The organism is Arcobacter suis CECT 7833, from assembly GCF_003544815.1.
Classification (GTDB): domain Bacteria; phylum Campylobacterota; class Campylobacteria; order Campylobacterales; family Arcobacteraceae; genus Aliarcobacter; species Aliarcobacter suis.
Window position 1 is genome coordinate 1,266,918 of sequence record NZ_CP032100.1, and the last position, 230,686, is coordinate 1,497,603.

The window sequence follows — 230,686 nt, forward strand, 5'->3', positions numbered from 1 at the left end:
TATCAAAAATTTATCCATATTCAAAACTTTTAAAAGATAATTCAATTAAAGAAGGACATATTGCTTTACAAATAAAAGATGAAAAAAATATCAGTTTTGAAGCTTTAATAAAAGGTATGAATTTGCCAATTCAAAAAGATGAAAGAAATATTGATTCTTTAGAAATTAACGGAAAAATAGAAAATGGAAAAACAAATATTTCTTCAAAAGATGGAAATATTAAAATTGAAATTGATGATAAATTAAATATATATTTACAAAATTTAGATGTTATTTTAGATAATAAAAAAATAGAAAAAGGTAATTTAAAACAAGAAATAATTATAAACTTATTTAACACTAAATTAAAAATGGATGCAGATATTTATTATTTAGAAAATGCAAAAATTTCTATAAAAAATAGTGGCATTGATTTTGAAGCTGATGTTAAAGATCTTACTTTACCAATTAAAAAAAATAACGATAAAATTGAAAAATTAACTCTAATTGGAAGTATAAAAGATGACATAACTTCTATTAAAACAAAAAATCAAGATTTAGTTTTAGAATTAAAGAATGATTCAGTTTCTTTGTATGTAGATGGTTATAATTTACATTATACAAGTGCTGATAGTGAAAAAATTGAAAAAATTAAATATAAAAAAGTTGATATAAAAGGTAAAAATTCAATCATCCTTTATAATGAAACAAATAAACTTTTAGCAGATGATTTTGTAGTTAGAATTAGAGAAGATAGTAAGTTTATTAGTTTGGATTATAAAGAAACGAGCATTACATTTAAAGAATCAAAAGATAAAAAAATAGATATTTTTTCAAATAATGTTAGTGATGAATTTGTAAATGCAATTTTAGGTAAACATATTTTTAATGGCGGAAATTTGATGTTTTATGCAAGCGGTTATAAAAATAATCTAAATGGAAAGTTTATAATTGAAAATAGTAATGTTGAGGGTTTAACCATACTGAATAATCTTTTATTATTTATTCAAACTTCACCTGCGCTTATAAATCCTTTATTAGCTATTCCAGCTGTTGTTGGAATGGCTACAAACTCAGGGTTTAATCTTTTGGCATATAATATTATTGATGGTACGATAGATTTTAATTATGATAAAGATGCAGAGTTATTATATATTAAAAAATTAATTACAGTTGGAAATGGTATCGATTTTGATGGAAGTGGAATAGTTGATTTAAAAAATTTTACTATTGATTCAAATATTAAACTTATATTTTTTAAAGATTATTCAAAAATAGTTGGAATGATTCCTGTGGTAAATTATGTTTTATTGGGAAACAATAATAGAGTTGAAACAGAAGTTAATTTAAAAGGTAGTTTAGACAATCCTGAAATATCAACAAATCTTACTAAAGATACGATAAATATACCTATGAATATAGGTAAAAGAATATTCAATTCACCATCTATGATTTTTGATTTTATAAGAGGAATAGATACATTAGAGGATGAAGAAATCAAAAAAAACCAAATAAATAAGCCCTTAAGATAAAAGGCTTATTTTATTCATTTCTTAAAACATCAATTACATCAATATTAGTAGCTTTAGAAGCTGGATAATAAGAAGAGATAAGTACAATAATAACTGCACCAATAATAATAGAAACAAAATCACTCATTGCTAAATCAAGTGGTAATTTAGCACTTCCATAAACATCTGCAGGAAGAGTTACAATATCAAAGTTATCCAATAACCAATATCCAAAAAATCCTAAAACAATTCCTGTTATAATTCCTGAAAATCCTATAATTGTTCCAACTCTTAGGAATATTGATTTGATTTCTTTACTTGTTGCTCCCATTGATAAAAGTAGGGCAATCTCTTTTCTTCTACTCATTACAGTCATTAATAAAGATGAAATAATATTCAACGAAGCAACAAGTATAATAAGCATTAATACAATAAATAAAGCAGTTTTTTCCATTTTCATTGCAGCAAAGAAATTACCATTTTGTTGCCACCATCCCACAACAGAGGCTTTGTTTCCTAGATAAGTTCTTAATTTTTCTATATCAGTAAATGCATCATCTGAATGAACATGAATTCCATCAAATGTACCTTCTTCTTTTTTTAATAGAGTTTGTAAAGACTCTAAAGAAGTATACATATAAGCTTTATCATAGGCATTAAGTCCAGATGTAAAAGAGTTTGCAAAGGTAAATCTTTTCATTTTTGGCATCATAGAAAAACCAGTTGGGTTTAATTCTGTAAAATATAAAGTAGTTTTAGCCCCAGGATTTAAAAACAGTTTGTCAGATATTCCAGAACCTGTGATAATATCAAATTTATCAAGATTTAAATTTCCTAAAGCTTCTTTATAAACAGGATTAATTAAAGCTTCTTTTTCAGGAATTACTCCAAAAATCATACCTCCACTCATTGTATCTCCACTTTGAATAATTGCTTGAGATGAAATAAATGGAGAAAATTTTAAATGTGGGAACTCTTTTTGAAGTTTATTTAACAATTCTTGATCCAAAGAAATAGTACTAAGTTTTGGATGAATTGTTAAAGGATAATTCATAGTAAAAAGTTTTTTCTCAAACTCTTTTGCTGTACCATTCATAATAGCCATAGAAAGTATTAAAACCATAACACCAATAGAAACACCTATAAATGCTAAAATAGCACTTATAGAAATAAATGGATTTTTTTTATCAAATCTTAAATATTTTTTTACAATAAAATTTACTAATTCTTTATTCAAATTTAGATTCCTGCCGCTAAACCTTTTTTAGGTCCGCTTTTTCCACAACATTGTTTAAATTTCAAGCCACTTCCACAAGGACAAGTTTCATTTCTTGCAATTTTTTTATCACTATTTCTTACTGCTTCTTGTGCAATATTTGTAGTAATATGTTCAGTTGCTTCTTCCATTTGTTCTTTCATTCTTGCAATTGCTTCTTGCTCTTTTTGTTTATCTTCATGACTTTGAAGTTGAATTGTAAATAATATTTTGATAATTTCATTTTTAATATTTGCAATTAATTCAATAAACATATTATAAGATTCTTTTTTATATTCAACCAATGGATCTTTTTGATTATATCCTCTTAGACCGATTCCAGTTTTTAATGTATCCATTGAATATAAATGTTCTCTCCATGCATTATCTAAAATCTGTAAATAAAGAATTCTTTCAATTTCACTTTTTTGTTCAGTTGCAGCCATTGACATTTTTCTATTATAAACTTCTTCTAAAAATGAATTTAAATTTGTTTCTAAATCTTCGTAAGAATCACTTTTCATATCTTCAATATCTACAAGTAATCTTAGTTCTTCTTCAAATTTTATTTTTATAAATTCATAATCAAAATCTTCGCTAGGCATCCCTTTTATGATATTTGCATTTGATAATAGATTCTGTACATATTCAAGTCTATTTTCAGTAAGTTTTGATTCAATATCAAAATCAGGTTTTAATAAATCATTTCTAAATGAATAAATTACTTTTCTTTGCTCATTTGCAACATCATCATATTCAAGTAGGTGTTTTCTTGATTCAAAATGCATTGATTCTACTTTTTTCTGAGCATTTTCAACTGCACGAGTAACCATTCTAGATTCGATATGTTCACCTTCTTCAATACCTAGTCTTTCCATAATTCCTTTGATTTTATCACTTCCAAAAATTCTTAAAAGATTGTCTTCTAAAGATAAATAAAATTGAGATTCACCAACATCTCCTTGTCGTCCAGCACGTCCCCTTAATTGGTTATCAATTCTTCTAGATTCATGTCTTTCGGTTCCAATTATTGCTAATCCACCAAGATCTAAAATTTCTTGAGAAAGTTTAATATCAACCCCACGTCCTGCCATATTTGTAGCAATCGTAACAGCACCTTTTTGTCCAGCATCTGCTATGATTTTTCCTTCTTTTTCATGTTGCTTTGCATTTAAAACTGTATGAGGAATCTTTTTACTAACTAAAATTGCATGTAGTTTTTCTGATTTTTCAATAGATGCAGTTCCTACTAAAACAGGCTGACCTTTTTCGTGTAGTTGTTTGATTCTGTTACAAACAGCTTCAAATTTTTCTTTTTCACTTTTATAAATTAAATCATTTTTATCAATTCTTTGAACAGGAACATTTGTAGGAATTGATACAACATCTAGTCTATAAATTTCTGCAAATTCTGTAGCTTCTGTTTGAGCAGTTCCTGTCATACCAGCTAACTTTTTATACATTCTAAAATAATTTTGGAACGTAATATCTGCTAAAGTTTGTGATTCATCTTGAATTGCAACACCTTCTTTTGCTTCTAAAGCTTGGTGTAATCCTTCACTAAATCTTCTTCCTTCACTTAATCTTCCTGTAAATTCATCAACAATAATTACTGTATTATCTTTTACAACATAATCAACATCTTTTTCAAAAATAAAGTTTGCTTTTAAAGCTTGATCTAAACTATGAGAAAGCATTGCATTTTCAATAGAATAAAGATTATCTACACCAAATAAATTTTCGGCATTTTCATGACCTTGCTCTGTCAATAATACTGATTTATTTTTTTCATCAACAATAAAATCACCAGTAGTTGTTGGTTTATCACTAGCGTTTTTAGGTTCTATTAATTGACCTCTTTCTAATTTTAGAGCAATTTCATTAGCTCTTACATAGTTTGAATTTTTGTGATTTGTTGGTCCTGAAATAATTAAAGGAGTTCTTGCTTCATCAATTAAAATTGAGTCAACTTCATCTACAATTACAAAGTTGTGTCCTCTTTGAACTTTTTCACTAATATCATAATTCATATTATCTCTTAAATAATCAAATCCAAATTCATTGTTTGTTCCATAAGTAATATCACAAGTATATTGTTCTCGTCTTTCTTGATCATTTCTTAATCCACCAACAACTGCACCAACACTAAATCCTAAAAAATTATATAAGGGCTTTAATTCATTTGAATCTCTGCTAGCAAGATAATCATTAACTGTAACAACATGTACACCATTTCCACTTAAGGCATTTAAAGCAACTGCAAGTGATCCAACAAGTGTTTTCCCTTCACCTGTTTTCATTTCAGCAATTCTTCCTTCATGTAAAACCATTGCACCAATAAGTTGAACATCATAAGGTCTCATATTTAAAACTCTTTTACTAGCTTCTCTAGTAATTGCAAAAGACTGCATTAATATATCATTTAATGATTTTTCTTCTTTTTGTACAAGTTCTTTTAATTTATTAAATTCACCTTGTAACTCTTCATCACTTAAGTTTTCATACTTACTTTCAAGAGCAGTTATCTCTTGAGCTTTCTTTTTGTATAGTTTTACTTCTCTATCGTTTCTTGTACCAAAAATTTTTGAAAAAACATTTAACATAAAATTAGTTCCTTTTCGTTATAATCGCCAAGATTATATAAAAAAAAAGGTTAAAATATGTTTTATAAATTGATAATTGCTACAACACTGTTTTGTTTATCTTGTATAGCTTCAAATGATATTAGAGATTTAGACAGTTTTAAAGCAAGTTTTTCCCAATTAATCACATCTAGTTCGCAAAATATAATTGAATATAAGGGTGAAGTTTTTATTAAAAAAAGTGGAAAAATTTTATGGAAATACAAAACACCAGTTGTGAAAAATGTATATATTAACAATGATTTTGCAATTGTTGATGAACCAGAGTTAGAACAAGCAATTTTTACTCAATTAGAAAGTGAGATAAATATCATCAAACTTCTAAATAGTTCAAAAAAAATGAATGATAATAGTTATATTACAAATATTGAAGATGTTGATTATTTAATTAAAACTTCAAAAAGTGATGATAAAATCAGTTATATTAAATACAAAGATAAACTTGAAAATGATGTTGAAATTAAATTTTCTAATGTAGTTCAAAATGGTGAAATTTCAGATGAAATTTTTAAGTTCACTGTGCCAGAACACTATGATGTTATAAGAAAATAGATTTTAAGAAATTATAGCTATAATACGCACAGGTAAACCAGACAATAGCTTGAATAAAATCAAGAGGAAAGTCCGGGCTGCTGTGAAGTGTGGTTCCATTTAAACAATGGCTAGGGTAACCTAAGGGATAGTGCAACAGAGAATAGACAGCCGATTTTTCGGTGATGGTGAAACGGTGGGGTAAGAGCCTACCAGACTTTTGAGCAATCTTAAGTGCTTTGTAAACCCAACCTGCAGCAAGAAGACTAGGTATTTACTTCACAACTTTGGTCTTCGCAAGACTACTAAAGCAATTTAGTAGCTAGATAAATTATTGTCTTAAAAACAAAACGCGGCTTATTGGTTTACCTACTAATTACGCAAATACTTACAAATAACCCCAAAAAAGCATTTGTTAACTAAATTAATTATATAATTATTTATTAAAAAAATGTAAACACCTTTGTATAAAATATAATTAGAAGGAATAAAATGATTGAAATAAAAGACTTATTGAAATATTTTTGGTATTTTTCTATTATTTTAATTTTTTTAGGACTAATTAAAATATTTATATATAAATTGGGAAAGAAATTAAAAGAAAAAAATGAAGACAAAAAACAGCATATGATAAAAAAAGAATCTTTTGCAGATGAATTTGAAAAGGAACAACTCAAAAAAGAAAATGAAAATCTAAAGAATAAGATAAATCAATTATAAAAAGAATTAAAGAATTTTATTAATAAAAAAAAAGGTTTAGATTATGAAGTTTTTGTTGCAAAAAAATATATTTAAAAAGGTTATGAAGTAATCTTACATGGTGTATTAGAGGGTAGAATTGACTATGGAATAGATTTAATTGCAAAGAAAGAAAATGAAACAATATTAATTCAATGTAAAAACTGGCAAATTGAGCAAAGTATTAATCAAGAAAAAGTATTGTCTTATTATGGAAGATTTAAGAGATATGTAGATGAAAATGCATTGGATATAGAAAATACAAAATTAAGATTTATAGCTCCTGATAGTAAAATATTTAAAATTTCAGCAATAAAAATATTTCAGGATGAAAATTATCTAAATTACAGATATGAAATAATTAAAATGTAAAGCTCTTTTAGATGATATTTTAAGTTTACTTATTAAAAAAAACTATCCATGTAATACTTTTTCTTTTTTCAATTCTTTGTAAACAATCATAAATCTTCTTAAATATTCATCACTATGACTAGATTTTTCAAATCCTGAGTTATAATTCATAATCATCTTTTTAATATTGTTTCTAGTGTACTTTTTCCAATAAATCAACTCATTTAGTGCAAAAATTGAACTAAGATTTTTATTTGTATTTAATTCATTACATAATTTGCTTTTATCACCATTACTTCCAATTCTTTTCATGGCTATATTTGTATTAATTTGATGTATTCCACAAATAGAATTATTATTTGATTCATATTTTCCTAATCTAGTTTCAACTATTCCAATTGCAGCTAGTTCTAGCCCTAAACCATGTGGTTCACCTATTTTTATAAGTTTATCTGTTAATTTTGTTTCATTTTCTGTAAGTTCATTGTAGTTGAAGTCCCAACTAAATAAACTTATACAAATTGTACTTATTAATATTATTGTTTTCATTTTCCTACTTTTAATTTTTTATATTATTTCAATAAATTGTATTTTTTTTGTGTAATGATTTTTTTTATAGTTATAAGGGCTTATTGATATTACAATAAGCCCTTTGATTATTTTATAATATGACCTACAAATTTTGACATATTATTTAAGATTTTTCCACCTCTTCTGAATCCTAATCCACAAGCTTCATAGGCATAAAATACTCCAGCTTGATAAGAGTTTCCATTTGAATCTTTTGGAAATTCTACATATTCTTGATAAATTGCTTTATGTCCTTCATAAATGCCATCTGTTTGTTCATCAATTGAACCATCTGCATTTATGATTTTTGTATTAGCTCCTTCTCTTCCAAAACATCTTTTTTCCACATGTTTTTTTCCTACAAGAGGTTCAAATGAAGTTTCAAGTAATAAAGGGTGATTTGGGTATAAATCCCATAAAACTTTCATAAATCCTTTTGATTGGAATAATAAACTATAAGCTGGATTAAAAATGATAGCTTTTTTATCTTTTATGATTTGTGTTAAAACTAGGGCTAATTCATTTTCTTCAATAGCCATATTTTCCCAAGGAATCAGTTTAAACCAAAATTCAAAAAGTTCGTCATCTTTAAAAATACCATCATCACTAAATTGTACATTTTCTATAAATTCAAAATCAGTATTGAAACCAGCTTCATTTGCTATATGTTCTAAAAGTTTTGTTGTATTTATATCTTCTGTTGAACTTGAAATTGAAGAAAAAAGTATTTTCCAGCCTAAATTTTGATAATGTTCTTCAAATTTTTCAATATCAGAATCAAGGGTTATAATTCTTTTAAAATTATCTTTTAAAGCTTCATAAAGATTATTAAATTGACTAGCTTCGTTTAAACCATTAGCTTTTAACATCGCCCATTGGATAATTGCAGTTTCAAAAAGTGAAGTTGGCGTATCTGCATTGAATTCTATAAGTTTTATAGGTTTTCCATCAATTCCACCTGCTAAATCAAATCTTGAATATAAATGCCAGTGAACATCATTTTCCCAAGATTCTTTTATAACTTCAACTAAATTAAAAGGAATATTTAAATCATGAAATAAGTCATTATCTATTACATACTGCCCAGCTTGTGCAAACATATCATATAATTCATTTGCAGCGTCATAATAAGCATTTGCTTCATCTTCATTTATTACAACTATTTCATCACTCACATAAGAAGAATTGTCACTATCTGTATGCCAAACAAAGCCAATTGATTCTAAATATTCATCACTTAGAGGTTTTAGTTTTTCTAATTGCATATTAACTCCCAAAGCTTGATGAAGTTGATTTTGCTGGATTTGAGTTATTATTTCCCCCAAAGAATCCACTTTTTTTATTAGCTGAACTATTTGTTCCTGATGTTCCAGCTGTTTTTGAAAATGAACTTTGTGATCTATTATACGTTTGCGGTGATTTGTATTGAGTTTGTCTTTGATTTTGGAAATTCTGATTATTAAATAGTTTATTCCCGAGCCAAGAACCAATCATTGCACCTGCTATTGAAGATAATAAAACTCCACCAAGTCCCATTCCTCCACTACTTACTTCAGCATTTGGATTTGTAAGAGGTGAAGTTCCTGAATCTATTTTTACTTCTTCTTCTTTTACTAATTTATCAATTTCTTCTTGAGTTAATATTTTTTCACTACCATCAGGTTTTCTTAAAACAATAGTAGTTTTAGAAGCTGGAAATTCATCTGCAATTTTATATTTACCATCTGCTGATTCTTCTACAACGACAAATGCACCTTGTTTTTGACTAGCATTTGTAAAGGCATCATTTTGACCTTGGTTTTGTTGTTGATTTTTATCATTTGAACTATCACCACATCCAACAAGTCCTACAACAAGAAGAGAACCTAATCCACCAACCATTGCATAATTTGATATTTTTTTAATATGATTTCTTTTTTTCAAAATTAATAATCCTTCCTTTTAATATATTTAAATAAAATCTATTTTTTAAGTACATATATTATAGCAAATAGATTAACAATAATCAAAAAATCTATTTTTTTTCTTTTTTTTAGACTATTTATAAGAAAATATTTCTGGAATTATTAGTGATTAATGCCTTTATTTTAAAGTAAATAATTATAAAAAATAACAATAAAAATCTATTTATCACGTTGAATAAGTCTATTTTATATGCTTTTACTCTTAAAATATTCTTAAAAATAATAAACAAACTATTAGAATTACTTTGTTATAATCGTACATTAATTTTTTGGAGTGTGTATGTTATTGTCTGTAAAACAAAAAATATTTGTTTCTCTTTTATTTGTTGCATTTTTTGCGAGTATCTTTTTTGGATTTTTTATTTATATTAGCCAAAAACAAACTTTTTTTGATTCTATTGAATATCGATTAAATAGTGGTATAAATGGAGCTGATTTATATTTAGGTGAAGATTTTATTGATAAATATACTTCTGAAACTCCAATGGATTCAAATGAATATGAAATTCATTTAAATAATTTAAGTAAATTTGCTAAAAATATTGGATTGCAATATGTTTATTTGATGACTAAAAAAGAAGATAAAATATATACTGTAATTTCAAGTGCAACAGATGAAGAACTCAAAAACAAAGAATATGATGTATTTATGACAGAATATGATGCTAGTGAAGCAATTGTAAATGGTTTTAAAGCTAATCATCAATTTGTAGAAGAAACTGTTGATAAATATGGACATTTTTATACATTGGTGTCTTCTCGAGTTTCAAAAAATGGTGAAATATATCTTATTGGTGCAGATATTGATATTAGTTTTATTAACTCTGCTTTAAATAGTTTACTTGTAAAAACTATTTCAATTACAATATTAATTTTGATTATTGCCGTGTTATTTGCTTATTTTGTAAGTAATACTATTGGAAATAAAATTAGCAGTACTCAAAAAGGAATTTTAAACTTTTTTGATTTCTTATCACAAAAAACAAATACGGTTAATCATCTTGAAATAAAAGAGATGGATGAATTTGGAATAATGGCAAAAATTGTAAATGAAAACATTGATAAAATTCAATTAGATCTTATTGCTGATAGTAATACTGTATCTCAATTTGTAACTATTTCTAATCAAATAAAAGCAGGAAATCTCAATGGTAAAATAGATTCAAATCCAAATAATCCACAATTATTAGAATTAAGAAATGTATTTAATGACATGTTATTAATACTTAATTCAAATGTTAATTCGGTTTTAATAACACTTGATAGTTACGCTAAATATGATTTTACAAAAACAACAAATAGTAGTAATTTACAAGGAGAATTAGGCTTTTTAGTAGAAAATGTTAATAAATTAGGTAAAGAAATTACAAGTATGTTAATTGAAAATATGAAAAATGGACTTACCCTTGAAAATAGCTCAAATGTATTATTGAAAAATGTTAATATTCTTAATACTTCATCAAATGAAGCTGCTACAAGTTTAGAAGAAACGGCTGCTGCTTTAGAAGAAGTAACAAGTAATATTCGAGCAACAACTCAAAATATATCAGAAATGGCAAATTTAGCAAATGATGTAACTTTATCTGCAAAAAATGGAGAAAAATTAGCATATCAAACAACAGGAGCGATGGAAGATATAAATAATCAAGTTAATGCAATCAATGAAGCAATTTCAATAATTGATCAAATAGCATTTCAAACAAATATTCTTTCTTTAAATGCAGCCGTAGAAGCTGCAACTGCTGGTGAAGCAGGAAAAGGATTTGCAGTTGTTGCAGCAGAAGTGCGGAATCTAGCAAATCGTTCAGCTCAAGCTGCACAAGAGATTAAAAAATTAGTAGAAAATGCAAAAGAAAAGGCTAATCAAGGTAAAGATATAGCAACTGTAATGATTACAGGTTACGAAAAATTAAATGAAAATATTATTCAAACTATTAATCTAATTTCTGATGTTAGAAATGGAAGTAAAGAGCAATTAACAGGGATTGAACAAATCAATGATGCTGTTAATCTTTTGGATAGACAAACTCAACAAAATGCAACCATAGCTACACAAACAAAAGATATTGCAATTTTGACTGATAAAATAGCAAAAATAGTTGTTAAAGATGCCAATTCAAAAGAATTTATCGGTAAAAATGAAGTTAAAGCTATCGCTATTTAAAAAGAAAAAATCTTTTTATTTAGGACTTTTTTCATCTTTGATTTTTGGATGACATAAAAGAATTTTTTCTTTAGTTTCTCTTTTGCAATTATTGCAAAAATAGATTAAAGAAGATTCTAGTTTTTCATCTTCTGGTAAGATAATATAGCTTTTTTTAGTCCCACAAAGTTTTGTTATTTTATACATTTTTATACTTTTAATTCTAGTTTTTTAATATGAATTATATAAAAAAAGGAAAAATTACTCTCCTTTTAAACCTTTTCTCATTGTTTTCACCAAACTTTCATTGGCTTTTGTATCAGTAAAATACTCAAATGCTAAAACGCCTTGATATAAAAGCATATCTTCACCATCTTTTATTTCAAGTCCATTTTCTTTAGCTAATGCTAAAAAAGGTGTGATTTTGCCATAAACACAATCAAAGGCAAAAGAAGCATCTTTTAAAACTGTTTTTAAAATCTTTTTATCACAAGGTAAATATTCATCTTTTAATCCAGCACTTGTTGAGTTTACTATTAGGTCATATTTTGTAGGCTCAAAATTTCCCCATGAAAAGCATGGAATTTGATGTTCTTTGAAAAATTCCAGTTTTCCCTCACTTCTATTTAACACAGTTACATTTATATTTTTCGATTTTAAGGCTAGGGCGATTGCTTTTGCTGTTCCTCCTGCTCCTAAAAGTAAAACATTTTTAATAGTTCCAAAACTCTCAATTGCTTTTAAAAATCCTGGTGCATCTGTATTATAAGCTATTACTTTGCCATCTTCTAAAATGTAAGTATTTACGGCTTTTATCTCTTTTGCTAGACCTCTTACAACATCTGCATTTTCATAAGCAAATTCTTTGTGGGGAACTGTAATATTTGCACCTTTGTAGTTGTTTTTTAGAAAAACTTCTTTTATTTCATTTCCATTTTCTAAGTGATATTTTTCATAATTTCCATCGAAATTTATATGATTTAATCCTGCATTTTGCATTTGTGGTGATTTTGAGTGAGCAACTGGATTTCCAAATATCGCAAATTTTTCTTTCATTTTTTACCTTTTATTTTTGTGCTATTAGATTGAAAATAGGAAATTCTCTATCTTCTCTTTTTTCAGTATGAACGATTTTATAATCGGTTATTTTAAAGCCTACATCTTTTACTATAGTTATTAATTCATTTTTATCAAAACCAAAATGAAAAATACCGTCATTATTGTGTTTTTTATGAAAAGTTCCATCTTCTTTGTCTAAATCATTTATACATAAAAAACCATTTTCTCTTAATGATTCAAAAGATTTTTTTACAAACATTTTTATGTTTTCTATATGGTGTAAAGTCATACTAATAGCTATTAAATCAAACTCATTTTTAGGTAAATCTTCTTGATTTATATTGTGTTTAATTGCTTTTATATTTGAGTAGTTTAGTTCATTTGCTTTTTTATTGAACTCTTCAACCATTCCGTTTGAGTTGTCCATTCCTATAACTTCATTTGTTTCAGTACTTAAACTAAATGCCACAAGTCCAGTTCCACAACCATAATCAAGTATTTTTGCATCATTTTTTAGGTTTATTTCTTCTTTTATATTATTTACACAAGCTTTTGCAATATTTAAACTTGAAGGTTTTGTATCCCAAGTTTTTGCTGATTCATCAAATCTATTCAACTTTTATCCTTAAACAAAAAATCATTAATATTTTGCTAAATTATAGCAAAACCTAATAAAGATGAAATTATGAATCAAATTAAATACTATTTTACAACTTCTCACGATGGAAATTTAGCTTATCATGTGCCTGATATAAAAGAAAATGTGGATAAAAACAGAGAAGCAGTTGCTTTATTAATGGAGTATAAAAATGAAGATTTAGTTTATATGAACCAAGTTCATGGAAACAATGTTCAAATAGTAGACATTAATTCACCAAAACTTATTGAAAATTGTGATGGATTAATCACTAAAGAGAAAGAATTACCACTTATGGTTATGGTGGCTGATTGTATTCCTATTTTGTTTTTTGATGAGATACAAGGTGTAATTGCGGCTGTTCATGCTGGAAGAAACTCAACTTTTTTGAAAATCGCACAAATAACTGCAAATAAAATGATAAATGAGTTAGGTTGTAATGCAAATAATATAAAAGTAATTATGGGTCCAAGTATTCATACGTGTTGTTATGAAGTAAGTGATGAATTAGTAAATATTGTTAAAACATCATTTGGAGAGAAATTTTGTAAAGGAAACAACATAGATTTACATGGAATTAACGTAAAACTTTTAGAAGAAGTTGGAATCAGACATATAAGAATTTCAGAAATTTGTACAAAATGTTCAGATGAACCATTTTTCTCTTTTAGAAAAAATCCCCAAACAGGCAGATTTGCTGGGATAATAAAATTATCTATTAATTAATAAAATGTTATTATTGGGGCTTTAAAAATTTAAGTTTTAATAATAAATAGGATAAAAATGGAAGAGTATATACTTTTAATTGACACAGAAGATTCAAAAGGACTTGTTTATAACATCTCAAAAGTTCTTTTTGCAAACAACTTAAACATCGAGCAAAATGCTGAATATGTTGATCCAGATACAAAAAAGTTTTTTATGAGAAGTATAGTTTCTGGAAAAGTTTCTAAAAATATATTATTAAAAGAGTTAACAGAAGTTTTACCCGATGGCGCTTCAATCAAACTAAACAAAAAAGAGAAAAAAGATGTTGTTATTTTAGCAACTAAAGAGTTTCATGTTTTAGGTGATTTATTAATTAGATATATTGCAGGTGAATTAAATGCAAATATCAAAGCAGTTATTGCAAACCATGACCACTTAAAAGATTTAGTTGAGAAGTTCAATATTCCTTTTACATGTATTAGTGCAGATGGAATGAGCCGAGAAGAACATGAAGATAAAATGATTGCTAAAATCAATGAATATGAGCCTGAATTAATTGTTCTTGCAAAATATATGAGAATTTTAACTCCAAAATTTGTAGATGCTTTCCCTAAAAAAGTTTTAAATATTCATCACTCATTTTTACCAGCATTCATAGGAGCAAATCCATATAAACAAGCACACGAAAGAGGTGTTAAGATTATTGGAGCAACTGCCCATTATGTTACAAGTGATTTAGATGAAGGTCCGATTATATTCCAAGATGTGGTAAGAGTTGATCATAGTTATTCTTGGGAAGATATGCGAAATGCAGGAAGAAATGTAGAAAAAATCGTACTTTCAAATGCTTTTGAAATGTTATTACATGATAGAGTTTTTGTTCATGGAAATAAAACGGTAATTTTATAATGTTTAATATAGTTTTATTAGAACCAAGAATCCCTGGAAATGTTGGAACTATCGGAAGGTTGGCCTTTGCACTTAACTGTACACTTCATCTAATCAAACCTTATGGTTTTGGTGAAATTACAGAAAAAGAAGTGCGAAGAGCAGGGCTTGATTATTGGTTTGAATTAGATGTTCGAGAATATGAAAATATCGAAGATTTTTGGGCAAAAAATCCATTTAATGATAGACATTTTTTAGCAACTACAAAAACAAAACAAGTTTATTTTGAAGCAAGTTATGAAGTAGGGGATTATTTTTATTTTGGAAGAGAAGATGCTGGACTTCCACAATCTATCTTAGATAAAAGCCCAAAAACTTGTATTACTATTCCTATGACAAATGAAGCTAGAAGCTTAAATATCGCAAACTCTGTTTCGATTGTAGCTTATGAAGCTTTACGACAAAACTTTAAAGATTTTAAATAAGAGTTAATTTAACAAAAAATTAACTCTTATTTTATATACTCAACCCAAAAGGCTATCTTTGTACAAAATTTTAGTTTTAGAAGATGATGAACTTTTTGCTTCAACTGTTGAAGACTTTTTATGTGATGAAGGGTTTGAAGTTGATATTGCCTTTGATGGGGAAGAATGTTTAGATTTTAATTTTAAAAAAAACTATGATTTATATATTTTTGATATAAATGTTCCTAAAATAAATGGTTTAGAACTACTCGAGCAATTACGAACTTCAGGAGATAATACTCCTTCTATTTTTTTAACTTCATACAAAGATAAAGATACTTTACAAACTGCTTTTTTAAATGGTTGTGATGATTATTTAAAAAAACCAGCTGATTTGGATGAATTACTTTTACGAATTAAAGCACTTCTTAAAAGAAATAAAAAACAATTTGATATTATAAAACTCTCAAATACACTTTCTTTTAACCCTGCTAATAAAAGAGTTTATGAAAATGAAATTGATTTAAATCTTCCTGTAAAAGTTTTAGAACTTATGGATCTTTTTGTTGAAAACAGGGGAGAAATTGTGACTAAAGAGATGATTATTTCTAAACTTTGGTCAACAAATCAAGAATATAGTGAAGGTTCAATTCGAGTTTATATTAATCAAATAAAAAAATTATTTGATAAAGATATGATTTTGAATATCAAAGGTGTAGGATATAAAATTGAATTCTAAAAAAAGAGATTTTTTAATTTCAATTTCAATAATTTTTACTTTTTCTTTGATAATTATTTTATATTTAAATTACTTTTTTATCTCTTTATTTGGTTTAAATCAGGAAAATTTTGTATATATTATTATGCCTTTGGTGATCGTTGGATTAGGTATTTTTTTGAGTTTTTCAATGTCAGTTTTAAAGCCTTTATTTAAAAGTGATGAAAAATTGGAACAAAGTATAAAAGAGACAATCCACGAGTTGAATATTCCAGTTTCAACTATCAAAATGAATACTCAACTTTTACAAAAAACAATAACAGATGAAAAAAGTATAAAACGATTAGAAAGAATAAATCAAGCGAGTAATAATCTTTTAAAACTATATGAAAATATGGAATATAATCTTAAAAAAGAGATAGATAAAATAGACAAACAAGAGTTTTATTTGGATGAAATAATCTTTAAATCTTGTGATAAATTTGATGATATAAAAAAAGATACAAAAATTGTGGTAAATATTCCAAATGTTCTTGTTTTATCTGATATAAATGGCTTTGAAAAAACAATGGATAATCTAATATCAAATGCAATAAAATACAATGTAAAAGATAATCCCTTTGTAGAAATAAGTTATAAAAACTCTATTTTAAGCATTTTTAACACAGGCGAACAAATAGATACAAAAAATCTTTTTATAGTTTTTGATAAATATTTTCAAGAAGACTCAACAAAAGATGGTTTTGGTTTAGGACTAGCCATGGTAAAAGAGTTTTGTGATAAAAACAAAATTGCTATAAATATTGATACTTTAGAAAAAGGAAATAGATTTAATTTAAATCTTAAAAATATAATCAAATGAATACAATAAAACTAGAATATCACCAAGAAATAGCTGGAAAAATTCAAAAAAAAGAGTTGGAATTCTCAAAAGAATTATTACAAACTTCTTATAATCTAACTTCTCTTTTTGTTACGCAAGTAGATGGAAAATCAATGCAACCATTAATTAGTCATAAAGCTTTGGTTGTGGCTGATTTATCACAAAAAGAGTTTGAAGATGAAGCTATTTTTTTAGTTTATAAAGATGAAAAAATGTGGATTAAAAAAGCAAAAATAATAGATAAAGAAGAGTATTTTGTATCTATAAATCCAGATTTTTCTCATTTAGTTTATAAAAAAGAAGAAACAAGAATTATTGCAAAAGCACTGCTTACTTTTACAAATCTATAAAAAAGAAAAATTATGTCAAAAACACTTCACTCGCGAAATTTTCATAATGATAGATATGATTTTAAAGCACTTATAAAAACTAATCCTGATTTACAAGAGTTTGTAAAACCAAATAAATATGGAGATTTATCTATTGATTTTGCAAATCCCCAAGCTGTAATTTCACTAAATAAAGCTTTATTAGCTCACTTTTATGGAATAAAAAATTATGCTATTCCAAATGGATATTTATGTCCACCAATTCCTGGTCGTGCTGATTATATTCATCATATTGCTGATTTACTTGCAAGTTGTAATAATGGTGTTATTCCCAAAGGAAAAGCGGTAATTGGTTTGGATGTTGGAATTGGAGCAAATGGTATTTATGCAATTATTGGTGCAAGTGTTTATGATTGGAATTTTCTAGGAAGTGATATTGAAATAGAGTCTATAAAATCTGTTGAAAATATAGTAAATTCAAATGAAATTTTAAAAGAAAAAATAGAATGCAAACTGCAAACAAATCCTGAAAATATCTTTACTGGAATCATAAAGGCAGATGATTTTTATGATTTTACACTTTGTAATCCACCTTTTCATAAATCTTTAAAAGATGCAATGGATGGAAATAAAAGAAAAGTTCAGAACCTAACAAAACAAAAAACTACAAAAAGTGCTTTAAATTTTGGTGGAAAAAACAATGAACTTTGGTGCAAAGGTGGCGAAATAGCTTTTATAACAAATATGATAAAAGAGAGTTTAGAGTTTAAAAACAATGTTCTTTGGTTTACAACATTGGTTTCAAAAAAAGAGAATTTACCTTTGATTTATAAAAAATTAGAAGAGATAAATGTTAAAGAGATAAAAACTATAGATATGTCTTGCGGACAAAAAATAACAAGAGTTGTAGCTTGGAGTTTTTTTAGTGTTGAAGAACAAAAAAATGCTTTAAACCATAAAATAAAGATTAATTAATAGAAAATTAACAGATACATTCTATTATTCCATAAATTGATTTTAAGGAATAGAATGAAAAATAAAATTATCCTATGTATTACCCTTTGCACATCTCTTTTAGCTCAAGATTCAATAGTTGAGTTAAATCAAATAAGTGTAACTGAAACTAAACAAGAAGAACAAAATCTCACCCTTGCAAATAGTATTTCAAAAAAAGATAAAAATGAAATAGACTTAGACCAAGTTATTTATCAAAAAGATTTATTAAATTCTCTTTCAGGTGTTAGAATTGAACAAACAAGTTCAGGTATTGGACATACAACAGCAATTCGTATGCCAAATGGTACAAGTGGATATTATTTATTTATGCAAGATGGAATTGCAGTTCAATCTTCTGGATTTTTTAATCACAATGGTTTAGCTTATACAAGTTACGAAACAGCAGATAATGTTGAAGTTCTAAAAGGGGCAGGAAGTGCTTTATATGGTTCTGATGCTGTTGCTGCAACTATTAATGTAAATTCATTAGAAAAGCCTTCAAAAACTCTTGAAAGGGAAATAAAATCAAATGTTGGAAGTTTTGGTCACTATTCTGTAAAAACAGAAGTTAGTGATACAATAGATGAAAATTCTGCATATAGAGCAAATGCTAGTTACACTTCAGAAGAAGGATATCGAGAACATACTTCTTATGATAGAATAGAAACAAATCTTAGACATGATTATAAATATAATGATGAAAATATTCTAAAAACTATATTCAACTTTAGTAAAACAGATGCTGAACAAGCGGATGGTTTTAGTGATTATTCATATATTACAACTGCTTCAAAAGAGTCTAGTGATAAGGCTTCTTATTACACAGCTTTAAGAAATACTGATATTAGAAGACAATTTGATTTTGCAAGACTTAGTGTTGATTGGGCGAATTATTCAAATGATAATTTAGAAGTAGTTTTAACTCCATATATTCGATATAACGAAAATAGATATGTCGCAACTTGGGAAAAAAATCTTCCTTCAAATGATAATAAAATATATACACTTGGATTACTTCAAAGAAATACTTTAGATACGAGTTATGGAGAAGTTATTTTTGGTTTTGATACAGAATATACAGATTCATCTTTAGTTTATAATCAAGATTTTAATACAACAGCTAGTGGAAAAACTTATACTAAAGGTTCAATTTATGATTATGATGTAACATATTCAGCAATTGCTCCATATATAAATAACAAATGGGAAATAACTGATAAGTTAGATTTTGTTGTAGGTGCTAGATATGATTATAATAAATTTGATTATACTAATAATCTTTCAACAGGAAATGATTCATCTGGGGTATATTATAGACCAGGTGATAAAAAAGATAGTTTTACACACTTTAGTCCAAAAGCTTCATTAACTTATAAATTAGATGAATCAACAACTTTATATACAAGATATGCAAATGGATTTACAATTCCTTCTGCAACTAGATTATATTCTATGAAAGCAGGATTTAAAGAAGTTGAATTAAATCCTGAAACTACAAATACTTATGAAGTAGGAGTAAAAAAAGAGTACGAAAAAGCTTATATTGAATCTAATGTATATTTTATGAATATCAAAGACACAATCGCTAGTAAAAAAGATTCTTTTGGGGATAGTTATTACTTAAATGCTGGAAAATCAGAACACAAAGGAGTTGAATTAACTCTATTTTCAAACTTAACGGATGATATTTCTTCAAAAGTTGCATATAGTTATAGTAAACATAATTTTGTAAATGATGATACTTTTAATGACAATGAAATGGCAGAAGCTCCAAATCATACTGGGAATTTTAGATTATTTTACAATCCATATTTTATGAAAAAATTAACATTAATGGGTGAAATCCAATATGTTGGAGATTATTATATGAATGATGAAAATACAAAAAAATATACAGGTTATGAAATAGGAAATTTTAAAGCAACATATAACATTTCAAAAAATTTATCTTTCTTTGGGAAAATTACAAATATTGCAGATAAAGAATACGCAATAAGCGCTTCTAGCGGTTGGTCTGATAGTTATACTCCTGGAAGTCCAAGAGCATATTATTCAGGTCTTAATTATAAATTTTAGTAGAAAATAATGACAAATAGAAAACTACATAAAATTTCAGGTTTAACAGCAGGAGTTATTATTTTGATTCTTTCAATTACGGGTTTATTTTTAAACCATGATAATTGGAAGTTTTTACATAATATAACTTTACAAAATGTTCCTTTGGAGTTATATAAGTCAAATAATAAGAATTTTACTTCTTATTTGATAAATCAAAATGATGAAAATCATATAATTACAGGAGGAACAAGGGGAGTTTATGAAAGTTTTGATCAAGGAAAAACTTTTGTAGAAACTCTTGATGAAGTTGTTTATTCTATAAAAAATGATGATACTTTTTTGTATGTTGCAACGGGCAATGGACTTTACAAAAAAGAGTTTAAAAGTACGATTTGGAATAAATATTTATTAGATGGAAAAATTATTACATCTTTAAACATATACAAAGATAGATTATTAGCTGTCGAAGATAAAACAAAAGTAATTTTAGTTGATTTAAACAATGATTCAATTTTAGTAAATAGTGGAATAAATATTCCTAAAGAGTTATTAAATAGTGATATTACACTTTCAAGATTTGTAAGGGATTTACACTATGGAAGAGGTCTTTTTGATGGAGATATTTCACTTTTTATAAATGATTTTGCAACTATTGTTTTGATTATTTTAGGATTTAGTGGTTTTATTTTGTGGTGGTTAATTGCAAATATCAAAAAGAGTCATAAATATAAAAACAGTATTAAATATTTTGTGAAAATACATTCAAATATTTTTTCTATTTTAGCAATTATTCCTATAATTATTTTATTAATTACTGGAATATTTCTTGACCATGGAAAAGATTTAAATAAATTTATGAAAGAAACAATCATTTCAAAGGATTATTTACCTCCTGTTTATAGAACATTAAAAAGTGATATTTGGGGAGCTGATTTTGATGGCAAAAATTTTTATCTTGGAAATAGATATGGAGTTTTTAAAAGTGCTGATTTAACAAATTTTGAGTTAGTTTCAGAAGGTTTTGCCTATAAAATGATAAGAAAAAATGAAATCTTATATGTTAGTGGTATGGGTTCATCAAATAGAACTTTAATAAATAATACATGGAATATTTTAGAAAATTCTCCACATATGTTTACGGATATTTATTTTGAAAATACAAATATAAAATATCTTTCATCTCATAATAAAAATTTAATTTTGCCAATATTTGATAATATAACTTTATACACTTTTTTATATTCACTACATGACGGAAGTTTTTTTGCGCCTTGGTGGGTTTGGGTAAATGATTTTGCTTCGGTATTATTATTGATACTTTTAATAACAGGTTTGATAAGATGGTATTTAAGAAGCAATTTAAGAAAAAGGATTAAATAAATGAATATAGAGTTTTTAAAAAATCTTGTAGATTATGGAGTAATCGCTCTTTTAGTATTTATGAGTTTTATTGCATTTTGGTTTTTTATAGAAAGAATAATTTTTTATAAGAATTTAGATGTTACAAGTTTTAAAAATAAAAAATCTTTGGATATTGCTTTAACAAAACATTTAACAATTATTGGAACTATTGCTTCAAACTCTCCATATATTGGATTATTAGGAACGGTAATAGCTATTATGCTGACTTTTATGACTATGAGTAATGGTGATATTGATGCAGCTAAAATCATGAGTTCTTTGGCACTTGCTTTAAAAGCAACAGCTGTTGGACTTGTAGTTGCTATTGCATCTCAAATTTTTTATAATATTTTAGGCAGATACGCAGAAGTTTTAGAGAGTAAATATGAAACTGAAGAAGTATGATTCAATAAATGTAATACCATTTATTGATGTATTACTTGTACTTTTGGCAATTGTTTTAATGACATCAACTTTTATATCAAAAGGGATAATTCCAATAGCACTTCCACAAGCTTCAAATGCGGATACTTTAAAAGCAAATAAAGAGATAATAATCGTAATTAAAGAAGATGGAACTTTTTATTGTAATAATCTTATAGAGGGTTTAGATAATATAAAAGAACATATTTTACAATTTCCAAAAGATACACCAATTCATGTAAATAGTGATAAAAATGCAAAATTTGAGACTTTTGTATCTGTTTTAGATATGTTAAAACAATACGAATACTCAAATATCTCAATAGTGACCAAAAAATGAGAAGATATTTTAGTTCTTTTTTTATTGCAATTTCATTTTATGCTTTTTTTGCTGTTTGCCTTTTTTATTTAATGGCAAATGATAAAGTTTTTATAAAAAAAGCAGAAGAAACAAAACTAATATCTTTAAATCATATAGAGTTAAAACCAGAAATAAAAGAAGAAAAAAAAGAGCCAGAACCTCAAACAAAAGAGATTGTAAAAGAAGAAAAAATAGTAGAAACTCCAAAACCTATAACTCCCAAAAAAGTTGAAAAAAAAGAGATTGAAAAGAAAATCACAGAAAAAAAAGTAGTAGAAAAACAAGAGTCTGAACCTACTAAAAAAATCCAAGAACAAGTTTCCAATAAAATAGAAGAAAAAGCACCAGTAAGTGAAAATAAACTTCCACCAAAGCCTCTTCTTGATGAAAAAAAGGAGTATTTAGATAAGCATTTAGCACAAATTAGAAGCCTAATAAATAAAAATGTAAAATATCCTTTAAAAGCTAAAAAGTTATCTATTGAAGGAATTGTAACTGTTAGATTCAAAATCAATGAAGATGGAACTATAGAAAATATTACAATTATTGATGGACATAAGTTTTTACAAAGTGCAACAATAGAAGCTATCGAAGAAGCTTCTAAAGATTTTCCTAAAACAAATCAAAGTATCGAAATTCAAATACCAATAGAATATAAATTGATTTAATAAAAAAGTTATTTTTGCCTTATTTGTTTGTTATAATATTTTATAAAAATAAAACAAAAAGATTAAACTTTGAAAATTCTACATTTTAGCGATACTCATCTAGGTTTTAATGACCTAGATATAATAAACAGTGAAAACATAAATCAAAGAGAAGCAGACTTTTATGATGCTTTTTCCCAAATAGTTGAACAAATCAAAATAATCAAACCAGATTATATAATCCATACTGGCGATTTATTTCATAGAAGTAGTCCAAGTAATAGGGCAATCACTTTTGCTTTAGAGAAGTTTTTAGAAATTGACTCTTTGGATATTCCATGTATTTTAATAGCTGGAAATCACTCAACTCCTCGAACAAACCTCAGCTCACCAATTTTGCGTATTTTTGAGAATTTTAAAAATATCTTTGTTTCGTATAATCAAGAGTATAAAAAAATAGAGTTTGATGATGTAATCTTTCATACTTTACCTCATCTAAATGATGATACAAAAGCTTTGACTCAAATAGAACTTTGTGAAGCAAATATAAATGAATCTAAAAAAAATATTATGATGATGCATTGTAGCGTTGGAGCTTGGTATTTGATGCAAGAGTTTGGAGAATGGGTATATCCATCTAATAAAGAGTATATCTTTTCTAAAATGAATTATGTAGCACTTGGGCATTGGCATGGATTTAGCTCTGTTGGTAAATATGAAAATGTTTATTACAGTGGAAGTTTAGAGCGAACAAGTCTAAATGATAAACGAAATTCAAAGGGTTTTATTGTAGCAACTATAAATGAGAGTTTAACAATAGAGTATAAAGAGATAAACATAAGAGCTATACGACAAAAAGAGATAGATTGTGAGGATTACGAAACTTCTATTGAGAGTTTGGATATTAGTGATTGTATAAATGCCATTGTAGAAGTGAAACTAAAAAATCTTACGCCACTTGGTTCAATAGATATTTCAAATAAACAAATCAAAGATTTATTTCCAAACTCTATGAGTGTGAGTGTAAAAAGAGAGTTCAAAAAAAGTGATATTAACCAAAACTTACAAAACCTAGAAGCCATATCACTAGAAGAGGGGTTTTTAGAACACATAAAAGAAGAAAGTAAAGAGTTGGAGTATGAAAGACTAAAACCAAAAATTCAAGAACTATTTTCTAAGTATGAGGAGTTAAGTTATGATACTAACTAATCTAAAACTAGAAAACTTCAAAAAATACACAAATTTTGAAATAGCCTTTGAATCAGGACTTATAGGAATCATAGGAAAAAACGGCGCTGGAAAATCAACTATTTTTGAAGCTATTTTATTTGCCCTATATGGAGAACTAAAAAGCAAAGGTGATAAAGAAGTAGTAAGAAACTCAAATGCCTCTTCAAAAGATGCAGTTATTGTAGAACTTGATTTTGAGTTTGACACAACAGAGTATAAAATAATAAGAGAGTTTAGAGGAAAAACACTAACTGCTAATGCCAAACTATATAAAAACTTTGAGCTTATAACAACAGGAGCAAAAGAAGTAACTACAAGTATAGTAAACCTAACTAAGATGAGTAAAGATGCTTTTGTACATACACTATTTGCCAGTCAAAAGGAACTAACAAGTTTAAGTAATAGTAAACCAGAAGAGCGAAAGAAGATGATAAGAAAACTTCTAGGACTTGAAAAGATTGATTTTGTAGAAAAAGAGCTAATAGAAAAAAGCCGTGAACTAAAACGAGAAATAAGTGCTTTTGCAGAAGTATTATTAAGTGCTGAAGATATAAGTATTAAAAAAGAGCATATAGTAGAATACACAAATCAAAGTGAACTTTTACAAAAAGATATAAGCACAAGAACAACACTTTTAGATAATACAAAAACACAAGAACAAACTATAAAACAAGAGTTAGAACTATATACAAAAACAAAAGAGCAAAAACAAAACCTACACGCAAGATGTGAACTTCTAAAAAATAGTATTAAATCTCACCAAATAAATCAAGATAAGCTCTCAAATGAACTAAATAATCTAAAAGTTAAACAAGAAGAGCTTAGAGGATTACAAAGTGTAAAACAAGAGTATATAAGCTTACATGAGAGTATAAAAGAGCAAGAGAAACTAAAAGAGTTTCATATAAGAAAAGAGGGATTACTCCTAGAGCAAAATGAACTGAGAGATCAATACAAAAAAGTAAAAGATACAATAATCCTTTTAGAGTTTGAAACAAAAGAGCATAAAGAGCTAGTAGAAAAAGAAAAAGCCCTTGAAGTAAGAGTATAAAACAAACCCTTATACAAATACAAACAAAAGAAAAAGCATTACTTCAAGAAATAGCAGGGGAACAAAAGCTAATAAGTGATATTTCAAAAAAGATAGAAAATATAACAAATCTAGGAAGAGAGTCAAACTGTCCAACTTGTACAAGACCTCTTTTAGATGAGTATGATAATGTAATACTATCTTTAGAACATATAGTAAAAACAACACAAAAAGAGAAAATTGATAAAGCCACTATAAACATAGAAGAGATACAAAAAAACAAAGAGCAAATAGAAGAGTCTCAAAAAGCATATATAAAAGAACACTTCGAACTATCAAAAGCTATAAATCTAATAGAGAGTAAAAACAGAGACTTAACAATCCAAAAAGAGCATTTTGAAAAAGTGACACAAAAAGGTGTTAAAAATAAAGCAGAACTAGCAAAACTAGAAATCTACTCATACGATAACACTATACATGAACAACTACTTTTAAAACAAAAAGAGCTAAAAACAAAATACGAATATGTACTTAGTCTTGAGACTATGCTAAAAAGAGTAGATAGTATAAAAGAAGAACTACAAACTTCAATTCAAAACCAAGACAAATACAACCTAGAACTTCTACAAAAAGACCTAGAATTTCAAGCCATAAACTACGATGAGGTAAAACACCAAGAAAAAATAAAACAATACGATGAGGTACAAGCCAAAAAAGATAGCCTAACAGCAGTTATAAATGAACTAAAAGTAAAAATAGCCACAATCCAAGGTCAAATCAAAACAATCCAAGAGAGCCTAAATAACAACGAAATACAACTATCAAAAGTACAAACAAAAAAAGATGACCTAAACGACTACGAAAAAATCAAAATAAGCCTAGCAGAGTTCAAAACAAAACTAAACTCAAAAGTAGCTCCAAGAATCTCAGATATAGCCTCAAATATGTACGCCCAAATCTGATCTGTCAACCCTAAAACATACTCAGAAATTATAATCCCTAAGCAGCAATTTCTTTTTGTAACAATTTTTGTTTTTCTTCAAACTCTACTGGTGATAAATTGTTATTTGCACTATGACTTCTTTCTCTATTATAAAACACTTCTATATATTCAAATATTGATCTTTTTGCTTGTTCTTTTGTATGATAAATTTCATGATGGATTAATTCTGTTTTTAATGTATGGAAAAAACTTTCTGCAACTGCATTATCATGACAATTCCCTTTTCGACTCATACTTTGAATTATTCCATGTCTTTTGAGTAAATCTTTATGTTCATAAGAAGCATATTGACTTCCTCTATCTGTATGCCAAATTAGTCCTTTTTCTGGATTTCTTGAAATAAGAGCCATCTTTAAAGCATCATTTACAAGTGAAACTTTCATTGTTTCATCCATACTCCAACCAACTATTTTTCTTGAATATAAATCAATAACTGTTGCAAGATACAACCATCCTTCACTTGTTGGAATATAACGCGTATTAATAAAAAGATATATTTAATATCTTTTTATTAATACTTCTATCGCCTACATATTTTTCATCAACTTTTGAAGCATAGAAATCTCTATTTAAAATATTGGGAGCTATTGGTAAATTATGATTTGAATCTGTTGTCATAACTTTAAATCTTCGTTTCATTTTTACAAACAATCCTAATTGTTTTAGAATATTTCTAATTCGTCTTCTTGAAACTATTACACCATATCTTTCAAGAAGTTTATCTTTTATCCTTCTTGTACCATATGTTTGTCTTGATTGAAGAAATATTATTTCAATTAGTTCATTAAGTTTCTCATCAACTTTTTGAATTACACAACCATTTTTAACCCAATTGTAATAGCTACTTTTATCAACTTTAAAAACTTTACACATAAGTTTTATATTGAAACTCTTTCTATGCTCTTTTATCCAAGCATACTTTGATAGAGTTTCAAATGCTGCGTATGCTGTTGCCTTTTTTAGAATATCTCTTTCTTGTTTGAGTAATTTATTCTCTGCTCGTAGCTGTTTTAGTTCAGCCACTAATTCTTGTTGTGAGGATTTAGATTGATTTTTAGTTTCATCAATAGGAGTTGTTATATTATTCTCTTTTTTATAAACTTTAATCCAATTATAAATTGTTTTATCATTTATTCCAAGATCTTTTCTTGCTAACGCTACGTTCTATGCTGCAATTTGCATTGCTGACTTTTTACTATTCAAAATTAAGTGAACAGTCTCATCTCTAAACTCTTTAGTATATTTACTATTTCTCATTTTTTCTACTTCTTTCATACTTATTATTTTAACTTAGAAGTTTTTAAATTCTAAGTATGATTTAGTGTAGCCGGATCACTTCTTTGTGGAAACCTAAACATAAACGATGGTTTTATTGTAGTTTATAAAAACGACAGTTTTCAAGGTGCAAAGGCTTTGGCATTTTTAAATAGTGCTGTTGATAAAACTACTCTTTTAGGAAAACTTCATTTTTTCTTTCGCTATGACAATCTTTTTTCAAATCTTCTTTATAAATTTATTTTCATTTGGCGAAAAATTATACTTTTTATTTTAGGCAAAAATAGCAAGATTTGATATTATCTAATATCTAAAAATCAAGAAGTAATATGAATATATATGCTTACATAGTTCCAGTTGATGATGGTGCTGCACCAAATCCTTATGGTGGAGTTTGTTCTTTGGCTATTTGTAAACCAAACCTTAGGAAGATTGCAAAAATAGGTGATTGGATTGTTGGATTAAGCCCTGAATTTAAACTAATCTACACTATGAAAATCACAACTGTTAAAACTATGAAAGAATATGATATTTATACAAAAGAGAATTTAAGTACAAAAATCCCAGATAAAACTAGCAAAAATATAAAAAAACAAATGGGCGATAGTGTTTATGATTTTTCACAAGATAATGTGATACTTCGTCCAAGTGTTTATAGTCGTTGTACAAAAGAGATGGATTTAGCTGGGAAAAATGTTTTACTTTCAACTCATTTTTATTATTTTGGAAATAAACCAAAAGTTTTGCCAAAGGAGTTTGAAAATATTGTAACTCTTGAAGTTGATTTTTTAGAACTGAATCTTGATTTACAAACTATATTTTTTGATTGGTTAGAAAAACAAAAATTTGAAAAAAACAAAATATATTCAAATCCGCATATTATAGGAATTATAAGTCCAAATAACAAAGAAAAACAGATGAGTTGTTGTATAAGAAAAAAAATAGAAAAAACTTTTTACAAAGCTTAGAGCAATTTAAATTTTGTAATTATAAATTAACCATTATTTGATTACAATGCGAAAAAAATACTTTATTTAGGTGTCTATGAAATTATTCATTTTATTATTTATTATCTTTTATACCTCGCTTTTTTCAAGTAATTTAGATTATTTATTAGAAGAATATGACTCAACTAGTGAAAAATCATTACAAACTGTAGATGAAAAACTTGGACATGTTTATATCTATTCTCAAAAAGATATAAAATTAATGCAATATAATAAATTAAATGATATTTTAAAAGAACTTCCACTATTAAATCTAAATAAAAACCGATATGGTTTATCTTCTCTTTCTTTATCTGGAACAAAAACTACTGTTAGTGGATTTTTTAGAGTTTTTATTAATGACCATGAAGTAAGTTCACTTTATAACCAAAGTGCAGCTGTATCTTGGGGCGATTTGCCTTTAGATTTTATTGATTATGTTGAAATTTATTATGGAGAAAGTTCTTTTTCTTTTGGAAGTGAAACAGGAATTTATTTTATTAGACTTTATACTAAAAAAGGTGTAAAAGAAAATGGAAGTGAAATAAATCTAAAAGGTTCTTCAAAAGGTTCTTCAAGTGAAAGTTTTACAAATTCAAGAACTTTTGAAAATGGTTGGACATATCTATTTTATGGAAGCAATCAAAAAGAAAAAGAGACAAGAAAATATAAAGATGATAAATTATTAAATGATGGAACAAGAAGATATTTATATTTAGATATTAGCAATGAAAATACAGATATAAATATGGCTTACACAGATTTGAAAAAAGATACTTATATGGGAATGTCTTATGATGCAGTTCCTGATGATGGAGAGATAATAACAAAAGATTTTTTTGTTGATGTTACAAAATATTTTTTAGATGATAAATCATTAAAAACAAATGTTTCATTTGATGTTAATAATCTTGATAATGTTGAAACAAATCAAGAAGGAATGTCATTTTTGCCAGTTCGTGGAGTTAAACATTTTGATAAAGATTTAAAATTTACAAAAGTAAAAGCTAGTGTAACAAAATCTTTTGAACATAAAAATAATAACTTTTTAGCAGGATTTAGTACATCTGAAAAAAAATATACCCAAGGAAATAAAATATCTAATGATTTTGACAAAGAAACCATTACTTCTTTGATGTTTCAAGATGATTATAAATTAACAGATGATTTAGTATTAATTGCAAATACAAAATTTGATAAATACAAAAGAGCTGGATTTTTAGAAGATATTTCAGAAGAACTTTATCGAGTAGGGGCTATTTATACTCCTTTTGAGAGTTTTGGAATAAAAAGTTTTTATACAAAAACGTACTTACCACCATCTTTTTTTGATGTTGATTATGCTTTTTTAGATAAAAATTTAGATGTACAAAAATATAAAATTTATACTATTGAAGCAGTTTACACAACTGAAAAATCAAAAACAAGCGTTACTCACCATGATGTTGATATAGAAGATTTTATATATTTAGAACCAAATATTGGTTTTATGAATATTGCTCATACGATAAAAACATCAGGATACGTATATAGTTATGAATATCTTTTAAAAGAATCAAATAAAATCCAAATAAATTACTACACAACAACTTTAAGTGAAACTTTGAATAACTCAAGTAAAGGTGGTTATATCAAATATATGGGAGCGTATGATAAATTCGAGTATTTTACTTCGGTTTTATATAGAAATTCTTACAGTTATTATGATTTACATGTGGATAATTCTTTTGATTTATCATTGGGTGCTTCGTATAATATAAATAAAAATTTAAAAGTTAGCCTAAAAGGTGAGAATCTTCTTAATAATTCTACTGAATCTTTATATGCTGATTCAGGAAAAGCTTTTGCTTTTGCTGATTATGAAAGAAGTGCTACTCTTTCATTGAAATGGATGTTTTAATGAAATCTATAATATTTTTAATAACACTTATTTCATTTTTAAATGCAGAACAATATACTTTTTTAGTTAATAAATATGATAAAGAATTAGAACTTGAAGCAAAAATAATCTCAAATATTGCAACAGCATCAATAAAAAGTGAAATAAAACTTTATATTCCTGAAATTTCAAATACGGAAAAAGAGGTTTATTCAAAATTTTTTACATTAGTCGATAATTGTGAAAACGCAAATTTTGTTTTTATAAAAAAGAGTATAGATACAAATTCTTTATGTAAAAATAATACAGATAAAATCTTTTTTACTAATAATTATGAAAAATTATTAAATGACAAAAGATATTTAGGTGCATTTTTTTGGAATAAAAGTAGACCAAATATTACTTTTATAAAAGCTAGATTAGAAAAACAAAAAATAGAATTACCAGATGATTATGATAAATTCGTGGAAGATTTTTAATGAGAAAAATTTTATTTATTAAAAATCCTATTTATTTGATTTTTTTGGCTCTTTTTATATCTTTTGTTTTTTCATTATTACTTTATGGAACAATTAAATTAGAAAAAAACACAACTGAAAAAATGATTGAAATATCAACTTTTGATGTTATCTCAATATCAAATAATAATGCTTCTTACATAGAAAAATCTTTACAATCAAGCTTAAAAAGTTATCCAAAAGAGTTAGAAACAAATTCTACTTTACGAACTCAAATTGAAGAAAATTTGAGTTTATTATTAACTTCTAATATAAAATACGCTTATTTAATTTACAAAGACCAACGAGGAATTTTTAGATTTTTAGCAGATGGTGCAAAAGAGAATGAAAAGGCTTTTTTTAATCAAAAATTTGACATAGATAATTCAAGATGGTTAGAAATTTTTGAAACAAAAAAACCACTTATTATTGAACATGGTTTTTCACAACAATTATCTATTACATATTTAGTTCCAATTTTGAAAAACAATGAAGTTGAACTTATTTTGGCAGTGGATTTTTCAATTAAAAAAATTGAAGATATAAATAAAATACTCAATTGGATGCAATATTCAATTATTGCTATCATTTTTATCGTTGTAGTTTTTTTGATTCTTTTATTGATTCAAACTTTTAAATATATTGCTATTAAAAAAAGCGCTTTTACTGATAAATTAACAGGAGTTTATAATCGAAATTATTTACAAGAATCAGAAAATTTTATAAATTTAAATGATTATATATTAGCAACTTTAGATATTGATCATTTTAAAGTTGTAAATGATACTTATGGACATTATGTTGGAGATAAAATCCTAAGTCAGACTGCTCAAATAATTACTTCAACGGTTAGAATAAAAGAAGATATTGTTATTAGATATGGTGGAGAAGAGTTTGTAATTTTGGCAAAAATTAATCGAAATGACAATATAAGTGCTTTAAATGTAATAGAAAGAATTTTTAGAAATATCCAAAATACTGAGTTTTATATCAATAATCAAGAGTTTATAAATGTAACTGTATCTATTGGTGTAAATCTTGTACCTTATAAATCAAGAAGTTTTTCTGATGCTTTTAGATTAGCTGATCTTGCTTTATATAATGCAAAAAATAAAGGTAGAAATAATATTGAAATTTATGATGAACGAGAAAACAAATACAATGATTTATCTATTTCAATAAATGAAATAAAAGATGCAATAGAAAAAAAACAGGTTATTTGCTATTATCAAGAAATTATAGATACTGAAACTTTAGAAATTTCTCATTATGAAGCATTACTTAGAATTATAGATAAAAATGGAAACATAATTTTGCCAGAAAAAATTTTACCAATTATAAAAGGTACTTTTATTCTACGAAATATCACAAAAACTATTTTAAAAATTTGTTATAAAAAATTACAAGAACAAAAAGATATAAAAATCAATATAAATTTAAATCCAAAAGATATTATTGATAGTTCAATTCTTCTAATTTTAAAGAATTTTGCTTTAGAAGAAAATATTTCAAATAGATTAGGTTTAGAAATTGTTGAAAGCGAAGATTTAATAAATTCTAAAGATGCAAAAGATAATTTATTGATGTTAAAAAAGTTAGGTTATAAAATATTTATTGATGATTTTGGAAGTGGATATTCAAATTTTATTTATTTAACAGAAATAAAAACCGACTATATAAAAATTGATGGAAGCATTATAAGTAAAATTCTAGATGATAAAATATCTTTTCTTTTAGTAAAAAGTATTGTTGAATTTGCAAAAGAGGCTGATATAAAAGTTATAGCTGAATATGTAAGTAGCAAAGAGATTTTTGAAATTGTAAAAATACTTGGGATTGATTATGCTCAAGGATATTATTTTTCTATTCCTGAAGAAATTTAAAATTAATTAAATCATCAAACCGTAATTTAATCATTGTTTTAGTAAAATAAAGACTTATTTTTAGAAAAACGGAGAATTATTATGAGAATGACTGGCGCAAAAATGGTTGTAGAATCATTACATCAAGAAGGGGTTGAAGTAGTATTTGGATACCCTGGAGGCGCTATTATGAACGTCTATGATGAAATATATAAACAAAACTATTTTCAACACATTCTAAATAGACATGAACAAGCTTCAATAATTGCAGCAGAAGGATATGCAAGAGCTACTGGAAAAGTTGGAGTTTCAATTGTAACTAGCGGACCTGGATTTACAAACGCAGTAACTGGATTAGCAGATGCTTATATGGATTCTATTCCATTGGTTGTAATTTCAGGACAAGTTCCAACAACAATTATTGGTTCTGATGGTTTTCAAGAAATTGATGCTGTTGGGATTTCAAGACCTTGTACAAAACATAATTATTTAGTTAATAGAATTGAAGATTTACCAAGAATTATTAAAGAGGCGTTTCATATAGCAAGCACTGGAAGACCAGGACCTGTACATGTGGATATTCCAAAAGATATTACAGCTCAAGTTGCAGAATTTATTTATCCAAAAGAGATAAATTTACCAACATACAAACCAACTGTTAATTACAATAAAAAACAGTTAAAAAGAGCAATGGAAGCAATTGCAAATGCTAAAAAACCTTTACTTTATGTTGGTGGTGGAGCTGTTTTATCAAACTGTGCATTTGAAATTAGAGAATTAGCAAAAAAACTAAATATTCCAGCAGTTGAAACATTAATGGCAAGAGGTGTAATGGGCGATGAAAATCCATTATTTTTTGGAATGTTAGGAATGCATGGAGAGTTTTCAGCAAATATGGCTGCTCATGAAACAGATTTATTAATCTCTTTAGGTGCTAGATTTGATGATAGGGTAACAGGAAGACTTGATGAGTTTGCTTCAAAAGCAAAAATTATTCATGTTGATATTGATCCAACTTCTATTGCAAAACTTGTAGTTCCTGATTATCCAATAGTTGGGGATTTAAAAATCACAGTTAAAGCTATGATTGAATCTATTGAAGAAAATGAATTTAATGATTATTCAAATTGGGTTGAATTATTAAGAGATTATAGAGAAAAAGAGCCTTTAAGATATATTGATTCAAATGAAGTTATTAAACCTCAATGGCCAATTCAAAGAGTAGGGCATTTATTAGGTGCAAAAGCTATTATTTCTACAGATGTTGGACAACATCAAATGTGGACAGCTCAGTTTTATCCATTTTCATATCCAAGACAATGGATTACATCTGGTGGTTTAGGAACTATGGGATTTGGATTACCAGCTGCTATGGGAGTTGCTCGAGCTTTAAAAGGAACTGATAAAGTTTCTATTAACTTTACAGGTGATGGTTCGATTTTGATGAATATTCAAGAACTTATGACTTGTGTTGAATATGAATTGCCAGTTATTAATATAATTCTAAATAACAACTATTTAGGAATGGTTAGACAATGGCAAACAATGTTCTATGAAAACAGATTATCACAAACTGACTTATCAGCTCAACCAAACTTTAAAATGCTTGTTGAAGCTTTTGGAGGACTAGGTTACAGAGTTACAACAAAAGAAGAGTTTGATGCTGCTTTAAAAGACGCTGTTGAGAAAAAAAGACCAGCAATGATAGAAGTTGTTGTTGCTAGAAATGAAGAGGTATTACCAATGGTTCCAAATGGTCATGCATTAAATGAAATGACATTAATTGAAGGAGGAAAATAATGAACAATTTTAATCACTACTACGACTCAGAAATATCAAGACAGGTAATATCTGTAATTGTATTAAATGAGCATAATGTATTATCAAGAATTGTTGGATTATTTTCAGCGCGAGGTTACAATATTGACTCATTAACTGTCGCTCCAATTACAGATAGTCAATATTCAAGAATGACGATTGTAACAACTGGTGATAAAAGAGTGATAGATCAAATTGTTAAACAATTAAATAAATTAATTCCAGTATTAAGAGTAAATGAACATAAAAATGTTATTGAAAAAGATACAGTTTTAATGAAATTTTCAATTGATAATAATTTATCAGATATTGATGTTATTGCACGAGCATATCATGGTTCGATTCAAAATGTTACAGATGAAGCAATTATCGTTTCAGCAACTGATTCAAGTGCAAGAATTATGAATTTTATAAAAGTTATGCAAAAATTTAATCCACTTGAAGTTGTAAGAAGTGGAATTGTTGCAATGGAAAGATAAGAGTTTTTACTCTTATCTTATTCTTAATAATAAGGATAAAAAATGACTCTTAAAGAGATTACAGATTTTATTGGTATAAATTGCCAAGAAGAAAAAAAAGAGATTACAGGTTTAAATACTTTACTAGATTCAAATGAAAATCAACTTACTTTTTTAGAAAATAAAAAATATATCAACGATTTAAAAAAAACAAAAGCAGCAGCTGTTTTAGTGACACCTGAAAATGCTAGTGAAGTTCCTTCTGGAACTATTGCTTTAGTTTGTGATGAACCATATTTGAATTTAGCAAAAATAAGTAAACTTTTTGCTCCAAATGTTGTAGAAACAAATGGTTCTGAACCTTTAATTGGTGACAAAACAACTGTTATGCCAAATGTTTATATAGGAAAAGATTCAGTTATTGGAAGTGATTGCACAATTATGGCAGGAGCTTTTATAGGTGATAATGTAAAAATAGGAAATAACACTATTATTTATCCAAATGTTACGATTTATAGGGATTGTACAGTAGGAAATGATTGTATTATTCATGCAGGAACTGTTATTGGAAGTGATGGTTTTGGTTTTGCAAATACAAAAGATGGAAAATATATTAAAATTTATCAAAATGGAAATGTAATTATTGGAAATGATGTTGAAATTGGTTCAAATTCTTCAATAGACAGAGCAGTTTTTAATTCAACAATAATTGAAGATGGTGTAAGAATTGATAATCTTGTACATATAGGGCACAATTGTAAAATAAGTAGAGGATCAATTTTAGTTGCTCAAGTTGGTCTTTCAGGCTCAACTATTTTAAATCCTTATGTAATAATGGGTGGACAAAGTGGAACAGCTGGACATTTAGAAATTGCAGCATTTACAACAATTGCAGCTCGTGGTGGAGTTACAAAAAGTATAACTGAACCTAAAAAATCGTGGGCAGGTTTTCCTTTATTTGAGCATAGAGAATGGCTTAAATTACAAGGAAAAATATCAAATTTATTAAAAAAGTAAAGGCTTTATCATAGCAAAAAAAATCATATCATTAATCTTTTTATTTATCATTATTTATTTCCAATTTTCCACTTTTGAAAGTGGTCAAGATGTAGTTGGAAATGTTGGATATGTTTTTTCAGATTATTCACATAAATATTTTGGATATTTATCGTATGTAAGTTTATTTTTATTTATCTATATTTTATATATTATAAATTTTAAAAATATAAAACAAAGAGATTTAGTTTTAAATATATTAGTTGTATTTTTATTACTTTTTGTATCTTTGATTTTACAAGCATTACTTATTGAAAATCCTTATTTAAGGGGAGAAATAGGTAATATTTTAGTTGATAGTTTAAGTCCAATAATTGGACGAGCTGGACTTTACTTTTTTGTTTTAGTAGGATTTATAATTTCTACTTTAGTTTTATTCGAAAATTCTGAGTTTGATTTATCTGATTTAAAAAAATTTAAAAACAAAATAAAACTAAGAAATAGTTTGGATATTAAAAAAATAGAAAACAAAAAAAGAGAAAGAAGAAATGAAGAGATTAACCAAACTATCTATAAAAATATAGAGAAAAAATTAGATAAAAATATTTCAGAAATAAAAGCAATTGAATCTAATGCTAAAAAAATTGTTCCTCAAGTTTTAGAAAAAAAAGAAGAAGCAAAAGAAGAAGAATTTTTTGAAGATTCATTATTTGATGAAAAATATGTAGAAAAAACAAGTGGTGAATCACACAATTTGATAGTTGAAGAATTAGAAGAAAATAAAAAATTATTAGACCAAATTGAATTGGGTAAAACAGAAAAACCAAAAAATTTCAAATTACCTCCAAGTTCATTTTTTCAAGATTCTCCAAAAGATAATAAATCAAAAGTATCAGAAGCTTTTATTGATCAAAAAATTGCAGATTTACTTGATAAACTTGCAATGTTTAAAATTGAGGGTGATGTTGTAAGAACTTATACAGGTCCTGTTGTTACAACTTTTGAGTTTAAGCCAGCTCCAAATGTAAAAGTATCAAAGATTTTAGGTCTTCAAGATGATTTAGCAATGGCTTTAAAAGCTCAAACTATTAGGATTCAAGCTCCAATTCCTGGAAAAGATGTTGTGGGAATTGAAGTACCAAATGAAGATACACAAACTATTTATTTAAAAGAGATGTTAGATAGTGAAATTTTCCAAAACTCAAAATCTCCTTTAACAATGATTTTAGGAAAAGATATAGTTGGTAAACCATTTATTACAGATTTAAAAAAACTTCCTCACTTATTAATAGCAGGAACTACAGGAAGTGGAAAATCTGTGGGAATTAATTCAATGATTTTGTCATTGCTTTATAAAAACTCTCCAGATAATTTAAGACTTGTGATGATTGACCCAAAAATGCTTGAATTTTCAATGTACAATGATATTCCACATCTTTTAACTCCAGTTATTACAAAAGCAGCAGATGCTATAAATGCTTTAGCAAACATGGTTTCAGAAATGGAGCGACGATATACATTAATGTCAAAAACAAAAACTAAAAACATTGAAAACTACAATGAAAAAGCACAAAAAGAGGGCTATGATACAATGCCTTATATTGTTGTAGTTATTGATGAGTTAGCTGACTTAATGATGACAAGTGGAAAAGATGTTGAGTACTCAATTGCACGTCTAGCTCAAATGGCAAGAGCTTCTGGAATTCACTTAATAGTTGCCACTCAAAGACCATCTGTTGATGTTGTAACTGGACTTATAAAAGCTAATTTACCAAGTAGATTATCTTATAAAGTAGGGCAAAAAATAGATTCTAAGATTATTTTAGATTCTATGGGAGCTGAGTCACTTCTTGGTCGTGGAGATATGTTATTTACACCTCCTGGAATGTCTGGACTTGTAAGGATTCATGCTCCTTGGTCAACTGAAAGCGAAATTGAAAAAGTTGTGGATTTCTTAAAAGAGCAAAGAGAAGTTGTTTATGATATGAACTTTATCAAAGATAGAACTTCAGGAGTTGGCTCAGGAAGTGGTAGTTCAAATAACTCTGATAATATAGAACTTGATGAATTATATCAAGATGCTAAAGAGGTTGTTTTAACTGAGAAAAAGACTTCAATTTCATATATTCAAAGAAGACTTAGAATTGGTTACAACCGAGCTGCTACAATAGTAGAACAACTAGAACAAACGGGTGTTTTATCAGAAGTTAATGCAAAAGGAAATAGAGAAATCCTTTTCTAAAAGTAATGTTACTTTTTATTTACGTTAAAGTATTATAATTTGAAATGTAAATAAGGAGTAACTTTGATAAATATTTTAATGATAGAAGATGATACGGAATTAGCTTTAATATTAACTAATTACCTGCACCAATATAATATAAAAATAGACAATTATGAAACCCCTGAACTTGGTATTTCTGCTTTAAACCTAAAAAAGTATGATTTGATAATATTAGATTTATCTTTACCAAATATTGATGGTATTGAAGTTTGTAAAATGATTAGACAAAGACATGATACCCCAATTATTATTTCATCTGCTAGATCATATTTAGGAGATAAAATCGCCTGTTTTTCTTATGGAGCAGATGATTTTATGGCAAAACCTTATGATACTCAAGAATTAATCTTACGAATAAAATCTATTTTAAAAAGATGTAACCACCAAATAATTGAAAATAACGCCGAATTAAATAAAAAAGATATTTTTAGATTTGATGATTCTAAAATGGAAATATATAAATATGATGAATTATTAGATTTAACCAATGCAGAATATTATATTTTGCAGTATTTAATACAAAAGAATGGTTTTGTAGTTTCAAGACAAGAGTTACTTACAAATGTTGAATCAATAAAATATGAAAGTTCATACAAAAGTATAGATGTTTTGATAGGTCGAGTTAGAAGTAAAATTGAAGAAAATACTAAAAAACCCAAACATATTTTATCTATTAGAGGAGTTGGTTATAAATTGGTTAATCAATAAAAAAGATTCTATCTTTTTCCAAATAAATCTATTTTTTATATTTATTTTTTTAGTTATTAATGTATTAATTATCGCCCAATTTCTTATTGATAATAAAGCTTATAATGTAATTCAAGAAAAAAGATATTTTGATGGATTTAAAATTGTTTTTGATTCTAGAAGATTGGACAAAAATGATGATGAAATAAATAATTTACTTCAAGCATTAGATTTAAAAATTGGAACAATAAATTTAGCTGAATTAAAGAAATATATGGAAGAAAAAGATAGTGATGATAATGATGCTATTCATATTTATTTATTTAAAGGGCAAAAATATATCAATGTTAGACCTCCAAATCTTTTTAATAAGTTAAAAGAGTTAAATCATTCATTTGGTCGAGAAGACTTTATGCGTCCTCCACCTCCTCCTGATTTTATTCCAAATACTATGTTTCCTCCTCTTTCTCGTGATTTTTTTGAACATGACTTAAATAAAATTGAAAATATAGTATTACTTGATACAGCAGATGAAAAAGAGTCAAAATATTTTTGGGTTATAGTTTTATTTACAATTGATATTTTATTGATTTGGTTTTTACTTTTTTCAAGAAAAAAATTGAAACCTCTTTTTCTTTTAAAAGAAAATATGATAAAGCTTTCAAATGGTGATCTTTCAATTAAAACAAAAACAAATGGTAAAGATGAAATTTCGCAAGTTGCAAATGAATTTGAAAATGCGGTAAAACAATTAAGACAATTAAGAGATTCAAGAGATTTATTTTTACGAAATATTATGCATGAGTTAAAAACTCCTATTACTAAAGGAAAATTAGTTAGTGATATGTATGAAGATAGTGAAAGAAAACATATTTTAATTAGAGTTTTTCAAAGATTGGAGTATTTATTAAGTGAGTTTGCAAAAATTGAAGAGTTAACTTCCGGAAAAATCTCTTTAGAAAAAGATAATTATCATGCAATAGATTTAATAGAACAAGCTTTTGATATTTTATTATTAGATAGTAATAAAATAGATATAGATTATGATAAAGATTTGTTTTTAAATGTAGATTTTGAATTGTTTTCAATAGCTTTAAAAAATTTAATTGATAATGCTATTTCATACAATACAAATGGAAATCCACAAATTTTTATTGGTGAAGATTTTATTAAAATAGTAAATAAAGGAGAAAAACTAAAAAAAGATATAAATGAATATTACAAACCATTTAACCATGAATATGAAGATTCAAGCGTAGGCTTGGGACTTGGTTTATATGTCTCAAATAATATTATCAAAATTCATAATTTTAAATTAGAGTATGAATATATTGATAACTATCATAATTTTGTAATTAAGTTAAATTAACATTTACAATTTATTTACTTATCTATACCCTATATTTACCCCAGATAGTTAGAATTTTTTATTCTATACTATAAGGACTATTTTATGTCAACAACAAGTTCAGTTACAACAAGTACAGCCACTGATGCATACGGGAATACTTATACAACAGCCGTTAGTAATGACGAATTACAAAGCGAAGATTTTATAACTTTAATGCTTACAGAGTTGAAACTTCAAGACCCTACAAATACAGTGGATTCTTCTACTATGCTTGATACTCAATTACAACTATCAAGTCTAGAAGCTAGTACTGCCACAGTTGAAGCAATGGAATCATTGCAATTAAGTTTTGAGCAATCAGCACTATCAAGTTCTGCTGCTATTATTGGAAATATCGTTGAAAATGGTGATACAGATGATGATGGAAATACTAAACAATACAAAGTATCATCTGTTGCTATGAATGATGGAACAATATCTTTATCAGCTTATGAAATAACAGGTTATTATGATGTTTATTACTTTAATGAAGCAACAAGTGGTTCTGATGTTATTGATTCTACAAATGAAGATAGCTCAATTTCAGTAACAAATAGTGCTGGAACTACTTATAATTATTCAACTTATAATAAAACTTATGATGCATTAGCAGCAGAAATTAGTAAAACTTCAGGACTTACAGCTTCAATGGCACAAAATAGTGCTGGAAATTATCAAATGGTACTTTCTGTTAGTAATGGAAGCTCTTCAATAACTCAAAATAATTTAGCTTTAACTTATTCTCAAGATTCGGCAACTGCGTATTCAAGTGAAGCAAAAACAATTGCATATAATAATATTACAAAAATTTACTAACTGTTACAAACAGTTAGTAAATCATTAGAAGTGTTTGTTTTCCCGATACCACATATTTACACTAAAACCTTATGATTAAATCAGTGAGAATCACTATTTAATCATAAAGGATTTAAAATGATTAGTGCATTATGGACAGGAATAGCAGGATTAGCTGCACAACAGACTGCTTTAGATAATGAATCAAATAACATTGCAAATGTTAATACAGTTGGATATAAAGCTTCAAGGGTTTCATTTGCGGATTTAATGTATCAAGATAGTATTGGAAAAGGTGCAGCTATTACAAGTGCTGAAAAACAATACACACAAGGTAGTTTTAATCTTACAGGATCTTCTTATGATGTTGCATTAAAGGGAGATGGTTTTTTTGTTGTATCAAATACAAGTTCAAAAGGAACATCAGAGTTTTATTATACACGAGCTGGAAATTTCAGAATGGGTGATAGTGGAACTTTACAAGATGCCTCAGGAAATGAAGTTCAAGGTTGGGCATTAAGTGCAATCGACCCATCATCTGATGTAACTTCTACAAATTCTAATCTTAATTCATTTACAGATATTTTTACTCAAGTTGCTGGAAATCAAATAATTCAATTCTCAAATAAAATAGAAACTTATGCTTCTAAAATATCAGATTATTCAACAAGTGCAAGTAGTGATTCAACAGAATTATCAGGTTCAGGAATAAAAACCAAATCAACTAAAATCTCAGATATTGAAGCTTTAATAACAAATTATTCAAAAGCCTTAAGTGCTTATGCTTTAAATCCAGAAAGTATTTCAAGCTCATCAGTTCCTCAAAGTACAATCATTGATTATCCAAATACAGGAAGTACTACTTTAGATGCGGAAACAGACAAAATATATGTGTACATTAATGGAAGTCAAATTCTACAAGATTATGTAAATACAACAGCAACAACGGATTTTAAAGCTGAAATGGATGCTGCTGGAATTACAACTTCAGGAGTAACAACAGATGATGAGTACAATGCTCTTGCTAGTAGAGTTGCAACGTACAAAGCTTTATCAGACCAAATATCTAATACAACAGGTTTAAATGCTTATACGGTTAATTCATCAAATGAAGCTAGTACTTCAAATGTAGATGTTTTAAATGGAACTATAAAAATTGATTCAATAATACCTGGAGTTTCATTTACTATTGGGGATATAAATGAAGTATCAGGAACAACAGAAACTTCAGGAACAAATACAACTTTAACCCAAGCTATAAAAGGTACAGGTGAAGCAGCTGTTAAAAGTGCAATGGAAGCTTTAAGAAATGCGGTTGGTGGAAATCAACAAGATGTATATGAATCAAGTGATATTTTAAGTGATGATAACGCTAATGCTTTGACCTTTAATGTGGGAGATACTATTTCTTACACAATAGGTGGAGTTACAGTTACCTCAGATGCAACAGCTACAAGTTCTGATGCAGCCGTTGATGATTTAATTACAAAAATAAATTCAGACCCAGATTTACAACTTTTAGTTGAAGCAAAAAATATTAATGGAAAATTAGTAATTGAATCAAAAAAAGCTGGAGAAGAATTTTCTGGAATATTAAAATTTAATGATGGAGCAACTACATACACAAAAGAAAAAAATCTTGATTTAAGTGGGAATAGTGGAGCTGGTGCAGAATTTATGCAAATAATTTCAACTATTGACCAAACTTCATCAAAATCATCTTTACAACTAAAACTAGATTCTCTTGGTTTAACAGATTCATCTTTTGGAGAATTTTCTGTAGATAGTAATGGAATAATAACAATGAAACAAGATGGTGTTGATTATGCCGTTGGACAAGTTGCTATTGCTCAATTTAATAATAATATCGGATTAGAAGCTATTGGAGATAATTTACTTGCAAAAACAAAAGAGAGTGGAGATCCAATTTATAGCATAAATAATGATAATGGAACTTCAATAATAGGTGAATCTTTAGAATTAAGTAATGCTGATTTAAGTGAAAGTTTAGTTAATTTAATGGTATTTCAAAGGGCCTTTGAAGCAAATGCTAAATCAATTACAACAGCAGATGAAATTTTACAAACTTTAATAGGTTTAAAAAGATAATTAGGAGTTTATTATGGTTAGTTCAATAAGTACAATTAAATACAATTTAAGTTTATTAAACCAAAGAAATGAAAAAGTAACTTACCAAATGAGTAGTGGTGATGCTTTACAATATGGAAGTGATAATTCACAACAATACAATCAAATTCTTTCTGTTAATAATAGTGTTAAATCATATAGTTCAATCCTAGAAAGAATGAAATTATCAAATGCTTATAACACCACAAGTGATACAGCAGTTGCAAGTATGAAAGATTCTATGAAATCTATACAATCTTTAGTACAAAAAGCTCTAACAGCAACCACAAGTAGTGAAGGTAAAGCAACAATAGCTGATGAAATAGAATCTGCAAAAAATACTATTTATTCTCTAGCAAATAGTAATACAAGTGGACAATATCTATTTTCAGGAAGTAGTTTATCAACTCAAGCTTTTCAAAAAGATGCAACAACAGGAAAAATAACTTATACCGCAACAAATGATAACAAAAGTGTAAATGTAGAAACAGGTTCTTATACTACACAAGGTGTAAATGGAATAGAGCTTTTATATTATACAAATAATACAGCACAAGCAGGTGAAGATTTAACTTTTGAGGAAAATGAAATTATCCTAGATAAAAATGAAAATCAATATAAATTATTAGACAACGATAATGATGGCTCTTTCGATGGTTTGTATTTAAATGGAGATAGTTCAAACATTTCTTTACCTGTAACAGACAATGGAGATGGAAGTTTTACAGTAAATAATTCAGGAACAACAGCTTTACAATCAAAACACTCTATATTTGATGATTTAGACAAAATTATAAATGCTTTAAAACAACAAGATTCAAGTGGAAATGCTATAACGGAAGATGAAGCAAATACTCTTTTATCTGATGCTTTATCTACGGTTACTAATGCATATGACACAATGAATATAACCCATGCCAAATTAGGAACAAGAACAGCTTCTATTGAAAATTATGAAGATATAGTTCAAACAAAACTTTCAAATTTTGACATTCTTCAAGAAAATTATTCAGCAGCTGATGTTACCGCACTGGCTATTGAATCTCAATCTTTAGAAAGCACATATACTGCTTTATATTCAACAATAAACAAGGTAAATAACTTATCACTTGTTAAGTATTTAAATTCATAAAGGATTATACATGAAAACTAATTTAGAAATAAAAAATTTAGAATCACAGGTAATTGAGTGTTATAGTTATTTTATGAATAATTATCAAAATACAAATTTTGACGCTTTAGAATCAATGGTTTTACAATTACAAAAATCAATGAATTTATTAACTATGACAAATATTGTAAATGTTATAGATAGGGTAATTGAAGATGGAAGATTAAAAGATGGAAGACATTTTAGACAATACAATGTTAACTCTATTCAAACAACAAGAGATAATAAAATATATTTAGTTTGTTATGAAATTTTAGGAATAGATGCCATAGAAAATAAATTTATATTGGATGATAATTTATCTTATATAGATTTTGTTGATGTTAAAAAAATTTACTAGGGTAAATTATGATTAACTCATTATATACGGCAAAAAGTGGTCTTAGTGCCTCAAAATATTCAGTTGATGTTACATCAAATAATATTGCAAATGAAAATACAACAGGTTATGTAAAAAGAACGGTTAATACTTCTGAATTACCAGAACTAGAAAATGATATAGGAAATGGAGTATCTTTTGATGGGGTTACTAGAAATACAAATGTTTATTTATATGATAAATTAGTTTCTCAAAATAGTTTATCCTCTTATTATGAACAAGAAGATTCTATTTTAAGTAATCTTGAAATTATGTTTAGTGAAACTGAAACTAGTGGATTATCAACAACTTTAAGTACTTTTTTTAACTCTGTAGAATCTTTAAGAGCAGATTCAACTAATTTAATTTATCAAAATGATTTAGCAACTCAAGCTCAATCTTTAGTTGATGGTTTACAAACATTAAATGATGAATTAAATGATTCTCTTGATACTACAACACAAAAATTAGAAGATCAAGTTGATACTGTAAATAATATTTTAGAACAAATTGTTTATTTAAATAAACAAATAGTTGAAAGTAATACCGATTCAAATGATTTATTAGATAAAAGAGATGCTCTAGAAAAAGAGTTGTCAAATTATGTGGATATTGAAATAGATAGAACTAGTGATACTTATAATCTAAAAATTGCAGGAGTTAATGTAATTTTTAATAATACAAATCTTCACGAAGTAAGTATTAGTGAAAATAATATTGCTCAAAAAGATATTTATAATTCAAGTGATTTGGATGATAGTAATTTTAGTGATGGAGATGAAATATCAATAGTATTAAATGGTACAACAACACTAACTTTAAGTGCAAGTGTTAGTGGAACTGATGAAAATGAATTGAAAAATCAGATTATAAATGAGATAAATACAAACTCAAAATTCTCTGATTATACAGCTTATTTAGATTCTAGTAAAAATTTAGTAATAAAATCAAATATAGAAGGAGAAGAGGGTGAATTTTATATTTCTATTTCCGTAGCCACAAATGAAATATCAAAAAATGCCAATTCTGTTGAAGCTCAAAATAATGTTTCTCTGGCTGTTTATAATAATAAATTATCACTAAGTGGAGGTTCATTAAAAGCAATTACTCAAGAACTTACTAGTTCAACTTCAAGTATATATTCATATAAGAATAGCTTAGATGCATTTGCAAAAGCATTAGTTGATACAGTTAATTCAAGTAGTCAAACACCCTTATTTAAAGGTTCTAGTGTAGATACTTTGAGTTTTGAAAAAGATAATATTACTTCACTTACAAGTGAAGATTTAGAAAATCTGGCGAAAATACAATGGGACAAAGGTTTAACTATTGGGACAACTTCTAATACTTCATTTAGTGAGTTTTATCAAAATTTATTAGTAAAAGTATCTTCAAATGTTGAAAATAATAATTTTAAATTGGAATCTCAAAATGCAATAGTAAATTCACTAGAAAGCGCTTATAACAATTTAACAAAAGTAGATTCTGATGAAGAGATGATAAATCTTCTTCAATATCAAGCAGCATACGAAGCAAATGCAAAAGTAATTACAGCAGTAGATGAAATGTTGCAAACTTTATTAGCTATGTAAAGGAGAAAAAAATGGCAGAGGGAATATTAGGACTTGGAAGTTCAGGAAGTGTTGATTTAAGCTCAGAATTATTAACAAAACTTAAAACAGCAGAAAGTACTTCTATTTTAGATCCAATAACAGCAGAAAAAGAAGATACTCAAGCTGAAATAGATGCTTTAGACAAAATTGAAACTATGGTTTCAGAATTTTTAGATTTAGTAAAAGATTTAGATTTATTTACAAGTAAAACAAATATTTTTAATCAAATAAGTGCATCAACAACAGGATCTTCAGCTTCTTTTGATGCAACAGATTCTTCAAATCTAAATCCAGGAACAATAACAGTGAATGTTACTCAGTTAGCACAAAAAGATGTTTATCAATCAAATAACATATCAGATAAAACTGCCACTTTGGATAGTGGAACAATAAGTATAACAGTAGGAGAAGAGACCTATGACTTTTCAACTGATGGTAAAACTTATGAAACTTTAGTTTCAGAAATGAGTAATTATCCAGATTTAGATGTTTCCTTGGAACAAGTAGGTGATAGTAGTTATAGAATGATTGTAAAAAGTAGTGGAAGTGGAACATCAAATGCTATAACTATTTCACAAACAGGAGTTGATTTAGGATTAGAAGAATCAAATCATGTTTTAACTGCTCAAAATATGAAAGCAACAGTTGATGGAATAGATTATGATTTATCTTCAAATAAATTAACTATGCAAAGTGGTTTAATAATTAAAATGGTTGATGAAGGAACTTCTTCTATAACAATGGAAAGAGATGATGCTTCAATCGTAGAATCAATAACAAGTATTGCAGATAAATATAATGATTTAGTTGATTTAGTAAATTCTTATATTTTAGGTGATGAAGAGAATCCAGCTGTAATTTCAGATTCAAGTACACTTAAAAGTATGATGAATTCTATAAAAGATATTTTATTTGATAGTTATGGTTTAAACAATGAAGAAAATCTATTTAAGTATGGAATTTCTTTTGATAGTGATGGTTATATGCAAGTCAATGAAACAGAATTATCAACAGCATTAACTGATAATTATGATGATTTAAAAGAGTTATTTGTAGGATATGCAGAAAAAGAAGGAATTGGTACAAGACTTAAATCTTATTTAGATTCTCTTGATAATTTATTAGATGGATTATTAACAACTTATGATGACAAATTAAGTACAAGATTATCAACTTTGACAAGTGATTATGAAACAGCATCAGAAAAATTGGATGAAAAATATGAACAAATGGCTTCTCAATTTGCTTCATATACAGTATTAATTACACAAATGGAAAATGATTTTGCTTCTTTACAATCAATTATTGATAGTGAAAATTCTTAAAATCGTTACCCATTGTTTACTTTTAAATTATATGATTCAAAAAAAAAGGAGTTATTATGACAATTTCTTCGTATAGTTCTATGGGTATGATGTTACCTGTAAGTAATATTTCAAAAGACATCATTAGTAAAAGTGATACGAATTCTGATTCATCTTTGAGTATTGAAGAGTTAGGAATAGATGAAGATCAATTTTCTGCTTTAGATTCAAATAGTGATAGTTTAGTTACTCAAGATGAAATTGCAAGTGCAATAGATAGTAAATTAGCATCTTTTGATGGAGAAATGCCATCAAAAGAAGAGTTCTCAAGTTTACTTTCAGATTTAGGACTTGAAATGCCTGAACCTCCTACATCAAAACAAAGTAGTGCTTCTGGTGATGATTTTAGTTCTTTAATAATGTCACAATATGATTCAGATGGAGATTCACTACTTAGCTCAAGTGAAGTTTCAGTATTAAGTGATGAAGAATTTTCAGCTTTAGATACGGATACGGATGGTTCAATATCAGCTGAAGAATTAAGTGGTGCTTATGAACAAGTTGCAAGTGCTAGTGGAGCAACGCAATCTGCACCACCATCAGGTGGAGGAGGCGGTGGAGCTTCTTCAAGTGAAGAAGAATATGATGAGTTAGATACAAATGAAGATGGTATTGTTTCTCAAGAAGAAAAAAATGCAGCTCTTGGAATATCAACAAATAGTGAAACTTCATCAACTGCCACAGCATCTAATGATGAGACAAAAAATACTTTAAAATTATTACTTGATACTATTAAACTAAATAGCAAAAATAGTTCAGAAGAGTTAAATTTAAGTAGTTTCCAAAATATTATGAAAATGATGAATAATCAAAGTAATAATAATGAATTAAATACTTACGTATCAAATTTATCAACATCTACTACTGCTTCTAAATTTAGTTATGCGTAATTGCATAACTAAATTTTTATAAAATAAAATATATCAACGAAACCAATAATATTTTAATCCAAAATCAACTTATAATTCTATATATTCGATTATTACTATGTTTTACAAGTATAATTTTTTTTGATAAGTATATTATTTAACGATTTTTATGATAGAATAAATAAATTATATATAAGGAGTATGTTATGAATACAGGTATTGTAGGAAGACACATAGATTTAACAGATTCAATTAAAGATTACATTAATAGCTCAGTAGAAGTATTTAAAAAATATAACTTAGACATTATTTCTGTGAATGCAATTATAGCTCAAGATGAAAAACATGGTAAAAAAGCTTTTTCTTTTGAATTTACTTTAAACATTGCGCACTTAGATACAATTGTTGTAAAACAAAAAGATAAAGATTTATATGCCGCTATTGATATAGCTGTTGATAGAGTATCAAAAGTTTTAAGAAGACATCATGATAAAATTGCAGCTCATAAAGCTACAAAATTAACTGAGGTTGTTGCAACTGAGATTCAAGACCAAATTGCACTTGAATTAGAAAAATTTGAAGATGAAATCACTCCAGTAAGATTAACATCATATAAACCAATGGATATTGAAGAAGCGTTAGAAGAATTAAAAGCATCTGATGCACAATTCAAAGTATTCTATGACAAAGATGATGTTATGAGAGTTCTTTACAAAAGTTCAATCCAAGGTAAATTTGGATTATATTAAAAAAAGCTTTTGTTAGTGAAAAGGTATTAGCATAAATGGCTAATACCTTTTTTAGTTTATGATAAAAAATAGGATTAAAAAAATTTATGGATAAAACGTTAAAAAAAATTGCTCTAATTGGGCAACCAAATGTAGGAAAATCTTCATTATTTAATAGAATTGCAAATAAAAGAATTGCAATTGTATCTGATATGGCTGGAACTACAAGAGATATTAGAAAACATGAAATAGAAATATTAGATAGAAAAGCATTAATGCTTGATACTGGTGGTATCGATGAAACTAATGATGCTATATTTTCAAATGTAAAAAGAAAAGCTATTGAGACGGCAAAAGAGGCTGATATAATACTTTTTATGGTTGATGGTAAAAACATACCAGATGATAAGGATAAAGAATTATTTTATGAGCTTCAAAGATTAGGAAAAGAATTAGCTTTAGTTGTAAATAAAATTGATAATGATAAAGAATTAGAAAGACTTTGGGAGTTTTTTGAGTTTGGAATAGGGGAAGAAAATCTTTTTGGAGTTTCAGTTTCACATAATAGGGGAACTAAAAATCTATTTGACTGGATTTATCAACACCTTCCAGTTAATCTTGAAACTGTAGCTCTTGAAGAAGCAGAAGCTTTAAAAAAAGAAAAAGAAGCAAATTTTGATTTTGATGATGAAGAAGATTTTTCAAGTGAAGAAAACAATGATTTTGAATCAGTTTTACCTGAAGATATGCCAGATGAAGAGCTAATAGACAATAATATTAAAGTAGCAATCATTGGAAAAGTAAATGTAGGAAAATCTTCTATTTTAAATGCCATTGTTGGTGCTGAAAGATCAGTGGTTTCTCCAATTGCAGGAACTACAATTGACCCTGTTGATGAATCTTTTGAATATCAAGATAAAAATGTAACATTTGTTGATACAGCAGGTTTAAGAAGAAGAGGAAGTATTGAGGGAATTGAAAAATTTGCCTTAATGAGAACAAAAGAGATGTTAGAAAAAGCAAATATGGCTTTAGTTATATTAGACGCTTCAAAAGAACTTTCTGATTTAGATGAAAAAATTGCAGGACTTGTTGATGAATATGGACTTGCAACTATTATTGTTCTAAATAAATGGGATGAAAATATGGAAACATTCCAAAAAATGGAAGAAGAAATTAGAAGAAGATTTAGATTTTTATCTTATGCTCCAATTATTGCAGTTTCTGCAAAAACAGGAAGAAGCATTGAAAGATTAAAAGATAAAATTATAGAAATCTTCAATAACTATACTCAAAGAATTCCTACTTCAAAATTACATAGAGTAATTGAAGAAGCAGTAAGTAGACATTCACTTCCAAGTCCAAATGGTGCATATTTAAGAATTTATTATACAACTCAATTCGATATAAAACCACCAAGAATTGCATTAGTTATGAATAAACCAAATCTTTTACACTTTACATATAAAAGATATTTAATAAATTATTTAAGAGATAATTTCAATTTTGAAGGAACACCTATTCACGTAATTGCACGTGGAAAACATGACAAAATGGGTGATGAAGAATATTTAGAAAGAGATACTAAATAAGCTAAAATTTTAGGAGTATTCCTTGCATAGAGTAAAAAATGATATATTCGCTGGTGTAACAGCAGCCGTTGTTGCTCTTCCTTTAGCTTTAGCTTTTGGAGTTGCAAGTGGCGCTGGTGCAATTGCTGGTTTATATGGTGCTATTATATTAGGTTTTTTTGCTGCTTTTTTTGGAGGGACTCCTACTCAAATTTCAGGACCAACTGGTCCTATGACAGTTATTGTTGCAGCTACAGTTGCAACATTTCCAAATGATTTATCAACAGTTATGACGGTAATTTTTTTAGCTGGTCTAATGCAAATTTCTTTTGGAATTGTAGGAATTGGTAAATGGATTAAATATATTCCATATCCGGTAATTTCAGGTTTTATGTGTGGTATTGGAGTTATTATTATAATTCTTCAAATAAATCCTTTTTTAGGTGTTGAAGGATATGGTTCGATAGTTAAAACTCTTACTTCTTTAATTGATACTTTTCAAAAAGTAAATTATGAAGCATTAATAATTGCAACTGTAACCTTAGCTATTATGTTTTTAACACCTAAAAAAATCTCAAAAATAGTTCCATCAGCTTTAATAGCTTTAGTTACAGTAACTTATTTTTCTCTTTTTATGGGCTTTCAAATAGATACTATTGGTGAAATTCCAATGGGATTACCTGCTTTTGTTTTACCAATTTCATTTGATATATTAAAATTAAATACTATGTTGATGTTATCTATAACATTAGCTCTTTTAGCCTCTATTGATTCCTTATTAACTTCCTTAGTAGCTGATTCAATGACTAAAACAAAACATGACCCTAAAAAAGAGTTAATAGGTCAAGGTATTGGAAATACTATTTGTTCATTTTTTGGAGCAATTCCAGGAGCAGGGGCAACAATGAGAACTGTAATAAATATAAATAGTGGAGCAACTACAAAATTATCTGGTATGACTCATTCTTTTACTCTTTTAGTTATTGTTCTATTTTTGGCTCCACTTGCATCAAAAATTCCACTTGCTGTGTTATCTGGGATTTTGATAAAAGTAGGTTTTGATATTTTAGATTATAAATTTTTGAAAATTTTAAATAAAATAACAAAACAAGATTTACTTATCATGGTAACAGTATTTTTACTTACTGTTTTTGTAGATTTAATTATGGCAGTTGGTGTTGGAATTACAATTTCTTCGATAATTGCTGTTTATCAAGTTTCAAGAGCTACACAAATAAAAATAGCTCGTTCAAAAGTCTCTTTTGATATTGATATAGAAAATCATGATGTTGAGATTATTAAAATAAATGGTTCTTTATTTTTTGGAACAGCATCTCATTTAGATGAAAGATTAGAAAAAATTAAAGATACAAAAAAAGTAATCTTAGATTGTAAAAATGTATCATTTTTAGATATTTCTGCAATATTTATTCTTGAAGAAATTATTGAAAAATTTAGAACAAAAGATTTAGAAATAATTTTAGTTTTAAAATATAGACATAAAAGAAAAGTTTTGGCAGTTGACACAACAAATTTATTTAAAAGTATTAAAATTTTTCATACTTTAGATGATGCAATAAATTACACTCAAAAATATGAATTGGTAACAAATGGCTAAAATCTATCTTTTAAGTAATCAAAAATATCAAAATGTGGAAAATTTAGAAGTTTTTCACATTGAATATATTAAATCAAATATAGATTTATCTTTTTACGATGCTTTGATTTTTACTTCAAAAAATGCAGTTTATTCTTTAGACTCTTTTAATAAAGATTGGAAAGAAATTGATTCATATGTGATAGCTCCTAAAACTTCACAAGTTATTGAAAGTTTGGGTGGAAAAGTTGTTTTTACAGGTATTACTTCCCATGGAAACGAATTTGCAGAAGAATTGATAGAATTATTAAAAGATAAAAAAGTACTTTATATAAAAGCTTTAAAAACAGTATCAAATCTGGTTGGCATTCTAAAAGAAAATGAAATTTTAATAGATGAATTAATAGCGTATAAAACTTCTTGTAAGAAAACAAATATAATCTTAGAAGATAGTTCAGTTTTTATTTTTACTTCACCTTCAAGTGTTGAATGTTTCTTTAAACAGCATATTTGGAAAGATTCATATAAAGCAATTGTTATTGGAAAAACTACTGCAAAATTTTTACCAAAAGAAGTTGATTATATAATTAGTTCAGAAACTTCAATTGATGAATGTATAAATCTAGCTCGGCAAACTTTACTTTAAACTCAATTTTAAACATCTTTAGATAAAATAAGATAATCTAAGTAGTTCGGGATTTCCATTGTTGTGGGTCCGATAATTTATTTTTGTACATGGTTGTAGGTCTGTATGGTGTGTAGCAATTCAATGCGTTTTTGCTCCTAAAATACGCTTCTTATGTACGTTCGTGGCTTTTTAGGGCCATTTTGATGGTTAACGACTACTCGGGTTTTTTAAATTATTATACAAGGAATTATCGTGAATATATTGATACTTGGTAATGGCGGTAGAGAATTCTCTATTGGATTAGCAATATACAAAGAAAATGCTCATAATCTATTTTTTATGCCAGGAAATGGTGCAACTGACAGATTAGGAACAAATATAAATATTAAAGATTATAATCAATTAGCTCTTTGGGCAAAAGATAATTCTATTGATTTAACAATTGTAGGACCAGAAGCTCCATTAGTAGATGGTGTTGTTGATATATTTAAAGAAAATAATTTAACTATTTTTGGACCAAGTGCAGCAGCAGCTCAACTTGAGGGTTCAAAAGTTTATATGAAAAATATATTAAAAAAATATAACATACCAACAGCAGCGTTTATAGAGACTTCAAATGAAAAAGAAGCTCATGATTTTATCGATACTATGAATTTACCAATTGTTGTAAAAGCAGATGGTTTATGTGCCGGAAAAGGTGTAATTATTGCTCAATCTAAAGATGAAGCAAAAATAGCAGCTTCTGATATGCTTTCAGGTGCTTCATTTGGAGATGCTGGAACTTCTATTGTTGTGGAAGAGTATTTAGATGGATATGAATTATCTGTTTTTGCTATTTGTGATGGTGAAAACTATAAAATATTACCAGCAGCTCAAGACCATAAAAGAATAGGGGATGGGGATACTGGACCAAATACAGGAGGAATGGGTGCTTATGCTCCAACACCACTTGTAAATGATGATATTTATAGAAAATTAGAAGAAAGAGTAATTAAACCAACTTTAAAAGGTATGCAACAAGAAGGAGCACCATACGAAGGTGTTTTATTCATTGGTGTTATGGTAGTACGTGGTGAGCCAATAATTTTAGAATATAATGTAAGATTTGGTGATCCTGAATGTGAAATTTTAATGCCATTATTAGAAACTCCTGTTTCTGAACTGTTTTATAAAGGTGCAACAAAACAACTAGATAAATTAGATATTAAAATCAAAAATGAATTTAGTGTTGGTGTTGTAATGGCAAGTGAAAATTATCCTTATGGTTCAAGTATCCCTGCTGAAATAATTGTAGATAAAATTGTAGATGCTGATTTACTCGGAAATTCTCACATTTCTTATGCTGGTGTTGAAAAAATTGATGATAAATTAATGGCAACAGGTGGAAGAGTATTAGTTTGTGTTGGATTTGGGAAAAGTATAAAAGAAGCAAGAGATAGAGCATATGCTTTATGTGGACAAGTACATTTTGCTGGTAAAAAATGTAGAACAGATATTGCTTATCAAGCTTTAAAGTAATAATATATGCAAAATAATAATCTTCAACTAGCTTCAATGCGTTCTCGAGCATTGGCTTATGTAATTGATGATTTTTTGGTAACTATAATTATTATTATGATTTTTTGGCAAAGTATATCTGCTCTTAGCGATGATATGGATGCGATGATGTTTTTTATGAAAACAGAATTGGTAACACCTCTAATTATATTAAAAGTTCTTTATCATACTTTTTTTGTTTGGTATTATGGTGCAACAGTTGGTAAAATAGTTGCAAAAATAAGAATTATTGATGCTAATTCGTGGGGAAAAGTTTCTATGTTTTCATCTTTTTTAAGATCTTTTGGAAGAATTTTTTCTGAAATGTTTTTTTATATTGGTTTTTTAGTTGGTTTTTTTAATGATGGACGAAAAACCTTTCATGATTTTGTGGGTAAAACGTTGGTTGTAAATGCGTAAAAGAATAATATCTACATTACTTATTACTTCAAGTTTAATTTATGCTCAAGAGTTAAAAAATGAAAAGTTTCAGTTAGTTGCTAAAAATGTTGATGCTGTTGAAAATATAATTACAGCAAGTGGTGATGTTGTAATTTATTCACCAACTTATTATTTGAGTGCGAATAAAGTTATTTATAATAAAGAAAATGAAACTTTTGAACTTTTTGATAATGTTTTGGTAATCAAAGATAATAACATTCAAACACAAAGTGATTATGCTTTTATTGATTTGAAAAAAGATTCTTCAAATCAAAATCCAATGTTTTTACAAGAACAAAATAATAAAATTTGGATAAATTCAAAAACTTCAAATAAAGAAAAAGAAGAGATACAACTTGATAGTTCTATTATTTCATCATGTGATTGTTTAGATCCAGTTTGGAGTATCAGAGCATCAAGTGCAGATTATGATACAGAAGCCAAATGGATAAATGCTTATAATCCACGAATTTATGTAAAAGATGTTCCTGTATTTTATAGTCCTTATTTAGGTTTTCCAACTGATACGACAAGAAGAACTGGACTTTTACTTCCAACTCTTGGATATTCAGGGGATGAAGGATTATTTTATTCTCAACCTATTTATTTTGCACCTGCACATAATTATGATATTGAATTAATACCTCAAATTAGAACTCAAAGAGGCTACGGAGCATATACATATTATAGATATGCAGATTCTCCGGATTCTTTATTAGAGATGAAAACAGGTATATTTAAAGAAAATAAAGATTATTATTTAGAAAGTGGTCTAGAAAATCAAGAACATTATGGTTTTGATTTAGATTATCAAAGAAGAAGTATTTTTGCCCAAAATGGTTCTCAAGATGGATTATTTACTTCACTTACTTATTTTAATGATATAGAATATATTACTATAGAAAATAATGATGAATTAACTTCTACAGATAGAAAAGTTGAATCTAAAATTAATTATTTTTATGATACTTCTGATTATTATACGGGTGTTTATGGTAGATACTATATTGATGGTTCAAAAAGATCAAATAATGAAACTCTACAAGAATTACCTCAAGTGCAATTTCACTCTTATAACAAAGAACTTATTGATAATTTAATTTATTCTTTAGATACTAAAGCTGTAAATTATACAAGAGATGATGGCTTAACGGCAAATGTATATGAAGTAAGTTTACCTTTGAGTTATAGTAAATACTTATTAGATGATTATGTATATGCTTTTATTGAAAATAAAACAATTATCGATAAGTATGATTATGATAATTTTACTAATCCAGAATATGAAGATGGAACTTTAGTTCAAAATAGAACTTCTGTGGGAATAGGAAGTGATTTAATAAAACCTTATGAAGATTATTTACATACTCTTAATTTAAAAGCAGAATATATTGTTCCCAAAAATCTAGATGAGCAGGGTGATTTATATAAAATCACTACTGAAGAAAATTCTATAAAAGAGAATGAACTTAAAGCTTTTCCAATTAATCAAGAAGAAAAAAATATTAAATTATCAGCAAACCAATCTTTATATGATAATGGTAGTTTAAAACAATTGATTAATCATAAAATTTCACAATCAATTTTATATGATGCATTAAATGAACCCAAATTAGAAGACTTAGAAAATTATCTTAAATTTTATCATGAATATGGATCTATTAGTGGGAAAGCTGTTTATAATGTAGAAGACCAACAATTTGTTGAAAATAATGCAGATACAAATTTTGTTTATAAAGATTTATCTTTGACTCTTGGTTATTATAAATCAAAAGATACAGATAATATTTTTAATGATAGAGAAGATTTAGAATCTTACCGGGTTATAACTTCATATAAACTAGCAAGAGATTATAAAGTTTCTTTTTATGAAAATTATAACTTACAAGATAATATTAGAAGTAAACAAGGGATTAGTTTTAATATAGATGATAGTTGTTGGAATATAGACTTAAGATATGAAAATGAAGTTGTACCTTCTTCTCGTATAAATGATGAATCATATGTAGCGATAGATCAAAAAATTGTATTTATCAATATTATGTTAAAACCATTAGGTGGAATTAAACAGAAATATAAAATGGAAGATAAAAATCAATGAATCCAGACAGAATATATTTTAAAAACAGAGAAGTTGCAGCGTATAGATTGTTAGATGTTTTACCAATTGATAGTATGAGATTAGAAGATTGGACAGTAATATCAAGTTCATATGGTGGATTTGAGATTGCAAAAATAGTAGCTAAAGCACTTAACAGTAAATATGATATGATGTTTTCAGAAAAAATTTATGCTCCAAATAATGAGGATTGTGAAATAGCAGTTGTAACAGAGCATGAAGAAGTATTAATCCATGAAGAGTTAATAAAAGCATTTGATATTAGTTTAGATTATGTTTATTCAAAATCTAAAAAAGTCTATGAAGAATCTATTATTAACACTGTTAATAAGTTTAGACATGGGGAAAAGATTCAAGAGTTTGAAAACAAAAATGTATTAATTGTTGATGAAGGAATTAATACAGGTTTAACAATGATGGCTTGTATAAAAACAGCCATTAATTTAAAAGCTAAGTCTATTTCAGTAGCGACTCCAATTTTACCAACAGCTAGTATTCCCACTATAGAATCAATTGCAGATGATTTATATTTTATTAAAAAATTAGATCATTTTGTAGAAATTGATTTTTATTATGATAGTTTAGATGATGTTAGTTTTGAAGATATAGAGAAAATAAATAAAGGATAAAAAGTATGTCAACAGTTTGTGAATTTGAATTAAATGGAAAACAAGAGGTTTTTGAATTTGGAAAAGTAGCTAAACAAGCTAATGGTTCAGTATTAGCAAAAATAGGAAATGCAGTTGTTTTAGCTACAGTAGTAAGTGAATTTGATAATCCTGTAAGTGAAGATTTTACTCCATTAACTGTTCAATATATAGAAAAAACTTATGCAGCAGCAAAATTACCTGGTGGATTTATAAAAAGAGAAGGGAAACCTAGTGATTTTGAAACATTAACATCAAGAGTAATTGATAGAAGTTTAAGACCACTTTTCCCTAAAGGTTATGTTTATCCTACGACTATCACAGTTATGGTTTTAAGTGCTGATAAAAATGTTGATTTACAAGCTCTTGCGTTAAATGCTGCAAATGCTGCTTTATATACTTCAAATCTTCCTATTAAAAAATCTGTTTGTGGTGTAAGAGTTGGAAGAATTGAGAACAATTATGTTATTAATCCAACACCTGAGCAAATGTCTAATTCAACTTTAGATTTATATGTTGCTGGTTCAAAAGATGAATTATTAATGATAGAAATGAAAACTATCTCTTCAAGTGAAATGGTTGAAGTTGATATTGAAGCATTTACTAAAATTCATAATGCAAATGAAATGAATGAAGATACTTTAGTTGAAGCTATCGCTTTTGCTCAAGAGGCATTAAAAGAAGCAAATTTAACTTATGAAAAAGGTTTTGAAACTTCAGTAAAAGAAAAAGTAGAAGTTGAATTAGTTCAATTTACAATTGAAGAATCAGTTATAAACTATGTTCGAGATACTTTTTCAAATGAAATAAGAGAAGCTATCAAAAAACTTGCAAAAAGTGAAAGAGCAACTCAATTAAAAGATGTTGCAAAAATGATTTCTAAAAATGATTATTGTACTACAAATGAATTAACATTTTCAACAATTTATGAAGCAGTTTCAGTTGTAAAAAGAGAAATTGTAAGAAATATGATTGTAAATGACAAAATTAGAGCTGATGGAAGAGGTCTTAAAGATGTAAGACCTATTTCTATTGAAACAAATATTTTACCATCTGCTCACTCTTCTTGTTTATTTACACGAGGTGAAACACAAGCTTTAGTGGTTGGAACAATTGCAGGAGCAAAAGATGGTCAAATGTATGAAGTTTTAACTGATAAATCAACTTCAGTTGATAGATTTATGGTTCATTATAATTTTCCAGGTTTCTCTGTTGGAGAAGCAAAACCAATGTTTGGAGTTGGAAGACGAGAACTTGGGCATGGAAATTTAGCTAAAAAAGCACTTGAATCAACAATTGATGATGATTACAATGAAACAGTAAGAATTGTTTCTGAAATACTTGAATCAAATGGTTCTTCATCAATGGCAACTGTTTGTGGAGGTTCATTAGCACTAAAAGCAGCTGGTGTTCCTATTTCAAATTTAGTAGCAGGTGTTGCTATGGGAATGGTTGTAGAAGGAAATAATTATTCAGTTTTAACTGATATTATGGGACTTGAAGACCATGATGGAGATATGGATTTTAAAGTAGCTGGTACAACAAAAGGTATTACTGCTTTACAAATGGACATAAAACTTGGTGGTATTGAATTAAGCGTTTTAAAAGAAGCTTTACTTCAAGCGAAAGAGGGAAGAAAGCATATTTTAGTTTTAATGGAAGAAGCAGCAACTGAAATTGTGGCAAGTAGTGCATTGCCTTTAGTTGAACAATTTGCAATTGATCCTAGTAAAATAATGGTAATTATTGGAAAAGCAGGGGCAACAATAAAAGAAATTATTGAGAAATTTACAGTTTCAATAGATTTAGATAGAGATAGTGGAACTGTAAAAGTAAGTGGTGGAAATAAACAAAATGTTTTAGATGCTTGTGAACATATTAAAACTATTTCAAATAATGCACCTGCAAGAAAAGATTCTCCTAAAAATATTGATTTTGAGAAATTATATGCTATTGATGAAGTTGTACTTGGAAAAGTTGAAAGAGTTGTTGATTTCGGTGCATTTATTTTATTACCAAAAGGTGGAGAAGGTCTTTTACATATTTCAAAAATCTCTAAAGAGAGAGTAAAAAATGTATCGGATATTTTATCAGTTGGTCAAGAAATCGAAGTAAAAGTTCTAAAAGTTACAAAAGATAGAATTGAGTTATCTTCAAATTAATATCATAATTTTTTCTAATGTAAAGATAAACTAATCTTTACATTAGTTCTTCTGTTTAATCACTATTTTCCCTATATTATCTCTAAACTTACAAATTTTTTATTCACTCTAACCCTAAATTAATATTTCTTACGTTAGTATAGTAAAAATAATTTTTTTAAGAAAACTTAAGGGGTTTTAATATGGCTAAGCTTTTAATAGTGGATGATTCTACAATGCTAAGAGATATGCTGAACTATGCACTAAATGAAGGTGGATATACAGATGTAACTGAAGCTGTTGATGGTGTAGATGGTTTAGCAAAAGCTAAGGCTGCTGATTTTGATTTAATAATTACCGATGTAAATATGCCAAATATGGATGGATTAACACTAATAGGTGAATTAAGAAAAATATCACAATATTCTAAAAAACCAATTTTAGTACTTACTACTGAAAGAAGTGATGAAATGAAAGCAAAGGGTAAAGCTGCAGGTGCTACAGGATGGATTGTAAAGCCATTTGTACCAGATCAATTGCTAAAAGCAGTTAATATAGTTTTAAGTAGATAAATAAAGGAGTTTTCATGTCGTTTGATATTTCTAAATATAGAGAAATGTTTCTTGAAGAGGCGGAAGAGCTCTTTGAATCAGCAGATAATGTTTTATTAGTAGCAGAAAATAATGGTTCATTGACAGATGAAGAAATGGGTCAACTTTTTAGAGATGTTCATACTCTAAAAGGAAGTGGAGCATCTGTTGAATTAGCATTATTTGCTGAATTCACTCATGATGTTGAAAATTTAATGGATAAATTAAGAAATCATAAAATTGAGTTTATTCCTGAAATGGCTGAAACACTTATTGATGGACTTGATGTTATGAAAGAAATTTTAGACCTTGAAGTATCTAATAAGTTAGATAGAGAAACATTTACAAAAATGACTACTTCATTATTGGAAGAAATTAGAGCTTATTCTAATGGAACTGTTGTAAAAAAGGCTGAAGTTGAAGTTGTAAAACCAGTTGAAATTCCAAAAGTTGTAGAAACTAAAAAAGAGATTCCAGAAGTTTCAGATAGTGATCATTTTGGTTTTTTTGATGATGATTTAAATGAACAAAGAGATAGTAAAAATAAAGCTTATGGAATATTTGCTGATGATGAAATAGATGAAGTTCATAAAAATTATGGTTTTTATGATGAAGAATTAGAAGCTATTTCTGATAATACTAAAGATAGTGATTTCAAAATTGAAGATAAAGAAAATTTTGGATTTTTTGATGAAATGCCAGAAATTAGTCCAACTTCTGTAATGGAAACTAATGATATTAAAGAAGAAAAAGCTGTAATAAAAGCAGAAGTTGAATCTATTAGAGAAAATGTAGCACCTCAAAGAAAACAAAGACAAAAAGAAGAAGAAGATACTGGTGATTCTTCAAAAAAATCTGTTTCAAATAACAATAATAGTATTAGAGTTAATCTTGATAAAATTGATTTATTGATGAATAATGTTGGTGATTTGGTTATTACAAATGCAATGCTTACTCAGTTTTCATCAACTATTGAAGAAACAAAAACTAGAAATTCTGTTTTAGAAAGATTAGAATTACTTGAGAGACATATTAGAGATATGCAAGATTCGATTATGAGTATTAGAATGGTTCCTATGGATTCTATTTATTCTAAATTTCCAAAAGTTGTAAGAGATATATCTAAAAAACTTGGTAAAAAAGTTGAATTTAAACATTATGGAGATAATGTTGAAATAGATAAAGCAATGATTGAAGGATTAACAGATCCATTAATGCATATTATTAGAAATTCTTTAGATCATGGTATTGAAACGCCAGCTGAAAGAGAGCTTACAGGTAAACCTGAAGTTGGTTCTATTAGTATCTCTGCTGAACAAGCTAATGGACAAATGATAATTACTATTGAAGATGATGGAAAAGGTATTAATTCTGAGAAAGTAGCTCAAAAAGCACTTGAACAAGGTCAAATTGATGAAAATCAATTTAATACTATGAGTGAAAATGAAAAAGCATTATTAATTTTTGGCGCAGGAGTTTCAACAGCAGATCAAATTACTGATATTTCAGGTCGAGGTGTTGGAATGGATGTTGTTAAAACAAATATTCACAAACTTGGTGGTGCAATTAAACTTGATACTCATATTGGTGAGGGTACAACTATTACAATTATGTTACCACTTACACTTGCTATTTTAGATGGTTTAGATATTAAAGTTGGAAATCAAAAATATATTTTACCTCTAAGTTCAATAGTTGAATCATTACAACCAACTTCTGAAATGATTAAAAAGATTGGTGATGGTACACAAGATTTATTAATGTTAAGAGAAGAATTTATTCCAGTTGTTAAATTACATCAATTATTTGGTCTTGAAAAAAGTTTTGAAAAACTTGAAGAAGGTATGTTAATAGTTGTAAAATCTGGTAATACTAAAGTTGCAATATCAATTGATGAATTCTTAAATCAACATCAAGTTGTTGTAAAACCTCTAGATAAAAATTTCAGAAGTGTCCAAGGAATTGGAGCTGCAACGGTTAGAGGTGATGGAAGTATTGGTTTAATTTTGGATGTAGTTGGAATTATTAATGCTCAAATAAAAGTTGAGAGAGATATGAGCGTAGCTAAAAAAGCGTCTTAATATATGAAATATACGACTCAAGATGTACATAATAAGGTAAAAAAGCTTCTTTATTCTCTAACAGGAATTACTCTTTCTGAGAATAAAGATATTATGATTTCAAATAGAATTGATAAATTAAAAAGAAATTGTGGTTTTTCTGGTGATATCATGGAGCTTCTAAACTCTATTGAACAAGGAAATAGTGTAACTGAATTTATTAATTCTTTTACAACAAATAAAACACATTTTTTTAGAGAAGATTTTCATTTTATTGATTTAAAAGATAGGGTTTTACCTATGTTTGCGGCTAGTGGAGAAAAAATAAATATGTATTGTTCTGCTTCTTCAACAGGAGAAGAACCTTACTCTATGGCAATGACTGTACTAAAAGCAAGAGAAGATTTAAACAAAAGTATTAATGCTTCAATAATAGCTACAGATATTGATACAAATGTTTTACAATATGCAGCAAATGGAATTTATAGATATTCAAAATCTTCAAAAGAATTTCCAGAGTGGATAAAACCACAAAAATATTTTAAACGAAGAGTTCAGAAAAATCTTGCTGGTGAAGAAGTTTTAATAAAAGTTAATGATGATTTAAAAAAAATGATTGCTTTTCAAGTAATGAATTTAAATGATAATTTATATCCTTTTTCTAAAAATCAATTTGATGTAATTTTTTGTAGAAATGTTTTAATATATTTTTCGGTTGAAGATCAAAATGAAATTTTAAAAAAATTGTTTAAACATCTTAAAATTGGTGGGACTCTTTATCTTGGACATTCTGAAAATCCACAAGATTTAGTTAATTATGTTAAAAGAGTAGGTCAAAATATTTTTCTAAAAGAAAAGGAAATCCTATGATTGTAATAGGTCATAAAGATGGAAGTATTGAAAAAACTTCAGCTGTAAGATTTACACAGAAAACTAAAGGTTTCCCAACTCATACAGTAATTGGTGGTGAATTTGCAGTTGGTAATGATGCTGAACAAATAGCTTTTAAAACATTGTTAGGTTCATGTGTAGCTATTATGTTTTACGATAAAGTTACAAAAATAAAAGGTATGAATCATTTTTTATTACCAAAAACTAATAATACAAATGATGATATGAAATATGGACTATATTCAGTTGAAGCTATGCTAAATGAAATGTATAAATTAGGGTGTAGCAAAGGAAATATGATTGCAAAAATATCAGGTGGTGCTGATATTATGCAAATAAATTTATCTTCTCAATCTATTGGATTTAGAAATGTAGAATTTGCTAAAGATTTTTGTAAATCAGAAGGCTTTAAATTAATTAGTGAACATACTCGTGGAGAGCATGGGAGATTGATTTTATTAGCTAATGAATTTGAAACATTTATAAAAGTTACACAAAAATCTGAAACAGATAGTAAAATTTTATCTGAAGAGAAATTTTTACAACAAGAAATTACGAAAGCACCAGTTATCAAAGAATATGCTGGAGCAGTTGAATTATTTGGTATTCATAGTAAAGAAGCTGAACCAGAAATGGAAATAGAACTTTTCTAAAATAAAGTAGGGTGGTAAATTAAGTGTATACTGTTTTAGTTATAGATGATTCGCCATCAATGCGAAGAATTATAAAAGATATGATAAATTCTATTGATGAATTTGAAGTTGTTTGTGTAGCAACTGATGCATATGATGCAAGAGAAAAAATTAAAGAATATGAACCAGACTTAGTAACGATTGATATTAATATGCCAAAAATGGATGGAGTTACTTTTTTAAGAAATTTAATGAGGCTTCATCCAATGCCTGCTGTTGTAATTTCAGGTGAGGGTGTTAGAGGAAATGATATTTTTGATGATGGAGCTGTTGGATTTATTCCAAAACCAGATACTGGTGAAAGCATGCAATCTTTTCAAGAAAGAATAAAAGATACACTATTAAATTTAACATTTCTTTTAAAAAGATACACATTAAAAAAACCTGTTGCGACAAAAAAAGATTTAAAATTAAATTCTCCAATAGAATATAAAGTACATCCAGATGAAGTGATTCCATTAAGAGCTGCTAAATTTGCTGGAATGAAATTAATAGCAATTGGTTCTTCGACAGGCGGAGTTGAATCTTTACTCAGAGTTTTCAAAAGATTACCTGGAGATTTACCTCCAATTTTAATTACACAACATATCCCTTATGGGTTTTCAAACTCATTTGCTCATAGATTAAATGATAATTCTGAAGTAGAAGTTTGTGAAGCAAAAGATGGTATGATTTTAGAAAAAGGGCATGGTTATTTAGCTCCTGGAAATATGCATTTGACTATTGAAAAATATGGAAATGAATATAGAACAAAACTTTTAGATACAAAAAAAGTAAGTCAACATAAACCAAGTGTTGATGTTTTGTTTAGATCTGTTAATAATACAGTTGGAGGTGCTGCTATGGCAGTAATGATGACTGGTATGGGAGATGATGGAACAATTGCTATGAAAGAATTATTTGATAATGGTGCATATACCATAGCACAAAATGAAGCAAGTTGTGTTGTTTTTGGAATGCCTATGAAAGCGATTGCAGCAGGAGCTGTAAAAGATATTGTCCATTTAGATGAAATTGCTGATTATATTATTGATTTCTCAAAAGGAAAAATTAAATAAAAATGCATATTAAATTAGAAAATTATGCAGAAAAAAATATTTTTATTTCTGTGAGAAATTAAAAATATTTATGGAAAAGAGAAATACAAAAATTAAAATTCTAAGTTTAATTAGTTTTGCACATTTTGCGAATGATACAATGCAATCGCTGATGATTGCTGTTTATCCTATGCTAAAAAATGATTTTTCGCTTACTTTTACTCAAATTGGTTTAATTACTTTTGTTTATCAACTTTCAGCATCAATTTTACAACCTTTAGTTGGGCTTTTTACTGATAAATATCATAAACCATATTCTATTCTATTTTCTATGTTTTGTACTTTTCTAGGATTAACTTTTTTAGCTTTTGCAACAAATTATTATCTCATACTAGCATCAGCCACAATGATAGGAATAGGTTCTTCAATATTTCATCCAGAAGCTTCAAGAATTGCCAGAATGGCAGCTTTTGGTGAAAAATATGGATTAGCACAATCAATTTTCCAAATAGGAGGAAACTTTGGAAGTGCTATTGGTCCACTAATAGCAGTTTGGTTAGTTTTACCTAATGGACAACATAGTATTTTTTATATTTCAATTCTTGCATTAATATCTATTCCTATTTTATTTTATGTTGGTTCATGGTATAAAAATTATCATGCAAGTATTAAAAATAAAACTACAATCATAAAACAAAATTTTTCAAAACAAAAAATAAGTTTTATTTTAGGGATTTTACTTATTTTAATGTTTTCTAAATTTTTATATATGTCAAGTATAAGTAATTATTTGATGTTTTATTTAATTCATCAATATAACATAAGTGCAGAATTAGCTCAATATCATCTATTTTATTTTTTAATTTCAGTAGCATTAGGAACTATATTTGGAGGACCACTAGGAGATAAGTTTGGTAGAAAAGCTATTATTTTTGCTTCGATTTTTGGAATAGTGCCTTTTACATTGGCTTTACCTTATATAGATATTTATTTATCTACAATATTCTTATCAATTATAGGATTTATGTTAGCTTCGGCTTTTCCTGCTATTGTAGTATATGCTCAAGAACTTATTCCTGGAAAAGTAGGGACTATTTCAGGATTATTTTTTGGTATAGCTTTTGGGTTAGCTGGAATTGGTGCTGCAGTTTTAGGATACTTTATAGATATTTATGGAGTAGTTTCTATTTATAAAATATGTTCATTTTTACCATTACTTGGTTTATTTGCCATTTTATTGCCTTAATGTTAAAGAGAGAGATAAATTCAATTTAGTTTGAAAATTATAGTTTTCAATACTAATTAATATATATTTTGATAGAATAGCCTAAATCACTTAAATGGATAATATATGAGATATGAATTAGATTTTAATAATACTTTTGAAAAAACTCTTCTTTTTTGGATTGAAAGATTTATAAGAAATAAATTAACAACTCTTTCAAATAGACAAGTTAATGATAAACAAATGTTAGCAACGATAATTCAATCATTAGTAAAAGGAACAAAATCTATAGATGAATTAAGTATTATCGTAAAAGAAGCTAGAAATATAGGTTTAGCTGGCATTAATACATATTTTAATCCCCTATTTAAATTATACAATTTTACGCTTAATTTAGGACTTGCATCTATGAAAGAAATAGATGAAGAGTTATTAAGTGATTTTTTAGCCAGCGAAACAAGTGCTTTATCTGATGCTTCAAAGAAAAATCATAGAATTGCTTTATTAGCACTGTTTTCTTATATAGATAAACAAAATGAAAATGAAGATGGAACTTCGTATTTATTTAAAATAGAGTTAAAAAATTGGGGTGGATTAAGTGGTAAAAGTGGAACAAAACTACCCTCTTTTATGAATAAGTCTGAAATTGATAAGTTTTTAAATGCTATTGATACTTTTGAATTTACGGATAATATTGCTTATAGAAATAGACTTATTTTAAAAATCATTATTTATACAGGTGTTAGAGTAAGTGAAATATTAAACCTTAAAATGAAGGATATCTTTAAAGAAGATAATGTTTATTTACTTCAAATAAAAGGAAAAGGAAATAAACCAAGAGTTGTAATGATAAAAAGTTCTATTATTGAAAATGATTTAAAATATTGGTTAGATATGAGAATTTGTAATAGTGATTTATTAGTTTGTAACCAAAAAGGTGAAAGATTAACACAAGCTTATGTTAGTAGAATTGTAGAAAATATTTTAATAAGTGCAGGAATTAGAAAAGAAAAAAATGGTGCACATATGTTAAGACATAGCTTTGCAACTTTACTTTATGCAAAACACCATGATTTGATTTTAGTTCAAGAAGCTTTAGGACATGCTGATATAAATACTTCTAGGATTTATACACATTTTGATAAAGATAGATTATATAAAACGACTGAAATTTTTTAGAACTTTATTGAAATAAATTGTAAAAAATAAAGAAAAATTGTAGAATAAAACAAAAGGAGATATTATAAAATGGAAGCTTTAATAATTATAGCTCACGGGAGCAAAGTTAAAAGTTCAAATGATGAAATTGTTGATATTGTTTCGAAAATAAAAAACAGTGTGGATAATGAATTATTAGTTTTTCATGCTTTTTTAGAACTTACTGAACCATCGGTTTTTGTAGCAATAAATAAAGCCATTGCTAACAATTGTAAAAAAATAAAATTATTTCCATACTTTTTAGCAGCAGGAAAACATGTTCAAGAAGATATTCCTTGTGAAATTAAGAAATTTAAGAAATTATACCCTGAAATAGAATTTATTCTTTTACCTCATATTGGTAAATGTAATGGTATAGAAAATATGATAATATCAAACCTGTAAAAAATTTAACTACCAAAAAGATTGAGTAATCTCTTCGGTAGTGGAATTTAACTCCAAATATATATTTTTGCTATAGTCTATGTATAAGCTATAATCCCCTATAAAAATAGACTCCTCAATATCTCTTTTGTTAAAATATAGTTCATCATCACTTGTAAGACTTGATAAATAATATTCAACTAAAGAAGGAGCCATATTATCTATAGCACTATGTAATAATTCAAAGTTTTTAACTCCAAATATATTAAATAAAGAGTCTTTATTTACTTGGGTAATCATAAATACTATTTAGTGATTAAAGCCATTTAATAAAGAAGCCATTCTATTTAAATCAATTTTATTGCTATTACTCTCTTCTTTAGGTTCTTCTTTTTTCAAATTATCTAATAAACTACTTGGACTTGAAGGATTACTTGTGTTACTAAAAATATCATCCTTCTTTTCTTCTAGTTTTTCTTTTGAAGCTTCAGGTGTAACTGTATTAGTAGTAGGTGTAGAAGAAGTTACATTTGAATTTGTATTACTTGAAGATTTTTTATTTAAAATACTTTCAATTTTACCTAACATTGTACTTATATTTGATTTATCTTTTTGAGTATGATCTTTAAACTCATCAACATTTTTCTCTAAATCTTCTTTTGCTGATTCTAATTCAAGCACTTCATCTTCTAATTCATTTATTCTAGCTTTTAAACCAGTATTTTCTTCTTGAAGTTCTTCATATGCCTTAATTAGAGTACTTAAAGCTTCATTTAATTTTAAAATTGTTTCTGCGTTTGTCATGTTATTAAATCCTTGTTGGTATAATTATTAAGAGCGGTATTATTGCAAAATTTAGCTAATAATTCCATCAATTTTCAGTAAAGAATCTATATTTGGTTCTCTTTGTGCAAAATTGAAAAATAACTTGTCCATATCATATGAACCACCTTGGCTTAAAATAGTATCTCTATATTTTATTCCAAGTTCTTTATTAAAAATATTTCCTGAATCGATAAACATATAAAAAGCATCTGCACTTAAAACTTCTGCCCATTTATAAGAGTAATATCCAGCTGCATAACCACCACTAAATATATGAGAAAATCCATTTTGAAATTTATTATATTTTGGTGGAATCATTACTGCAAATTCATTTCTAATAGAATCTAATAAGTCTTGTATTTCATTTTCAGTTTTGTATAGCTTTTGATATAGTTTAAAGTCAAACAATGCAAATTCAACTTGTCTAAGAGTTGCCAATGAAGATTGGAAATTTTTTGCTTTTATGATTTTGTCAATTGCCTCATCATCTAAAACTTCTTTTGTAACATAATGTTTTGCAAATAGTTTTAAAACCTCTTTATCATAAGAAAAATACTCTAAAAATTGTGATGGGAACTCAACTGTATCCCAAGCAACTCCAGAAATTCCACTTACAAATGGTTCTTCAATTTTACTTAATAAATGATGTAATGCATGACCCATTTCATGGAATAAAGTTACAACATCAGAGTGTCTTAAAAGTGATGGTGTTTCATTAGTTGATTGTGGGAAGTTTCCTACAATATATGCTGTTGGAAGCTTTATTTCACCATCTGAAGTTCTGTAGTGTGAATGCCAGTTATTCATCCATGCACCACCTCTTTTATCTTTTCTTGCTTCTAAATCTATATAAATTCTAGCAATTGTTTTACCATCTTCACTTAAATCATAAACTTTTACTTTTTCATCCCATGCAGGAGTATTTGCTTTTGTAAATTTAACATTAAACATTTGGTGTAAAAAGTCAAAGAAACCATTTAAAACCGATTGTTGTTCAAAATATGGTCTAAAATATTCTTCATCAAAATCATATTGAGCCATTTTAAGTTTTTCAGAATAATATGACATATCAAAAGATTTAAAATCAGTTATGCCATCTTTTGCTGCTATTTCTTTTATCTCTTCTAATTCTTCTTTTGCCCTATTTTTAGCTTTACTTCCTAATTCTTCTAAAAATGAAATAACCTCTTCTTCTTTTGAAGCCATTTTTGTAGCAAGTGAATATTGTGCATAAGAGTCAAATCCTAAAATTTTTACTTTTTCATATTTTAACGATAATAACTCTTCAATAATTTTTCCATTTTCAGGAGCTTTTGTACAATAAGCTTTATAAATTTCTTCTCTTTTTTCTCTATTAGTTCCATATGTAATATATGCTAAATATGATGGCATTTGAAGAGTAAACTTATATTTTGTAACTCCCTCTTCTTCAAATTTTGCTAATTCTAAATCTGAAGTTGGAATCTCTTTTACATCTTCAAAATTATCAATAATCATTTCAAAAGCATTTGTAGCATTTAAAAGGTTTTGTGAAAACTTGTGAGATAGTTCACTAAGTCTTAAACTTATCTCTTCAAGTCTTTTCTTTTTGTTATTTTCTAAGTGACAACCTGATAGTTTAAAGTCTCTTATCTCATTTTCTAAAACTTTATTTTGTATATTATTTAAAGTACTTTGTTCTTTAAACTGTATATCTTTTAAAGATATATAAATACTTTCATTTTGAGAAATCTCAGTTTCATATTTAGAGATTACAGGGATACACTCTTCATATACTTTTGTAGTTATTTCTGAATTTTTAACAGAATCAATATGAAAGATTGGAGTTAAAAAATCATTAATACTCTCCCCTATTTCTTGAAATGGTAAAACAAAATTTTTGTAAGTTTTATTTTCTATTTCTAATAAATCAGCAATCTTTTTTCTATTTTCATCTAATATGTTTTCTAATAACTCTTTTGAGTTTTCTAAATTTTCTAAATTAAATTCTTTGAACATTTTTATTCCTTTTTCTATATTTTAAATTTTAGAGTAAATCCTCTATCAAAACTTTCATAATCTTTATAAAAACTGTAAGACTCAATATTAAACTCTTTGAAATAGTTTTCCAAAGGAATTTTTTGATCATATCCCATTTCACAAAGTAAATAAGGGATTTTTTTCTCACTTGTTTGTTTTATAATATCTTTTAAAAGTTCATCCCCAATATCTCCACCAAACAGAGCATTTGATGGTTCATATTTTACATTTGTTGGAAGTTTATAATTATTTGCAATATATGGAGGGTTTGAAATGGTCATAAAAATATCATTTTCATTTATATTTTCATATAAATTACTCAATCTAAATTCTATTTTATTTTCAACACCATGTTTTATAGCATTTTGTTTTGCTAGCTCTATTGCTTTTTCATTTATATCAACTGCAATAATTTTTATATTTTCAATCAACATTGCAAGCATTACAGATATTATTCCACTGCCAGTTCCTATTTCTAAAACTTTTATTGGTTGTTTAATATCTTTTAATATTTCAACTGCATTTTCAACTAAAATTTCTGTTTCAGGTCGAGGAATTAAAACTCCTTCTTTTACAATAAACATCTCCCCATAAAATGAAGCCTTATTTATAATGTATTCCAAAGGATAGTTAGTAGCTCTTTTTTTTACTAAAACTGCAAGTTCTTTTTCTTTTTCGAACTCAACATTGTAGTTTAGGTGTAGCCAGATTGTGTTTTTTTCTAAAAGATGTAACATCAATATTTCAACTTCTTTTGCTGGAATATGGGTTATAAGTTTTAGTTCATTTGTATATTTTCTTATTGTGTCTTTTATCGTCATTTAGTTTTTACCTTTTAAAAGTTTGGATTATATTATAAGTTTGATTAATAGATTAATCCAAAATATATAAGGCTAATTCATCAGAAAGTAAAAAGTTTTTGTTAAAAACTCTATTTTTTTCAATATAAACTTTGTCATATTGAATCAAATCATCAATTTTTTTCATTTCTTCTTCATTAAAAAGAGATATTTCAACCCCATTTAAAGACCTAAAACCAAGTAGAATTTTTTCTGTTTTTACATCATCTAAATCAATTTTTTCCACATCAAAAAATAAAGGATTTTGTATATACTCTTCAATACTTTTAGAAGGATAATGTCTTTCTTGATTTACATATCCAACAGCTCCCGCTCCAACTCCTAAATACTCTTTATGTTGCCAATAACCATAGTTGTGTTTTGACTCAGAAACTTTGTTTTTTGCAAAATTTGAAATCTCATATTGATGAAAACCATTTTTATTTATATAATCAAAAATTTCATAAGATAACTCTTCATCATCAATTTTTACACTAGATCTATCAAAGAATTTTGTTCCCTCTTCTATTGTTAAAGAATAAGCACTTAAATGTGTAATTGGTAAAGAAAAAGCTGTATCGAAATCCTTTTTTAAACTTTCCATTGTATCATTTTGAACACCATAAATAATATCGCAATTAATCCCTTTAAATCCTATTTCTTTGGCATTTTGTATAGCCTTTATAGCACTATTACTATTGTGTGCTCGACCTAAGAATTTTAGTTTATCATTATCAAAACTTTGTACTCCAAAACTTACACGATTTACTCCTAAATTTTTCATACTTTCTAGCCATTCATAAGAAGCAGAATTTGGATTTGCTTCTGTAGTAATTTCTGCAAATTCTTCCAAATATGGTTTTATCATTTCAAATATTTCTTCATATTCAAAAGCTTTAATTGTTGATGGAGTTCCACCACCTATGAACACTGTTTCTATTTTTTTATTATGTTTAATTACATAATTTTCAAGGTCGTTTTTTAGTTGTTTTTTTAATGCATTCATATATTCGTGTTTTAAGTGAAATCTATCTGTGTATGAATTAAAAGCGCAGTAAAAACATTTACTGTCGCAAAAGGGAATGTGTATATATAAAAGCAATTTTTAATCCTAGTTTTTGTAAAATATCTGGCTAATTATAAGGGAAAATATATTTATGACTGATAAAAATGAAAACACAATTAACAACGAGAAAAAAAAATTTAGACCTAATGTAGCCGCAATTGTACTATCAGCAAAATATCCTCATAAATGTGAAATATTTATAGCCTCAAGAACTGACGTGGAGAATGCTTGGCAATTTCCTCAAGGGGGCATTGATGAGGGTGAATCATCAAAAGAAGCACTATTTAGAGAATTAGAAGAAGAAATCGGAACAAGGGATGTAGAAATCATAGCAGAATATCCAAGTTGGGTATCTTATGAGTTTCCCGCTGCCATTGCAAAAAGGATGTATCCTTACGATGGACAAAGACAAAAATATTATTTAGTTAAACTTAAAAAAGGCGCTAGAATAAATATAAACACAGAGATTCCTGAATTTAGCGAATATAAATTTGTGCCTACTAAAAATATTTATGATTATATAACTTTTTTCAAACGAACTGTTTATAAGCAAGTTCTACAATATTTTAAAACTGAAGGTTATATTTAAAAAGGATAAAAATTAGATGTTAAAAGTACTTAAGTTTGGTGGAACAAGTGTTGGTACACTTGATAGAATTCAAAATGTTGCAAATATCATTAAAAAAATAAAAGACGAAGGTCATGATGTTATTGCTGTTGTATCTGCAATGAGTGGAGAAACTAACAAATTAATAGAATATGCTGAATATTATTCAAAAACTCCAAAAGCAGATGAAATTGATATGCTTTTAAGTTCAGGTGAAAGAGTTACTTCTGCACTTTTATCAATTGCATTAAATGAAATGGGATATAAAGCTACTTCTATGAGTGGAAGACAAGCTGGAATTATGACAGATAATGCCCATACAAAAGCAAGAATTGAATCAATTGATACAACTGAGATGAAAAAAGCAATTAAAGATGGAAATATTATCATTGTTGCTGGTTTTCAAGGTGTTGCACTAGATACATTAAGAGTTTCAACTCTTGGTCGTGGTGGTTCAGATTTAACTGCTGTTGCAATTGCTGGAGCTATTGAAGCCGATGTTTGTGAGATTTATACTGATGTTGATGGTATTTATACAACAGACCCTAGAATTGAACCAAAAGCAAAAAAACTAGACAAAATCTCTTATGACGAAATGTTAGAATTAGCATCTTTAGGAGCAAAAGTTCTACAAAATAGATCAGTAGAAATGGCGAAAAAATTAAATGTAAATTTAGTATCAAGAAGTAGCTTCACGCCAGAAGTTGAAGGTACATTAATAACAAAGGAAGAAAATATTATGGAAAAACCAATTGTAAGTGGAATCGCTTTAGATAAAAATCAAGTAAGAGTTGGAATGTATGGAGTTACTGATAAACCAGGAATTGCAGCTTCTATTTTTACTTCACTTGCAGATGAAAACATAAATGTTGATATGATTGTTCAAACAGTTGGTGTTGATGGTAAAACAGATTTAGATTTTACAATTCCTACTACTGATTTACAAATTTGTAAAAAAGTTATGGAAAAATTTAAAACTCAAGCTGAAAATATTGATTATAACGAAGCTATTTGTAAAGTTTCAATTGTTGGTGTTGGTATGAAATCTCATACAGGTGTTGCTTCAAAAGCTTTCACTGCCCTTGCAAGTGAAAATATTAATATTAGAATTATTTCAACAAGTGAAATTAAAATTTCTATGATTATTGATTTAAAATATGCAGAATTAGCTGTAAGAGCATTACATGATGCTTATGCTTTGGATAAATAGTAGTGCAAGAATTTTTAAATTGGACCGTTGATACAATCAGGGAAGATAGGTTAATATCTCCTTGGTTGGAAGAGAAAAAATATGAATGGACACCATTAGTATCTAAAAATATTCATAATTTATTGGAAAGAGGATTTTCAATAATTGTTGTTACAGACAAAGAAAGAGAATGGTTTTTAGAATATGTTTTAGGAAATATTAATTCTACAAAATTAAACAGACCTTTTTTGCCATATTATGATTTTAAATCTTTTTATAGATATATTGATACAGTTAAATCTGATGAAGATATTTCATATATAAAAGATATGTTAAGTATCTCTTTCCCAAATGGATATTGTTTTTGGTATATTGGAAGAAGTCAGGATGTAAGAGCAGTTATTCCAAAAGTATCTAAACACTCTTTTTTATGGTTGTTTGATGAAGAAAAACAAGATGCTTTTAATCTAAAATCAAATGATGAAGCTTTAGATATGAAACTTTTACAAATGTTTAGATTATATAATAAATCAGTAAGTGCTTCTTTATTTGCTGAAATAAATGTAGAAAACTAATTTTATGAATTTTATTGATTATTCGACTATTTTAATAGTTAATGATATTGAAATTACTTTATCTGAGTTATTACCAAACTACCCTATTCACTCAACAAGAATCATTAAAAATGAAGAAAAAGAAGAGTTTTTATTAATTCAAGCAACCCAAGCAATAAAAGAAGCTTATATTGCAAGTAGTGAAAAAAAATATATATTTTTATGTGGTTCAACTTTTAGAAAAGAAGCTCAAAATTCTTTATTAAAAATATTAGAAGAACCCCCTAAGAATGTTGTATTTATAATTATTACAAATTCAAAATCATCGCTATTACCAACAATTTATTCAAGATTACCGTATAAATATCTAAAAAAGTCTATTTTAAAAAATGAATCTATTTTAGATATAAATAAATTAGATTTAAAAGATATTTACAATTTTTTAAAAGATAATCAAAAAATTTCAAAAAATGAAGCAAAAGATATTGTTGAGTCTATTTTAATAAAAGTAAATAAACAAAAAATCAAATTATCTCATAAAGAACTTGATTTTTTCTCAAAATCTATAAAATTATTAGAATTAAATTCAAGACCTATAAATGTTCTAACTACCCTACTTTTATCAATGGCAAATCAAAAAAATAAACATTAAAAAGGTTTTATATGCAAACATATAAAATATCATTAAATGATACAAAAAAATTTTATGAAAATTTAGGTTGTGATATTACTGGTATTTCAATTCTTTCAAAAAAATCAAAACTTCATACTTTATATATAAAAAATATGCATGTTGGAGCCGCTAATATTTTAAAACAAGATGCTTTATCTATTGGTGCAGATTTAGCAGTTCCAAGTGGTGTTATAATTGCCCGTGATAAATATGTAGATGCTGTATTAATTGGAACTACAAAACATTTTGAAACTTTAGCAAGAAAAGAGTTAGCTCAACCTTTTGGTTTAAAAGAGTTAGCAAAATCTTTAAAAGATTATGTAAAAGAACATAATTTTAAAACAAAAATTATGGGTGTTTTAAATGCAAATGAAGACTCATTTTTTAAAAATAGTAGATTTAATAATTCACAAGCCTCTTTAAAAATAGAAAAAATGATAGAAGATGGTGCAAATATTATAGATATTGGCGCTGTTTCAAGTAGACCTGGAAGTATTGCTGTTCCTGAAGATGTAGAACTTCAAAGAATAAAAGATATTGTTGATACTATTTATAAAAACAAATATTATGAAAAAGTAGATTTTTCAATAGATTCTTATGCCCCAAAAGTTATAGATTATGTTTTAAATCATGGCTTTAAAATAGTAAATGATATTACAGGTCTAGAAAATGATGAAGTTTGTAAAATTGCTGCAAAGTATGATGCACAAGTCGTAATCATGCATATGCAAAATAATCCTACAAATATGCAACAAGAACCATATTATGAAAATGTGATTTTAGAAATAGATGAATATTTAAGAAATCAAATTGAAAAAGCCCAAAGTTTTGGAATAAAAGATATTGTTTTAGATGTTGGAATTGGATTTGGAAAAACACTTGAACATAATTTATTACTTCTAAAAAATTTAGAACATTTTTCCCATTTTGGATATGAATTATTAATTGGGGCAAGTAGAAAATCAATGATAAATAAAATAATTCCTACAGCTATTGAAGACAGACTTGCTGGAACTCTTGCAATTCATTTAGAATCAATTAGAAATGGAGCTTCAATTATTCGATGCCATGATGTAAAAGAGCATTTTCAAGCTATAAAAGTTTTTGAGGCAATAAACAGTATAAATTAAAAGGAGATACTAATTTTATAGTATCTCATGCAAAGTATTTGCTTTTTTCATCCATTCTTCTAACTCTTCATAATTTTCATCTTCAACCATTTTTCTAGCACTTTGTAGTTGGCTTTCAAATAAATCTATTGAAGCTAAAAGATTTTTTCTATTTTGTTTGAAAATATCTCCCCACATTCGTGGACTTGATTTTGCAATTCTACTCATATCTTTAAATCCACCAGCAGCAAGCGCAATTATTGATTTTGGATCTTCATGTCCCATAACTGTATTTGCAAGGGAAAAAGAAATAATATGGGGTAAATGTGAGATATAACAAGCATGAATATCATGTTGATTACTATCCATTACAACTATTCTCATTCCGATTTCTTGAAAAATTCTAAATGCTTTATTTACATGTAAATTTCCATTATCTTCTAAATCACAAAAAACAACAGTTTTTCCTTCATATAAATCATCAATAGCAGCTTTGGGTCCTGATTTTTCAGTTCCTGTCATTGGATGAGCAGCGATGAAATTTTTTCTGATTTTTGTTGGAATACTTTTTACAATATACTCTTTTGTAGAACCCATATCAATAATAGTTGTATTTTCATCTATATCCAAAAAATCAGGAAACATACCAATTATTGCATCAACAGGAATTGCTAAAATAATAACATCAGAAACTTTTTTTAATGTTTCTAAATCTACTAATTCATCAACTAAATTTAATTCCAAAATATCTTTTTTATTTTTTTCACTATTTGTAAAACCATAAACTTTTTTTGCAATACCATATCTTTTTACAGCTTTTGCCAAAGAACCACCCATTAGTCCTAAACCAATAATTCCAATATTCAAAATATAACCCTTCTAATTAATTGAAACAAGATTATATCTTAATATTTATATAAAGAATATTTAGCTATATTATTGACCTATAATGAAATTAAGGATAGTTGTGAAAAATAAAGTCGTACTATTTTCTTTAGCTTGTGCAGCGGCACTAAGCGCAGATACAATAAAATCTATAGAATATAAAGATGTAAATAAGTTATCTCCAGAAATTTTAAATGAAACTTTATCAATGAAAGTTGGTCAAGAACTCAATAAAGATAAGTTAAATGATGCTGTACTTAAATTTTATAAGTATGGTTATTTCGATGATATTACAGTTTTAAATGAAAATGGTAGTTTAAAATTTATATTCAAAGAAAAACCTTCAATAGCAAGTGTTGATATTAAAGGCTATAAATCTAGACCTGAAGATTTAGATATTGTTAGAAGTGCTATGAATTTAAAAAAAGGTGCTATGTATACTGAGAAAAGAGTAAAAGAAGCAAAAGAAAAACTTCTTAGTATGCTAGAAAGTGAAGGATTTATTAATTCAGTTGTTGAAACTGAAATTGAAAGAATCAATGAGCAATCATTAAAAGTTACTTTTAACGTAAATAAAGGTGATGAAATAATAATTAAAAAAGCTAATTATCATGGTGCAGACAAATTAGAACAAGATGATTTTGATCATGTAACTGCAAATAAAGAAATTGAATTTGCTTCTTGGTGGTTTGGACAAAATGATGGTGAAGTAAAAATTGACCAATTAAAGTATGATTCAAAAAGAATTAATGAATTATATTATGAAAAAGGTTATTTAGATGCTCAAGTAAAAGAACCTTTTTTAGACATAGATTTTGCTTCAAATCAAGCAAAATTAGACTTTTTTATAGCTGAAGGTGAAAAATATACTACTAGTGGTATAAAAATATACCTCGATTCAACTATTGTTGATCCTGAAACAATCTATCCTGAATTAAAATTAATTGTTGGAAATACTTTTAATATTAAAAAACTAAGAGCTGATCAAGAATATATTAGAACTCAAGTTGCAGATAAAGGTTATGCTTTTGTTGATGTTAAATTTGATTTAATAAAAGATGAAAAAAATCAAAAAGTTGATGTTGTTTATAATGTAATTCCAGGGAAAAAAGTATACATCAACGATGTAAAAATATCTGGAAATACAAAAACTCTTGATAGAGTTGTAAGAAGAGATGTTTATTTAGCTCCAGGTGATTTATATAACTTAACGGACTTTAAAAGCTCAACTAATAAATTAAAAAGATCAAGATTCTATGAAAATGTAGTTATTGAAGAAAAAAGAGTTAGTGATGAAAAACTTGACATTATAGTAAAAGTTACAGAAGCAGCAACTGGTTCTTTAATGTTGGGTGGAGGTTATGGCTCTTACGATAAAATGATGGTTAATGGATCTATTAACGAAGCAAATATGTTTGGTTCAGGTTTAGGTTTAGGTCTAAGTGCAGATTTATCAGCAAGAAGCAGTAGATTTGAGTTAAGTTTAAAAAATCCAGCAATTAATGATAGTGATTATAATGGTGAAGTTGAAGTTCATAGTACTGAAGCAGAAATTAATAGAGATAAATATGATTCAAATATTGATACAAAAGGTTTCTCAGTTGCTATTGGAAAACAAATAGTTAGAGATTTATATGCTGGGGCTAGATATAGATTAGATTTTGTTACTGAAGATTATGATTATGATGATATTTCGACAATAACTAATCCTTATAAATCACAAGATTATATTTCAAGTTCAATCACTCCTTATTTAAACTTTGATAATACAGATGATTTTTATTTCCCAAGAGAAGGTATAAAAGCTGGAACATCACTTGAATATGCTGGGGTTGGTGGAGATTCTAGATATTTAAAATCAACTACTTATGGAAAATATTTTTATTCACTTGAAGATTTAGCTGAGCTTGATTGGGTTTTAAGATTAAAAACACAAATGAAAATTTTAGTTGACAATGGACAAATTAATCAAGGTGATTCATTATACCTTGGAGGAGCAAAAACATTAAGAGGATATAAATCTTATGCTTTCCCTCAAAATGAAAGTGGAGAAAGAGTAGATCCTTATAAAAATTTATGGGCTAACTCTGTTGAAATGAGTTTTCCATTAATTCCAAGTGCTAAAATGAGATGGGGATTATTCTATGATTATGGGATGATAGGTCAAGATACATTTGATGATATTCAAAGATCAGGAACAGGAGCTTTACTTGAGTGGATTTCTCCAATGGGACCATTACAGTTAATATTCTCAAGAGCTCTTGATGATGAACCAGGTGATGATACTTCTTCATTTGAATTCTCTTTGGGTTCTAGTTTTTAGTGGTTAAAACAATGAATATTGATAAAAGTAAGAGATTAACAAATAAAGATGCACTTGATTTAATTAATAATGCATCTTTATTAGAATTAGGTGAATTAGCAACAAAAAGAAAAAATGAACTTCATCCTGATAGAACAACATCTTTTATAGTTGATAGAAATATCAACTATACTAATGTTTGTTGGGTTGATTGCAAATTTTGTGCTTTTTATAGACATGGACGAGATGAAGATTCTTATGTTTTAAAATTTGATGAAATTGATCAAAAAATTGATGAATTATTAGAAATTGGTGGAACACAAATCCTTTTTCAAGGGGGAGTTCATCCAAAACTAAAAATTGATTATTATGAAGAGTTAGTTGGACACATTCATAATAAATATCCACAAATTACAATTCATGGTTTTTCAGCAATTGAAATTAAATATATTGCTAAAGTATCAAAAATTTCTATTTTAGAAGTTTTAAAAAGACTTCAAGTAAAAGGTTTAAGTTCAATTCCAGGAGCTGGTGCGGAAATTTTAAGTGATAGAGTAAGAGACATTATTGCTCCAAATAAAATGGACAGCCTTGAATGGATTGAAGTTCATGAATTAGCCCATTCAATTGGTATGAAAACAACAGCTACAATGATGTTTGGAACAGTTGAAACTGATGAAGAAATTATTGAACATTGGGAACTTTTACGAAATCTACAAGATAAAACAGGTGGATTTAGAGCCTTTATTATGTGGTCTTTTCAAGGTGCAAATACACAATTAAAAGCAGAAATTCCAGATATCAAACCTCAATCTTCAAATAGATATTTAAGATTATTAGCAGTTGCAAGACTTTATTTAGATAATTTTAGAAATATGCAAAGTTCATGGGTAACACAAGGTTCTTATGTTGGACAATTGGCTTTAAAATTTGGAGCAAATGATTTAGGAAGTACGATGATGGAAGAAAATGTTGTAAAAGCAGCAGGAGCATCAAACAGAATGAATCAAGAAGAGATGATAAGACTTATAAAAGATATAGGTGAAAATCCTGCAAAAAGAAATACAGCTTACGAGATTTTAGAAAGGTTCTAAATCTAATGAAAATAAAATATTATTTTTTATTCATCCTCTTAATATTACAAGGAAATTTAATGAGTGCTACAATAAAGCATATTGATATAAAAGGTGTACAAATACCTGTAATTTTTGAAGAACAAAAAGCTTTACCGATTTTAAATTTACAATTGGTTTTTCAAAACTCAGGATATATTCAGGACAAAAATAAAAGTGGTTTAGTAAATCTTTCTTCAAAACTTTTAAACGAAGGAACAAAAGAGTTAGGAGCTACTAAATTTGCAGAAAAATTAGAAGAAAATGCAATTTCTTTAGCAACTTCAAATGGTTTTGAAACTTTTGTTATAGAGTTATCAAATTTAAAAGAACAATCAAAAAAAGGAATTGAACTTTTAACAGCACTTTTAAAATCACCAAATTATTCACAAGATACTTTAAACAAGTTAAAAACTATGCAAATAGGTTCGTTAAAAAGAAAAGAAAATGATTTTGATTATGTATCAAATAACCAATTAAAATCAATACTATTTAAAGGAACATCTCTTGAAAATCCAGCTTCTGGAACAATTGAATCTATTTCTAACATTGAATTAAAAGATATAGAAAACTTTATAACTCAAACTGTTTGTTTAGAAAATTTAATTATTGTTGCTGGTGGAGATTATGAATTAAAAGAATTTGAAAAATTAGTAAAACCTTTTTTAGAAACATTAAATGTTGGTAAAAAAGTTGAATTAGAAAAAGTAAATTTTACTTCTAAAAAAGAAGAAACAATATTAATAAAAGACACTCAACAAGCTTATATCTATTTTGGAAGTTCTTTTAATATTGATTCTAAAGATGAAGAAAATTATAAAGCAAAAGTAGCATCATTTATTTTAGGTGGTTCTGGTTTTGGTTCAAGATTAATGGAAGAAATAAGAGTAAAAAGAGGATTAGCTTATAGTGCTTATGGTTCTATTTCTATAAATAAATCTCATTCGTATTTTAATGGTTATTTACAAACAAAAAATGAAACTTCAGATGAAGCTAAAAAATTAGTTGGAGAAATAATTGAAGATTTTGTTAAAAATGGTGTAACTCAAGATGAATTAAGTGCTGCTAAAAACTTTTTAACAGGAAGTGAACCTTTAAGAAATGAAACATTATCTCAACGATTAAGCAGAGCATTTACGCTATATTATAGAGGTTTAGAACCAGATTATTCAAAAAAAGAATTAGAAAAAATTCAAACTTTAGAATTAACTGATTTAAATAACTATATAAAATCTCACAGTGAAATTAACAATTTAACATTTTCAATAGTAAGGAAATAATTTTGTTAAGATTTGCACCAAGTCCAACAGAAGATATGCATATTGGTAACCTAAGAGTTGCTATTTTTAACTATATTGTGTCAAAACAATTAAATGAAGATTTAATTATTAGAATTGAAGATACAGATGTTGAAAGAAATATTGAAGGAAAAGATAAAGAAGTTTTAGAAATTCTAAATCTTTTCTCAATAGAGTATAAAAGTGTTATGTATCAAAGTGATTCATTGAAATATCACCAAAAAATGGCACTTCAACTTATGACTCAAAAAAAAGCCTATGCTTGTTTTTGTTCTGATACAAAATTAGATGAATTAAAAGAAGAATCTATAAAAGATGGAAAAACATTTAGATATGATGGATTTTGTGAAACATTAAGCGATGAAACAGTTTTAAATACAAATGCTCCGTTTACAGTAAGAATTAAAAAACCAGAGCATAATATAAAATTTACTGATTTACTAAAAGGTAATTTTGATTATACACCTTTTGATGTTGATTCTTTTATTATTTTAAGACAAGATAAAACTCCAACATATAATTATGCTTGTGCGGTTGATGATATGATTATGGATATTTCAATTATTATTCGAAGTGAAGATCATGTTTCAAATACTCCAAAACAGATACATATTAGAGAATCTTTAGGTTATACAAAAGAGATAAAATATGTACATTTACCAGTTATTTTAGATGCTTTGACTGGTGAAAATGATGTAAGTTCTGTAAAATGGCTTATTGATGAAGGTTTTTTACCAAGTGCAATTGCAAATTATTTAGTCTTAATAGGAAATAAAACTCCAACTGAAATATTTAGCCTTGAAGAAGCAATTGAATGGTTTAAGATAGAAAATATCTCAAGTAGTGCTGTAAAATTTGATATTGATAAACTAAGATTTATAAATAAAAAACATTTAGAAACTATTGATGATATGAGATTATCAAAAATTTTAGGTTTTGCTGATGCTGATATTGGAAAACTTGCAAAAAATTTCCTTGAAGAAGTAAATACTATAAAAGAAATAAAAGAAAAAATTGCTTTAATCTTTGCACCAAAAACTTCACTTGCAGGTTTTGAAGAAGAGTGTTTAAAACTAAAAGAGTGTTTAAAAACAGCACCATTTTTTGATGATTTTGAAGAATTAAAAAAATATATTACAGAAAAAACATCTTTAAAAGAACAATTAACTAAACCTTTAAAATATGTTTTAACAGGTGCGAATGATGGAGTAAATATTTCAGATATTTATCCATTAATTAAAAATTATTTAGGAGAAATTATAAAATGATAGATGCATTATTAAGTTCTGTATTTACGGTTGTTTTAAGTATTATATTTTTATATAAGTGGGTTATTATTATTTCAGCTATTTTATCATGGGTTAAACCAGATCCATATAATCCAATAGTTCAAATGCTTTATAGATTAACAGAACCTGCCTATGCTCTAATTAGAAGATATATTCCAACAGTTTTTGGTGGAATGGATTTAGCACCAATTATTTTAATTTTTGCATTAATATTTTTAGAAACTTTTTTAAAAAATATATTATTTTAATATTATTCTTTGTCTATGAAAAAACTTTTATTTAGTGTTAGTGTAATTTTTTTATTTAATATATCTGTAAGTGCCTCGATAAACACTACAGATATGTTTAAAGAAGATTTTAAAGTTACTATAGAATGGCTTGAACAAAAACCAAAATCCCATGCAAAAGATTTCTTTATTCTTCAATATTTAGAACAAGATGATATATCCATAGAAGAAGCAAAAATAGCTTATAGTATGGCTAACGAATCAAATACTACTGTTAAAAAAGTTTATAATAAAAAATTTAAAACTTTACCTCCTGAAGAGTTAAAATGTTATAGAGCTTCAATTGAACAATTAAAAAAAGAAGATTCAAAATGTATTGCTTTAGGATTATCTTTGATTGAAGCTACTGAAATTTCAAAAAATGATTTAAACTTTTTTATTAATAAACTCGATGCCTACCCTACTTTAAAAAAAGATTTACAAATTATTGCATCTGATAATCCTTTTTATTCTTTGATTAATTCAGATATAGATAGATTTTTTAGATTATTTTTTGATTTAAATAAAGAATATAGAAGCAAATTTTTCAACAAATCTTTAAATCAAGAATTAGTAGATAAAATTGCAAAAAGTAAAAATTTTGAAAGATTTCTTCGATATGTAATTTATGATACGAGTTTAACTAATTTACAAAAATCACTTTTAAGTATAGAAAATAATCCCGAAATGACTTCTGAAAATCTATTTTCACTGGGAATTAATGCTGTAAATAACAATAATTTAAATATTGCATTAAAATTTTTTAATGAAGCAAATAAAAAATCTTATTTAAAAACACATAAAGATAAATCACTATATTGGCTTTATTTATTAACACAAAATCAGTTATATCTTGAAGAATTAGCTTTAAGTTGGGATAATAATATATATTCATTGTATGCTAAAGAATTACTCAATGTAGAAATCGACAATATTGAGTTTAGTATTCCACTAAAAAATACAAAGTCATCGTTTAATATATATGACCCTTTTGAATGGATGAAGGTTTTAGATGATACAAAAAAGAATTTTGATGAACAAAAATTACAAAAATATGAAAATTTATTTTCAGATGATAGTACATTAGCTCATCATGCATTTATTTTAGAAAGATTTACAAAATATAAAAAACAATATTTTATTACGCCCTATAGAAATATCGTAAAAAATTATGATGTAGATAAACAAGTATTGATTTATTCAATAGCAAGACAAGAAAGCCATTTTATCCCTTCATCTATTTCATTTTCATCTGCTCAAGGTGTGATGCAAATCATGCCATTTTTATCGTCAGATATTGCAAAAAAACTAAATGAAAACTACAATGTTTATGAACAATTTATTCCAAATATTAATATAAGATATGGAAGTTATCATTTAGATGATTTAATGAAACAATTTAATAATAATCCTCTATTTATGGCTTATGCTTATAATGGTGGGGCTGGATATACAAAAACTCAACTAAAAAAAGGTCTATTTGCTAAAAAAAATAGATTTGAACCTTTTTTAAGTATGGAATTAATCTCTTTTGCAGAAACAAGAGAATATGGAAAAAAAGTGTTAGCTAACTATTACATTTATAATAATTACTTAAATAGTGAAAATAGAATTGATTTATCGACTATTTTTCAAAATTTAATAGAGCCGAATTAGAACCTTGATCTTTTAATTTGATTGTTAAATTATAAACATCTTGGCTAGTAAATTTTACTAAATAATATTTTCCCCAATTGTTTTTTAACATCAAACTTTTAAAGTTTTCACTATCTTTTTCAACTTTTTCAACTGAAATTGGCTCTATTTCATTTAAGAAAAATGAATATTTGTTTTCAAAAATATCTTGTGATTCTTTATTCGTAAAATAAACTGAAACTAGAAATAATTCTTCATTTGTATCAGAAATTTTCTTATCAACTTTATTTAAATAAGTTGCCCAAAAAATAACATCTACTTCATTCTCTTTTGTTAAAATATCTGTTTTTTTAGTGTATTGAACACCTTTCGTTTCAATTTCATCTTTTTCAAAATATTTAAATGCATTATTTTTTGAACTACAAGAAACAAAAAAAAGTGAAATAAATATTAGGAATAATATTTTATACATAAACTCTCCAAAGCTTTAAATAGTAATTATTGTACATTAAAATAACTTTAACAATCATTTAGATAAAATCCAACCTATGAATAAAAAAAGATTAGTAGTAGCCTTCTCCGGTCCTTCAAATAGTGGTAAAACAACTGCTATTGTAAAAGTTGCAAGTATTCTTAATGATGGTGGATTTAAAGTTTGTATTATTAAACATGATCCAAAAGATAAAGCCGTTTTTGATAGAGAAGGAAAAGATTCTTTTAAATTCTCTCAAACTGGTGCTGATGTTGCAGTTGTAAGCCCAAATAAAACAACTTTATTTAAAAAAAATTCATCAACAATAGATGAAATGATTGAATTATTTCAGGATTTTGATTATTTGTTAGTTGAGGGTTTGAAAACTCTTGAAATACCTAGAATTTCTATTTTTAGAGATAGATTGGACGAGAGTTATTTTAGTGTTTCAAATGCAATTGCTTGTGATGAAACAATAGATAATAGTGAAATTCCTGATGGTATTGATATATTAGATTTAAACAATCCAGAAGAGATAATCTTATGGATTAATAAAAATGCAAAGAGAGTATAAAATGCAAGAAATTATAAAAGCAATTGAAGAATCAGCAATTAAAATAAGAGATTTAATTCAAACTGGTGATACTGGAAAAAGCGAACATGAAAATTCAACTGGTGATACACAACTAAAACTTGATATTGCAAGTGATGAAATTATTGAAAATATTTTTAAAAAAATTCCAACAATCAAAGCAATTGTAAGTGAAGAACAAGAAGCAATTGTAAATTTACATGAAAATGGTAATTATTTAATAGCTTATGATCCACTTGATGGTTCTTCTTTAGTTGATGTAAATCTTTCTGTTGGTTCTATTTTTGGTATTTATGAAAATGAATTTAATGCACAAAATATAGTTGCATCAGTTTATGTTGTATTTGGTCCAAGAGTTGAAATGGTTGTTACGACTGACGATGTTAAAATGTATAGACTTTTAAATAATGAATTTAAATTTATTCAAAATATTAAACTAAATGAAAAAGGTAAATTAAATGCACCAGGTTCAACACAAAACTGTTGGGCACCTTTTCACAAACAATTAATTGACGATATTTTTAACGATGGTTATAGATTAAGATATTCTGGTGGAATGGTTCCTGATTTACACCAAATTTTATTAAAAGGTGGAGGATTATTTTCATATCCTGGAACTAGTGACAAACCAAAAGGAAAATTAAGACAATTATTTGAGGTATTTCCTTTTGCTTTAACTTATGAAAAAGCTGGTGGTGGTGCAGTTGATGGATTTAAAAGAGTTTTAGAAGTACAAACTACTCATATTCATGATACAACTCCATGTTTTTTTGGTTCAAATAATGAAATACAAAGAGTTTTAGAAGTTTATAAAAAAAATGGCTAATCACGAAGATATAGTTATTGATGAATGGGATATAAAACTAGATGAAAAGATAGTTGAATTAAAAACTTGTCAAGAATCTAATAGTTTAAAAACTTGTTCAGATTGTAATAAGTTTTTTGAGTGTGAATTAAGAAAGAAGTATGTAATAGCCGTTTATGAATCTATGAATAAAGGTGCTGGCGGTGGATTTGAATTTTAATATAATTATAAAAAAGAAAAAAGAGGTAATAATGGAAGAATCTTGCAAAAATGTTTATATAACAACACCAATTTATTATGTAAATGATGTAGCTCATATTGGTCATGCATACACTACAATCATAGCTGATATGTTAGCTAGATACTCAAGATTAACTGGTTTAAATACATTTCTTCTAACAGGAACTGATGAACATGGACAAAAAATCTCTCAAAGTGCTGAACTTAGAGGAAAAACTGCAAAAGAATATGCAGATGAAATTTCAGGTAAATTTAGAGCTTTATGGGATGATTTTGATATTACTTATGATAAATTCATTAGAACTACGGACGAAGAGCATAAACTAGGTGTTCAAAAAGCTTTTCAAACTATGTTTGATAAAGGTGATATTTACAAAGGTGAATACGAAGGTTTTTATTGTGTATCATGTGAGACATTTTTTACAGAAAAACAGTTAGTTGATGAGCAATTTTGTCCAGATTGTGGAAGACCAACTTCTATTGTAAAAGAAGAGAGTTATTTCTTTAAATTATCAAAATATGAAGATAAATTAATCAAATGGTATGAAGAAAATGAAGATTGTATCTTACCAAGAGCTAAAAAAAATGAAATTTCTAACTTTGTAAAAGGTGGATTAAGAGATTTATCGATTTCAAGAACTTCTTTTGATTGGGGTGTTAAATTACCTGATTCGATGAATGAACCAAAACATGTTATGTATGTTTGGTTAGATGCTTTAATGAATTATATTACAGCACTTGGATATGGAACTGATGACAAAAATATGAATTTTTGGCCAGCAAATGTTCAATTAGTTGGAAAAGATATTTTAAGATTCCATGCTATTTATTGGCCAGCCTTTTTAATGTCTTTGGATTTACCTCTTCCAAAACACATCGCAGCTCACGGATGGTGGACAAGAGATGGCGAAAAAATGTCTAAATCAAAAGGTAATGTTGTAGATCCAAAACTTGTAGCTGATGCTTATGGATTAGATGCATTTAGATATTTTATGTTAAGAGAAGTTCCATTTGGACAAGATGGAGATTTTTCACAAAAAGCTTTAATTGATAGAATTAATTCAGATTTAGGAAATGATTTAGGAAATTTATTAAATAGAATTTCTGGTATGAGTGGAAAATATTTTGATTATAAAGTAAGTTCAGTTGATGTTGAAAAATTCCATGCAAAAGAATTGGCAGAAATTGATGCAATTTTAGGAAATGTTGAAGCTTATATTTTTAATATGCAAATCAATAGATATTTGGAAGATTTGTGGAAAGTATTAACAATTGCGAATAAAGCAATAAATGATTATGAACCATGGAATTTAATGAAAGATGGAAAATCTGATGAAGCTATGGCATTAGTTGCATTAATTACAAATATCATGGCTAAAGTTGCCCTACTTTTAGATTCTGTAATGCCTGAAAAAATCTCTTTAATTGCTCAATCTTTAGGAATAAAAATTGATACAGCAACATATAACTCTTTAATTAAAAATAAAAATTTAATTCCTGATACAGTTATCACAAAAGTTGATCAATTATTCCCCCGAATCGAAGAAGTTTTATTAGAGCAACCTGCTTCTTCTGATATTACTAAATCAGAGTGTGAAATGAAAAATGAAAAAACAAAAGAAGTATCAGTTGAAGATGATAATTTAATCACTATTGATCAATTTTTCCAAACAACTTTAAAAATTGGAACAATAGTTGAAGCAGAAGAAGTTCCAAAATCAGCAAAATTATTAAAACTACAAGTTGATTTAGGTGAAGGAAGAAATAGACAAATTTTAGCTGGAATCAAAGAATATTATTCTGCTGAAGAACTTGTAGGAACTCAAGCTTGTGTTGTTGCAAACTTAAAACCTGCAAAATTAATGGGAATGATAAGTGAAGGTATGTTGATGGCAGCTCGTGATGAAAATGGTTTATCATTATTAAGACCACAAGCTCCTAAAAAATCTGGAACAAAAATAAGCTAGTGCAAATCTCATCTATTTTAGATATTGTTGATGGAAGTTTATTAAACTCTCCATCAATCTCTTTTATTTATTCAATCAAAACTAATGCAAAAAAAGTCAAAGAAGGTGATTTATTTATAGTAAGAGATATAAATGATATTGAATTAGCTATAAAAAATGGTGCTTTTGCAATTATTCTTGAAATAAACTCACCTATTCTTGATAATGAAATTGCTTGGATAAAAGTAGAAAATATAGATGCTTGTATCATTAAATTAATAAGATATAAATTATCAATTTTAGATTTAAAAGCCTACTCTTGCGATAAAATAACTTATCAGTTATTAAAAATTTATTCTTCAAACTTCTCAAAAAGTATTAAATTAATACCAAATAAATTAGAAAATCTATTTAAAAATATAGATGAAATAGTACTAGATGATATAATTATTTCATCTAATCAAGAAATATTAAATAAAATCTATCCTTACAATAAAGATTTTAATAAAATTACTACTACTTTAGAAATAGAAAATTTAATAGAACATTCATTATTTGAAACCTCTTTTTCATACAATAACTCATATTTCTCAAAATTAAAAATTCCTAGTTTATATTTAGCCCAATTTTTAAGAGTTTATAATTTTTTAGGTGGGAATATAGATTTTGGGAAATTAAAACTATTTAATAACCTAAAACCACTTTTTATAGATAGAAATTTTAATTTAATTGAATTTGGTAAAAGTGATAGATTTATTATTTCTCAAGATACAAAGAATTTATATTCAAATGAAATATTGTATATGAAAATAAAATATAAATATGCAAAAACTATTTTTATTACATCTGAATATATCGATTATTTAAAAAAAGATGAACAAATTATTATAAATAATCTTGATGAATTAAAACCTATTTTAAGGAAATTAAAATTTAATGCCATATATTTAATGGGTTTTAATTACACTCAAGTTCAAACATATCTTCTAAAAAGTGAAAATCCTTTAACTCTTTTTTAAACTAATACACCATTCCAAAAGAGCTTATTACTTTACCTAATATTTCTAATTCATTTTTATTTAAAATTTGAGAAGGATAATCTTTATTATCAGAAATAATATCCAACTTTCCATCAACTCTTCTTTGTATTCTTTTTACAAATAAACCATGTGTTGTTGTAAATGCATAAATTCCATCTCTTGATACATCATTTTTTGTTTTATCAATAAATATAATATTATCGCTATTTAAAGTTGGTTCCATTGAATCCCCTACTACATTAATAGCATCAATATTTTTAAGATTCTCTTTTCCTCCTAACATAGATACAAAATAAGTTGGTAATTGTAATGATTCATAATTGTCATTTGCTTCATAAGCCCCACCCCCAGCACTTACTGCTACACTAGGATAATATTTAATCCAATATTTATCTGTTGTATCAACCAAAGAACCTGGATTTTGGTCATATAAAAGCCAGTTAATTGAAATCTTCTTTTTTGCACAAAAATTAAGAATATTTGAAAAAGGAATTTTCCCTCTATTTTTCATCGTTGCAAAATTAGCTTGACTTAATTCTAAAGAATTTGCCACATCTTTATCAAATACTTTACCGTTTTTCCCATCAGCACTTAAAATATCTTTTAATTTTTCAATAATTTCATCAACTATTAACATAAAGTTCTCCTTTTTATCTTGAAAAACAATTATATTACAAAATGAAATATTTTTCAAGTAATTTTATTAAATATTATAATATTTGAAATATTTTATTAAAAAAGGATTCAATATGACAATTAAATTAATGAAAACAAAAGCAGATATAATTAAAATGATAACTAAACTTGATAATTTTATTTATGAATTTGGAGAAAAAATATTATAAATATTAAATTTAGAAATTTAATAAAAATCAAATGAAAATATAAATATTACTAAAGCAACTTTTATATATTATTACGATGACAATTACAGATAGTAACCATGGAGAGTATTATGGAAATAAACTTAGTAGCAGAGTCAATAAAATTCATGTTTTTAGGAATGGGCGTAGTATTTGCATTCTTAACAATAATGATATTTGTCTTAAAAGCGCAAGGCGCAATATTAACAAGATTTTTCCCAGAAAAAGAAAAAATTGTAAATATAGTGGTACCAAGAAGTGAAAATACAAATAATATAGAAGCTGCGAAGATAGCTGCAGTAATAGCAGCAGTACAACATCATAAAAATCTAAAAGGTTAAAATATATGTCTAAGAAATATATAGATATTATGGATACAACTTTTAGAGACGGATTTCAATCTGTCTTTGGAGGAAGAGTCCTAATGAATGATTTTTTTCCAGCTGTGCATGCTGCAAAAGAAGCTGGAATAACACACTTTGAGTTCGGTGGAGGAGCAAGATTCCAATCTTTATTCTTCTATCTTCAAGAAAATGCATTTGAAATGATGGATAAATTTAGAGAAATCACAGGTCCAGATGCAAACTTACAAACTTTAGCTCGTGGTATCAACACTGTTATGCTTGATACTGGTTCAAGAGAATTAATCGACTTACATGCAAAAATGTTCGCAAAACATGGAACAACAACAATCAGAAATTTTGATGCCTTAAATGATGTTCAAAACCTTGAATACTCTGCTGAATGTATTAAAAAATATGGATTAAACCATGAAGTAGTTGTAACACTTATGGATTTACCTCCAGGTTGCTTTGGTGCTCATGATGTTCCTTTTTATGAAAAGACTCTAAGAAATATTCTAGATAGTGGATTGCCTTATGATTCAATTTGTTTTAAAGATGCATCAGGAACTTCAAGTCCGCAAAAAATCTATGAAACAATCCAAATGGCAAGAAGATTAGTTGGAGATAACACTCATATTAGACTTCATACTCATGAAACTGCAGGTGTTTCAGTTGCTTGTTATTTAGCTGCTTTAGAAGCTGGTGCTGATGGTATAGATTTAGCTGCATCTCCAGTATCTGGTGGAACTAGCCAACCTGATATTTTAACTATGCTTCATGCAGTAAAAGGTAAAAACTTTGATTTGGGTGGTTTAGAAATTGATAAAATTCTAAAATACCAAGAGACTTTAAATCATTGTTTAAAAGATTACTTTATTCCACCAGAAGCTACACAAGTTTCTCCATTAATTCCTTTTTCTCCAATGCCAGGTGGTGCATTAACTGCAAATACTCAAATGATGAGAGATAATGGAACTTTAGATAAATTTCCAGAAGTTATAAAAGCAATGAGAGAAGTTGTTGAAAAAGGTGGATACGGAACATCTGTAACTCCAGTTTCACAATTTTATTGGCAACAAGCATACGCAAATGTAATGTTTGGACCATGGAAACAAATAGCTCCTGGTTATGGGAAAATGGTTTTAGGTTACTTTGGTAGAACTCCAGTTGAACCAGATGCTGAAGTTGTTAGACTTGCAAGTGAAAAATTAAAACTTGAACCAACAAAAGAGAATCCTTTAGATATAGCAGATAGAGATGAAAAGAAAAAAATATCTGTGTGGAAACAAAGATTAGAACTTGAAGGTATAGAAACAAGTGATGAGAATATATTCATAGCAGCAGCATGTGATGAAAAAGGGATAGCATTTTTAAAAGGTGAATCACCATTAAATGTTAGAAAGAATGATGATAAAAATTGTAATTTAGGAGAGAATAAAATGGCTAATGCAAATGGAAATTATACGGTAATAGTAGATGGACAAAAATTTAATGTAACAATAGCAGAAGGTAATGCAAATATTCAAGTAACACCAGTTGCGAATACTGTAGCAACACCAGTTGTAGCACCAGTTGTAGCACCAGTTGCAACACCTGCATATTCAGGAACAGCAGTTCCAGCAGCAGTAAATGGAGCAGTATGGAAGATACTAGTAAAAGAAGGTGATACAGTTGAGAAAGATCAACAAATAATGATATTAGAAGCAATGAAAATGGAGATAGATATAACAGCTCCAGTTTCAGGTGTTATAACTAAAATTTTAGTTAACAATACTGATGCTGTTGAAGAAGGAGAAACATTAGCCTTTATTGGTTAATGTTGTGAAGTAATTAATGAAAAAAAATATATTAATAGCTTTTTTTCTAATATTTTCTATTTTTGCATCAAATAGTTTCGCTAATAATGTTGTAGTAGATGAAAAACAAGAGAAACAAACATACCATTCAAAAACAATGAGTGAATTAGTTGATTCTTTTTATGCAACAACAGGTATTAAAGCACTATTTCAACCACAAGAAGGTGTAAAAGATTCACGTGGAAAAGATATGACTCTATTTGCACAAGGTGCAGGAAGAATCATAATGATTTTTATTTGCTTTTTACTATTTTATTTAGCAATTAAAAAAGGCTTTGAACCACTACTATTAATTCCTATTGGATTTGGAGGATTATTAGCTAATATTCCAATTGCAAATATGGCAGGACAAGATGGAATGTTAGGAATTATCTATAGTATGGGTATTACTAATCAATTTTTTCCATTATTAATTTTCATGGGTGTTGGGGCAATGACAGACTTTGGTCCATTATTAGCTAATCCAAAAACTGCACTTTTAGGTGGAGCAGCTCAATTTGCAATATTTGGTTCACTTGTTGGTGCAGTTGTATTATCAACTTATGTACCAGGAATCAATTTTACGCTAGAACAAGCGGCAGCTATTTCTATTATTGGAGGAGCGGATGGACCAACATCAATATTTGTTGCTTCAAAACTAGCACCTGAATTACTTGGTGCAATTGCTGTTGCTGCATATTCATATATGGCATTAGTTCCGTTAATTCAACCTCCAATTATGAGAGCATTAACAACAGATACAGAAAGAAAAATTAAAATGACAACCCTAAGAAAGGTATCAAAACTAGAGAAAATTGTGTTTCCTTTAGTAGTTTTATCCTTAGCTATTTTAATTCTTCCAGATGCTGCACCATTAATTGGAGCATTATGTTTAGGAAATTTTGCAAGGGAATCAGGAGTTGTTGATAGACTTTCTGATACAATGCAAAATTCATTAATTAATATTGTAACGATATTTTTAGGATTAGGTGTAGGTTCAAAACTAGCATCAGAGCAATTTTTAGTACCAGAAACTTTAGGGATTATGGTAATTGGATTATTAGCATTTTCAGCAGGAACAGCTGGAGGGGTTATAATGGCTAAATTAATGAATTTAGTTAGTTCAAAAGATAATCAGATTAATCCTTTAATTGGAGCAGCTGGAGTATCAGCTGTGCCAATGGCAGCAAGGGTTGTAAGTAAAGAAGGTCAGCTTTATGACAAATCGAACATTTTATTAATGCATGCGATGGGTCCTAATGTGGCTGGTGTTATTGGTTCAGCAGTCGCGGCTGGTGTACTTTTATCGATATTTAAATAAAAATTAACAAGTAGGAAAGTTAAATTATGTCTGGAATTAAAGACTCATTAGGTTTAGAAAACGTTGGAATTATTAAAAGAAATTTAGATGTAGATACATTAATAAAAGATGCAGTAGAAAAAGAAGGTGCAAAAGTATCTTCAACTGGTGCTTTAATGATTGATACTGGTATTTTTACGGGAAGAAGTCCTAAAGATAAATTTTTTGTAAATCAAGATCCATCTAATAAATATATTGCTTGGGGAGATATTAATCATAAAGTATCAAAAGAAGTTTATGAAGATTTATTAAAAAATTCAAAAAAACAACTTAGTAATAAAGACATTTATGTAACAGATGTATACTGTGGTGCATCTTTAGATTCTAGAAAATCTATTAGGTTTATTACGGAAGTTGCTTGGCAAGCACATTTTATTCAAAATATGTTTATTGTTCCTCAAACTCAAGAAGAGTTAGATAATTTTAAACCAGATTTTACAATATATAACTCTTGTAAAACAGTAGATATGGCATATGCTAGCCATGGTTTACATTCAGAAGTTTATGTTATTTTTAATATTGAAGATAATGTCGCAATAATTGGTGGAACTTGGTATGCAGGTGAAATGAAAAAAGGTGTATTCTCTATGATGAATTACTGGCTTCCATTAGAAGATAAACTTCCTATGCATTGTTCAGCAAATATTGGAAAAGATGGCGATACAGCATTATTCTTTGGTCTTTCAGGAACAGGGAAAACCACACTTTCAACAGATCCAAAGAGAGCTTTAATTGGTGATGATGAACATGGTTGGGACAATAAAGGTATTTTTAACTTTGAAGGTGGTTGTTATGCAAAAGTTATAAATTTAGATAAAAGTAGTGAACCTGAGATTTTTGATGCAATCAAAAAAGGTGCAATTTTAGAAAATGTTATTGCTGATGCAAATGGAGTCGTTGATTATACTGATGGCTCAAAAACTGAAAATACAAGAGTTTCTTATCCTTTAGAACATATCCCTAATCATACTCCTGATATGAGGGGTAATCATCCAACTAATATTATTTTTCTATGTGCAGATGCATTTGGAGTATTACCTCCAGTTGCTAAACTTGATAAACAACAAGCAATGTATTACTTTTTAAGTGGTTATACTGCAAAAGTTGCAGGAACTGAAAGAGGTATAACTGAACCAGTTGCAACATTCTCTTCTTGTTTTGGAGAAGCATTCTTACCTCTAAATCCAACAGTTTATGCAGAATTATTAGGTAGAAAAATTGATCAACATAAAGTAAATGTTTATTTAGTAAATACAGGATGGACTGGTGGTGCATATGGTACTGGTTCAAGAATGAGTATCAAAAATACAAGAGCTTGTATTAATGCAATTTTAGATGGTTCAATAAATGAATCAGAATTTGAAGTTTTACCAGTATTTAATTTAAAAATTCCAAAAACTCTAAAAGGTGTTGATACAGAAGTATTAAATCCAAGAAATACATGGAAAGATAAAGAATCTTATGATGAAACAAAAAGAAAATTAGCATCAATGTATATTAAAAACTTTAAAAAATACTTAACTTTAGAAAGTGAATTTGATTTCACAGCTGCAGGACCATCTTTATAAGATATAATTGTTTCTATAAAGTGTATTATTTAAGGAGTGAAAATTTTCACTCCTTTTTTAATATAAAAATAGGAGAAAATTATGAAATTGTCTAAATTTTTAGAAGATATAAAAAATAATCAAGAAGAAGTTGTATACTACTGTTGTAATCATGTACTATCAAAGAAATTTGATATAAATAATGATTCTATTGATAATGAAGTATTAAAAGGTTTATTTATTAATTATGATAATTTTACAAAAGCTTTAAACGATTCTGCTGGTATAATTTATAAAAAATATGAAGCTGAATTAGATGATGTATATAAAACAATATGTAAAGTTTTTAATGAAGAGTCAGATAATGCTTATTTATTCAACTATAGAATGGCAAGAATTGTAAATCAAGAACCTAGACAATTTTTAGATATTGAAGATAAAGATACTCAAGAAACTGTAATACAAAAATTTGAAGATAAAATTAATGCTATTTTAGAATCAAAATATTATAAAGAAAATGAAGATAAACTATCTCAAAATTTAATTATTCCTCAAAAAACTTTAGAATTAATAAAATCTGCAGTTGGTATTTATTGATTTATTTAAATAAAGTGCTTTTTAGCACTCTATTTGAATTTCTTCAACTATTTTAAGTCCAAAACCTTGTAAACCTACAAAAGAGTGTTTTCCTCCACTTGTCATAAGTTTAATTTGTTTTATACTTAAACAATTTAAAATTTGAGCCCCTATTCCATAATCTTTTTGAGACTCTTTAGTTCTCATTTCATCACTTAAAAATATTAACACTCCACCTTTAGCTTGTAAAAAGTTTATAGTTTTTAACATTGAATGTAATTTTTCATCATTTAAAAAAAGATTGATATCAGGAGTTATTGTATGAAATTTTATAGCACTAACTTCTTTTATTTCACCAAAAACTATTGCTGTATGAATATTTCCTAAATGATCTTTAAACTCTTTTTGAATTACATCAGAAGAGAAGAATTTTTTATTTACACTTGAAATCTCTTCAACTAATTTTTCATGAGATAATCTATATTCTACTAAATCTGAAATATATACTTGTTTCATATCATGTTTATTAGCAAAAATATCTAAATCATCACGTCTAGCCATTGTTCCATCTTCTTTCATGATTTCGCAAATAACTGCTTCCCCATTAAGTCCTGCAAGTTTACATAAATCAACGCTTCCTTCTGTATGTCCTGTTCGAACTAATACTCCACCATCTTTTGCAATTAAAGGGAAGATATGTCCAGGTCTTACTAATTCAAGAGCATTAGAGATTGGATTTGAAAGAATTTTGATAGTATCATCTCTCTCTTTTGCACTAATTCCTGTACTTGCATCTGCCGCATCAACAGAAACTGTAAATGCTGTTTCATAAGATGAAGTATTAGAGCTAACCATAGGATTTAATTGTAACCTATTTGCTGTTTCTTTAGTAACAGAAACACAAATTAAACCTTTTGCATGAGTAGCCATAAAATTAACTTTTTCAGGACTACTTAAAGGTGCTGCATAAACTAAATCTCCTTCGTTCTCTCTATCTTCATCATCCAACATTATTACCATATTACCTTTTTGAATCTCTTTTATAGCTTCTTGTACTCTTTGTATTGCATTCATATTTCTTCTTTATTATTGATTATTTTTAATTAATTTATTATATCAAAAAATCCAAAAATTAATCTAAAAAGACTTGACAATAGATACTTATTTAACTATAATTCCACCACTTAACTTAAGTGATAAAGTAATGGTTTTTAGTACCATTATTTGAGGGTTCAAGCCCTTATAAATCGCGGAATAGAGCAGCTAGGTAGCTCGTCGGGCTCATAACCCGAAGGTCATAGGTTCAAATCCTATTTCCGCAACCAATTTTAATATTTGTTTTAAAATGTTGTCTTATGTCAAGGTAGCTCAGCTGGCTAGAGCGCTGGTCTCATAAGCCGGAGGTCGAGGGTTCGAGTCCCTCTCTTGACACCATTTTAAAGCAAATATATGCTTTATTTTTTAGGTGCTGGTGTAGCTCAGTTGGCTAGAGCAGCTGATTTGTAATCAGCAGGTCGGGGGTTCGACTCCCTTCACCAGCTCCACTAAAAAACTTCTTATTTAACAATCAATATTTTATAAATTCACTTGAAAAATTAATTTTTAATTGTTTGGATTCTCGAAAAATATATAATTTGTAGAATAATCAGAAAACTCAAAATAAACTTTTCTTTCATTTTCATCTTTTTTAAAATTTAGATTTTCATCAAGAAAACCATACCCATATCGATATGATCTTACTTCTTTGTCATCTGTCCCATTTGCAGTTGATAATTTATCAATAGCTATAAATCTTTTTATTAGCTTTTCTCCAGCATAAATTTCTAAAACACCATTTACACCAGTTCAATTTTGAACATATCTACTTATTTTATTTTGTTTTTCCTCACAACCATTAATAAATAAAATTATTGCAATAAAGCTTGGAATTAATATTATTTTTTTCATACTAAATTGTAATCTCTTTAATATCAGCAATTTTTCTAAATCCTTGATACACTAAACCTATTAAATTCTTTCTGTTTGTTTTTATTTTTTCATTTTCATGATTTACAAAAACATTATCAAAAAAACTATCTAATTGTGGTTTTAAAGCAAACAGTGCTTCTAATTCTTCATCATAAGTTATAAAAGATTTGAAATTTACTTCATTATATTTTGTATATAACTCTTTTTCTTCACTATTTTCTAATAAATCTTCATCAATTGTAAGTTTAACCGTAGTATCGACATCTTTAATGATATTTGCAACTCTTTTAAATGTTGCAACATAATCTTTAAAATTGTCACTTTGTACTATTGGATTTAACGCACAAATCTTTTGAGAAATTTTGTAAATATCAGTTTCTCCACTTGCAAGAACGGCTTTTAATACAGTAGGATTTACTTCAAAAATTTTAAATAATCTTTCATTAAAGAACTCAATTAATACTTTTTTGTCTAAATTTTTGTAGTGATGTGATAATTCATCAATAATTTTTGATAAATCTATTGATAATTTATGCTCCATTGCAATTTTTACAATTCCTGCTGCTGCTCTTCGTAAAGCAAATGGATCTTTTGAACCTGTTGGAATTTTCCCAGCACTAAATAATCCCATTAAATTATCTAATTTATTTGATAAAGCAATTATTGAAGAAAATACATTTGATGGAAGTTCTGAATCTTCACCATCTGGCAAATATTGTTCTTTTAAAGCTGTATAAACTAACTCATTTTCACCTGCAAGTTTTGCATAATAATATCCCATAAGTCCTTGTAATTCTGTAAACTCATAAACCATTTCAGACATTAAGTCAGCTTTTGAAAGCATTACAGCTTTTTCTAAAAGTTCTTTCTCTTTTACTTCAAAAATATCTGCTAAATAAGAAGCAATTTTTGCTTCCCTTTCACATTTTTCATACATTGAACCAAGACCTTCAACAAAAACAAGTTTTTTAAGTCTTTCATTTGATAAACCATTTTTAATGTCATTTTTATAAAAAAACATTGCATCAGCAAGTCTTGGTCTTAATACTTTTTCATTTCCAGCGATTATATATCCAAAATCATCTGTTTTTGAGTTTGAAACAACAATAAAATTATTTGTTAAATTTCCATCTTTATAAACTGCGAAATATCTTTGGTTTTCTTTCATAGAAGTTACAATTACTTCTTCTGGTAACTCTAAAAACTCAACATCAAATTTTCCAATTAAAGCTGTTGGGTATTCAGTGATTGCAACAACCTCTTCTAAAAGTTCTTTATCAATTTCGATTTTGATATTATGTCTTTGTTCAATATCTTTCATTTGTGAAAGTATTTTTTCTCTTCTTTCATCTGGATATAAAATAACTCCATTTTTATCAAGTTTACAGAAATAATCACCTGCAAAAGAGTAAGAGAATGGTTCATAAGAAACCATTCTATGAGCAAATGAAAAATTAGATGATTTAACTCCAAAAAGTTCAGCATCAACAATTTCTTCACCTAAAATTATAGATAAACTTCTAATTGGTCTAATAAAACTATCAGTTCTACTTGCCCATCTCATAGATTTTCCAAAATTTAATGAATGAACAAATTCATTTACCATATCATTTAATAAATTCTTTGATTCAGTTCCAACAACTTCTTGTTTGAAATATAAAACTTCACCTTTCCCTAAATCTATCTTATCTAAAGCACTAACATCAACTCCACACTTAGCTGCAAAACTAATAGCAGCTCCGGTAGCAACACCATCTTTATAAGCTATTTTAACAGGTGCTCCAAATTGTTCAACTGTTGAATCTTCTTGTTTTGCTTGAAATTCTCTATGCCATAATACTAATCTTCTTGGTGTATAAAAAAAATCAAAATCACAAAGTAATCTATTTTTTTCTAAAATTTCACTCCACTTTTTTTCAATATTTGGTAATTCATTTAAAAATGGAATCGCTGGTAATTCTTCTACACCAATCTCAATTAATAATGGTTTATTCATCTATTTTATCCTTGTTAGAGTTCTTTTTTTCATTTTCTTCAATCTTATCTGTATGTTTTTTTATTTGTTGTCTATTAAAGTTGATTATGAACATGGCAACCATAATAACAAACATAATAAGTATTATTGTGTCTAATATATCTTTCACATTTATCCTAAGTTTTATCTAATAAAAGGCTGTTATTTTAGCTAAAAGTCACTTATTCTTAAGTAAATCCATAAGTCTAGAACCATTATTCATAGAAGGTGGATTAAATAAATCTTCTTTATTTATATGACACTCTTTACATGAAGCTAAATTCTGATGTTCAATTCTATTTGACTTAATAAGAGTATTTTGAGAGTGACAAGCAAAACAATCTCCACCACACTCAACCATAGTTGTTGGAGTTTTAGTATGACACGATACACAACTAACTAAAACTTGATGATGTTTTTCTTTTATGGATTCTTTTAAAACTGGATGACAAGCCATACAATCTCCACTACAGGCATATGAATAGAGAGATAAAAGAATAAGGAATAAAAAAATTCTCATTTTTGATTAATTAACTCTTTAAAAATTGCTCCATCTATTTGAGCTTTTGCAGTTTGTTCAAACTCTTCGTTTGAATTAATGATTACAAGATTTTTAGAATCATACATATAATTATCAGCAATTTTTTGTATTTGTGTCGCTAAATCATTTTCTGAAATTATATATTTCGCATTTAAATTATTACTATAAATTGCATCTTTTATTGATGTTACAATAACAGCTGATGAAAGTTCATTTTCGTAAGAATATTTTAATAATTCAAGATTATAAAAAAATAGAAGTGTTGAATTTGCTTTTGTATTTACTATTTCTTCTATACTTGAAACAAAAAAAATATTTTCATAAGGTAAATTTTTATCCCCTAAAATAATCATAAAAAGCCTTTTATTTATTCTCTAAACACTCTTTTGAGCAATAAAATTTTCCATTACTCAAAATAGCTTCTTTTTGTGAAACATAAGTTTTACAAGTTGGACACTCTACCATTTCATCTTCGATTTTTTCATTTTTTTTAGTGATAATATCTTTTTCTCTAGTTTTTTTAAAAAAAAGAATATAAGCTAAAAATGCCATTATTACAACTGCAATTATTTTTAAAACCATTATTTGCCTTTTATATAAAGATAATTTCTATCTTTTCTATTTACTATTTTATAATCATTTATTTTTGCTATTTCTATTTCTGATTCAAGCATTGAACCTTTATAGAAAAGATATGAACTATTTTCTTTTTTAATATTTTTTGTAATATCTAAAAGTAAAGAAGTGTTTGTAACTGCTCTTGAAGTTATCAAATCAACTTGTAAATTTTTAACCTGCTCTACTCTACTACAAATAACTGTTAAATTATCTAGTTTTAAAGAAGCTTTTACAAAATTTAAAAAAGATACTCTTTTTATTCGAGGTTCTATTAAATATGATTTCATATCTCTTAAAGCCATTGCAAGTATAAGTCCTGGATAACCAGCACCCGTACCAATATCTGCAAAACTTTCATATTTTTCTATAAAATTTAAAGGAAATAAAGAGTCCAAAATATTTTCTTCAATATCACTTCGTGTGAGTCTTCCACTAAGATTATGAACCATTCCCCATTGTTGAAGTAGTTTTATAAAAACATCACAATCTTCGTAGAATTTATCTTCAAAAAAGAGGTTGTTTTCTTCTAATAATTGTTTAAAAATCATTAAAGAATATGCCCCATTTGTTCTTTTTTAGTTAATAAATAACCTTCGTTATATTTATTTGATTTAGTGATTGCAGGAATTCTTTCCGCAATCTCTATTCCTAATGATTCAACATACTCAATTTTTTTAGGATTATTAGTTATTAGTTTTAACTTTTTCACACCTAAATCTTTAAAAATATGTCCAACTATAGAGTAATTCCTATCATCTTCACCAAAACCTAATTCTAAATTTGCTTGAATTGTGTTTCTTCCTTGGTCTTGAAGTGCATAAGCATTTACTTTATTTACTAAACCTATGTTTCTACCTTCTTGTCTATGGTAAATTACTAAACCACCCTGCTCTGCAATAAATTTTAATGATAAATCTAATTGATTTTGACAATCACACTTTAAACTTCCAAGTGTATCGCCTGTTAGGCACTCTGAGTGAATTCTTACAAATGGAGAATCAATGTTTTCAAAATCTTGACTCATAATTGCCAAATGTTCTTGATTGCCATCTTTGTAAGCTTTTATTTTGAATTTTCCGTATTTTGTAGGTAAGTTAGCTATATTTGATTGTATTATATTCATTTGTATTTAAACCTTAAACTGTTAAAATCCTAGGATTATAACCAAAAGAGGTAAATAGAATGTTTAAACGATTTAGAAGATTAAGAATAAATGAAACTTTAAGAAATTTAGTTCAAGAAACTACATTAACACCAGATGATTTCATATATCCATTATTTGTAAGAGAAGGAAGTGGTATAAAAACAGAAGTTTCTTCAATGCCAGGTGTTTTTCAAATGAGTATTGATGAAATATTAAAAGAGTGTGAATATTTAATAAGTATTAATTTAAAAGCCATTATATTATTTGCCATTCCTGATGTAAAAGATTCAGTTGGAAGTGAGTGTTTATGTAATGAAAGTATAATTGCAAGAACAATCAAAGCTATAAAAGCAAAATTTCCACAAATGTTTATTGTAACTGATTTATGTTTTTGTGAATATACAGACCATGGACATTGTGGAATACTTGACCCAAAAACTGGAAGTGTTGATAATGATAAAACATTAGAGATTTCTGCTCAACAAGCACTTGTTCACGCTCGAGCTGGTGCTGATATGATTGCACCATCAGGTATGATGGATGGAATTATTACAACACTTAGAACTGCTTTAGATGAAAATGGATTTAGAAATCTGCCAATAATGGCTTATTCAACAAAATTTGCAAGTGGATATTATGGACCATTTAGAGATGTGGCTGAATCAACTCCATCATTTGGAGATAGAAGAACTTATCAAATGAATCCTGCAAATAGACTAGAAGCAATTGAAGAATCACTTGAAGATGAAAAAGAAGGTGCTGATATTTTAATGGTAAAACCTGCCCTTGCATTTTTAGATATAGTAAGAGACATAAGAAATGCTTCAAATCTTCCTTTATGCGTTTATAATGTAAGTGGAGAATACGCTATGCTAAAACACGCTGGAATTGCTGGATTGATTGATTATGAAAGAGTTATGATGGAAACAATGATTGCGTTTAAAAGAGCTGGTGCTAATATCATTATCTCTTACCATGCAAAAGAGGTTTGTGAACTTTTAAGAAAAGCTTAAAATACTATTGCTCAAATTGAGAAAATAAGAGTTATTTGGAAATAAGAAGCTAGAGATAAAGGAAGAGGCTTTAATGAAATTTGCTTGTAAAATAGCAAAATATAAAGCCTCTAGGATAGATAATTTTAAGTTTGGTAAAGCTCAAAAATTATTGTCGCTCTTGAGAGGATGTATTAATATTAAATATTATCTTTACTAACATTATATCCTGAAGCTCTTAATTCATCTACAAGCTTGTATTGCCAAGCTTTATGCTCATCCATCAGCGTATAAACTAAACCACTAATATCACCAGGAGTTTCAACACTTCCTTTTACTAAAGCCATAGTATTTTCTCTCCCTAGTTTAGCCATTAAATAGCCATGTTCTAGAACTACATTTTGTCTAGCTCTTGATTGAAGTGAATCTATAGTTTTTCCACCAACATCACATTCAGTGTATAAAATAACTCCAAATCCTACCTTACTTGTATAATTTTCTATTTTTTCTATAACCGTATCACTTCTACTTACTTGATCTCTTAAAACAATTGGTTCTAAATTTAATTTTCTTAATAACTCAGAAACTTGACTTATCGCTAATTCATCATGACCATGAACAATAAATACTTTATTTGAAGTAGTTATAGATATTTGTGAATTTTGAGTAGGTATAACACTTTCTGTAATATTATCTTTCCATTCTTCAACTTCTTCAATGAAAGCTTCAAAAAGTGCTTTACTATTTTCTATAGCTTTTTCATAAATTTTAATTAGATTACTTTGTTCAGTATGAAAAGGTACAATGGGTTCAAATTCTATGTCTTCAAAAGCGAAAGAATTTATTCTATGGATGAAAATTTCTTTTAAATACCTATTAGTTTTTAATTTAAACTTTGTAAGCATAGAGTCTTTATTATAATCTATATATTTAGGTAATTTGTCTAAATCTTCTAATAATATATGTAATTTTTCAAGAGCTTTCTCTTTTGTCATTTATATCCTTTAAAATAAAAGTAATAATTCTATTCCAAAAACAATAAAGACATCATATGTAACAAATTGTAATGATCTTGCAAAATATTATATATTTGGACATAATCTTTTGAAAAAATATAAAGGAGGTTTTTATGTTTACTGTTGAAGATATTGCTGAAGCTGTAAAAGATGGTACACCTATTGAACAACTTTATAAAAAGTTTGGTGTTTTTTTTATATATCCCTAAAGTAATAGCTGAATTCAACGGACTACAAAATACAATGTGAGTATGAATACTATTTAAAATTATACGAGAGCATAAACCTAGACAAGCAACACTTTTTTAATTTTCACCTAATACATAATTCTAATAATTCATCTTTAATTTTATTAATTATAAATTAACAAAATTCTGAAAAAATGTTTAAAATCAAAGCTAACTATAAATAAAAAAAATTAAGGAGAAAGTAACACTAAAGGCTATACAATTTATTTTTAACAAAAACATCTGCAACTTTTGGAACTAAATAAAAAATGAACAAAACTTATCAAGAAGCAATTGAAAATTCAAATATTGTCTCAAAAACAGATATAAATGGAATTATCACTTTTGTAAATGATGAGTTTTGCAAAATCTCTGGATACTCTTATGATGAACTGATTGGTCAAAATCATAATATCGTAAGACATCCAGAAGTTCCAACTTCAAATTTTGAAAATCTGTGGAATACAATACTTTTAAAAAAACCTTATAAAGCAACAGTTAAAAATCTTACAAAAGATGGAAAAACTGTATATTTAAACACTACAATAACCCCTATTTTAGATGAATTTAAAAATATAATAGAGTTTATCGCTATTAGATATGATGTAACTGCTGAAGTTGAACTCAAAAAAAATCTTGAAATTAAAGAAAAAGAACTTGAGCAGTTAAATCTAAATCTTGAACTAAAAATCCTTGAACAAACAAAACAATTAAAAGAGTTAAATAAAACATTAGAACAAAGAGTCGAAGAAGAGATTAAAAAAAATGAAGAGAAACAAAAACTTCTTTTTTGGCAATCAAGAATGGCAAGTCTTGGGCAAATGCTTGGAAATATTGCCCATCAATGGAGACAACCTTTAACTGAATTAAATCTAACTTTATTTAATATAAAAAAAGCCTCTATAAATCACAATGAAAAAAAAGTTGAAGAGTTATATAAAGAGAGTAAAGATTTGATTTTTAGTATGTCCACAACTATTGAAGATTTTACAAACTTTTTTAATCCTCTAAAAGAGAAAAAAAGCTTTGAAATAAAAGATGCAATAAATGAAGCTTTGATAATTTTAAGAAAACTAATAGAAATTGAAAATATAAATATCAAAATAGATATACCAAATAACTATAAAATTTTAGGTGTATCAAACGAACTATCACAAGTGATAATAAACTTAATTCAAAATGCTAAAGATGCCTTTATTCAAAATAATACAAAAGATAAAGAGATTTCAATAAGCCTAACGGAAGAACAAAATTTAGATAAAAAATACGCAATACTTGAAATAAAAGATAATGCAGGTGGAATATCAAATGAAAATCTTGAAAAAATCTTTGAACCCTACTTTACAACCAAACATAAATCACAAGGAACAGGACTTGGACTTTTTATGTCTAAAATGATTATTGAAAAAAGTCTTGATGGAACTTTGAATCATAAAAATATTGATGGTGGTTCAATTTTTTGTATTAGTATATTTTTAAATAATGATATGGATTTAACAAAATGAAAAAAGAGTTGTTGAAAAACCTAAAAATCTTAATTGTAGAAGATGAAAAAAGATTAGCTCAATTGCTAAAAGATAGTATTTCTAACTCTTTCTTTTCTGTTATTATTGCTTCAAATGGAGAAGATGGTCTAAAAAAATTTAAAAGCTTTAAACCTGATATTATAATAACAGATATTATGATGCCTTTTTGTGATGGATTGGAAATGACTTTACAAATAAAAGAGTTAGATGAATCTATTCCAATTATAGTTTTAAGCGCCCATTCTGATAAGGAAAAACTTTTAAAAGCTATTGATTTGGGAATAAATAAATATTTTATCAAACCTTTTGATCCAGAAGAATTACTTGAACATATAAATAAATTAGCATTAAAACTAAATAAACAAAAACAATCAAAACTAAAAGAAGATTTTATTTTTGATAACAATTCTTTATCTTTGTACAAAAATAATAGTCTTATTAGTTTAACAAAAAGAGAAAAAGAGCTATTTTATCTTTTAATCAAACATAAAAATCAATTGGTTACTACTCAAGATATAAAAGAAAATCTTTGGAACAGTGAAGTAAATGATGAAGCCTTAAGAACTTTTATAAAAAGAGTTAGAATAAAAACATCAAAAGATTTAATTGAAAATGTTTCAGGACAAGGATATTTAATTTCTGTATTGGATGTTTAAAATATTACTTTTTACTTTTTCTTTATTTATAGGTCTTGAAGATTGAATATTTCCTATATTTGATGAGGTTTCAAGGAAATTTTGTAAATAATATGTATTTTTATAACCCAAAGAAGAAATAGTTTCTATCATAGAATTTATATCATTTTCATCTAAAAGGGAAGTATTTATAGTAGTTCTTAACTCAAAATCAAAATCTATTTTTATTAAATATTTTATAGTATCTATAAATTTTTCATAAAAATCTGTTCCTGTTAAGTCTTTAAATTTATACTTTGGAGCTTTAAAATCAATAGCCATATAATCAATTAATTCCAAATCTATCATCTCTTTTATCTGTTTTTTATTTGTAGCATTTGTATCAAGTTTGATTTTGAAACCTAAGTTTTTTATCTCTTTACAAAAAGGAATAAGATTGTGAATGGTAGCTTCTCCACCTGAAAGAACTACTGCATCAAGAAGACCAACTCTTGTTTTTAAAAAATCTAAAACATCTTTAAAACTATATTTCCCTTTTTTTGTATAAACTATATTATCATTATAGCAATACAAACATCTAAAATTACAAGAAACAAACCAAATTATGCAAGATATTTGTCCTTCATAATCTGTTGTTGTAAATTTTGTTAAATCATATATTTTTTTTTCATTGGCAATTATTTGATTCATCAAACTTCACCCTTTGGATATGTTCACCTTTTTTTCCTATGTTAAAACTTTCAACTGGTCTATGGTAACCCATAACCCTAGTATAAACCATACATTTAGTTCTTTTTCCGCTATTTTTTTCAAGCAATTCTTGTTTCTTTGTCATTTTTTAGCTCCTTTTTTAAGATTTCTTCATCACATTTTGGACAATATTCATGTTCACCTTGTAAATATCCATGTATTTGACAAACTGAAAATAAAGGCGTAACCGTAATATAGGGAAGTTTATAGTTTGTAATTACATTTTTAACAAAATTCCTACAAGCTTCTATGGATGAAATCTTTTCTTTCATATACAAGTGAAGTACCGTTCCACCAGTATATTTACACTGTAATTCATCTTGTAAATCAAGTGCTTCAAAAGGGTCATCTGTATAATCAACTGGTAATTGAGAAGAGTTTGTATAATATATATTACTATTAAAACCACCTTGAATAATATCTTTGTACCTTTTTTTATCCTCTTTTGCAAATCTGTAAGTTGTACCTTCTGCTGGTGTTGCTTCAAGATTATAAAGATTTCCAGTTTCTTCTTGAAATTTAATCATCTTATCTCTCATAAAATCTAAAATTTCTATACAAAAATCATTTCCAATAGGTGAAGATAAATCTATATTTTCTCCGAAATAGTTTTTAAGCATTTCATTCATTCCATTTACACCAATTGTTGAAAAATGGTTATTAAAGTTGGGTAAATACCTTTTTGTATATGGATAAAGACCTTTATCATACATATCTTTTACAAAAACTCTTTTTTTCTCCAATGTTGATTTAGCCAATTGCATTAGTTCTTCAAGTCTTAAAAGTAAAGCATTTGGATTGTTTTTGTATAAGTATCCAAGTCTTGCCATATTTATAGTTACCACTCCAATACTTCCAGTCATTTCAGCACTTCCAAACAATCCACCACCTCGTTTTAAAAGCTCTCTTAAATCTAGTTGTAACCTACAACACATACTTCTTACATGTCCTGGTTTATAAGCTTTTTCATTTTCGATTTTATTTCCATTTTCATCTTTTATATATTGACTTCCTATAAAATTCTGAAAATAAGAACTCCCTATTTTTGCTGTATTTTCAAATAAAATATCACTGTTTTCTCCATACCAATCAAAATCTTCTGTAATATTTACAGTTGGAATTGGAAAAGTAAAAGGTTGTCCGGTTTTATCACCTTGGGTCATAACTTCATAATATGCTTTATTTATTTGATTCATCTGTTTTTGAAAATCTTTGTAAGTTAATTGTTCAAAAGATTCATAACCTTTTTGTTTTATCAAAGCCAATAATTCTTCATCTTTGAAATCTTTGAATAAATGTTGTTGATTTCTTGTTGGAATTTGATCTTTTAAATCAGCAGGAACCGTCCAATCAATAGTAATATTTGTAAAAGGACTTTGTCCCCAACGTGCAGGTACATTTAGATTATAAATAAAACTTCTTATGGCTTTTTTTATCTCTTTATATGATAATTTATCCTTAAAAACATAAGGTGCAAGATATGTATCAAAACTACTAAAAGCCTGAGCACCAGCCCATTCACTTTGAAGTATTCCTAAAAAATTTGCCATTTGTCCTAAAGCTTCTCTAAAATGATTTGGAGCAGAACTTTCAACTCTTCCTCTAACTTCATTAAATCCCTCATCCAATAAAACTCTCAAAGACCAACCTGCACAATAACCGCTTAAACAATCCAAATCATGGATATGATAATCAGCATTTCTGTGGGCATAACCCTCTTCTTTTGAATAAACTAAATCAAGCCAATAGTTCGCTATTATTTTTCCTGCACTATTATTTATAAGTCCAGCGTGAGAATATCCAGTGTTTGAATTTGCTTTTATTCTCCAATCACTTCCATTTATATATTCTTGAATAGTTTGAGTTGAATTAATATAAGTTGTATCTTTTTGAACTTGAAGCACAAGTTCTCTTTGGATTTTATGTAAATGTCTATATAAAATAAATGACTTCATAACATCAAAATATCTACTTTTGTAAAGCTCTTTTTCTATAATATCTTGAATATCTTCCACAGCAACCAATCTTTTTTGTTTTATTTCAAATAAAACATTAAAAAATACAGATATATCATATTTTGTATTTACACTTTTAAATGCTTTTTTTATTGCATCTTCTATTTTATAAGATTCAAATTCTTGTTTATTTCCATCTCTTTTTAAAATTGTTTCAATCATAGGCTAATCCTTTATAAAGATTTTGTAATTCTAGGAGAGTTTTTCTTAATTGTTTGTAAACATTTTTGTCACAAAAGTGTCATTTTCTCGAACTTTTTTGGTAATAAATCAATAAAAATCACATAATAAGAAATGAAATTAAATCGTAATCTTTTTAAATTTTAAGTAACTCTAAAGTTAAATTAAATAGAATGTTTGCTTTTATTAATTACAGAGGAAATAAAATGAGACACTTCTTAACATTAGCTGACTACTCTAAAGAAGAAATTTTAGAGATACTTGATTTAGCTAAACAAATTAAAGATGAAACTAAACAAAGAGAATTCAAAGATTATATGCCTAAAAGAACATTAGGAATGATTTTTGAAAAAAGTTCAACAAGAACTAGAGTATCTTTTGAAACAGGTATTTATCAGTTAGGTGGTATTGGTTTATTTCTTTCATCAAATGATATTCAACTAGGTCGAGGTGAGCCAATGAGCGACACTGCAAGAGTAATATCAAGAATGGTAGATATGGTGATGATTAGAACTTTTGAACAAGCTAAAATTGAAGAATTTGCAAAATATTCAAAAGTTCCTGTAATAAATGGTTTAACAACAGAGTACCATCCAGTACAACTTATGGCTGATTATATGACTATTCAAGAAGCAGGACTTGATAAAGATTTAGTTGCTGCTTATGTAGGTGATGGAAATAATATGGCTCATTCATGGCTTAATTTAGCTGCAAAACTTGGTTTTGAACTCCGAATTGCAACTCCAAAAGGTTATGAAGTTGATGCAGATATTCTTGCAAAATCTCTTGAAATGGCAAAATTAAGTGGTGCAAAAATCACTATTACAAATGATCCTAAAGAGGCAATCAAAGGTGCAACTGTTGTAACAACTGATACTTGGGTTTCTATGGGACAAGAAGCTGAAAAAGAGAGAAGAGTAAAAGATTTCACTGGTTATATGGTTGATTCAAATATGATGAAGTTAGCTCAAGAAAAAGCTATTTTCCTACACTGTTTACCTGCATATAGAGGTTATGAAGTTAGTGATGAAGTTATGGAAAGTTCTCAAAGCTTAATTTTTGAAGAAGCAGAAAATAGACTTCATGCCCAAAAAGGTGTTATGGTTTGGCTTGATAGAAAAAGAGACGAAGTATAAATGATAGATTTTAAAAAATTCGAGAAGTATTCTAGACCAGGACCTAGATATACTTCTTATCCAACTGCTCCTGAATTTAGCGAAACATTTACCCAAGAAGATTTAAAACAATACTACAAAAATCAAAGTGATGATAGAGCAATATCTCTTTATATTCATATGCCATTTTGTAGAAGTGCTTGTTATTTTTGTGGTTGTAATACAATTTTTACTTCAAAAGAAGATAAAAAAACAAGCTATATTGAGTATTTAAAAAAAGAGTTAAATATTTTAAAAAATCATTTGAATACTAATAGAGTTGTAACTCAAATGCACTTTGGTGGAGGAACTCCAACATATTTTTCTCCTGAGCAACTTGAAGAGGTGATTAATTCTGTAAAAGAAATTTTTCCAAATTTCGCATCTGATGCAGAAGTTTCATGTGAAGTGGATCCTAGATATTTCACAGTTGAACATATGAATGTTTTAAAAGCTGGTGGTTGTAACAGATTAAGTTTTGGAGTTCAAGATTTAGATGAAGAGGTTCAAAAAACAATTCATAGAATCCAACCATTTGAATTAACTCAAAATGTAATAAATATCGCAAGAAATGCTGGAATTCACTCTGTAAATACAGATTTAATTTATGGACTTCCTCATCAAACAAGAGAGAGTTTCAAAAAAACTTTAGAAAAAATGCTTACATTAAATACTGATAGATTTGCAGTATTTAATTATGCCCATGTTCCTTGGCTTATGAAAACTATGAGAAAGTTCGATGAATCAACTTTTCCAGCACCACAAGAAAAACTTGAAATGTTAAAAGATACTATTGATTTTTTCACATCAAATGGCTATAAAATGGTAGGAATGGATCACTTTGCAAAACCTGAAGATGAGTTATTTAAAGCTATTGAAAAAGGTGAATTACATAGAAATTTCCAAGGTTACACAACAAAAGGTGGAGCTGATTTAATAGGAATTGGTTTAACATCTATTGGAAATGGTGTTGATTATTATGCACAAAACTTTAAAGAATTGGAACCTTGGGAAAATGCTTTAGATAATGGAGATTTACCAGTATTTAAAGGTTATAGATTAAGTGATGATGACCAATTAAGACAATTTGTAATTATGGAATTAATGAGTAATTTCTCTTTAAATATAAGAAGAGTTGAAAATGAATTCAAAATAAACTTTAAAGAGTACTTTGCAGATGCCATACTTGCTCTTAAAGAGTTTGAAGAGGCTCAACTAATAGAAATTAGTGATGAAAAGATAAAAGTCTCACAAACAGGAACTATGCTAATTAGAAATATTTGTATGCCTTTTGATGCATATTTAAATAAAATCCCAGAAGATAAAAGAAGATTTTCTAAAACTATCTAAATAAAGTAGCAATAACTGCTACTTTATTCTTTGAGACCTTCCAAAAACTAAATATAATAAAGCTCCTAAAATAGGAAAAAAAATAGTTACAAAAATCCAAATAATTTTGTAATAACCTATAAATTTGTGTTTTAAAATATCAATTACAACATAAATATATAAAACAAAAGAAAAAACAACAAATACCATTAAAAATGATGATAATAAAATTCCAGTCATTTTAAATTTCCTTATTAAAAACTATTTATATATTCTTCCATTAAAGAAAAATCTACTTTTTCATTAATTTCTATTTCTAAATCCATCAAATATAAATTTTTTATTTTAAACTCTTTTAATTTTACAAAATCTTTTCCTGTTGTGATTATTGAATAATCTTTATTTTCTTCTTGAATTTTTAAAATATCTTCTTTTGTAAAACTATAATGATCGGGAAACGAAATCATTTTTATATCTTTTGGTAAATATTCCAATAATCTTTTTGGTTTTGAAATAGCTGTTATTAAAATAGTTTTAGCTGGAAGTTCAGATATTTTTCCATCTTTTTTTATATTAATAACTCTTTTAAAATCCGTTCCTTCTAAAAGTTCAATATCAGCTTGGGCATAAAAACCTTTTGGTTCTCTATATCCACCACTTGGCAGACAAAAAATATTTGTAGGTTCATCTTTTGGTCGAAGTAAAATATTAAATTTTGATATTTTATATTTTGAAAAACCATCATCTAAAAATATGATTTTACATTCCAACTCTTTTGCTTTTAAAATGGCTTTTATTCTATCTTCGCTTACAAGGATTGTGGCTTTTGGTAAAGAGTTTGCTAAAAGCATCGCTTCATCACCAGAAGTTTTTACATCAAGTTGAATTTTTCCATTTATTGAAACTATTTGTAAACCTTTTGAAGCTCTTCCATAACCTCGCAAGATAATGCAAACATTTTCATATTTTGAAGCCAATTTTATAGTAACTGGAGTTTTTCCACTTCCACCAACGATAATATTTCCAACTGAAATAATAGGAATTCCAAACTCTATTGGTTTTGCCATTGCTCTTTTTGTAAGGATTATTAACATATAAATAAAAGTTAGAGGAAGAAGTAAAAATGAGATTATCTTTTGAAAAGTATTAGGAAAGAAGAGGTAATCTTCAATCCATAAATGTAGTTTTTGTTTCAAGTTATTTTATATCCACTCAGATGCAACACTAATTACTTGATCACAAACATAATTTACTTCTTCATCTGTAAGACCTGCATACATAGGAAGTGAAAGTATTTGTTGATAATTATTTAAAGCATTTGAAAATGCCGTGATTTTAATAGAATATTTTGTTTTATAATAAGATAAAAGATGTAAAGGAATATAGTTAAGTCCTGTTGAAACACCTCTTTCTTTTAAAGCTCTTGCAAAAGCATCCCTATTTCTTGAAACTTTTATAATAAACTGAGTAAAAATATGTTCATCTTTGTGGGGTAAAACTGTTATATGTTTTACACCTGCCAATCTTTTTTCATAAAGTTTTGCTATCTCTTTTCTTCTTTTTATAAACTTTTCTGTTTTATTTAATTGTGCTAATGCATAAGCAGCATCAAGTTCTGATAAGTCATATTTATGTCCAATATCAACAACATCATAAACATAATCTAAATTTCCATAACTATCATAAGTAGTTGTAAGTGCGTGAGTTCTAAGAAGTTTTGCACGTGCAGCTATATCTTCATTATTAGTTACAATTATTCCTGAACGACTAATTGCATATTTAGAATTTGATGGATTTGTAGAAAAAATTGTCATATCAGCTCTTAGATTTCCAACTTTTTTACCTTTATAAGTTGCTCCTAAAGATGATCGGCAATCTTCAATTAAAATAATTCCGTATTTTTGAGCAATGTCATAAATTCTATCTAAATCAGGAGATTGACCAGCTACAAAAGTGATTATTGCTCCTCTTAATTTTTTTGAGTCATTCTCAGCTAAAGCTTCTTCAAATTTATTTACATCAATATTCATATCTTCCATATTTATATCAATAAAAATAGGTTCTGCATCAAAATGTCTTACAACTTCAGGTAAATTTACAAAAGAGTTAACAGACATCAATATCTTATCACCTCTTTTTAATTTTATAGCACTTAAAGCTAAATGAATAGCAGCTGTCGAAGTTGCTGCTGCAATTGCATATTTTGCACCAATAAATTTTTTCATACTATCTTCAAATTCTATTACTTTTGATAAATCATTTTTTGATTCCAAAACTGATCTAATTTGATTCAATTCTTCACTATCTATAGATGCTTTGTATATTGCAATATTTTTAGCCATTAATTAATTCCACCTTATTTTTGCTATTGTTGGTAATTTACCTTTAAAAGCATTTGCTTTTATTCTATATTCTAATCTTTCAATTAAATCTTTTTCAAAACCTAATTTTATTAACTCTTCTTTTGATTTATTTTCATCAACCATAACTTTTAAAACTTCATCCATGTGTTTATACGAGTAACCAAGTTCTTCTTCATCACTTTGACCTTCCCATAAATCAGCACTTGGAGCTTTATTTAAAATATTTTCAGGAACGCCTAACATTCTTGCAAATTCAAATTCATCACTTTTATAAATTTCACCTATTGGATTAATAGCACAAGCAATATCTCCAAAAATAGTTCCATATCCTAAAAGTATTTCACTTCTATTTGAAGTTCCAACAACTAATGATTTTTCTCGTGAAGATACATCGTATAATACAGACATTCGCATTCTTGCAGAAAAATTTCCAATTCTAAGTTTATCATCATCCATATTTTTTATAAAACCACTAACCATAGGCTCTATTGAGATAATTTCATATTTAATATGAAATTTTTCACAAACTTCAATGGCATGTTCAATTGAACTTTTTGAAGAAAACTGTGAAGGCATTAATACACAATTTAAGTTATCTCCAAAAGCTTCTTTGCATAAAATTGCTACAACTGCTGAATCTAAGCCACCAGAGAGTCCAACTGTAACTTTTTTTAGTCCAGCTTTTTCAACTTCTGTTTTTAAAAAATAAATTAAATCTTCCTTAATTTTTTTCCAATTTTTCACTCTTAATCCTTTATTAAGTAATTATATCTCATCTTTTTTTGTTTTTTGATAAATTTCATCTAAATAGTTATTGCTTATTTTAGAAATATTCTCTTTTTTATACTCTAATTGTTTTTGAATATCTAAAAGTTCTTCTTCATCAAAATACTCTAAATAATTTGGATTTATTTCTATAGTTTCTTCAGGATTTATTTTTATAAGTTTTTTTATATTTTCTATAATTTCATTTTTCATTTTTATTCTTTATTAAATTTATTTAGTATTTCTTCTAGATATAGTTCCATTTTTTCTACACCTATATCACTTTCTTTGTTTTTACAAGATTTACAACAAGTTCCAGCATCTGTTAAATCTCCTAATTTTTCCAAAGTTTTAGCACCTTTTTCTTTTATAGCATAAATTATTTCACCCAAAGTTACATGTTTACAACTACAAACTTCAAAAGAGTGTGGAAAATTTCTAGCCATTTTCTAATCCTTTTTTAACTTTATTTAAAATATCTTTACAATAAATTTTCTTTTTAATTTTTCCAAAATCCCCTTCTGGGAAAATACAGTGTCTACATTCAGTTCCTGCTGTTGTAAAATCCTGAATTTCCCTAAGAGTTGAAGCATTTTGATTTATTATAGTATTTGTTATATCGTGTATTGTAACTTTTTTACAATTACATACTTCATAATTTTCCCCAAAATCAAACAATTATAAACCTTTATCTTTTTTGATAAGTTCATAAGCTTCATTTATTTCTTGAAGTTTTTTTGTTGCTTCATCAATAATATTTTGAGCAGCTCCCTGCCCTGAAATAATATCAGGATGATGTTTTTTAACTAAACTTCTATAATTTTTCTTTAAAGTTACTGCATCATCGCTAGGATTTGATTCTAAAATCTCATAAGCTTTATCTAAACTAATAGCTTTATTTGAAGCTTGTTGGGCATAAAAAGTTTCAAAAGTATTAATTAGATTATTAAAATCTTCTATTTTGATTTTTAATGCATTTGAAATATCCTCAGTAATCATTTTTTCAGCAGAAGAAAAATCTTTATCAATAAATGCTAAATTTAATAAATACTCCATGATTTTAACACGTTTATGATATTCATTTTTTGTCAAATTGTATAATTTATTACAAATATCAATTAAATTATCAAAACTATGTTTTTCATTTTCATATAAAACTTTTAGTTTTTCTCTGATTTCTTCTGCATTTTCAAAATGACTAGAAATATCATTAAAAGTATGTTTTAAAACTTCAGCTTCTAATTCACAAACTTTCCCATCTGCTTTTGATACTTTTGCCATAAGTGCTACTAAAAGCCCTGCTTCGTGGTGTAATAAATCACCATCAAATCTATCTTTTCTTTTCAAATTTATATTTTTAAACTCTTCAGTTTTATAGTTTTTTCCAATAAAAAACAAAATTGCTATAACAACTAATAAAACAACTATTTCCATATTTACCCTTCATATCACTATATTTTAGATTTGGTTGGATTTTATCAAATTTTAGATAAAATCATTTCCTTTAATTATACAATGGAGTTATAAATGTTTGGAATGGGTTTTATGGAAATTTTACTAATTGCAATAGTTGCAATTATCGCGTTGGGACCTGAAAAACTTCCTGGTACAATGGTACAAATTGCAAAGTTTATCAACAAATTTAAAACAGGTCTTGAAGATGCAAAAGCAACTTTAGATAATGAACTTAATATTTCTGAATTAAAAGCAGAAGCAAGTAAATTTAAATCTCAGATTGAAGAAACAAAAGCCTCATTGACAGTTGATTCAAAAATAGATTTGGGTTTAAATGATCTTATGAAAGATAATTTAAATAATGATTCTTCTATTGAAACTAAAAAAGTTGAAGAACAACCAAAACAAGAAAAAGTCTCTTTTAAAAAAGAAGATAAATTCAAAGTTAAATTAGATGAAAAAAAAGAGGATAATATTTAATGTTTGAAGATTTAAAACCCCATATTGCAGACTTGCGAAAAAGATTAGTAATATCATCTATCACTCTTGTAGTTATGTTTTTTGTTTGTTTTTCTTTTTACGAACCTATTTTAAATTGGATGATGGTTCCAGTTGAAGCAGCACTTCCTCAAAATTCACAAATGGTTGCAGTTGAAATTCAAGAAACATTCTTTACAGCTTTAAAAGTTGCTTTTTTTGCTGGTTTTATTGCTTCTTTACCCGTAATATTTTGGCAATTATGGTTGTTTTTAGCACCAGGTCTTTATGATCATGAAAAAAAACTAGTTATACCTTTTGTATTTTTTGGAACTTTAATGTTTTTAGTTGGATCTTCATTTGCTTATTATGTAGTTGTACCTTTAGGTTTTGACTTTTTAATTGCATTTGGTTCAACTGTAGTTACTGTATTACCAAGTATTGGTAAATATGTTGATTTTTTTACAAAACTATTATTTGGTTTTGGAATTGCTTTTGAATTACCTGTTATCACTTTTTTCCTTGCAAAAATTGGTCTTGTTGATGATAGAATGCTAAAAGATTTCTTTAGATATGCAATTGTAATTATTTTTATCGTTGCTGCTATTTTAACTCCACCTGATGTTTTAAGTCAACTTTTAATGGCTGCTCCACTAATTTTACTTTATGGGATTTCTATTTATATAGCAAAAGTGTTTAATCCAGCACCAAAAGAAAATGAAGAAGAGGAAGAGTAAAATTGCTTGACCCACTAAAGACCTCAAGCTATGATTATGATTTACCAAAAGAACTCATAGCAACCCATCCTGTAAGCCCAGCAGATTCAGCTAGGCTTTTGGTTTATAATAGAACTACAAATTCAATAACACATACAACTTTTAAAAATCTTATGGATTTTTTACCATCTAATTTGTCTGTTTTTCTAAATGATACAAAAGTTATCAAAGCTAGAATTTTTGGAATAAAAGAAACGGGTGGAAAAATAGAATTATTACTAAATAAACCCTTATTTATGGATAGATACCTAGTAATGATAGGTGGAAAAGTAAGAATTGGTACTAAACTATTTTTTGATGAAAACTTAATTGCTGAAGTTTTAGAAGTAAATGAAGATGGAAGTCGTGTTGTACAATTTTTTCAAAATGATAAAAAACTTGATTTTTTAACACTTGTAGATATTTTAAATAAAATTGGGCATTTACCACTTCCTCCTTATATGAATAGAGCTGATGAAAAAGAAGATGAAAAAGATTATCAAACTTTGTTTGCAAAAAACTATGGAGCGGTTGCAGCACCTACGGCATCACTACATTTTACACCTGAACTTTTAGAAAAAATAAATGCTAGATATGATGTAAATTATCTAACTTTACATGTGGGAGCTGGAACTTTTAAACCAGTTGATGTTGATGATATTTTAAATCATCCAATGCACAGTGAATATTTTGAGATTGGCATTGAAGCTAAAAAGGCTTTAGACAATGCACCAAAAGTTCTTGCAGTTGGAACAACGGTTACAAGAACAGTTGAATATTATGCACGAACAAATAAAATCCAAGGTGAATGTGACTTGTTTTTAAATCCAGCAAATAAACCAATAAAAGTGGATTATTTACTAACAAATTTTCACTTACCAAAATCTACACTTATTATGCTTGTTGCATCATTTGTAGGACTTGAAAAAACACTTGAAATTTACCATGAAGCCATCAAAGAGAACTATAGATTTTACTCTTATGGCGATGGTATGTTAATTATATAAAAAAGGCAAAAGATGGCATATTATGTATTATTTGATACAGAAACTACAGGAAATCAAGATGATGACAAAGTTATCCAATTTGGAGCAATGATTGTTGATCAAAAAGGAAAAGTTGAGGCTTTTGATGAGTTATGCTCAACTGATGTTGCTATAAAACTTGAAGCTATGGAAGTTCACAATATTACACCTGATTTATTAGTTGGAAAACCAAAAGCAGTTGAAACCAGTTTTTATAAAAAACTTGAAGAGTTAAATTCAAATGAAAATTATTTAATAGCTCACAATATATCTTTTGATATGGGAATGATCAAAAAAGAAGGTTTCGTAAATCAATATCAACTAATTGATACTTTAAGATGCGCAAAACACTTATTTCCAGAACTTCCATACCACAGACTTCAATATATAAGATACGCCCTTGAACTTTACAAAATTGAAGAAATAGAAGCAGCAAAACACAACATCACTATAAAAGCTCATGATGCAATTGGTGATGTACTTGTAATGAAGCTATTTTTATCAAAACTTGTAGGAAAATCTAGAGAAATTTATCCTGATTATAATCCAATAGAAAAATTAGCAGAGCTAACAAAAACTCCTGTATTTATTCAAACTTTTAAATTTGGGAAATATAAAGGTAAAGATGTTGAAGTTGTGGCTAAAGAAGACCCTAGTTATTTAAACTGGATGAGAAGTAATATGGAACTTGATGAAGATTTAAAATATACTTTAGATAAGGTTTTAAAATCTTAATCTAATTATTTCTTTATTGAACTAATAATTAGGAAATTGTTATATCAGTTGCCATTAATCGGCTACTGATACTAATTAAAAATGCGCTTGTAACCCATGAAACAAATTCTCTTCTACTACTTATAAAAATTAAAACTTAACATTAAAATTAACTAAATATGTTCTTTCCATTCCAGCTGTTACTCTTCCACCATAATAATCTAGTCTTTCATAATAATCTCTATTGGTTAAATTTTTAACTACAAAAGATGTTTCATATGATTTATGAGCATATGCAATTTTCGCATCATATGTATGATAACTTGGCACTTCATATTTATTTGTACCATCTATCATTGTCTCTGATTGTGCATAAATTCCTGCCTCTGCACTGAATCCTTTTAAAATAGGCTCGCTAAATTTATAATTTGCCCAAATTCTTCCTGAATGTTCTGGAACTCCACCAAGTTTATTACCATCAAATATTGTACTTGATGCATCTTTTGTATATTCTGCATGTGTATTTGTATAATTACTTAATAGACTCAGGTTTGTTGTTGGTTGCCAAACTAAATCTAATTCTACTCCTTTACTTTCTTCTTCTCCATTTGGTATAGTTGTTAATCCAGTAGTAGCAGGATTTGCAACACTAATATTTTTTCTTTCTATTTTGAATGCAGCCAAAGAACCTGATAATTGACTATTTGCATCAAATTTCACACCTGCTTCATATTGTGCAGATTCCATAGGTTTTTGGGCACTCTCATAATTAGCCCACCCAGGAGCTTTCATTCCCTCACTATAGCTTGTAAATAATGTAATATTATCATCTATATCGTATGCTATTCCACCTTGTAATAATAATTTTGTTTTATCTGTTGTATTATCACCAATAAATAAATTCCTATCAATTTTAAAATCTCCAGCGATTTCAACAGCTGGTAAACCTTGATAATCTTGACCTTCCCATCTTGGAGTTTTTCCTTGTAATGTTACAGCTGTATCATCTTTTATTTTTAATTTAACTGTTGGACTAACATTATAATTATTTTTTTCAATTACATCATTTTGACTTTCAGTTTTTGTATACTCGCCTGTAACTCTTACTAATAGGCTGATTAACATCAAATGATGGCTTAACTAAATTATTACTTCCAGAGGTGTTAATTTAGTATTAAGTTCAAAAATCTTAGCTATAAAGAAATAAATTAAAAAAAATCATTAAAATATTCATAATCAAAAAAATGTTTTTATTAAAAATAGAAGCAAATGAAACAAATATATAAATTAGTAAAAAATAAAAAGGTGTTTTCACAATAAAAACATTCATTTCATAAGATAAAAAATCCTTTATAAAACTATCAAAATATATTGCAAAGCCAAAGATATGAGCAATTATTTCAAATACATAAAAAATTGCAAAAAGTATATTAATAATTATTGATAAAAATTGTTCATAAGTAGTTTGAGGGAAATAAAAATGCACTATTGGATTAAAAACTAAAAACATCCAAACATTAAAAAATATAATTTGAAAATATTTATTTAGATTTTTAAAATATTGTATAAATAAAAATATATAAAAAACAGCAATAATCGAAAACCAAAAACCTAAAGAGAAAAGAAATTTTGGGAAAAGTGCAATAACAATTAAAAAAGTATAAAAAAGATTTATATATGAGACGATTTTTATATTTGAGCGAAGAAAATAAATAGTTAAAACGAGCATTACAAAAGCTCGTAAAAGTGAGGGAATAATATCTGTTAAAATCAAATAATAAAAAAGAAAAACTAAAGAAATCAAAATCAAATCATATTTTTTGTTTCGATATGAAAAATATCGTTGATGAAAAAATGAATATGGAAAATATAAAACCCAATAAATAGTAAACGATAAAACAGCTAAATGAAAACCTGAGAGTGCTATTACATGACTAATTCCATAGTTTGTACAAATATCTCTTAGTTCTTTAGAAATAGTTGTTCCTAAAAAAAGAGTTTGGAATAACTCTTTTATCATTTCATCTTCGTGGTTTGAGTTGATTTTTTCTATAATTTTATCTATAAATTTTGGAGTTTTTTCTATTTTATCAAAATATATAATTGTGGTGTAAAAACCTTTTAAATAATCCCAAAAACTAATATTCAAAGATACGATTGCTATATTTAGCATATCTGATTTTTTAATTTCTTCGGATTTATCAATATTTGCAAAAAAATCAAAGTCTTGAGCTTTTAGTCTTAATATATTATTTGTTGGTTTTTCATATATATTTAAAATTTCAACCTTTGTTTCATAAATTTCTTCATCTATAAAATCCAGATATTTACTATATTCTATAGAAATATTTATCAAAAAGATTAAAATTAAAAGAATAATTGATACAATTCGTTTACTATAATTTTTTATTTTAATAATCATACTAATTATTATACAAAAAATTAATACAATATCAAGTCATTTCATAAAAAGGATAAAATATGCAAATATCGTCAACCACTTCAACATCATTATTTAATACTTCAAGTGAAAATCTTTTAACAAACAAAACAAATGAAACAGAAGGTTCTTCTTTTGATTCTTTACTAAAAAAAGAAGAAGATTCATCAGTAATAATACATAAAGAAACAACAGAAAATCTAGTAAAAGACTTAATGTCATTATTAAAAACTGGATTTACAGAACAAGAATTAAAAGATATTGAAGAGATTTTAAGAAAACTAGAAGCATTAAATAAAGACAAATCTTCAGGAAAATCTGATTCATTAACAGATATTGAAAATCGAATTAAACAACTTCGAGAACATTTAAAAGAAGCCCAAGAAAAAGCTACTGGAAGATCAGCTAGAAATTTAGATACCGATACTATTTTAGATAATACTTTTTCATTACACCAAGAACCTGAAAAAATTTTGAATTCTAAAGAAAATTTAAATAATATAAAAGATGGTTCTGTATTAAAAGAAAATCAACTGTTAGTTGCAAGCGCTGGTGAGCAATTAAGATTATTAGAACAATTAAAACAATCGAAAAAATAGAGTTTTAAACCCTATTTTTTCTTCCAAATACTCATTTGAGAAAGTGTATATTGATATTTTCTCGAAGTCTCTTTTATAACAAATGGAACATCTATTGTTTCTAAAAGTTCGAAATTACCTAAAAGATTATCTTTTAAAGTATCTAAAGTTTTTACTTCTTTATTATCTTTTATATATCCACCAAGCCAATTTTCTTTTGGTGTATAATCTTCCATCCAAGTATAAGGGCTCAAAAGAACTAATAATCCATTTTTATTTATTCTCAAAGGAATATCATCTAAAAATTTTTGAGGATAATATAATCTATCTATTAGATTTGAACAAAATACTAAATCAAAATCTGTATAAATGTCTTTTAAATTACAAGCATCACCTTGCATAAATGTAACTTTTTCTTTTATTTGCTCTAAGCCTAAACTTTTTAGGGAAACAGATTTTTCTTCAAAAATATCGCCCTCTTTTTTAACCTTATAAATTAAAGAATCATAAATTTTAAGTTTAACTCCAACATTTATAAAATTTGCACTAAAATCAATCCCAACAACTTCATCAAATATTTTCGCTAACTCAAAAGTAGACCTACCAACAGAACAACCCAAATCTAAAGCTTTTTTTGTTTTACCATCTTTCAAATATGTTTTAATAAGTTCAACTGAATTTAAACAGAAATTTTTAACTCCGAAATTTTCACTTCCATAATGAAATTCACAATATTGAGCGATTAATTCATCTGTTTCATAAACATTGTCATTTAGTTTTGTTCTATATTCATTTGAAGACTTAACATATCTAAAACCCGCATGTTGAAAAAAGTGTTTTCTAAAGGCATATCTTGATTCTTTTAAAGTTTCATTTCCTAAAGATATAAATGAGCCACCTTTCATTAAAGCATGTCTATCATCAAAAGTTGGAGTTGTAAAATCATCATAAATAGGATGTGTTTCAAAATCATCAAAAGGATAAATTGGTGTTAAACTCCATTGCCAAACGTTACCAATTACATCAAAAAAATCTTCAAATGCATATTTATCAACACCACTTTGATTAAACTGTTTTAAACCTATATTTGCTTCTTTTTGCCCTGCATTTGTGTGTTCATATAAAGCGTAATATTCATCTTCACTAGGAAGTCTTACTTCAAATCCTAATTTTAAAGATTTATATTTACAAAAAGCTTCTGCTTCATAAATATTTATATCAACTGGATAGTTTAAAGGAAGAGGAACTATTCTATTTATTTCTCTCAAAAAATAACTATCTTCTTTTTTTATCCAAAAAGTTGGATATTTAGCTTGGGTAAAGTCCAGCCACTCTTTTCCTTCAGATGAAAAAAATTCAGGTTTATTATAACCGCCCTCTTTTACAAACTCTAAAAACTCTCCATTTGAAACAAGATATTTTGATGCTTGAAAATCTTTTACTAAAGCTTTATGAAAAGAAAATTCATTATCCCAACCATAATAAATAGGATTTGTTCTATCTTTTTGTAAAATTACAGTTGAACCTTTTGCTTCTAATAATTCATTTTTAGGATAAGTATTTAAAGCTTCATTTTTATAAGAAAAAATTTCCTCAGATTTTAAGAACTTAATATCAAGTTCTCGAAGTAAAACAGATGAAGTTTCAATATGTATATTTTCATGTTCTATTCCCATTAAAATAATCCACATAGGAGAATTCCAATTTATAGGCATTGTAAACGTCAAAGTATCAATCAAATTTAAAATTATCTGTTTTACTTCGTCTCTATAGGCTTTTGTTTCTTCATAAGTTGGCCAAGTATAATGTTTATGATTTAAATCATCCCAAGACATTTCATCAACACCGATAGCAAAAATTGATTCAAACTTAGAATTAACCCTTTGTTTTATTATATTTGCAAGAATCAATTTATTTATAAAAAATGTTGCAGTATGTCCATAATAAAAAATTAATGGATGTCTTAATCTATTTGGTTGTTCATATAAATATTTTTTATCTTCTAATAAATCAAAAAGTTTTTCATCCAATTCATAAGTTTGTAAAAACTGTTTTTTTATCTCTAATCTTTTTTCTTCTATCGTACCTGTTGTTAAATTTACGCTATTTTTTATATAATTCATTAAATTCCTTATCTAAAAATTCTAATTTTTTTATTTTATTGTTTTTTTCAAACTCTTTGTATATGTTTAATAGTTGGTTCAGCTCACTTTGACCTAAATTTGTCAAATGATTTTCAAGTTTTATAACTATATCTTTTGTATCAATTTTTAATAAACTTTTTACTATGTAATTTTCAATTAAAACCATTCCTAATCTTTTTATAGATTTCGTTTTATCAAGTATCGATAAAGCTTCATTTGTAGTTTCTAAAACTTCATTACATAAAGATAAATCCATAATATTTGAGATTTTATATAAAACATTTAATGCAAAATTATGTAAAACAACTGGCATTTCATCCCTATCACCAACTGATTGTTTTAAAATCATTCCCAGTCGTCCAAGTTTTATGGATTTATCAATCGTTTTTTCATCTTTTGAAGTTTGCAAAATATATTTACATCTATAAGAAATAGCGATATTTACAAAAGTTGCTCCATATTCAAATGCACCCAAAGTTGGTATTGATAAACATTTTTTATAATATTTTATAGCTTCATCAAAATTTTCATTCCACTCTTGTAAATTTGCTTTTATATTATAAAAATGCCATAACCATAAAGGATTATTATCTTCACCATGTGAAAACAATAAGTTTTCTAATTTGTTTAAAGATTCAGTTCCTTCTTCTTTTAAATCCTCATTTCTTTGAGAAATTATAACCCAAGCAGCTTTTCTTTGGTAATATCTAACTTCAATATCAGAAGGTTTAGGATTTTTTCCTAAGTTTAACTCTTTTGGTAAACTATTATATGCTTGATCAAATTGTCCCATTCTTTCATATAATGAACAAATATTTAAAGCGTATTTATTTGGATTTATTTCATATAAATATTGATTTAAAAGTATTGCTTGTTCAAAATGCCCATTTCTTTCAAATAAAAATGCTAAATCATTTAAAGCTTCAATGGAAACCTTTCTATAATAAGAGTTGTTTGAACTTTCAAAGGTATTAACATCGTTAAAATCAAACATAAATCCAGCTATTTCAAACCAATAAAAATTGATTAATTCATATTGCTGTTTTTGTTTAATTGAACTAATAAATTTTTCTAAAATTTTTATAGTTCTTCTTTGATCAAGTACAATATCTTTTACATAATAATATAAAATCAAAAATGATATTGGGTTCTCAAAAGTTGCAACACACTCTTCAATATGATTTCGTAAGTAATAAGCTAATCTTCTTTCTTCATCACTTAAATCTTTAAAAGTAACATTTGCAGTAAAAAAGACTTGTAATGATTTTTCTTGAGCTAAAAATTTAAAATCATCAAAACTTCTATTTATAAAGTTTTGAAACCCAAAAATAAGTTGATTTTTAGAATCTTGTTCATCTTTAGTGAAGTTTTTACCACAATATTCAAAAAGTTCTAAAGATATAAAAGTTTTTTTATCCCTTTGTTTTAAAATAACAGTAGAACAAAGTTGCATCAAAGAATACAATTTTTGCTCTTTTGCTGATAATAAAATTTCAATATCACACTTTTTAAAACTATTTTCATCTCTAATTATTTCTATATCTAACATACCAAGTTTTTTTAATCTTTTAGTAATATTTTGCAATTTATCATTTCTAACATAAAAATTTATAGTTAAAAATCTATTTAAAATCGTATTTGTAAATATCTTCCAAAGCCAATGATTTGAATCTTCTAAATCAAAATTGTAAAGATGAATATTTATTTTTTTATCAAAATTAAAAAGTGTTAATTCTAATTTTTTTAATTTTCTAATATCTTTGTTAAACCAAGAAGATATTAGATTTTTAAACTCATTTCCTTCACCATCTAAAATTGATGGCATCATCAATAAACCAAAGAAAAAAATAAGAACAAAACTAAAAGCTATATAGTCATTTGTTTCCCAAGAAAAAGGCATTTCAAAAATAATCTTTTTCAAAAAATCTTCATATACAGAAACCGATAAAAACGCTATTAAAATTACAAAAACAGAAATTACAGAAATAAAAGTTGTTGAAAATCTTTTTTTAAAAAAATAAAAAAAAGATGAACTTCCAGCTAATAAATTTATATCATGCTCAAACTTATCTAAACTATCATTTTCGCAATATGTTACATGTAAATCATCATTTTTTTTAATAACACAACTCTCATCTAGGGTTTTTCTCTTTGAATTACAAAGTTTTGAAACATGGATAAAACAATTAGGTTGATTCATTTTAGTTTTTTATTCCTTCTCTTGCTACTTTATTTTGAATAGGATCTGTAAATGTATAAAAACCTTCTTTTAAAGGAAAGGGATAATTTTCAAAAGTTTTTTCAAAAGCTTTTTTAAAATTCTCATCATAGTTTTTTAAAGCTTCTTTTACTACTTCTATATATTTACTTGGTATAAAACTATTTTCTTGTCCACTAAAAGCTATTTTTTCTTTATTTGTTGTCATAAAAGCTATTAAATCACTATTTATAGTTTCATCCAAAACATCAACAGATTTTATAACTATACAACTATAATTCTTTTCTCTTAATTTTAAAACTTCTAACTCTTCATTTGAAATTTCGATTACAACACCATTTAAAATTGAATCTTTATTTTTTTGAATATTTAAAAAAACTCCATTTACAATCTCTTCTTCAAAAGCAATAGATTCAATGGCATTCCAAACTCTTTCGTAACCTTTTATTTTTACAGGTTTTAAATCATTTTGAGTTAAAACCCTTTTGAAAGATTTTTGAGCAGATGCTAAATTTATTAAAGAACCAAAACCAAAAAGATACATTTTAAACCAGTTTTTCTTTACAAATTACTATTCCATCAGGATCAACATATACATAATCACCTGAATTAATCTCAACATCATCAATAATAAGAGGAACTCCAACTTGTCCATCTTGAACAGGAATATATTTTCTAGGGCAAGTTCCTTTTGCGATTAATCCAATTTCAAAATCTTTAGTTGTAACCGTATCTCTTACATAACCATTTACAATAATTCCTTCATATTTATTATCACTTGCAAATTTCATTAAATTATCACCAACAACAGCAAAATATCTCATATTCACATCAACAATTATAACTTTTCCTGTTCCATCATTGTTTTTTAAGAACGCTGCTAAATCTTTATTGTTTTTATCAAGTTTTATAGTTATTACTTCACCTTTAAATTTTCTATTTCCACCATAAGATTGAAAATCAGGTCCTAAAACTTCTGTTTTATCACTAAAGTTATCGCATAAATCTGCTGTAAAAAATCCCATAATATATTTCCTTTTATTTAAATTCATTAGAATACATTATTATCTCATTTTAGTATTAAATTATTCTTATTATTCACACAAATTAGCTACAATACAATTTTTTAAAGGAATTATATGAAACTAATTTTTAATACATTTTTAGTGCTTTTTATTTTATTTATCAGCGGTTGCAGTTCAAAAAAATTAACAATAAAATCTCTTCAACCATCAAAAATAGAAAATGAGAAAATTCATACAATAAGAGTTGATAGATTTTATAGAGATGATGTAAATCAGACTGAAAGTATTACAAATAAAATAGCAAATAAAATAATTGATAACCAAAGAGTATTTGAATTAAAATACAATGATTTTGGAACAGATGCTGTATTAACAGGTGATGTTTTAAATTCATCATTAAATACTTATGTATATTATAGAAGTGAAATAGATTACACAAGATGTAGATTTTATAGGTATGATGAAAGAAGTAGAACAAGAGAGTGTATAGAATATCAAATTAGAAATATTCCTTGTGAAAAAAGAGAATACAATGTTACAACAAGTATAAAATTAATAAAACCAATAACAAATGCTTTAATATTTTCAAAAACATATGATAAATCAAGCTTTGATGATATGTGTCATGATAGACATCCTTATTATCCTATTTATCCAGATTCAAGGGATAAATATAGAGTAAATACACAAATTGCGAATGATATTGCAAATGATATTTTAGATGATATTTCACCACATTATGTTTATTATGATATTGAAATAATAGAAGAACTTGATAAAGAAACTCTTGCTTTCTCAAAAGAACAAGAAAAAAGATTTGAAAAAATAGTTGAATTGATTGAAACAAAAAACCTTGATTTTGCAAAAACTGAACTAGAAAAGTTAGACAAAGAATTCAATCAAAAAAGTTTTGAAGTTATTTATAATTTAGCATTAATACATGAAGCATATAATCATCTTCAAATAGCAAATGAACTTTATAATGAAGCAAAAATGTTGACTTTAAATGTAAAATATTTAGATTTAGCTAATTTTGGAATAAGTAGAACAAGTAGAAATTTAGAACAAAAAATAAAAGCTAAATCACAATTGCCATAGCTTGTGAAATCGCTATTTACCAACTTTTAACCATTATTTTTGTATATTAAATTTTTATTATAAATATTAAAATTTTTAATTTAGAAGGTTATAAAGGTGTCAATGAATAAATTTAATTATACAGCTATTTCTGATGACTGTGTAAAATGTGGAAAATGTAAACCTGTTTGTACAATCTTTAATATAAATCAAGATGAAGCGACAAGTCCGAGAGGATTTATTGATTTATTAGGAGCTTATGAAAGAAATGAATTAGAGCTTGACAAAACAGCAAAAGATATATTTGAATCATGTTTTTTATGTACAAACTGCGTAGAAGTTTGTCCAAATGACTTGCCAACAGATATGATAATTGAGCAAGTAAGAAGCGATATTGCAAAAAAATTTGGAATCGCTTGGTATAAAAGACTATTCTTCTTTTTATTAAGACATAGAAAAACTATGGACTTTTTATCAAAACTTGGTTGGGTATTTCAAACATGTGCTTTAAAAATAGATGAAAAAAAACAATCAGCACTGCCTAGATTTTCACTTCCAATAGTTAAAAAAGGAAGAGTTTTACCCTTTGCAGATGCCAGAAGTTTTTTAAATAAATATCCAGCAAATATTGTAGCAATTAATAAAAAAGTTGAAGAGACTAAAAAAAATAAAGTTGCAATTTTTATAGGTTGTATGAGTAATTATACGTACACAAATACAGGAGATTCTTTAGTTAAAATCCTAAAAAAACTTGAGCTTGATATTATGATTCCAAAAAAACAACTTTGTTGTGGGGCACCTGCATATTTTACAGGAGCTTTTGATACGGTTGATTATCTTGCGAAAAAGAATATTGAATATTTTGAAACTTGGATTGATGAAGTAGATGCTGTTATTATTCCAGAAGCAACATGTAGCGCAATGATAAAACAAGATTGGGAACATTATTTTCACAATCAGCCTGAATGGAAAGAAAGAGCTATAAAACTATCTAAAAAAATATTTATGGCTACAAAATGGCTTGAAAATAGTACAGATTTAAAAAACTTATTAGCAACTAGTGGCAAAAAATTTGATGAATTAGTAACTTACCATGATCCTTGCCATGCTAAAAAAATGCAAGGTGTTTGGCAAGAACCTAGAACTTTATTAAAACAAAACTATGTTTTAAAAGAAATGAGTGATTCAAATAGATGCTGTGGATTCGGTGGAGTTACTATGCAAACTGAAAAATATGATTTTGCAAAAGCAGCAGGTGCTCCAAAGGCTGCTATGATAAAAGAAACAAAAGCACAAATTGTAAGTGCTGAATGTAGTGCATGTAGAATGCAAATTACAAACTCTTTATATTTAGCAAATGTTGATGTTCAATTTAAAAACCCAATTGAACTAATAGCGCAAGCGTTGGAGGATTAATAAATGGAATTTTGGCAAAATATATACTCACATTTTAATCCTGTTGCTTTTAATTTAGGACCCGTTGCTGTTCATTGGTATGGACTTATGTATGCACTTGCTTTATTAACTGCAATTTTTGTAGCTAAATGGTTTATAAAACATGATAAGTTACCAATTTCAAATGAATTATTTGATTCATATATTTGGTGGGCAGAAATTGGTGTAATTTTAGGAGCAAGATTAGGTTATATTCTATTTTATGATACTCATACTATGTATTATTTAACTCATCCTTGGCAAATATTTAATCCTTACATAGATGGTGTTTATGCAGGAATTTCTGGAATGAGTTATCATGGGGCATTTTTTGGATTTATAATAGCATCATATCTATTTTGTAGAAAAAATAAAATATCTTTTTGGTTTATAACAGATATTGCAGTAATTGGAATTTCAGCAGCTTATGTATTTGGAAGAATTGGAAATTTTTTCAATCAAGAATTAGTTGGACGAGTAACAGATGTTCCTTGGGGAATTTATGTAGGACAAGTATTAAGACATCCATCACAAATTTATGAAGCTATATTAGAAGGCTTATTAGTTTTTGTTATATTAGTTTACATAAGAAAAAGAAAAAGTTTTGATGGACAATTGGCTTTAATGTATGGAATTTTATATTCAATTACAAGAATAATTGCAGAATTCTTTAGACAACCTGATACTCAATTAGGATTTATCTATAGTAATTGGCTTACAATGGGTATTTTACAATCTCTTATTGTTTTGGGAATTTGTGTAATTTTATATGGAAAAATAAGAAAAATAAATAGTTAAATTTTAACTATTTATCTTTATTTCTTTAGTGTAACCAGCATCAATAGCCAGCTCTGCAATTTTATTTCTTAATAAATCTAATCTCCAACCATGCCTACTTGCAAAGTTTTCTATTTCAGCATCTCTTTGTTCAGGAGTACAAAACACAAAAATTCTCTTTAAAAAAGGTTTTGGTACTTGAATAGCTATTAATTGAAAATAATTTTCTTTACAGCTTCTTGAGCAAAAAGCCTTACTCATAGCAATCTTTTTTTTGCAGAATGGGCAATGCGACATTATTTATTACCTTTGATTATTAGTTTGTAGAACTTTGCATTAGTAACATCTTGAAGAAATTTTGGTTCTATATCATGTAAAGCTATAATATCAACAACTTTACCATCTTTTAACCAACCGCGACCTGTATCTTCTATGATTTGGTTTTCAAACAATTGGATTAATTCTTCTTTAGAAACAATCTGTTCTTCCATATTATAACTTTTTTATTAAGATTTTGCAAATAGACACTTTTAATTTGACTTTAGAATATCTATCGTATAGCCCTTGTTTGAGTGGTTTTTGATAATTTCATAATAAGTTTTTTGTCTAATTTTATTTACTATATTTCTCATAGTATAAATAGACATATCTTTACCTTTCCAAACAACGTCTTTTATTGTATCATAATCTGTTATATCATTTCGCTTAGTAATTAATAACTTTAAAAAAGATTTTTCTAATCTTGTAAAGTCAATTAAAACTCCACCTGCTTTAAAAAATTGATCTCGATATTCATCAAAATAAATACCATTTTCAAATTCTATTTTATCGCCTCTTTTTGTTTGATTTAAACACATAATAACTGCTAGTTTTAAATCTTTAGCTCTTAAAGGTTTTGATAAAAAAGTATATGCACCTGAATTCACAGCTGTAACAATATTTTCATTATTATCAATTTCTGAAATAATAATTTTTGGTAAAGTTGGAGCTAAACTTGATAATTCAGAACATAATTCAGAAAAAGGAACATCTTGAATATCTGTATCTATGATAGCCATATCATAATTATTTGAACATGCTAATGCTAAGGCATCTTTTAAATTTGAAGCTACTTTTAATTCTTTAAAATAGTCATCAAACTCATTTCCAATTACTTCATTGATTTTTTCATCGCTACTTACAAAAAGTAGCTTTGCATTATATAGTTTTCTAATATTTTTTACTGTTTTTAACATAATAATTCTCTTTATAATATTGGTTTGAATTATAATAGTAACTAAAATTTAATAATTTGTCAAAATATTATTAATAAAACATTCAATATTTTATTAAATTTAAGTTTACTTCAATTCTTGCCAAGAATTTCCTATAGAAACAGATACTTTTAAAGGTATATTTAATTTATACACATTTTCCATTATTTCTTTTAAATCAATTGTTATTTCTTCTACGATATCTTCTTTAATTTCAAAAATAAGTTCGTCATGTATTTGCAATAACATTCTCACATTATTATTATTTTTATATTTTTTATATATTTCAACCATAGATAATTTTATTAAATCAGCAGCACTTCCTTGAAATAAAGTATTAACTGCTTCTCTTAGGTATGCAGCCTTTAACATTGCATTTACTGAATCAAAATCAAATAATCTTTTTCTATTTAATAACGTTTTAATGTAGCCATTAACATGCGCGAAATCTTCAATTGATTTAAGATAATCTTTTACACTTTTAAATGCTTCAAAATATGAATCAATATAAGTTTTAGCTTCTTTTGATGGAATTCCTAAAGTATCTCCAAGTTTTTTACTTCCCATTCCATACAATAATCCAAAATTTATAGATTTTGCAATATTTCTTTTCTCTTTTGCTTGATCTTGTCCAAAAATTTTAACAGCAGTTTGGTAGTGAATATCTAAATCATTTTTAAAGGCATCAACTAAAGCATCATCACCACTAAAATGAGCCAATAATCTTAACTCTATTTGAGAATAATCTATCCCAACAAGTTTATAACCCTCTTTTGGAATAAATGCTTCTCTTATTTTTGCTCCTGCTCCTGAGCGAACCGGAATATTTTGTAAGTTTGGATTTTTTGAACTTAATCTTCCAGTTGCTGTTCCTGTATGTAAAAAAGAAGTATGAATTCTATTATCAAGATTTTTTAAACCAAGTTCTAATAATGGTTCAATATAAGTAGATTGAAGTTTATAAGCTTCTCTATATTTTAAAAGCCATGAGATAACTTCATGTTCATCTATTAAACCACTCAAAACTGCTTCATCAGTACTATAACCTGTTTTTGTTTTTTTAGCAGTTGCAAGTCCTAAAGTTTCAAATAAAACAACACCTAATTGTTTTGGTGAATTTATATTAAATTCAACACCTGAAATTTCATAGATTTTAGAAGTTAGTTCTTGAATATATTTATTGTTTGTTTCTTTTAGTTCTTTTAATAAATTTACATCAACTTTTATTCCATTATTTTCCATATCGGCTATTACATAAATAAAATCAAATTCTAAATCAAAGGCAAGTTTTAATAAATTTTCATCCTCTTTTTCTTTAAAAATCTCTAATTGTTTATTAAATAGTTTTAAAGTCATCAACGCATCTTCAGCAGCATATTCACAAGCTTTATAAACATCTACATTTGAGAAGTTTTCGCCTTTTTTTACCACATCTTTAAAAGCTATCATTTTATGGTCAAAATATTTATCTATTTGATAATCAAGCCCTACTTTTTCATTTGTATCTAAAAGCCAAGATAAAATCATAGTATCAGCATAAAGTTTTAATTCTATATCAAAATTATTTCTAATAATTTCATAATCATATTTGAAATTTTGTAAAACTAATTTATGTCTATTTAATTGAACTATCGCTTGAGCTGCTGCATCTTTAGTGATTTGTTCAGGAACTCCTAAATATGAGTGAGAAATTGGAACATAATAAGCTTTGTTTTTTTCATACGCAAAAGAGAATCCTACAATTTGAGCTTTTTGAGTATCTATATCTGTTGTTTCTGTATCAAAAGCAACTATTGCATCTCTTGGAATTGAGTTTATAACCAATGATAATTTATTTTCATCATTTAATAAAACAAATTCCATTTCATCATTTTTTTCTTTTTCTATTGGAATTTCAGTTTTAAAACTCATTCCATTTTTATTTATTCTATCAAGTATTTTTGCCATATCATATTGATGCAAGATATCACTAATTTTTAAAATAGGATTTTCAACGGGTAATAAAAAATTGTTTAAATCATCAATCACATGACAATCTCTTGATAAAGTTACAAGTTGTTTTGAGATAAATGCCATTTCTTTGCTCTCTTCTAAAAGAGTTTTCCATCTTTTTTTCTCAATATTTTCAAGATTTGCATAAATATTTTCTAAAGTTCCAAATTGTTGAATTAAAGCTTCTGCTGTTTTAGCCCCTATTCCTTTTACACCTGGAATATTATCAGCACTATCACCTAAAAGTGATTGATAATCTGTAAATTGTGATGGATGAACTCCATATTTTTCTATACATTTTGCTTCATTTATAACAACTTTTTTTGTTGGGTCAAATAAATAAATTGTATCATCATCTATTAATTGATATAAATCTTTATCGTGAGAAACTATTCTAACTTCCAAACCTTTTAATTTTGCATCATGGGCAATTGATGCCACAATATCATCAGCTTCAAAACCAGTTCTAATTGCTGTTTTAAATCCCATTAATTCAATCCAAGAAATTGCAATTGGAAGTTGTTTTAATAAATCTTCTGGAACATCGGGTCTATGAGCTTTGTAATTATCATAAAGTTCATTTCTAAATGTATTTCCTTTTGCATCAAGTGCAAAAACTATATAATCTGTTTGAAAATCTTTTCCAATATTTGCTATGAAATTTATAAAACCTGTTAATAAACCTGTAGGAAAACCATCTTTTGATTTTAGTGGTGGAAGGGCAAAATAACTTCTAAATAAAAAGCCGAATGTGTCGATTACTGTAATTGTTTTTTTCATAAAAATTCTCTTTTGTTTACTTGTTTAAAGATTTTATATTATAATAATGTCACTAAAAATAAGGTTTTACATAAAAAAGGGACATAAATGATAATAATACCAGCAAGATTAAATTCAAGTAGATTTGCAAATAAAATAATGGTTGATATTTTAGGATTACCAATGGTAATTAGAACAGCCAAACAAGTAAGCAGTTTAGATAAAGTTGTAATCGCAACTGATAGCCAAGAAGTTATGGATTTGGCTTCACAATATGGTTTTGATGCAGTTATGACTTCAAGTTCTCACAATAGTGGAACAGATAGAATAAACGAAGCTGTAAATATCTTAAATTTAAGTGAAGATGAAATTATTGTAAATGTTCAAGGTGATGAACCTTTTATTGAAGTTGAAGTTGTAGAAGCTGTAATAAATAGAGTAAAACAAATAAAAGAAAACAATGAAGATATTATGATAACCTCTTGTTACAAAGAGATAAGTTCAAGTTTAGCTGATGATCCAAATCATGTAAAAGTAGTTCTTGATGAACACTCAAATGCTATTTATTTCTCAAGAGCAAAAGTTCCATATCACAGAGATCACCATGAAAATGCAATATATAGTGGACATTTAGGGATTTATGGATTTACTAAAAAATCGTTAAATGCTTTTTGTAAATTACCATCATCTAAACTTGAAAACATTGAAAAATTAGAACAATTAAGAGCTATAGATAATGGACATAAAATTGCAATGGTAAAAGTTGTTTCTAAATCTTTTGGTATTGATACTCAAGAGGATTTAAATAATGCTATAAGAATTTTTGGAAAATAATTTTTTTAGTAGCTTTATTATGACCATCTAGATAATAAAGTAATTTTAAAGTAATTTTATGGAAAACTAAAAGATTAAAAACATAAAATAAGGTAGTTAATGCGTTATGATGTACTAATAATAAGTGATGAACAGCAACAATTTAAAGATTTTAAAAAATACGCTTCTAAAATAATGAAAAATATAAATATTACACTCTCTTTTGAGTGTGATGATATACATGATGCAATTGAATATACAGATATATTGATTATAGACATAAATGTACATAATTATTTTAATCCTTTGGAAGATTATTTAGAAAAAAAAATTCACACAATATTTTTGATTGATGATAGTTTACATTTAGAAAAATACTCAATTATTGAAGAAAATAATATTTTATATAAACCTTTAGATTTAGATAAATTAATTTTAAAAATAAAACATTATACAAATTTAGTTCATACAAATATTGTTTTAAAAAAAGAAGAAGAATTCTCAAACTCTATAATAAATAACATAGACTATCCTATTTTTTCGATAGATAGTGAAAAAGTAATTTTTTCAAACGATCACTTTTTTAAACTTTTAAATTGTTCATCTTTGGAAGAAATAAATAGTAAATATAAAAATATTGCTGATATTTTTGAAAAAGAGAGTGGTTGTATTACTAACTTTGACAATAAAATATTTGAAAAATGTGAAAACAAAAATATAAAAGTTTGTATTAATAGCAATAATGTTAAAAAATATTTTTCATTACAAAAAATTGCTTTAACCCACAATAATACTTCTATTATTATACTACACGACATTAGTCATGAAATTGAACATAAACATGAGTTGTATAAACTCTTATATACTGATAATTTAACAGCATTTCCAAATAGAGCAAAATTAATTGAAGAGTTACAAACTAATAATTTAGTTTTAGAAGCTGTTTGTCTTTTAAATATTAATTCTTTCAAAGAAGTAAATGATTTTTTTGGTCATAAAGTTGGGGATGCAATATTGATTGATGTAGCAAAATTAATTCAAGAAAAAATCAAAAATGAAGGAGAACATTTTAAATTATATAAATTTCCTTCGGATAATTATTGTATTACAAATACAAAAGATTGCCAAGAGAGTTTTATAAATTTGATAAAAAATATTCTTGAATCAGTTTATAAAAAAGTATTTGTTTATGAATTGTATGAAATTGATATTAGAATAACAGCGGGAATCTCTTTTTCAAATAAAAATAACAAATTAATTACAGCAGATATTGCTTTACAATCAGCGAAAAAAGACCATAAAGATTATATAGTTTTTTATGATGAATTAGATAAGTTTAGAGAATATGAAAATAATATGCTTTGGACTAAAAAACTAAAATCTGCATTTATAAATGATAATATAGAAGTATATTTCCAACCACTTGTAAATAATAGAACTTTAAAAGTTGATAAATACGAGTGTTTAGTAAGATTAATTGAAGAAGATGGGAAAGTTGTTGCACCTTATTTTTTCTTAGATATTTCAAAAAAATCTAATCAATATACAAAACTTACAAAAATTGTTTTAGAAAAATCTTTCCAAAAATTTGAAAATCTTCCATTTGAATTTTCTGTAAATATTTCTTATGAAGATATTGAAAATCCAGATTTTCTAGATTTTATAAAAGAATTATTAAACAAATATAATGTTACAAATAGAGTTGTATTTGAAATTTTAGAAGATGAAAGTATAAAAAATTATAATCTTTTAATCTCGTTTGTTGATGAAGTTAAAGCTTTAGGATGTAAAGTTGCTATTGATGATTTTGGTAGTGGATATTCAAATTTTGAGCATCTTTTAAAAATGAATATTGACTATCTAAAAATTGATGCTTCACTTATTAAAAATATTGCAACAAATGAGAATTCTTATAAAATTACTAAAACAATAATTGAATTTGCAAAAAACCTGAATCTAAAAACAATTGCTGAATTTGTTGAAAATGAAGAGATATTTAATATTGTTAGAAAATTAGGTGCAGATTATTCACAAGGATATTTCTTTTCAGCACCAATATCAGCACCAAATGTGATAGAATATAATGAAAATGGAGAGAAAAACAATGAATAAAGAAATTTTAAAAACAATCTCTGTTTTATATGTTGAAGATGAAAATGATGTTAGAGAATTTACAGCTAAATTACTTACTTCTTTACTAAGAAAAGTTTATGTTGCACAAGATGGGCAAGAAGGTTTAAACATATATGAAGAAAATAAAGATGATATAGATTTAATAATTTCTGATATAAATATGCCTAAAATGGATGGTTTATCTATGTGTGAAGCCATCAAAAAAATAAGCCCTGAAATTCCTCTTGTTATTACAAGCGCTCACAATGATACAAATTTTTTAAGAAAATCTATTGAAATAGGAGTTACTACTTATGCTATGAAACCTATTGATTTATATCAGTTAATGGAAAGTATCATAAAAGCAATGGAACCTATTCTTTTAAAAAAACAATTAATAGAATTAAATCTATCGCTTGAAAGTAAAATAGAACAAGAAATAAATAAAATAAAATCTATTTTAGATGCTCAAGACAATATTATAATTGTTACAAATAAAGAAGAAATTACAAATGTAAATAAAAAATTCTTAGACTTTTTTGGAGTAGTTAATTTTGATGAATTTATAAAAAGTAAAAAAAATATTTTTGATTTTTTTCAAGAAGAATTTGGTTTTATAACAAAAGAACAAATTAACAAACAAGAATCTTGGATTAAATATATTAAAGAACTACATGAAATTGACAGAATAGTTAAAATAAAAAGTGCTTTAGAAGAAGAAAAAATTTTTGCAATAAATGTAGATTATTATGAAAATAAAGATGATTATTATGTATTTTCATTAACTGATATTACAAAATTGAAAGAGAAATCTAATCTTTTAGAATACCAAGCAAGTCACGATAAATTAACAGGTTTATTTAATAGAAATAGATTTGATGAAATCTATTCAAAAGAGATAAAACGATCAAAAAGATATAATAATGAATTATCAATTATAATTTTTGATATTGATAATTTTAAAATGGTGAATGATACTTATGGTCATCAAATTGGAGATGAAGTTTTAAAAGAGATTGCAAAAATCACTGTTAATGGAGTAAGAGAACAAGATATAAATGTAAGATGGGGAGGGGAAGAATTTTTGATACTTTTACCACATACAAATCTAACAGGAGCAGTTACTGTTGCTTCAAAAATAAAAACAAATATTAAAGAGCATATTTTTACAGATAAATCTTTAAAAATTACTGCTAGTTTTGGAGTTAGTCAACTTTTAGATGAAGATAATGAAGCTACGCTTATCTCAAGAAGTGATAAACTTTTATATGAGGCAAAAAAAACAGGAAAAGATAAAGTAATAGCATAAGTATTACTTTATCTTTAATTAGAAATTGAAATCTTCACCTAAATAGTGCTCTCGCACTTTTACATCATTTTTAATTTCTTCACTTGTTCCACTTGATAATAAAGCCCCTGCTTTCATAACATAAGCTCTATCACAAATCTGTAAAGTTTCTCTAACATTATGATCTGTTATTAAAACTCCAATATTTATTTTTGTTAATTGATGAATTATCTCTTGAATATCTTTTACAGCAATTGGATCAACTCCTGCAAATGGTTCATCAAGAAGTAGGAATTTTGGTTGAGAAACTAATGCTCTTGCTATTTCAGTTCTTCTTCTCTCCCCTCCTGAAAGTGAAACTCCCAATCTTTGACGAATTGGTTCTATATTAAAAAGTTCAAGTAACTCTTCTACTCTTTTATATTGTTCTTCTTTATCATCTGTAACAATTTGAGCAGCTAACATTAGATTATCTTCAACTGATAATTCTTTAAAAATTGATGATTCTTGAGGTAAATAACCTATTCCTTTTAAAGCTCTTTTGTGTAAAGGAAGTTCTGTAATATCTTTATCATCAAAAAAAACTTTACCACTTGTAGGTTTTACTAATCCACAAACTGTATAAAATGTTGTAGTTTTTCCAGCTCCATTTGGTCCTAATAATCCAACAATTTCACCTGATTTTACTTCTATAGAAATACCATGAAGAATTTGTGTTTTTTTGATAGTTTTTGTTATATCTTTTATATGTAGTTTATGCATTTATTTTATATAGCCTTTTATTATCTTTTTTTTCTATTTCAATTAAAATTACTTTATATCCATAATCATTTAAAATCTCTTCAAGTTTTTCATCGCCCCACTCTACAAAATGAACACCTTGTTTTTCAAACTCTTCAAGCATTCCAAGTGAGATAAATTCACCTAATGTTTTATTGTAAACATCATAATGAAAAATATTATCTGAATAAATTGCTTGTAATGAAAAAGTTGGAGATGTTACTAAATCAGTCAAACCCAAAGCTTTTACATAATTTTTTACAAGTGTAGTTTTACCACTTGCTAAATCACCTCTTAAGATTACAATACAATCTTCATTAATAATCTCTTTTAGATATTTTATTAAAATATCCAATTGGTTTAATTCTAATTCAAACTCTTTTTGCAAACTAAACCTTAACTTAATTGATTAGATACTTTTATTATTTGTTCTAATTTTGCTTGGGCTGCACCACTTATGATTGCTTCTTTTGCCATATCAATACCATCTTTAAAATCTCTAGCTTTTTCATCTATAATTAAGGCTGCTGCTGTGTTTAATAAAACAATATCAAGTTTAGCTCCAACTATTTTTTTAGATAAGATATCCCTTGTAAGTTTAGCATTAAACTCTGGACCTTCACCAATAATATCATCTTTTGAAGCCATTGCAATGCCATAATGTTCTGGATTTATTTCAATATCTGTAATTTTTCCATTTATTAAAAGTGTTGCATAAGTTATGTCAGAAACCGAAATTTCATCCATTCCATCATTTGAAGATAAAATCATCGCCCTTTTACTATCTAACATATCTAAAGCCGCTGCAATTCTATTTATATAACTTTTATCAAATACTCCAATTACTTGTTTTGTAACTCCAGCTGGATTACATAAAGGTCCTAAAATATTCATAATAGTTCTATGAGGAATTGTTTTTCTAACAGGAGTTATATATTTCATGCATGGATGATGATTATTTGCAAACATAAAAGCAAAACCTGTTTCTTCAAGCATTTTTGCAGTACTTTCTAAATCTAAATTTAGATTAATTCCTAAAACTTCAAGCATATCAGCACTTCCTGATTTACTTGTTACACTTCTATTTCCATGTTTGGCAACATAACATCCACAAGCACTAAGTAAAATAGAAACTGTACTTGAGATATTAAAACTATAACTTTTATCTCCACCAGTTCCCACAACATCAATAGCTTTTGCTCTTAAATCTTCATGAATTGGAAGTGCAATAAGATGATCTCTCATGGCACTAGCTGCACCTGCAATTTCAGCTGCTGTTTCGCCTCTCTCGTAAAGTTCAAGTAAATATTCTCTAACTTCTTCTTGTGATAATCTGTTTTCAAAAATATCATCAAATTTTAATTTAGCTGCATTAAACATTTAGTCGATCCTTTGTACATATTCTTCTATTTTTGATTTTGGAGTTGATTTAGTGTTTGGTATTTGTAATACTTTGAATTTGTCAGTTTTTTCTAAATACCTAATTTCGATTATATCTCCCACTTTAACCTCTTTTGCTTTTTTTACAGCTTGATCATTTATAAAAACAACCTTGTGTTCAAGCATATCCTCAGCTACTGCTCTTCGTTTAGTAATATTAACGGCATTTAAAAATTTATCTATTCTCATAGAATAAATTATAGCTAAAATTAATTAAAATCCTATTTTAAGTAGTTTTAGAAACAATAAAATATTCCTTAGCTTAAATTTGTTTATAGTAAAAATTCGTTAAAATAACACCCTTAAAAATAACGTAACCATAGGATAAATTTATGAGTAAAAAAGATGTTAAAAAAGTAGTTTTAGCTTATAGTGGTGGGCTTGATACTTCAATTATTTTAAAATGGCTTCAAGACGAATACAATGCTGAAGTTATCACTTTCACAGCTGATTTAGGTCAAGGTGAAGAAGTAGAACCTGCACGAACTAAAGCAATAGCTTGTGGGATTAAACCTGAAAATGTATTTATATTAGATATTAAAGAAGAGTTTGTAAAAGATTATGTTTTCCCTATGTTTAGAGCAAATGCTATTTATGAAGGTGAATATTTACTTGGAACTTCGATTGCTAGACCACTTATTGCAAAAAAATTAATTGATATTGCAAACCAAACAGGAGCTGATGCAGTTTCACACGGAGCAACAGGAAAAGGAAATGACCAAGTTAGATTTGAATTAGGTGCATTAGCATTAAGACCTGATATTAAAGTTATTGCTCCTTGGAGAGAGTGGGAATTAAATTCAAGAGAGAGTTTACTTGAATATGCAAGAAAAAATGGAATTGAAATTGCTCAAAAACATGTTGATGAAAATGGAAATCCAAAAGCAAGTCCTTATTCTATGGATGCAAATTTATTACATATCTCTTATGAGGGATTACACTTAGAAAATCCAGCAAATGAGCCAGAAGAATCTATGTGGTTATGGACAACAGCTCCTGAAAAAGCTCCAGATGTTGAAGAATATTTAACTTTAACATACAAAAATGGTGATCCAATTGCATTAAATGGTGTTGAAATGTCACCAGCAACATTACTTGCAAAACTAAACGAATATGGAAATAGAAACGGTATTGGAAGAGTTGATATTGTTGAAAATAGATATGTTGGTATGAAAGCAAGAGGTTGTTATGAAACTCCAGGTGGAACTATTTTATTAAAAGCTCACAGAGCAATTGAATCAATTACCCTTGATAGAGAAGCTGCTCACTTAAAAGATGAGTTAATGCCAAGATATGCTAAGTTAATTTACCAAGGATATTGGTTCTCTCCTGAAAGAGAAATGTTACAAGCTGCTATTGATGCAAGCCAAAAACATGTTGAAGGTAATGTAAAAATCAAACTTTACAAAGGTAATGTAACTGTTGTTGGAAGAGAATCTAAAAAATCTTTATACAACGATGCTTATTCAACTTTTGAAAAAGATGAAGTTTACAACCAAAAAGATGCAGAAGGATTTATTAGATTAAATGCTTTAAGATTTATCATCGCTGGTAAAAATCAAAATAGATAGTAATTTTTATGAAATTATTTTAAAAAAAGGTGGCTCTTTTTGGGGTCACCTTTTTTTATTGCTACTTTTTATTGTTATAATATTTTAATGAAATAAAGCTAAGGAGAAAAGCTGTGATTTTAAAATTTAAAGAGTTTTACCCAAATATTCACGCCAGTGCTTGGATTGCACCAAGTGCCGATTTAATAGGAAATATTGAAATTGGTGAGGATTCATCAGTTTGGTTTGGTTGTGTTATTAGATCTGATGTAAATGAAGTTAGAATTGGTAAAAATACAAATATTCAAGATTTATCATGTATTCATACAGATACAAATACAAAAACAATTATTGGAAATAATGTAACAATTGGACATAAAGTTATGCTTCATGGCTGTAAAATTGAAGATAATTGTCTAATTGGAATGAGTGCAACCATTCTTGATGATGCTGTTATTGGAGAAGGAAGTATTGTTGGAGCAAATTCACTTGTAACTTCTGGAAAAGTATTTCCACCAAGAAGTATGATTATGGGAAGTCCTGCTAAAGTTGTAAAAGAGTTAACACAAGAAGATGTTGATAAATTAATAGCTCATGCAGCTCATTATGTAGAATATAAAAATGATTATAGATAAAATAAAAAGAATAGGTTTTAAACCTATTCTTTTACAATTTAATTATCTTTTCTTTCAAATATGTTTATAAAAATCTTTAATATATTTTGATTCACCAAGAAAGACCAATAAATCGTCTTTTTTTACTTTATGAGAAGGATCAATCTCCATTCTCCAAATGCCCTCGGTTTTATACGATATAATTTTTAAATCTTTAAATTCTGCTTCAATTTCAGAGATTTTTTTATATATAAAATTTTCATTTGCAACTAGTTTTATCATTTTTATAGTATTACTAACATCTATTTCTTCAACTGTCATATTATCAATAAGTTTTTTTACCAACATTCTTCCTGCAATCTTTTCAGGATAAATAACTTTAAAAGCTCCTATTTTTGTGAGAATTTCTCCATGTGTAGAGTTTATAGCTTTTGCAATAATTCTTTTATTATTCAAATCTTTTAACGCCATAACAGTTAAAATACTAGCTTCTATATTTTCCCCAATACTTACAATTACTGTATCTAAATTATAAACACCTATCTCTTCTAAAGCTTGTTTATTTATACTATCCACAATATAAGCATCATCAATATATTCACTTATTTCTTGAACTCTTTTTTCATCATTATCAACTGCAATTACATTTACATCTAATCTTGATAAACTTTTAGCAATATAAAATCCAAATCTTCCTAAACCAATAACTGCAATCGTTTTCATATAACAATCCTTCCAACGGGGTATTTAAAATGTTTTGTTTTTGCTTTTCCAAATAATATTAATCCAAAAGCAAAAACACCTAATCTTCCAGCAATCATTAAAATAATCATGATACTTTTTCCAAAATCATCAAATTGTTGGGAGAAACTTAAAATATCACCATTTCCAGTTGAAACTCCAACTGTTCCAAATGCTGAAACTACTTCAAACAAAATTTTCAAAAAAGGTAAATTTTGTGTTTCAACTAATACTAAAGTAGTAAAAAGAACAAGAAAAGATGAAAAAATTATAATTGCCAATGCTTTATTTATAACTTTTTGTTCTATTGTTCTTTTAAAAATATTTGGTTCTTGATTACTTCCTTTTAAAATATAAATAACTGTAATTATCAAAATAGCAACAGTAGTAATTTTCATCCCTCCTGCTGTACCACCTTGTCCAGCACCTATCATCATAAATAATGTGGAAAAGAACAGTGAAGATTCTTTTAATGAAGCTAAATCAATGCTATTAAATCCACTTGTTCTAAAGTTTACTGATAAAAAGAAAGCATTTAATATTTTGTCATAAAAACTTAATTCTCCAAAAGTTTTTGGATTATTCCACTCTATTGATAAAAATAACAACATACCAGAAACTATTAAAATAATAGTTCCATAAATCATAATTCTTGTATGTATAGTAAATCTTTTTGAGAATTTCCTATTTTCATAAATTTCAATTAAAACAAAATATCCTAAACCTCCAAAAATTATTAAAAAACAGATTGTCAATAAAGAAAGAGAATCACTTTGATATGAGATTAAACTATCCGTAAAAAGTGAAAAACCAGCATTATTAAAAGCACTTATACTATGAAATATTCCGAACCAAAAAGCATCGATAAATTCATATTTATCAAGAAACTGAACAGTTAAAATAATTGCTCCAATAAATTCTATAAATAATACAAATAATAAAATTCTTTTTACAAAACTTATAACATGAAGATTTGGTAAATCTAAAGATTGTTTCATTGCCCTTTTTTCATCTATATTCAATTTTTGTTTAATAAATAAAAAAAAGATTATTACTAAAGTCATATACCCTATTCCACCCATTTGAATAAGAGCTAAAATAATAAATTCTCCAAAAAAAGTGAAGTTTTCTGAAGTACTTGTTACTATTAATCCAGTAACAGTGGTTGCACTAGCTGCTGTAAAAAGAGCGTCTATAAATTTTAATTCACCAATATGACAAATAGGTAATGATAAAATTATTGCTCCAATAAAAATAATTAAAATATAACCTAAAAATATTGATTTTACATATTTATGTTGCATAAAACTTCCTACTATTCTTGATTACAGCTAAATCTATAACCAATACCAGATTCAGTTTTTATATATTTTGGTCTTGTAGAATTTTCTTCAATCTTTTTTCTTAAAGTATTTACGTAAGTTCTTAAATATTGCATTTCATTTTGATAGCCTGTTCCCCAAACTTCTTGAAGTATTTGTTTATGTGTCAAAGTTTTATTTGTATGTAACATAAAATATTTTAGTAATTCGTATTCTATTGGAGTTAATTTTAGATTTTCACCTTTTAATAATATATTTCTTGAAGTAATATCAAGTTCTAATTCATTACAAACAAATTTACTATTAAGTTCCGTTTCATCACTAATTTTTCTTCTTAAATTTGCTCTAATTCTTGCTAATAATTCATTTACAGAAAAAGGTTTAGTAATATAATCATCAGCTCCTGCATCTAAAGCAGCAACTATCTCTTTTTCATCATGTCTTGCTGTTAAAACGATAATTGGAAGTTTTGAAATTTCTCTAATTTGTTTTATTAAATCCTTTCCATCTCCATCACTTAAACCTAAATCTACTATTAATAAATCAGGATTGTGGCTTAAAAACATCATTAATGCATTTTTTTTGCTTTCACTTGAAATATAATTAAATTCATACTCTTTAAAAGTAATTTCCAATAATTTTTTAACAGATAAATCATCTTCTATTATATGTATTAAATGTTGTTTCATAATAATTTTGCTCTCTTTACAATTGGTAATTCTATTTCTATCAAAATGCCATTATGTTCAGGAATTGCTTTAATATCGCCATTGTGAAGTTTAACAATACTTTTACAAATAGCTAAACCTATTCCACTTCCTGAAATGTCATTTGTATCTTCAAATCTATAAAACTTATCAAAAATATTTTTTATTTTCTTTTTATCAATATATTCTGTTTCATTAAAGATTTTAATTTTAATAAAATTGTTTAAATTTATTATTTCAAAATGAATTTTTGTTTGATTTTTTGAGTATTTAAATGCATTATCAAGTAAATTTATGATTAATTGGGTCAAAAGTGTATTATCACCCCAAAATAAACTAAGTTCATCAATTTTCATATCAAGTTTTTCATCATTTTGTATTTGAGAAAATTCATTTAAAGCAACACCTACAATATCTTCAAAATCACACCATTCTAATTTTAAATCAATATTTCCACTTGATAATCTTGCACTATCTAAAATATTAGTAATAAGTCTTTTCATTCTTAAAGATGCATAATTTATATCTTCATAAAGATTATATTTGCTTTTTTCATCAAGATTATCATTTGATAATATTAAATTTATACTTCCATGAATCGAAGAAAGTGGAGTTCTCAAATCGTGAGAAATAATATGTAATAAACTCTCTCTGAGTTCGTTTTGTTTTGTTTGTGTATTTAAATTTTTTGCTTGAATAGTAATAATCCAACCAACAATTCCAAATATAAAAAAACTCCAAACATAAAGTTCATTATGAACTGAAAAACTGTAAAGAGGAGGAATATATAAAAAATTTAAAAAAATTACACTTAATAAAGTCATAACCAAAGTAGCTTTAATATTTCCATGAATTGCCACAACAATAACTGGAATTATGTGTATCAACGTGATATTTATAATATCTAAAGAACCTCTAAAAATGTGACTAATAAATGTAATTATTAGTAATATTCCTAAAGCTTTTAATATATAGTTATATTGTTTGTATTTTATTAGAAAATTTTTCATATCAGGCTTTTGGTAATTTAATTAATAAAATTAGAGTTAATATGCCTAAAATAGTCAGCATAATAATGTTAGCAATGGACATCATACTCTCCTATGAGATATTTTGTCCATTATATTAGAAGTTTTGTAAAGACGGAATCAAAATTTTAGAAAAATAATCAAAATTTTATAAAGACCATTATTTGTTTTTACTATACTCTTCTTTTAATTTAGAATATAAATCATCAAAACTTACATCGTCCATTTTTTCTAATAAATCAACCATAACAACATTATCTTCATTTCCATTCCAAACTTTGATGTAATGTCCTTCTTTGTATCCATTATCTTGTCTAAATTGATTTAAACAGTTTTTACCAATATAAAGTTTTTGTAACCACATAAAAGATAATCCAGAAATTTTACAACATCTAAAGAATTGGTCAATAAATCTTTCAATTCCACTAAATGATGGCATATTTCCTGTATCAATTGCTAATGAAATATAAGATAATTTTTCAGCTTCTTTTACCATAAGATTTACATCTACATCTTGTAATGCTTCATAAATACAATGTGTATTTACAAGAGAAACAGCTTTTGGAACATTTGTTTCTTGTAAAATATATGACATTAAAAAGTGCCAAATATCCACAAGTTCCACATGAATATTATTCATATCTGGTTCAGAGTTTATATTTTTCCAATGTTTCCAAGGAGTCGATTCTATAAGTTCAGCAACTTCCATATGAATACATCTAAGCCAATTTATTTCTTTGCCAAATTTATTTACACCAAGTTCCCAGTTATTACCATTTGTTGAGTCATTTAGTTTTTTTTGTAATAAAAACATCTCTTCAAGTTTGTGGGGAAATGAAGAAACCTCTTCAAGTAATGAAGCAAGAGGTAAACACTCTTCAATTACATTATCTAAAGCAGAATTAGTTACTAATAACTCTTTTTCACCTTTTAATATGTGTAAAATCAATGAAACCAAATATGGAACTTCATTTTTTTCTTCCCAAGATAAAACATCATCTGATGTAACACCAGCATATTGCATAAAATCTTCAATAGTTCCAAAACCTAATGACTTAATATTTTCTTTAAAATCTTTATATAACAACTCTAACTCCTATTTTAATGGTAATTTTATTACGAATTTTGTTCCAAAATCTGTATTATATACATTTATTTTTCCACCACTATGTTCTTCGATAATAGTTTTACTCATATATAATCCTAATCCTGTTCCATTTTTATTATTTTTAGTTGAAAAATATGGGTCAAATATTTTACCAATAACTGTATCTTTTATTCCACCAGCATTATCTTCAAACTCAATAAATAAACTACTATTTTTTTCATAAGTACTAATATTTATAAGCCTATTTTGAATATTTTTTTCAATCATTGCATCAGAAGAATTTTTTGCCAAATTTATAAAAACTTGAACTATTTCATTTAAATATATTTCTAAACTAGAATCTGAACTATTTTGATAGTTTATTTTAATAGAATTTAGTTTAAATGAATATGCTAAAAAATCCATAGATTTTTCAATAACATTTTTTATATACACTTTTTCTTTTTTCTTATTTGGTTTAAAATAATCCCTAAAATCATCTATTGTTTTTGACATGTAATCAAGTTGAGAACTAACTTGAGAAACTACATCTTCTAGTAATTCATCTGAAATTTGTCCATCAACCATTTTTATTAAAGGTAACTTTTGAATCAAAATAGAAACAGCTTGTAAAGGTTGTCTCCATTGATGAGCAATCATACTTATCATTTCACCCATAGCTGCTGATTTTGATTGTTCTACTAATAAATTTTGTTGATTCTTTAACTCAATTTGAGAACTTATATTTTCACCTATTGCATCATAACTTATAATATTCCCAATATTGTCAAAATTTGGATGAATTGTAGTTCTCACCCAATAAACTTCACCATTTTTTTTACAGTTTTGAATTTCACCTTGCCACATATTTCCAGATTTTATAGTTTCCCATAGATTCTCAAAAACTTTTTTTGGCATATCTGGATGTCTTAAAATATTATGTGTTTTTCCAATTAACTCAAAAGACTCAAAACCTGATATTCTACAAAATGCACTTGATACACTTATCATAATACCGTTTATATCGGTTCTCGACATAATTACATATTTATCAACTATATCAATAGATTTATTTAAAGCACTCTCTATTTGAGCTATTGATTTTGAATAAATATCTAAAATACCAGAAAAAATCTCTTCAAAATAAAAAACTATTTTTTCTATTAATTCAACAGATTGAATATTTAATTTAAAAGCAAAATCAATCAAAGCATTTTTAAAAGAAGAACACAATAAAAAAAGTTCACTTGATTTAATATTTTGTTTTTTTAAATACTTAATAAAATCCATAATAACAACAGAATTTTCAACTTTTTCTTGATTTCTTACAACTTGAATGTAGTGTTCAATAACACCAAAAGCATATCTTTTAATAAATAAATCTTTATCAATTGAATAATCATTTATTATTTTCATAACAGCAGGTGAACTTATCCAAGTTCTAATAATTGATATTTTATCTTTTTCTATTTTTTCTATAAAATTATCTATTTGCATAGTTCCTACTGTTTTTTATTTTTTTCTTCAAAAAAATTACAAGCTTGTCCACTTGAATTTTTTACTACGATTGAGGGAAGATATTTTGACTTAAACCCATAAGATTTACAACCATGAGGCTGACTGGCCTCCCAGGTAACAAAATAATAAATACATTTTTGACAAGCTATTCTTTTTTCCATTTAAACTATCTTATATTTCAACTTTACTTTGTATCGCTTTTGAAAGAGATAAAATATCTACATTTTCTAAACTAACTCCCGTTGGGACACCTTGAGCAATTTTTGTAAACTTTATGTTGTGATTTTTTAATTTATCTTCAATAAATAAAATAAATGCATCATTTGCAATAGATGGAGTTATTGCAAATAAAATATTTTCAACTTCATTATCATTTATAAATTTATGTAAAGAATCTAATACCTCTTGGTCTAACTCTTCAATTACAAAATATTTTCCATCAAATTGCCTTGAATCCTCAATAACAAAAATATCTTTTGCACTTTGAACAATACACAATTTTGTGTTATCCCTTGACTCATCCAAACAAACTTCACAAATTTCATGTTCACTCATAGAACCGCAACGAACGCATTTAGTGATGTTTTTTAGGGCATTTTCAATACTATGGGCGATTTTAATCCCACAATAATTGTCATTCATAACAATATGATATGCAAGTCTAAGAGCTGATTTTTTACCAATAGTAGGCAAAGATTCAAAAGCTTCAACAAGTTCGTAAAATTTTTCTAGTCCTTTATTCATAGGCGGATTATATCTAAGATTTTTTATAAATTATATAAAACCATAATAGTTGTAAATTCAATAAAAATTTATCAACTTTTAGATAAAATCGCGACTTGCATTAATTTAAATATTTTTTAAGGAGATAGAAATTGACTGAAATAGATTATTATGAACTACTAGAAGTTAGTAAAGGTTCAGATAAAAGTACAATTAAAAAAGCTTATAGACAAATGGCTATGAAATATCATCCTGATAAAAATCCAGGTGATAACGAAGCTGAAGAAAGATTCAAAGCTATAAACGAAGCTTATCAAGTATTAAGTGATGAAGAAAAAAGAGCTATTTATGATAGACATGGAAAAGCAGGACTTGAAGGTCATGGACAAAGAGGTGGTTTCTCTGGTGGTTTTGATGACTTAAGTTCTGTTTTTGAAGAGATGTTTGGAAGTGCTTTTGGTGGAAGTTCACGAGGAAGAAAACAAAGAAAAACTTACAACTATAATCTTGATGTTACAGTTGAAGTTAAACTTGAATTTAATGAAGCTGTTTTTGGTTGCAAAAAAGAGATAAATTATAAATACAAAACAGCTTGTAAATCTTGTTCTGGAACGGGTGCAAAAGATGGGAAACTAGCAACTTGTAATACTTGTAACGGACACGGTCAAGTTCATGCAAGACAAGGATTTATGACTTTTGCTCAAACTTGTCCAAAATGTGGTGGAACTGGTCAAGCAGCGGCAGCTTCTTGTAAATCATGTGGTGGAACAGGATACGATGAAGTAAAAGAGAATTTCAAAGTTGATATTCCAGAAGGTGTAAATGATGGAATGAGAATCAGAGTTTCTCATAAAGGAAATATTGCACCTGATGGCTCAAGGGGAGATTTATATTTACAAGTTAAAGTAAAAGAAGATTCACATTTTGTAAGACATGATGATGATATTTATTATGAAGCTCCAATATTCTTTACACAAATTGCACTTGGTGGTAAAATTACTGTTCCCACTTTAAGAGGTGAGATTGAACTTGAAATTCCAAAAGGCGCAAAAGATAAACAACAATTTACTTTTAAAGGTGAAGGTGTAAAATCTGTTCAAGGTTATGGAAAAGGTAATTTAGTTGTTCAAATCAAAATTGAATATCCAAAAGAACTAAACAGCGAACAAATCGAATTATTAGAAAAACTTCAAGAAAGTTTTGGAATAGAAAGTAAACCTCACGAATCAAGTTTTGAATCAATGTTTGATAAAGTTAAAAAGTGGTTTGCATAAAAAATCAAAATTAAGAAAAAAGGAAATAAATGAATAAATCATATTTAGAATCAATGCCAGATATTAATGGATTTTTTGGAAAATTTGGAGGTTCATTTATTCCCCCTATTTTGGAAAAACCTTTTGCTGACATTACAAAAGCTTATGCTGAATTAAAAAACTCTCCTGAATTTATAAAAGAATTAAAATATGTTAGAAAACATTATCAAGGTCGACCTACTCCTATTTCTTATGCAAAAAATCTTACAGAATTTTGTGGTGGAGCAAAAATCTATCTAAAAAGAGAAGATTTAAATCATACTGGTGCGCATAAATTAAACCACTGTATGGCTGAAGTTATTCTTGCTAAATATCTTGGAAAGAAAAAAGTAATCGCAGAAACAGGAGCTGGACAACATGGAGTTGCACTAGCAACAGCTGCTGCATATTTTGGATTGGAATGTGAAATTCACATGGGTGAAGTTGATATTGCGAAAGAACATCCAAATGTTGTAAGAATGAAAATACTTGGAGCTAAAGTAGTTCCAGCAACTCATGGTTTAAAAACTTTAAAAGAAGCTGTTGATTCAGCTTTTGAAGCATATTTAGCTGACACTGAAAACTCAATTTATTGTATTGGTTCTGTGGTTGGTCCGCATCCATTTCCTATGATGGTGAGAGATTTTCAAAGTATAATTGGATTTGAATCAAGGGAACAATTTTTTGAACATGAACCAAATCTACCTGATAATGTAGTTGCTTGTGTTGGTGGAGGAAGTAATGCTATGGGAATTTTTGCTGGTTTCATTGATGAAAAGCAAGTAAATCTTTATGGTGTTGAACCAATGGGAAAAGGTGAAAAAATCGGTGAACATAGTGCCACTTTGACTTATGGACAAGAGGGAATTATGCATGGATTTAACTCTATTATGTTAAAAGATGAAGAAGGAAATCCAGCACCTGTTTATTCTATTGGAAGTGGAATTGATTATCCAGGAATTGGTCCAGAACATGCTTATTTAAAAGAGTCAGGAAGAAGCAAAGTTGGACTTTGTGATGATGATGAAGCGGTTGATGCTTTTTATAAGTTATCACAACTAGAAGGAATTATTCCAGCACTTGAATCAGCTCATGCTGTTGGATTTGCGATGAAACTTGCATCTACACTTCCAAAAGATAAAACTATTTTAGTAAGTCTTAGTGGTCGCGGAGATAAAGATATTGATTTTGTGATAGAAAACTATCCCATTCCAAATAGTAAATTTTAAAGGAAAAATATGAAACTTGAATATGCAGGATTAAAACCAGTTATAACTGAACATGGAATATCTTTTAAAGAAGGAAAAGACGATAAGTTTTCTTATTTTCCTTTTGTTTTTGAAGTTTTAAATGCTCTAGATAATAACTATGAAAGTATTAAAACTCACTCTCATCAAATTAAAATAGAAAATTTTAATTTTTCTCAAACAATAAATAAACTTTTGGCAATTAATCCAAATATTCAAGTTTCTATAGATAAAGAAATAGAAAATTATTTAATTCATTTAGAAAATGAAGAAAATGAGATAAAAAGTAGAACAAATTTATCAGATATTGAAAAAGAAATATATCTTACAAATTTAAAACTAATGAGAGATTATAAAATTCAAAGAGCAACAAATAAAATATTTTATTTTAATTGTATTGAAGCAATAGTTGAAATAATTAAAAAAAATAAAATAAAAAAAATTGATACAATCTTTAATGAAAAATTTTGGCATATTTTAAAAACTATTCAAAATAGACTTTTACACTACAAATTAACTTCAACTTTAAAAACAGATGAAAATAATGGTGTTTTAAAAATCAGTTTATCAATGAATATTTTTTAAAACTGTTTTATCATAGTTTTATTTATATCTTCAAGTTCTTGGTATTTATAAACTAACTCTTGATATTTTAGATTATAGTCATTATATAAAAATGAATAATCGTTTTTTTCATCTTTATATTTATCATAACCTCTTTTTGAGGTATTTGATAAAGCACTTATAAAATTAAAAGAATTAACTTTTGTTAAAATCTCATCTAGTCTATCTTGAGATATTACATCTGTTGAATTAGCATTTGGATTATTTACTTTTTGAGTTATAGATTCATGGAGTAAATCAGCTAAACTATTATTACTTGAAGATAAAAAAATGTTTTTATCTTCATAACTACTACTTAAATATGAAAATCCCACATTAAAAGGTTCTCCTAAAACTGTATTAAACAAAGCTTTTGATAGATAATCATCACTTGAAAAAAGCGTTGCAAGTCTAAGATTTTTTGCCATACTTTTATCATCTTCATTTACAAATAAAGTATCAATCTCTTCTAATGTTATTCCTTTTATATTTTCATAACTTAAAGAGTTTGTTTTTGTTGATGGAGTTGTGTTTGTAGTTGAATTATTAACCAAAGTAGTTAAAAATGAATTTGAGTTTGTTGTAGTATTTGAATTATTAGAAGCCGAAATTTGCGCTATTATTGAATCTATATTTGAAGTTATCATTAGTTACAATCCTCTTTTTTTGATAAAAACTTTAGTTCATTACAAGAAAATCCTGCTTCTTTTCTAGCAATAAAGTTTAAATCCATTTTTCTTTTTGTACTTCCAGGAAATACTTCTTCTATTATTTTTAAATATGTAGATTCTGGTTCTAAGTTTAATCTATCACATTCATACTTAAACCAAAAATCACCTTTTTTTACATGATCAACTTCTTCATCTAAAATAATTTTTAAAGCTTTTAAAAATTTATTATTAAATTCATCCCTATTTGAGTTTAATTTTTCCATAATTTTTGGATTCTGATCAAGTCCATTTGCTTCAAGATATCGTGGAACTGCTGCCATTCTTCGTAAAAAATCTGGTGTTTGCTCCATTGCTTCAAAAAGATTTTTATGAACAGGGAAATCTCCATAAACTCCTTCTAGTTCAGTTAATAACTCTTCAAGCATTAAAAAATGTCTTATTTCATCATTTGCCACTTCAAGCCAATCTTCATAATATTTTTTTGGCATATCTTTAAATCTAAGTGCAGCATCTAAAGCCAAATCAATAGCTGAATATTCTATATGCAAAATAGTATGAACAAGATATTTTTTTCCTTCAATAGATTTGAAATTTTTTATTACTGGAAGTGCGGTTGGTTTAATTATTTCTAAAAAAGTATAGTACGAAGGTTTATCAAAAGTATAAGGTATATAAGATTCTTTCATAATATATTTATCATTTAAAAAATTATTATAAAAAACTTTGAACTTTTCAATTTTATCTTTTGGAACACTTGTATGTAAAATATCCTCTAATACTGAAAAATAATCCATAAATAACCTCTTTTTTGATATAATTTAATGAATTTTAGCAAAGTAAGGTTAAAAATGGATATAAAAGTTCAACCAATGGGTGATTATCAAACAAATTGTTATATTGTTACAATAAATGATAAAGATTTAATTATAGACCCAGGTGTAAATGCATTTTCATGGATAAAAAGAAATGTAAAAAATCCTATTGCTATTTTAAATACCCATGGACATTTTGATCATGTTTGGTCAAATCAAGAGGTAAAAGATAACTATAAAATAAAATTATTTATTCCCAAAGATGATGAATTTATGTTAACACTTGATCCTTATGGTTTTGGAATGCCACCATCTTATGCAGATATTTTAGTAAATCCTGATGAAGAAATAGAAATTGAAGGAATAAAAATAAAGTTCCATCATTTTCCAGGGCATACTCCTGGATGTAGTGCTATTCAAATTAATAAACATTTATTTACAGGTGACTTTATTTTTAAAGGTACTATTGGTAGATTTGATTTTCCTAATTCAAATGCTACACTAATGAAACGAAGTTTAAATAAAATATTACAATGGAATGAAGATTTTCATATTTATCCTGGGCATGGCGATAAAACAACCTTAAAAAGTGAGATACAAACACTAAAACAATGGGAAAAACATATTTAAATAAAGGCTTTAGTTCATGAATTTTTCTTGTGAGACGATTATTAATGAGAATGAAAAATTAAAATTAACAGATTTAGAAAAAAGTTGTTTAAATATATTTGATTATTTAAAATTACATCATCATATCAATTTTTTACAAATTGATATAAAAAAAAATGACCATATTCAAAATCTTTTTTTATATACAAATAAAAACGAAGATTATTTGGTTAATACTTTAGAATTCCAACAAAATTGTGATACGACAATTATTTTTCATTTTTTATCAAAAGATGAAGAAGATTATGAATCAGTTAAAAATCATTTAGATTCAATCCAAATGTCATTATTAATATTTTCTCAATCTTTATTTAATAAATATATGGAAAGAACTTTAAATGAAATGTCTTTAGTTGATCATTTAACAGGTTCTTATAATAGATGTTATTTAGATAATTATGCTGCTAATTTATTAAGTCTTTCAAATAGAGAACAAAAAAAGATCGCTTTTGTAAAAGTGGGAATTGATCAATTTAAAGCAGTAATTGATGAATTTGATTATGAAGTTGGGGATAAAGTTTTAAAAGCACTTGCACAAACTTTAAAAGAAAGCGTGAGAGAATCAGATTTAGTTATTAAAATTTCCAATGATGAATTTTTGGTTATTTTATTAAATATAATTAATGAAAACAATGCTATACTAATATCTCAAAAACTTATTAATAATTTTAGTAAACAAGAAGTTATTATAAATGAAAAAACAAAACAAACACTAATGAAAACTATTTGTAGTGGAGTTTCGATATATCCAGACAATGCTACAACTATAGATGAAATTATAAAAAAATCTGATATTGCTTTATATGAAGCTAGAAATAGAGGAAGAAGTCAAGTTTTTATGTTTAGTGAAGAAGATACAAATAAAATAGATTTCTTTTAGGTGTTTATATGAAAAATAAGATTTTAGAGTTAATTAAATCATCAGCTACAAAGGAAGAAGATTATAAAGCTTTAGTAAGTATTTTTAATCTTCATGAACAATTACAATATGCTACAAATATTAAGCAAATGGCAGAAGATATATTCTCTTGGTTAAATAAAGAATTTAATATAGATAATCTTACTTTTTCATTATTTGATGTAAATAAAAACTATAAAGAAAAAATTTTAGTAAAAGGCGAAGAATTTTATTTAGATGATGAATTATCTTACTTTTTTATTATAAATACTCATACAAGTTTAAATGCTACTGTTTCATTCAGCACTACTTCAAAAGTACACTTTAAAGTTCTTGAGGCAAAATACAGCACTATAGAAGCAGCATTTTTTCAAGTTTCTCCAATAATTCAAAGTGGTATTCTAAAAAAGAATTTTATAGAATCTTCATCTTTAGATTCTGTTACAAATGTATACAATAGAAATTATCTAATCGAAAATTTAAATACACATTTAAGACTTTCAAATAATACTCAAAATGAAATCTATTTTTTAATGATAGGAATAGACCATTTCAAAGCCGTAATTGACGAATTTGATTATGATATTGCGGACAAAGTTTTGATTGAACTTGCAAAAATAATCCACTCAAATATAAATGAATTTGATATGGTTGGAAGATTAAATGGAGATGAGTTTTTAGTTTCAATTTTAAATAATGCAAGTGAATATCAAGCAGAAGAAGTTGCAAAAAAAATTATTTCTGATTTTGCTGAAGTTAGCATTTTAGTCAACGAAGAAAAAAAACATTCATTGAAAAAAACTATTTGTATTGGATTTGAAGTTTATAGATTATATGAAGATACTACAATAACAGACTGTATTAAAAATGCTGATATTGCACTTTATGAAGCAAAAAATAAAGGACGAAGTCAACTATTTAAATTTAGTGATTTAAGTGTGGAAGATACTATTGATTTATTTTAATCAATAGTATCTTTTTTTATAAAACTTTTCTAGCTTTTACATAAACTCTTTTGGGAGCGGGATAACCTTCCACTGTTTTAGTTTTATCATTTTCATCTAAAAAATCTTCCAAACTTTGATCGAAAGACCATTCCGTTTTTCTTTGTTCTTCTGATGTTGTTACAGTTGTTGCCAGAACTTCAATATCTTCAAACCCTGCTCTTTCAAGCCAATTTTTCAAAGCTGGAATTGTTGGTATAAAATAAATATTTGGAATTTTTGAATATCTTTTATTTGGAGTTAAACATAACTCTTCATCCCCATCAATCATAAAAGTATCTATTAAAATCTCACCTTTAGAATTTAATCCACGAGCAAGTGATTTTAAAGTTCCAACTGGATCTGGTCTGTGGTATAAAACACCTAACATAAAAATAAAATCAAATTTATGATTATAATATTCTAAATGTTCAACACCCAACATTTCATAAACAATATCTGATTTTACAAAATGATTTATAAATTCAAATTGATGTAAAGTAAGTGGTGAAGGATCAAATCCAATTAATTTTTTTGGTTTATCTTCCAGCATTCTAAACATATAATAACCATTATTGCACCCAATATCTGCAACTATCTTATCTTTTAAATTAAAATGTGGTCTTATTAAATTATATTTAATATTACTTTGCCACTCACTATCTATTTCTAAATCAAAGATTTTAAAAGGACCTTTTCTCCAAGGTATTAATGATTTTGCTGTTTGTAAAATAATCTCTTGTTCTTCTGAAGTCAGATTTTCTTTAATACCAACACTAAACCAATCTCCATAATCTATATCTAAATTATTTTTTTCTATTTTACAGGCTTTTTGGAGCTGTAAATACCAAGGTTCAACATTTTTCCAAGTTCTGCATTCGCTTTTTTTATTTTGTAATATTTCTAAATTCATGTTGCAATTATAGATATTTAAGTTAAAATTCCATCTTAAATTAAATGTAATTGACAAAAAAACGCCAATTCATTAACTAGGGATTAACTTCTTATGAATATAATTCCTAAAATAAAAAATTAAAGGATATTTTTTGAATCTTTCAAATGTCTTATTCTCTTTTAGGACTACATTAATCTTACTTGCAATTTTAGCAATTGGAGCTGGATATGCTACTTTCATAGAAAATGATTTTGGTACATCTACAGCTAGAGTTTTGGTTTATAATAATCTATGGTATGAAACAATACTTGTACTTACTACAATAAATTTAACAGGGATTATTTTCAAATATAAAATGTGGAAAAGTAAAGCTAGATTTATTTTTCATACTTCATTTGTTGTTATTTTAATAGGTGCAGGAGTAACACGATATGTTGGTTATGAAGGTATTATGCAAATACCAGAAGGTCAAACTGAAAATAGAATGTTATCTTTAGAACCATATTTACAAGTTACAATAAAAGATGGTGATAAAGTTTATTATCAAGAGTATCAAAAAGAGTTTACATCTTTATTTAAAGATATAAATAACTTTTCACATGAAATAATTTTTGGTGATAAAAAACTTAATATAAATTATAAAGATTTCTTATTTGCTAAAAAAGAGACTGCCAAAATGGGTTTATTAACAGTTGAAGCTACAATAAATGGAAAATCTCAAGATATAAAACTTCCAGGACTTAGAGGTCAAAAAGGACTTGCAAGAGAACTTACTTTTGATGATATTTCTGTTATGTTAGAGTATGGTTCAAAAGTTGTGGAACTTCCTTTTTCTATTAAACTAAATGATTTCCAACTTGATAGATATCCAGGAAGTATGTCTCCTTCATCTTATGCATCTGAAGTAACAGTAATAAAAGAAGATGGAAAAACTTATGATTATAGAATTTTTATGAATAGAACAATGCACGAAGGAAACTTCTTATTTTTCCAAAGTTCATATTTCCCTGATGAATCTGGAACTGTGTTATCTGTAAATAACGACCCAGGAAAATGGCCAACATATTTAGGATATTTTTTATTAACTTTAGGTTTATTACTAAATTTCTTCGATAAAAAATCAAGATTTTGGAAATTAACTAAATATGTTAGTTCAAGAAACTTAGCTTCAATCGCTATTGCCTGTACATTTTTATTTTCTACAAATTCACTTATGGCAAATGAAGAACCTGCAAATGCTTCTAATATAAATGAATCAACTCAAACTAATCAAATATTAGAGTATTTAAATGGATTCAAAAATGATTCAAAAGTTACATCAGAAAATTTTGCAAAACTAGTAACTCAAAGTACTGGTGGAAGAATGAAACCACTATCTTCACTTAATATGGAAATTATTCAAAAATTAAGTGGAAAAGCTACTTTATTTGGAATGAATTCAGACCAATTAGTTTTAGGAATGTTAACAAGACCTGATATTTGGAGTGATTTAAAAGTAATAAAAATTAAAACTCCAAAATTAAAAAAATTCTTAGGTATTGATGAAAATGAAAAATATATTGCATTTTCAGAAGTATTTAAAGATGGAAAATATTTACTTTCAGGTGAAGCAGAAGCAGCTTTACAAGTAAAACCTATGGATAGAGGAACTTATGAAAAAGATATTATCCAATTAGATGAAAGATTAAATATCATTTATTCTGTATTTAATGGAAGTTTATTTAACATCTTCCCTAGAGTTCAAGATGGTGTAGATTATCAAGATAATAACAAATGGTATAATCCACTTGATGCAATGCAAAACTTCAAAGATCAAAATCAATTAGCAGTTGAAACAATGACAAGAGGATTTATAAACTCTATTGTGGATAATGACTGGCAAGAAGCTAATAAGTTTTTATCAATGATGACTATTTATCAACAAAAAGCAGGTAGTAGCGTTATTCCATCTGAAAGTAAAATAAATAATGAAATTATATTTAATAAATTAGATATTTTCTTCAAAGTTACATTAGCTTATATGTTATTGGGAATTGTTATGCTAATTGTTGCATTTTTTGTGGTATTTAACCCAAAAATTCAACCTAAAAAAACAACAACAATATTTTTTGCTATCTTAGCTATATTATTTGCTGTTCATACATTTGGAATGGGATTTAGATGGATTATTTCGGGTCATGCTCCTTGGTCTGATACTTATGAATCTTTATTATATATTTCATGGTCTGCTGTATTTGCAGGTGTAATTTTCTTTAGAAAATCATTACTTGCTTTAAGTGCTGCTGTTATTGTTGCGAGTATTTTTATGTTTACTGCTCATTTAACAGGAATTGACCCTCAAATTACAAATTTAGTTCCAGTACTTAAATCTTATTGGTTAACAATCCATGTTTCGATTTTAACAGCATCTTATGGATTCTTTGGACTTGCAGCAATATTAGGATTTATGACTTTAATTATGTTTATTTTTAGAACAAATAGACCTCATATTGATGAAACAATCAAAACTGTAACTGCAATAAATGAAATTGCTTTAATTATTGGACTTGCAGCAATTACAATTGGAAATTTCCTTGGTGGAGTTTGGGCAAATGAATCATGGGGAAGATATTGGGGATGGGATCCAAAAGAAACTTGGGCTTATGTTTCAATCGTAGTTTACGTAATAGTTGTACACTTAAGATTTGTAAAACCATTATCTACACCATTTGCTTTTGCAACAGCTTCATTATTAGCTTTTGCTTCAATCTTAATGACATATTTTGGAGTAAACTTCTACCTATCAGGAATGCACTCTTATGCAACAGGTGATCCTGTTCCGATTCCTACATGGGTTTATTATGTACTAACGATTGTTATTGTAACAATTGCACTAGCATTTAGAAATAGAAATCTAAAAGAAACTTTATAAAACTTTGAGGAACTAAGATACTTAGTTCCTCTTCTTCATTTTTACTTAAAAACTTATATTTGCTATAATACAAAAAATCAAAGGAATTTTATGAGTAATAATATAATAGAAATTTTTAAAACAATAACAGCAATACCAAGATGTTCAGGAACTCACGAACCATTTATAAACTATATGCAAAATCTATCAAAAGAACTTGGATATTTATGTTTAAACGATGAATTTAATAATATTTTATGTAAAAAAAAGAACTCAACTGCAAAATTAGCTTTTCAATCACACTATGATATTGTTTGTTTAAGTGATAATTGTGTTCCTCAAATAATTCAAAATGGCGATATTTTAACAGCTCTTGATTCAACACTTGGAAGTGATAATGGAATGGGTTGTGCTTACATGATAGCTTTGATGACTGAAGGATATGATGGAGAATTTTTATTTACAAGTGATGAAGAGATAGGATTAATCGGAGCAAATAATTTAGTATTGCCATTAAATGCTTCTTATATGTTAAATCTTGATAGTGAAGAAGAAGGTGAAATTTGTATCGGTTGTGCTGGTGGAGTTGATATTTTTGGAACAAATTCAAATAAAAAAATAGTTCCAAATACAGATAATCTTGATTTATATGAAATAACAATAGGAAAACTTCAAGGTGGACACAGTGGTGTTGATATTGATAAAAACATTCCAAATGGGATAAAACTAATTGTAAAAACAATAAAAGAGTGCAATGGAAAACTTTTAGATATAAATGGAGGTGAGAGAATCAACTCAATTCCAGTAAATGTAAAAGCAATAATTGCAAGTTCAACCCACCCTATTTCTAGTCATGAAAATATGATAATAAATAAAATAGATACAAAATCTGAACACTTAAATATCTACGATGATAAAATTATAGATTTTATCTATGATTTCCAAAATGGTGTAAGAGCTATGAATGAAGAATTAAATGTAGTTCAAACTTCAATAAATCTAGCAATCATAAAAACAGGGATTGACGGAATAACAATAGAATTAAGCGGTAGGTCAATGGATAATGATGATTTGAAAAATCTAAAAAATGAAACAATAGAAATGCTAAAAAACTATAATTTCGAAGTTACAACAAATGGAAAATATCCAGCATGGAAACCAGACATAAATGAATTCACTTCAAAAGTTTTAGAAACCTATAAAGAATTTAATCCAAAAGCCTCACTAGAAGCCATCCACGCAGGACTTGAATGTGCAATATTTAAAGACAAATATCAACACATAAAAGTGGCTTCAATAGGACCAACTATAAATTTCCCTCACTCAAAAAAAGAACAAGTTTCTATAAAATCTGTGGAAAATGTATATAAAATAGTTAAGAAAATAGCTTTAGAAATGAAATAAAAGAGAGTTTTATCTCTCTTTTGCTCTTTGAATATCATAATTTATAAAAGTATTAATTTAGAGGAAATATTGTAAATTTATTTTTTATTCTCAGATAAATAATTATCCAATGTTGAAGAAGTACTTCTTTCCAATATTTTTTTATTATCTGATAAAGCCTTAATAAATTCTGATACTGAGGTATTACCAAATATTAAGGAATTAGTCAATTCTGATATTGAAGTATTCTCTAGCGTTAAAGTCTTATCCAATGCAAAAGAATTAGCAAATCCTAAAGCATTACCAAATATAGAAGTATTATTTAATCCTGAAATATTACCTAATAGTAAAGTATTTTCTAATGATAAAGATTCTAAGACATTTTTAAGTCCTATCTTATCAATATTAGTATCTTTTATCTTATCAATTCCATCAAATGCTTCTTTTAATTTTTCATTAACTTCTTTATATAATCTTTCTACTTCTTTTAAATCAGTATTATTAAAATTTTTATTATGAGCAATATTATTTCTATAAATATATAATTTTTCCCATCTAGTCTTCAAATAATCATTTTCGCATTTTATATTTTCATTAAAATATTTTTCCCAATTTGATTCTTGAACAAACTCTTGTAATATTGTTAAATCTATTACTTTTTTTTCATTAATTAATTTTTGTAATTCTGTTGGATTCCTTTTACTATACTTTGTAAATAAGAAAGCACCTAATTCATCAAAATCCAATCTTTTTAATTTATCTTCTTTATCTCTAACTTCTTTATTTTTTATAGCTATTTCTATTTCTTTGGGTGCTGTTTCTTCTATCCAATTAATTCCAACCTTTGTAATAAGGAAATATTTAATAAATTTTCTCATATGATTTTCTAATTTATTTATTAATACATATGCTTGTTTAGAATAGTAAAGAGGTAAATCATTTCTAAGAATTTCTAGATCAAAATTATGAATATTAAAAATTTTTCTTAATTCTTTTAAAAATTTAATATAATTTTCTAATTTTTCTTCGTTTTCACATATTACTTTAAAATGAAAATATCTTTCTACTTTTTCTTCAATTAGATTTATTTTTAAAGTATATCTATATTCAATTTCATTAAATAATAATTTATTTTCCTTAGCTTTAATATTTTCTTTTTCTAAAATTTTTAAGAAACTTTTATCATCATCACATAGATTATATAATACAGATTGTTTTTCTTTATTAATCAGTAATAAACATTCATATTTGAAATCCATTAATTACTCCTTTAAATTTTCAGTAGTACTAGAGAAACATGTTTTAGATTTATTCTATGTTGTTTTTCGCTCTTTGAATATCATAAGAATATTTGAAAACCATGTAATCAAACATCTTAGCTTCTTGATTTTTTTGAAAGAAAAAATACATCTCCACAAGTCTATAACCCATTCTAAAAAATGCGGTAAAGGGAACTAAATAACTAATAATTGTTGAATAAATTCTATTTGGATAATACTTTTCCAACTCATCTTTTAGCTCTTTTAAAACTAAACTCTCTTCATATAATCTACTTTTATCTTGTGTTGAAATCGCTCTAACTGCAATTAAAAGATTAACTACAAACATTAAAGCATTTAAATTCCAACCAGTGATACAAATATCTAAATAACTCATCTAAACTCTTTGTTTTTAATATTAAGGTTTCGATTATAACTTATTTATCTTTTATACTAAATCTATTAAGTATAATCACGATTAAAAACTTCTAATAATGAGAAAAAATGACTAAAAATGAATATGATTTAAATATAGAAAAATTAATATCTTGGGCAAAAGCATATTATGTTTATGATAATCCAATTGCAAGTGATGAAGAATATGATAAATTAGCAAGGGTTTGTTTAGCTTTTGAGCAACAATATCCAGAACTTTCTCATCCAAATTCACCAAATAAAAGAATTGGTGGATTTGTACTCGATGGTTTTGAAAAAGCTTCACATTTATCTCGTATGTGGTCGCAAGAAGATGTTTTTAATACTACTGAACTTGAAGATTGGATAAAAAGAGCTCACAAAGTAAATACAAATTTAGAGTTTTTTTGCCAACCAAAATTTGATGGAGCATCTTTAAATCTTATTTATGAAAATGGAGTTTTAAAACAAGCAATCACAAGAGGTGATGGAAGTATTGGAGAAGATGTTACAAATAATGTTAAAACTATCCACTCTATTCCACTACAAATAAAAGAGAAATCTTTACTCGAAATACGAGGTGAAATCGTAATCAAAAAAGCTGATTTTGAAAAAATAAATGAAGAAAGAATAAAAAACAACGAACAAGTTTTTGCAAATCCAAGAAATGCAGCAGCGGGAAGTCTGCGACAACTTGACCCAAATATCACAGCAAAAAGAAAACTATTTTTTAATGTTTGGGGAGTTGGACTTAACTCTTTAGAATTCAAAGAATATTCAAATATGATGGATTATATCTACTCTTTAGGTTTTGTAAAACCACCAATGCAAACTATAACTTCAAGTGTTGAGGGAATTGAAGATTTATACCATGAAATCATAAAAGTAAGAGATGAAATCGAAATGATGCTTGATGGAATGGTTGTAAAAATCAACGACATCGAAACTCAAGATGAGTTGGCTTACACAGTAAAATTTCCAAGATGGTCATGTGCTTATAAATTTCCAGCTTTAGAAAAAACTACAAAAATCAAAGATATTATTTTACAAGTAGGAAGAACAGGAGTTATAACTCCTGTTGCTGTTGTTGAACCAACTGATATTGAGGGAGTTGTAGTAGAACGTGCTAGTTTACACAACTTTGATGAAATAGCAAGAAAAGATATAAGAATCAATGATGAAGTAATTATCATACGAAGTGGTGATGTAATTCCAAAAATTACAAAGGTTTTTACTGAGCGTCGAGATGGAACACAATTTGAGATTCCTCGCCCTACTTCATGTCCTGATTGTTCTAGTGAACTTCTTGATGATGGAGCTTTGATTAAGTGTCAAAATCTTGATTGTCCTAGTCGCGTTGTAAATTCAATAATATATTTTGCAAGTAAAAATTGTATGAATATCGATGGACTTGGAAATAAAATTGTTGAAACATTAGTAAATGAAAAAAAGATATATGATATTTTAGATTTATATTCTTTAAAATATGAAGATTTAGAAAACTTAGAAGGTTTTAAAGAGAAAAAAATAAATAATCTTTTAAATGCCATAGAAAATACAAAAGGAACAGCACTTCATCGAATCATAAATGCTTTAGGAATAGAACACATTGGAGAAGTTGCTTCAAAACAAATTTGTTTAGAGTTTGGTTTAAATGTTATTGATATAACTTTTGAAGAACTTATAGCTTTAGATGGAATTGGTGAACAAATGGCAAACTCTTTTTGTGAATTTATGAGAGTAAATAAAGAAGTAGTTTTAAAACTTTTTGAAATAATAAATCCATTTGTAGAAGAAAAAAAAGAAATTGAAGAAAATAACTTCAAAGGAAAAACAATTGTTCTAACAGGAACAATGAGCGTAAGTCGTGGAGATATTAAAAAAATGTTAGAAGATATGGGTGCAAAAATAGCTTCATCAGTATCTAAAAAAACTGATTTTGTAATTTATGGGGAAGATGCTGGAAGTAAATATGACAAAGCAATAGAGTTAAATGTTCCTGTTTTAACAGAAAATGAAATGAATAATATGATTTAAAAAATAATATTTATTTTTTGAGTCAATTTAATAAAATTTAAGTATAATATAAGCAATTATAAAAAGGAGTAAAATATGGATATTAATAGTATAAATAGCAATATATCTACGTTAAATACCTCGTCTTCTTTAAATCTTGAAAAAATTAGTTCAAGTAAATCTGTAAATAAAGTAAATGAAGATAGTACAAACCTTTATATAAGTGACTACAACAAAAAAAGAGATGAATTATCTTTAAATGTTCAATCATTAAATGAAGGAATTGCTATTACTAAAATAGCTCAAAACTCTATTGAAAAACAACAAGAATATCTTACTAATATTCAAACAAAACTTGAAAATGCTGATTCTTATGAAAATAAAAACGATTTAAAACAAAGTATAAATGAGGATTTAAGAAGTTTTAATCAAGTTGCTTATGAAACAAAATTTAAAAGAGAAAATATTATCGCTACAGATTATTATGATGATAAAAAAACTATTGATATAAACACAAAAAGTGCCAATTTTTCAATTGAAAAACCAAATACACCAGCTTATGCAAACGATATTTTTGAATTATCAAATAATAGTGACTTAAATGATCCTTCAACACTAGAAGAAATAATAAATAAAGTTAGAACTTCATCAAACCAATTAAAAAACACTTATGATGAATTTACTGAATTTGGAAATAAACTTGAACATGGTGCAAGAGAAACAATAAAAGAACAAGTTGATTTGTATAATGAAACTAAAATGAATAAAGATAGAAACTTTGGACAAGAATCAACAGATTTTTCAAAAACAAATGTTAATGCAAATTTAGGCTATTTAGCAGCTTCTCAAGCAAATATTATACAAGAGCAAAGTGTAAGATTATTATCTTAATTTTTACACTTTGTTTCACAATAATTTATAGCAACACCTTCTCTTAAACCATCATCTAAAACTATTGATTCATTTTTTCCTAAAACTTCAAAAATCATTTTATAAATATAAATACCAACTTCAATAAAATCAACTCTACCACGACCTACTAACTTTATAATATCTTCTTTTGAAGAATTTTTAAATATATTTAAACAATTTACCATATCTTCTAAATTAACAATTGTTCCATTTACAATATTTCTATCATAAGAAAAAAAATCTTGCCCTAATTTTATGGCAGCTATTGTTGTTGGTGTTCCAGCTGTTGCTACAAAACTATAATCTTTAAAATTTACATTTAAAGAATCTAAAAAAAGTTTTATTTCTAGCTTTTTATTTTCTAAATCATTTTTCAAATCATTATGATTCAAAAATTTTTGAGTCATAGTAACTATTCCAAAATCAAAACTATAAGCTTCATATTTTTCATTTGTATTTACTATTATTTCAGTAGAACCTCCGCCTATATCTAATAATACAAATTTTTCTGAATTGATTTTTTCTCTTTTTAATGCATATTTCACAGCTAATAAAGTAAGCCTTGCTTCTTCATTTCCATCTATTATAGAAAATTCTGTTCCAACTTCATTTTTCAAATAAGCCAAAACTTCTTTATTATTTGAAGCTTTTCGCATAGCAGCTGTTGTTACACAAATTGCATTTTTGGGATTATAATCAATAACTTCAATAGAGTGTGAAATTGCAGTTATAACTCGATGAATTGCTTCTTTTGAGATAATTCCACTATCAACTAAACCATCAGCCATACCAACAACTTCATTATATTCTGAAATAATTTTATGATTTTTACAATCATATTTTAAAACACGAAACGAATTTGATCCTAAATCAATAGTTACGATTTCTTGATTCATTTATTTTCTTATAAATGCGGAATTTTAATTTTTGAATTTAATAAATAACCAATTAAAATCATCATTAATAAAACAAAAGTTTCTGATATAAATCCTGTTAAAAAGATCAAATAAACAACCCATAATAAAATAGCACCAAGAGGAGTTGGGATACCTGTAAAATATTTTTCCACTTTCCCTTCATCAGCATTTATATTAAATTGAATCAATCTTCTAAGACCTGAAATCACATAATAAACAAATGCAAAAATAATTAAAGGCATACTTAAAAATGGCTCTTTTGTATCAATAACTGCAAAAAATATAAACATGGCTGGAACAATTACAAATGATAAAAAATCTGCAAAAGAATCAAGTTGAATTCCAAATTGTGTAGATAAATTGTATTTTCTAGCAATTTTCCCATCAACTATATCAAATCCACCTGCAAGCCATGCAAAAAGAGCTGCTGCAAAAAACTCATGGTGAGTTAAAAAATAAATTGCAAAAATTCCCGATGCAATATTAAAAAAAGTTACGATATTAGCTAAATTGAAATGATTATGTTTATTAAACAAAAAACTCATTCTTTCCCTTTGTATATATGATATTGATTTCGACCATTTTCTTTTGATTTATACAAACATTCATCTGCTTGTTTATAAAGTTTGTTTGCTGAAATATATGTATGTGGTTCATATATAATAGCTCCCATTGAAATTGAAACGATATCGAGTATTTTACTATTTTTATGCTCAATTTCTAGTTCTAAAATCTTATAATTTATCTCTTTTAGGCAATTTTCTAAACTATCTTCCGTAATATCAAACAAAACTATACCAAACTCTTCACCACCCAATCTAAAAACAAACTCATATTTTTTATCAAAATATTCTTTTAAAGTAGATGCTACTTTTTTTAGAGTAACATCACCCATATCATGACCATAAGTATCATTATATTGTTTGAAATAATCAATATCTATCATAATAAATGCACATTTCCAATTATTTGCATTTGCAATAAAAGGCATATTATCAAAAATAGTATCAAAATATTTTCTATTATAAAGTTTCGTCATAGAATCAGTTATTGAATCAATTTTATATTTTTTATTCAGAACTGTAAGTTGTCTATCTTTTTTTATAATTTGAAATATGATGTAAACAATAACTATAAATGATAAAAAAAGAATTATGACAATACTGTAAAACAAATATCTTTTCATATTTTCATAATCTTCAACAAATTTTTTTCTCTCTTTAAAAGCAACTTGTGTTTCATACTGAATTAAAAAATCAACTCTTACTAATATATTTTTAAATTTTTGTATATTACTTTCACTAAAAGTAGCATATATTTCTTCATTTATAGTATCAACAACCATTCTTTCATCTTTATTTTTAAATGATTGATTATAGTAATTCCACTCTTGAAGTATATTTTTTTTCTCTTCTTCAATGAAACAAGGATGTTTATTTGTTTTGCAAGAAATTATTTTTTGATAATTATCTAAAATAATTTGGAGTTTTACAATTGGTATTAAATTTCCAAAATAAATATTATCAACCTGCTTTTTTAGGTTGTCTATTTGGGTATTGAATAGTAATGATGAGAAAATTAGAGTTGCTAAAACAGTACAAACTAAAATTATTAATTTAAGTGTAGTTGATTTCAAAAAATTATTTATCATATTGTTATACTATCAAAAATAATATTTAAATCAAGTAAAATACTTAATCTATTTTTCTATTGTTTTTCGTTACAATTTTAATATAAATAAAAAACTAGAAGAAATTATGGAAATAAATAATTACAATCAAAGTTCAAGTACTATTTACAAAGATTTGGCAAATGAAAAATCTCAATTAACTTCAATTGATAAAAATGGTAAATCAACATTTGAAAAAAATGATACTGTTGAGAGTTCAAATAATAAAAACACTCAAAGAGATGAAGAATCTAAAAAAATTGAAAATACGGTTTCTTCAACACCTAGTTTAAGTAATGCAAAAGAAGAACTATCTAAAAATGGAAATTTAAATAAGCTTTTTTTACAAAATTTAATGTAAGGAGTTAATTATGACTATTGATAATAATCTAAATGCAATGATTGCTTCAGAACTACAAGTAAGCCAAATGGCTTCAAATATAGCTCAAGTATCAAATAGCATTGGCGATCCACAACTACAGGAAGTTACAGCTGATTTAATAGATTCTATTGTAGGACAAATTCCAGAAGTAATTTCATATCAAGCGAATGCTCAAAGTATAGAAACACAAAATGCAGTTTCTGATATGCTTTTAAATATCAAAGCTTAAATACATAAAAACTATTTATTCGTTTTTATGTATTTTACTAACTCTTGAAGTTGATTTTCATTAAAAACTTCTATTTCATTTTCTTTTAAAAGTTTTACTGTTAAACCTTGAGAATCAATCAAATTATTTGAAAATGTTCCATCATATATTTTTAGATTTCCACAAGATGGGGAATTTGCTTTCATTAAAGCTACTTTTATATTCTCTTCTTTACATAAATCAAGGGCTTTTTTTGCTCCTAAAAGAAAATTTATAGTTACATCTTCAGCATTTTGATTTTCTACAATAAATGGTTTATCTCTTTTTACTATTTCAGCAGGAACTCTAGGAACTCCTAATCCTCCTGCAACTTCTGGACAAAAAGAATAAATTTCATTATCACATAAAATATCCATAAATAACTCTTTTAATGAAAATGAAAATTTTGGATTTAAAGCTATTGAAGAGTTCGTCCCATCATATTTGACATCTTCACCTAATAAACAAGAAGATACTAATATCTTCATATTATTTCATCTTCCAATGAACTATCTACTCTATTTAAATCTTCTTTATTAAAAAATGTTGATAATTGAATATTACTAAAAGCTGCTTTCATAGATACAAATATTTGTGGATTATCTGCTTCTAATTTTGCGAGTAATTCTTTTGTTGTTGCTCTTGCATGTGGCATTTTTACATCAAATCGTAAACCGGGACAAGCTTCATCACCAATTACATTAATTTCATTTGTATTTGCAAATGCTCGTAATTGTCTCTCTCTACAAAAAATAAGTGGACGAATGACTTCTAAACCATTTTCTGCTGTATATTTTGGAGGCATAGAACGCATAGTTCCATTATAAAAGAAGTTCATAAAGAATGACTCCATAGCATCATCTAAGTGATGTCCAAGTGCAATTTTATTGTATCCTTGTTCTTGTGCTGTTGAATATAAATATCCTCTTCTCATTCTTGAAAAAAATGAACAAAAAGATGAATTTTTTCTGATTTTTTCTCCAGCAAGCTCAAAAATTTGAGTATCAATAATTTCATGTTCAATTCCATGTTCTTTGCAATGATTACTCAAAAATTCAACTTGTTCACCCATTCCATAAGTTACAGTTACTGCTTTAAATTCAAAATTATATGGGGCTACTTTTTTTATTCTATTTAATGTATGTATTAATGTTAAAGAGTCTTTTCCACCTGAAAATCCTACTAATATTCTATCGCCTTCTTTTATTAATCCATATTCTGCATTAGTTTTTCCAACTATTGTAGAAATCTTTTTACTTAATTCAACCAATATATTATTCCTGTAAATTTTTTCGTGATTATAGCAAAAAAGTTCTCAAAAAGCTTTTTACAATAACTTTAAAGCTTTTTTCATGTATAGTTAAAAATATATAAATAATCTTTTTTTACCCTATTTTTAGATAAAACATATATAATTTCATAAATAATACATAAAGACTCAAAATGACCCTAGAAGAAGAAAAAGAACTAAGACAAAAAATCGCTGATACAATTTTACCACTTGCAATGAATATGACAGAAGATCAAATTAGAAGTACTATAATAGCAGTTGAAAAAGATACTAAAGATCTTCAAGAAGGTTTTGGAGCCATGCTTTTTGAACAAATAATGGTTCAAAAAAGCAACAGATTAAGAAGAAATATTTAATCAAACCTAATAAGTAAATACTCAATAAAAAATAAAACTGAAAGGTACTTATAATGAGAAATTTTATAAGTTATGATGAATCAATTGATATATTAAATAATTTAAATATATCAAAATTTCCAACTGAAAAGCTTTTTATTACAAATGCAATAGGAAAAGTAGTTGCAAATGATGTAATAGCAAATCATAATAATCCAGAATTTCCAACATCTGCAATGGATGGTTATGCTATTAAGTTTGAAGATATAAAAAATGAAAATATAAAAATTATTGCAAAAAATCCTGCTGGAAGTATTGTTGAAAAAGAAGTTACAACAAACACTTGTATAAAAACTTTTACAGGTTCCTTGATGCCAAAAGGAAGTGATACTTTAGTTCCCATTGAAAATGTTGAAGTAAATGAAAATAAAATAAAAATAATCAAAGAAGTACCTTTTGCCTTTGCTGTTAGAAATATAGGTGAAAACTATAAAAAAGATGAAGTTCTAATTAAAAAAGGAACAGTTATTGGATTTGCAGAAGTTGGAGTATTGGCTTCACTTAATATTTCACAAATTGAAGTAATTATTAATCCAACTGTTGCCATTGCAAGTACAGGAAGTGAAGTTTTAGATTTAGGTGAAACTCAAACAAATGATTCACAAATTAGAAGTTCAAATCATTTAACTTTAGAAGTATTATTTAAAAGTAATGGTGCAAATACGATTCAAATGGGTGTAGTAAAAGATGATATGGATTCAATTACAAACTTACTTGAAACTGCTTTATTAAAAGCTGACATTGTTGTAACAACAGGTGGCGTAAGTGTGGGAGATTATGATTTTGTTCAAGATGTAATAAAAGATAAATTAAAAGCAAAAGTTTTATTTCATGGTGTTAATATAAAACCAGGAATGCATCTTTTGATTGCTCTAAAAGATAATAAGATTATTGTTGCACTTCCTGGATTTGCTTATTCTTCTACTGTTTGTGCAATACTTTATGTTTTACCTTTAATTTATAGATTTAGAAATTCAAATGAAAAACTTCCTATTGTAAAAGCCAAAATAAATGGAAATTTTCAACAACCCTACTCTAAAACAGTTTTTACAGCTTGTAATGTAAATTATATAAATGGTGAATATCAAATAGATTTTGATGGAAAGAAAATGGGAACAAGTGCAATTCTTACAAATATGCTTGAAAGTCCCGCTTTATTAATACAAAAAGAGAATAGTGAAAATATAAAATCTGGTGATTTAGTAGATATTTTGCTTTTAAATAATATAAAATAGATGAATAAAAACTTATTTCATATTCTGATGGTTTTTGCCATGATATTTTGGGGAGCTTCTTGGATTAGCACCAAAGTTCTTACAAATTATGTAAATGAATATGAATTAGTATTTCTTCGAATGGGAATTTGTTTTATATCTATGTTTCCTCTAATCTATTTTTTTAAACTTTCATTTAAATTTGATTTAAAATCTTTTATCTTTATTTTAATTGCTTCAGTGATTTTAACCCTTTATAGTATCTTTATGTTTTTGGGTGTTCAACATGGAACTGGAAGTTTTGGTGGAGCTTTAGTAACTACTTTAATTCCAATAATAACATTTATACTAATTGCTTTATTGAATAAAAAAACTATTAGTTTAAAACACTCTTTTACCCTAGTTCTTGGTGCTTTTGGGGTTTTAAATATGCTTAATGTTTGGAATTTTAATCTAAATGAGATATTTTCAAAAGATAATACATACTTTTTATTAGCCGCTTTTTTATGGTCAATTTTGACAATAATCACATCAAAAGCTACAAAAATAAATGCTTTTGTTTTCACTTTTTATACTTATATCATTTCAAGTTTTACGCTTTTTGTTTTTTTTGTAGATGGAAACATTTTCCATAAAATCGTAGATTTTGATTTTATTTTTTGGTTTAATATGTTTGTTATTACTATTTTAAGTACAACTTTTGCCACTTCTATTTATTTTATTGGAGCTACAAAACTTGGTGCAAAAGAGGTTTCATCTTATATCTTTTTAGTTCCAGCATCTGCACTTACTATTGGGGCTATATTTTTAGGAGAAAAGATTACTTACAATACAATCATAGGAACTATTTTTACAATAATTGCTATTTATATTTTAAATAATCTAAATCTTTTTAAGTTCTTAAAAAAATAAGCTATTTTAGTCTTCAATTAATGCTGATTTAGTATTAATTTGTTTTTTAGGTTTTACACCTAAATCCAAAAACTCTTCAGCTCTTCTAATCAAATTTGCATTTCCAGTGCTTAATTTATTCATAGCACTATCATAAGATTTTTGAGTTCTATTTAGATTTACGCCAATATCTTCTATATCTGCCACAAAACCAGCGAATTTATCATATAAATCAGCTGCTTTTTTTGAAATCAACTGAGCATTTTCATTTTGGTGTTCATTTCTCCAAATATTTTCTATTGTTCTTAATGTCACATATAAAGTTGATGGTGAAACTAACATGATATTGTGTTCAAAAGCTGTTTTAAATAACATATCATCATTTGAAGTTGCAAGAATAAAAGCTCCCTCAATAGGAATAAATAACAGAACAAAATCAAGTGTACTAACTCCCTCTAAAGCTTCATATTTTTTAGAACTTAAACCTTTAATATGTGAAGTTACTGATTTAATTAAATCCTTACAAGCATTCTCTTTGTGTTGTTTATCATCTGTTTTACAATAAGCTAAATAGGCATTTAAAGATACTTTTGAGTCAATGATAATATCTTTTTTAGATGGTAAATGAACTATTACATCAGGTTTTAATCGTTTTCCCTCTTCATCATTAAATGAACCTTGAACTGTGTACTCTTTTCCTTCTCTTAGCCCCGTTTGCTCTAAGATAGAAGATAAAATCATTTCTCCCCAATCACCTTGAGTTTTATTTTGACCCTTTAGAGCTTTTGTTAAATTTATAGCATCTGTTGCTATTTGATTATTTAAATCTTTTAGGTTTTTAATTTCAGTTAATAAAGTTGTTCTTTGTATTGTTTCTTCATTGTAAATCTCATTTACTCTTTTTCCAAAAGAGTCTAATTGGTCTTTAAATGAAGTCAAAACTTGGGTTAAATTTACATTTGATTTTTTTTGATTTTCTTCAAAAAGTTTATTTGCAACATTTTCAAATTCTATTTTCATTTGTTGTCGCGATTCTTCTAAAAGAGCTATTTTTTCATTAAAATTTGACTCTTTTATTTGAAACTCTCTTAAAAGTTGTTGTTCTTTATTTTCTGAAAGCTTTGTTAGATTTGATAATTTTAGCTCATAAGTATTAACCGTATTATCCATAATTTGAGCAGAATGTCTTTCCATTAATTTTAGTTTATCTTCAAAACTTTCTTTTATTAATTTTTTCTCTTCTTCAAGTTTTCTATTTGTTGTATTAAGATTAGTTATTTGTCCTTCGTAAGAACTATGATTAAACTCAATTTTTTCATTTAAAGCTCTTAATTTTAATAAAGCTTCATCTTGCAAACTTTGTAATTGATTTTCATATTTCTGTCTAGAAAAATGTAGAACAATTAATAAACCCGATAAAATAGCTATTAATGCAATAATTAAAATTAAATAATTAACTTCTATAACGCCTTCACTCAACATCTGATTTCACCTTTGAAATAATCTCAAAATTCATACTATGAACATCATATCCTAACTCTTTAAATCGTTCAACCAAAGGTGGATGTGAATAATAAAAGAAAATGTACATTGGATGAGATAATGGAAATGATTTATTTTCATTTGCAAGTTTTAATAAAGCACTTACTAAATCCTCTTTTGTTGATAAATTTGAACCAAATTCATCGGCAGCATATTCATTATGTCTTGAAATCATAGAAATCAATGGCATTAAGAAAAATGACAAAATTGGAGAAAATATCATAAACACTGTAATAATTGCGTAAGGCTCATTATTTAATGATAATCCTAAAAATAGTTCATCAGGCAAATTTCCAAAAATAGCAAAAAATACAAACATTACAACACCCATAATTCCAATATTTTTTAAAATATCTCCATTTTTAAAGTGTCCTAATTCATGTCCTAAAACAGCTAATAATTCATTGTGAGTTAATTTTTCAACTAAAGTATCAAATAAAACTACTCTTTTTGTGGCACCTAAACCTCCAAAATAAGCATTTAATCTATTATCTCTTTTACTTGCATCAACACTGAAAACTCCACTACTTTTGAATCCGACTTCATTTAAAAGATTTTCAATTTTTGCTTCTAACTCTTTATCTTTTAGTTTTTCAAATTTATCAAACATTTTATCTCGAATCACTGGATAAAGCATATTTATCAAAATAATAACAGCAAAAATAAATACAAATCCCCAAATCCACCAAGCTTGGAAACTATTTATAATAAAAGAAATTGCAGCAATTACAAGTGAACCAAAAACTAAAAATAAAATCCCAGTTTTAATAGTATCTTTTATAAAAAGTGCTGGTGTCATATTTGAAAAACCATACTTTTTATTTAATTTAAAAGTTGAATAAAGCTCAAATGGCAAAGTTAAAACCCAATTTATAATAATAAATAAATCTACAAAAACAACAGCTTTTAACCAAAATGATTCTATTTGAATTAAAGAATCCAAAAATGACAATCCAAAACCAATCCATAAAAGAAAGAGTATAAAATCATAAAACGATGAACAAATAGCAAGTTTTTCTTTTTCTATTGCATAACTTGCAGCTTCAAGATATTTTGAAGAATCTAAAATGATAGGTTTTAAATTTTTTGCATTTTTTATGTAACCTATTTGCATAAAAGATGTGTAGACATTAAATACAAAATATAGACAAAATGCTATAACGAATATTTCTAGCAAAGTAATAACCTTTTTTTATTGATATTTTTTATTATTATGATACTACTTTAATGCTTGAAAATATGTAAAATTTCTTTTTGCTAAAATCAAAGAGATTTAATAAAAGTTGTCAAAGTTTCAATAGTTTTTTTATCTTCGCTTAAATAAACTAATTCATAATTCTCTTCAAATGACTCTTTTGTCCAGTTTGTACTCCCAAAAATAGCCATTTTTGAATCAATAAGTGCTAATTTTAGATGCATTTTATCTTTCATTAAAACTACTTTTATATTATTCTTTTTTAAATAATCAGAAATTTCAGAATCCTCTTTTACTTTTTTAGCATCAAGAAAAACTGTAATTTTTACTCCATTTTTTGAAGCATCAACTAAATCTTTTGCAAATTTCTTGTATGAAAAATTATACATAGCTATCAATATCTCAGATTTTGCATTTGTGATTGATTCACTTATTTTATCTTTTATATCTTCACCTTGTTTAGGAAGAATATAAACTTCATTTGAGGATAGATTTAAAACTAAAAAAAGTGAAATTAAAACGATTTTGAACATAATTTTTCCTATTTGAATATTTCAAAAAACTCTAAAGGAATTTTTGAAGGTTTGAAATCTTTTAGAAATGCCAATTTAAAGGTAGCTTTAAACAAAAGCTCGTCATTTCTAAATATTTCTTGATACATAATAATTGAAGCAGATTTTTTCTCAATCAAATTTGTTTTAACTTCTATAATATCACCAAAAACAGCCGATTTCACATAATCAGCCGTTACACTTTTTACCACAAAAAATTCATTATCTTTGTGGGGAGATAGACCTTTTTGAAAAAAAAGCTCACTTCTTGCTCTTTCACAAAATTTTAAATAATTTGCATAATAAACAACTCCCCCACAATCTGTATCTTCATAATAAATTCTCAATTTCACCCATTAACTCCATCTGTTTAACATTTAAGTTCATTTTACACTCTTAAGTGTAAAGACGATGTTAAAATATAAAAGTTAATTATGTTAAAATCTATCTTTAAACTATTATATATTTAAAGGTGTTTTTTGTGTCTATTTTTGCTTTACAATCTCTAGCAGGTGGTTTTCTGGATGAAGATTTACAAAATTTTAATAAAAAATTTGATGATTGGTGTATTCAATTTGAAAGTTATGAAGATGCTATGGATATAGTACAAACTCTTGAAAATCAAGAAAGTATAGATGTTGTTGAAATAACGCCATTAAGTTATCCAAAATATTTCTTTACAAATCTACAAGGTACTATTTACACAACTAGACAAATTGAAGATAAAATTATTTGTGTTGTAGAACCATTTATAGGTTCTAATTTTAGAATTGCTATATGTGATCTTAAAACAAGAAATGTAAGACTAACAAAAACTCACTATAAAAATATTCCAAGTGTTGAAGGTGCTTTTGCTAATTTTGGTGAGTAGTTATTCTTAACTAAAAAATTAGTAGAACTTTGCCCAAACTATGTCTCAAGTTTGAGCAATTTTTGTTAAAAAATAGGTTTTTTTTTAATAATTGTAATAAATTTTGAATTTATTTCCCGTTACAATTTATCTCTCTAATTTTATTTAATAAATCAAATACTATTTCAATATTTTCTTCAACTTCTTTTGTTGTAGCAAATATTTTGTCATTTTCGCTTTTATCACAATATAAATCAACTGTAACTTGTACTAATTCATGTACTTTTTTATGGGCATGTTTTAAATCACTCCACTCTTTTGTTTTTGCAAAATTTTTATCCTCATTTGAATCTAACCATTTTCCTAAGTTACACTCATGGGCATTTTTTACTGTAAATTTAAATCCTTCTTTACATAAAGCAAAGTTGGTATTTTTGAAGTTTATATGATCAGATTTTAATCTATTTATATCAATAATCAAATTAGTGTCACAAACTCTTTTGTGGGCATTTCTATCAAAACTTGTTTGATTTATTGTACTTTGTAAATGAGTTACTAGATTTGATGTTTTGGCAGCCATATCGTTAATTGTTGAAGCAAGTGCTGCATTTTCTTGTGTTGCTTGGTCTAAAGAATTAACTGTATCATTTATTTGAGACATTGCTAATTGTTGTTCTTTTGAAGCACTTGCCACATCTGCAATTAATTTTGTTGTTACAACAATATTTTCATTTAAATCATTATAACCCTCAATCATTTTTGAAGTAATATCTTTACCTTCTTTTGCTTTTGTAGTTGCATTTAAAACTATTGTTTTTATCTCATTTGCTGCATCTGCACTTCTATTTGCTAGATTTCGTACCTCCGCGGCAACTACTGCAAATCCTTTTCCTGCTTCACCAGCAGTTGCAGCTTCTACGGCTGCATTTAAAGAAAGAATATTTGTTTGGAATGCTATTTGATCAATTATTGAAATAGCGTCATTTATTGCATTTACTTGAGTATTTATTTCATCCATTGAAGTTGCTGTTTTATAGGCTAATTCTTTTCCAATATCACTTGATTTTGTAACATTTTGAGCATATAAAGCCATTTTTGAAGTATTTTCACCACTTCTTGTAAGTGTTGCTGAGATTTCTTCAATAGCTGCTGCTGTTTCTTCAAGTGAAGCTGCTTGGATATTTGATGAATTACTTAATTTTTTTGATGCATTTTCTAATTCATTTGCACTTGAAGATAATTCTGTATTTGATTTTTCAATTAAACACATAACTTCATTAATTGAAGATTGTGTAACTTTTGTTCCACTTAATAATGAAGCTATTATTCCTGTTAGATTGTCGATATGTGGTATTGCATAATCATATTTTGCATTTGATAAAGCAACTAAAGATTCACTTAAAATCGTAAGATTTTTTTGCATTCTTTCTATCATTCCATTGATTTCTTTAACTAAAGAATCAACTCCTACAGAGTTTGCAACACCTTTTATTTTATCATTTAGCAATCCAGCATTTACTTTTTCTATTATTTTTCTTGATTCTTCAATTACAATATGATCTTGAATCAAACCTTTTTCAATAGAATCTAAATAGTTGTTAAAACTATTTACAACATCTCCTATTTCATCATTTGATTTTACTTCGATTCTTGTACTTTGTGATAGATTATTTGAACTAACAGCATCTATAGAGTTTTTTAAATTTAGAATTGGAGCTAAAATATAACTTTTCATATTTACCAATGATATAGCCATAGTAATTAATAAAGCAATAACTAAAATAATTAAAGCAACCCAAATGATATAAGAAGCATGATCAATAGCATTTTGAACAGTTTGTTTTGGTTTTGCAGTTAATGCAATTCCTAATTTTTTACCACTAAAATCAACTATATCAATGTATGTATAAAAATATTTATCTGACATTAAATATTTATTTTCAAATAGTTCACTAAAATCTATTTTTTTACTCTCTTCTAAAAATTCTTTATTAATAAATTTTTGAGAAATCAAATAGTCATTTAATTTATTTTCTGCTTTTACTTCTGCAATTGCTAGTTTACTATCCATTAAAAGTAAAAAAGCATCCCCTTGTTCATCAAACGAAGTTGCAACAGAATTTATACCTTGCATAAACTCCATAGAACCTAAATGTTTTTGGTTTTGATCAAATATTGGAACAACTGAACGAATACTAAGTCCTGCGTCTCCTACTTCAAAAGTATTAACTGCTTTTTTTTCACTATTTACTTTTACAACACTTGCTCTAAAAGAACTTAAATCATCTCCAAATTTATCAGCTTTCCAAGATCTTAAAAAAGAGTGATTGTCTTTTGTATGAATATGAATTTGTATATTCTGAAAAGGTGTTGATTTTTTCATATTATCTGAAAGTGTTGCTAGTGCTTTTATAGCTAATTCTCTATCATTTGAAGCTAAAGCTTCTTTTATTGAAGAATCATTTGAAATAGAAATCGCATTTGAAATTCCTACTTCAAATTTAGCTTCAATTTTAATTTTTGATAATTCATTTAATTCAATTTTTACATCATTGTAAACTTCATTTCTCAAATCATTTTTATATTTATTTAATATAAAATAACCTATAACTAAAACTAATATTGTAACTATTACATTAATCAATGTAAACTTTTTTCCTATTGTTAGGGCTTTCATCTTCATCCTTATACAAAAATAACGAATATTCTATTATTTTATTCTAAAATAACAGATTAAAAGCCTTATAAAATAGAAAAAATAACTTTATCCCATTGGATATAATATTTCTTTTTGAATCTCTTCAATCTTTAAAAAAAGTTCATTATTTATATCAAATTTGAATGCTTTTAATGATTCATCTAACTGTTCAGAAGTTCTTGCTCCAATAATTGTTGATGCTACAAAATCAAAATGTTTTGAATATGCAACTGCTAAAGTTACAGGTGAAATTCCATACTCACGTGCAAGTTCTAAATATTTTGCAGTTGCAGCTTTTGTTTTATCATTTACAAATCTTGTTGCTTGGGCTTGAACTCTTGGACTTTCATGTTTCATATAAGCTGAAAATCTAGCATCATCAGGATAAAAAGCATTATTGTATTTTCCACTTAAAACTCCACCTGCGATTGGAGAATATGGAAGTAAAGAGATATTTTCTTTTTTACAAACTGTTGAAAGTTCATCTAAAAATCTTGGATTTAAAAGCGAAAAATTATTTTGAATAGATTCAAATCTAGCTAGATTTTTATTTTTTGAAGTTTCATTTGCTTTTGTTAAACCATAAGCTGTATCATTTGAAGTTCCAATGTATCTTACTTTTCCTTCACGAACTAACTCATCAAAAGCTTTTAAACTCTCTTCAATAGGCACAATAGTATCTGGCCAATGCATTTGATAAAGGTCGATATAATCAGTATCTAATCTTTTTAAACTTCCTTCAACAGCTCTTTTTATATGAAAAGAATCAATTGCAGTTAATCCATGACGTGTGGGTGGGACAAACCAACCTGATGCAGCTCCACTTACTTTTGTAGCCATAATAATAGAATCTCTAGGTTTTGTTTTTAACCATTCACCTACTATTATTTCAGTTGTTCCTTCGTAAGATTTTTTTGGTGGAACTGGATAAATCTCAGCTGTATCATAAAAGTTTATTCCACTATCATAAGCTTTATCCAAAATTTTAAAAGCCTCTTGTCTTGAAGTACTTGAACCAAAAGTCATAGTTCCCATACAAATTGAACTAACTCTTAATCCACTTCTTCCTATATATCTAAAATCCATAATATTTCCTTCATATTTTTATAAAGGAAGATTATAACTATTTAAAAAAAACATTTGGATTAAAAAATGTTTATTCCATGATACAAATCTCTTTTTTTTTCATATGTTTTATAGTTTCAATTGCCACTAATATAACAATTATAGTTGTAATAAAAGTTAAAAAATAAGCTAAAAATCCATAAAACCATTTGGAAGTTAACTCATACATTAAAATCGTTGATAAAGTAATAGCTGCCATTGGAAAAGTAAATGCCCACCAAGAAATAAAAAACTTGATATTTATAAAATTTTTATACATAACAAAAACTAAAATTGTAAAAAATAGTCCTAAATTAAACAAAATCTGAGCAAAAAAGTCCAAAGTTCCAGTTAGTTTTATATATGAAATAAACCCAATCGATGGAGGTGCTATAAGTATAAAAAGAGTTGGCATAAATTTTGGAGCAAATTGATTATGAAAAATAATTCTATTTAAAATAATAGAAAATAAAATTATCCAAAAAAATATTCCAATAGAGAAATAAAAGTACAAAATAGAATCATCAACAAAACCTTTTCCTGCTATTGGAACAATCAAATTTCCAACAATTGGAATAAACCAAGCTGGATTTGAATGTTGCATTTCAAGATTATTGTTTATCCAAAATTTAATAGTATAAAAAGTAAAAAAGATATGTAAAATTGCTCCAATAATAAAAAGTATTTGCGATATTTCATCAATATTATGTCGATAAATCATAGATAAAAGCAAAACTGAAATAGAAGAAGCTGCAAAGAAATTGATTCTTACGGGATGAGAAAACTCTTTTTTTACTTCATTTTTATGTTTCATAAGTTTTAGAGTATAAAAATATAAAATAAGCAAAAATACCACACTTGTAACTATCATCATTAAAATTGAAATAAAAGAAGGAAAATATAAAACTTCACTAACTCTTTTACAAACCATAGTTAAACCTGAAAGCCCCATAACTATGGCAAACATCATTATTGGAAAAAACTGTAATCTATCAGAAGGTATAGATTTAATGCTTTCTTGTTCTTGCATTATTAAATCCTATTAAGAATAATTTATTATAATTAGAAAAAATTTACAAAGGCAAGTTTTGGCAAAAAGTAAAAAAACTACAATTGATTTAAGTAAAGAAAACCTCTTTTTTGAAGAGAGAAATCAAACTGTAAAATTATTGTGTTTTAAAACTCAAACTATGAGCTTAGATATTGCAATTTATGAAAAAGATAAATTCATCAAAAATAGTACAATGGTATTTGCTCACTTACCTAAAAAGCTAAAAGCTAAGTTAAATCCTAGCTAAGAATAATAAACTTTTCTAAAAAGATTTCTTAGAATTATAATACATAATAATAAAATTATACTTATATATCATAAGTAGAAGTTATATAAATTACCTATTGAACAAAATCAATAAACAAAGTCATATATTTATCAACTTTCTCTTTTTTATTTTTATGTATAGTTTCTCCTTTGAAATTAAGATTTTCAAAGGTATAAATAGTTCCTTTTTCAGGTATTTTATCTGTTTGCATTCCTATTTTAGGTCTCATAAACACTGTTGTATTGACTACATTTTCTTTATGTAAAGGAACAATACTAAACGAGCCATCACCAACACATAATGGTTTTTTTACTTTTGCTGAAGCATTTGAAAATGATGTAACACCAGGTATTACTTCTGAATTTTCATAAACAACATGATTTTGTTCTTTTATTAAATCTAAAAGATAATAAACTGTACTATAAACAGCACTATCTCCCAAAGTTACAAAAGATAAAGTTTTATATTCTTGAAATGATTTATGAATTGTATCTACTTGATATTGCCAATCTTCTGTTTTAAAATGCATTGGAGTATACATAGGAATAATAGGTTTTACAAAATCAAATTCTTCCATTAATTTTTGAATTATTTTATAAGTCATTGAACGATTAAAACTATGGTCAGGACTTTTTGTAGGAACACAAATCGCATCTGAATTTTGTAAAGCTCTTAAAGCTTTTATAGTAATAAGTTCATAATCTCCAGGTCCTAAAGAAACCATATATAATTTCATTTTATTTTTATTCCTTAATATGTAATTTCTTTATGACTTATACCCATCATTTTGAACGATTCTTGAATATTTTTTTCTATGATTTTTTCAATCATTGGTAATTCAATTAAATTAAACTGTTCACTTTTAGTTAAACTTGAAACTATTGAAGACTCAAATAACGAAGCTAAATCATCTTTTATTTCAAACATATCTTTTATATAATGATTTCCACTAACTAAAAGTAAAGGCACAATTTGAACTTTTTTTAAACCTGTTTTTTCTATTTTTGCTTTTATTACATCATTTATTTCAAAATAAGGAAAAGCGCCTTCAAGGGAACATGTGAAGTTTTCTTCACTAATTAATTCCAAAAATGATGAAGTATAATTTATAGAATCAATTCCAACAGTATCAAGCTTTGGAGTTCCATGTATTACATAAAGATTTGCCGTATCATCTTTTGATATTTGTTCATTTAAATCTTTTAAAAAAGCTGTTGTATCTTTTGCTTTTGTTAAAAGAGCATTTGTAAAACTAATATTTGCTAAAGAAAAATTCTTAAATCCATCAATGATTTTTTTTAATACTTCATGTTCATCTGTTGGAAAAATATTAATAGATGAAACTACAACATGTTTATATCCCAACATATCAATATCAGCCAAAGTTTGAGGAAGATTTTTGTACTCTTCATTTTTTTTCTTTTTAAGAAGTTTTATTACCATTCTTGAAGAAAAAGAGACAAAAACATCACAATCTGGGAATTTTTCAACAATTATATTTTCTAAATCTAGATATTTTTGTTGTTCTATTACTGAGCCAAAACAAGCAAGGACTATCGCCCTTTTCTTGTTATAGTGTCTAAATCTTTTCATTATTTAGCTGTATTGAAAAGTCTGTTTTCTACATAAACACTATTTTGTAGAGAATTAAGTGCTTTTGCACCTGCAAGAACTGCTAAATCAATTAATGGCTCTAGTAGAATAACACTCATGTAAGCTGCTCCAAAAGAGAATACTGATGTTAAATTTTCAATTCCAAATCCTTCTCCATACAATGCCCAAAAAGCAACCCAAGTAACAATTCCACCTTGAAATATAACTGATAATTTTAAAGCATCCATATACTTAATATCTTTGTATGCGATATTTTGAGGTATTATTTTTTTAGCCATAAATGCCATTGCAAATAAAGGCATTAAAAGAGTTGTTACGTTCATCCCATATTGTGGTAAATCAAATTGAGCAAACAACAATCCTTGAGTTAATAGTCCAAAAGCTAAACCAAAAGCCGCTGCAGCTGCACCAAATATTAAAAATAATGTTGAACCTAAAATTAGATGAACTTCTGAAACTCCAACTGGTTGATGTGGGAAAATTTCAAAAAATACTAATACTAAAAGAGAAGTTAACATTGTTTTTACAATCAATGGTAATGCTCCACTTTTTTTTACATTTTCTAAAGCCAATTTTGCAGCAATACCAAATGAAACAGTAGCTGTTCCATAACTTAAAACTATTTTTGCGCCTTGCACAATTCCTGGTTCCATATGCATGGTTAATCCTTGTTTATTAAAATATGAGTGATGGTTTATATATAATTTATAATATATATTTTATATGTGAAAAAAAGTAATTATTTGTTAATTTGAGGGTGGATCAAGAGATTGAATTGCATTTTCATAAGCAATTCTATGGTATAACATATTAATTTCAATCTTAGTTAATTTATTTATTGTCGAAAACATCGCAATTGTTGACAATTTAAAATAACGTTTATTATACCCGCGTAGATTCTTCATACCAAAATTATAACATAAGTTATTTATAAAGAGGTAAGATGAAAGCAATTTGCGTATCTGCAATTTCTTCTAATCAAGGTAAAACATTATTAACCACGGCTTTATTACATTATTTTAAAAAAAGTGTAAGAGCATATAAAATTGGTCCTGATTATATAGATCCACAATTTCATGAAATCATTTCATCAAGAGCTTCAATAAACTTAGATACTTTCATAATGAATAAAAATCAAGTAAAGTGGATATTTAATAAATATAATGACCAAAATATTTCTATACTTGAAGGTGTAATGGGATTTTATGATGGAATGGATAAAGGTTCATCAGCTTATGATGTTACAAAACTTCTAAATATTCCAACTATTTTATTATTAGATGGAAGTGGTTCATATATTACTATTAGTGCCGTTTTAAAAGGTCTTAAAACTTACAAAGAAAATAACACTATAAAGGCTGTTGTTTTAAATAAATTATCATCTTCTATGCATTATGAGCTTATTAAAAATCAAATAGAAAAAGATTTTGATGATATTTTTGTATTAGGTTGGATAAAAAAAGATTTACAAACACTAAAAGAGACACATTTAGGATTAGATTTAATTGATGCAAACAAAGAGTTATTAGAATCTCTTTCAAATGAAGTATTAGAAAATATTGATTTAGAAAAACTTGAAAATATTGCAACTTTTGAAGCAAATACACAAGAAAATTACCCTTTTGATAATTTTAAAAAAATAGATAAAAAAATATCTATAATAAAAGATGAAAATTTTTCATTTGTTTATTATGACAACATTATGTTTTTACAAGAACTTTTTGAAAAAGTTGAGTTTATAGATTCAACAAAAGATGAAAAAATAAGTGAAAATAGTGATGTTGTTTATATTGCAGGTGGATATGTGGAAACAACAGCTTCATATAATAAAATAAAAAACTCTTCAAATTTTAGAAATTCTCTTATAAATCACTCAAAAACAAAACATATTTATGCTGAATGTGCAGGATTATTATATCTTGGAAATAAAGTTGATGAAAAACAGATGAGTTCTATTTTAGATATTGATTTTACTCTTACAAATAAAAGAGTTCGGCTTGGATATTACTACTCAACAAATGGAATAAAAGGTCATGCTTTTCATTATACAAAACCCCTTGATACAAAAAACGGTGTTGATATTTTGAGTAAATCAGAAAATTCAAAAGGAGAGTTTGGAGCTTGGAAAAAAAATAAAGTTTATGGAACTTATTTACATACGATGTTTAGAAACAATATTAATATATTAAAGGATTACTTTGGAATTTAAAACAGAAGAACCACCAATAAATATTGGTGCAGACATATCAATACGGTCATTTGAAATGATTGAAGAAGAGTTAAAAGACTACCCAAAAGCAGATGAATTTTCTTTTGAACAAAAAGAAGTTATTTCAAGATTAATTCATACAACAACTTGTTTTAATGAGGTTTTAGAAAATATCTATTTTTCACCAAATGCCATAGAAAAAATACAAAACTTACTTCAAAATAAAGCAAAAATAATTGTTGATGTAAATATGATAAAAGTTGGTCTTAGCGACTTTTATTTGAAAAAATATGAAACAGAAGTTGTATGTTATATAAATGAACCATTTACTTATGAAATGGCTGAAAAAAACAAAACAACTAGATCTTATGCTGCTGTTGTTGAAGCTATAAAAAAACACAAAAATGAACCAATGATTTTAGCTTGTGGAAATGCCCCTACTTTTATTTATGCAGCAATTAATACTTTACTTGAAGAAAAAGTTGATTTATCAAAAGTTGCCCTACTTTTATTTCCAGTTGGTTTTGTAAATGTAGTTGAATCAAAAGATTATGGAAGAAGATTTTGTGATTTTTTTGATGTTGCTGGAATTATTATGCAAGGAAGATTTGGAAGCTCAACAATGACTGTTGCCACACTTCATGCGATTTTTAAACTAATCAAAGATTATGATGGAAGCGAAAAATATAATGGAAAATAGATTATTTAATATGATGGGTTCAGAAGTTGTATCAGGATTTTCTTGCAAACCTGTAAAACTAGTTCCAGATAAACCAATAATGCACTTTAAAACTCATATATTTATTTGTGGGGATGAAAGATGTGGAGGAGCCCATAAAAATGAAAATATAGCTGCTGATTTAAGAGATATTTTAAAAAAAATCAATCTAGCAAATGGTGAAACTAGAATTAAAATATCAAGAACTGGATGTTTTGGAGCTTGTAGATTTAGAAGTGTTGCAAATATTTATGAAAATACAAAAACAAATGGCTTTGAAGCAAATAACAATATTTGGCTAAGAAATATACATAAATATACAAAAGAAAGATGGATTGAATTATTCACTGCCTTAGCTCAAAATAAAAGCATTGATGATTTAGATTTTAAACAAGTTCCAATGAGTGAACCTTCAACTTATAAATAATGAATCAAGAAAAAAAAGTATTAAGAAAAGGACTCACAACAGGAGTTCACGCATGTTGCGCATTTTCAAGTGTTCTTGAAGCATTTATTGTTACAAAAGAATTTGTTTTTGGAAAAATAAATAAAATTGACAATGATGACTTAGATGTTACAAAAGGCTGTGAAATTGTTGTGAGTATTAGTGCTAAAAAAGAAGATTTAGAATTTAATGAATTATCTTTAATGCCCCAAAGAACTCAAATTGGAACAAATTCTTTGGAAATTTATGCGGGAATTGGCGTAGGAGTTGTAACAAAAAAAGGTTTAAAAATAAAACCAGATTTTCCAGCAATAAATCCAGTTCCACTAGAAAATATGCAAAAAATATTTGAGAAAAAAGTAAAAAACCTTGAAAATATAAATATCTTTTGTACGGTTTCTGTAACAAATGGCGAAGAAATAGCCAAACAAACAGCAAATGCAAAAGTTGGTGTAATTGGCGGAATTTCAATATTAGGAACAACTGGAATTGTAAAACCAGTTTCAAGTACGGCATATATTGATTCAGTAAAAACTGAAATAGAATTTGCAAAACAAAACGAATTAGAACCTTTGATTTTTACTTTAGGAAACTCTGCTTTTAGAGTTTTTAAAGAAAAATATGATGAAGGACAAATTGTTGAAGTTGCAAATTTTGTTTATGATTCTATTGAAATAGCAAATAATTTGGAAGTAAAAAAGATTATTTTTGTATGTGGAATAGGAAAAATGACCAAAGTTTATCAAGGGTTTAAAAATACTCATAATAGATTTGGTGTTATTGATTTTGAAAGATTAAAAGAAGATATAAAAAATGAATTAGCTTATGAAGTAGATATTGAATCTACAAAAACTGTAAAAGGCATTTCAGAAGAACTAGAAAAAGTGGGACTCATAAATGCTTTATATTCAATGATTGAAAGAAAAGCAAATGAACAAATAAAAACTTGGTTTCCAACTTCAAATGTGGAAGCTTTAATATTAGAAGAAAAGGAGGTAACAGGATGGTAACAATAGCTGGAAATGGTATGGGAGATTATGATTTTTCAAACTTAGAATTAAACTTTTGTAATTATGACAAAATCATTTGCGACCCAAATTTTATTGAAAATGGCAGAACTATTTTAAAACTAAAATTCAAAGATGCTCAAGATTATATATTAAAAAACTATGACAAAGAAAACCTTTTATATGTGGTTACAGGTTCGCCACTATTTTATTCAGCAGGAACAATAATCGCTAATAAATTGCCAAAAAATGAAGTTAAATTAATAAACAATATTTCATCAAAAACTTATCTTTTAGAAAAATTATTTATTAGTGAAAATGATGTAAGTGTAGTTTCAATTCATGGAAGAATTTCTATTGATTTGGAAGAGTTTTTAAAGAAAAAATATACTTTTGTACTTTGTGATAAAAACTCAATTACAAGATTAAATGAAGCTTTGAGTTTTTTTGATAAAAACTCAATTACAACTTTCATTGGTTATAAACTTGGATACAAAGATGAAATAATCCAAGAAATAAATATTTTTGATTTTGATGAAAAAAGATTTGATTTAAACCAAGCTTTTGTTTTATTGATAAAAAGAAATTTTGAACATAAAAGTGCCATTTGTGAAGATATTGAATTTGAAACACAAAGGGGAATGATTACAAAAAAATACAAAAGACATTTAAGCTTACAAAACCTTGATTTAGAACCAAACCAACTTCTTTGGGATATTGGTGCTGGAAGTGGAAGTTGTGGGATTGAGGCTTTTAAAAGATACAAAGTAAGAACTTTTTATTTTGAGAAAAACGAAACAAGAGTTGAATTTATCAAACAAAATTTAACAAATCATTTTGTGTGTGATTGCAAACTTTTTATTGGTGATGCTGAGGATTATTTTGAGAACTTAGAAGAAAAACCACAAAGAATTTTCTTAGGTGGTGGTGGAGAAAAAGTTATAGAAAAACTTCCATATTTATATGAAAAGTTAGACGAAAAAGGAATTATGCTAATAAATGCCATTACTTTAACCAACTTAAGCCAAATGATAAATGTTTTAAATGAAGCAAATATAGAGTTTGAAACCCATTCTATTTCTCTTACAACATATAAAGACAAACTAAATTTAGTAGAGCCAGAACGGCAATTATTTCAATTAAAGGTATATAAAAAATGATTTATTTTATAGGTGCAGGTCCTGGAGATCCTGATTTAGTTACTGTTAAAGCTCAAAAAATATTACAAATCGCAGATGCTGTTTTATTTACAGGTTCACTTGTACCAAAAGAAGTTTTATCTTGGTGCAAAAATGATGCAATTATTGAAGATTCACAAGGAATGAAATATCCTGAAATTTTTGATTTTTTATTAAAATACAAAGATAAAATCGTAGCTCGTGTACATACAGGTGATCCTTCTATTTATTCAACAATTGCAAAACAAATAGAGTTTTTAAAAGAACAAAATATTGAATATAAAGTAATTCCAGGAATTACAGCAGCTTTTGGAGCAGCTTCAAGTTTAGGTATTGAATACACAATTCCAGGAGTTTCTCAAACTCTGATTTTATCAAGAATCGAAGGTAAAACTCCAAATCCTGAAAAACTTGAAAATATTCTTGCTTGTAAAAATTCTTCTTTGGCTTTTTATTTATCAATATTGTTATTGAAAAAATTAAAAAATACAGCCTACAAAATGGGTTATTCAAAAGAGACTCCTTGTTGGGTTGTTGAAAAAGCAACTTGGGAAGATGAAAAAATTTATAAAGGAACAATTGATGATATAGAAAAACAAGTATCTCATATAAGTGGTGTTGCTTTGATTTTATTTGGAGATTATTTAAACCAAAAAGAAACCGAAGAATCACATTTATATGTAAAACCCCTAATTAAAGAATTAAAAGAGAGTAGAAAAAACAATGAATAAATTAAAAATAGCAATTGTTACAATAAATCAACCAAGTTTAACAGCTGCTTGTAACTTGGTTCCTTATTTATATGATTATCAGGTTGATGTTTTTGGAAAAAAAGACTTAATACACAATTTAGAAAATTTAAATTTATATGACAAAATCGATGATATTATGGCACCTGCTTGGGAAGGTTATGATGCAATTATTTGTATTTTAGCAATTGGAGCGGTGGTGAGAAAAATAGCGCCATTTTTAAAAGACAAATCAAGCGATCCAGCAGTTATCGTTATAAATCTAAAGCTTGATAAAATCGTTCCACTTTTAAGTGGTCATTTAGGTGGAGCAAATGAATTAAGTGACATTATAGCTTCAAGAATACCTTCTTGCCAAAACTTTGTTTCAACAGCAACTGATCAAACAAATACTTTGGCTTTTGAAATGTTTGCAAAAAAAAATGATTTAGAAATTCACAATTTGAAACAATTAGCTCTTATTTCCAATTCACTTTTAAATAAAAAAGAGGTTGAAGTTCTAACTTATGAGTCGATTTTTCAAACTATTCCAAATAAAGAAAATCTAAAATTAGTAAAAGAACAATCTTCAAATTTATGTGTGAATATAACTCCCTTTGATAGCCCTCTTTTAACTTTTAAACCAAAAGTTTTTTTAGGTATTGGTTGTAATAGAAATACAACTTTTCAAGAGATAAAAAATGCAGTTTTTTTATTTTTACAAAAACATAAATTAAAAATTGAACAAATACAAAATATTGCTTCATATGAAGCAAAAGCAGATGAAGTAGGACTTTTAGAGTTTGCAAAAGAGTACAACTTTGATATTAAATTTTTTCATGAAGCTGAAATAAATGCACTTCAAGGGAATTTTTCTACTTCCCAAGCAACAAAGTTTTTTGGAGTAAAAGGGGTTAGTGAACCATCATCAATTTTGGTTTCAAAATATAAAGAGTTAATAATACCTAAAGAGGTATATGAAAATAAAATTACAATAGCAGGAGCAATATAAAAATGAAAAGATTATACATAGTATCAACAGGAGCTGGTGGGTTAGGATATATTTCACCAGAAGCAATAAACGCAATAAATGAATCAGAAGTAATAGTATCTTATAGTAAATATGCAAGAGAATTAGGAAGCCTTATAAAAGGTAAAGAGTTATTTACATCAGGAATGACTCATGAAATAGCAAGATGTGCTCAAGCAATCGAATACGCAAGACAAGGCAAAACAACAGCAATTTTATCAAATGGCGATGTAAATGTTTATGGAATGGCAACTTTAATCGTAGAATTAATGGAAGAAAAAAAGTTATGGGATGAAATAGAAGTTATTTCACTTCCAGGTGTTACTTCATTTTTAGCTGCTGCTTCAAAAGTAGGAGCTCCTGTGTCTCAAGATTTTGCAATTATTTCTCTTTCAGATAGATTAACAGATATAAATTTAATTGATAAAAGAGTTAAATCAGCCCTAGATTGCGACTTTGTAATAGGAATTTATAATCCAAAATCAGCAAAAAGAGTTCAACCATATCTAAATTTTATGGCAGCTTTAGAAGGATATGAAGATAGAATTGCAATTATTGCTTCAAATGTGGGAAGAGCAGAAAAAGAAGAGATTACAATAACAAGTGCTCAAGATATAATAAATCAAGGTTTAAATCACCCACAAGTTACAATGTCAACTCTTATAATCATTTGTAACTCAAATGCAAAACTTACTTCAAATGGAAAAGTTTTAACTCCAAGAGGTTATTTGAATAAATATGAATTAGATGGAGAATTAAAAGCCTAATTGGCTTTTAATTTTTCTCCCTTAAAAACCTGCGTAATACCTTCTTTATTGAAAATTCAATACAATACGAAACTAAAACAAAAACAAGGCAAATAATGGGAAGAGCAAATAATTCAAGTGTTGATACAACAAAAGGTGATAGATTAGCAAAAAAAATGAATGAAAAAAGAAACATTCTAAAAGCAGGCTTCGCACCAGATGCAGCTGATAAAAAAGAACAAATTATAAATGCTAGAAAAGCTGCAAATTTAGAAGCTGAAAAAGCTAAAAAAAAGAAAAATGCAAAATTAGCTAAAGCTGCAAAGAAAAAAAATAAAAAGAAATAATAAAGTTTAGACTATTTTAAAAAAAGTATAAATAACTTATACTTTTTTATTTCTTCTAATCAACAAATATACAAAAAATGGTGCTCCAATAAACGCAGTTACAACTCCAATTGGTAAAGTTGAATCTGTATTTAAATTTCTTGAGATTAAATCTGAAAACACTAAAAATATTCCTCCAAAAAAGAATACAGGAAAAAATAATTTATCAGCACTTTGTTTATAAATAAGTTTGATAATATGAGGAATCACAAGCCCAATAAAGCCAATTGGTCCTACAAAACTAATACTAATTCCTACACTTAAAGAAACTACAATTAAAAGAAGTAAACTAATCTTGTTTACATTTAAACCTTTTAAAAAAGCTGTGTCATTACAAATAAGTAAAAGCTTGATTTTTTCTTTATTAAAATAAACTACAAAATAAAAAATAGCACTCACTATCATGATAATAAAACCATTAGAAAACCCAACTGTATCTAAACTTCCAAGAGTAAATCTAATAATTGAATAATTCTCTTGCAAATTACTCATATAAAAAACCAACATCAAAGCTGAACCATAAAAATATGATAAAGAAATTCCAATAAGTAAAATCGAGTTTGTAGAAACTGCAACTGAATTTTTATTTATTCTTTTAGAGATAAAATATAAAATCAATATTGTTACGATTGAGCCGAAAATAGAAGAAATAGAGATATTTAACATAGGAAAAAATACTATTGCAATTGCTGTAAAAAGTGTAGTTCCACTTGCAATTCCCAAAGTATAAGGAGTTATTAGTTCATTTTTAAAAATAATTTGAAATATCAAACCACCCAATGATAAAATTCCACCAACAAAAAAAGCCAATAAAACTCGAGAAACTCTTAAATCCCAAAAAACCATATTTGCACTATTTGTTGAATCCAAAACATCACTTAAGTTTAGTGTAATTTCCCCAAAGAATGGTGAAATAAGAATAATAATAAAAGCAAAAACATATAAAGCTATTTTCATAAATTCACCACCAAATGATTTTGCAATTTCAAAATAGTATTATTGTAAAACTTTTGTAAATTTTCATTTGTAAAAAACTTTTCATGTTCATCGAAGAATTCGATTTTTCCATCTTTTATAAATAAAATTTTATATTTTAGAGCATTTGCTAAATCAAGATTGTGAGTAATAATGATTTTTTGTTTTAATAAATCAGAATTAAAAATCTCAAAAACCTCTTTTAATCTACTAATATCCAAGTTTGCTGTAAGTTCGTCAAAAATTGTTATTTCTGCATCATGCATAATACTTGAAGCCAAAAGTAAAAGTTGTTTTTCTCCTGAACTAAAAGCTTTACAATATCTATTTTCTAATTTTTCTAGTTTTAATAAAGAGATTATTTTATCTATTTTTTCATTATCTACTATATCAATACTTGAAAGTTCCAAAAACTCTCTTAATGTAACATATTCATCAAAAATTGAGAGTTTTGGAGGAATATAATTTATAAATTTTGCTCTTTTTAAGTCAGCTAACTTTGATATATTTTCACCAAATAATTTTACTTTATCATTTGCTATTAAATTTGATAAAACCTTTGCTAAAGTTGATTTTCCAGCACCATTTTCACCTAAAATTATCAAATTCTCATTCTTTCTTAAACTAAAAGTTATATTATGTAAAATCTCACTACTATAATTATTTATTTCTAACATTTTCTAAAATCTTTCTAAAATCATCTATAAAGTATTTTACTCTTTGACTTGGAATGCCTGCGTATTCTTTATCTATTGCATAAATATTATTCTGTTTTGAAGCATTTATTGGTAATTTTGCCCAAAGTTCTTTTATTTCTTCTAACTCTTTTGTTTTTCCCTCATAAAAAGGTGCTAATAAAACTATTATATCTGGATTCATATTTATTATTTTTTCTGTATTTACAACTGGTTGTGCAGAATTTGAAGAATTATAAGCATTTTTATTTCCACTAGCTTTTATAATATCTTCAAAATATAAAAAGTTTCCCGTTACATAAATCTGATTTGATAAACTATCTTTTGGACTTATTACTATTAATATTTTTTTATTTTCAACTATTGATTTTAATGAATCTAAACTATTATTTATTCCATCTACAAGTTCTTTTGATTTCTCTTCTTTTTTAAATAATATTCCTAATTCTAAAATAGTATTTTTAATATTTTCTATTGTTTTAGTTTTATAAGATAATACTTTTATATTTAAAGCTTGCAAATTTTTTGTTAAATTTTCATCATAATCTTGACCAATTACAATAGTTGGTTTTGCTTCTAATAATTTTTCCAAAGAGATAGAAGAATAGCCACCTATTTTTTTGATATTTTTTGACTCAGCTGGATAATCACAAAAACTTGTATTTGCTACAACACTTTGCCCATTTCCCAAAGCAAAAACTATCTCATTTATCGAAGGAGAAAGAGTTACAATTCTTTCTTCTCCAAATAAATTTATACAAAAAAGAAGTATAAATAAGAATTTTTTCATTAAAATTTAACTTTCATACCAGCATAATAAGTTCGTTCAAAATTAACAGGATAAATAACATCATCACTAATCCATAAACCATTATCTTCATCAAATAGATTTTGAATTTTTGCAAATAACTCAACATTTTGATAAGTATATGAAGTTCCCAAATCAGTAGAATTATATGCTTCTTGCTTTTGATTAAAATTATTTGCAAAATCATCTGCAGCATAAGCACTATTTCTATATGTATGAGATAATACTGTATTTAGATTGTTTATATCATAACCTAAATTAACAGTAATATTATGTTTTGAAACTCCAGGTAAATCTTTGCCATTATAAGTTCCATTTCCTTCGTTTTCTTCATCTATTTTTGCAATAATATATGAATAGTTTAGAGAAGTATATAAATTATCATTTATTAAATATTTGTCAAAAACTTCTAGACCATATTTATGTGATTTATCTATATTTGTATTAAAAGAAGTTGCCCAACTTCCAGTATTATAATAGTAAATTTCATTTTTTAAATCAGCTCTAAATAAAGATAATTTTAATTTATTATTTTTTCGAATATTATTATATCCAACTGTGTAATTATTTACTTTTGAAGGTTCAATAAAATCATTAAATAAACCATTACTAAAAAATTTATCTATGTCTGGTGCTTGAAAAGATTTATTATAATTTGCAAAAATAGATGAGATATTATCTAATTGATAATTTATCCCTAAATCATAAGCATTTAAGTATTCATCATTTTTTAAAGTATCTGCACCATTTGGTTCATATTTATATTCAACATTTTCTCTTCTAACTCCAGATGATACTTTTAAGTCATCACTAATATTATATTCTCCTGAAACAAAAACTGCTTTATTATTTTTATTTGTTATATCAGAAGTTCCTATTCTATCACCATCAAAACCATCAACTCCAAGTAATACTTTATAGTTATTTTCTTGATAATTTAACTTTGAAACAAAAGATTTATACTCATATTTTGATTTAAAAGTTGTAAATTCACTTCTTTTATCTTCATCACTATACGAAGATTCTAATGATAAGTTTGGGTTAAAATTATATTTAAATCCACCTGTTGTCACATAAGAACTTAAATATTGTTCAGTAAAACTATTTGCTTTATTTGGATTATTTTTATATTCATCTAATGTTAATGAACCAGCATATTTAGTATCCATATTTGAATAATTTCTTGCTAAATTTAGTTCTAAATCATCTGTTGGAAAATAAATAATATTGAAATTTTTATTTTTATTATAATTTTCATCTTTATCATCGTTTAAATCAACTCTTGTTCCATCTGTTGAAGTATAATCAATTAAAGCATTAGCTATTATTTTTTCATAATTAAATCCTAAACTTGCTGTTGCATTTTTAGTTCCATTATTTCCAACATAAGATTTAATATAATTATCATTTTTACCATTTGTTATTATATTTATAACTCCAGCATTTGCCCCATCTCCGAAAGCCACAGAACCTGAACCTTTGAGAATTTCTATTCTTTCAATACTCTCTATTGGAATAGAACTTAATAATTGAGGTGCTGAATCAATATTATTCATTCTTCTTCCATTAACAAGAACAACAACATTTTCACCACCATTAGCTATACCATAACCTCTTAAATCTAATAATTGAGAAAAACCATTACCAAAATATGGACTTACATTAACTGAAGTTTGTGATGATAAAAAATCATATACATCTTTTGATTTAGAACTTTTAATATCTTCTTTTGTATAGATTTCAGTTGCAAATGTTGCACTTTTTTCATCTGATTTAATAAGTGATGAAGTAACCGTAATAGTTTCTAAATTTTGAGCTGAATAAAGGTTTGATGTTGCTAGAAGAAAGCTTGCAACTAAGCTTGTAGATATTTTTTTTTGCATTATTAATTTTCCTAATTTTTATGTTTTATATATTATTGTTTGTAGAATATAGATTGATTGGTTTTAATTGTTTTAATAGTAATAATTTATTGATTTTTGGCATAGTATTTACTAAAATTGCGTGAATTGTACAGTTTATAGATTGCAGTTTTCTATTAACAGTTGCTGCTAGGATTCCAAAAAAACTAAAATATCTTCTTGTTTTATTAATCATAATTTCTCCTTTCTTAAAAATTTTATTTTTTATTTAAATATGACAACTTAAAATTGATTTTGTTGGATCTACCAAATATTCATAACCTAAATAAGCTATATAAATTCCAAAAGTTATAACCAAAATTGAAGCTAGTTTTATAAATAGATCTCTAAGATTTGTTTGTTTGAAAACTCCTACAAAAAATCCCAAAGAAAAAAGAGCAGGAAGTGTGCTCAGACCAAATATAAGCATTACAAAAGCTCCCCAAAATGCACTTCCAGTACTTGCAGCTGTAATTGCAAAAACATATACAAAACCACAAGGAAGCAAACCATTTAACATTCCAAGTAAATAAAAACTAAATAGTGATTGAGAACCTAAAAGTGCTTTAAAAGTATTTTGATAAAGTGGTGATTTTGAACAGCTATGTTCTAACATCGTTAAAAATTTAATTTTCCCAAGAAGTGAAAGTCCAACTAAAACCATCATAAAACCAGTGATTAGTAAAAAAATTCCACTTGTTAAATTATCAAATGTTACAACGCCACCAACAAGCCCAAATAAAGCCCCAAGTATCATATAAGTTGTAATTCTTCCAAAAGAATAAAGTAAATGTGCAAGAGCCTGAACTTGTTTTGTCCAATCATTTTTTATTTTTGTACTTGAATATGCGATTACAATTCCACCACACATTCCAACACAATGTCCAAATGAACCTAAAAATGCTATAGAAATAATTGTTATTATGCTAATTGTTTCCATTATTTCCTAACAACTCTTTTTTAATGTATGGATTTCTTAAATCTTCATTTCTTAAAACTTTCAAACCCATTTCTTCAAAGCTTATAAAACCATCTTGTTTTTGTTCATAAGCCCCAAATCCATATCCCATGGGTGTAATATCTGTTCTACTAAACCAAGCAGATTTTGCATCAATATATTTTTTTGTATCTTTTGTCATAACCCAAATTTTTGCACTATTTTTAAAAGGTTTATCTTTTAACCAGTTTGCAAGTCCACCGTGATCATGAAAAAACCAAGTTTTTCCATCATTTGAAATAACTTGAGATACATAAGTCATATCTTCAATTGTCATTCCACAATCACTATCTTGATATTTTCCAAGAACTATTTCAAGAGGTGTTTGAGTAGTATTTCCTTCTTTTAAAACAACCATTTGTTTTTTATTTGACATGGATAAAAATATTATAATTATTATTGCAATTATTACGATTAGGGTAAGAACAGGTAAGATTTTTTTCATTTAAACTCCAAAATAGAATTCGTATTATATTCACTTGTATATAAAATTTGGTTTATTGGTAGTAAAAAAAAGGCTTCACATGGGAACTTGTGAAGCCGTATTCAAATCTATTTAAGTGTATAGGATACCAAATAAATGTATTTAGTAGTAGGAGGATTTAATATAAATATCCTATAAGTAGAATTCTAGCAACTCAATTATTAAAATAAGATAAAATTTATCCTCTTTAATTACTTTTTTTTATTTTTTTAATCTTACTTTAGAATTTAAAGAATATAATACAAATATATAATAAAAATAAGGATTAATATTTATGCGTCTGATAATGTTTGATATGGACGGAACACTTATAGATAGTGGTTTCGCTATTACAAATACAATTAACTATGTAAGAACTAATTTGGGATTTGAAAAATTAGAAAAAAACTATATTCTAGAAAAAGTAAATGACCCAGCTATAAATGCAGCTGAGTTTTTTTATGGAACAAAAGAGTTTACACCACAACAAACAAAACTTTTTGAAGAGTATTACAATATCCATTGTTTGACAGATTTAGTTGTTTATGATGGAATTTCTAAATTAATTGATGATTTAAGTAAAGATTTTACTTTAACAGTTGCAACAAATGCAAACTCTGATTATGCACATAAAATGTTAAATCATGTGGGACTTGGACACTATTTTAAAACCATTTTAGGTTATGATAGTGTAAAAAATCCAAAACCACATCCAGAAATGGTAAATAAAATACTTGATATTCATAATGTTTCAAACTCTAATGCCCAATTAATTGGAGATTCACATAAAGATATAATGGCAGCCTCAAGAGCAGGAGTTGATTCTGTTTTAGTGAATTGGGGATTTTCAAATCACAAAAATGACGCAATAGAAACAGTTGAAGAGTTAGAAAAAAGAATATTAGAAAAGTTTAAATAAGTAAAATTATGTTAAAAAAAATAAAATCTTTATTTAAAAAAGAGACTTTCCCTTGTATTGTTTGGGATGGAAAAAAAATGAAATATCTAGATTTAACTCAAAAACAAATTGATAAAATGAATAATCAAGGTTTAAGCGTCACAAAAAAAGATGAGTGTTAAAGTTCTATAAACTTATACTCACCTTCTTTTAAATCTTCAACACTAAATCCACCAAAACTAACCCTATGAAGTGATAATACCCTATTTCCAACGCTTGCAAACATTCTTTTTACTTGATGATATTTACCTTCACAAATCTCTAATCGTACATAAGTTGGAGATAATATTTCAAGCTTTGCGGGAAGTAGTGGTTTTTTTTCACCATTTAACATAACTTCACCACTTGCAAAAATCTCTTTTTCATCGCCATTTAGAGGAACTGCTAAAGTTGCTTCATAAACTTTTGAAACATCACTTTTAGGACTTGATAATTTATGATTTAAAGCTCCATCATCTGTAAGAATTATTGCTCCTGTTGTATCAACATCAAGTCTTCCAATAGTAGAAATTTTTGGATTTCTTCTATTCCATCGTTGAGGAATCAAAGCATATATCAAACTTCCAGCATCATTGTGTGAGCAAATAAATCCTGAGGGTTTATTTAATAAAATTGTAATTGTTTCAGGATCAAGTGCTTCATTGTTAACTTTTATATCATTATGATATGCCTTTATTGATGGGTCAAAAACTCTTGTATCTTTTACATAAAGTTCATAAATTCGTAAAAATTTCTTAGCTTCACTTCTTGTGCAATATCCTAAACTTGATAGATGTGCATCAATTCTTTTATAACTATTTTGCATATATTAAAATCTCTTTTATTTAAAATTGTTGGATATTAACATCTTTTTCAATAAAATACAAATATGAAACTACTTAATAAAAAAAATAAAATATATTTATTAGATGAAAACAACTTTGATTTTCCAAAACTTGAAATGATGAAAGATGATTTAGTTGCAGTTGGTGGAGATTTTCATCCTCAAAGATTGTTAAATGCTTATGAAAATGGAATTTTCCCTTGGTATATTGATGAATACAATTACATTCATTGGTTTAGTCCAAATAAAAGAATGGTTCTAAAACCAGATGAAATGAAAGTCTCAAAAAGCCTTAAAAAATCTATTTTAAACAAAGGCTTTATAATAAAATCAAATGAAAATTTTGAAGCTGTTATAAGAGCTTGTTCACAAATAAAAAGAAAACATGAAAATAGCACTTGGATAAGTGAAGAGTTTATAAAAGCTTATATAAATCTACATAATCTTGATATTGCATTTAGTATTGAATGTTATTTAAATGATGAATTAGTTGGTGGACTTTATGGACTTTTAATAGGAAATATTTTTTGTGGTGAAAGTATGTTTGCGAAAGTTACTGACGCATCAAAAGTAGCTTTTTACCATCTTTGTAATCAAGCCTCACAAAATGGCATAAAACTTATAGATTGTCAAGTTTACAACGACCATTTAGCAAGTTTAGGAGCTTATGAAATAAGTAGAGAAAAATACTTTGAAATATTAAATATAGAAATTTAATATATAAAAAATGTTACTTTTTTCTATATTTTTATAAACTATAACCCTATTTTAATTAATTGCTACACGCTTACTACTTTTTTGTTTTATAATGGTTCATATTTCAATATGTATAAGGTAAAAAAATGAGCGAAGAAATAAAAAGAGAAAAATCTCTTACAATGACTATGTTAATGACTCCAGATAAAGCAAATTTTTCAGGGAAAAATGTTCACGGTGGTGAAATTCTAAAAATGCTAGATCATGTTGCATATGCATGTGCAGCAAGATATACAGGTATGTATGCTGTAACATTATCAGTTGACATGGTTTTATTTAAAGATCCTATTAAAATCGGTTCTCTTGTTACATTTCATGCCTCTGTAAATTATACAGGAAGAACTTCTATGGAAATTGGTATTAAAGTAATTTCAGAAGATATAAAAGATCATACAATCAAAAATACAAATGTTTGTTATTTTACAATGATTGCAGTTGATGAAGATGGAAAACCAGCTCCTGTTCCTAAATTAGATTTAGTTACAGAAGATGACAAACGAAGATATAACGATGCAATTGCAAGAAGAGAAGCTAGAATGTCTTCAAGACACTCTAAATAATTTTTCTTTATTTACAAAAAAAGGGGAAGATTTAAAAATCTTCCCCTTTTTAATTTTATACTTAAAAAGTATATTAAGCCTCTTTAGACTCAATATACTCTTCATAACTTCCTTTGAAATCAACTATTGTTCCACCTGGTTGAATTTCAATAATTCTATTAGCAAATGCATCTAATAATTCCCTATCGTGAGACACACAAATAACAGAACCTGCATATTCAAGTAATCCTTCACCTAAAGCAATAATTGCTTCTAAGTCAAGGTGATTTGTTGGTTCATCTAAAACAAGAAAATTTCCTTGTTCTAACATGATTTTAGAAAGCATCATTCTATGTTTTTCTCCACCAGAACAAGAGTTTACTTTTTTCTCTTGTTCTTGACCGTTAAATAACATTCTTCCAAGACAATTTCTAATTTCAGAAATATCCGCATCTCTATCACAATTTCTCAACCAATCGTAAAGTGTATTATCACCTTCGATTATATCAGTTGCATTTTGTGGAAAATATGAGTTTTGAATAGTTGCACCCCATAAAACTTCTCCACTATCAGCTTGTAAATTTCCTTCTAAGATTTCACAAAGAGTAGTTTTACCAATACCATTTGTTCCAATAAGAGCGATTTTATCACCCTTTTCAACAGTGAAATTAATATTATCTAAAACAACATTTCCATCGTAAGCTTTAGAGATATTTTTAACAGTTAATAACTCTTTTCCAACTTCTCTTTTTTGTTTAAAAATAATTGATGGATCTCGTCTACTTGATACTTGAATTGAACCAACATCAAGTTTATCAAGTTGTTTTTGTCTTGAAGTTGCTTGTTTTGCTTTAGAAGCATTTGCACTAAATCTAGCGATAAATTTTTCAAGTTCATCTTTTTCTTTTAGTTTTTTACCAACATCTTTTTCATTTTGTTTTGCAATTAATGTTGAAGCAATATACCAATCATCATAAGTTCCTGTGAACTCTCTGATTTGTTTAAAGTCAACATCTAAAATATGTGTACAAACAGCATTTAAGAAGTGTCTATCATGAGAGATAACTACCATTGTTCCATCATGGTGTTGTAATTGGTTTTCTAACCAACCAATTGTTGCAATATCAAGGTTATTTGTAGGCTCATCTAAAAATAGAACATCTGGTTTTGGGTATAAAACTTGTGCTAATAAAACTTTGAATTTATTTCCACCTGTTAATGTACTCATTAACTCTTGATGAGAAGCTGCTGGAAATCCTAAATCTTCTAAAATTCTTGTAATTTTTACATCATATTCATAAGTTGGATCTTCTTCACAACATATAATTTCAAGTTCAGCTAGTCTATTATTTACTTCATCTGTAAATTCAGGACTCATATAAAGTTCTTCTTTTTCTTTTACTGCATCGTATAATCTTTTATTTCCTAAAAGAACAGCATCAAAAATTGTATTATTTTCATAAGCAAATTGATTTTGTGATAAAGTTCCTACTTTTTTACCATTTTGAACTTGTACTTCACCCTCAGTTGCATCTTCTTGACCTGATAATATTTTTAAGAAAGTTGTTTTACCAGCACCATTTGCACCAATTAAACCATATCTTTTACCAGTATCTAATTTTATATTTATGTCTTGAAATAAAACTCTAGCACCAAAAGCTTTTTTAAGATTGACAGTTTGAACCATATTATAATTCTCTCCATTTATTTTATTTATTCGTATATTGATTTCGCGATTATATCTTAAAAAATCTATTTAAGACTTAATTTAAGCTCTTAAATCTCTTTTTCAAATGCTAATCTCATAATCTCATCTTCTGTTAAATGTCTCATTCTTGTGTCATCTTCAGGAGGATATTTGATAATTAAAACTTTTGTTTTTAAATCATCTAAACGATATTTAGTTAAGTTTTTTATTAGATTATCATTTATCATTTCTTTTGATAAAGTAGCTTGTTCAAGCATTTTTGTAATAACATTTTCAAGATTTTTTTTCGTCTCTTCAAAAGCTTTTTCTTCATCTGTTAATGAAATATATTGTTTATCTAAATATTTCATTACAAAATCTGCTGGATATTTATAAGTTGTAATTCCCTTATAAACATACTTTTGACATTTTATATTTGGTATATGAACCCCTGTAAAAATATATCCAAGTACAGTATTTATACCATCTAACTCTTTTAAAGGATTATGAGAACAAATGAAATCTTCTTTTACAACCGATGGAGAAAACTCTAATGACGTAATATTGTTATGTAAAATAATAAAACTTCCACCTACTTCTTTTGGTCCACCTTTTAGAGAAAATATCTCGTTTTTATGAGCCATAAAACTTCCAGTAACTTTTTTTGGACTTCCTTCAAGTGAAGTTAATTCATTATCTCCAATATCAAAATCACCCTCAACAATATTAAAATTAAGCGGTAATTTTAATAAGTTGGCCAATTTATCAGCTAGTCTTACATCACCATGAACATTTACTGAATTATCTTTTAAAATAGTAAAATTTTTTATTTCATGTTTTCTAAGCCATCTGCTGATATCATCAACATTTGTAAGTGCAACAATAGGTTTATAAATATGTGAAATAACTTCACTACCTTTATATCTCCATGTTTTTTCTTCTTCATTAAATGTACTTGTAAGATGATTTAATCTAATGTCAGTTACTAAATCCCAGCCTATTTCATCAGCAACTCCATCTAAATCTGTTAAATTATTTTTAGAACAAAAATAGTCTTGCCCAACAGAAACAGGTCCACCGATTAATCTTTCTATTAAATTTTCAGAACAATCAAAAGATGCATCAACATATTTTGGTCCACCTTTTAAAGTAGCTATTTTGTTAGAAGAGCATTTAAAAAAACCTTTTATTGTTCTGGGCATTCCTTTTATAGAATCAATTAAATTATTAGAACAATCAAAATTTCCTTTAACCTCTTTTGGAGCATAAGATAAATTTTTTAGTTGATTAAAAGAACAATCGAAATCGCCAACTTCTGTTGGTCCTTCAAAAAGAGAAGTTAAATTATTTCTTGAACAATTGAAATCTCCAGTTACGGTTTTGGGGCATCCATCAAGTGAAGTTAAACCATTATTACTTATATCAAAATATCCATCAACCATTTTAAATTTAACAGGTATTTTTTTTACACTTAACTTTTTATTTAGATTAACATTTCCTTGAACTGTTATGTAGAAATCTTCTGAAATTAGATAATTATTTATAGCATGCTCTTTAAGCCATTTTTCGATTTCTGCGAGACTATTCATCATCTACCTTTATTATTATTATTTTTAATTAATACTACATTTTAGCATTTTATATCTTAAAATATTAATATCAAACTACATATAAAACATACAAAAAAACTTTTTATTGCCATATAATCTTTTCAAGTTAGTATTTGCTGGCTTATATAAACAAAGGTTGTTTATCATGAAAAAAAGAGTTTGGATTATTGGTGCTAGTAGTGGAATTGGTTTAGACTTAGTTAAGTTATGGTTACAAAATAATTATCAAGTAATAGCAAGTTCTAGAGATATTGAAAATTCAAACGAGCTACTAAAACTAAAATCAACTTACTCAAATAATCTGGAACTTTTAAATATTGATGTTTTAGATAATGAAAATGTTATTAAAAGTGTGACTGAAGCATACAATATTTTTAATGGTTTAGATATTTGTTTTTTTAATGCGGGAGTTTATGAATCAATGACTTACGAGCAATGGGATATTTCAAACTTTGAATCCATGATAAATATAAATTATTTAGGTGCTATAAGAGTTTTAAAACCTCTAATTGCATTTTTAGAAAAACAAAAACATAAGTCAACTATTGTTTTAAATGCAAGTTTATCAAGTTACTTTGGTTTACCTTATGGTGGAGCTTATAGTGCTTCAAAGGCAGCTTTAGTTAATTTTGCCCAAGCGATTCAACCAGAATTGCAAAGAAAAAATATTTATGTTCAAATCATAAATCATGGTTTTGTGAAAACAAGACTTACAGCTAAAAATGATTTTGAAATGCCACAATTAATGGAAGTAAATTATGCAGCAAGAAAAATATTTGATGGACTAAATAAACCCTATAAATTTGAGATTTCGTTTCCTTTTGTTTTATCCAAATTTTTACGGTTAATTAGTTTGTTGCCTTATAAATTGAGTTTTTCTATATGCAAAAAGTTTTTAAAATGATTAAAACAACAATTATTGTGAAATATAATGGTTTGATTTAATGAATAATAATCCCCTCAAAAGCAAAGAGATTTTCCTTTATGGAATATTGGGAATTCCCATTGCTTTTTTGGGTTTTCCTTTATATATTTATTTACCCTCTTTTTATGTTGAGCATATTGGTTTAAGTATTGGAGTTGTTGGATTTATTTCATTAATAGCTCGATTAATTGATATGATTGCTGACCCATTTATTGGTCGTTTTAGTGATATTTATAGCTCAAAATTTAATATAATTTTTATTTCATCTTTTTTTCTTTTATTTGGTCTTTTTTTTCTAATAAAACCCATTTTTTATAGTTCTATTTGGTTGTTTTTATGTTCAATAATTACTTATATTTCATACAGTTTTGTTTTGATTCCATACTTAAGTCTGAATTCCATATTAAGCAAAAATGAAAAAGATAACATAAAACTTGCTTTTTCAAGGGAAATATTTATAATAATTGGAGTTTTAATTGCTTTACTTATGCCATATATTTTTTTGGTTTCAAGTGATTCAAAAAAGAGTTTGGAACTTTTACTTTATACGATTTTAATTCTTTTTCCTATCTTTGTTTTGATTTTTTATTTTAAATTAAAAGATTTAGAAATAAAAAATGAAAACATTATTCACAAAGATTTTTTTCTTTCTTTAAAAAACTTTTTTAAAAACTTTCCACATCACAAAAAACTATTTTTTGCTTTTTTATTAAACAATTTAGCAAATGCACTTCCTGCGACTCTATTTTTGTTTTTTGTTAAATATGTTTTAAATTTAGAAGATAAAACAGGTCTTTTTTTGATAATCTACTTTTTAAGTGCGATTATTACTTTTCCATTTTGGATAAAACTTTCAAATAAAATATCAAAAAAATCTACTTGGATTTTGTCAATAATTATTGCTATTAGTGCATTTATTTTTGTCCCTTTTTTAGGTGAAGGAGATTTTTTATATTTTGCAATTATTTGTGTAATAACTGGAATGTGTTTGGGAGCTGATATGGCATTGCCCTCTTCTATTCAAGCGGATGTTGCAAATCAAACAAAACAAAATAATGAAGACTTAACAGGAGTTTTATTTGGATTTTGGGCGATGATTACAAAACTATCTTTATCATTGGCAGTTGCAATTTCATTTATAACTTTAGAATTTGCAAACTTTGAAACTTCAAATATAAATCAAAATTCAATTGTTGCAATAATAGTTTTATATTCGATTCTACCAATAATTTTGAAACTATCTTCTATTTTTTTGTTATTAAAATATAAAGAGACAAATTAAGCATACAAAACTTCCTTTTTTTATAATAAATTACAATACTTAGAAAAAAGGAGTATTTGTGAAATATATATTTTTAATCATATTTTTTCTTTCACCGATTTTTGCAAATACTTCTGTTGATATTAAAAAATTCTCTGGACTTTGGTACGAAATAGCAAGGGTTGAAAATACTTTTCAAACTTCTTGCGTAGCTTCAAGTGTGGAATATAAACTTCAAGTTGACAATACTTACGATGTTTATAACAGATGTTTTGAAAATGAATTAGACGGAAAATTAATAGAATATAACGGTTTTGCAAAACTAGAAAACAATGAACTTTTTATGAGATATTTTTTAGTTTTTACAAGTTCATACAAAATTGAATATTTGAATAATTACCAAACAGCAGTTATCGCAAATGATGATTATTCAAATCTTTGGATTATGAGTAGAACTGCAAATATAGATAAAAATGAATTAGAAAAAATATTAAAAGATTTAAAAACAAAAATGGATATTTCAAAACTAATCTTTACAAAACTTGACCCAAAAGGAAGATACAAATGAAAATAGCAGTTTTAGGAGCTGGAATTAGTGGACTGGGAAGTGCTTATATTTTAAGCAAAAAACATGAAGTTGATTTATATGAAAAAGATAATCGTTTAGGCGGTCATGCTAGAACTACCATAATAAATGATGAAGATAAAACTTTTGGCGTTGATACTGGTTTTTTAGTTTTTAATCACCCTACTTATCCACTTTTGACAAAATTATTTGAACAACTAAATGTGAAAATAGAAAATTCAGATATGAGTTTTGCTTTTTGGGATAGGAATAAAAATAGAGCTTATAACGGTTCATCATTAAAAGGAATGTTTGCTCAAAAAAGAAACTTTTTTTCAATATCTCACTACAAAATGATAAAAGATATTTTAACTTTTAATGAAATTGCAATTAAAGATTTAAAAGAAAATAGTTCAAACTTAGACAAAACTTTGGGTGAATATATAAAAAATTATTCAAATGCTTTTAAAGAGAGATATTTACTTCCAATGGGAGCTGCTATTTGGTCAACTCCTAGTGATGAAATGAATCTTTTTCCAGCAAGAACATTTTTGACATTTTTCAAAAATCATGGACTTTTAGGTGTTTCAAGTCACCATCAATGGCTAACTGTTTCAAATGGAAGTATTAATTATGTAAATAAAATTAAAGAAAAAATCTCTGGAAAAATATTTTTAAACTCTGATGTTATAAAAGTTCAAAGGGAAGAAAATGGCATTTTTCTAATCCATGAAAATGGAACTAAAACTTTTTATGATAAAGTAATCCTAGCTATGCACGCTCCACAAGCTTTGGAAATTTTAGAAAATCCAACACCAAAAGAAGTTGAAATTTTAAGTGCTTTTAAATATAAAGAAAATAGCGCTGTTTTACACAATGACAATAATATTTTATATCCAAACAAAAAAATGTATGCAGCATGGAATTACACAAGTACAAATTCAAAAAATAAAGCTGTGACTCTTAGTTATTGGATAAATACTCTACAAAATCTAAAAACAAAAAAAGATTATTTTGTATCGTTAAATGAAACACAAAATATAAATAATGTAATTGAAAAAATCTCTTACGAACATCCACAATTTAATTCACTTGCCATAGAAATGCAAAAAAGAAAAGATGAAATTTGTGGAGTTAATAACACATATTTTGCTGGAGCTTATTGGAGATATGGTTTCCATGAAGATGGACTTTTAAGTGCTACAAAAGTGGCTTCTAAACTTGGATGTGAGTTCTAAAATGCCTAATATATCAAATCACAATATTTTTGAAGGAACTATTTATCATAAAAGATTTCTTCCTAAAAAGCACGATTTTAAATATAACTTTTATCTGCTTGATATTGATGTATTTGATTTAAAAAGTTTAGAAAACAAAATTTTTTCTATAAACAAACTAAATTTTATGAGTTTACAAAGTTTTGACCACTTTGGAACAAGCCTTGATTTTATGAAAAATATAGAAGAACTTTTAAAAAAGTTTGATTTAAAAGCAAGTCCAAAAATGAGATTCATCACACTTCCTAGGGTATTAAACTTTGTTTTTAATCCAATTAGTGTTTTGGTTTTATTTGATGAAGAAAATCTTCCAACTCATATTTTAGCTGAAGTTCATAACTACAACAACGGTCGTGTTGTTTACCCTGTGCAATTAGAAAAAAGAGGAAATTCATATTTTGGAGTTGTAAAAAAAGATATGTATGTATCGCCTTTTTTTAAGTGTGAGGGAGTTTATGAATTTGAACTAAAGTATGACCAAAACAAATTATTTATAAAAATAGATTTATATGAAGACAAACAACACAAATTAACAGCGGTTTTTAACTCAAAATCAATGCCTTATAATTTTAAAAATATACTAAAAATATTTTTTAGATATATGTTCAGCACCTTTTTAGTGGTGAGTAGAACATATTTTCAAGCTATTAGGCTTTATTTAAAAGGTTTAAAAATCTATTTTCCAAGAGAAAATGACAAAACAAGGAGGTATTAAAAATGCAAAAATTATGGAACAAATTTGGAGATAACTTCTTTTCAAAAATAAAAATAGGAACACTTGAAGTAATCTATAAAAATGGAACTATCAAACTTTATGGAGAAAAAAGAATTGAAGAAAAAATCACTTTAGAAATACATAATAATAGATTTTTCACAAGAGTTATGCTTTATGGAGATATTGGTTTTTCTGAGAGTTATATAGACAAAGATTTTGAAACTTCAAATCTTACAAAACTAATAGAACTAGCACTTTTAAATACAAAATATCTTGGAACTACAAGTGAAAATGAAAAAAACAAACTAATAAATCTAATGCCAGTTTTTAATAAAATAAAACATAGTTTACGAAAAAATTCAAAAACAAACTCAAGAAAAAATATCTCAGCCCACTATGACCTATCAAATGAGTTTTATAAACTAATGTTAGATGAAACTATGATGTATTCAAGTGCTGTATTTTCCCACAAAGAGCAAGATTTATATGAAGCACAAAAAAACAAGTTAGAAAAACTCTCATCAAAACTAAATCTAAAAGAAGGCTCAAAAGTTCTAGAAATTGGTTCAGGTTGGGGAGCTATGGCACTTCATTTGGCAAATGATAAAAAGTGTGAAGTTACAACTGTAACTTTAAGTGTTGAGCAAAAGAAACTTTGTGAAAATAGATTTAAAGAGCATAATGTAGAAGATAAAATCGATATTTTACTAAAAGATTATAGGGATTTAAACGGAAAATTTGATGCAATAATTGCTATTGAGATGTTTGAAGCTGTAGGCAAAGAGTATTTTCATATCTTCTTTAAAAAATGCCAAGAATTACTAAAACCAAATGGTGTTTTAGTTCTTCAAGTAATAACAATGCCTGATCAAAGATATAAAGATTATTCAAAAGGAACTGATTTTATACAAAAATATATTTTCCCAGGTGGTCATCTTCCAAGTATCTCTAAAATCCTTGAAGTGACAAGCAAACACACAAGATTAAATCTAAATCATCTTGAAGAGTTCACAGAAGATTATGCAAAAACTTTGAATATTTGGCATGAGAATTTTGAAAAAAAATTGGAAGAAGTTAAAAAGTTAGGTTTTGATGACTATTTTATACGAATGTGGAAAATGTATCTAAACTATTGTGAAGCTGCATTTTTAACAAGAAACATAAATCTTCATCAATTGGTTTTTACAAGAGACCAAAATATAGATTTAAACAAAGGATTAATCGCATGAAAAATTTAATATTAGTTTTTTTAACAACAATACTACTAACAGGATGTACGAGCATGAAAATAGAAGATTTTAACAACACAAAACCAGAGTTTATTCCACAAGATTATTTTAATGGAAAACTAAGAGCCTATGGAATCGTAAAAGATAGAAGTGGAAAAATAACAAGAACATTCAAAGGAACAATGATTGGTTCTTGGGATAAAAATGGCGTTGGAACACTTGATGAGTATTTTGTTTATAATGATGGTGAAGAGATGAAAAGGGTTTGGACTTTAAAACCTACTGAAAATAAAAAGTTTATAGCAACTGCCGATGATATTATTGGGGAAAGCCCAATGATAGCAAATGGAAATACAGTAATGCTTGATTATGTTATGAGAACTGCTTATAAAGATTCTACTATTGATTTAAGTGTTCAAGATTGGCTTCATTTACAAGATGATGGAGTTATTATAAATCACTCTAAACTGAAAAAATTTGGCTTTGTTGTTGGCGAAATTGTAATTACGATAATTAAGGATTAAAAAATGGCTTGTAAATGCAAAGATATTTTTAGCATAAGTGAGAAAAAAAGTAAGATTCATTTTATAACTCAAATAACAGAGTTAATAATAAAATCTTCAAATTTAATGAAAACTTTGGGATTTGAAACTTCAAAAATAGAAGGAATTGTAACTATTGAAAATAAAAATCCAAAGCTTTTTTTTGAAGAGAATTTTGACTTTTTTAATACAAATTTTAATGATTTAGAAAAAGATGAAATAAAAATATTCATAGAAAATGAAGAAAATCAACTTTCACTTGGAACTATATTTTTTGCAAAACCAATGAACAGATATTTACATTTTATTGAAGATAGGAACTTCTTTGATATTATAGAAAATAGCAGTTTAACAGCCCACTTTCAAGCAATCATTGATATGAAAACAAATAAAATATTTGCCTATGAGGCTCTTACACGTGGAGTTTTGCCAAATGGTGAACTTATGTATCCCGATATTTTATTTTCAAAATCTACACGAAATGATATGAACTTTACCCTTGATAGAATGTGCAGAGAAACTGCACTTAAAACAACAGCTGTGAAAAAAATAGATGCAAAGGTTTTTATAAACTTTATTCCAACTTCTATTTATGATCCGGAATTTTGTTTAGCTTCTACTGTAAAATGGGCAAAACAGCTAGACTTTGACCCAAAAAATATAGTTTTTGAAGTGGTTGAAACACAAAATGTAAAAGATAAAGAACACTTAAAAACTATTTTAAATTTTTATAGAGACAAAGGTTTTTTAATCGCACTTGACGATGTGGGAGAAGGATACTCTTCCCTTAATATGATTATTGATATAAAACCAGACATTATAAAAGTTGATAGAAATATCATAGAAAACATTGACAAAGATACAATGAAACAATCTATTTATAAAGCTTTACGAACAATCTGTATTGACAACAATATAAAAATTCTAGCTGAAGGTGTTGAAACTTTGTATGAACTTGAAAAAGTAAAAGAAATAGGTGTTGATTATGCTCAAGGGTATTATTTTGCCAAACCTAGTGCAGAAATAATTAGAATCATTTAAAAATAATATTTTTTGTTAGTTCTTTTTATCAATAATTAATTTCTTAAACTGTAGTATTCGACAATTTTAAATATTTACTATTTTAAAATAGTAAATATTTAAAATAATAATTTTATAATGTATTTAATACTTCACTAAAAAAATCAGGAATTTCTAATTTGATAAAAAATTTTGACAAAAAAAATTTTGTATATTTATGGTTTATGTTTTTTATTATTGTTTCAATCGTAATTTTTGAAGGAGTTGTTGAATATAAAAAGTCTATAGAAAATGCTTCTGTAAAAACAAATAATCTTACAAGCTTAATTTCTAAAAAACTAGAAAGTGATTTTGAATATACAAATAATTTACTAAATTTTGCTCACAATATAATATTAAATACTATAAAAGAAAACAAATATTTTTTAGAAGCTGATGATTTACAAAAAAAAGAGATTATTTCAAAAAAATTTACTTCTTTAATAAATAATTCTAAAAATATAACTATTTTAAATTATGCCGATTCAAATGGAAATATTATATATTCATCAAATTCTTTAAATGGTAAAATTAATATATCAGATAGAGAACACTTTCAAAAATTAAAAAATAATGAAAACTTAATTACTACTTTTTCTGATGTTATTACCTCAAAAATGACAGGAAAAAGCTCTTTAGTTTTAGCTCGTGCAATTAGAGATGAAAATAAAGATTTATTGGGAGTAATTACTGCTGTAATAAATATAAATACAATAAATGAAATTCTAGCTTCTATAGATTTAGGAGCAAATGGTGTTTCATTGTTAAGAAGATCTGACAACACAAAATTAATTTCAAGATATCCATCTTCAGAAACAGTAGAACTAAATCAATCTTTACCAGAAAATAATCCTATTATTGTTCGAATAAGAACAGGTGAGAAAACAGGAACTCTTGAATATATTGCTTCAACTGATGGTAAAAAAAGAGTTGGAAGTTTTTTAGTTATGGAAGAGTTTCCATTTTATGTACAAACTGCAATATCAGAAGATGTATATTTAGATTCATGGAAAGAAGATTTAAAAGTTGTTGCTGTTTTATTTGTATTATTCATTTTTATAACTTTTTTTATTTTCTTTATTTTAAATAAAAGTTTCAAAAAAGAACAACTAGCAGTTAAAGAGCTGATAAAAAATCAAAACTTATTTTCATCTGGTCCTGTAATAACAATAGAATGGATACCTCAAAATAATTGGCCTATAAAAAATATCTCAAATAACTGTGAAAATATTCTTGGTTATACAAAAGATGAAATGTTATATAAAGATTTTAATTATTCAAATTTAATACATCCAGATGATAAATATAAAATTTTACAAGAAGTTCAATATTTTATTAAAAATAATATAGATATGTTTGAACAATCATATAGAATACAATTAAAAGATGGAACTTATAAGTATTTTTATGACTATACAAAAATAATAAGAAATGACAATAATGAAATTATGAATTTTATTGGTTATATTTTTGATCAAACAAATTTAAAAGAAAAAGAAGAATCTTTATTGATTGAAAGAAATAGATTAAGTTATATTATTTTAGGTACAAACGCAGGTACATGGGAATGGAATATACAAACTAATGAAATAATTTTTAATCATAAATGGGCTGAAATATTAGGTCTTACTCTAGAAGAAATTTCTCCTACAACTATAAACACTTGGGCTAATTTAGTACATCCTGATGATTTAGAAAAAAGTCATGAATTATTAAATAAACATTTTAATAAAGAAATAGATTATTATGATTGTGAAATAAGAATGAAACACAAAAATGGTTCTTGGATTTGGATAAAAGATAGAGGTAAAGTTATATCTTGGGATGATTATAATAAACCTATTTTAATGATGGGAACACATACTGATATTACAAAAGAAAAAGAGTTAATTCAAGAAATAGAAATAGCTAAAAATAGATTTGAAAATATGTTTAAAAACCATGCTTCTATTATGTTATTAATTAACCCAAATAATGGTGAAATAATAGATGCAAATCAAAGTGCAGTTAATTTTTATGGTTATACTTTAGATGAACTAAAACAAATGAATATTTCTAAAATTAATCAAACTAATATGTATTTATTAAAAGAAAAATATGAACAAGTAAAAAATTCAATAAAAAAATCATTTATTTTTTCCCATAAATTAAAAAATGGTCAAATCAAAATAGTAGAAGTTAGTTCTTCACCCATTGAAACAAGTCATGGAATAATTTTATTTTCAATTATAAAAGATATAACAAAAGAACAAGCCTTAGAAAATGAGATTTTAAAAGAAAAAATTAAATTCCAAACTTTTATTAACTTATCTTCTGATGCAATTCTTATATTAGATGAAGAAGGTAAACTTTTAGAATACAGCTTACAAACTCAAAAATATTTAAATTATAGTGATGAAGAAATGGGAAATTTAAATATTTTAGATATTGATAAAGGTTTTAAAAATATTCAAGAATATAAAGAACTTATTTCAAATCTAAATGGAAATCAAACTATGTTTTTTGAAAGAATTCATACAAGAAAAGATAATTCCTATTACAATGCAGCTTTAACAGCTAGAAAAATAAGCCTTGATGGACAAGAATATATTTATTCTTCAGCAAGAGATATAACAGATGAAAAAATCATTCAAAAAAAACTACAAGAATTTTATGAAAATCTGGAAAAACTAATAGAAACTCAAGATAATATTGTAATACTCACAAATGGAAAAGAAATAAAATTTTCAAATCACAAATTTTTTGATTTTTTAGGATTTGAGAATCTGGAAAAATTCAAAGAACAGCATCAATGTATATGTGATTTTTTTATAGAAGACGATAGATTTTTTCATCTAAAAAAGATTAGCACAAATGATAATTGGATAACAAAAATTATGGAGTTTGAAGAATCAAAAAGAATTGTTTCAATAATAGGAAAAGATTTGAAACAATATATTTTTTCAGTAAATGTAAACAAATTTGATGAAGATAATATGATTATAAGTTTTACAGATATTTCGCAAACAATTTTTGAAAATATATATCTTGAAGAAAAAATTTTACATGACAAACTAACAAATGCTTATAGTAGAGAATATTTTGATAGAAATTATCAAAAATTTATTTATGAATGTATTGAAAATAATACAAAACTAGCCCTTGCACTTTTGGATATAGACTACTTCAAAAAAGTAAATGATACTTACGGTCATGATATAGGAGATGAAGTATTAATTAAATTTGTAGAAAAAATACAAAATAATCTGAGAAAAAATGATATTTTAATCCGTTGGGGAGGAGAAGAGTTTATTTTGATTTTACAATTAGAATCTCAAAAAGATTTAGAAAAAAAATTAGAATATTTAAGAAAAACCATCGAAGAAACATCTTTTCCTCAAATAAATAACATAACTTGTTCTATTGGTGGAACAATATATCAAGACAATGAAAATATACTTAAAACTATAAAAAGAGCCGATGAAGCAGTTTATAAAGCAAAAGCAGCAGGTAGAAATAAAGTTCTGATAAATTAACAACTAAAGTATACAAAACCACTTCTAAATTCTATAAACTAGTATTATGAAAATATTTATACTTTACCCAAATCAATTATTTAAAAATTTATCAAACTTCATAAATAAAAAAGTACTTTTAATAGAAGAACCACTATTTTTTACCCAATATGATTTTCATATTCAAAAACTTGTTTTACATCGAGCTAGTATGAAATTTTATGAAAGCTATTTAAAACAAAACAATATTTTAGTTGAGTATTTTGAAGATGAAAGTTATATTGAATTTTATAAAAATGAAAAAGTTTTTGTATATGAACTTTTTGATAATTATTTGGAAAAAAAGGTTTATAAAAACTTTCTAAATATTACAACTATTAAAAATCCAAACTTTATAAACCCAAAAGATACAAACAAGTTTTTGCATAAATTTTATATAAATAGAAGAAAAGAGTTAGATATTTTTATGCAAAATGGAAAACCTCTTTTTGATAAATATAGTTTTGATGAGGATAATAGAAAAAAACTTCCAAAAGATATTAAAATTCCCCCTACTTTAGCTTATGAAAATGAGTTTGTAAAAGAGGCTTTAACTTACTGCAAAAAGTTCAAAAGTGTTGGAGTTTGCGAAAACTTTTATTATCCAACTACTTTTGATGAAGCAAATATTCAATTAAACTATTTTTTAAAAGAAAAATTTGAAAATTTTGGCTCTTTTCAAGATGCAATTACAAAAGATATAAAACAAAACTTTTTATTTCACTCAAATATTTCAAGTAGTTTAAATATTGGTTTACTTGATTTACATGAGTTAATAGAAAAAATAGTAAATTTTGATGCACCATACAATGCAAAAGAAGGCTTTATAAGACAAATTATCGGTTGGCGTGAGTTTATGCTTCGTGTTTATGAAGATGCTGGTGTGGCTCTTAGAAACTCTAATTTTTTTGTGTTTTCAAATCCTATGCCAAAAAAGATTTTAGATGCTAGAAGTGGTATAAAACCTCTAGATGATGCAATAAAAAAACTAGAATTCACAGCTTATAATCACCATATTGAAAGGCTTATGATTTTGGGAAATATTTTTTTATTACTGGAAATCAAACCAAATGAAGTTTACAAGTTTTTTATGAAATATTACATCGATGCTTATGATTGGGTGATGGTTGGAAATGTTTATGGAATGAGTGGATTTAGTGATGGTGGAAGTATTACTACAAAGCCTTATATATCAAGTTCAAACTATCTTTTAAAAATGAGTGATTATAATAAAAATGAAAGTTGGTGCAAAATTTTGGATGCACTCTATTGGAGATTTTTACATATACATTTTCATAAGTTTTCTTCAAATCCACGAATGAAAATGCAAATAGCACTTTTAAATAAAATGCCAAAAGAGAAACTTGAAAATCATCTTAAAATCGCAAATGACTTTTTAGAAAATCTTTTTATTACAAATTGACATATTTTAAAAGAGAAATTTGTAATTCTACTAAAATACAAAAATGAAAATAGATATTTACGAAAAAATGGAAATCCTTAGTAACAGTGCAAAATACGATGTTTCTTGCTCTTCTAGTGGAGTTGAAACTTCATACAAAAAAGGAGAATTGGGAGCAACTCACACAAGTGGAATTTGCCACACTTTTACACCAGATGGAAGATGCGTTTCCCTTCTAAAAGTATTACTTACAAATATTTGTATTTATGATTGTGCTTATTGTATAAACCGTGTTTCAAACGATATCCCAAGAGCTGTTTTTACTCCAAGAGAATTAGCAGATATAACAATCAATTTTTACAAAAGAAACTATATTGAGGGACTATTTTTAAGTTCAGGAATTGTAAAAAACGAAGACCATACTATGACTTTGTTATTAAAAACCCTCAAGATTTTAAGATATGAATATAGATTTAATGGTTATATCCATGTGAAACTAATCCCTGGATGTTCTATGGAATTGGTTGAGCAAATTGTAAAACTAGCAAATAGAGTAAGTTCAAATATTGAACTTCCAAGTGATAAATCCCTAAAACTTCTTGCACCAAATAAAACAAAAGAAAAGGTTTTACAACCACTAAAATTTGCACGAGATTTAAGCCTAGCAAAAGAGCAAAAACCAATAGGAATGAGTACGCAGTTAATCGTTGGAGCAACGCCTGAAAGTGATAGAGATATTTTAAAACTTAGCTCTGCTTTATACGATAAAGCTTTGTTAAAAAGGGTTTATTATAGTGCTTATATTCCAGTGAACAATGACAAAAACCTTCCCTCAATCATCACAAAACCACCACTTTTAAGGGAACATAGACTTTATCAAGCAGATTGGTTACTTAGATTTTATGATTTTTCTTGGGATGAAATAGTTACAGAAGATTTTCCAAACCTAGATGAAGATTTAGACCCAAAAACTTTTTGGGCATTAAACAACTTAAAATATTTTCCAATGGAAATAAACACCACTTCAAAAGAAGAACTTCTTAGAATCCCTGGCATTGGAGCTAGAGGAGTTATGAAGATTTTAAGTGCTAGAAGATTTAAAAGATTGACATTTGATGATTTAAAAAAATTAAAGATTTCTATAAAAAAAGCAAAATATTTTATCACTTGTAACAAAGAGTTTCAAAGACAAGTTCCATTTTATAGGGAAAACCTCAAACTGGCTCTTATAAAACCAGAACCGAAAAAGCTAATTCAACCCTCGCTTTTTAATTTTAGTTCAGTTTCGGGGGAATTATGATTTTAGTTTATGATGGAACTTTTGAGGGCTTTTTATCTTTGGTTTATGAGGTTTATTATAAAAAACTAAAACCTATAAAAATATATAAAACTCTTCCAAATGAGATAGTTTTTGAAGAGATAAAAATCATAGAAACTTCTTTAATTAATTCAATAAAAGTTTTAGATGCAATAAAAGCAAAATTTCCAAAAGAAATTTTAGAAAAGATTTTAAATATTTTTATGTGTGATTCAAAAGAGTTTGAAATGGCTCTTTTAGAATATATAATTATTGGATTCAAAGAAGTAAAACAACTTTTTAATATAAATTTAGAAAGTATTTTTTACCTAAATAATCTTGAAAAAGAGTTATTTAAAAATGTTCACAAAATGACAGGATTTGTAAGATTTGAAGAGTTAGAAAATGGCAGTTTATATGCAAAAGTTGAGTCAAAATTTAATGTACTTTACTTTTTAGGAAAACACTTTTTAAAAAGATTTAACAATCAAAATTTCATAATCCACGACCTGAATAGAAAACTAGCTTTTGTAAAAATAGAAAATGATTTTTCAGTTCAAAAAGTTGCTTTTTTTGATGAACCAAATTATTCATCAAATGAACAAAAATTTCAAAAACTATGGAAAAGTTTTTTTAGTGGTGTTACTTTAAAAGAAAGAATCAATCCAAAACTTCAAAGACAATTAGTTCCTTTACTTTATAGAACTTATATGAATGAATTTTTTGATAAAAGAACATAAAAAAGATACAAAAAAAATCTATTTTTAAATATACTAAAACAAAAAGGATTTCTTTTATGAAAAATATTTTTAAACTTTCAATGCTTATTTTTACTCTATTTTTATTTACAGCTTGTTCTTCAAAAAATCCACCCTTACAAACTGTAGAAAAAGTTGAACTAGATAAGTATTTAGGAACTTGGTATGAAATAGCAAGGTATGAACACTTTTTTGAAAAAGATTGCAAAAACGTAAGTGCAAACTACTCAATGATGAATGAAGAAACAATCAGAGTAATAAATAGATGCACAAAAATACAAACAAATGAAAAAAAAGAGGTAATTGGTCGAGCTTATGCAACTGATGTTACAAATAGCAAATTAAAAGTTAGTTTTTTTAGACCATTTTATGGGGATTATTGGGTTTTAATCTTAGATAAAAACTATGATTATGTGGTTGTGGGAACTCCAAATAGAGAGTATTTATGGATTTTATCAAGAACTTCTAAGCTTGATGAAAAAATCAAAAATGAGATTTTGCAAAAACTTCCAGCTTTAGGTTTTGAAACTTCAAAATTAATCTGGACTATTCAGGAATAAATCATGTATTTTGAGAAAAATGAAAGTTTAAAACTGGATTTTACAAAAAAATCTAAAAAAGAAAAACAGCCTTTAAGTACCTTTCAAGAAGAGGACTTAAATCGTTTGATTGAAATGGCATGGCAAGATAGAACAACATTTGACACTATTTTTGAACTTTATGGATTAACAGAAAATCAAGTAAAAAAGAAAATGCGAACTTTAATGAAAAAAAGCAGTTTTATAATGTGGCGAAAAAGAGTACAAGGGAAAGTCACAAAACATAAAAAGAAAGTTTTACATAAAGTAGTTAGATTTCAAGGTCCTTGGTGATTAAAAGACAAAAAAACTATACAAAACAATATTTGAAAAGCATATACTAAACAAAAAGGATATTTCATGTTAAAAGAACTTATTTTTACAGGACTTGGTGGGGCTTTGGTTTTAAAAGAAAAAATTGAAGATGAACTAAAAAAACTAGAAGAAAAAGGAAAACTTGATACAAAAGATGTAAAAAGTTTTTTAGAATCATTGGAGCAAAAAGGCAAAGAAAGTGATGAGAAGTTTAAGGCTGAACTTAAATCAACTCTAAAAGAGATAATAGATGAATTAGGACTTGCAACAAAAGAAGATTTACAAAAATTAAAAGAGGATTTAAAATAAAAACTTTTTTAAAAAACCTAAATCTTTATTCTCCTAGTAGAGTTTATAGTGTATTTTCATTTTTACTAACTATTTATTTGGTTATAAAAAAGAAACCCAGCTTTCTAATTTTTAAACCTTTAAGCGCAAAAAAATTAAAAGAAACAACTATAAACTTAGGAGCTAGTTTTATAAAATTGGCTCAAGTATTGGCAACTAGGGCTGATTTTTTTTCAAAAGAGTATTTAGATGAATTAAAAGAGTTACATGACCAACTTCCTTGTATGGATGAAAAAGATTGTAATATTATATTTTATAGAGCTTTTAATAAAAACCCTTTCTCTTCATTTGATAATATTCCAATTGCCTCTGCTTCTATTGGGCAAGTTCATGTGGCTTTTTTAAAAAGTGGTGAAAAAGTAGCTGTGAAACTTCGAAGAATGGGAATAAAAGAGCAAGTAAAAGCAGATATAAAAATCATAAATTTCTTTAACACTATTTTTAAACCCCTATTTTCGCACTATACAAAAAATTCTATTGAAGCTGTAGTTTCAGAGTTTTCATCTATGATTTTACAAGAAGTTAGTCTTAATCATGAATTAGCAAATTTACAAAAATTTTCCCAAACATATAAAGATAGTGGAATAAAATTTCCAAAAGCTTTTAGTGAAATTTGTAGTGATGATGCTTTGGTTATGAGTTATGAAGAGGGATTTAGGTTTGATGATAAAGAAAATTTACAAAAAGAGAATATAGACTTTAAAGAAATCATTTCTAAACTTGTAGATTTTTATACAATTCAAATGTTAATAAATGGATATTTTCACGCTGATCCTCATCCTGGAAATTTACTTGTAAACAAACAAGGAGAGCTGATTTTACTTGATTTTGGAATGGTAAAATCAATTCCAAATAATATAAGAGTTGCAATAATTGAGCTTATAAAAGCTGCAAATGAAAGGGATTATGAACTTTATATTAGTGCTAGTAAAAGACTTGGAACAATTGCCCATGAAGCACCTGTTCACGAATTAGCTTTATTCACAGATAAAATGTTTGATATTTTTTCAAATGAAAATTTATCTAGTGAATCTATGCAAAAACTAGCTTTTGATGTCTTAGAAAGTACAAGAAATTTTCCTTTTAAACTTCCAAGTGATGCGATTTATATTTTAAGAGTTAGTGCGATTATTGAAGGACTTGGAACAACTTATATAGAAAATTTTAACGGAATAAAAGATATTTTGCCAATTTTACAGAAAAATATTCCAAAGGCTTTAGGAGCTGGAGATAGTATTATTGAAACTATTATTGATGAAATAAAATCTATTCCTTTTTCAATTAAAGATTTAAAATCAGTTATAAAACAAGCAAGTGTTGGTGAGCTAAAAATCGAAATCTCAAACTCTCAACTTGAATATATAAGTAAAGAAATTAAAGATTTTATAAAACCAATTATTTTATCATTAGCACTTATTTTTACATCAATATTTACTCTTTTATATGACAAAGACTTAAAAGAGATAGCTTTAATACTTTTTACAATTGGTGTAATAAAATTAGTTTATAAATAGAGGTTAAAATGAAAATTGCGATTATTGGAGCTGGTTTTTCTGGCTGTAATTTATATAACAACCTAAAAGAAAAATATGAAGATATTACTATTTTTGAAAAATCAAGGGGAATTGGTGGACGACTTAGCACTAAATATATTGAAGATAAATTTATAGATCATGGAACTTCAAGTTTAATTCCAATAACAGATGATTTAAAATTCTTTTGTTTAGATTTGGCAAAAAATGGTATTTTAAAAACTAAGTATGATGAATTTATTCCAAAAAATGGAATAAACTCTATTTGCAAGTTTTTAATAAATGAAAAAGATTTACAAACAAATACAAAAATAATAAAAGCAAAAAATTCAAATAACAAATGGATTTTAGAAGATGAAAATAATGTTATTTATGATGATTTTGATTTACTTTTTATTGCAATTCCAGCTCCACAAATAACACAAATAAAAATAGAACTCCCTAATGATTTTAAAGAAAAACTCTCACGTATAAAATATGATTCTATCTTCTCACTTATTTTATATTCAAATGAAAACATTAAACTAAATGAAAATAATATTTATGAAAATATTGATGTAAAAAGCATCATTAATAATTCAAAAAAATATCTATACAAGGATTTTACTTCTTATGTAATTCATTCATCAAAAGAGTTTGCGAACTGCGTAAATGAAAAGAATAAAGAAGAGATTTATGATATATTTTTAGATAATTTTGATGATAAAACAAAAAAAGAAATAAAAGAATTTACATTAATTCCACATCTTTGGAAATATGCTTTTTCAAAAAATTCTTTAGATATGCCTTATTTTTTAAATGAAAATAAGAATCTAGGGATTTGTGGAGATTATTTTAATTATTCAAATATTGAAGCTAGTCTTTTAAGTTCAGAACTACTTTCAAAGCGTTTTATTTGAGAAAAAATAATCAAAATAAAAATAAGTTATTTATTTACAAAAATGATACTCATATGATACTATTAAATGGTAAAATTTCAATATGATAACAATTGAAAATTACAAAAAAAATTTAACAATCTTATATATAGAAGATGATCAAATTACTCAACATAAATTAAAAAACATTTTAGGAAGATATTTTAATAAAATTATTCTTGCATCAAATGGAGAAGATGCTTTCGAAAAAATAAAGGTTGAACCTAAAATTGATTTAATTATTAGTGATATAAATATGCCGAAAATGGATGGTTTAGAATTTCTAGAAGAGTTAAGAAAATTTGATTCTAAAATACCATTTATATTTGTAACAGCAAGAGATGAACCAGATAAAATGCTAAAAGCAATTCAATTAGATATAGATAATTACATTTTAAAACCAATAAATCTTGAAAATTTATTAACAATTATCGATAAAGTAGTAAATAAGTTATATAAAGAATATTTAATTTTAGAAAGAAATTCTCATATAAAACTAAATGAAAATCTCTTTTGGAACGAAAATAATAAAACACTAATTTTTAATAATGAAGTAGTAAAACTCACAAAAAAAGAGCTTTTATTTATTGAAATATTAACAAGCAATGATAATAAAGTTCATACAATAGAAGATATTATTTCTATTCTTTGGGAAGACGAATTTTTAGGAAAAGATTATATTTCAAATCTTAAAAATATCATTTCAAGGCTTAGAAATAAAGTTCCTAGTCTAAAAATTGAAAACTTATATGGAATGGGTTATAAAATAAAAAAAACAATCTAAATTTATCTAAATAGTTACCATTTTATAGCCAAATCCATAAATATTTTCTATTGTTAATTCTGGTATTTTACTTCTTAATCTTGAAATCAAATTTTTAAGATTTGAAATATCAGGGTTTTTATCAAACTCTTCATTCCAGATATAAGAGATAATTTCTTCATTTACAAAAATCTTTTCAGGTATTTTAAGAAGTAATTCTATTAATAAAAACTCTTTTTTTGTGAGTCTTAATAATTCATCATTTAAATAGAGTTGTTTTAATTCTTTGTTCCAGATTAGATTATTATTTAATTTTAGGAATATCTCTTTTTTATCTGAAACCTTATATTTTTCCATATAAATTTCTTTTGATATTTTAAATATTATTTGAAAAAAATTGTCATAATCCATTGGTTTTAGAATAAATCTATAAATACCTAAATTAACCAATTCCATAAGATATTCTGATTCATTATGAGCTGATAAAACTATTATTCTTTGATTTGGATTTTCCTTATAAATATGTTTTATAAGTTCAACACCATCCATATTAGGCATTTGAATATCTGTAATTATCAAATCTGGATATTCTTTATTTATTTTATAATAATTGTAATACTGCTCTAAAGCTTCTTTTCCATCAAAAGCAACTTTTATTTTAGAAAAGATCTCATGAAGAAGAAGTTCCATTTTTTTTGAAATTCCCTTGTCATCTTCCACAAATAATATAGATATATCCTTTGCATATTTTTCCAAAGAAACATAATCAATCATTTTGAACCTCTATTCTTTAATATTTTTTTCTCTGATTTCTTTTCTTATCTCTAATTCTTTTCTTATTGCATCACTACTTGTTCTATCTATTAAAGGTCTTTCTATAACTTTTATTTTACCTTTTAATTTGGGATTGAGTTTAAAAAAATCATCAAAATCTATCATAAAAACAGCGCCTTTATTATGGAACTCTACTCGATTTGGATATTTTAAAATATAACAATTTTTGAAATCTTTTTCAAGAGTTCTTGTATTTGATAATTTTTTTAATACGTCATATTTAAAAATCATATACCCAATTATAAATACAACCATACTAAAAAATAATTCTCTAAAATAATCCATTTTTTCCTAATAATATTTTCTATTTTTTCACAGAAGGTATTTTAACATTATTAAGATTAGTAAAAATTTTAAAAGTATCTATTTCAACTTCTTTTGCTTTTTTATTCAAAGTTTCATTCGAGTCTTTATTTGAATTTGCATCAACTAAATCTTGTAGATTATTATGGAATTTTTTATTTAACATATCTATATTATTTATTATTTCCATATCAACTTTTTTAGTTGAATTAATCTGATTTTCACACCACTGTTTTAAAGTTTGGTTTTCCTCTATTTTAAATGATTTATAATCACCTAATTTTGCATATACTTTATCTTTTGTATTTAGTACTTCTACTTTTAATAAAGCAGTATCGTAAACTAAATCTACATCAGCAACTTTATCTAAAGAGTCTTGTAAAAATGAAGCTTTAGCAGCAGCTGTTACTAAAGAGTTTGACATATTAGCAATATTTTCAGCCATAGTTGAAATTTGATCTGCAACTTGTGCATTTTTTTGAGTAGCTTGATCTAATAAATTAATAGCATCATTAATTTGAACTATTCCTTTTTCTTGTTCTTTTGAAGCACCAGCAACTTCATTTATTGTCAAAATTGTATTTGAAATATTCTCATTTAATTCTTTATATCCTTCAATCATATTATCAGATATATTTTTACCTTCTTTAGCTTTTCTGCTAGCTAATTCAACAATATTTTTAATTTCTCGAGCTGCTTCTGCACTTCTATTTGCTAGGTTTCGCACTTCTGCTGCAACTACTGCAAATCCTTTTCCAGCTTCACCAGCAGTTGCAGCTTCTACGGCTGCATTTAAAGAAAGAATATTTGTTTGGAATGCAATTTGATCAATTACTTCAATAGCTTCATTTATTGAGCTTACTTCTTTATTTATTTCATCCATTGATTTAGCAGTTTGATTTGCCAAATCTTGTCCATTTCTAGCAGATACTGTAACATTTTGAGCAAGTTGTGACATTTTATTTGTTGCTAATGTATTTGCTTGAATTGTTGATGTTATTTCTTCTAATGCTGCTGCTGTCTCTTCTAGTGATGCTGCTTGTTGATTTGAAGAAGTTGACAGATTATTTGAAGCACCTGAAAGGGTTTGAGTACTTTCATTTAATGCATTTCCTGTATTCATAACCATTGCTAAAATTTCAGAAGTATTATTTCCTACAAGTTTAATACCAGCTGTTAATGAACCTAAGTTCCCATAAATTCCATCATCATCTATTTTATAATCAAATTTTGATTCTGAATAATATCTTAATGTTTCATTGATTTTATCTAAAGTATCTTTTGTACTTAAAATCATAGAATTTAATCTATTTTTTAAATCTTCAACATGTGGGTTTGATGCTTTAGCATTTACTTTATATACAAAAAATCCATTTGCAGTTTTTTCTAAAATATCACTTGCTTCTTCTATTACAATAGCATCTTGTTTTAAACCAGCTCTTACTTTATCCATGTAAGCATTAAATAAAGTTGCAACTTCACCTATTTCATCTTTTGATTCAACAGCTAAAGATATATTTGTATCATTAGAATGTAATAGATTTTCAAATCCATGTTTTAATTTTTCAATTGGATTAGTAGCTCTTCTTACTATAAAGAAAATTAAACCAATAGTTATAAAAGCTAATACTACAGATATTATTGAAATTTCTGTAATTAAAGCTCTTATTTGTATATCAGCTTCATCTAATGAAAAAGTTAAATCCATTACTCCAATTACATCACCTTCATTTTGATTACCATGACACATTAAACACTCTTGTGTTGCAATCATAGGTTTTATCATTCTTATATTGTGACCATTTTCATTATGTGTTTGTAAAAGTAAAGGTTGTTTAGAATCAAATGTACTTAAAACTTCTTTATCTGTTGTATATGGAATACTAGAAGGATATAACTCCATTAAAGATTTACCTTTTGCAACAGTTAAGTTTTTAACACCTTTGATATGTCTTGCATCTTCTTCTGCTTTTGCTATTTGTACAGGATCTCCTGTATTCATTGCATTTCTTAGACTTTGAAACATCGCAGCATTTAACATCTCTAGATTCTCTTTTGTTTTTTCAATAGAATCTTTTGTCACTTTAGATGTTGTAAAATATACAACTGTAATACTACTTAGCGACATTAAAATAAATAGAGCAACAATTATCTTATTACTTATTTTTTTTGTTATTAATTCAAGCAAAGAATTAAACATTTATTCTCCAATTAAAAATTTTCAATAATACTTTTAACATCAATAATA

At 26.5% G+C, this 230,686-nt stretch carries 232 protein-coding genes, 3 tRNA genes, 1 other RNA gene and 2 pseudogenes (2 of these 238 only partly in view); 145 read left to right on the forward strand and 93 right to left on the reverse strand.

Annotation, left to right across the window (positions count from 1 at the left end):
* Nucleotides 1-1,511: the 3' portion of a YhdP family protein gene (locus ASUIS_RS06495; RefSeq protein ID WP_118886258.1), read on the forward strand. 1,438 nt of this gene lie to the left of the window's left edge; only the last 1,511 of its 2,949 coding nucleotides appear in the window; the start codon falls outside the window, past its left edge; it ends in the stop codon at nt 1,509-1,511.
* 10 nt (nt 1,512-1,521) lie between these two features.
* Here the strand turns inward: ASUIS_RS06495 and ASUIS_RS06500 are convergent, their stop codons facing one another.
* Together ASUIS_RS06500 and secA are read right to left on the reverse strand one after the other, a co-directional pair.
* The gene (locus ASUIS_RS06500; protein WP_118886259.1) at nt 1,522-2,727 is read right to left on the reverse strand and encodes an ABC transporter permease; all 1,206 of its coding nucleotides are present in this window, start codon (nt 2,725-2,727) and stop codon (nt 1,522-1,524) included.
* A gap of 2 nt (nt 2,728-2,729) precedes the next feature.
* Nucleotides 2,730-5,348 (reverse strand): preprotein translocase subunit SecA, encoded by a 2,619-nt coding sequence (gene secA, locus ASUIS_RS06505; RefSeq protein ID WP_118886260.1) that lies wholly within the window; start codon nt 5,346-5,348, stop codon nt 2,730-2,732.
* 57 nt (nt 5,349-5,405) lie between these two features.
* Between secA and lolA the strand changes: the two genes are divergently transcribed.
* The 4 genes from lolA (at nt 5,406) to ASUIS_RS13930 (ending at nt 7,028) form a co-directional block, all read left to right on the forward strand.
* Nucleotides 5,406-5,939 carry a LolA-like outer membrane lipoprotein chaperone gene (gene lolA, locus ASUIS_RS06510; RefSeq protein WP_118886261.1) on the forward strand — a complete coding sequence of 178 codons (534 nt, stop codon included), beginning with the start codon at nt 5,406-5,408 and terminating at the stop codon, nt 5,937-5,939.
* Between the two features lie 29 nt (nt 5,940-5,968).
* An RNA gene (gene rnpB, locus ASUIS_RS06515) (RNase P RNA component class A) lies at nt 5,969-6,294 on the forward strand.
* 116 nt (nt 6,295-6,410) lie between these two features.
* A complete protein-coding gene (locus ASUIS_RS06520; protein WP_118886262.1) occupies nt 6,411-6,638 on the forward strand; it encodes a hypothetical protein in 228 nt (75 codons plus the stop codon).
* A gap of 117 nt (nt 6,639-6,755) precedes the next feature.
* Nucleotides 6,756-7,028 carry a restriction endonuclease gene (locus tag ASUIS_RS13930; RefSeq protein WP_226800011.1) on the forward strand — a complete coding sequence of 91 codons (273 nt, stop codon included), beginning with the start codon at nt 6,756-6,758 and terminating at the stop codon, nt 7,026-7,028.
* Between the two features lie 42 nt (nt 7,029-7,070).
* On the opposite strand, the gene ASUIS_RS06530 is transcribed toward ASUIS_RS13930, so the two are convergent.
* The 3 genes from ASUIS_RS06530 to ASUIS_RS06540 form a co-directional block, all read right to left on the reverse strand.
* The gene (locus ASUIS_RS06530; RefSeq protein WP_118886264.1) at nt 7,071-7,556 is read right to left on the reverse strand and encodes a hypothetical protein; all 486 of its coding nucleotides are present in this window, start codon (nt 7,554-7,556) and stop codon (nt 7,071-7,073) included.
* Between the two features lie 107 nt (nt 7,557-7,663).
* A complete protein-coding gene (locus ASUIS_RS06535; protein ID WP_118886265.1) occupies nt 7,664-8,842 on the reverse strand; it encodes a glutathionylspermidine synthase family protein in 1,179 nt (392 codons plus the stop codon).
* Between the two features lies 1 nt (nt 8,843).
* Nucleotides 8,844-9,500 carry a UPF0323 family lipoprotein gene (locus ASUIS_RS06540; RefSeq protein ID WP_118886266.1) on the reverse strand — a complete coding sequence of 219 codons (657 nt, stop codon included), beginning with the start codon at nt 9,498-9,500 and terminating at the stop codon, nt 8,844-8,846.
* A 1,611-nt stretch (nt 9,501-11,111) separates the two neighbouring features.
* Here ASUIS_RS06540 and ASUIS_RS13995 point away from each other — a divergent pair.
* Nucleotides 11,112-11,705 (forward strand): annotated as a pseudogene (locus ASUIS_RS13995) (methyl-accepting chemotaxis protein); the annotation flags it as partial.
* A gap of 15 nt (nt 11,706-11,720) precedes the next feature.
* Here ASUIS_RS13995 and ASUIS_RS13690 read toward each other — a convergent pair.
* From ASUIS_RS13690 to ASUIS_RS06555, 3 genes are read right to left on the reverse strand one after another with little or no spacing between them, the layout of a single operon-like run.
* The gene (locus ASUIS_RS13690; RefSeq protein ID WP_153801676.1) at nt 11,721-11,891 is read right to left on the reverse strand and encodes a hypothetical protein; all 171 of its coding nucleotides are present in this window, start codon (nt 11,889-11,891) and stop codon (nt 11,721-11,723) included.
* A gap of 54 nt (nt 11,892-11,945) precedes the next feature.
* Nucleotides 11,946-12,740 (reverse strand): shikimate dehydrogenase, encoded by a 795-nt coding sequence (locus tag ASUIS_RS06550; protein WP_118886268.1) that lies wholly within the window; start codon nt 12,738-12,740, stop codon nt 11,946-11,948.
* Nucleotides 12,741-12,750: 10 nt separating this feature from the next.
* Nucleotides 12,751-13,359, reverse strand: a complete 609-nt coding sequence (locus tag ASUIS_RS06555) for a class I SAM-dependent methyltransferase (protein WP_118886269.1) — start codon at nt 13,357-13,359, stop codon at nt 12,751-12,753.
* A 69-nt stretch (nt 13,360-13,428) separates the two neighbouring features.
* Here ASUIS_RS06555 and pgeF point away from each other — a divergent pair, with 69 nt between their 5' ends.
* The 15 genes from pgeF to ASUIS_RS06630 all read left to right on the forward strand — a co-directional run bounded on the left by pgeF (nt 13,429) and on the right by ASUIS_RS06630 (nt 26,478).
* A complete protein-coding gene (gene pgeF / locus ASUIS_RS06560) occupies nt 13,429-14,106 on the forward strand; it encodes a peptidoglycan editing factor PgeF (RefSeq protein WP_118886270.1) in 678 nt (225 codons plus the stop codon).
* Nucleotides 14,107-14,163: 57 nt separating this feature from the next.
* Nucleotides 14,164-14,997, forward strand: a complete 834-nt coding sequence (gene purU / locus ASUIS_RS06565; RefSeq protein ID WP_118886271.1) for a formyltetrahydrofolate deformylase — start codon at nt 14,164-14,166, stop codon at nt 14,995-14,997.
* A complete protein-coding gene (locus tag ASUIS_RS06570) occupies nt 14,997-15,461 on the forward strand; it encodes a tRNA (cytidine(34)-2'-O)-methyltransferase (RefSeq protein WP_118886272.1) in 465 nt (154 codons plus the stop codon). The genes purU and ASUIS_RS06570 overlap by 1 nt, the downstream gene beginning before the upstream one ends.
* Before the next feature lie 58 nt (nt 15,462-15,519).
* Nucleotides 15,520-16,179, forward strand: coding sequence for a response regulator transcription factor (locus tag ASUIS_RS06575; RefSeq protein WP_118886273.1), 660 nt, complete (start codon nt 15,520-15,522; stop codon nt 16,177-16,179).
* Nucleotides 16,169-17,020 carry a sensor histidine kinase gene (locus tag ASUIS_RS06580; RefSeq protein WP_118886274.1) on the forward strand — a complete coding sequence of 284 codons (852 nt, stop codon included), beginning with the start codon at nt 16,169-16,171 and terminating at the stop codon, nt 17,018-17,020. The genes ASUIS_RS06575 and ASUIS_RS06580 overlap by 11 nt, the downstream gene beginning before the upstream one ends.
* On the forward strand, nt 17,017-17,391 hold the full coding sequence (locus ASUIS_RS06585; protein ID WP_118886275.1) for a S24 family peptidase: 375 nt from the start codon (nt 17,017-17,019) through the stop codon (nt 17,389-17,391). Before ASUIS_RS06580 ends, ASUIS_RS06585 begins: the two co-directional genes overlap by 4 nt.
* 12 nt (nt 17,392-17,403) lie before the next feature.
* Nucleotides 17,404-18,345 (forward strand): 23S rRNA (adenine(1618)-N(6))-methyltransferase RlmF, encoded by a 942-nt coding sequence (gene rlmF, locus ASUIS_RS06590; protein WP_118886276.1) that lies wholly within the window; start codon nt 17,404-17,406, stop codon nt 18,343-18,345.
* Between the two features lie 54 nt (nt 18,346-18,399).
* Nucleotides 18,400-20,442 carry a TonB-dependent receptor gene (locus ASUIS_RS06595; RefSeq protein WP_118886277.1) on the forward strand — a complete coding sequence of 681 codons (2,043 nt, stop codon included), beginning with the start codon at nt 18,400-18,402 and terminating at the stop codon, nt 20,440-20,442.
* 9 nt (nt 20,443-20,451) lie between these two features.
* Entirely contained in the window at nt 20,452-21,804 is a 1,353-nt protein-coding gene (locus ASUIS_RS06600) for a PepSY domain-containing protein (protein ID WP_118886278.1), read from the forward strand.
* Complete coding sequence (exbB, locus tag ASUIS_RS06605; protein ID WP_118886279.1) at nt 21,805-22,230, forward strand: TonB-system energizer ExbB; 426 nt, start codon at nt 21,805-21,807, stop codon at nt 22,228-22,230.
* Nucleotides 22,211-22,588 (forward strand): TonB system transport protein ExbD, encoded by a 378-nt coding sequence (gene exbD / locus ASUIS_RS06610; protein ID WP_118886280.1) that lies wholly within the window; start codon nt 22,211-22,213, stop codon nt 22,586-22,588. Before exbB ends, exbD begins: the two co-directional genes overlap by 20 nt.
* Nucleotides 22,585-23,277, forward strand: a complete 693-nt coding sequence (locus ASUIS_RS06615; RefSeq protein WP_118886281.1) for an energy transducer TonB — start codon at nt 22,585-22,587, stop codon at nt 23,275-23,277. Before exbD ends, ASUIS_RS06615 begins: the two co-directional genes overlap by 4 nt.
* 69 nt (nt 23,278-23,346) lie before the next feature.
* Nucleotides 23,347-24,465: a metallophosphoesterase family protein gene (locus ASUIS_RS06620; RefSeq protein ID WP_118886282.1), complete on the forward strand. Its 1,119-nt coding sequence runs from the start codon at nt 23,347-23,349 to the stop codon at nt 24,463-24,465.
* Nucleotides 24,452-25,537, forward strand: coding sequence for an AAA family ATPase (locus tag ASUIS_RS06625; protein ID WP_118886283.1), 1,086 nt, complete (start codon nt 24,452-24,454; stop codon nt 25,535-25,537). Before ASUIS_RS06620 ends, ASUIS_RS06625 begins: the two co-directional genes overlap by 14 nt.
* 383 nt (nt 25,538-25,920) lie before the next feature.
* Nucleotides 25,921-26,478, forward strand: coding sequence for a hypothetical protein (locus ASUIS_RS06630; protein ID WP_118886284.1), 558 nt, complete (start codon nt 25,921-25,923; stop codon nt 26,476-26,478).
* 37 nt (nt 26,479-26,515) lie between these two features.
* Here ASUIS_RS06630 and ASUIS_RS13935 read toward each other — a convergent pair whose 3' ends face one another.
* Complete coding sequence (locus tag ASUIS_RS13935; protein ID WP_118885941.1) at nt 26,516-27,016, reverse strand: IS3 family transposase; 501 nt, start codon at nt 27,014-27,016, stop codon at nt 26,516-26,518.
* Nucleotides 27,000-27,662 (reverse strand): annotated as a pseudogene (locus ASUIS_RS13940) (IS3 family transposase); the annotation flags it as partial. The pseudogene ASUIS_RS13940 and the gene ASUIS_RS13935, both read right to left, overlap by 17 nt.
* A gap of 461 nt (nt 27,663-28,123) precedes the next feature.
* Between ASUIS_RS13940 and ASUIS_RS06650 the strand changes: the two are divergent.
* The 34 genes from ASUIS_RS06650 to ASUIS_RS06815 all read left to right on the forward strand — a co-directional run bounded on the left by ASUIS_RS06650 (nt 28,124) and on the right by ASUIS_RS06815 (nt 68,453).
* Nucleotides 28,124-28,762, forward strand: a complete 639-nt coding sequence (locus ASUIS_RS06650; protein WP_118886285.1) for an Nmad2 family putative nucleotide modification protein — start codon at nt 28,124-28,126, stop codon at nt 28,760-28,762.
* Between the two features lie 76 nt (nt 28,763-28,838).
* The gene (locus ASUIS_RS06655) at nt 28,839-30,680 is read left to right on the forward strand and encodes a TonB-dependent receptor plug domain-containing protein (RefSeq protein WP_118886286.1); all 1,842 of its coding nucleotides are present in this window, start codon (nt 28,839-28,841) and stop codon (nt 30,678-30,680) included.
* Nucleotides 30,680-31,138 (forward strand): hypothetical protein, encoded by a 459-nt coding sequence (locus ASUIS_RS06660; protein WP_118886287.1) that lies wholly within the window; start codon nt 30,680-30,682, stop codon nt 31,136-31,138. The genes ASUIS_RS06655 and ASUIS_RS06660 overlap by 1 nt, the downstream gene beginning before the upstream one ends.
* Entirely contained in the window at nt 31,138-33,039 is a 1,902-nt protein-coding gene (locus ASUIS_RS13695) for a putative bifunctional diguanylate cyclase/phosphodiesterase (RefSeq protein WP_192894476.1), read from the forward strand. The genes ASUIS_RS06660 and ASUIS_RS13695 overlap by 1 nt, the downstream gene beginning before the upstream one ends.
* Before the next feature lie 81 nt (nt 33,040-33,120).
* Nucleotides 33,121-34,818: an acetolactate synthase large subunit gene (locus tag ASUIS_RS06670; RefSeq protein WP_118886288.1), complete on the forward strand. Its 1,698-nt coding sequence runs from the start codon at nt 33,121-33,123 to the stop codon at nt 34,816-34,818.
* Nucleotides 34,818-35,315: an acetolactate synthase small subunit gene (gene ilvN, locus ASUIS_RS06675; RefSeq protein WP_118886289.1), complete on the forward strand. Its 498-nt coding sequence runs from the start codon at nt 34,818-34,820 to the stop codon at nt 35,313-35,315. The genes ASUIS_RS06670 and ilvN overlap by 1 nt, the downstream gene beginning before the upstream one ends.
* Nucleotides 35,316-35,357: 42 nt before the next feature.
* Nucleotides 35,358-36,311: a UDP-3-O-(3-hydroxymyristoyl)glucosamine N-acyltransferase gene (gene lpxD, locus ASUIS_RS06680; protein WP_118886290.1), complete on the forward strand. Its 954-nt coding sequence runs from the start codon at nt 35,358-35,360 to the stop codon at nt 36,309-36,311.
* Between the two features lie 10 nt (nt 36,312-36,321).
* Complete coding sequence (locus ASUIS_RS06685; RefSeq protein ID WP_192894478.1) at nt 36,322-38,532, forward strand: FtsK/SpoIIIE family DNA translocase; 2,211 nt, start codon at nt 36,322-36,324, stop codon at nt 38,530-38,532.
* 63 nt (nt 38,533-38,595) lie between these two features.
* Entirely contained in the window at nt 38,596-39,282 is a 687-nt protein-coding gene (locus ASUIS_RS06690; protein ID WP_118886292.1) for a response regulator transcription factor, read from the forward strand.
* A complete protein-coding gene (locus ASUIS_RS06695; RefSeq protein ID WP_226800009.1) occupies nt 39,257-40,630 on the forward strand; it encodes an ArsS family sensor histidine kinase in 1,374 nt (457 codons plus the stop codon). Before ASUIS_RS06690 ends, ASUIS_RS06695 begins: the two co-directional genes overlap by 26 nt.
* Nucleotides 40,631-40,714: 84 nt before the next feature.
* Nucleotides 40,715-41,467 carry a flagellar hook capping FlgD N-terminal domain-containing protein gene (locus ASUIS_RS06700; protein WP_118886293.1) on the forward strand — a complete coding sequence of 251 codons (753 nt, stop codon included), beginning with the start codon at nt 40,715-40,717 and terminating at the stop codon, nt 41,465-41,467.
* Nucleotides 41,468-41,584: 117 nt separating this feature from the next.
* Nucleotides 41,585-43,555, forward strand: coding sequence for a flagellar hook-basal body complex protein (locus tag ASUIS_RS06705; protein WP_118886294.1), 1,971 nt, complete (start codon nt 41,585-41,587; stop codon nt 43,553-43,555).
* 13 nt (nt 43,556-43,568) lie between these two features.
* On the forward strand, nt 43,569-44,705 hold the full coding sequence (locus tag ASUIS_RS06710; protein ID WP_118886295.1) for a hypothetical protein: 1,137 nt from the start codon (nt 43,569-43,571) through the stop codon (nt 44,703-44,705).
* Between the two features lie 10 nt (nt 44,706-44,715).
* Entirely contained in the window at nt 44,716-45,084 is a 369-nt protein-coding gene (locus tag ASUIS_RS06715; RefSeq protein WP_118886296.1) for a hypothetical protein, read from the forward strand.
* Nucleotides 45,085-45,092: 8 nt separating this feature from the next.
* On the forward strand, nt 45,093-46,694 hold the full coding sequence (locus ASUIS_RS06720; protein WP_118887654.1) for a flagellar hook-associated protein FlgK: 1,602 nt from the start codon (nt 45,093-45,095) through the stop codon (nt 46,692-46,694).
* An 11-nt stretch (nt 46,695-46,705) separates the two neighbouring features.
* The gene (fliD, locus tag ASUIS_RS06725) at nt 46,706-48,040 is read left to right on the forward strand and encodes a flagellar filament capping protein FliD (RefSeq protein ID WP_118886297.1); all 1,335 of its coding nucleotides are present in this window, start codon (nt 46,706-46,708) and stop codon (nt 48,038-48,040) included.
* Between the two features lie 56 nt (nt 48,041-48,096).
* Complete coding sequence (locus tag ASUIS_RS06730) at nt 48,097-48,969, forward strand: CREC-EF hand family protein (RefSeq protein ID WP_118886298.1); 873 nt, start codon at nt 48,097-48,099, stop codon at nt 48,967-48,969.
* A gap of 185 nt (nt 48,970-49,154) precedes the next feature.
* Nucleotides 49,155-49,697 (forward strand): ribosome hibernation-promoting factor, HPF/YfiA family, encoded by a 543-nt coding sequence (hpf, locus tag ASUIS_RS06735; RefSeq protein ID WP_118886299.1) that lies wholly within the window; start codon nt 49,155-49,157, stop codon nt 49,695-49,697.
* 86 nt (nt 49,698-49,783) lie between these two features.
* A complete protein-coding gene (gene der, locus ASUIS_RS06740) occupies nt 49,784-51,268 on the forward strand; it encodes a ribosome biogenesis GTPase Der (protein WP_118886300.1) in 1,485 nt (494 codons plus the stop codon).
* Between the two features lie 22 nt (nt 51,269-51,290).
* Nucleotides 51,291-52,865, forward strand: coding sequence for a SulP family inorganic anion transporter (locus ASUIS_RS06745; RefSeq protein WP_118886301.1), 1,575 nt, complete (start codon nt 51,291-51,293; stop codon nt 52,863-52,865).
* On the forward strand, nt 52,858-53,490 hold the full coding sequence (locus tag ASUIS_RS06750; protein ID WP_118886302.1) for a uroporphyrinogen-III synthase: 633 nt from the start codon (nt 52,858-52,860) through the stop codon (nt 53,488-53,490). The genes ASUIS_RS06745 and ASUIS_RS06750 overlap by 8 nt, the downstream gene beginning before the upstream one ends.
* A gap of 234 nt (nt 53,491-53,724) precedes the next feature.
* Nucleotides 53,725-54,990, forward strand: coding sequence for a phosphoribosylamine--glycine ligase (purD, locus tag ASUIS_RS06755; RefSeq protein WP_118886303.1), 1,266 nt, complete (start codon nt 53,725-53,727; stop codon nt 54,988-54,990).
* Between the two features lie 6 nt (nt 54,991-54,996).
* Nucleotides 54,997-55,428, forward strand: a complete 432-nt coding sequence (locus ASUIS_RS06760; protein ID WP_118886304.1) for an RDD family protein — start codon at nt 54,997-54,999, stop codon at nt 55,426-55,428.
* Entirely contained in the window at nt 55,421-57,550 is a 2,130-nt protein-coding gene (locus tag ASUIS_RS06765; RefSeq protein WP_118886305.1) for an LPS-assembly protein LptD, read from the forward strand. Before ASUIS_RS06760 ends, ASUIS_RS06765 begins: the two co-directional genes overlap by 8 nt.
* Nucleotides 57,547-58,197, forward strand: a complete 651-nt coding sequence (locus ASUIS_RS06770; RefSeq protein ID WP_118886306.1) for a phosphoribosyltransferase — start codon at nt 57,547-57,549, stop codon at nt 58,195-58,197. The genes ASUIS_RS06765 and ASUIS_RS06770 overlap by 4 nt, the downstream gene beginning before the upstream one ends.
* Before the next feature lie 5 nt (nt 58,198-58,202).
* Nucleotides 58,203-60,377: a polyribonucleotide nucleotidyltransferase gene (locus ASUIS_RS06775; protein ID WP_118886307.1), complete on the forward strand. Its 2,175-nt coding sequence runs from the start codon at nt 58,203-58,205 to the stop codon at nt 60,375-60,377.
* A 182-nt stretch (nt 60,378-60,559) separates the two neighbouring features.
* On the forward strand, nt 60,560-60,928 hold the full coding sequence (locus ASUIS_RS06780) for a response regulator (protein ID WP_014474229.1): 369 nt from the start codon (nt 60,560-60,562) through the stop codon (nt 60,926-60,928).
* Between the two features lie 14 nt (nt 60,929-60,942).
* A complete protein-coding gene (locus ASUIS_RS06785; RefSeq protein WP_118886308.1) occupies nt 60,943-63,027 on the forward strand; it encodes a chemotaxis protein CheA in 2,085 nt (694 codons plus the stop codon).
* A 3-nt stretch (nt 63,028-63,030) separates the two neighbouring features.
* Nucleotides 63,031-63,876: a CheR family methyltransferase gene (locus ASUIS_RS06790; RefSeq protein WP_118886309.1), complete on the forward strand. Its 846-nt coding sequence runs from the start codon at nt 63,031-63,033 to the stop codon at nt 63,874-63,876.
* Entirely contained in the window at nt 63,873-64,550 is a 678-nt protein-coding gene (locus ASUIS_RS06795) for a chemotaxis protein CheD (RefSeq protein ID WP_118886310.1), read from the forward strand. Before ASUIS_RS06790 ends, ASUIS_RS06795 begins: the two co-directional genes overlap by 4 nt.
* Nucleotides 64,551-64,573: 23 nt before the next feature.
* A complete protein-coding gene (locus ASUIS_RS06800) occupies nt 64,574-65,647 on the forward strand; it encodes a protein-glutamate methylesterase/protein-glutamine glutaminase (protein ID WP_118886311.1) in 1,074 nt (357 codons plus the stop codon).
* A 70-nt stretch (nt 65,648-65,717) separates the two neighbouring features.
* Nucleotides 65,718-66,872: an MFS transporter gene (locus tag ASUIS_RS06805; RefSeq protein ID WP_118886312.1), complete on the forward strand. Its 1,155-nt coding sequence runs from the start codon at nt 65,718-65,720 to the stop codon at nt 66,870-66,872.
* 105 nt (nt 66,873-66,977) lie between these two features.
* Complete coding sequence (locus tag ASUIS_RS06810) at nt 66,978-68,030, forward strand: tyrosine-type recombinase/integrase (RefSeq protein WP_118886313.1); 1,053 nt, start codon at nt 66,978-66,980, stop codon at nt 68,028-68,030.
* Nucleotides 68,031-68,099: 69 nt separating this feature from the next.
* Nucleotides 68,100-68,453, forward strand: a complete 354-nt coding sequence (locus ASUIS_RS06815) for a sirohydrochlorin chelatase (protein WP_118886314.1) — start codon at nt 68,100-68,102, stop codon at nt 68,451-68,453.
* 9 nt (nt 68,454-68,462) lie between these two features.
* On the opposite strand, the gene ASUIS_RS06820 is transcribed toward ASUIS_RS06815, so the two are convergent.
* The 5 genes from ASUIS_RS06820 to hemW are packed head-to-tail and all read right to left on the reverse strand — an operon-like array spanning nt 68,463 to nt 73,217.
* Complete coding sequence (locus ASUIS_RS06820) at nt 68,463-68,732, reverse strand: hypothetical protein (RefSeq protein WP_118886315.1); 270 nt, start codon at nt 68,730-68,732, stop codon at nt 68,463-68,465.
* Nucleotides 68,733-68,741: 9 nt separating this feature from the next.
* Complete coding sequence (locus tag ASUIS_RS06825; RefSeq protein WP_118886316.1) at nt 68,742-69,236, reverse strand: hypothetical protein; 495 nt, start codon at nt 69,234-69,236, stop codon at nt 68,742-68,744.
* A 51-nt stretch (nt 69,237-69,287) separates the two neighbouring features.
* Nucleotides 69,288-71,255, reverse strand: a complete 1,968-nt coding sequence (locus ASUIS_RS06830; RefSeq protein ID WP_118886317.1) for a M3 family metallopeptidase — start codon at nt 71,253-71,255, stop codon at nt 69,288-69,290.
* A gap of 14 nt (nt 71,256-71,269) precedes the next feature.
* Nucleotides 71,270-72,097 (reverse strand): peptide chain release factor N(5)-glutamine methyltransferase, encoded by an 828-nt coding sequence (prmC, locus tag ASUIS_RS06835; protein WP_118886318.1) that lies wholly within the window; start codon nt 72,095-72,097, stop codon nt 71,270-71,272.
* Between the two features lie 52 nt (nt 72,098-72,149).
* Nucleotides 72,150-73,217, reverse strand: a complete 1,068-nt coding sequence (gene hemW / locus ASUIS_RS06840) for a radical SAM family heme chaperone HemW (RefSeq protein ID WP_118886319.1) — start codon at nt 73,215-73,217, stop codon at nt 72,150-72,152.
* A 55-nt stretch (nt 73,218-73,272) separates the two neighbouring features.
* Between hemW and ASUIS_RS06845 the strand changes: the two genes are divergently transcribed.
* From ASUIS_RS06845 to folP, 5 genes are read left to right on the forward strand one after another with little or no spacing between them, the layout of a single operon-like run.
* A complete protein-coding gene (locus ASUIS_RS06845) occupies nt 73,273-73,770 on the forward strand; it encodes an RNA pyrophosphohydrolase (RefSeq protein WP_118886320.1) in 498 nt (165 codons plus the stop codon).
* Nucleotides 73,771-73,786: 16 nt separating this feature from the next.
* A complete protein-coding gene (locus ASUIS_RS06850; protein WP_118886321.1) occupies nt 73,787-74,998 on the forward strand; it encodes an aspartate kinase in 1,212 nt (403 codons plus the stop codon).
* A gap of 2 nt (nt 74,999-75,000) precedes the next feature.
* Entirely contained in the window at nt 75,001-75,552 is a 552-nt protein-coding gene (locus ASUIS_RS06855) for a HobA family DNA replication regulator (RefSeq protein WP_118886322.1), read from the forward strand.
* A 4-nt stretch (nt 75,553-75,556) separates the two neighbouring features.
* Entirely contained in the window at nt 75,557-76,183 is a 627-nt protein-coding gene (locus ASUIS_RS06860) for a DNA polymerase III subunit delta' (RefSeq protein WP_118886323.1), read from the forward strand.
* Nucleotides 76,184-76,194: 11 nt separating this feature from the next.
* Nucleotides 76,195-77,334, forward strand: a complete 1,140-nt coding sequence (gene folP, locus ASUIS_RS06865) for a dihydropteroate synthase (RefSeq protein WP_118886324.1) — start codon at nt 76,195-76,197, stop codon at nt 77,332-77,334.
* 15 nt (nt 77,335-77,349) lie between these two features.
* On the opposite strand, the gene ASUIS_RS06870 is transcribed toward folP, so the two are convergent.
* Nucleotides 77,350-78,180 carry a prephenate dehydrogenase gene (locus tag ASUIS_RS06870; protein ID WP_118886325.1) on the reverse strand — a complete coding sequence of 277 codons (831 nt, stop codon included), beginning with the start codon at nt 78,178-78,180 and terminating at the stop codon, nt 77,350-77,352.
* A 100-nt stretch (nt 78,181-78,280) separates the two neighbouring features.
* Between ASUIS_RS06870 and bamA the strand changes: the two genes are divergently transcribed.
* The 6 genes from bamA to ASUIS_RS06900 are packed head-to-tail and all read left to right on the forward strand — an operon-like array spanning nt 78,281 to nt 86,121.
* Nucleotides 78,281-80,521 (forward strand): outer membrane protein assembly factor BamA, encoded by a 2,241-nt coding sequence (bamA, locus tag ASUIS_RS06875; protein WP_226799874.1) that lies wholly within the window; start codon nt 78,281-78,283, stop codon nt 80,519-80,521.
* 11 nt (nt 80,522-80,532) lie between these two features.
* On the forward strand, nt 80,533-81,594 hold the full coding sequence (locus ASUIS_RS06880) for a dehypoxanthine futalosine cyclase (RefSeq protein ID WP_118886327.1): 1,062 nt from the start codon (nt 80,533-80,535) through the stop codon (nt 81,592-81,594).
* Between the two features lie 59 nt (nt 81,595-81,653).
* Nucleotides 81,654-82,892: a M16 family metallopeptidase gene (locus tag ASUIS_RS06885; protein WP_192894477.1), complete on the forward strand. Its 1,239-nt coding sequence runs from the start codon at nt 81,654-81,656 to the stop codon at nt 82,890-82,892.
* Between the two features lie 2 nt (nt 82,893-82,894).
* Nucleotides 82,895-84,178 (forward strand): glutamate--tRNA ligase, encoded by a 1,284-nt coding sequence (gene gltX / locus ASUIS_RS06890; protein WP_118886329.1) that lies wholly within the window; start codon nt 82,895-82,897, stop codon nt 84,176-84,178.
* Nucleotides 84,175-84,447, forward strand: a complete 273-nt coding sequence (locus tag ASUIS_RS06895) for a YggT family protein (RefSeq protein WP_118886330.1) — start codon at nt 84,175-84,177, stop codon at nt 84,445-84,447. Before gltX ends, ASUIS_RS06895 begins: the two co-directional genes overlap by 4 nt.
* Nucleotides 84,448-84,462: 15 nt before the next feature.
* A complete protein-coding gene (locus tag ASUIS_RS06900; RefSeq protein ID WP_118886331.1) occupies nt 84,463-86,121 on the forward strand; it encodes a lytic transglycosylase domain-containing protein in 1,659 nt (552 codons plus the stop codon).
* Here the strand turns inward: ASUIS_RS06900 and ASUIS_RS06905 are convergent.
* Nucleotides 86,090-86,572 (reverse strand): hypothetical protein, encoded by a 483-nt coding sequence (locus ASUIS_RS06905; protein ID WP_118886332.1) that lies wholly within the window; start codon nt 86,570-86,572, stop codon nt 86,090-86,092. The two genes, ASUIS_RS06900 and ASUIS_RS06905, sit on opposite strands and share 32 nt — an antisense overlap.
* 76 nt (nt 86,573-86,648) lie before the next feature.
* Here ASUIS_RS06905 and mobB point away from each other — a divergent pair, with 76 nt between their 5' ends.
* The 5 genes from mobB to ASUIS_RS06930 are packed head-to-tail and all read left to right on the forward strand — an operon-like array spanning nt 86,649 to nt 91,174.
* Complete coding sequence (mobB, locus tag ASUIS_RS06910; RefSeq protein ID WP_118886333.1) at nt 86,649-87,146, forward strand: molybdopterin-guanine dinucleotide biosynthesis protein B; 498 nt, start codon at nt 86,649-86,651, stop codon at nt 87,144-87,146.
* A gap of 1 nt (nt 87,147) precedes the next feature.
* Nucleotides 87,148-87,990 (forward strand): class 1 fructose-bisphosphatase, encoded by an 843-nt coding sequence (locus ASUIS_RS06915; protein WP_118887655.1) that lies wholly within the window; start codon nt 87,148-87,150, stop codon nt 87,988-87,990.
* A complete protein-coding gene (locus tag ASUIS_RS06920; RefSeq protein WP_118886334.1) occupies nt 87,983-88,189 on the forward strand; it encodes a hypothetical protein in 207 nt (68 codons plus the stop codon). The genes ASUIS_RS06915 and ASUIS_RS06920 overlap by 8 nt, the downstream gene beginning before the upstream one ends.
* A 31-nt stretch (nt 88,190-88,220) precedes the next feature.
* Complete coding sequence (gene metG / locus ASUIS_RS06925; RefSeq protein WP_118887656.1) at nt 88,221-90,176, forward strand: methionine--tRNA ligase; 1,956 nt, start codon at nt 88,221-88,223, stop codon at nt 90,174-90,176.
* Nucleotides 90,176-91,174 (forward strand): peptidoglycan synthetase, encoded by a 999-nt coding sequence (locus ASUIS_RS06930; protein ID WP_118886335.1) that lies wholly within the window; start codon nt 90,176-90,178, stop codon nt 91,172-91,174. The genes metG and ASUIS_RS06930 overlap by 1 nt, the downstream gene beginning before the upstream one ends.
* Nucleotide 91,175: 1 nt before the next feature.
* On the opposite strand, the gene ASUIS_RS06935 is transcribed toward ASUIS_RS06930, so the two are convergent.
* A complete protein-coding gene (locus tag ASUIS_RS06935) occupies nt 91,176-91,832 on the reverse strand; it encodes a S24 family peptidase (RefSeq protein ID WP_118886336.1) in 657 nt (218 codons plus the stop codon).
* A gap of 318 nt (nt 91,833-92,150) precedes the next feature.
* Between ASUIS_RS06935 and ASUIS_RS06940 the strand changes: the two genes are divergently transcribed.
* The 5 genes from ASUIS_RS06940 to ASUIS_RS06960 all read left to right on the forward strand — a co-directional run bounded on the left by ASUIS_RS06940 (nt 92,151) and on the right by ASUIS_RS06960 (nt 97,741).
* Nucleotides 92,151-92,399 (forward strand): OadG family protein, encoded by a 249-nt coding sequence (locus ASUIS_RS06940; RefSeq protein ID WP_118886337.1) that lies wholly within the window; start codon nt 92,151-92,153, stop codon nt 92,397-92,399.
* A gap of 5 nt (nt 92,400-92,404) precedes the next feature.
* Nucleotides 92,405-94,219 carry a biotin/lipoyl-containing protein gene (locus ASUIS_RS06945; protein WP_118886338.1) on the forward strand — a complete coding sequence of 605 codons (1,815 nt, stop codon included), beginning with the start codon at nt 92,405-92,407 and terminating at the stop codon, nt 94,217-94,219.
* A gap of 16 nt (nt 94,220-94,235) precedes the next feature.
* Nucleotides 94,236-95,558: a sodium ion-translocating decarboxylase subunit beta gene (locus ASUIS_RS06950; protein WP_118886339.1), complete on the forward strand. Its 1,323-nt coding sequence runs from the start codon at nt 94,236-94,238 to the stop codon at nt 95,556-95,558.
* Between the two features lie 26 nt (nt 95,559-95,584).
* A complete protein-coding gene (pckA, locus tag ASUIS_RS06955) occupies nt 95,585-97,165 on the forward strand; it encodes a phosphoenolpyruvate carboxykinase (ATP) (protein ID WP_118886340.1) in 1,581 nt (526 codons plus the stop codon).
* A gap of 81 nt (nt 97,166-97,246) precedes the next feature.
* The gene (locus ASUIS_RS06960; RefSeq protein WP_118886341.1) at nt 97,247-97,741 is read left to right on the forward strand and encodes a hypothetical protein; all 495 of its coding nucleotides are present in this window, start codon (nt 97,247-97,249) and stop codon (nt 97,739-97,741) included.
* A gap of 21 nt (nt 97,742-97,762) precedes the next feature.
* On the opposite strand, the gene ASUIS_RS06965 is transcribed toward ASUIS_RS06960, so the two are convergent.
* Nucleotides 97,763-98,794, reverse strand: coding sequence for a bifunctional 3,4-dihydroxy-2-butanone 4-phosphate synthase/GTP cyclohydrolase II (locus ASUIS_RS06965; RefSeq protein WP_118886342.1), 1,032 nt, complete (start codon nt 98,792-98,794; stop codon nt 97,763-97,765).
* 174 nt (nt 98,795-98,968) lie between these two features.
* On the opposite strand from ASUIS_RS06965, the gene ASUIS_RS06970 reads away from it, so the two are divergent.
* From ASUIS_RS06970 to ASUIS_RS06980, 3 genes are all read left to right on the forward strand, one after another.
* Nucleotides 98,969-99,045, forward strand: a tRNA-Met gene (locus ASUIS_RS06970).
* 32 nt (nt 99,046-99,077) lie between these two features.
* Nucleotides 99,078-99,154 (forward strand) — tRNA-Met (locus ASUIS_RS06975).
* A gap of 33 nt (nt 99,155-99,187) precedes the next feature.
* Nucleotides 99,188-99,264: transfer RNA gene (locus tag ASUIS_RS06980), tRNA-Thr, on the forward strand.
* 404 nt (nt 99,265-99,668) lie between these two features.
* On the opposite strand, the gene glyS is transcribed toward ASUIS_RS06980, so the two are convergent.
* The 7 genes from glyS to ribA are packed head-to-tail and all read right to left on the reverse strand — an operon-like array spanning nt 99,669 to nt 103,984.
* Nucleotides 99,669-101,684, reverse strand: coding sequence for a glycine--tRNA ligase subunit beta (gene glyS, locus ASUIS_RS06990; protein WP_118886343.1), 2,016 nt, complete (start codon nt 101,682-101,684; stop codon nt 99,669-99,671).
* Nucleotides 101,677-101,832 carry a hypothetical protein gene (locus tag ASUIS_RS13700; RefSeq protein WP_192894453.1) on the reverse strand — a complete coding sequence of 52 codons (156 nt, stop codon included), beginning with the start codon at nt 101,830-101,832 and terminating at the stop codon, nt 101,677-101,679. The genes glyS and ASUIS_RS13700 overlap by 8 nt, the downstream gene beginning before the upstream one ends.
* A 48-nt stretch (nt 101,833-101,880) precedes the next feature.
* Nucleotides 101,881-102,159 (reverse strand): hypothetical protein, encoded by a 279-nt coding sequence (locus ASUIS_RS06995; RefSeq protein ID WP_118886344.1) that lies wholly within the window; start codon nt 102,157-102,159, stop codon nt 101,881-101,883.
* A gap of 59 nt (nt 102,160-102,218) precedes the next feature.
* Complete coding sequence (locus ASUIS_RS07000) at nt 102,219-102,596, reverse strand: hypothetical protein (RefSeq protein ID WP_118886345.1); 378 nt, start codon at nt 102,594-102,596, stop codon at nt 102,219-102,221.
* Nucleotides 102,597-102,606: 10 nt separating this feature from the next.
* Nucleotides 102,607-102,825: a PP0621 family protein gene (locus ASUIS_RS07005; protein WP_118886346.1), complete on the reverse strand. Its 219-nt coding sequence runs from the start codon at nt 102,823-102,825 to the stop codon at nt 102,607-102,609.
* A complete protein-coding gene (gene rsmG, locus ASUIS_RS07010) occupies nt 102,825-103,409 on the reverse strand; it encodes a 16S rRNA (guanine(527)-N(7))-methyltransferase RsmG (protein ID WP_226799875.1) in 585 nt (194 codons plus the stop codon). Before rsmG ends, ASUIS_RS07005 begins: the two co-directional genes overlap by 1 nt.
* Nucleotides 103,409-103,984: a GTP cyclohydrolase II gene (gene ribA, locus ASUIS_RS07015; RefSeq protein ID WP_118886347.1), complete on the reverse strand. Its 576-nt coding sequence runs from the start codon at nt 103,982-103,984 to the stop codon at nt 103,409-103,411. Before ribA ends, rsmG begins: the two co-directional genes overlap by 1 nt.
* A gap of 59 nt (nt 103,985-104,043) precedes the next feature.
* Between ribA and hemB the strand changes: the two genes are divergently transcribed.
* Nucleotides 104,044-105,018 carry a porphobilinogen synthase gene (gene hemB / locus ASUIS_RS07020; RefSeq protein ID WP_118886348.1) on the forward strand — a complete coding sequence of 325 codons (975 nt, stop codon included), beginning with the start codon at nt 104,044-104,046 and terminating at the stop codon, nt 105,016-105,018.
* Between the two features lie 179 nt (nt 105,019-105,197).
* On the opposite strand, the gene ASUIS_RS07025 is transcribed toward hemB, so the two are convergent.
* Complete coding sequence (locus ASUIS_RS07025) at nt 105,198-105,992, reverse strand: TIR domain-containing protein (protein ID WP_118886349.1); 795 nt, start codon at nt 105,990-105,992, stop codon at nt 105,198-105,200.
* A 517-nt stretch (nt 105,993-106,509) separates the two neighbouring features.
* Between ASUIS_RS07025 and ASUIS_RS07030 the strand changes: the two genes are divergently transcribed.
* Both ASUIS_RS07030 and ASUIS_RS07035 read left to right on the forward strand, forming a co-directional pair.
* Nucleotides 106,510-107,745 carry a PAS domain-containing sensor histidine kinase gene (locus ASUIS_RS07030; protein ID WP_118886350.1) on the forward strand — a complete coding sequence of 412 codons (1,236 nt, stop codon included), beginning with the start codon at nt 106,510-106,512 and terminating at the stop codon, nt 107,743-107,745.
* Nucleotides 107,742-108,422, forward strand: a complete 681-nt coding sequence (locus ASUIS_RS07035) for a response regulator transcription factor (RefSeq protein ID WP_118886351.1) — start codon at nt 107,742-107,744, stop codon at nt 108,420-108,422. The genes ASUIS_RS07030 and ASUIS_RS07035 overlap by 4 nt, the downstream gene beginning before the upstream one ends.
* Here ASUIS_RS07035 and ASUIS_RS07040 read toward each other — a convergent pair.
* From ASUIS_RS07040 to ASUIS_RS07050, 3 genes are read right to left on the reverse strand one after another with little or no spacing between them, the layout of a single operon-like run.
* Nucleotides 108,399-109,091 carry an anaerobic ribonucleoside-triphosphate reductase activating protein gene (locus tag ASUIS_RS07040; protein ID WP_118886352.1) on the reverse strand — a complete coding sequence of 231 codons (693 nt, stop codon included), beginning with the start codon at nt 109,089-109,091 and terminating at the stop codon, nt 108,399-108,401. The two genes, ASUIS_RS07035 and ASUIS_RS07040, sit on opposite strands and share 24 nt — an antisense overlap.
* Nucleotides 109,069-109,236, reverse strand: a complete 168-nt coding sequence (gene nrdD / locus ASUIS_RS13875) for an anaerobic ribonucleoside-triphosphate reductase (protein WP_118886353.1) — start codon at nt 109,234-109,236, stop codon at nt 109,069-109,071. Before nrdD ends, ASUIS_RS07040 begins: the two co-directional genes overlap by 23 nt.
* A complete protein-coding gene (locus ASUIS_RS07050; RefSeq protein WP_118886354.1) occupies nt 109,211-111,328 on the reverse strand; it encodes a ribonucleoside triphosphate reductase in 2,118 nt (705 codons plus the stop codon). The genes nrdD and ASUIS_RS07050 overlap by 26 nt, the downstream gene beginning before the upstream one ends.
* Nucleotides 111,329-111,552: 224 nt before the next feature.
* On the opposite strand from ASUIS_RS07050, the gene argF reads away from it, so the two are divergent.
* Both argF and hemN read left to right on the forward strand, forming a co-directional pair.
* Nucleotides 111,553-112,482, forward strand: coding sequence for an ornithine carbamoyltransferase (argF, locus tag ASUIS_RS07055; RefSeq protein WP_118886355.1), 930 nt, complete (start codon nt 111,553-111,555; stop codon nt 112,480-112,482).
* Nucleotides 112,483-113,850 carry an oxygen-independent coproporphyrinogen III oxidase gene (gene hemN / locus ASUIS_RS07060; RefSeq protein ID WP_118886356.1) on the forward strand — a complete coding sequence of 456 codons (1,368 nt, stop codon included), beginning with the start codon at nt 112,483-112,485 and terminating at the stop codon, nt 113,848-113,850.
* 18 nt (nt 113,851-113,868) lie between these two features.
* On the opposite strand, the gene ASUIS_RS07065 is transcribed toward hemN, so the two are convergent.
* Genes ASUIS_RS07065 through ASUIS_RS07100 form a run of 8 tightly spaced genes read right to left on the reverse strand, consistent with a single transcriptional unit; the run spans nt 113,869 to nt 118,391 of the window.
* Complete coding sequence (locus ASUIS_RS07065; protein WP_118886357.1) at nt 113,869-114,069, reverse strand: PLDc N-terminal domain-containing protein; 201 nt, start codon at nt 114,067-114,069, stop codon at nt 113,869-113,871.
* A gap of 14 nt (nt 114,070-114,083) precedes the next feature.
* On the reverse strand, nt 114,084-115,025 hold the full coding sequence (locus ASUIS_RS07070; protein ID WP_118886358.1) for a tetraacyldisaccharide 4'-kinase: 942 nt from the start codon (nt 115,023-115,025) through the stop codon (nt 114,084-114,086).
* A 6-nt stretch (nt 115,026-115,031) separates the two neighbouring features.
* Nucleotides 115,032-116,171 carry a DegT/DnrJ/EryC1/StrS family aminotransferase gene (locus tag ASUIS_RS07075; protein WP_118886359.1) on the reverse strand — a complete coding sequence of 380 codons (1,140 nt, stop codon included), beginning with the start codon at nt 116,169-116,171 and terminating at the stop codon, nt 115,032-115,034.
* A 3-nt stretch (nt 116,172-116,174) separates the two neighbouring features.
* Nucleotides 116,175-116,936 carry an NAD+ synthase gene (locus ASUIS_RS07080; RefSeq protein WP_118886360.1) on the reverse strand — a complete coding sequence of 254 codons (762 nt, stop codon included), beginning with the start codon at nt 116,934-116,936 and terminating at the stop codon, nt 116,175-116,177.
* 21 nt (nt 116,937-116,957) lie between these two features.
* Nucleotides 116,958-117,170, reverse strand: a complete 213-nt coding sequence (locus tag ASUIS_RS07085; RefSeq protein ID WP_118886361.1) for a hypothetical protein — start codon at nt 117,168-117,170, stop codon at nt 116,958-116,960.
* A 2-nt stretch (nt 117,171-117,172) separates the two neighbouring features.
* Entirely contained in the window at nt 117,173-117,403 is a 231-nt protein-coding gene (locus tag ASUIS_RS07090) for a (2Fe-2S)-binding protein (protein ID WP_118886362.1), read from the reverse strand.
* Nucleotides 117,396-117,635 carry a (2Fe-2S)-binding protein gene (locus ASUIS_RS07095; RefSeq protein WP_118886363.1) on the reverse strand — a complete coding sequence of 80 codons (240 nt, stop codon included), beginning with the start codon at nt 117,633-117,635 and terminating at the stop codon, nt 117,396-117,398. Before ASUIS_RS07095 ends, ASUIS_RS07090 begins: the two co-directional genes overlap by 8 nt.
* Complete coding sequence (locus ASUIS_RS07100) at nt 117,636-118,391, reverse strand: TerB family tellurite resistance protein (RefSeq protein ID WP_118886364.1); 756 nt, start codon at nt 118,389-118,391, stop codon at nt 117,636-117,638.
* A 93-nt stretch (nt 118,392-118,484) separates the two neighbouring features.
* Between ASUIS_RS07100 and tatB the strand changes: the two genes are divergently transcribed.
* Genes tatB through ASUIS_RS07120 form a run of 4 tightly spaced genes read left to right on the forward strand, consistent with a single transcriptional unit; the run spans nt 118,485 to nt 121,404 of the window.
* Nucleotides 118,485-118,892, forward strand: a complete 408-nt coding sequence (tatB, locus tag ASUIS_RS07105) for a Sec-independent protein translocase protein TatB (RefSeq protein WP_118886365.1) — start codon at nt 118,485-118,487, stop codon at nt 118,890-118,892.
* Nucleotides 118,892-119,626, forward strand: a complete 735-nt coding sequence (tatC, locus tag ASUIS_RS07110) for a twin-arginine translocase subunit TatC (RefSeq protein WP_118886366.1) — start codon at nt 118,892-118,894, stop codon at nt 119,624-119,626. Before tatB ends, tatC begins: the two co-directional genes overlap by 1 nt.
* 2 nt (nt 119,627-119,628) lie before the next feature.
* A complete protein-coding gene (gene queA / locus ASUIS_RS07115) occupies nt 119,629-120,651 on the forward strand; it encodes a tRNA preQ1(34) S-adenosylmethionine ribosyltransferase-isomerase QueA (protein WP_118886367.1) in 1,023 nt (340 codons plus the stop codon).
* Between the two features lie 12 nt (nt 120,652-120,663).
* Nucleotides 120,664-121,404 carry a 3'-5' exonuclease gene (locus ASUIS_RS07120; protein WP_118886368.1) on the forward strand — a complete coding sequence of 247 codons (741 nt, stop codon included), beginning with the start codon at nt 120,664-120,666 and terminating at the stop codon, nt 121,402-121,404.
* A 129-nt stretch (nt 121,405-121,533) separates the two neighbouring features.
* Here the strand turns inward: ASUIS_RS07120 and ASUIS_RS07125 are convergent, their stop codons facing one another.
* Both ASUIS_RS07125 and ASUIS_RS07130 read right to left on the reverse strand, forming a co-directional pair.
* On the reverse strand, nt 121,534-122,508 hold the full coding sequence (locus ASUIS_RS07125; RefSeq protein ID WP_118886369.1) for a TonB-dependent siderophore receptor: 975 nt from the start codon (nt 122,506-122,508) through the stop codon (nt 121,534-121,536).
* A 64-nt stretch (nt 122,509-122,572) separates the two neighbouring features.
* Nucleotides 122,573-123,805, reverse strand: a complete 1,233-nt coding sequence (locus ASUIS_RS07130; protein WP_118886370.1) for a ComEC/Rec2 family competence protein — start codon at nt 123,803-123,805, stop codon at nt 122,573-122,575.
* 59 nt (nt 123,806-123,864) lie between these two features.
* Between ASUIS_RS07130 and ASUIS_RS07135 the strand changes: the two genes are divergently transcribed.
* Nucleotides 123,865-124,422, forward strand: a complete 558-nt coding sequence (locus ASUIS_RS07135) for a hypothetical protein (protein ID WP_118886371.1) — start codon at nt 123,865-123,867, stop codon at nt 124,420-124,422.
* A gap of 11 nt (nt 124,423-124,433) precedes the next feature.
* On the opposite strand, the gene ovoA is transcribed toward ASUIS_RS07135, so the two are convergent.
* The 4 genes from ovoA to rraA are packed head-to-tail and all read right to left on the reverse strand — an operon-like array spanning nt 124,434 to nt 129,788.
* Nucleotides 124,434-126,524, reverse strand: coding sequence for a 5-histidylcysteine sulfoxide synthase (ovoA, locus tag ASUIS_RS07140; protein WP_118886372.1), 2,091 nt, complete (start codon nt 126,522-126,524; stop codon nt 124,434-124,436).
* On the reverse strand, nt 126,505-128,745 hold the full coding sequence (locus ASUIS_RS07145; RefSeq protein ID WP_118886373.1) for a tetratricopeptide repeat protein: 2,241 nt from the start codon (nt 128,743-128,745) through the stop codon (nt 126,505-126,507). Before ASUIS_RS07145 ends, ovoA begins: the two co-directional genes overlap by 20 nt.
* A gap of 1 nt (nt 128,746) precedes the next feature.
* Nucleotides 128,747-129,307: a gamma-glutamylcyclotransferase gene (locus ASUIS_RS07150; protein WP_118886374.1), complete on the reverse strand. Its 561-nt coding sequence runs from the start codon at nt 129,305-129,307 to the stop codon at nt 128,747-128,749.
* 1 nt (nt 129,308) lies between these two features.
* Nucleotides 129,309-129,788 (reverse strand): ribonuclease E activity regulator RraA, encoded by a 480-nt coding sequence (gene rraA / locus ASUIS_RS07155; protein ID WP_118886375.1) that lies wholly within the window; start codon nt 129,786-129,788, stop codon nt 129,309-129,311.
* Between the two features lie 114 nt (nt 129,789-129,902).
* On the opposite strand from rraA, the gene ASUIS_RS07160 reads away from it, so the two are divergent.
* From ASUIS_RS07160 to lgt, 3 genes are all read left to right on the forward strand, one after another.
* Nucleotides 129,903-130,886 carry a hypothetical protein gene (locus tag ASUIS_RS07160; protein ID WP_118886376.1) on the forward strand — a complete coding sequence of 328 codons (984 nt, stop codon included), beginning with the start codon at nt 129,903-129,905 and terminating at the stop codon, nt 130,884-130,886.
* A gap of 102 nt (nt 130,887-130,988) precedes the next feature.
* Nucleotides 130,989-132,281, forward strand: a complete 1,293-nt coding sequence (locus ASUIS_RS07165) for a (Fe-S)-binding protein (protein ID WP_407923301.1) — start codon at nt 130,989-130,991, stop codon at nt 132,279-132,281.
* A gap of 3 nt (nt 132,282-132,284) precedes the next feature.
* Complete coding sequence (gene lgt / locus ASUIS_RS07170) at nt 132,285-133,097, forward strand: prolipoprotein diacylglyceryl transferase (RefSeq protein WP_118886378.1); 813 nt, start codon at nt 132,285-132,287, stop codon at nt 133,095-133,097.
* Between the two features lie 3 nt (nt 133,098-133,100).
* On the opposite strand, the gene ASUIS_RS07175 is transcribed toward lgt, so the two are convergent.
* From ASUIS_RS07175 to polA, 4 genes are all read right to left on the reverse strand, one after another.
* Nucleotides 133,101-133,373, reverse strand: a complete 273-nt coding sequence (locus tag ASUIS_RS07175; protein ID WP_118886379.1) for a DUF2116 family Zn-ribbon domain-containing protein — start codon at nt 133,371-133,373, stop codon at nt 133,101-133,103.
* Entirely contained in the window at nt 133,373-133,567 is a 195-nt protein-coding gene (locus tag ASUIS_RS07180) for a hypothetical protein (protein WP_118886380.1), read from the reverse strand. The genes ASUIS_RS07175 and ASUIS_RS07180 overlap by 1 nt, the downstream gene beginning before the upstream one ends.
* Nucleotides 133,568-133,606: 39 nt before the next feature.
* Nucleotides 133,607-134,311 carry a response regulator transcription factor gene (locus ASUIS_RS07185; RefSeq protein WP_118886381.1) on the reverse strand — a complete coding sequence of 235 codons (705 nt, stop codon included), beginning with the start codon at nt 134,309-134,311 and terminating at the stop codon, nt 133,607-133,609.
* A gap of 105 nt (nt 134,312-134,416) precedes the next feature.
* Entirely contained in the window at nt 134,417-137,101 is a 2,685-nt protein-coding gene (polA, locus tag ASUIS_RS07190; RefSeq protein ID WP_118886382.1) for a DNA polymerase I, read from the reverse strand.
* An 87-nt stretch (nt 137,102-137,188) separates the two neighbouring features.
* On the opposite strand from polA, the gene kdsB reads away from it, so the two are divergent.
* The 3 genes from kdsB to ASUIS_RS07205 all read left to right on the forward strand — a co-directional run bounded on the left by kdsB (nt 137,189) and on the right by ASUIS_RS07205 (nt 141,314).
* The gene (gene kdsB / locus ASUIS_RS07195; RefSeq protein ID WP_118886383.1) at nt 137,189-137,914 is read left to right on the forward strand and encodes a 3-deoxy-manno-octulosonate cytidylyltransferase; all 726 of its coding nucleotides are present in this window, start codon (nt 137,189-137,191) and stop codon (nt 137,912-137,914) included.
* A gap of 99 nt (nt 137,915-138,013) precedes the next feature.
* Nucleotides 138,014-140,005, forward strand: coding sequence for an EAL domain-containing protein (locus ASUIS_RS07200; RefSeq protein ID WP_118886384.1), 1,992 nt, complete (start codon nt 138,014-138,016; stop codon nt 140,003-140,005).
* Nucleotides 139,998-141,314 (forward strand): GGDEF domain-containing response regulator, encoded by a 1,317-nt coding sequence (locus ASUIS_RS07205; RefSeq protein WP_192894451.1) that lies wholly within the window; start codon nt 139,998-140,000, stop codon nt 141,312-141,314. The genes ASUIS_RS07200 and ASUIS_RS07205 overlap by 8 nt, the downstream gene beginning before the upstream one ends.
* Before the next feature lie 18 nt (nt 141,315-141,332).
* Here the strand turns inward: ASUIS_RS07205 and lptB are convergent, their stop codons facing one another.
* From lptB to ASUIS_RS07225, 4 genes are read right to left on the reverse strand one after another with little or no spacing between them, the layout of a single operon-like run.
* Nucleotides 141,333-142,055 (reverse strand): LPS export ABC transporter ATP-binding protein, encoded by a 723-nt coding sequence (lptB, locus tag ASUIS_RS07210; RefSeq protein ID WP_118886386.1) that lies wholly within the window; start codon nt 142,053-142,055, stop codon nt 141,333-141,335.
* Nucleotides 142,048-142,461: a tRNA (adenosine(37)-N6)-threonylcarbamoyltransferase complex ATPase subunit type 1 TsaE gene (gene tsaE / locus ASUIS_RS07215; RefSeq protein ID WP_118886387.1), complete on the reverse strand. Its 414-nt coding sequence runs from the start codon at nt 142,459-142,461 to the stop codon at nt 142,048-142,050. The genes lptB and tsaE overlap by 8 nt, the downstream gene beginning before the upstream one ends.
* A gap of 8 nt (nt 142,462-142,469) precedes the next feature.
* A complete protein-coding gene (trpD, locus tag ASUIS_RS07220; protein WP_118886388.1) occupies nt 142,470-143,453 on the reverse strand; it encodes an anthranilate phosphoribosyltransferase in 984 nt (327 codons plus the stop codon).
* Nucleotides 143,454-143,702 (reverse strand): S4 domain-containing protein, encoded by a 249-nt coding sequence (locus ASUIS_RS07225; RefSeq protein ID WP_118886389.1) that lies wholly within the window; start codon nt 143,700-143,702, stop codon nt 143,454-143,456. It abuts the gene before it with no gap.
* Nucleotides 143,703-143,845: 143 nt separating this feature from the next.
* On the opposite strand from ASUIS_RS07225, the gene ASUIS_RS07230 reads away from it, so the two are divergent.
* Both ASUIS_RS07230 and ASUIS_RS07235 read left to right on the forward strand, forming a co-directional pair.
* Nucleotides 143,846-145,084, forward strand: a complete 1,239-nt coding sequence (locus ASUIS_RS07230; RefSeq protein WP_118886390.1) for an argininosuccinate synthase — start codon at nt 143,846-143,848, stop codon at nt 145,082-145,084.
* A gap of 113 nt (nt 145,085-145,197) precedes the next feature.
* On the forward strand, nt 145,198-145,698 hold the full coding sequence (locus tag ASUIS_RS07235; protein WP_118886391.1) for a gamma carbonic anhydrase family protein: 501 nt from the start codon (nt 145,198-145,200) through the stop codon (nt 145,696-145,698).
* A 54-nt stretch (nt 145,699-145,752) separates the two neighbouring features.
* Here ASUIS_RS07235 and ASUIS_RS07240 read toward each other — a convergent pair whose 3' ends face one another.
* The 7 genes from ASUIS_RS07240 to recR form a co-directional block, all read right to left on the reverse strand.
* On the reverse strand, nt 145,753-146,400 hold the full coding sequence (locus ASUIS_RS07240) for a potassium channel family protein (RefSeq protein ID WP_118886392.1): 648 nt from the start codon (nt 146,398-146,400) through the stop codon (nt 145,753-145,755).
* On the reverse strand, nt 146,397-147,722 hold the full coding sequence (locus ASUIS_RS07245; protein WP_118886393.1) for a TrkH family potassium uptake protein: 1,326 nt from the start codon (nt 147,720-147,722) through the stop codon (nt 146,397-146,399). Before ASUIS_RS07245 ends, ASUIS_RS07240 begins: the two co-directional genes overlap by 4 nt.
* 11 nt (nt 147,723-147,733) lie before the next feature.
* A complete protein-coding gene (locus tag ASUIS_RS07250; protein ID WP_118886394.1) occupies nt 147,734-148,429 on the reverse strand; it encodes a winged helix-turn-helix domain-containing protein in 696 nt (231 codons plus the stop codon).
* A complete protein-coding gene (locus ASUIS_RS07255) occupies nt 148,426-149,457 on the reverse strand; it encodes a sensor histidine kinase (RefSeq protein ID WP_118886395.1) in 1,032 nt (343 codons plus the stop codon). Before ASUIS_RS07255 ends, ASUIS_RS07250 begins: the two co-directional genes overlap by 4 nt.
* A gap of 178 nt (nt 149,458-149,635) precedes the next feature.
* Nucleotides 149,636-150,562, reverse strand: a complete 927-nt coding sequence (locus ASUIS_RS07260) for a dUTP diphosphatase (RefSeq protein WP_118886396.1) — start codon at nt 150,560-150,562, stop codon at nt 149,636-149,638.
* A 9-nt stretch (nt 150,563-150,571) separates the two neighbouring features.
* The gene (locus tag ASUIS_RS07265; RefSeq protein ID WP_118886397.1) at nt 150,572-152,059 is read right to left on the reverse strand and encodes a sensor histidine kinase; all 1,488 of its coding nucleotides are present in this window, start codon (nt 152,057-152,059) and stop codon (nt 150,572-150,574) included.
* A 192-nt stretch (nt 152,060-152,251) separates the two neighbouring features.
* Complete coding sequence (gene recR, locus ASUIS_RS07275) at nt 152,252-152,824, reverse strand: recombination mediator RecR (protein WP_118886399.1); 573 nt, start codon at nt 152,822-152,824, stop codon at nt 152,252-152,254.
* 131 nt (nt 152,825-152,955) lie between these two features.
* On the opposite strand from recR, the gene dnaJ reads away from it, so the two are divergent.
* The 3 genes from dnaJ to ASUIS_RS07290 are packed head-to-tail and all read left to right on the forward strand — an operon-like array spanning nt 152,956 to nt 155,927.
* On the forward strand, nt 152,956-154,077 hold the full coding sequence (gene dnaJ, locus ASUIS_RS07280; protein WP_118886400.1) for a molecular chaperone DnaJ: 1,122 nt from the start codon (nt 152,956-152,958) through the stop codon (nt 154,075-154,077).
* Between the two features lie 29 nt (nt 154,078-154,106).
* Nucleotides 154,107-155,324, forward strand: a complete 1,218-nt coding sequence (trpB, locus tag ASUIS_RS07285) for a tryptophan synthase subunit beta (protein ID WP_118886401.1) — start codon at nt 154,107-154,109, stop codon at nt 155,322-155,324.
* Between the two features lie 9 nt (nt 155,325-155,333).
* Entirely contained in the window at nt 155,334-155,927 is a 594-nt protein-coding gene (locus ASUIS_RS07290) for a hypothetical protein (protein ID WP_118886402.1), read from the forward strand.
* Here ASUIS_RS07290 and ASUIS_RS07295 read toward each other — a convergent pair.
* Nucleotides 155,924-156,592 carry a hypothetical protein gene (locus ASUIS_RS07295; RefSeq protein ID WP_118886403.1) on the reverse strand — a complete coding sequence of 223 codons (669 nt, stop codon included), beginning with the start codon at nt 156,590-156,592 and terminating at the stop codon, nt 155,924-155,926. The genes ASUIS_RS07290 and ASUIS_RS07295 overlap by 4 nt on opposite strands.
* Entirely contained in the window at nt 156,592-157,410 is an 819-nt protein-coding gene (locus ASUIS_RS07300; protein ID WP_118886404.1) for a ferritin-like domain-containing protein, read from the reverse strand. Before ASUIS_RS07300 ends, ASUIS_RS07295 begins: the two co-directional genes overlap by 1 nt.
* A 54-nt stretch (nt 157,411-157,464) precedes the next feature.
* Between ASUIS_RS07300 and ASUIS_RS07305 the strand changes: the two genes are divergently transcribed.
* Genes ASUIS_RS07305 through ASUIS_RS07315 form a run of 3 tightly spaced genes read left to right on the forward strand, consistent with a single transcriptional unit; the run spans nt 157,465 to nt 159,960 of the window.
* Nucleotides 157,465-158,058: an MBL fold metallo-hydrolase gene (locus ASUIS_RS07305; RefSeq protein ID WP_118886405.1), complete on the forward strand. Its 594-nt coding sequence runs from the start codon at nt 157,465-157,467 to the stop codon at nt 158,056-158,058.
* Between the two features lie 16 nt (nt 158,059-158,074).
* Nucleotides 158,075-158,977, forward strand: coding sequence for a GGDEF domain-containing protein (locus ASUIS_RS07310; protein ID WP_118886406.1), 903 nt, complete (start codon nt 158,075-158,077; stop codon nt 158,975-158,977).
* A gap of 8 nt (nt 158,978-158,985) precedes the next feature.
* Nucleotides 158,986-159,960, forward strand: a complete 975-nt coding sequence (locus ASUIS_RS07315) for a GGDEF domain-containing protein (protein WP_118886407.1) — start codon at nt 158,986-158,988, stop codon at nt 159,958-159,960.
* Nucleotides 159,961-159,976: 16 nt separating this feature from the next.
* Here ASUIS_RS07315 and cmoB read toward each other — a convergent pair whose 3' ends face one another.
* Nucleotides 159,977-160,891 carry a tRNA 5-methoxyuridine(34)/uridine 5-oxyacetic acid(34) synthase CmoB gene (gene cmoB, locus ASUIS_RS07320; RefSeq protein WP_118886408.1) on the reverse strand — a complete coding sequence of 305 codons (915 nt, stop codon included), beginning with the start codon at nt 160,889-160,891 and terminating at the stop codon, nt 159,977-159,979.
* A gap of 133 nt (nt 160,892-161,024) precedes the next feature.
* On the opposite strand from cmoB, the gene ccsA reads away from it, so the two are divergent.
* Nucleotides 161,025-163,784, forward strand: coding sequence for a cytochrome c biogenesis protein CcsA (gene ccsA, locus ASUIS_RS07325; RefSeq protein ID WP_118886409.1), 2,760 nt, complete (start codon nt 161,025-161,027; stop codon nt 163,782-163,784).
* Nucleotides 163,785-163,874: 90 nt separating this feature from the next.
* Complete coding sequence (locus ASUIS_RS07330) at nt 163,875-165,167, forward strand: M20/M25/M40 family metallo-hydrolase (RefSeq protein WP_118886410.1); 1,293 nt, start codon at nt 163,875-163,877, stop codon at nt 165,165-165,167.
* Nucleotides 165,168-165,244: 77 nt separating this feature from the next.
* Here the strand turns inward: ASUIS_RS07330 and ASUIS_RS07335 are convergent, their stop codons facing one another.
* Both ASUIS_RS07335 and ASUIS_RS07340 read right to left on the reverse strand, forming a co-directional pair.
* Nucleotides 165,245-166,405 carry a HEPN domain-containing protein gene (locus ASUIS_RS07335; protein WP_118886411.1) on the reverse strand — a complete coding sequence of 387 codons (1,161 nt, stop codon included), beginning with the start codon at nt 166,403-166,405 and terminating at the stop codon, nt 165,245-165,247.
* Between the two features lie 49 nt (nt 166,406-166,454).
* Nucleotides 166,455-166,802, reverse strand: coding sequence for a hypothetical protein (locus tag ASUIS_RS07340; RefSeq protein ID WP_118886412.1), 348 nt, complete (start codon nt 166,800-166,802; stop codon nt 166,455-166,457).
* Nucleotides 166,803-166,909: 107 nt separating this feature from the next.
* Between ASUIS_RS07340 and ligA the strand changes: the two genes are divergently transcribed.
* Nucleotides 166,910-168,856, forward strand: a complete 1,947-nt coding sequence (gene ligA, locus ASUIS_RS07345) for an NAD-dependent DNA ligase LigA (protein WP_118886413.1) — start codon at nt 166,910-166,912, stop codon at nt 168,854-168,856.
* 75 nt (nt 168,857-168,931) lie between these two features.
* Nucleotides 168,932-169,726 carry a hypothetical protein gene (locus tag ASUIS_RS07350; RefSeq protein ID WP_118886414.1) on the forward strand — a complete coding sequence of 265 codons (795 nt, stop codon included), beginning with the start codon at nt 168,932-168,934 and terminating at the stop codon, nt 169,724-169,726.
* On the opposite strand, the gene ASUIS_RS07355 is transcribed toward ASUIS_RS07350, so the two are convergent.
* Genes ASUIS_RS07355 through ASUIS_RS07365 form a run of 3 tightly spaced genes read right to left on the reverse strand, consistent with a single transcriptional unit; the run spans nt 169,723 to nt 172,315 of the window.
* Nucleotides 169,723-170,643, reverse strand: a complete 921-nt coding sequence (locus tag ASUIS_RS07355) for a Ppx/GppA phosphatase family protein (RefSeq protein WP_118886415.1) — start codon at nt 170,641-170,643, stop codon at nt 169,723-169,725. The two genes, ASUIS_RS07350 and ASUIS_RS07355, sit on opposite strands and share 4 nt — an antisense overlap.
* Before the next feature lie 8 nt (nt 170,644-170,651).
* On the reverse strand, nt 170,652-171,209 hold the full coding sequence (locus tag ASUIS_RS07360) for a CDP-alcohol phosphatidyltransferase family protein (RefSeq protein WP_118886416.1): 558 nt from the start codon (nt 171,207-171,209) through the stop codon (nt 170,652-170,654).
* Complete coding sequence (locus ASUIS_RS07365; protein WP_192894450.1) at nt 171,206-172,315, reverse strand: GGDEF domain-containing protein; 1,110 nt, start codon at nt 172,313-172,315, stop codon at nt 171,206-171,208. Before ASUIS_RS07365 ends, ASUIS_RS07360 begins: the two co-directional genes overlap by 4 nt.
* 106 nt (nt 172,316-172,421) lie before the next feature.
* On the opposite strand from ASUIS_RS07365, the gene ASUIS_RS07370 reads away from it, so the two are divergent.
* Together ASUIS_RS07370 and ASUIS_RS07375 are read left to right on the forward strand one after the other, a co-directional pair.
* Entirely contained in the window at nt 172,422-172,694 is a 273-nt protein-coding gene (locus ASUIS_RS07370; RefSeq protein WP_118886417.1) for a hypothetical protein, read from the forward strand.
* Nucleotides 172,695-172,704: 10 nt separating this feature from the next.
* Nucleotides 172,705-172,944: a hypothetical protein gene (locus tag ASUIS_RS07375; protein WP_118886418.1), complete on the forward strand. Its 240-nt coding sequence runs from the start codon at nt 172,705-172,707 to the stop codon at nt 172,942-172,944.
* Nucleotides 172,945-172,955: 11 nt separating this feature from the next.
* Here ASUIS_RS07375 and ASUIS_RS07380 read toward each other — a convergent pair whose 3' ends face one another.
* Together ASUIS_RS07380 and ASUIS_RS07385 are read right to left on the reverse strand one after the other, a co-directional pair.
* Nucleotides 172,956-173,450: a DUF523 domain-containing protein gene (locus ASUIS_RS07380; protein ID WP_118886419.1), complete on the reverse strand. Its 495-nt coding sequence runs from the start codon at nt 173,448-173,450 to the stop codon at nt 172,956-172,958.
* On the reverse strand, nt 173,447-174,232 hold the full coding sequence (locus ASUIS_RS07385; protein WP_118886420.1) for an ATP-binding protein: 786 nt from the start codon (nt 174,230-174,232) through the stop codon (nt 173,447-173,449). The genes ASUIS_RS07380 and ASUIS_RS07385 overlap by 4 nt, the downstream gene beginning before the upstream one ends.
* Nucleotides 174,233-174,405: 173 nt before the next feature.
* Between ASUIS_RS07385 and ASUIS_RS07390 the strand changes: the two genes are divergently transcribed.
* Genes ASUIS_RS07390 through ASUIS_RS07400 form a run of 3 tightly spaced genes read left to right on the forward strand, consistent with a single transcriptional unit; the run spans nt 174,406 to nt 176,774 of the window.
* The gene (locus ASUIS_RS07390) at nt 174,406-174,609 is read left to right on the forward strand and encodes a hypothetical protein (RefSeq protein WP_118886421.1); all 204 of its coding nucleotides are present in this window, start codon (nt 174,406-174,408) and stop codon (nt 174,607-174,609) included.
* A 53-nt stretch (nt 174,610-174,662) separates the two neighbouring features.
* Nucleotides 174,663-175,883 carry a molybdopterin molybdotransferase MoeA gene (locus ASUIS_RS07395; RefSeq protein ID WP_118886422.1) on the forward strand — a complete coding sequence of 407 codons (1,221 nt, stop codon included), beginning with the start codon at nt 174,663-174,665 and terminating at the stop codon, nt 175,881-175,883.
* 27 nt (nt 175,884-175,910) lie between these two features.
* On the forward strand, nt 175,911-176,774 hold the full coding sequence (locus tag ASUIS_RS07400) for a DMT family transporter (protein ID WP_226800016.1): 864 nt from the start codon (nt 175,911-175,913) through the stop codon (nt 176,772-176,774).
* Nucleotides 176,775-176,780: 6 nt separating this feature from the next.
* Here ASUIS_RS07400 and ASUIS_RS07405 read toward each other — a convergent pair whose 3' ends face one another.
* The 4 genes from ASUIS_RS07405 to ASUIS_RS07420 form a co-directional block, all read right to left on the reverse strand.
* Nucleotides 176,781-178,235, reverse strand: a complete 1,455-nt coding sequence (locus tag ASUIS_RS07405) for a DNA recombination protein RmuC (RefSeq protein WP_226799876.1) — start codon at nt 178,233-178,235, stop codon at nt 176,781-176,783.
* A complete protein-coding gene (locus ASUIS_RS07410; RefSeq protein WP_118886424.1) occupies nt 178,225-179,472 on the reverse strand; it encodes a M48 family metallopeptidase in 1,248 nt (415 codons plus the stop codon). The genes ASUIS_RS07405 and ASUIS_RS07410 overlap by 11 nt, the downstream gene beginning before the upstream one ends.
* An 86-nt stretch (nt 179,473-179,558) precedes the next feature.
* Entirely contained in the window at nt 179,559-180,023 is a 465-nt protein-coding gene (locus tag ASUIS_RS07415) for a phospholipase D-like domain-containing protein (RefSeq protein WP_118886425.1), read from the reverse strand.
* Nucleotides 180,024-180,031: 8 nt separating this feature from the next.
* Nucleotides 180,032-180,394, reverse strand: coding sequence for a YbgC/FadM family acyl-CoA thioesterase (locus tag ASUIS_RS07420; protein WP_118886426.1), 363 nt, complete (start codon nt 180,392-180,394; stop codon nt 180,032-180,034).
* A gap of 128 nt (nt 180,395-180,522) precedes the next feature.
* Here ASUIS_RS07420 and ASUIS_RS07425 point away from each other — a divergent pair, with 128 nt between their 5' ends.
* Complete coding sequence (locus tag ASUIS_RS07425) at nt 180,523-180,912, forward strand: hypothetical protein (RefSeq protein ID WP_118886427.1); 390 nt, start codon at nt 180,523-180,525, stop codon at nt 180,910-180,912.
* Nucleotides 180,913-181,021: 109 nt separating this feature from the next.
* Here the strand turns inward: ASUIS_RS07425 and ASUIS_RS07430 are convergent, their stop codons facing one another.
* The 3 genes from ASUIS_RS07430 to ASUIS_RS07440 all read right to left on the reverse strand — a co-directional run bounded on the left by ASUIS_RS07430 (nt 181,022) and on the right by ASUIS_RS07440 (nt 185,723).
* Nucleotides 181,022-183,568 (reverse strand): methyl-accepting chemotaxis protein, encoded by a 2,547-nt coding sequence (locus tag ASUIS_RS07430; protein WP_118886428.1) that lies wholly within the window; start codon nt 183,566-183,568, stop codon nt 181,022-181,024.
* An 87-nt stretch (nt 183,569-183,655) separates the two neighbouring features.
* Nucleotides 183,656-184,675 (reverse strand): aldo/keto reductase, encoded by a 1,020-nt coding sequence (locus ASUIS_RS07435; RefSeq protein ID WP_118886429.1) that lies wholly within the window; start codon nt 184,673-184,675, stop codon nt 183,656-183,658.
* Nucleotides 184,676-184,745: 70 nt separating this feature from the next.
* On the reverse strand, nt 184,746-185,723 hold the full coding sequence (locus ASUIS_RS07440; protein WP_118886430.1) for an SLAC1 anion channel family protein: 978 nt from the start codon (nt 185,721-185,723) through the stop codon (nt 184,746-184,748).
* A gap of 58 nt (nt 185,724-185,781) precedes the next feature.
* On the opposite strand from ASUIS_RS07440, the gene ASUIS_RS07445 reads away from it, so the two are divergent.
* Nucleotides 185,782-185,991 carry a malate dehydrogenase gene (locus ASUIS_RS07445; RefSeq protein ID WP_118886431.1) on the forward strand — a complete coding sequence of 70 codons (210 nt, stop codon included), beginning with the start codon at nt 185,782-185,784 and terminating at the stop codon, nt 185,989-185,991.
* Nucleotides 185,992-186,085: 94 nt separating this feature from the next.
* Here the strand turns inward: ASUIS_RS07445 and ASUIS_RS07450 are convergent, their stop codons facing one another.
* The 3 genes from ASUIS_RS07450 to ASUIS_RS07460 are packed head-to-tail and all read right to left on the reverse strand — an operon-like array spanning nt 186,086 to nt 188,285.
* A complete protein-coding gene (locus ASUIS_RS07450) occupies nt 186,086-186,748 on the reverse strand; it encodes a precorrin-2 C(20)-methyltransferase (RefSeq protein WP_118886432.1) in 663 nt (220 codons plus the stop codon).
* 14 nt (nt 186,749-186,762) lie between these two features.
* Nucleotides 186,763-187,605, reverse strand: coding sequence for a sirohydrochlorin cobaltochelatase (locus ASUIS_RS07455; RefSeq protein ID WP_118886433.1), 843 nt, complete (start codon nt 187,603-187,605; stop codon nt 186,763-186,765).
* Nucleotides 187,605-188,285, reverse strand: a complete 681-nt coding sequence (locus ASUIS_RS07460) for an energy-coupling factor ABC transporter permease (RefSeq protein WP_118886434.1) — start codon at nt 188,283-188,285, stop codon at nt 187,605-187,607. Before ASUIS_RS07460 ends, ASUIS_RS07455 begins: the two co-directional genes overlap by 1 nt.
* 284 nt (nt 188,286-188,569) lie before the next feature.
* On the opposite strand from ASUIS_RS07460, the gene ASUIS_RS07465 reads away from it, so the two are divergent.
* The 9 genes from ASUIS_RS07465 to ASUIS_RS07505 all read left to right on the forward strand — a co-directional run bounded on the left by ASUIS_RS07465 (nt 188,570) and on the right by ASUIS_RS07505 (nt 196,034).
* Entirely contained in the window at nt 188,570-189,835 is a 1,266-nt protein-coding gene (locus tag ASUIS_RS07465) for a cobyrinate a,c-diamide synthase (RefSeq protein WP_118886435.1), read from the forward strand.
* Nucleotides 189,825-190,535, forward strand: coding sequence for a precorrin-8X methylmutase (locus tag ASUIS_RS07470; protein ID WP_118886436.1), 711 nt, complete (start codon nt 189,825-189,827; stop codon nt 190,533-190,535). The genes ASUIS_RS07465 and ASUIS_RS07470 overlap by 11 nt, the downstream gene beginning before the upstream one ends.
* Nucleotides 190,525-190,980: a (2Fe-2S) ferredoxin domain-containing protein gene (locus tag ASUIS_RS07475; RefSeq protein WP_152031904.1), complete on the forward strand. Its 456-nt coding sequence runs from the start codon at nt 190,525-190,527 to the stop codon at nt 190,978-190,980. The genes ASUIS_RS07470 and ASUIS_RS07475 overlap by 11 nt, the downstream gene beginning before the upstream one ends.
* Nucleotides 190,980-192,008 (forward strand): cobalt-precorrin-5B (C(1))-methyltransferase CbiD, encoded by a 1,029-nt coding sequence (gene cbiD, locus ASUIS_RS07480; RefSeq protein WP_118886438.1) that lies wholly within the window; start codon nt 190,980-190,982, stop codon nt 192,006-192,008. Before ASUIS_RS07475 ends, cbiD begins: the two co-directional genes overlap by 1 nt.
* Complete coding sequence (gene cbiT / locus ASUIS_RS07485; RefSeq protein WP_118886439.1) at nt 192,002-193,165, forward strand: precorrin-6Y C5,15-methyltransferase (decarboxylating) subunit CbiT; 1,164 nt, start codon at nt 192,002-192,004, stop codon at nt 193,163-193,165. The genes cbiD and cbiT overlap by 7 nt, the downstream gene beginning before the upstream one ends.
* The gene (locus tag ASUIS_RS07490) at nt 193,162-193,914 is read left to right on the forward strand and encodes a cobalt-precorrin-4/precorrin-4 C(11)-methyltransferase (protein WP_118886440.1); all 753 of its coding nucleotides are present in this window, start codon (nt 193,162-193,164) and stop codon (nt 193,912-193,914) included. The genes cbiT and ASUIS_RS07490 overlap by 4 nt, the downstream gene beginning before the upstream one ends.
* Nucleotides 193,907-194,923: a cobalt-precorrin 5A hydrolase gene (locus ASUIS_RS07495; protein ID WP_118886441.1), complete on the forward strand. Its 1,017-nt coding sequence runs from the start codon at nt 193,907-193,909 to the stop codon at nt 194,921-194,923. The genes ASUIS_RS07490 and ASUIS_RS07495 overlap by 8 nt, the downstream gene beginning before the upstream one ends.
* A gap of 2 nt (nt 194,924-194,925) precedes the next feature.
* On the forward strand, nt 194,926-195,708 hold the full coding sequence (locus ASUIS_RS07500; protein WP_118886442.1) for a precorrin-3B C(17)-methyltransferase: 783 nt from the start codon (nt 194,926-194,928) through the stop codon (nt 195,706-195,708).
* A gap of 95 nt (nt 195,709-195,803) precedes the next feature.
* Nucleotides 195,804-196,034 (forward strand): hypothetical protein, encoded by a 231-nt coding sequence (locus tag ASUIS_RS07505; protein WP_118886443.1) that lies wholly within the window; start codon nt 195,804-195,806, stop codon nt 196,032-196,034.
* 36 nt (nt 196,035-196,070) lie between these two features.
* On the opposite strand, the gene ASUIS_RS07510 is transcribed toward ASUIS_RS07505, so the two are convergent.
* The 7 genes from ASUIS_RS07510 to ASUIS_RS07540 are packed head-to-tail and all read right to left on the reverse strand — an operon-like array spanning nt 196,071 to nt 201,894.
* Entirely contained in the window at nt 196,071-197,030 is a 960-nt protein-coding gene (locus ASUIS_RS07510) for a FecCD family ABC transporter permease (RefSeq protein ID WP_118886444.1), read from the reverse strand.
* Nucleotides 197,027-197,725, reverse strand: a complete 699-nt coding sequence (locus ASUIS_RS07515) for an ATP-binding cassette domain-containing protein (RefSeq protein WP_118886445.1) — start codon at nt 197,723-197,725, stop codon at nt 197,027-197,029. Before ASUIS_RS07515 ends, ASUIS_RS07510 begins: the two co-directional genes overlap by 4 nt.
* Entirely contained in the window at nt 197,709-198,533 is an 825-nt protein-coding gene (locus ASUIS_RS07520) for an ABC transporter substrate-binding protein (protein ID WP_118886446.1), read from the reverse strand. The genes ASUIS_RS07515 and ASUIS_RS07520 overlap by 17 nt, the downstream gene beginning before the upstream one ends.
* Nucleotides 198,533-200,434, reverse strand: a complete 1,902-nt coding sequence (locus ASUIS_RS07525; protein ID WP_118886447.1) for a TonB-dependent receptor — start codon at nt 200,432-200,434, stop codon at nt 198,533-198,535. Before ASUIS_RS07525 ends, ASUIS_RS07520 begins: the two co-directional genes overlap by 1 nt.
* 25 nt (nt 200,435-200,459) lie before the next feature.
* On the reverse strand, nt 200,460-200,648 hold the full coding sequence (locus ASUIS_RS07530; protein WP_118886448.1) for a hypothetical protein: 189 nt from the start codon (nt 200,646-200,648) through the stop codon (nt 200,460-200,462).
* A gap of 33 nt (nt 200,649-200,681) precedes the next feature.
* Nucleotides 200,682-201,392: a sulfite exporter TauE/SafE family protein gene (locus tag ASUIS_RS07535; protein ID WP_118886449.1), complete on the reverse strand. Its 711-nt coding sequence runs from the start codon at nt 201,390-201,392 to the stop codon at nt 200,682-200,684.
* A complete protein-coding gene (locus ASUIS_RS07540; protein ID WP_118886450.1) occupies nt 201,379-201,894 on the reverse strand; it encodes a hypothetical protein in 516 nt (171 codons plus the stop codon). The genes ASUIS_RS07535 and ASUIS_RS07540 overlap by 14 nt, the downstream gene beginning before the upstream one ends.
* A gap of 313 nt (nt 201,895-202,207) precedes the next feature.
* Here ASUIS_RS07540 and ASUIS_RS07545 point away from each other — a divergent pair, with 313 nt between their 5' ends.
* Nucleotides 202,208-202,831, forward strand: a complete 624-nt coding sequence (locus tag ASUIS_RS07545) for an HAD family hydrolase (protein ID WP_118886451.1) — start codon at nt 202,208-202,210, stop codon at nt 202,829-202,831.
* Between the two features lie 8 nt (nt 202,832-202,839).
* Entirely contained in the window at nt 202,840-202,992 is a 153-nt protein-coding gene (locus ASUIS_RS13705) for a hypothetical protein (RefSeq protein WP_153801674.1), read from the forward strand.
* On the opposite strand, the gene ASUIS_RS07550 is transcribed toward ASUIS_RS13705, so the two are convergent.
* Nucleotides 202,989-203,675 carry a 16S rRNA pseudouridine(516) synthase gene (locus ASUIS_RS07550; RefSeq protein ID WP_118886452.1) on the reverse strand — a complete coding sequence of 229 codons (687 nt, stop codon included), beginning with the start codon at nt 203,673-203,675 and terminating at the stop codon, nt 202,989-202,991. The two genes, ASUIS_RS13705 and ASUIS_RS07550, sit on opposite strands and share 4 nt — an antisense overlap.
* Nucleotides 203,676-203,738: 63 nt before the next feature.
* On the opposite strand from ASUIS_RS07550, the gene aat reads away from it, so the two are divergent.
* Together aat and ASUIS_RS07560 are read left to right on the forward strand one after the other, a co-directional pair.
* Nucleotides 203,739-204,410: a leucyl/phenylalanyl-tRNA--protein transferase gene (gene aat, locus ASUIS_RS07555; protein WP_118886453.1), complete on the forward strand. Its 672-nt coding sequence runs from the start codon at nt 203,739-203,741 to the stop codon at nt 204,408-204,410.
* Nucleotides 204,411-204,535: 125 nt separating this feature from the next.
* Entirely contained in the window at nt 204,536-205,009 is a 474-nt protein-coding gene (locus tag ASUIS_RS07560) for an acyl-CoA thioesterase (protein WP_118886454.1), read from the forward strand.
* A gap of 73 nt (nt 205,010-205,082) precedes the next feature.
* Here ASUIS_RS07560 and ASUIS_RS07565 read toward each other — a convergent pair whose 3' ends face one another.
* On the reverse strand, nt 205,083-206,675 hold the full coding sequence (locus ASUIS_RS07565) for an ABC-F family ATP-binding cassette domain-containing protein (RefSeq protein ID WP_118886455.1): 1,593 nt from the start codon (nt 206,673-206,675) through the stop codon (nt 205,083-205,085).
* A gap of 89 nt (nt 206,676-206,764) precedes the next feature.
* Nucleotides 206,765-208,264 carry a hypothetical protein gene (locus tag ASUIS_RS07570; protein ID WP_118886456.1) on the reverse strand — a complete coding sequence of 500 codons (1,500 nt, stop codon included), beginning with the start codon at nt 208,262-208,264 and terminating at the stop codon, nt 206,765-206,767.
* Nucleotides 208,265-208,430: 166 nt separating this feature from the next.
* Between ASUIS_RS07570 and ASUIS_RS07575 the strand changes: the two genes are divergently transcribed.
* From ASUIS_RS07575 to ASUIS_RS07660, 18 genes are all read left to right on the forward strand, one after another.
* Nucleotides 208,431-209,189 carry an SDR family NAD(P)-dependent oxidoreductase gene (locus tag ASUIS_RS07575; protein WP_118886457.1) on the forward strand — a complete coding sequence of 253 codons (759 nt, stop codon included), beginning with the start codon at nt 208,431-208,433 and terminating at the stop codon, nt 209,187-209,189.
* 40 nt (nt 209,190-209,229) lie between these two features.
* Nucleotides 209,230-210,492, forward strand: a complete 1,263-nt coding sequence (locus ASUIS_RS07580) for an MFS transporter (protein ID WP_118886458.1) — start codon at nt 209,230-209,232, stop codon at nt 210,490-210,492.
* A gap of 58 nt (nt 210,493-210,550) precedes the next feature.
* Nucleotides 210,551-211,039, forward strand: a complete 489-nt coding sequence (locus ASUIS_RS07585; protein ID WP_118886459.1) for a lipocalin family protein — start codon at nt 210,551-210,553, stop codon at nt 211,037-211,039.
* Nucleotides 211,036-212,274 carry an NAD(P)/FAD-dependent oxidoreductase gene (locus tag ASUIS_RS07590; protein ID WP_118886460.1) on the forward strand — a complete coding sequence of 413 codons (1,239 nt, stop codon included), beginning with the start codon at nt 211,036-211,038 and terminating at the stop codon, nt 212,272-212,274. Before ASUIS_RS07585 ends, ASUIS_RS07590 begins: the two co-directional genes overlap by 4 nt.
* A 1-nt stretch (nt 212,275) precedes the next feature.
* Entirely contained in the window at nt 212,276-213,028 is a 753-nt protein-coding gene (locus ASUIS_RS07595) for a DUF1365 domain-containing protein (protein WP_118886461.1), read from the forward strand.
* A 2-nt stretch (nt 213,029-213,030) separates the two neighbouring features.
* Entirely contained in the window at nt 213,031-214,257 is a 1,227-nt protein-coding gene (locus ASUIS_RS07600; RefSeq protein WP_118886462.1) for an SAM-dependent methyltransferase, read from the forward strand.
* The gene (locus tag ASUIS_RS07605; protein WP_118886463.1) at nt 214,254-214,781 is read left to right on the forward strand and encodes a DUF3833 domain-containing protein; all 528 of its coding nucleotides are present in this window, start codon (nt 214,254-214,256) and stop codon (nt 214,779-214,781) included. The genes ASUIS_RS07600 and ASUIS_RS07605 overlap by 4 nt, the downstream gene beginning before the upstream one ends.
* A 3-nt stretch (nt 214,782-214,784) precedes the next feature.
* A complete protein-coding gene (locus ASUIS_RS07610) occupies nt 214,785-215,840 on the forward strand; it encodes an EAL domain-containing protein (RefSeq protein WP_118886464.1) in 1,056 nt (351 codons plus the stop codon).
* Nucleotides 215,841-215,998: 158 nt separating this feature from the next.
* A complete protein-coding gene (locus ASUIS_RS07615) occupies nt 215,999-219,373 on the forward strand; it encodes a PAS domain-containing protein (protein ID WP_118886465.1) in 3,375 nt (1,124 codons plus the stop codon).
* A 46-nt stretch (nt 219,374-219,419) separates the two neighbouring features.
* Complete coding sequence (locus ASUIS_RS07620; protein ID WP_118886466.1) at nt 219,420-220,814, forward strand: cryptochrome/photolyase family protein; 1,395 nt, start codon at nt 219,420-219,422, stop codon at nt 220,812-220,814.
* A gap of 43 nt (nt 220,815-220,857) precedes the next feature.
* Nucleotides 220,858-222,093, forward strand: a complete 1,236-nt coding sequence (locus tag ASUIS_RS07625) for a putative DNA modification/repair radical SAM protein (protein ID WP_118886467.1) — start codon at nt 220,858-220,860, stop codon at nt 222,091-222,093.
* Nucleotides 222,090-222,830 carry a TIGR03915 family putative DNA repair protein gene (locus ASUIS_RS07630; protein WP_118886468.1) on the forward strand — a complete coding sequence of 247 codons (741 nt, stop codon included), beginning with the start codon at nt 222,090-222,092 and terminating at the stop codon, nt 222,828-222,830. The genes ASUIS_RS07625 and ASUIS_RS07630 overlap by 4 nt, the downstream gene beginning before the upstream one ends.
* A 56-nt stretch (nt 222,831-222,886) precedes the next feature.
* Nucleotides 222,887-223,408, forward strand: coding sequence for a lipocalin family protein (locus ASUIS_RS07635; RefSeq protein ID WP_118886469.1), 522 nt, complete (start codon nt 222,887-222,889; stop codon nt 223,406-223,408).
* A gap of 3 nt (nt 223,409-223,411) precedes the next feature.
* A complete protein-coding gene (locus ASUIS_RS07640) occupies nt 223,412-223,720 on the forward strand; it encodes a TIGR03643 family protein (RefSeq protein ID WP_118886470.1) in 309 nt (102 codons plus the stop codon).
* Between the two features lie 66 nt (nt 223,721-223,786).
* Nucleotides 223,787-224,050 (forward strand): hypothetical protein, encoded by a 264-nt coding sequence (locus tag ASUIS_RS07645; protein WP_118886471.1) that lies wholly within the window; start codon nt 223,787-223,789, stop codon nt 224,048-224,050.
* 176 nt (nt 224,051-224,226) lie between these two features.
* Nucleotides 224,227-225,603, forward strand: a complete 1,377-nt coding sequence (locus tag ASUIS_RS07650; protein WP_226799877.1) for an ABC1 kinase family protein — start codon at nt 224,227-224,229, stop codon at nt 225,601-225,603.
* Nucleotides 225,604-225,611: 8 nt separating this feature from the next.
* Complete coding sequence (locus ASUIS_RS07655; RefSeq protein ID WP_118886473.1) at nt 225,612-226,520, forward strand: NAD(P)-binding protein; 909 nt, start codon at nt 225,612-225,614, stop codon at nt 226,518-226,520.
* A gap of 82 nt (nt 226,521-226,602) precedes the next feature.
* The gene (locus ASUIS_RS07660) at nt 226,603-227,322 is read left to right on the forward strand and encodes a response regulator transcription factor (RefSeq protein WP_118886474.1); all 720 of its coding nucleotides are present in this window, start codon (nt 226,603-226,605) and stop codon (nt 227,320-227,322) included.
* Between the two features lie 6 nt (nt 227,323-227,328).
* On the opposite strand, the gene ASUIS_RS07665 is transcribed toward ASUIS_RS07660, so the two are convergent.
* The 4 genes in view from ASUIS_RS07665 to ASUIS_RS07680 are tightly spaced (at most 19 nt apart) and all read right to left on the reverse strand, a layout consistent with a single transcriptional unit that may run on beyond the window.
* On the reverse strand, nt 227,329-228,075 hold the full coding sequence (locus ASUIS_RS07665) for a response regulator transcription factor (RefSeq protein ID WP_118886475.1): 747 nt from the start codon (nt 228,073-228,075) through the stop codon (nt 227,329-227,331).
* Between the two features lie 9 nt (nt 228,076-228,084).
* Entirely contained in the window at nt 228,085-228,420 is a 336-nt protein-coding gene (locus tag ASUIS_RS07670) for a hypothetical protein (protein ID WP_118886476.1), read from the reverse strand.
* Nucleotides 228,421-228,439: 19 nt separating this feature from the next.
* Nucleotides 228,440-230,638 carry a methyl-accepting chemotaxis protein gene (locus ASUIS_RS07675; protein ID WP_226799878.1) on the reverse strand — a complete coding sequence of 733 codons (2,199 nt, stop codon included), beginning with the start codon at nt 230,636-230,638 and terminating at the stop codon, nt 228,440-228,442.
* Nucleotides 230,639-230,649: 11 nt separating this feature from the next.
* A protein-coding gene (locus ASUIS_RS07680; RefSeq protein ID WP_118886477.1) for a chemotaxis protein CheA crosses the window boundary here: on the reverse strand, nt 230,650-230,686 show its end. 1,046 nt of this gene lie beyond the right edge of the window; 37 of the gene's 1,083 nt are visible here — the last part of the coding sequence; its start codon lies off the right edge, out of view; the stop codon is at nt 230,650-230,652.

What these genes read in the sequence shown, in the direction of transcription:
- secA (WP_118886260.1), bottom strand. Translation starts at nt 5,348, where the DNA reads ATGTTAAATGTTTTTTCAAAAATTTTTGGTACAAGAAACGATAGAGAA.
- lolA (WP_118886261.1), top strand. Translation starts at nt 5,406, where the DNA reads ATGTTTTATAAATTGATAATTGCTACAACACTGTTTTGTTTATCTTGT.
- ASUIS_RS06520 (WP_118886262.1), top strand. Translation starts at nt 6,411, where the DNA reads ATGATTGAAATAAAAGACTTATTGAAATATTTTTGGTATTTTTCTATT.
- ASUIS_RS06530 (WP_118886264.1), bottom strand. Translation starts at nt 7,556, where the DNA reads ATGAAAACAATAATATTAATAAGTACAATTTGTATAAGTTTATTTAGT.
- ASUIS_RS06535 (WP_118886265.1), bottom strand. Translation starts at nt 8,842, where the DNA reads ATGCAATTAGAAAAACTAAAACCTCTAAGTGATGAATATTTAGAATCA.
- ASUIS_RS13690 (WP_153801676.1), bottom strand. Translation starts at nt 11,891, where the DNA reads ATGTATAAAATAACAAAACTTTGTGGGACTAAAAAAAGCTATATTATC.
- ASUIS_RS06550 (WP_118886268.1), bottom strand. Translation starts at nt 12,740, where the DNA reads ATGAAAGAAAAATTTGCGATATTTGGAAATCCAGTTGCTCACTCAAAA.
- pgeF (WP_118886270.1), top strand. Translation starts at nt 13,429, where the DNA reads ATGAATCAAATTAAATACTATTTTACAACTTCTCACGATGGAAATTTA.
- purU (WP_118886271.1), top strand. Translation starts at nt 14,164, where the DNA reads ATGGAAGAGTATATACTTTTAATTGACACAGAAGATTCAAAAGGACTT.
- ASUIS_RS06570 (WP_118886272.1), top strand. Translation starts at nt 14,997, where the DNA reads ATGTTTAATATAGTTTTATTAGAACCAAGAATCCCTGGAAATGTTGGA.
- ASUIS_RS06585 (WP_118886275.1), top strand. Translation starts at nt 17,017, where the DNA reads ATGAATACAATAAAACTAGAATATCACCAAGAAATAGCTGGAAAAATT.
- rlmF (WP_118886276.1), top strand. Translation starts at nt 17,404, where the DNA reads ATGTCAAAAACACTTCACTCGCGAAATTTTCATAATGATAGATATGAT.
- ASUIS_RS06595 (WP_118886277.1), top strand. Translation starts at nt 18,400, where the DNA reads ATGAAAAATAAAATTATCCTATGTATTACCCTTTGCACATCTCTTTTA.
- ASUIS_RS06600 (WP_118886278.1), top strand. Translation starts at nt 20,452, where the DNA reads ATGACAAATAGAAAACTACATAAAATTTCAGGTTTAACAGCAGGAGTT.
- exbB (WP_118886279.1), top strand. Translation starts at nt 21,805, where the DNA reads ATGAATATAGAGTTTTTAAAAAATCTTGTAGATTATGGAGTAATCGCT.
- exbD (WP_118886280.1), top strand. Translation starts at nt 22,211, where the DNA reads ATGAAACTGAAGAAGTATGATTCAATAAATGTAATACCATTTATTGAT.
- ASUIS_RS06615 (WP_118886281.1), top strand. Translation starts at nt 22,585, where the DNA reads ATGAGAAGATATTTTAGTTCTTTTTTTATTGCAATTTCATTTTATGCT.
- ASUIS_RS06625 (WP_118886283.1), top strand. Translation starts at nt 24,452, where the DNA reads ATGATACTAACTAATCTAAAACTAGAAAACTTCAAAAAATACACAAAT.
- ASUIS_RS06650 (WP_118886285.1), top strand. Translation starts at nt 28,124, where the DNA reads ATGAATATATATGCTTACATAGTTCCAGTTGATGATGGTGCTGCACCA.
- ASUIS_RS06655 (WP_118886286.1), top strand. Translation starts at nt 28,839, where the DNA reads ATGAAATTATTCATTTTATTATTTATTATCTTTTATACCTCGCTTTTT.
- ASUIS_RS06660 (WP_118886287.1), top strand. Translation starts at nt 30,680, where the DNA reads ATGAAATCTATAATATTTTTAATAACACTTATTTCATTTTTAAATGCA.
- ASUIS_RS13695 (WP_192894476.1), top strand. Translation starts at nt 31,138, where the DNA reads ATGAGAAAAATTTTATTTATTAAAAATCCTATTTATTTGATTTTTTTG.
- ASUIS_RS06670 (WP_118886288.1), top strand. Translation starts at nt 33,121, where the DNA reads ATGAGAATGACTGGCGCAAAAATGGTTGTAGAATCATTACATCAAGAA.
- ilvN (WP_118886289.1), top strand. Translation starts at nt 34,818, where the DNA reads ATGAACAATTTTAATCACTACTACGACTCAGAAATATCAAGACAGGTA.
- lpxD (WP_118886290.1), top strand. Translation starts at nt 35,358, where the DNA reads ATGACTCTTAAAGAGATTACAGATTTTATTGGTATAAATTGCCAAGAA.
- ASUIS_RS06700 (WP_118886293.1), top strand. Translation starts at nt 40,715, where the DNA reads ATGTCAACAACAAGTTCAGTTACAACAAGTACAGCCACTGATGCATAC.
- ASUIS_RS06705 (WP_118886294.1), top strand. Translation starts at nt 41,585, where the DNA reads ATGATTAGTGCATTATGGACAGGAATAGCAGGATTAGCTGCACAACAG.
- ASUIS_RS06710 (WP_118886295.1), top strand. Translation starts at nt 43,569, where the DNA reads ATGGTTAGTTCAATAAGTACAATTAAATACAATTTAAGTTTATTAAAC.
- ASUIS_RS06715 (WP_118886296.1), top strand. Translation starts at nt 44,716, where the DNA reads ATGAAAACTAATTTAGAAATAAAAAATTTAGAATCACAGGTAATTGAG.
- ASUIS_RS06720 (WP_118887654.1), top strand. Translation starts at nt 45,093, where the DNA reads ATGATTAACTCATTATATACGGCAAAAAGTGGTCTTAGTGCCTCAAAA.
- fliD (WP_118886297.1), top strand. Translation starts at nt 46,706, where the DNA reads ATGGCAGAGGGAATATTAGGACTTGGAAGTTCAGGAAGTGTTGATTTA.
- ASUIS_RS06730 (WP_118886298.1), top strand. Translation starts at nt 48,097, where the DNA reads ATGACAATTTCTTCGTATAGTTCTATGGGTATGATGTTACCTGTAAGT.
- hpf (WP_118886299.1), top strand. Translation starts at nt 49,155, where the DNA reads ATGAATACAGGTATTGTAGGAAGACACATAGATTTAACAGATTCAATT.
- der (WP_118886300.1), top strand. Translation starts at nt 49,784, where the DNA reads ATGGATAAAACGTTAAAAAAAATTGCTCTAATTGGGCAACCAAATGTA.
- ASUIS_RS06750 (WP_118886302.1), top strand. Translation starts at nt 52,858, where the DNA reads ATGGCTAAAATCTATCTTTTAAGTAATCAAAAATATCAAAATGTGGAA.
- ASUIS_RS06760 (WP_118886304.1), top strand. Translation starts at nt 54,997, where the DNA reads ATGCAAAATAATAATCTTCAACTAGCTTCAATGCGTTCTCGAGCATTG.
- ASUIS_RS06765 (WP_118886305.1), top strand. Translation starts at nt 55,421, where the DNA reads ATGCGTAAAAGAATAATATCTACATTACTTATTACTTCAAGTTTAATT.
- ASUIS_RS06770 (WP_118886306.1), top strand. Translation starts at nt 57,547, where the DNA reads ATGAATCCAGACAGAATATATTTTAAAAACAGAGAAGTTGCAGCGTAT.
- ASUIS_RS06775 (WP_118886307.1), top strand. Translation starts at nt 58,203, where the DNA reads ATGTCAACAGTTTGTGAATTTGAATTAAATGGAAAACAAGAGGTTTTT.
- ASUIS_RS06780 (WP_014474229.1), top strand. Translation starts at nt 60,560, where the DNA reads ATGGCTAAGCTTTTAATAGTGGATGATTCTACAATGCTAAGAGATATG.
- ASUIS_RS06785 (WP_118886308.1), top strand. Translation starts at nt 60,943, where the DNA reads ATGTCGTTTGATATTTCTAAATATAGAGAAATGTTTCTTGAAGAGGCG.
- ASUIS_RS06790 (WP_118886309.1), top strand. Translation starts at nt 63,031, where the DNA reads ATGAAATATACGACTCAAGATGTACATAATAAGGTAAAAAAGCTTCTT.
- ASUIS_RS06795 (WP_118886310.1), top strand. Translation starts at nt 63,873, where the DNA reads ATGATTGTAATAGGTCATAAAGATGGAAGTATTGAAAAAACTTCAGCT.
- ASUIS_RS06805 (WP_118886312.1), top strand. Translation starts at nt 65,718, where the DNA reads ATGGAAAAGAGAAATACAAAAATTAAAATTCTAAGTTTAATTAGTTTT.
- ASUIS_RS06810 (WP_118886313.1), top strand. Translation starts at nt 66,978, where the DNA reads ATGAGATATGAATTAGATTTTAATAATACTTTTGAAAAAACTCTTCTT.
- ASUIS_RS06815 (WP_118886314.1), top strand. Translation starts at nt 68,100, where the DNA reads ATGGAAGCTTTAATAATTATAGCTCACGGGAGCAAAGTTAAAAGTTCA.
- ASUIS_RS06820 (WP_118886315.1), bottom strand. Translation starts at nt 68,732, where the DNA reads ATGATTACCCAAGTAAATAAAGACTCTTTATTTAATATATTTGGAGTT.
- ASUIS_RS06825 (WP_118886316.1), bottom strand. Translation starts at nt 69,236, where the DNA reads ATGACAAACGCAGAAACAATTTTAAAATTAAATGAAGCTTTAAGTACT.
- ASUIS_RS06830 (WP_118886317.1), bottom strand. Translation starts at nt 71,255, where the DNA reads ATGTTCAAAGAATTTAATTTAGAAAATTTAGAAAACTCAAAAGAGTTA.
- prmC (WP_118886318.1), bottom strand. Translation starts at nt 72,097, where the DNA reads ATGACGATAAAAGACACAATAAGAAAATATACAAATGAACTAAAACTT.
- ASUIS_RS06845 (WP_118886320.1), top strand. Translation starts at nt 73,273, where the DNA reads ATGACTGATAAAAATGAAAACACAATTAACAACGAGAAAAAAAAATTT.
- ASUIS_RS06850 (WP_118886321.1), top strand. Translation starts at nt 73,787, where the DNA reads ATGTTAAAAGTACTTAAGTTTGGTGGAACAAGTGTTGGTACACTTGAT.
- ASUIS_RS06860 (WP_118886323.1), top strand. Translation starts at nt 75,557, where the DNA reads ATGAATTTTATTGATTATTCGACTATTTTAATAGTTAATGATATTGAA.
- folP (WP_118886324.1), top strand. Translation starts at nt 76,195, where the DNA reads ATGCAAACATATAAAATATCATTAAATGATACAAAAAAATTTTATGAA.
- ASUIS_RS06880 (WP_118886327.1), top strand. Translation starts at nt 80,533, where the DNA reads ATGAATATTGATAAAAGTAAGAGATTAACAAATAAAGATGCACTTGAT.
- ASUIS_RS06885 (WP_192894477.1), top strand. Translation starts at nt 81,654, where the DNA reads ATGAGTGCTACAATAAAGCATATTGATATAAAAGGTGTACAAATACCT.
- ASUIS_RS06895 (WP_118886330.1), top strand. Translation starts at nt 84,175, where the DNA reads ATGATAGATGCATTATTAAGTTCTGTATTTACGGTTGTTTTAAGTATT.
- ASUIS_RS06900 (WP_118886331.1), top strand. Translation starts at nt 84,463, where the DNA reads ATGAAAAAACTTTTATTTAGTGTTAGTGTAATTTTTTTATTTAATATA.
- ASUIS_RS06905 (WP_118886332.1), bottom strand. Translation starts at nt 86,572, where the DNA reads ATGTATAAAATATTATTCCTAATATTTATTTCACTTTTTTTTGTTTCT.
- mobB (WP_118886333.1), top strand. Translation starts at nt 86,649, where the DNA reads ATGAATAAAAAAAGATTAGTAGTAGCCTTCTCCGGTCCTTCAAATAGT.
- ASUIS_RS06915 (WP_118887655.1), top strand. Translation starts at nt 87,148, where the DNA reads ATGCAAGAAATTATAAAAGCAATTGAAGAATCAGCAATTAAAATAAGA.
- ASUIS_RS06920 (WP_118886334.1), top strand. Translation starts at nt 87,983, where the DNA reads ATGGCTAATCACGAAGATATAGTTATTGATGAATGGGATATAAAACTA.
- metG (WP_118887656.1), top strand. Translation starts at nt 88,221, where the DNA reads ATGGAAGAATCTTGCAAAAATGTTTATATAACAACACCAATTTATTAT.
- ASUIS_RS06935 (WP_118886336.1), bottom strand. Translation starts at nt 91,832, where the DNA reads ATGTTAATAGTTGATGAAATTATTGAAAAATTAAAAGATATTTTAAGT.
- ASUIS_RS06940 (WP_118886337.1), top strand. Translation starts at nt 92,151, where the DNA reads ATGGAAATAAACTTAGTAGCAGAGTCAATAAAATTCATGTTTTTAGGA.
- ASUIS_RS06945 (WP_118886338.1), top strand. Translation starts at nt 92,405, where the DNA reads ATGTCTAAGAAATATATAGATATTATGGATACAACTTTTAGAGACGGA.
- ASUIS_RS06950 (WP_118886339.1), top strand. Translation starts at nt 94,236, where the DNA reads ATGAAAAAAAATATATTAATAGCTTTTTTTCTAATATTTTCTATTTTT.
- pckA (WP_118886340.1), top strand. Translation starts at nt 95,585, where the DNA reads ATGTCTGGAATTAAAGACTCATTAGGTTTAGAAAACGTTGGAATTATT.
- ASUIS_RS06960 (WP_118886341.1), top strand. Translation starts at nt 97,247, where the DNA reads ATGAAATTGTCTAAATTTTTAGAAGATATAAAAAATAATCAAGAAGAA.
- ASUIS_RS06965 (WP_118886342.1), bottom strand. Translation starts at nt 98,794, where the DNA reads ATGAATGCAATACAAAGAGTACAAGAAGCTATAAAAGAGATTCAAAAA.
- glyS (WP_118886343.1), bottom strand. Translation starts at nt 101,684, where the DNA reads ATGAATAAACCATTATTAATTGAGATTGGTGTAGAAGAATTACCAGCG.
- ASUIS_RS06995 (WP_118886344.1), bottom strand. Translation starts at nt 102,159, where the DNA reads ATGGCTTGTCATCCAGTTTTAAAAGAATCCATAAAAGAAAAACATCAT.
- ASUIS_RS07000 (WP_118886345.1), bottom strand. Translation starts at nt 102,596, where the DNA reads ATGATTATTTTAGGGGATAAAAATTTACCTTATGAAAATATTTTTTTT.
- ASUIS_RS07005 (WP_118886346.1), bottom strand. Translation starts at nt 102,825, where the DNA reads ATGGTTTTAAAAATAATTGCAGTTGTAATAATGGCATTTTTAGCTTAT.
- rsmG (WP_226799875.1), bottom strand. Translation starts at nt 103,409, where the DNA reads ATGATTTTTAAACAATTATTAGAAGAAAACAACCTCTTTTTTGAAGAT.
- ribA (WP_118886347.1), bottom strand. Translation starts at nt 103,984, where the DNA reads ATGAATATAATACAATCAAATATAGCTAACTTACCTACAAAATACGGA.
- hemB (WP_118886348.1), top strand. Translation starts at nt 104,044, where the DNA reads ATGTTTAAACGATTTAGAAGATTAAGAATAAATGAAACTTTAAGAAAT.
- ASUIS_RS07025 (WP_118886349.1), bottom strand. Translation starts at nt 105,992, where the DNA reads ATGACAAAAGAGAAAGCTCTTGAAAAATTACATATATTATTAGAAGAT.
- ASUIS_RS07030 (WP_118886350.1), top strand. Translation starts at nt 106,510, where the DNA reads ATGAACAAAACTTATCAAGAAGCAATTGAAAATTCAAATATTGTCTCA.
- ASUIS_RS07035 (WP_118886351.1), top strand. Translation starts at nt 107,742, where the DNA reads ATGAAAAAAGAGTTGTTGAAAAACCTAAAAATCTTAATTGTAGAAGAT.
- ASUIS_RS07040 (WP_118886352.1), bottom strand. Translation starts at nt 109,091, where the DNA reads ATGAATCAAATAATTGCCAATGAAAAAAAAATATATGATTTAACAAAA.
- nrdD (WP_118886353.1), bottom strand. Translation starts at nt 109,236, where the DNA reads ATGACAAAGAAACAAGAATTGCTTGAAAAAAATAGCGGAAAAAGAACT.
- ASUIS_RS07050 (WP_118886354.1), bottom strand. Translation starts at nt 111,328, where the DNA reads ATGATTGAAACAATTTTAAAAAGAGATGGAAATAAACAAGAATTTGAA.
- argF (WP_118886355.1), top strand. Translation starts at nt 111,553, where the DNA reads ATGAGACACTTCTTAACATTAGCTGACTACTCTAAAGAAGAAATTTTA.
- hemN (WP_118886356.1), top strand. Translation starts at nt 112,483, where the DNA reads ATGATAGATTTTAAAAAATTCGAGAAGTATTCTAGACCAGGACCTAGA.
- ASUIS_RS07065 (WP_118886357.1), bottom strand. Translation starts at nt 114,069, where the DNA reads ATGACTGGAATTTTATTATCATCATTTTTAATGGTATTTGTTGTTTTT.
- ASUIS_RS07075 (WP_118886359.1), bottom strand. Translation starts at nt 116,171, where the DNA reads ATGGCTAAAAATATTGCAATATACAAAGCATCTATAGATAGTGAAGAA.
- ASUIS_RS07085 (WP_118886361.1), bottom strand. Translation starts at nt 117,170, where the DNA reads ATGAAAAATGAAATTATAGAAAATATAAAAAAACTTATAAAAATAAAT.
- ASUIS_RS07090 (WP_118886362.1), bottom strand. Translation starts at nt 117,403, where the DNA reads ATGGCTAGAAATTTTCCACACTCTTTTGAAGTTTGTAGTTGTAAACAT.
- ASUIS_RS07100 (WP_118886364.1), bottom strand. Translation starts at nt 118,391, where the DNA reads ATGGAAATAGTTGTTTTATTAGTTGTTATAGCAATTTTGTTTTTTATT.
- tatB (WP_118886365.1), top strand. Translation starts at nt 118,485, where the DNA reads ATGTTTGGAATGGGTTTTATGGAAATTTTACTAATTGCAATAGTTGCA.
- tatC (WP_118886366.1), top strand. Translation starts at nt 118,892, where the DNA reads ATGTTTGAAGATTTAAAACCCCATATTGCAGACTTGCGAAAAAGATTA.
- ASUIS_RS07120 (WP_118886368.1), top strand. Translation starts at nt 120,664, where the DNA reads ATGGCATATTATGTATTATTTGATACAGAAACTACAGGAAATCAAGAT.
- ASUIS_RS07125 (WP_118886369.1), bottom strand. Translation starts at nt 122,508, where the DNA reads ATGTTAATCAGCCTATTAGTAAGAGTTACAGGCGAGTATACAAAAACT.
- ASUIS_RS07130 (WP_118886370.1), bottom strand. Translation starts at nt 123,805, where the DNA reads ATGATTATTAAAATAAAAAATTATAGTAAACGAATTGTATCAATTATT.
- ASUIS_RS07135 (WP_118886371.1), top strand. Translation starts at nt 123,865, where the DNA reads ATGCAAATATCGTCAACCACTTCAACATCATTATTTAATACTTCAAGT.
- ovoA (WP_118886372.1), bottom strand. Translation starts at nt 126,524, where the DNA reads ATGAATTATATAAAAAATAGCGTAAATTTAACAACAGGTACGATAGAA.
- ASUIS_RS07145 (WP_118886373.1), bottom strand. Translation starts at nt 128,745, where the DNA reads ATGAATCAACCTAATTGTTTTATCCATGTTTCAAAACTTTGTAATTCA.
- ASUIS_RS07150 (WP_118886374.1), bottom strand. Translation starts at nt 129,307, where the DNA reads ATGTATCTTTTTGGTTTTGGTTCTTTAATAAATTTAGCATCTGCTCAA.
- rraA (WP_118886375.1), bottom strand. Translation starts at nt 129,788, where the DNA reads ATGGGATTTTTTACAGCAGATTTATGCGATAACTTTAGTGATAAAACA.
- ASUIS_RS07160 (WP_118886376.1), top strand. Translation starts at nt 129,903, where the DNA reads ATGAAACTAATTTTTAATACATTTTTAGTGCTTTTTATTTTATTTATC.
- ASUIS_RS07165 (WP_407923301.1), top strand. Translation starts at nt 130,989, where the DNA reads ATGAATAAATTTAATTATACAGCTATTTCTGATGACTGTGTAAAATGT.
- lgt (WP_118886378.1), top strand. Translation starts at nt 132,285, where the DNA reads ATGGAATTTTGGCAAAATATATACTCACATTTTAATCCTGTTGCTTTT.
- ASUIS_RS07175 (WP_118886379.1), bottom strand. Translation starts at nt 133,373, where the DNA reads ATGTCGCATTGCCCATTCTGCAAAAAAAAGATTGCTATGAGTAAGGCT.
- ASUIS_RS07180 (WP_118886380.1), bottom strand. Translation starts at nt 133,567, where the DNA reads ATGGAAGAACAGATTGTTTCTAAAGAAGAATTAATCCAATTGTTTGAA.
- ASUIS_RS07185 (WP_118886381.1), bottom strand. Translation starts at nt 134,311, where the DNA reads ATGTTAAAAACAGTAAAAAATATTAGAAAACTATATAATGCAAAGCTA.
- polA (WP_118886382.1), bottom strand. Translation starts at nt 137,101, where the DNA reads ATGAAAAAAACAATTACAGTAATCGACACATTCGGCTTTTTATTTAGA.
- kdsB (WP_118886383.1), top strand. Translation starts at nt 137,189, where the DNA reads ATGATAATAATACCAGCAAGATTAAATTCAAGTAGATTTGCAAATAAA.
- ASUIS_RS07200 (WP_118886384.1), top strand. Translation starts at nt 138,014, where the DNA reads ATGCGTTATGATGTACTAATAATAAGTGATGAACAGCAACAATTTAAA.
- ASUIS_RS07205 (WP_192894451.1), top strand. Translation starts at nt 139,998, where the DNA reads ATGAATAAAGAAATTTTAAAAACAATCTCTGTTTTATATGTTGAAGAT.
- lptB (WP_118886386.1), bottom strand. Translation starts at nt 142,055, where the DNA reads ATGCATAAACTACATATAAAAGATATAACAAAAACTATCAAAAAAACA.
- trpD (WP_118886388.1), bottom strand. Translation starts at nt 143,453, where the DNA reads ATGTTTAATGCAGCTAAATTAAAATTTGATGATATTTTTGAAAACAGA.
- ASUIS_RS07225 (WP_118886389.1), bottom strand. Translation starts at nt 143,702, where the DNA reads ATGAGAATAGATAAATTTTTAAATGCCGTTAATATTACTAAACGAAGA.
- ASUIS_RS07230 (WP_118886390.1), top strand. Translation starts at nt 143,846, where the DNA reads ATGAGTAAAAAAGATGTTAAAAAAGTAGTTTTAGCTTATAGTGGTGGG.
- ASUIS_RS07240 (WP_118886392.1), bottom strand. Translation starts at nt 146,400, where the DNA reads ATGAAAACGATTGCAGTTATTGGTTTAGGAAGATTTGGATTTTATATT.
- ASUIS_RS07245 (WP_118886393.1), bottom strand. Translation starts at nt 147,722, where the DNA reads ATGCAACATAAATATGTAAAATCAATATTTTTAGGTTATATTTTAATT.
- ASUIS_RS07250 (WP_118886394.1), bottom strand. Translation starts at nt 148,429, where the DNA reads ATGAAACAACATTTAATACATATAATAGAAGATGATTTATCTGTTAAA.
- ASUIS_RS07255 (WP_118886395.1), bottom strand. Translation starts at nt 149,457, where the DNA reads ATGAAAAATTTTCTAATAAAATACAAACAATATAACTATATATTAAAA.
- ASUIS_RS07265 (WP_118886397.1), bottom strand. Translation starts at nt 152,059, where the DNA reads ATGCAAATAGATAATTTTATAGAAAAAATAGAAAAAGATAAAATATCA.
- recR (WP_118886399.1), bottom strand. Translation starts at nt 152,824, where the DNA reads ATGAATAAAGGACTAGAAAAATTTTACGAACTTGTTGAAGCTTTTGAA.
- trpB (WP_118886401.1), top strand. Translation starts at nt 154,107, where the DNA reads ATGAATAAATCATATTTAGAATCAATGCCAGATATTAATGGATTTTTT.
- ASUIS_RS07290 (WP_118886402.1), top strand. Translation starts at nt 155,334, where the DNA reads ATGAAACTTGAATATGCAGGATTAAAACCAGTTATAACTGAACATGGA.
- ASUIS_RS07295 (WP_118886403.1), bottom strand. Translation starts at nt 156,592, where the DNA reads ATGATAACTTCAAATATAGATTCAATAATAGCGCAAATTTCGGCTTCT.
- ASUIS_RS07300 (WP_118886404.1), bottom strand. Translation starts at nt 157,410, where the DNA reads ATGGATTATTTTTCAGTATTAGAGGATATTTTACATACAAGTGTTCCA.
- ASUIS_RS07305 (WP_118886405.1), top strand. Translation starts at nt 157,465, where the DNA reads ATGGATATAAAAGTTCAACCAATGGGTGATTATCAAACAAATTGTTAT.
- ASUIS_RS07310 (WP_118886406.1), top strand. Translation starts at nt 158,075, where the DNA reads ATGAATTTTTCTTGTGAGACGATTATTAATGAGAATGAAAAATTAAAA.
- ASUIS_RS07315 (WP_118886407.1), top strand. Translation starts at nt 158,986, where the DNA reads ATGAAAAATAAGATTTTAGAGTTAATTAAATCATCAGCTACAAAGGAA.
- cmoB (WP_118886408.1), bottom strand. Translation starts at nt 160,891, where the DNA reads ATGAATTTAGAAATATTACAAAATAAAAAAAGCGAATGCAGAACTTGG.
- ASUIS_RS07330 (WP_118886410.1), top strand. Translation starts at nt 163,875, where the DNA reads ATGAGTAATAATATAATAGAAATTTTTAAAACAATAACAGCAATACCA.
- ASUIS_RS07335 (WP_118886411.1), bottom strand. Translation starts at nt 166,405, where the DNA reads ATGGATTTCAAATATGAATGTTTATTACTGATTAATAAAGAAAAACAA.
- ASUIS_RS07340 (WP_118886412.1), bottom strand. Translation starts at nt 166,802, where the DNA reads ATGAGTTATTTAGATATTTGTATCACTGGTTGGAATTTAAATGCTTTA.
- ligA (WP_118886413.1), top strand. Translation starts at nt 166,910, where the DNA reads ATGACTAAAAATGAATATGATTTAAATATAGAAAAATTAATATCTTGG.
- ASUIS_RS07350 (WP_118886414.1), top strand. Translation starts at nt 168,932, where the DNA reads ATGGATATTAATAGTATAAATAGCAATATATCTACGTTAAATACCTCG.
- ASUIS_RS07355 (WP_118886415.1), bottom strand. Translation starts at nt 170,643, where the DNA reads ATGAATCAAGAAATCGTAACTATTGATTTAGGATCAAATTCGTTTCGT.
- ASUIS_RS07360 (WP_118886416.1), bottom strand. Translation starts at nt 171,209, where the DNA reads ATGAGTTTTTTGTTTAATAAACATAATCATTTCAATTTAGCTAATATC.
- ASUIS_RS07365 (WP_192894450.1), bottom strand. Translation starts at nt 172,315, where the DNA reads ATGATAAATAATTTTTTGAAATCAACTACACTTAAATTAATAATTTTA.
- ASUIS_RS07370 (WP_118886417.1), top strand. Translation starts at nt 172,422, where the DNA reads ATGGAAATAAATAATTACAATCAAAGTTCAAGTACTATTTACAAAGAT.
- ASUIS_RS07375 (WP_118886418.1), top strand. Translation starts at nt 172,705, where the DNA reads ATGACTATTGATAATAATCTAAATGCAATGATTGCTTCAGAACTACAA.
- ASUIS_RS07380 (WP_118886419.1), bottom strand. Translation starts at nt 173,450, where the DNA reads ATGAAGATATTAGTATCTTCTTGTTTATTAGGTGAAGATGTCAAATAT.
- ASUIS_RS07390 (WP_118886421.1), top strand. Translation starts at nt 174,406, where the DNA reads ATGACCCTAGAAGAAGAAAAAGAACTAAGACAAAAAATCGCTGATACA.
- ASUIS_RS07395 (WP_118886422.1), top strand. Translation starts at nt 174,663, where the DNA reads ATGAGAAATTTTATAAGTTATGATGAATCAATTGATATATTAAATAAT.
- ASUIS_RS07400 (WP_226800016.1), top strand. Translation starts at nt 175,911, where the DNA reads ATGGTTTTTGCCATGATATTTTGGGGAGCTTCTTGGATTAGCACCAAA.
- ASUIS_RS07405 (WP_226799876.1), bottom strand. Translation starts at nt 178,235, where the DNA reads ATGTTGAGTGAAGGCGTTATAGAAGTTAATTATTTAATTTTAATTATT.
- ASUIS_RS07415 (WP_118886425.1), bottom strand. Translation starts at nt 180,023, where the DNA reads ATGTTCAAAATCGTTTTAATTTCACTTTTTTTAGTTTTAAATCTATCC.
- ASUIS_RS07430 (WP_118886428.1), bottom strand. Translation starts at nt 183,568, where the DNA reads ATGAAAGCCCTAACAATAGGAAAAAAGTTTACATTGATTAATGTAATA.
- ASUIS_RS07435 (WP_118886429.1), bottom strand. Translation starts at nt 184,675, where the DNA reads ATGGATTTTAGATATATAGGAAGAAGTGGATTAAGAGTTAGTTCAATT.
- ASUIS_RS07440 (WP_118886430.1), bottom strand. Translation starts at nt 185,723, where the DNA reads ATGCAAGAACAAGAAAGCATTAAATCTATACCTTCTGATAGATTACAG.
- ASUIS_RS07450 (WP_118886432.1), bottom strand. Translation starts at nt 186,748, where the DNA reads ATGAAATTATATATGGTTTCTTTAGGACCTGGAGATTATGAACTTATT.
- ASUIS_RS07455 (WP_118886433.1), bottom strand. Translation starts at nt 187,605, where the DNA reads ATGAAAAGATTTAGACACTATAACAAGAAAAGGGCGATAGTCCTTGCT.
- ASUIS_RS07460 (WP_118886434.1), bottom strand. Translation starts at nt 188,285, where the DNA reads ATGCATATGGAACCAGGAATTGTGCAAGGCGCAAAAATAGTTTTAAGT.
- ASUIS_RS07465 (WP_118886435.1), top strand. Translation starts at nt 188,570, where the DNA reads ATGAAAGCAATTTGCGTATCTGCAATTTCTTCTAATCAAGGTAAAACA.
- ASUIS_RS07475 (WP_152031904.1), top strand. Translation starts at nt 190,525, where the DNA reads ATGGAAAATAGATTATTTAATATGATGGGTTCAGAAGTTGTATCAGGA.
- cbiD (WP_118886438.1), top strand. Translation starts at nt 190,980, where the DNA reads ATGAATCAAGAAAAAAAAGTATTAAGAAAAGGACTCACAACAGGAGTT.
- cbiT (WP_118886439.1), top strand. Translation starts at nt 192,002, where the DNA reads ATGGTAACAATAGCTGGAAATGGTATGGGAGATTATGATTTTTCAAAC.
- ASUIS_RS07490 (WP_118886440.1), top strand. Translation starts at nt 193,162, where the DNA reads ATGATTTATTTTATAGGTGCAGGTCCTGGAGATCCTGATTTAGTTACT.
- ASUIS_RS07495 (WP_118886441.1), top strand. Translation starts at nt 193,907, where the DNA reads ATGAATAAATTAAAAATAGCAATTGTTACAATAAATCAACCAAGTTTA.
- ASUIS_RS07500 (WP_118886442.1), top strand. Translation starts at nt 194,926, where the DNA reads ATGAAAAGATTATACATAGTATCAACAGGAGCTGGTGGGTTAGGATAT.
- ASUIS_RS07505 (WP_118886443.1), top strand. Translation starts at nt 195,804, where the DNA reads ATGGGAAGAGCAAATAATTCAAGTGTTGATACAACAAAAGGTGATAGA.
- ASUIS_RS07510 (WP_118886444.1), bottom strand. Translation starts at nt 197,030, where the DNA reads ATGAAAATAGCTTTATATGTTTTTGCTTTTATTATTATTCTTATTTCA.
- ASUIS_RS07515 (WP_118886445.1), bottom strand. Translation starts at nt 197,725, where the DNA reads ATGTTAGAAATAAATAATTATAGTAGTGAGATTTTACATAATATAACT.
- ASUIS_RS07520 (WP_118886446.1), bottom strand. Translation starts at nt 198,533, where the DNA reads ATGAAAAAATTCTTATTTATACTTCTTTTTTGTATAAATTTATTTGGA.
- ASUIS_RS07525 (WP_118886447.1), bottom strand. Translation starts at nt 200,434, where the DNA reads ATGCAAAAAAAAATATCTACAAGCTTAGTTGCAAGCTTTCTTCTAGCA.
- ASUIS_RS07530 (WP_118886448.1), bottom strand. Translation starts at nt 200,648, where the DNA reads ATGATTAATAAAACAAGAAGATATTTTAGTTTTTTTGGAATCCTAGCA.
- ASUIS_RS07535 (WP_118886449.1), bottom strand. Translation starts at nt 201,392, where the DNA reads ATGGAAACAATTAGCATAATAACAATTATTTCTATAGCATTTTTAGGT.
- ASUIS_RS07540 (WP_118886450.1), bottom strand. Translation starts at nt 201,894, where the DNA reads ATGAAAAAAATCTTACCTGTTCTTACCCTAATCGTAATAATTGCAATA.
- ASUIS_RS07545 (WP_118886451.1), top strand. Translation starts at nt 202,208, where the DNA reads ATGCGTCTGATAATGTTTGATATGGACGGAACACTTATAGATAGTGGT.
- ASUIS_RS13705 (WP_153801674.1), top strand. Translation starts at nt 202,840, where the DNA reads ATGTTAAAAAAAATAAAATCTTTATTTAAAAAAGAGACTTTCCCTTGT.
- ASUIS_RS07550 (WP_118886452.1), bottom strand. Translation starts at nt 203,675, where the DNA reads ATGCAAAATAGTTATAAAAGAATTGATGCACATCTATCAAGTTTAGGA.
- aat (WP_118886453.1), top strand. Translation starts at nt 203,739, where the DNA reads ATGAAACTACTTAATAAAAAAAATAAAATATATTTATTAGATGAAAAC.
- ASUIS_RS07560 (WP_118886454.1), top strand. Translation starts at nt 204,536, where the DNA reads ATGAGCGAAGAAATAAAAAGAGAAAAATCTCTTACAATGACTATGTTA.
- ASUIS_RS07565 (WP_118886455.1), bottom strand. Translation starts at nt 206,675, where the DNA reads ATGGTTCAAACTGTCAATCTTAAAAAAGCTTTTGGTGCTAGAGTTTTA.
- ASUIS_RS07570 (WP_118886456.1), bottom strand. Translation starts at nt 208,264, where the DNA reads ATGAATAGTCTCGCAGAAATCGAAAAATGGCTTAAAGAGCATGCTATA.
- ASUIS_RS07575 (WP_118886457.1), top strand. Translation starts at nt 208,431, where the DNA reads ATGAAAAAAAGAGTTTGGATTATTGGTGCTAGTAGTGGAATTGGTTTA.
- ASUIS_RS07580 (WP_118886458.1), top strand. Translation starts at nt 209,230, where the DNA reads ATGAATAATAATCCCCTCAAAAGCAAAGAGATTTTCCTTTATGGAATA.
- ASUIS_RS07590 (WP_118886460.1), top strand. Translation starts at nt 211,036, where the DNA reads ATGAAAATAGCAGTTTTAGGAGCTGGAATTAGTGGACTGGGAAGTGCT.
- ASUIS_RS07595 (WP_118886461.1), top strand. Translation starts at nt 212,276, where the DNA reads ATGCCTAATATATCAAATCACAATATTTTTGAAGGAACTATTTATCAT.
- ASUIS_RS07600 (WP_118886462.1), top strand. Translation starts at nt 213,031, where the DNA reads ATGCAAAAATTATGGAACAAATTTGGAGATAACTTCTTTTCAAAAATA.
- ASUIS_RS07605 (WP_118886463.1), top strand. Translation starts at nt 214,254, where the DNA reads ATGAAAAATTTAATATTAGTTTTTTTAACAACAATACTACTAACAGGA.
- ASUIS_RS07610 (WP_118886464.1), top strand. Translation starts at nt 214,785, where the DNA reads ATGGCTTGTAAATGCAAAGATATTTTTAGCATAAGTGAGAAAAAAAGT.
- ASUIS_RS07620 (WP_118886466.1), top strand. Translation starts at nt 219,420, where the DNA reads ATGAAAATATTTATACTTTACCCAAATCAATTATTTAAAAATTTATCA.
- ASUIS_RS07625 (WP_118886467.1), top strand. Translation starts at nt 220,858, where the DNA reads ATGAAAATAGATATTTACGAAAAAATGGAAATCCTTAGTAACAGTGCA.
- ASUIS_RS07630 (WP_118886468.1), top strand. Translation starts at nt 222,090, where the DNA reads ATGATTTTAGTTTATGATGGAACTTTTGAGGGCTTTTTATCTTTGGTT.
- ASUIS_RS07635 (WP_118886469.1), top strand. Translation starts at nt 222,887, where the DNA reads ATGAAAAATATTTTTAAACTTTCAATGCTTATTTTTACTCTATTTTTA.
- ASUIS_RS07640 (WP_118886470.1), top strand. Translation starts at nt 223,412, where the DNA reads ATGTATTTTGAGAAAAATGAAAGTTTAAAACTGGATTTTACAAAAAAA.
- ASUIS_RS07645 (WP_118886471.1), top strand. Translation starts at nt 223,787, where the DNA reads ATGTTAAAAGAACTTATTTTTACAGGACTTGGTGGGGCTTTGGTTTTA.
- ASUIS_RS07655 (WP_118886473.1), top strand. Translation starts at nt 225,612, where the DNA reads ATGAAAATTGCGATTATTGGAGCTGGTTTTTCTGGCTGTAATTTATAT.
- ASUIS_RS07660 (WP_118886474.1), top strand. Translation starts at nt 226,603, where the DNA reads ATGATAACAATTGAAAATTACAAAAAAAATTTAACAATCTTATATATA.
- ASUIS_RS07665 (WP_118886475.1), bottom strand. Translation starts at nt 228,075, where the DNA reads ATGATTGATTATGTTTCTTTGGAAAAATATGCAAAGGATATATCTATA.
- ASUIS_RS07670 (WP_118886476.1), bottom strand. Translation starts at nt 228,420, where the DNA reads ATGGATTATTTTAGAGAATTATTTTTTAGTATGGTTGTATTTATAATT.
- ASUIS_RS07675 (WP_226799878.1), bottom strand. Translation starts at nt 230,638, where the DNA reads ATGTTTAATTCTTTGCTTGAATTAATAACAAAAAAAATAAGTAATAAG.